Origin of the sequence: Nonomuraea typhae (assembly GCF_009760925.1) — a bacterium.
GTDB classification, from domain to species: domain Bacteria; phylum Actinomycetota; class Actinomycetes; order Streptosporangiales; family Streptosporangiaceae; genus Nonomuraea; species Nonomuraea typhae.
Window position 1 is genome coordinate 1 of record NZ_VRLV01000012.1, and the last position, 230,686, is coordinate 230,686.

193 protein-coding genes and 1 pseudogene (1 of these 194 cut by a window edge) are annotated in these 230,686 nt (G+C 72.1%); 96 read left to right on the forward strand and 98 right to left on the reverse strand.

Annotation, left to right across the window (positions count from 1 at the left end):
* Both FVE25_RS36520 and FVE25_RS36525 read left to right on the forward strand, forming a co-directional pair.
* A partial coding sequence (locus tag FVE25_RS36520; RefSeq protein WP_484549357.1) for a DNA-directed RNA polymerase subunit beta occupies positions 1 to 874 on the forward strand: 874 nt, incomplete at its 5' end.
* A gap of 194 nt (positions 875 to 1,068) precedes the next feature.
* Complete coding sequence (locus tag FVE25_RS36525; protein WP_157252055.1) at positions 1,069 to 1,437, forward strand: hypothetical protein; 369 nt, start codon at positions 1,069 to 1,071, stop codon at positions 1,435 to 1,437.
* A gap of 79 nt (positions 1,438 to 1,516) precedes the next feature.
* Here the strand turns inward: FVE25_RS36525 and FVE25_RS36530 are convergent, their stop codons facing one another.
* Genes FVE25_RS36530 through FVE25_RS36540 form a run of 3 tightly spaced genes read right to left on the reverse strand, consistent with a single transcriptional unit; the run spans position 1,517 to position 3,098 of the window.
* Positions 1,517 to 1,780 (reverse strand): DUF1622 domain-containing protein, encoded by a 264-nt coding sequence (locus FVE25_RS36530; protein WP_157252056.1) that lies wholly within the window; start codon positions 1,778 to 1,780, stop codon positions 1,517 to 1,519.
* Positions 1,777 to 2,169 (reverse strand): DUF1622 domain-containing protein, encoded by a 393-nt coding sequence (locus FVE25_RS36535; RefSeq protein WP_246268006.1) that lies wholly within the window; start codon positions 2,167 to 2,169, stop codon positions 1,777 to 1,779. The genes FVE25_RS36530 and FVE25_RS36535 overlap by 4 nt, the downstream gene beginning before the upstream one ends.
* A gap of 23 nt (positions 2,170 to 2,192) precedes the next feature.
* Positions 2,193 to 3,098, reverse strand: coding sequence for a DUF4331 family protein (locus FVE25_RS36540; RefSeq protein WP_157252057.1), 906 nt, complete (start codon positions 3,096 to 3,098; stop codon positions 2,193 to 2,195).
* 311 nt (positions 3,099 to 3,409) lie between these two features.
* On the opposite strand from FVE25_RS36540, the gene FVE25_RS36545 reads away from it, so the two are divergent.
* The 3 genes from FVE25_RS36545 (at position 3,410) to FVE25_RS36555 (ending at position 6,157) form a co-directional block, all read left to right on the forward strand.
* On the forward strand, positions 3,410 to 4,351 hold the full coding sequence (locus FVE25_RS36545) for a hypothetical protein (protein ID WP_157252058.1): 942 nt from the start codon (positions 3,410 to 3,412) through the stop codon (positions 4,349 to 4,351).
* A 447-nt stretch (positions 4,352 to 4,798) separates the two neighbouring features.
* Positions 4,799 to 5,185, forward strand: coding sequence for a hypothetical protein (locus FVE25_RS36550; protein WP_157252059.1), 387 nt, complete (start codon positions 4,799 to 4,801; stop codon positions 5,183 to 5,185).
* Between the two features lie 432 nt (positions 5,186 to 5,617).
* Complete coding sequence (locus FVE25_RS36555) at positions 5,618 to 6,157, forward strand: transposase (protein WP_219825793.1); 540 nt, start codon at positions 5,618 to 5,620, stop codon at positions 6,155 to 6,157.
* A 477-nt stretch (positions 6,158 to 6,634) separates the two neighbouring features.
* Here FVE25_RS36555 and FVE25_RS36560 read toward each other — a convergent pair whose 3' ends face one another.
* Both FVE25_RS36560 and FVE25_RS36565 read right to left on the reverse strand, forming a co-directional pair.
* Positions 6,635 to 7,312, reverse strand: coding sequence for a response regulator (locus FVE25_RS36560; RefSeq protein WP_157252060.1), 678 nt, complete (start codon positions 7,310 to 7,312; stop codon positions 6,635 to 6,637).
* Positions 7,309 to 8,514, reverse strand: a complete 1,206-nt coding sequence (locus FVE25_RS36565) for a sensor histidine kinase (RefSeq protein WP_157252061.1) — start codon at positions 8,512 to 8,514, stop codon at positions 7,309 to 7,311. The genes FVE25_RS36560 and FVE25_RS36565 overlap by 4 nt, the downstream gene beginning before the upstream one ends.
* A gap of 200 nt (positions 8,515 to 8,714) precedes the next feature.
* Between FVE25_RS36565 and FVE25_RS36570 the strand changes: the two genes are divergently transcribed.
* Positions 8,715 to 9,923: an alpha/beta hydrolase gene (locus FVE25_RS36570; protein ID WP_157252062.1), complete on the forward strand. Its 1,209-nt coding sequence runs from the start codon at positions 8,715 to 8,717 to the stop codon at positions 9,921 to 9,923.
* Here the strand turns inward: FVE25_RS36570 and FVE25_RS54510 are convergent.
* On the reverse strand, positions 9,841 to 10,470 hold the full coding sequence (locus FVE25_RS54510; protein WP_219825794.1) for a hypothetical protein: 630 nt from the start codon (positions 10,468 to 10,470) through the stop codon (positions 9,841 to 9,843). The two genes, FVE25_RS36570 and FVE25_RS54510, sit on opposite strands and share 83 nt — an antisense overlap.
* A gap of 60 nt (positions 10,471 to 10,530) precedes the next feature.
* Positions 10,531 to 10,677 (reverse strand): hypothetical protein, encoded by a 147-nt coding sequence (locus tag FVE25_RS54515; RefSeq protein ID WP_219825795.1) that lies wholly within the window; start codon positions 10,675 to 10,677, stop codon positions 10,531 to 10,533.
* Between the two features lie 9 nt (positions 10,678 to 10,686).
* Here FVE25_RS54515 and FVE25_RS36585 point away from each other — a divergent pair, with 9 nt between their 5' ends.
* Entirely contained in the window at positions 10,687 to 10,908 is a 222-nt protein-coding gene (locus FVE25_RS36585) for a hypothetical protein (protein WP_181019833.1), read from the forward strand.
* Here FVE25_RS36585 and FVE25_RS36590 read toward each other — a convergent pair whose 3' ends face one another.
* Positions 10,909 to 12,738, reverse strand: coding sequence for an amidohydrolase (locus FVE25_RS36590; RefSeq protein WP_157252064.1), 1,830 nt, complete (start codon positions 12,736 to 12,738; stop codon positions 10,909 to 10,911).
* Positions 12,739 to 12,812: 74 nt separating this feature from the next.
* Between FVE25_RS36590 and FVE25_RS36595 the strand changes: the two genes are divergently transcribed.
* From FVE25_RS36595 to FVE25_RS36610, 4 genes are all read left to right on the forward strand, one after another.
* Positions 12,813 to 13,436, forward strand: a complete 624-nt coding sequence (locus tag FVE25_RS36595) for a TetR/AcrR family transcriptional regulator (protein ID WP_157252065.1) — start codon at positions 12,813 to 12,815, stop codon at positions 13,434 to 13,436.
* A gap of 21 nt (positions 13,437 to 13,457) precedes the next feature.
* A complete protein-coding gene (locus FVE25_RS36600) occupies positions 13,458 to 13,901 on the forward strand; it encodes a MarR family winged helix-turn-helix transcriptional regulator (protein WP_157252066.1) in 444 nt (147 codons plus the stop codon).
* A 72-nt stretch (positions 13,902 to 13,973) separates the two neighbouring features.
* Positions 13,974 to 14,420: a hypothetical protein gene (locus FVE25_RS36605; RefSeq protein WP_157252263.1), complete on the forward strand. Its 447-nt coding sequence runs from the start codon at positions 13,974 to 13,976 to the stop codon at positions 14,418 to 14,420.
* Between the two features lie 5 nt (positions 14,421 to 14,425).
* Positions 14,426 to 14,683, forward strand: coding sequence for a hypothetical protein (locus tag FVE25_RS36610; RefSeq protein WP_157252264.1), 258 nt, complete (start codon positions 14,426 to 14,428; stop codon positions 14,681 to 14,683).
* A gap of 120 nt (positions 14,684 to 14,803) precedes the next feature.
* On the opposite strand, the gene FVE25_RS36615 is transcribed toward FVE25_RS36610, so the two are convergent.
* The gene (locus tag FVE25_RS36615) at positions 14,804 to 15,496 is read right to left on the reverse strand and encodes a TioE family transcriptional regulator (RefSeq protein ID WP_157252067.1); all 693 of its coding nucleotides are present in this window, start codon (positions 15,494 to 15,496) and stop codon (positions 14,804 to 14,806) included.
* 95 nt (positions 15,497 to 15,591) lie between these two features.
* Here FVE25_RS36615 and FVE25_RS36620 point away from each other — a divergent pair, with 95 nt between their 5' ends.
* Positions 15,592 to 16,746, forward strand: a complete 1,155-nt coding sequence (locus FVE25_RS36620; RefSeq protein WP_157252068.1) for an erythromycin esterase family protein — start codon at positions 15,592 to 15,594, stop codon at positions 16,744 to 16,746.
* Here the strand turns inward: FVE25_RS36620 and FVE25_RS36625 are convergent.
* Complete coding sequence (locus FVE25_RS36625) at positions 16,743 to 18,866, reverse strand: carbon starvation CstA family protein (RefSeq protein WP_157252069.1); 2,124 nt, start codon at positions 18,864 to 18,866, stop codon at positions 16,743 to 16,745. The two genes, FVE25_RS36620 and FVE25_RS36625, sit on opposite strands and share 4 nt — an antisense overlap.
* On the reverse strand, positions 18,863 to 19,162 hold the full coding sequence (locus tag FVE25_RS36630; RefSeq protein WP_157252070.1) for a hypothetical protein: 300 nt from the start codon (positions 19,160 to 19,162) through the stop codon (positions 18,863 to 18,865). Before FVE25_RS36630 ends, FVE25_RS36625 begins: the two co-directional genes overlap by 4 nt.
* 92 nt (positions 19,163 to 19,254) lie before the next feature.
* Between FVE25_RS36630 and FVE25_RS36635 the strand changes: the two genes are divergently transcribed.
* Entirely contained in the window at positions 19,255 to 21,885 is a 2,631-nt protein-coding gene (locus FVE25_RS36635) for a helix-turn-helix transcriptional regulator (protein WP_343046174.1), read from the forward strand.
* Positions 21,886 to 21,961: 76 nt separating this feature from the next.
* The gene (locus tag FVE25_RS36640) at positions 21,962 to 23,752 is read left to right on the forward strand and encodes a S8 family serine peptidase (protein WP_246268008.1); all 1,791 of its coding nucleotides are present in this window, start codon (positions 21,962 to 21,964) and stop codon (positions 23,750 to 23,752) included.
* 28 nt (positions 23,753 to 23,780) lie between these two features.
* On the opposite strand, the gene FVE25_RS36645 is transcribed toward FVE25_RS36640, so the two are convergent.
* From FVE25_RS36645 to FVE25_RS36655, 3 genes are all read right to left on the reverse strand, one after another.
* Complete coding sequence (locus FVE25_RS36645; RefSeq protein WP_157252072.1) at positions 23,781 to 24,569, reverse strand: mechanosensitive ion channel family protein; 789 nt, start codon at positions 24,567 to 24,569, stop codon at positions 23,781 to 23,783.
* A 98-nt stretch (positions 24,570 to 24,667) separates the two neighbouring features.
* On the reverse strand, positions 24,668 to 26,407 hold the full coding sequence (locus tag FVE25_RS36650; RefSeq protein ID WP_157252073.1) for an ABC transporter family substrate-binding protein: 1,740 nt from the start codon (positions 26,405 to 26,407) through the stop codon (positions 24,668 to 24,670).
* A gap of 31 nt (positions 26,408 to 26,438) precedes the next feature.
* Positions 26,439 to 27,983, reverse strand: coding sequence for an N-acyl-D-amino-acid deacylase family protein (locus tag FVE25_RS36655; protein WP_246268010.1), 1,545 nt, complete (start codon positions 27,981 to 27,983; stop codon positions 26,439 to 26,441).
* 215 nt (positions 27,984 to 28,198) lie between these two features.
* On the opposite strand from FVE25_RS36655, the gene FVE25_RS36660 reads away from it, so the two are divergent.
* The 3 genes and pseudogenes from FVE25_RS36660 to FVE25_RS55600 all read left to right on the forward strand — a co-directional run bounded on the left by FVE25_RS36660 (position 28,199) and on the right by FVE25_RS55600 (position 32,145).
* Positions 28,199 to 29,179 (forward strand): ABC transporter permease, encoded by a 981-nt coding sequence (locus tag FVE25_RS36660; protein WP_157252075.1) that lies wholly within the window; start codon positions 28,199 to 28,201, stop codon positions 29,177 to 29,179.
* Positions 29,172 to 30,086, forward strand: a complete 915-nt coding sequence (locus FVE25_RS36665; RefSeq protein WP_157252076.1) for an ABC transporter permease — start codon at positions 29,172 to 29,174, stop codon at positions 30,084 to 30,086. The genes FVE25_RS36660 and FVE25_RS36665 overlap by 8 nt, the downstream gene beginning before the upstream one ends.
* Positions 30,083 to 32,145 (forward strand): annotated as a pseudogene (locus FVE25_RS55600) (dipeptide ABC transporter ATP-binding protein). The gene FVE25_RS36665 and the pseudogene FVE25_RS55600 overlap by 4 nt, the downstream one beginning before the upstream one ends.
* A gap of 64 nt (positions 32,146 to 32,209) precedes the next feature.
* Here the strand turns inward: FVE25_RS55600 and FVE25_RS36680 are convergent.
* Together FVE25_RS36680 and FVE25_RS36685 are read right to left on the reverse strand one after the other, a co-directional pair.
* Positions 32,210 to 32,665 carry a carboxymuconolactone decarboxylase family protein gene (locus FVE25_RS36680; RefSeq protein ID WP_157252079.1) on the reverse strand — a complete coding sequence of 152 codons (456 nt, stop codon included), beginning with the start codon at positions 32,663 to 32,665 and terminating at the stop codon, positions 32,210 to 32,212.
* A gap of 36 nt (positions 32,666 to 32,701) precedes the next feature.
* Positions 32,702 to 33,595 (reverse strand): sigma-70 family RNA polymerase sigma factor, encoded by an 894-nt coding sequence (locus FVE25_RS36685; RefSeq protein WP_157252080.1) that lies wholly within the window; start codon positions 33,593 to 33,595, stop codon positions 32,702 to 32,704.
* Between the two features lie 112 nt (positions 33,596 to 33,707).
* On the opposite strand from FVE25_RS36685, the gene FVE25_RS36690 reads away from it, so the two are divergent.
* Both FVE25_RS36690 and FVE25_RS36695 read left to right on the forward strand, forming a co-directional pair.
* Positions 33,708 to 34,475, forward strand: a complete 768-nt coding sequence (locus FVE25_RS36690) for a CPBP family intramembrane glutamic endopeptidase (protein ID WP_157252081.1) — start codon at positions 33,708 to 33,710, stop codon at positions 34,473 to 34,475.
* Between the two features lie 187 nt (positions 34,476 to 34,662).
* A complete protein-coding gene (locus tag FVE25_RS36695) occupies positions 34,663 to 35,379 on the forward strand; it encodes a phosphotransferase (RefSeq protein WP_343046175.1) in 717 nt (238 codons plus the stop codon).
* A 261-nt stretch (positions 35,380 to 35,640) separates the two neighbouring features.
* Here FVE25_RS36695 and FVE25_RS36700 read toward each other — a convergent pair whose 3' ends face one another.
* Positions 35,641 to 36,600, reverse strand: coding sequence for a helix-turn-helix domain-containing protein (locus FVE25_RS36700; RefSeq protein ID WP_219825798.1), 960 nt, complete (start codon positions 36,598 to 36,600; stop codon positions 35,641 to 35,643).
* A gap of 754 nt (positions 36,601 to 37,354) precedes the next feature.
* On the opposite strand from FVE25_RS36700, the gene FVE25_RS36705 reads away from it, so the two are divergent.
* The 3 genes from FVE25_RS36705 (at position 37,355) to FVE25_RS36715 (ending at position 39,509) form a co-directional block, all read left to right on the forward strand.
* Complete coding sequence (locus FVE25_RS36705; RefSeq protein WP_181019835.1) at positions 37,355 to 38,614, forward strand: MarR family transcriptional regulator; 1,260 nt, start codon at positions 37,355 to 37,357, stop codon at positions 38,612 to 38,614.
* 276 nt (positions 38,615 to 38,890) lie between these two features.
* Positions 38,891 to 39,028, forward strand: coding sequence for a hypothetical protein (locus tag FVE25_RS36710; RefSeq protein WP_157252084.1), 138 nt, complete (start codon positions 38,891 to 38,893; stop codon positions 39,026 to 39,028).
* Positions 39,029 to 39,179: 151 nt separating this feature from the next.
* A complete protein-coding gene (locus FVE25_RS36715; RefSeq protein ID WP_157252085.1) occupies positions 39,180 to 39,509 on the forward strand; it encodes a hypothetical protein in 330 nt (109 codons plus the stop codon).
* A 784-nt stretch (positions 39,510 to 40,293) separates the two neighbouring features.
* Here the strand turns inward: FVE25_RS36715 and FVE25_RS36720 are convergent.
* Positions 40,294 to 43,326, reverse strand: coding sequence for a beta-ketoacyl synthase N-terminal-like domain-containing protein (locus FVE25_RS36720; RefSeq protein ID WP_157252086.1), 3,033 nt, complete (start codon positions 43,324 to 43,326; stop codon positions 40,294 to 40,296).
* Positions 43,327 to 43,503: 177 nt separating this feature from the next.
* Between FVE25_RS36720 and FVE25_RS36725 the strand changes: the two genes are divergently transcribed.
* A complete protein-coding gene (locus FVE25_RS36725) occupies positions 43,504 to 46,134 on the forward strand; it encodes an AMP-binding protein (RefSeq protein ID WP_219825799.1) in 2,631 nt (876 codons plus the stop codon).
* Here the strand turns inward: FVE25_RS36725 and FVE25_RS36730 are convergent.
* A complete protein-coding gene (locus tag FVE25_RS36730; protein WP_157252088.1) occupies positions 46,119 to 47,330 on the reverse strand; it encodes a helix-turn-helix domain-containing protein in 1,212 nt (403 codons plus the stop codon). The two genes, FVE25_RS36725 and FVE25_RS36730, sit on opposite strands and share 16 nt — an antisense overlap.
* A 486-nt stretch (positions 47,331 to 47,816) precedes the next feature.
* Here FVE25_RS36730 and FVE25_RS36735 point away from each other — a divergent pair, with 486 nt between their 5' ends.
* Positions 47,817 to 48,416 (forward strand): hypothetical protein, encoded by a 600-nt coding sequence (locus FVE25_RS36735; protein ID WP_157252089.1) that lies wholly within the window; start codon positions 47,817 to 47,819, stop codon positions 48,414 to 48,416.
* On the opposite strand, the gene FVE25_RS36740 is transcribed toward FVE25_RS36735, so the two are convergent.
* From FVE25_RS36740 to FVE25_RS36760, 5 genes are read right to left on the reverse strand one after another with little or no spacing between them, the layout of a single operon-like run.
* Positions 48,413 to 49,075: a TetR/AcrR family transcriptional regulator gene (locus FVE25_RS36740; RefSeq protein ID WP_157252090.1), complete on the reverse strand. Its 663-nt coding sequence runs from the start codon at positions 49,073 to 49,075 to the stop codon at positions 48,413 to 48,415. The two genes, FVE25_RS36735 and FVE25_RS36740, sit on opposite strands and share 4 nt — an antisense overlap.
* A gap of 14 nt (positions 49,076 to 49,089) precedes the next feature.
* The gene (locus FVE25_RS36745) at positions 49,090 to 50,802 is read right to left on the reverse strand and encodes an ABC transporter ATP-binding protein (protein WP_157252091.1); all 1,713 of its coding nucleotides are present in this window, start codon (positions 50,800 to 50,802) and stop codon (positions 49,090 to 49,092) included.
* On the reverse strand, positions 50,799 to 52,559 hold the full coding sequence (locus FVE25_RS36750) for an ABC transporter ATP-binding protein (RefSeq protein ID WP_157252092.1): 1,761 nt from the start codon (positions 52,557 to 52,559) through the stop codon (positions 50,799 to 50,801). The genes FVE25_RS36745 and FVE25_RS36750 overlap by 4 nt, the downstream gene beginning before the upstream one ends.
* On the reverse strand, positions 52,556 to 53,917 hold the full coding sequence (locus tag FVE25_RS36755; RefSeq protein WP_157252093.1) for an isochorismate synthase: 1,362 nt from the start codon (positions 53,915 to 53,917) through the stop codon (positions 52,556 to 52,558). The genes FVE25_RS36750 and FVE25_RS36755 overlap by 4 nt, the downstream gene beginning before the upstream one ends.
* Positions 53,917 to 55,608, reverse strand: coding sequence for a (2,3-dihydroxybenzoyl)adenylate synthase (locus FVE25_RS36760; RefSeq protein WP_246268012.1), 1,692 nt, complete (start codon positions 55,606 to 55,608; stop codon positions 53,917 to 53,919). Before FVE25_RS36760 ends, FVE25_RS36755 begins: the two co-directional genes overlap by 1 nt.
* A gap of 142 nt (positions 55,609 to 55,750) precedes the next feature.
* Here FVE25_RS36760 and FVE25_RS54520 point away from each other — a divergent pair, with 142 nt between their 5' ends.
* From FVE25_RS54520 to FVE25_RS36795, 7 genes are read left to right on the forward strand one after another with little or no spacing between them, the layout of a single operon-like run.
* A complete protein-coding gene (locus FVE25_RS54520) occupies positions 55,751 to 60,961 on the forward strand; it encodes a non-ribosomal peptide synthetase (RefSeq protein WP_157252094.1) in 5,211 nt (1,736 codons plus the stop codon).
* A complete protein-coding gene (locus FVE25_RS36770; protein ID WP_246268014.1) occupies positions 60,958 to 66,273 on the forward strand; it encodes a non-ribosomal peptide synthetase in 5,316 nt (1,771 codons plus the stop codon). Before FVE25_RS54520 ends, FVE25_RS36770 begins: the two co-directional genes overlap by 4 nt.
* On the forward strand, positions 66,270 to 67,265 hold the full coding sequence (locus tag FVE25_RS36775; RefSeq protein ID WP_181019836.1) for a saccharopine dehydrogenase family protein: 996 nt from the start codon (positions 66,270 to 66,272) through the stop codon (positions 67,263 to 67,265). Before FVE25_RS36770 ends, FVE25_RS36775 begins: the two co-directional genes overlap by 4 nt.
* The gene (locus tag FVE25_RS36780; RefSeq protein ID WP_157252095.1) at positions 67,262 to 68,299 is read left to right on the forward strand and encodes a Gfo/Idh/MocA family oxidoreductase; all 1,038 of its coding nucleotides are present in this window, start codon (positions 67,262 to 67,264) and stop codon (positions 68,297 to 68,299) included. The genes FVE25_RS36775 and FVE25_RS36780 overlap by 4 nt, the downstream gene beginning before the upstream one ends.
* Positions 68,296 to 69,027, forward strand: a complete 732-nt coding sequence (locus tag FVE25_RS36785) for a thioesterase II family protein (RefSeq protein ID WP_157252096.1) — start codon at positions 68,296 to 68,298, stop codon at positions 69,025 to 69,027. The genes FVE25_RS36780 and FVE25_RS36785 overlap by 4 nt, the downstream gene beginning before the upstream one ends.
* Positions 69,028 to 69,039: 12 nt before the next feature.
* Positions 69,040 to 70,017, forward strand: coding sequence for a methyltransferase (locus tag FVE25_RS36790; RefSeq protein WP_157252097.1), 978 nt, complete (start codon positions 69,040 to 69,042; stop codon positions 70,015 to 70,017).
* Positions 70,014 to 71,270, forward strand: a complete 1,257-nt coding sequence (locus FVE25_RS36795; protein ID WP_157252098.1) for an MFS transporter — start codon at positions 70,014 to 70,016, stop codon at positions 71,268 to 71,270. Before FVE25_RS36790 ends, FVE25_RS36795 begins: the two co-directional genes overlap by 4 nt.
* Here the strand turns inward: FVE25_RS36795 and FVE25_RS36800 are convergent.
* The 9 genes from FVE25_RS36800 to FVE25_RS36840 form a co-directional block, all read right to left on the reverse strand.
* On the reverse strand, positions 71,267 to 72,481 hold the full coding sequence (locus FVE25_RS36800; protein ID WP_157252099.1) for a Glu/Leu/Phe/Val dehydrogenase dimerization domain-containing protein: 1,215 nt from the start codon (positions 72,479 to 72,481) through the stop codon (positions 71,267 to 71,269). The two genes, FVE25_RS36795 and FVE25_RS36800, sit on opposite strands and share 4 nt — an antisense overlap.
* Positions 72,478 to 74,100: a thiamine pyrophosphate-binding protein gene (locus tag FVE25_RS36805; protein ID WP_157252100.1), complete on the reverse strand. Its 1,623-nt coding sequence runs from the start codon at positions 74,098 to 74,100 to the stop codon at positions 72,478 to 72,480. Before FVE25_RS36805 ends, FVE25_RS36800 begins: the two co-directional genes overlap by 4 nt.
* Complete coding sequence (locus tag FVE25_RS36810; RefSeq protein ID WP_157252101.1) at positions 74,097 to 76,094, reverse strand: acetate--CoA ligase family protein; 1,998 nt, start codon at positions 76,092 to 76,094, stop codon at positions 74,097 to 74,099. The genes FVE25_RS36805 and FVE25_RS36810 overlap by 4 nt, the downstream gene beginning before the upstream one ends.
* Positions 76,091 to 77,251, reverse strand: coding sequence for an acyl-CoA dehydrogenase family protein (locus FVE25_RS36815; protein WP_157252102.1), 1,161 nt, complete (start codon positions 77,249 to 77,251; stop codon positions 76,091 to 76,093). Before FVE25_RS36815 ends, FVE25_RS36810 begins: the two co-directional genes overlap by 4 nt.
* Positions 77,252 to 77,258: 7 nt before the next feature.
* The gene (locus FVE25_RS36820; protein ID WP_157252103.1) at positions 77,259 to 78,230 is read right to left on the reverse strand and encodes an ABC transporter ATP-binding protein; all 972 of its coding nucleotides are present in this window, start codon (positions 78,228 to 78,230) and stop codon (positions 77,259 to 77,261) included.
* Positions 78,227 to 79,012, reverse strand: a complete 786-nt coding sequence (locus FVE25_RS36825; RefSeq protein ID WP_157252104.1) for an ABC transporter permease — start codon at positions 79,010 to 79,012, stop codon at positions 78,227 to 78,229. Before FVE25_RS36825 ends, FVE25_RS36820 begins: the two co-directional genes overlap by 4 nt.
* On the reverse strand, positions 79,009 to 79,836 hold the full coding sequence (locus tag FVE25_RS36830; protein ID WP_246268015.1) for an ABC transporter permease: 828 nt from the start codon (positions 79,834 to 79,836) through the stop codon (positions 79,009 to 79,011). The genes FVE25_RS36825 and FVE25_RS36830 overlap by 4 nt, the downstream gene beginning before the upstream one ends.
* Positions 79,833 to 80,876 (reverse strand): ABC transporter substrate-binding protein, encoded by a 1,044-nt coding sequence (locus tag FVE25_RS36835; protein ID WP_157252106.1) that lies wholly within the window; start codon positions 80,874 to 80,876, stop codon positions 79,833 to 79,835. The genes FVE25_RS36830 and FVE25_RS36835 overlap by 4 nt, the downstream gene beginning before the upstream one ends.
* 75 nt (positions 80,877 to 80,951) lie before the next feature.
* Positions 80,952 to 81,542 carry a TetR/AcrR family transcriptional regulator gene (locus FVE25_RS36840; RefSeq protein WP_157252107.1) on the reverse strand — a complete coding sequence of 197 codons (591 nt, stop codon included), beginning with the start codon at positions 81,540 to 81,542 and terminating at the stop codon, positions 80,952 to 80,954.
* A 199-nt stretch (positions 81,543 to 81,741) separates the two neighbouring features.
* Between FVE25_RS36840 and FVE25_RS36845 the strand changes: the two genes are divergently transcribed.
* The 4 genes from FVE25_RS36845 (at position 81,742) to FVE25_RS36860 (ending at position 97,671) form a co-directional block, all read left to right on the forward strand.
* Positions 81,742 to 83,106, forward strand: a complete 1,365-nt coding sequence (locus FVE25_RS36845; RefSeq protein WP_157252108.1) for a TrkH family potassium uptake protein — start codon at positions 81,742 to 81,744, stop codon at positions 83,104 to 83,106.
* The gene (locus tag FVE25_RS36850) at positions 83,099 to 83,761 is read left to right on the forward strand and encodes a potassium channel family protein (RefSeq protein ID WP_181019837.1); all 663 of its coding nucleotides are present in this window, start codon (positions 83,099 to 83,101) and stop codon (positions 83,759 to 83,761) included. The genes FVE25_RS36845 and FVE25_RS36850 overlap by 8 nt, the downstream gene beginning before the upstream one ends.
* 75 nt (positions 83,762 to 83,836) lie before the next feature.
* On the forward strand, positions 83,837 to 96,679 hold the full coding sequence (locus FVE25_RS36855; RefSeq protein ID WP_181019838.1) for a hemopexin repeat-containing protein: 12,843 nt from the start codon (positions 83,837 to 83,839) through the stop codon (positions 96,677 to 96,679).
* 11 nt (positions 96,680 to 96,690) lie between these two features.
* Positions 96,691 to 97,671, forward strand: coding sequence for a T3SS effector HopA1 family protein (locus tag FVE25_RS36860; RefSeq protein ID WP_157252110.1), 981 nt, complete (start codon positions 96,691 to 96,693; stop codon positions 97,669 to 97,671).
* Here FVE25_RS36860 and FVE25_RS36865 read toward each other — a convergent pair.
* Genes FVE25_RS36865 through FVE25_RS36875 form a run of 3 tightly spaced genes read right to left on the reverse strand, consistent with a single transcriptional unit; the run spans position 97,668 to position 100,382 of the window.
* Positions 97,668 to 98,090 (reverse strand): hypothetical protein, encoded by a 423-nt coding sequence (locus FVE25_RS36865; protein WP_157252111.1) that lies wholly within the window; start codon positions 98,088 to 98,090, stop codon positions 97,668 to 97,670. The genes FVE25_RS36860 and FVE25_RS36865 overlap by 4 nt on opposite strands.
* Positions 98,091 to 98,101: 11 nt before the next feature.
* Entirely contained in the window at positions 98,102 to 98,953 is an 852-nt protein-coding gene (locus FVE25_RS36870; RefSeq protein WP_246268017.1) for a DUF6807 domain-containing protein, read from the reverse strand.
* Between the two features lie 31 nt (positions 98,954 to 98,984).
* Positions 98,985 to 100,382, reverse strand: a complete 1,398-nt coding sequence (locus tag FVE25_RS36875) for a dihydrolipoyl dehydrogenase family protein (protein ID WP_219825800.1) — start codon at positions 100,380 to 100,382, stop codon at positions 98,985 to 98,987.
* A gap of 47 nt (positions 100,383 to 100,429) precedes the next feature.
* Between FVE25_RS36875 and FVE25_RS36880 the strand changes: the two genes are divergently transcribed.
* Positions 100,430 to 101,539 carry a methyltransferase gene (locus tag FVE25_RS36880; RefSeq protein ID WP_181019839.1) on the forward strand — a complete coding sequence of 370 codons (1,110 nt, stop codon included), beginning with the start codon at positions 100,430 to 100,432 and terminating at the stop codon, positions 101,537 to 101,539.
* Here the strand turns inward: FVE25_RS36880 and pcaDC are convergent.
* From pcaDC to FVE25_RS36925, 9 genes are all read right to left on the reverse strand, one after another.
* Positions 101,529 to 102,668: a bifunctional 3-oxoadipate enol-lactonase/4-carboxymuconolactone decarboxylase PcaDC gene (gene pcaDC, locus FVE25_RS36885; protein ID WP_157252112.1), complete on the reverse strand. Its 1,140-nt coding sequence runs from the start codon at positions 102,666 to 102,668 to the stop codon at positions 101,529 to 101,531. The two genes, FVE25_RS36880 and pcaDC, sit on opposite strands and share 11 nt — an antisense overlap.
* A complete protein-coding gene (locus FVE25_RS36890; protein WP_343046176.1) occupies positions 102,665 to 104,224 on the reverse strand; it encodes a lyase family protein in 1,560 nt (519 codons plus the stop codon). The genes pcaDC and FVE25_RS36890 overlap by 4 nt, the downstream gene beginning before the upstream one ends.
* Entirely contained in the window at positions 104,211 to 104,747 is a 537-nt protein-coding gene (gene pcaG, locus FVE25_RS36895) for a protocatechuate 3,4-dioxygenase subunit alpha (RefSeq protein WP_157252113.1), read from the reverse strand. The genes FVE25_RS36890 and pcaG overlap by 14 nt, the downstream gene beginning before the upstream one ends.
* The gene (pcaH, locus tag FVE25_RS36900) at positions 104,744 to 105,490 is read right to left on the reverse strand and encodes a protocatechuate 3,4-dioxygenase subunit beta (protein WP_157252114.1); all 747 of its coding nucleotides are present in this window, start codon (positions 105,488 to 105,490) and stop codon (positions 104,744 to 104,746) included. The genes pcaG and pcaH overlap by 4 nt, the downstream gene beginning before the upstream one ends.
* A 92-nt stretch (positions 105,491 to 105,582) precedes the next feature.
* A complete protein-coding gene (locus FVE25_RS36905) occupies positions 105,583 to 107,223 on the reverse strand; it encodes a solute symporter family protein (RefSeq protein WP_157252115.1) in 1,641 nt (546 codons plus the stop codon).
* Positions 107,220 to 107,669: a DUF485 domain-containing protein gene (locus FVE25_RS36910; protein ID WP_157252116.1), complete on the reverse strand. Its 450-nt coding sequence runs from the start codon at positions 107,667 to 107,669 to the stop codon at positions 107,220 to 107,222. Before FVE25_RS36910 ends, FVE25_RS36905 begins: the two co-directional genes overlap by 4 nt.
* Before the next feature lie 107 nt (positions 107,670 to 107,776).
* Positions 107,777 to 108,571, reverse strand: coding sequence for a MerR family transcriptional regulator (locus tag FVE25_RS36915; RefSeq protein ID WP_157252117.1), 795 nt, complete (start codon positions 108,569 to 108,571; stop codon positions 107,777 to 107,779).
* A 17-nt stretch (positions 108,572 to 108,588) separates the two neighbouring features.
* The gene (locus FVE25_RS36920; RefSeq protein WP_157252118.1) at positions 108,589 to 109,410 is read right to left on the reverse strand and encodes a PIG-L family deacetylase; all 822 of its coding nucleotides are present in this window, start codon (positions 109,408 to 109,410) and stop codon (positions 108,589 to 108,591) included.
* A 39-nt stretch (positions 109,411 to 109,449) separates the two neighbouring features.
* A complete protein-coding gene (locus tag FVE25_RS36925; protein ID WP_157252119.1) occupies positions 109,450 to 110,565 on the reverse strand; it encodes an ROK family transcriptional regulator in 1,116 nt (371 codons plus the stop codon).
* 89 nt (positions 110,566 to 110,654) lie between these two features.
* Between FVE25_RS36925 and FVE25_RS36930 the strand changes: the two genes are divergently transcribed.
* The 4 genes from FVE25_RS36930 to FVE25_RS36945 are packed head-to-tail and all read left to right on the forward strand — an operon-like array spanning position 110,655 to position 114,925.
* Positions 110,655 to 111,911: an ABC transporter substrate-binding protein gene (locus tag FVE25_RS36930; protein WP_157252120.1), complete on the forward strand. Its 1,257-nt coding sequence runs from the start codon at positions 110,655 to 110,657 to the stop codon at positions 111,909 to 111,911.
* A complete protein-coding gene (locus FVE25_RS36935; RefSeq protein ID WP_219825801.1) occupies positions 111,908 to 112,744 on the forward strand; it encodes a carbohydrate ABC transporter permease in 837 nt (278 codons plus the stop codon). Before FVE25_RS36930 ends, FVE25_RS36935 begins: the two co-directional genes overlap by 4 nt.
* Positions 112,734 to 113,570 carry a carbohydrate ABC transporter permease gene (locus FVE25_RS36940; RefSeq protein ID WP_157252121.1) on the forward strand — a complete coding sequence of 279 codons (837 nt, stop codon included), beginning with the start codon at positions 112,734 to 112,736 and terminating at the stop codon, positions 113,568 to 113,570. Before FVE25_RS36935 ends, FVE25_RS36940 begins: the two co-directional genes overlap by 11 nt.
* 11 nt (positions 113,571 to 113,581) lie before the next feature.
* The gene (locus tag FVE25_RS36945) at positions 113,582 to 114,925 is read left to right on the forward strand and encodes an alpha-L-fucosidase (protein ID WP_157252122.1); all 1,344 of its coding nucleotides are present in this window, start codon (positions 113,582 to 113,584) and stop codon (positions 114,923 to 114,925) included.
* A gap of 70 nt (positions 114,926 to 114,995) precedes the next feature.
* Here FVE25_RS36945 and FVE25_RS36950 read toward each other — a convergent pair whose 3' ends face one another.
* From FVE25_RS36950 to FVE25_RS36960, 3 genes are all read right to left on the reverse strand, one after another.
* A complete protein-coding gene (locus tag FVE25_RS36950; protein ID WP_157252123.1) occupies positions 114,996 to 116,384 on the reverse strand; it encodes a tetratricopeptide repeat protein in 1,389 nt (462 codons plus the stop codon).
* A gap of 25 nt (positions 116,385 to 116,409) precedes the next feature.
* A complete protein-coding gene (locus FVE25_RS36955; RefSeq protein ID WP_157252124.1) occupies positions 116,410 to 117,603 on the reverse strand; it encodes a S8 family serine peptidase in 1,194 nt (397 codons plus the stop codon).
* A 68-nt stretch (positions 117,604 to 117,671) separates the two neighbouring features.
* Entirely contained in the window at positions 117,672 to 118,649 is a 978-nt protein-coding gene (locus tag FVE25_RS36960) for an LLM class flavin-dependent oxidoreductase (RefSeq protein ID WP_157252125.1), read from the reverse strand.
* A 286-nt stretch (positions 118,650 to 118,935) separates the two neighbouring features.
* On the opposite strand from FVE25_RS36960, the gene FVE25_RS36965 reads away from it, so the two are divergent.
* Positions 118,936 to 119,454, forward strand: coding sequence for an SAM-dependent methyltransferase (locus tag FVE25_RS36965; RefSeq protein WP_157252126.1), 519 nt, complete (start codon positions 118,936 to 118,938; stop codon positions 119,452 to 119,454).
* Here FVE25_RS36965 and FVE25_RS36970 read toward each other — a convergent pair.
* Positions 119,451 to 120,404, reverse strand: a complete 954-nt coding sequence (locus FVE25_RS36970) for an adenylate/guanylate cyclase domain-containing protein (protein WP_157252127.1) — start codon at positions 120,402 to 120,404, stop codon at positions 119,451 to 119,453. The two genes, FVE25_RS36965 and FVE25_RS36970, sit on opposite strands and share 4 nt — an antisense overlap.
* A 65-nt stretch (positions 120,405 to 120,469) precedes the next feature.
* A complete protein-coding gene (locus FVE25_RS36975) occupies positions 120,470 to 121,222 on the reverse strand; it encodes a FadR/GntR family transcriptional regulator (RefSeq protein WP_157252128.1) in 753 nt (250 codons plus the stop codon).
* 91 nt (positions 121,223 to 121,313) lie between these two features.
* Here FVE25_RS36975 and FVE25_RS36980 point away from each other — a divergent pair, with 91 nt between their 5' ends.
* The 8 genes from FVE25_RS36980 to FVE25_RS37015 are packed head-to-tail and all read left to right on the forward strand — an operon-like array spanning position 121,314 to position 129,939.
* On the forward strand, positions 121,314 to 122,807 hold the full coding sequence (locus FVE25_RS36980; RefSeq protein WP_157252129.1) for an ABC transporter substrate-binding protein: 1,494 nt from the start codon (positions 121,314 to 121,316) through the stop codon (positions 122,805 to 122,807).
* Entirely contained in the window at positions 122,804 to 123,751 is a 948-nt protein-coding gene (locus FVE25_RS36985) for an ABC transporter permease (RefSeq protein WP_157252130.1), read from the forward strand. Before FVE25_RS36980 ends, FVE25_RS36985 begins: the two co-directional genes overlap by 4 nt.
* A complete protein-coding gene (locus FVE25_RS36990; protein WP_157252131.1) occupies positions 123,748 to 124,581 on the forward strand; it encodes an ABC transporter permease in 834 nt (277 codons plus the stop codon). The genes FVE25_RS36985 and FVE25_RS36990 overlap by 4 nt, the downstream gene beginning before the upstream one ends.
* Positions 124,568 to 125,482: an ABC transporter ATP-binding protein gene (locus tag FVE25_RS36995; RefSeq protein ID WP_157252132.1), complete on the forward strand. Its 915-nt coding sequence runs from the start codon at positions 124,568 to 124,570 to the stop codon at positions 125,480 to 125,482. Before FVE25_RS36990 ends, FVE25_RS36995 begins: the two co-directional genes overlap by 14 nt.
* Positions 125,451 to 126,245: an ATP-binding cassette domain-containing protein gene (locus FVE25_RS37000; RefSeq protein ID WP_157252133.1), complete on the forward strand. Its 795-nt coding sequence runs from the start codon at positions 125,451 to 125,453 to the stop codon at positions 126,243 to 126,245. The genes FVE25_RS36995 and FVE25_RS37000 overlap by 32 nt, the downstream gene beginning before the upstream one ends.
* On the forward strand, positions 126,242 to 127,420 hold the full coding sequence (locus FVE25_RS37005; protein WP_157252134.1) for a M20 family metallopeptidase: 1,179 nt from the start codon (positions 126,242 to 126,244) through the stop codon (positions 127,418 to 127,420). Before FVE25_RS37000 ends, FVE25_RS37005 begins: the two co-directional genes overlap by 4 nt.
* A 49-nt stretch (positions 127,421 to 127,469) precedes the next feature.
* The gene (locus FVE25_RS37010) at positions 127,470 to 128,474 is read left to right on the forward strand and encodes a P1 family peptidase (RefSeq protein WP_157252135.1); all 1,005 of its coding nucleotides are present in this window, start codon (positions 127,470 to 127,472) and stop codon (positions 128,472 to 128,474) included.
* Positions 128,475 to 128,496: 22 nt separating this feature from the next.
* On the forward strand, positions 128,497 to 129,939 hold the full coding sequence (locus tag FVE25_RS37015) for an aldehyde dehydrogenase family protein (protein ID WP_157252136.1): 1,443 nt from the start codon (positions 128,497 to 128,499) through the stop codon (positions 129,937 to 129,939).
* On the opposite strand, the gene FVE25_RS37020 is transcribed toward FVE25_RS37015, so the two are convergent.
* Positions 129,926 to 130,702: a thioesterase domain-containing protein gene (locus FVE25_RS37020; RefSeq protein WP_157252137.1), complete on the reverse strand. Its 777-nt coding sequence runs from the start codon at positions 130,700 to 130,702 to the stop codon at positions 129,926 to 129,928. The two genes, FVE25_RS37015 and FVE25_RS37020, sit on opposite strands and share 14 nt — an antisense overlap.
* Before the next feature lie 316 nt (positions 130,703 to 131,018).
* Here FVE25_RS37020 and FVE25_RS37025 point away from each other — a divergent pair, with 316 nt between their 5' ends.
* The gene (locus FVE25_RS37025; RefSeq protein WP_157252138.1) at positions 131,019 to 134,093 is read left to right on the forward strand and encodes a chondroitinase family polysaccharide lyase; all 3,075 of its coding nucleotides are present in this window, start codon (positions 131,019 to 131,021) and stop codon (positions 134,091 to 134,093) included.
* Here the strand turns inward: FVE25_RS37025 and FVE25_RS37030 are convergent.
* Positions 134,039 to 134,803 (reverse strand): SDR family NAD(P)-dependent oxidoreductase, encoded by a 765-nt coding sequence (locus FVE25_RS37030; protein WP_157252139.1) that lies wholly within the window; start codon positions 134,801 to 134,803, stop codon positions 134,039 to 134,041. The two genes, FVE25_RS37025 and FVE25_RS37030, sit on opposite strands and share 55 nt — an antisense overlap.
* Positions 134,804 to 134,926: 123 nt before the next feature.
* On the opposite strand from FVE25_RS37030, the gene FVE25_RS37035 reads away from it, so the two are divergent.
* Positions 134,927 to 135,373 carry a peptidase inhibitor family I36 protein gene (locus FVE25_RS37035; protein WP_219825803.1) on the forward strand — a complete coding sequence of 149 codons (447 nt, stop codon included), beginning with the start codon at positions 134,927 to 134,929 and terminating at the stop codon, positions 135,371 to 135,373.
* Positions 135,374 to 135,380: 7 nt separating this feature from the next.
* On the opposite strand, the gene FVE25_RS37040 is transcribed toward FVE25_RS37035, so the two are convergent.
* Complete coding sequence (locus FVE25_RS37040) at positions 135,381 to 136,979, reverse strand: CocE/NonD family hydrolase (RefSeq protein WP_219825804.1); 1,599 nt, start codon at positions 136,977 to 136,979, stop codon at positions 135,381 to 135,383.
* A gap of 451 nt (positions 136,980 to 137,430) precedes the next feature.
* Between FVE25_RS37040 and FVE25_RS37045 the strand changes: the two genes are divergently transcribed.
* Positions 137,431 to 141,216, forward strand: a complete 3,786-nt coding sequence (locus FVE25_RS37045; RefSeq protein ID WP_157252140.1) for a hypothetical protein — start codon at positions 137,431 to 137,433, stop codon at positions 141,214 to 141,216.
* A 61-nt stretch (positions 141,217 to 141,277) separates the two neighbouring features.
* Positions 141,278 to 142,486 (forward strand): PucR family transcriptional regulator, encoded by a 1,209-nt coding sequence (locus tag FVE25_RS37050; RefSeq protein ID WP_157252141.1) that lies wholly within the window; start codon positions 141,278 to 141,280, stop codon positions 142,484 to 142,486.
* Here FVE25_RS37050 and FVE25_RS37055 read toward each other — a convergent pair.
* The 7 genes from FVE25_RS37055 to FVE25_RS37085 form a co-directional block, all read right to left on the reverse strand.
* On the reverse strand, positions 142,446 to 143,315 hold the full coding sequence (locus tag FVE25_RS37055; RefSeq protein WP_157252142.1) for a bile acid:sodium symporter family protein: 870 nt from the start codon (positions 143,313 to 143,315) through the stop codon (positions 142,446 to 142,448). The genes FVE25_RS37050 and FVE25_RS37055 overlap by 41 nt on opposite strands.
* On the reverse strand, positions 143,312 to 144,160 hold the full coding sequence (locus tag FVE25_RS37060; protein WP_157252143.1) for an SGNH/GDSL hydrolase family protein: 849 nt from the start codon (positions 144,158 to 144,160) through the stop codon (positions 143,312 to 143,314). Before FVE25_RS37060 ends, FVE25_RS37055 begins: the two co-directional genes overlap by 4 nt.
* A gap of 10 nt (positions 144,161 to 144,170) precedes the next feature.
* Positions 144,171 to 145,280: an alkaline phosphatase PhoX gene (locus tag FVE25_RS37065; RefSeq protein WP_157252144.1), complete on the reverse strand. Its 1,110-nt coding sequence runs from the start codon at positions 145,278 to 145,280 to the stop codon at positions 144,171 to 144,173.
* A gap of 108 nt (positions 145,281 to 145,388) precedes the next feature.
* Positions 145,389 to 146,003: an SRPBCC family protein gene (locus FVE25_RS37070; RefSeq protein ID WP_157252145.1), complete on the reverse strand. Its 615-nt coding sequence runs from the start codon at positions 146,001 to 146,003 to the stop codon at positions 145,389 to 145,391.
* Positions 146,000 to 146,362 carry an ArsR/SmtB family transcription factor gene (locus FVE25_RS37075; RefSeq protein WP_157252146.1) on the reverse strand — a complete coding sequence of 121 codons (363 nt, stop codon included), beginning with the start codon at positions 146,360 to 146,362 and terminating at the stop codon, positions 146,000 to 146,002. Before FVE25_RS37075 ends, FVE25_RS37070 begins: the two co-directional genes overlap by 4 nt.
* A gap of 220 nt (positions 146,363 to 146,582) precedes the next feature.
* Complete coding sequence (locus FVE25_RS37080; RefSeq protein ID WP_157252147.1) at positions 146,583 to 147,173, reverse strand: DsbA family oxidoreductase; 591 nt, start codon at positions 147,171 to 147,173, stop codon at positions 146,583 to 146,585.
* Between the two features lie 34 nt (positions 147,174 to 147,207).
* Positions 147,208 to 148,416: an alpha/beta fold hydrolase gene (locus FVE25_RS37085; protein ID WP_157252148.1), complete on the reverse strand. Its 1,209-nt coding sequence runs from the start codon at positions 148,414 to 148,416 to the stop codon at positions 147,208 to 147,210.
* 87 nt (positions 148,417 to 148,503) lie between these two features.
* Here FVE25_RS37085 and FVE25_RS37090 point away from each other — a divergent pair, with 87 nt between their 5' ends.
* Positions 148,504 to 149,481 carry an acetylxylan esterase gene (locus tag FVE25_RS37090; protein ID WP_157252149.1) on the forward strand — a complete coding sequence of 326 codons (978 nt, stop codon included), beginning with the start codon at positions 148,504 to 148,506 and terminating at the stop codon, positions 149,479 to 149,481.
* 36 nt (positions 149,482 to 149,517) lie between these two features.
* On the opposite strand, the gene FVE25_RS37095 is transcribed toward FVE25_RS37090, so the two are convergent.
* Entirely contained in the window at positions 149,518 to 149,805 is a 288-nt protein-coding gene (locus FVE25_RS37095) for a Fe-S cluster assembly protein HesB (protein WP_157252150.1), read from the reverse strand.
* A 148-nt stretch (positions 149,806 to 149,953) separates the two neighbouring features.
* Between FVE25_RS37095 and FVE25_RS37100 the strand changes: the two genes are divergently transcribed.
* Complete coding sequence (locus FVE25_RS37100) at positions 149,954 to 151,114, forward strand: methyltransferase domain-containing protein (protein WP_181019840.1); 1,161 nt, start codon at positions 149,954 to 149,956, stop codon at positions 151,112 to 151,114.
* Here the strand turns inward: FVE25_RS37100 and FVE25_RS37105 are convergent.
* The 3 genes from FVE25_RS37105 to FVE25_RS37115 all read right to left on the reverse strand — a co-directional run bounded on the left by FVE25_RS37105 (position 151,099) and on the right by FVE25_RS37115 (position 153,420).
* Complete coding sequence (locus FVE25_RS37105) at positions 151,099 to 152,349, reverse strand: RNA polymerase sigma factor (protein WP_157252152.1); 1,251 nt, start codon at positions 152,347 to 152,349, stop codon at positions 151,099 to 151,101. The genes FVE25_RS37100 and FVE25_RS37105 overlap by 16 nt on opposite strands.
* Before the next feature lie 90 nt (positions 152,350 to 152,439).
* Positions 152,440 to 152,793, reverse strand: a complete 354-nt coding sequence (locus tag FVE25_RS37110) for a YciI family protein (RefSeq protein ID WP_157252153.1) — start codon at positions 152,791 to 152,793, stop codon at positions 152,440 to 152,442.
* Between the two features lie 18 nt (positions 152,794 to 152,811).
* A complete protein-coding gene (locus FVE25_RS37115; RefSeq protein WP_157252154.1) occupies positions 152,812 to 153,420 on the reverse strand; it encodes a DUF998 domain-containing protein in 609 nt (202 codons plus the stop codon).
* Between the two features lie 109 nt (positions 153,421 to 153,529).
* Here FVE25_RS37115 and FVE25_RS37120 point away from each other — a divergent pair, with 109 nt between their 5' ends.
* Positions 153,530 to 154,231, forward strand: a complete 702-nt coding sequence (locus tag FVE25_RS37120; RefSeq protein WP_157252155.1) for a response regulator — start codon at positions 153,530 to 153,532, stop codon at positions 154,229 to 154,231.
* Here the strand turns inward: FVE25_RS37120 and FVE25_RS37125 are convergent.
* From FVE25_RS37125 to FVE25_RS37145, 5 genes are all read right to left on the reverse strand, one after another.
* Positions 154,223 to 154,828 carry a hypothetical protein gene (locus tag FVE25_RS37125; RefSeq protein WP_157252156.1) on the reverse strand — a complete coding sequence of 202 codons (606 nt, stop codon included), beginning with the start codon at positions 154,826 to 154,828 and terminating at the stop codon, positions 154,223 to 154,225. The two genes, FVE25_RS37120 and FVE25_RS37125, sit on opposite strands and share 9 nt — an antisense overlap.
* 51 nt (positions 154,829 to 154,879) lie before the next feature.
* On the reverse strand, positions 154,880 to 155,242 hold the full coding sequence (locus FVE25_RS37130; protein WP_157252157.1) for a cupin domain-containing protein: 363 nt from the start codon (positions 155,240 to 155,242) through the stop codon (positions 154,880 to 154,882).
* 13 nt (positions 155,243 to 155,255) lie between these two features.
* Entirely contained in the window at positions 155,256 to 155,501 is a 246-nt protein-coding gene (locus FVE25_RS37135; protein WP_157252158.1) for an SCO4226 family nickel-binding protein, read from the reverse strand.
* Positions 155,502 to 155,580: 79 nt separating this feature from the next.
* On the reverse strand, positions 155,581 to 157,527 hold the full coding sequence (locus FVE25_RS37140; protein ID WP_157252159.1) for a family 20 glycosylhydrolase: 1,947 nt from the start codon (positions 157,525 to 157,527) through the stop codon (positions 155,581 to 155,583).
* Positions 157,528 to 157,588: 61 nt separating this feature from the next.
* Positions 157,589 to 158,311: a carbon-nitrogen hydrolase family protein gene (locus FVE25_RS37145; protein ID WP_157252160.1), complete on the reverse strand. Its 723-nt coding sequence runs from the start codon at positions 158,309 to 158,311 to the stop codon at positions 157,589 to 157,591.
* A gap of 47 nt (positions 158,312 to 158,358) precedes the next feature.
* Here FVE25_RS37145 and FVE25_RS37150 point away from each other — a divergent pair, with 47 nt between their 5' ends.
* A complete protein-coding gene (locus FVE25_RS37150) occupies positions 158,359 to 158,964 on the forward strand; it encodes a nitroreductase family protein (protein WP_219825805.1) in 606 nt (201 codons plus the stop codon).
* On the opposite strand, the gene FVE25_RS37155 is transcribed toward FVE25_RS37150, so the two are convergent.
* The 4 genes from FVE25_RS37155 to FVE25_RS37170 all read right to left on the reverse strand — a co-directional run bounded on the left by FVE25_RS37155 (position 158,961) and on the right by FVE25_RS37170 (position 164,096).
* Positions 158,961 to 159,305, reverse strand: a complete 345-nt coding sequence (locus FVE25_RS37155; protein ID WP_157252161.1) for a spore germination protein GerW family protein — start codon at positions 159,303 to 159,305, stop codon at positions 158,961 to 158,963. The two genes, FVE25_RS37150 and FVE25_RS37155, sit on opposite strands and share 4 nt — an antisense overlap.
* A 10-nt stretch (positions 159,306 to 159,315) precedes the next feature.
* Complete coding sequence (gene zwf, locus FVE25_RS37160; protein ID WP_157252162.1) at positions 159,316 to 160,668, reverse strand: glucose-6-phosphate dehydrogenase; 1,353 nt, start codon at positions 160,666 to 160,668, stop codon at positions 159,316 to 159,318.
* 1 nt (position 160,669) lies between these two features.
* A complete protein-coding gene (gene pgi / locus FVE25_RS37165) occupies positions 160,670 to 162,304 on the reverse strand; it encodes a glucose-6-phosphate isomerase (protein ID WP_157252163.1) in 1,635 nt (544 codons plus the stop codon).
* Positions 162,305 to 162,401: 97 nt separating this feature from the next.
* Complete coding sequence (locus FVE25_RS37170; RefSeq protein ID WP_157252164.1) at positions 162,402 to 164,096, reverse strand: IlvD/Edd family dehydratase; 1,695 nt, start codon at positions 164,094 to 164,096, stop codon at positions 162,402 to 162,404.
* 77 nt (positions 164,097 to 164,173) lie between these two features.
* Here FVE25_RS37170 and FVE25_RS37175 point away from each other — a divergent pair, with 77 nt between their 5' ends.
* Positions 164,174 to 164,479, forward strand: a complete 306-nt coding sequence (locus FVE25_RS37175; RefSeq protein WP_157252165.1) for an SH3 domain-containing protein — start codon at positions 164,174 to 164,176, stop codon at positions 164,477 to 164,479.
* Here the strand turns inward: FVE25_RS37175 and FVE25_RS37180 are convergent.
* The gene (locus FVE25_RS37180; RefSeq protein ID WP_157252166.1) at positions 164,476 to 165,633 is read right to left on the reverse strand and encodes a thiolase family protein; all 1,158 of its coding nucleotides are present in this window, start codon (positions 165,631 to 165,633) and stop codon (positions 164,476 to 164,478) included. The genes FVE25_RS37175 and FVE25_RS37180 overlap by 4 nt on opposite strands.
* 85 nt (positions 165,634 to 165,718) lie before the next feature.
* Here FVE25_RS37180 and FVE25_RS37185 point away from each other — a divergent pair, with 85 nt between their 5' ends.
* Positions 165,719 to 166,198, forward strand: a complete 480-nt coding sequence (locus FVE25_RS37185; RefSeq protein WP_157252167.1) for a winged helix-turn-helix transcriptional regulator — start codon at positions 165,719 to 165,721, stop codon at positions 166,196 to 166,198.
* A gap of 90 nt (positions 166,199 to 166,288) precedes the next feature.
* Complete coding sequence (locus FVE25_RS37190; protein WP_157252168.1) at positions 166,289 to 167,503, forward strand: MFS transporter; 1,215 nt, start codon at positions 166,289 to 166,291, stop codon at positions 167,501 to 167,503.
* A gap of 94 nt (positions 167,504 to 167,597) precedes the next feature.
* On the opposite strand, the gene FVE25_RS37195 is transcribed toward FVE25_RS37190, so the two are convergent.
* Entirely contained in the window at positions 167,598 to 168,335 is a 738-nt protein-coding gene (locus FVE25_RS37195) for a site-2 protease family protein (RefSeq protein WP_246268019.1), read from the reverse strand.
* A gap of 130 nt (positions 168,336 to 168,465) precedes the next feature.
* Between FVE25_RS37195 and FVE25_RS37200 the strand changes: the two genes are divergently transcribed.
* From FVE25_RS37200 to FVE25_RS37210, 3 genes are read left to right on the forward strand one after another with little or no spacing between them, the layout of a single operon-like run.
* Positions 168,466 to 168,801, forward strand: a complete 336-nt coding sequence (locus FVE25_RS37200) for a PadR family transcriptional regulator (protein ID WP_246268021.1) — start codon at positions 168,466 to 168,468, stop codon at positions 168,799 to 168,801.
* Positions 168,798 to 169,823, forward strand: coding sequence for an HD domain-containing protein (locus tag FVE25_RS37205; protein ID WP_181019841.1), 1,026 nt, complete (start codon positions 168,798 to 168,800; stop codon positions 169,821 to 169,823). The genes FVE25_RS37200 and FVE25_RS37205 overlap by 4 nt, the downstream gene beginning before the upstream one ends.
* Positions 169,824 to 169,847: 24 nt before the next feature.
* On the forward strand, positions 169,848 to 170,483 hold the full coding sequence (locus tag FVE25_RS37210; protein ID WP_157252170.1) for a LysE family translocator: 636 nt from the start codon (positions 169,848 to 169,850) through the stop codon (positions 170,481 to 170,483).
* Here FVE25_RS37210 and FVE25_RS37215 read toward each other — a convergent pair.
* Complete coding sequence (locus FVE25_RS37215) at positions 170,480 to 171,196, reverse strand: VIT1/CCC1 transporter family protein (protein WP_157252171.1); 717 nt, start codon at positions 171,194 to 171,196, stop codon at positions 170,480 to 170,482. The genes FVE25_RS37210 and FVE25_RS37215 overlap by 4 nt on opposite strands.
* Before the next feature lie 167 nt (positions 171,197 to 171,363).
* Between FVE25_RS37215 and FVE25_RS37220 the strand changes: the two genes are divergently transcribed.
* The gene (locus tag FVE25_RS37220; RefSeq protein WP_157252172.1) at positions 171,364 to 171,594 is read left to right on the forward strand and encodes a hypothetical protein; all 231 of its coding nucleotides are present in this window, start codon (positions 171,364 to 171,366) and stop codon (positions 171,592 to 171,594) included.
* A 6-nt stretch (positions 171,595 to 171,600) separates the two neighbouring features.
* On the opposite strand, the gene FVE25_RS37225 is transcribed toward FVE25_RS37220, so the two are convergent.
* A complete protein-coding gene (locus FVE25_RS37225; protein ID WP_219825806.1) occupies positions 171,601 to 172,257 on the reverse strand; it encodes a hypothetical protein in 657 nt (218 codons plus the stop codon).
* Positions 172,258 to 172,436: 179 nt separating this feature from the next.
* Here FVE25_RS37225 and FVE25_RS37230 point away from each other — a divergent pair, with 179 nt between their 5' ends.
* On the forward strand, positions 172,437 to 175,343 hold the full coding sequence (locus FVE25_RS37230; protein ID WP_157252173.1) for a YbhB/YbcL family Raf kinase inhibitor-like protein: 2,907 nt from the start codon (positions 172,437 to 172,439) through the stop codon (positions 175,341 to 175,343).
* 103 nt (positions 175,344 to 175,446) lie between these two features.
* Positions 175,447 to 177,264: a PQQ-dependent sugar dehydrogenase gene (locus tag FVE25_RS37235; protein WP_157252174.1), complete on the forward strand. Its 1,818-nt coding sequence runs from the start codon at positions 175,447 to 175,449 to the stop codon at positions 177,262 to 177,264.
* On the opposite strand, the gene FVE25_RS37240 is transcribed toward FVE25_RS37235, so the two are convergent.
* Positions 177,265 to 178,446 (reverse strand): cytochrome P450, encoded by a 1,182-nt coding sequence (locus FVE25_RS37240; protein WP_246268022.1) that lies wholly within the window; start codon positions 178,444 to 178,446, stop codon positions 177,265 to 177,267. It abuts the gene before it with no gap.
* Between the two features lie 104 nt (positions 178,447 to 178,550).
* On the opposite strand from FVE25_RS37240, the gene FVE25_RS37245 reads away from it, so the two are divergent.
* From FVE25_RS37245 to FVE25_RS37270, 7 genes are all read left to right on the forward strand, one after another.
* Complete coding sequence (locus tag FVE25_RS37245; protein ID WP_157252176.1) at positions 178,551 to 181,925, forward strand: phosphodiester glycosidase family protein; 3,375 nt, start codon at positions 178,551 to 178,553, stop codon at positions 181,923 to 181,925.
* A 92-nt stretch (positions 181,926 to 182,017) separates the two neighbouring features.
* Positions 182,018 to 183,613, forward strand: coding sequence for an amidohydrolase family protein (locus FVE25_RS37250; protein WP_157252177.1), 1,596 nt, complete (start codon positions 182,018 to 182,020; stop codon positions 183,611 to 183,613).
* A gap of 36 nt (positions 183,614 to 183,649) precedes the next feature.
* Positions 183,650 to 185,182, forward strand: a complete 1,533-nt coding sequence (locus FVE25_RS37255; RefSeq protein WP_157252178.1) for a phenylacetate--CoA ligase family protein — start codon at positions 183,650 to 183,652, stop codon at positions 185,180 to 185,182.
* Between the two features lie 259 nt (positions 185,183 to 185,441).
* Positions 185,442 to 185,591, forward strand: coding sequence for a hypothetical protein (locus tag FVE25_RS54525; protein ID WP_219825807.1), 150 nt, complete (start codon positions 185,442 to 185,444; stop codon positions 185,589 to 185,591).
* Positions 185,592 to 185,607: 16 nt separating this feature from the next.
* A complete protein-coding gene (locus FVE25_RS54530; RefSeq protein ID WP_219825808.1) occupies positions 185,608 to 185,937 on the forward strand; it encodes a tyrosine-type recombinase/integrase in 330 nt (109 codons plus the stop codon).
* A gap of 122 nt (positions 185,938 to 186,059) precedes the next feature.
* Positions 186,060 to 186,437, forward strand: coding sequence for a hypothetical protein (locus FVE25_RS37265; protein ID WP_157252179.1), 378 nt, complete (start codon positions 186,060 to 186,062; stop codon positions 186,435 to 186,437).
* Positions 186,438 to 187,825: 1,388 nt separating this feature from the next.
* Positions 187,826 to 188,122, forward strand: coding sequence for a hypothetical protein (locus tag FVE25_RS37270; protein ID WP_157252180.1), 297 nt, complete (start codon positions 187,826 to 187,828; stop codon positions 188,120 to 188,122).
* 120 nt (positions 188,123 to 188,242) lie between these two features.
* Here the strand turns inward: FVE25_RS37270 and FVE25_RS37275 are convergent, their stop codons facing one another.
* The 6 genes from FVE25_RS37275 to FVE25_RS37305 form a co-directional block, all read right to left on the reverse strand.
* Complete coding sequence (locus FVE25_RS37275; RefSeq protein WP_157252181.1) at positions 188,243 to 189,262, reverse strand: ISAs1 family transposase; 1,020 nt, start codon at positions 189,260 to 189,262, stop codon at positions 188,243 to 188,245.
* Positions 189,263 to 189,555: 293 nt separating this feature from the next.
* Positions 189,556 to 190,695 (reverse strand): HEAT repeat domain-containing protein, encoded by a 1,140-nt coding sequence (locus tag FVE25_RS37280; protein ID WP_157252182.1) that lies wholly within the window; start codon positions 190,693 to 190,695, stop codon positions 189,556 to 189,558.
* Entirely contained in the window at positions 190,692 to 191,786 is a 1,095-nt protein-coding gene (locus FVE25_RS37285; RefSeq protein WP_157252183.1) for a hypothetical protein, read from the reverse strand. The genes FVE25_RS37280 and FVE25_RS37285 overlap by 4 nt, the downstream gene beginning before the upstream one ends.
* Positions 191,787 to 192,167: 381 nt before the next feature.
* Positions 192,168 to 193,364 carry a methyltransferase domain-containing protein gene (locus FVE25_RS37295; RefSeq protein WP_157252184.1) on the reverse strand — a complete coding sequence of 399 codons (1,197 nt, stop codon included), beginning with the start codon at positions 193,362 to 193,364 and terminating at the stop codon, positions 192,168 to 192,170.
* A 4-nt stretch (positions 193,365 to 193,368) separates the two neighbouring features.
* Positions 193,369 to 194,301 (reverse strand): radical SAM/SPASM domain-containing protein, encoded by a 933-nt coding sequence (locus FVE25_RS37300; RefSeq protein WP_157252185.1) that lies wholly within the window; start codon positions 194,299 to 194,301, stop codon positions 193,369 to 193,371.
* A 530-nt stretch (positions 194,302 to 194,831) separates the two neighbouring features.
* On the reverse strand, positions 194,832 to 195,101 hold the full coding sequence (locus tag FVE25_RS37305; RefSeq protein ID WP_157252186.1) for a hypothetical protein: 270 nt from the start codon (positions 195,099 to 195,101) through the stop codon (positions 194,832 to 194,834).
* A gap of 101 nt (positions 195,102 to 195,202) precedes the next feature.
* Between FVE25_RS37305 and FVE25_RS37310 the strand changes: the two genes are divergently transcribed.
* Positions 195,203 to 195,952 (forward strand): helix-turn-helix domain-containing protein, encoded by a 750-nt coding sequence (locus FVE25_RS37310; protein ID WP_219825809.1) that lies wholly within the window; start codon positions 195,203 to 195,205, stop codon positions 195,950 to 195,952.
* Positions 195,949 to 196,440 (forward strand): NUDIX domain-containing protein, encoded by a 492-nt coding sequence (locus tag FVE25_RS37315; RefSeq protein WP_246268024.1) that lies wholly within the window; start codon positions 195,949 to 195,951, stop codon positions 196,438 to 196,440. Before FVE25_RS37310 ends, FVE25_RS37315 begins: the two co-directional genes overlap by 4 nt.
* Positions 196,441 to 196,635: 195 nt before the next feature.
* On the opposite strand, the gene FVE25_RS37320 is transcribed toward FVE25_RS37315, so the two are convergent.
* The 3 genes from FVE25_RS37320 to FVE25_RS37330 are packed head-to-tail and all read right to left on the reverse strand — an operon-like array spanning position 196,636 to position 197,370.
* On the reverse strand, positions 196,636 to 196,890 hold the full coding sequence (locus FVE25_RS37320) for a hypothetical protein (protein ID WP_157252188.1): 255 nt from the start codon (positions 196,888 to 196,890) through the stop codon (positions 196,636 to 196,638).
* Between the two features lie 4 nt (positions 196,891 to 196,894).
* Positions 196,895 to 197,170 carry a hypothetical protein gene (locus tag FVE25_RS37325; RefSeq protein ID WP_157252189.1) on the reverse strand — a complete coding sequence of 92 codons (276 nt, stop codon included), beginning with the start codon at positions 197,168 to 197,170 and terminating at the stop codon, positions 196,895 to 196,897.
* Positions 197,170 to 197,370, reverse strand: coding sequence for a hypothetical protein (locus FVE25_RS37330; protein ID WP_157252190.1), 201 nt, complete (start codon positions 197,368 to 197,370; stop codon positions 197,170 to 197,172). Before FVE25_RS37330 ends, FVE25_RS37325 begins: the two co-directional genes overlap by 1 nt.
* A 722-nt stretch (positions 197,371 to 198,092) precedes the next feature.
* Here FVE25_RS37330 and FVE25_RS37335 point away from each other — a divergent pair.
* Complete coding sequence (locus FVE25_RS37335; protein WP_157252191.1) at positions 198,093 to 199,007, forward strand: IS982 family transposase; 915 nt, start codon at positions 198,093 to 198,095, stop codon at positions 199,005 to 199,007.
* Positions 199,008 to 199,036: 29 nt separating this feature from the next.
* Here FVE25_RS37335 and FVE25_RS37340 read toward each other — a convergent pair whose 3' ends face one another.
* Positions 199,037 to 199,174 carry a hypothetical protein gene (locus FVE25_RS37340; protein WP_157252192.1) on the reverse strand — a complete coding sequence of 46 codons (138 nt, stop codon included), beginning with the start codon at positions 199,172 to 199,174 and terminating at the stop codon, positions 199,037 to 199,039.
* A gap of 230 nt (positions 199,175 to 199,404) precedes the next feature.
* The gene (locus FVE25_RS37345; RefSeq protein WP_157252282.1) at positions 199,405 to 200,244 is read right to left on the reverse strand and encodes a helix-turn-helix domain-containing protein; all 840 of its coding nucleotides are present in this window, start codon (positions 200,242 to 200,244) and stop codon (positions 199,405 to 199,407) included.
* A 97-nt stretch (positions 200,245 to 200,341) separates the two neighbouring features.
* Here FVE25_RS37345 and FVE25_RS37350 point away from each other — a divergent pair, with 97 nt between their 5' ends.
* From FVE25_RS37350 to FVE25_RS37380, 7 genes are all read left to right on the forward strand, one after another.
* On the forward strand, positions 200,342 to 201,055 hold the full coding sequence (locus tag FVE25_RS37350) for an SDR family oxidoreductase (protein WP_157252193.1): 714 nt from the start codon (positions 200,342 to 200,344) through the stop codon (positions 201,053 to 201,055).
* Positions 201,056 to 201,166: 111 nt separating this feature from the next.
* On the forward strand, positions 201,167 to 201,796 hold the full coding sequence (locus FVE25_RS37355) for an SRPBCC family protein (protein ID WP_157252194.1): 630 nt from the start codon (positions 201,167 to 201,169) through the stop codon (positions 201,794 to 201,796).
* A gap of 160 nt (positions 201,797 to 201,956) precedes the next feature.
* Positions 201,957 to 202,247 (forward strand): hypothetical protein, encoded by a 291-nt coding sequence (locus FVE25_RS37360; protein WP_157252195.1) that lies wholly within the window; start codon positions 201,957 to 201,959, stop codon positions 202,245 to 202,247.
* 7 nt (positions 202,248 to 202,254) lie between these two features.
* Complete coding sequence (locus FVE25_RS37365) at positions 202,255 to 202,701, forward strand: DUF4188 domain-containing protein (protein ID WP_157252196.1); 447 nt, start codon at positions 202,255 to 202,257, stop codon at positions 202,699 to 202,701.
* The gene (locus tag FVE25_RS37370; protein ID WP_157252197.1) at positions 202,698 to 203,774 is read left to right on the forward strand and encodes a hypothetical protein; all 1,077 of its coding nucleotides are present in this window, start codon (positions 202,698 to 202,700) and stop codon (positions 203,772 to 203,774) included. Before FVE25_RS37365 ends, FVE25_RS37370 begins: the two co-directional genes overlap by 4 nt.
* On the forward strand, positions 203,771 to 204,718 hold the full coding sequence (locus tag FVE25_RS37375; RefSeq protein WP_157252198.1) for a nitroreductase: 948 nt from the start codon (positions 203,771 to 203,773) through the stop codon (positions 204,716 to 204,718). Before FVE25_RS37370 ends, FVE25_RS37375 begins: the two co-directional genes overlap by 4 nt.
* Before the next feature lie 66 nt (positions 204,719 to 204,784).
* On the forward strand, positions 204,785 to 205,621 hold the full coding sequence (locus tag FVE25_RS37380) for a class I SAM-dependent methyltransferase (protein WP_157252199.1): 837 nt from the start codon (positions 204,785 to 204,787) through the stop codon (positions 205,619 to 205,621).
* A gap of 110 nt (positions 205,622 to 205,731) precedes the next feature.
* Here FVE25_RS37380 and tuf read toward each other — a convergent pair whose 3' ends face one another.
* Both tuf and FVE25_RS37390 read right to left on the reverse strand, forming a co-directional pair.
* The gene (gene tuf, locus FVE25_RS37385) at positions 205,732 to 206,901 is read right to left on the reverse strand and encodes an elongation factor Tu (protein ID WP_157252200.1); all 1,170 of its coding nucleotides are present in this window, start codon (positions 206,899 to 206,901) and stop codon (positions 205,732 to 205,734) included.
* A gap of 221 nt (positions 206,902 to 207,122) precedes the next feature.
* The gene (locus FVE25_RS37390) at positions 207,123 to 207,272 is read right to left on the reverse strand and encodes a hypothetical protein (RefSeq protein WP_157252201.1); all 150 of its coding nucleotides are present in this window, start codon (positions 207,270 to 207,272) and stop codon (positions 207,123 to 207,125) included.
* Between the two features lie 101 nt (positions 207,273 to 207,373).
* On the opposite strand from FVE25_RS37390, the gene FVE25_RS37395 reads away from it, so the two are divergent.
* From FVE25_RS37395 to FVE25_RS37435, 9 genes are all read left to right on the forward strand, one after another.
* Positions 207,374 to 209,206: a S9 family peptidase gene (locus FVE25_RS37395; protein WP_157252202.1), complete on the forward strand. Its 1,833-nt coding sequence runs from the start codon at positions 207,374 to 207,376 to the stop codon at positions 209,204 to 209,206.
* Positions 209,170 to 210,483, forward strand: coding sequence for a serine hydrolase (locus tag FVE25_RS37400; RefSeq protein ID WP_246268028.1), 1,314 nt, complete (start codon positions 209,170 to 209,172; stop codon positions 210,481 to 210,483). The genes FVE25_RS37395 and FVE25_RS37400 overlap by 37 nt, the downstream gene beginning before the upstream one ends.
* A 2-nt stretch (positions 210,484 to 210,485) precedes the next feature.
* Positions 210,486 to 211,808: a serine hydrolase domain-containing protein gene (locus FVE25_RS37405; protein ID WP_246268030.1), complete on the forward strand. Its 1,323-nt coding sequence runs from the start codon at positions 210,486 to 210,488 to the stop codon at positions 211,806 to 211,808.
* On the forward strand, positions 211,801 to 212,643 hold the full coding sequence (locus FVE25_RS37410) for a serine hydrolase (protein ID WP_157252203.1): 843 nt from the start codon (positions 211,801 to 211,803) through the stop codon (positions 212,641 to 212,643). Before FVE25_RS37405 ends, FVE25_RS37410 begins: the two co-directional genes overlap by 8 nt.
* Before the next feature lie 8 nt (positions 212,644 to 212,651).
* Entirely contained in the window at positions 212,652 to 214,259 is a 1,608-nt protein-coding gene (locus tag FVE25_RS37415) for a PucR family transcriptional regulator (protein ID WP_425489519.1), read from the forward strand.
* 97 nt (positions 214,260 to 214,356) lie between these two features.
* The gene (locus tag FVE25_RS37420) at positions 214,357 to 215,931 is read left to right on the forward strand and encodes an ABC transporter substrate-binding protein (protein ID WP_157252205.1); all 1,575 of its coding nucleotides are present in this window, start codon (positions 214,357 to 214,359) and stop codon (positions 215,929 to 215,931) included.
* Entirely contained in the window at positions 215,932 to 216,858 is a 927-nt protein-coding gene (locus tag FVE25_RS37425) for an ABC transporter permease (RefSeq protein ID WP_219825810.1), read from the forward strand. It begins immediately after the preceding gene.
* Positions 216,858 to 218,666 carry a dipeptide/oligopeptide/nickel ABC transporter permease/ATP-binding protein gene (locus tag FVE25_RS37430; protein WP_157252206.1) on the forward strand — a complete coding sequence of 603 codons (1,809 nt, stop codon included), beginning with the start codon at positions 216,858 to 216,860 and terminating at the stop codon, positions 218,664 to 218,666. The genes FVE25_RS37425 and FVE25_RS37430 overlap by 1 nt, the downstream gene beginning before the upstream one ends.
* On the forward strand, positions 218,663 to 219,349 hold the full coding sequence (locus tag FVE25_RS37435; RefSeq protein ID WP_157252207.1) for an ABC transporter ATP-binding protein: 687 nt from the start codon (positions 218,663 to 218,665) through the stop codon (positions 219,347 to 219,349). Before FVE25_RS37430 ends, FVE25_RS37435 begins: the two co-directional genes overlap by 4 nt.
* A gap of 7 nt (positions 219,350 to 219,356) precedes the next feature.
* On the opposite strand, the gene FVE25_RS37440 is transcribed toward FVE25_RS37435, so the two are convergent.
* The 4 genes from FVE25_RS37440 to FVE25_RS37455 are packed head-to-tail and all read right to left on the reverse strand — an operon-like array spanning position 219,357 to position 223,287.
* A complete protein-coding gene (locus tag FVE25_RS37440) occupies positions 219,357 to 220,412 on the reverse strand; it encodes an ABC transporter ATP-binding protein (RefSeq protein ID WP_157252208.1) in 1,056 nt (351 codons plus the stop codon).
* Positions 220,413 to 221,222 (reverse strand): carbohydrate ABC transporter permease, encoded by an 810-nt coding sequence (locus FVE25_RS37445; RefSeq protein WP_219825811.1) that lies wholly within the window; start codon positions 221,220 to 221,222, stop codon positions 220,413 to 220,415.
* Complete coding sequence (locus tag FVE25_RS37450; protein ID WP_157252209.1) at positions 221,216 to 222,079, reverse strand: carbohydrate ABC transporter permease; 864 nt, start codon at positions 222,077 to 222,079, stop codon at positions 221,216 to 221,218. Before FVE25_RS37450 ends, FVE25_RS37445 begins: the two co-directional genes overlap by 7 nt.
* Positions 222,076 to 223,287 (reverse strand): ABC transporter substrate-binding protein, encoded by a 1,212-nt coding sequence (locus tag FVE25_RS37455; protein WP_246268056.1) that lies wholly within the window; start codon positions 223,285 to 223,287, stop codon positions 222,076 to 222,078. The genes FVE25_RS37450 and FVE25_RS37455 overlap by 4 nt, the downstream gene beginning before the upstream one ends.
* 113 nt (positions 223,288 to 223,400) lie before the next feature.
* Here FVE25_RS37455 and FVE25_RS37460 point away from each other — a divergent pair, with 113 nt between their 5' ends.
* Together FVE25_RS37460 and FVE25_RS37465 are read left to right on the forward strand one after the other, a co-directional pair.
* Positions 223,401 to 224,051 (forward strand): helix-turn-helix transcriptional regulator, encoded by a 651-nt coding sequence (locus tag FVE25_RS37460; RefSeq protein WP_157252211.1) that lies wholly within the window; start codon positions 223,401 to 223,403, stop codon positions 224,049 to 224,051.
* A gap of 384 nt (positions 224,052 to 224,435) precedes the next feature.
* A complete protein-coding gene (locus FVE25_RS37465; protein WP_157252212.1) occupies positions 224,436 to 225,860 on the forward strand; it encodes an outer membrane protein assembly factor BamB family protein in 1,425 nt (474 codons plus the stop codon).
* Here FVE25_RS37465 and menC read toward each other — a convergent pair.
* The 3 genes from menC to FVE25_RS37480 all read right to left on the reverse strand — a co-directional run bounded on the left by menC (position 225,847) and on the right by FVE25_RS37480 (position 229,460).
* Positions 225,847 to 226,950: an o-succinylbenzoate synthase gene (gene menC, locus FVE25_RS37470; RefSeq protein ID WP_181019843.1), complete on the reverse strand. Its 1,104-nt coding sequence runs from the start codon at positions 226,948 to 226,950 to the stop codon at positions 225,847 to 225,849. The two genes, FVE25_RS37465 and menC, sit on opposite strands and share 14 nt — an antisense overlap.
* Positions 226,947 to 227,711, reverse strand: coding sequence for a GNAT family N-acetyltransferase (locus tag FVE25_RS37475; protein WP_157252213.1), 765 nt, complete (start codon positions 227,709 to 227,711; stop codon positions 226,947 to 226,949). Before FVE25_RS37475 ends, menC begins: the two co-directional genes overlap by 4 nt.
* A gap of 144 nt (positions 227,712 to 227,855) precedes the next feature.
* Entirely contained in the window at positions 227,856 to 229,460 is a 1,605-nt protein-coding gene (locus FVE25_RS37480; protein WP_246268032.1) for a Na+/H+ antiporter, read from the reverse strand.
* 115 nt (positions 229,461 to 229,575) lie between these two features.
* On the opposite strand from FVE25_RS37480, the gene FVE25_RS37485 reads away from it, so the two are divergent.
* On the forward strand, positions 229,576 to 230,193 hold the full coding sequence (locus FVE25_RS37485; RefSeq protein WP_219825812.1) for a TIGR03086 family metal-binding protein: 618 nt from the start codon (positions 229,576 to 229,578) through the stop codon (positions 230,191 to 230,193).
* Between the two features lie 153 nt (positions 230,194 to 230,346).
* Positions 230,347 to 230,686, forward strand: partial view of a hypothetical protein gene (locus tag FVE25_RS37490; RefSeq protein WP_157252214.1) — the 5' portion only. 812 nt of this gene lie beyond the right edge of the window; the window shows 340 of its 1,152 coding nt (coding positions 1-340); the start codon lies at positions 230,347 to 230,349; the stop codon falls past the right edge of the window.

Genomic DNA, 230,686 nt, shown 5'->3' on the forward strand with positions numbered 1-230,686 from the left:
GGCCGGCCGCCACGGCAACAAGGGCGTCATCTCCAAGATCCTGCCGGTGGAGGACATGCCGTTCCTGGAGGACGGCACCCCCGTCGACATCATCCTCAACCCGCTGGGCGTCCCCGGCCGCATGAACGTCGGCCAGGTGCTCGAGACCCACCTCGGCTGGATCGCCGCCAGAGGCTGGGACATCTCCGGCATCAAGGAGGCATGGGCCGACCGGTTGCGCGACAGCGGCCTCGAACACGCGGACCCGGGCACCAACATGGCCACCCCGGTCTTCGACGGCGCCCGCGAGGAGGAGATCATCGGCCTCCTCGACAGCACCCGCCCCAACCGCGACGGGGACCGGCTGGTCGAGCGCAGCGGGAAGGCCACGCTGTTCGACGGCCGCAGCGGCGAGCCGTTCCCCTACCCCATCGCCGTCGGCTACATCTACATCCTCAAGCTGCTGCACCTGGTGGACGACAAGATCCACGCCCGGTCCACCGGCCCCTACTCCATGATCACCCAGCAGCCGCTCGGCGGTAAGGCCCAGTTCGGCGGCCAGCGCTTCGGCGAGATGGAGGTGTGGGCGCTGGAGGCATACGGCGCCGCCTACGCCCTGCAGGAGCAGCTGACCATCAAGTCCGACGACGTCCTGGGCCGCGTGAAAGTCTACGAGGCCATCGTCAAGGGCGAGAACATCCCCGAGCCCGGCATTCCCGAGTCCTTCAAGGTCCTCATCAAGGAAATGCAGTCGCTGTGCCTGAACGTCGAGGTACTTTCCAGCGACGGCAGCTCCATCGAGATGCGCGACACCGACGAGGACGTCTTCAGGGCCGCCGAGGAACTCGGTATCGATCTGTCCCGGCGTGAGCCGAGCAGCGTGGAAGAGATCTGACGCTTCCGGGCACGTCCGCCCGCGAACCCCTGCGGTCCCGGCCGGTGGATGACCGGCCGGCACCGCGGCGCTTCGGCCCGATCACCCTGCCGGCGACGCGCCGGCCGTACGTGGCACTATCGGGACGATGTGGCGCACAGTGCGGTTCATCCGCCACTGTGACCATGGGCGACGTTCCATGAGAAGGGGGACACGTGACAGGGGCACGAGTACTGGTGGTCGGTCTTGATCCCGCCAAGATCCCGGGCTTCGACCCGGAGCCGGTGCAGGCGGCGATCGCCCTGGGTGAGGCCCGGTTCGGCGAACTCGGGATCGAGGCCGACTGGTGCCTGCTGGCACTCGACGGCGATCCCGAAGGGGAGATCGTCGAAGCGCTGCGCGGCAACGACTACGCGTGCGTGGTGATCGGGGGCGGCATCCGCAAGCACGAGCCGTTGCTCGAACTCTTCGAGAAGGCGGTCAACCTGGTCAGGCAGCACGCGCCCGGGGCCGCCATCGCCTTCAACGGCAGCCCTGACGACACCGCCGACGCGGCTCTGCGCTGGCTGCGCCGGCAGGACTGAGCTGCCGGGACCTCCCGGCGCGGCGTCACGCTCTGGAGACACCCACGGCCGTTCCGCCCTGCGAAGGCAGGGTGCCTGGTCAGCGCGGTTCTGCGGAAGGGTGCTGAAACCGCAGGCCGGCCACGACCACCTTACGAATCGCGATCACGACGGCGGTGGTGGCGAGGCTGCTCCAGGAGGGCTGGGCGGCCAGGCGGATCAGCGCGGCCGCGGTCAGGAACTCCAGGAGCAGCGCGACGGCCTCCTGAACGCGACGGGTGGCGATGCAGGTCCAGAGGAAGGTCGCCAGGCCGCAGGCGGTGACCAGGAGCGCGGCCTGCCCGAGCAGCCAGGCCGCGCTCATGCGGCCGAGGTTGGATCGGACAGGTCCGGGACGTCCCGCATGTGTTTCGCCTGTGCTTGCTGGACCTGCGCGCGTTCCTCGGCGATCTCTCGGCTGAGGAAGTAGTTCAGGGCGGTGCGGATGGTGGCGATGGCTGCCAGTTGCCCGATCTGGGTCCAGCTCGGGGCGATCGCGGTGCGCAGCACGTCTCCCGCGAGCTGGAACTCCAGACCGAGGGCCAGGAAGCGGCCCAAGCTGAGGCGGATCCGGGTGAAGTCCCGCACTTGGCCACGATCGCGCACCCCGGCGGTCAGGAACTGGGTGAAAGCCCACAGCGCTCCGATGAAGACGATCAGCGCACCGGCGCCCTCGACCAGTTTCTCCAGCAGATCGACGGCATCGCGCAGCACCGTGGACAGCGGATCCTCCTCCACTAGTGCGGAACGCCCAGGTAGGGGAAGGTGGTGGTGGTGTCGCTGTGCGGCTTGACGCCCTGGGAGGGCGCGTTGCCCTTGGTGAGGACGGCCAGTTGCTCATCGACGATGTCGTCGGCGAACTGGCGGCCGTTGGGGTAACCGGCGGTGCTGGTGCAGTCGTAACGCAGCAGGTCGGGCAGCAGCCGGCCGGCGACCTCGGCCACCTCGTGCTCGCTGTAGCCGCCACCGGCCGCCAGCAGCGTCGCGACGACCTTGCCGGTGTAGTCGCGCCGGTCGTTGGCCGGAGCGCCGCCGTTGTAGGCGTTCTTGTCGGCGTCGGCGGTGAACACGATGTTCATCAGCGGGCGAGCCATCCGCTCCACCTGCTTGCCGTCCAGGACCACGGTGGTCCAGTAGCCGACCGGCCGTCTGCCGAACAGCGTGTTGGGCACCTCCACCACGATGGCGAAGACGTTCTTGTCGGCGAAGAAGTCCGCGCCGGTGAAAGCCATCCCGGCCTTGAACCCCTCCAGGTCGAAGAAGAAGGCGTCGCTGCGGATCCCGGCGAAGAAGGTGTATTCGCCACTGGTCGCAACCTGCGCCTCGCGGCCGAAGCAGGCGGGCACGCCCTCGAACAGCACCTGCTCATCCAGCCGGACCGTAGCCGCCTGCGCGTCCTCATCGGAAAAGGTGACCGTGAACGTCCGATCGGCCACCGCGTCACCATCGGTGTCCAGGTGGAGGTTGTAGGCGGCACCCGGGTGGAACCGCTCGCCCATGGTCGGTGCCAGCGGATTGACGCACATCACCAGCACCGACCTGGTGGCATCGTCCGGCTTCTGGAAGGCGTAGATATCGGTGATGTCGATGCGCGCGTCGCCGTGCGGCGGCTTGAGCCCCGGCGCGTCAAGATGATCGGACATGGTTCCTCCCTGGTTCCCGACTCTGCTCACGGCCCCACTTCCCGCAAGCCGACCGGGCCGAAGTCAACCGGGGGCAATGACTCCACATGGCGCGACGTCTGACGGGGCCGGTTCATGGCGGTCGCTTCATCGTCGTCCCATGGGGCGCCGCGGACGAGCTATGGCAGCTGACCAAGCCCGCCGGGGATGCCCGCATCCTCGGCCCCGGCTGTGGCGAGGCGATGTGGATGTTGCGGCGCTGGAGCCGTCCCCGGCTCGGCCGCCGGGGACGCTATACGGAACGTCCGGTCCGGCCCGTTCGTCGTCATTGCGTGAGCCTCTCCTCGGACCTTGATGAACGGTTGCGCGAGGCGACCGTCAGGATGCACCGCGCCGAGCACGTCCGGCGCCTGCGCGAGACCATGGCGCAGCAGATCGCGGACGTCCGCCGCACTCTGGAGGACCTGGAGTTCGAACTGGTCGAGGAGGAGCGCGACGTCGCCCGGCTGGAGGGCGGGCTGTCCGCCCTTCTGGCCCGCATGCTGGGTAACCGCGAGGAGCGGCTGGAGCGCGAGCGTGCCGAGGCGGTGGTGGCCGGGGAACGCGTGGACGGTCACCGGGCCCGGCTGGTGCAACTCGAAGCCGACGCGGCGGCGGCCGGCGCCGAGCTGGCGGAGCTCGCCGCCGCGCCCCGGGAGTACGCCCAGCTCCTGGCCGAGAAGGAGCGGCAGCTCATCCGGAGCGGCGATCCGCGCGCGCGGGCGCTGGCCGATCTCGGCACCGTGCTCGAGCGGTTGAGCGCCGACGTGCGCGCATGCGAAGAGGCCCATCAGGCGGGGCAGGGCGCGCACGAGGCGCTCGGCGTCGTGCTGCGCTTGCTCGACTCCGCCAGGAACGCCTCCACCCTCGACATGTTCGGTGGCGGCCTGCTCGCCGACGCCTACGAGCACGGCAAGCTGACCAGTGCCGACAAGGCCGCCTGGCATGCCCAGCGGGCTCTGGACGTCTTCTCCCGCGAGCTGGCCGACACCGGGATCGCGGCCCGGCCGGTGATGCCCAAGGTGGACACGCGGTGGTTCGTCGACACCTTCTTCGACAACATCATCAGCGATGTGTTCAAGCATCAGCGCATCGAGAAGACCAGAGGCGAGGTGAACAGGCTGGCGCAGTGGGTCCGCGACACCGGGGCGTACCTCAAGGAGCGCCGCGCCGAGTTGCTGGCCGAGCGCGCCCAACTGCTGACCAGGCGCGAGGAACTGCTGCGCCCCGCATAGCCACTCGGCGACGGGGATGTCCTCGGGGTCGGCGCAGGAGGTTGCCGGGGCAAAGGACGACCCGACGACGGTGTGTCCGCCGCTGCCAGAGACTGGAGGCGGTGATCCGTGCATGCACGCTGCGGATGCCCCTGGATAGCGGCGCCTCAACAGCCTGACGACGCGGACGCCCACCTGCCGGCTCTCGATGCCCTAAATGCCGGTTTTCGATGGTGGTAGGCATTGGCGGAGGTCGTGGCCTCGAGGCTGAGCCGGGGCCTTGCGAGCCCGTTCTTGGCGTTCGGGCTAGCCGTTCGCGTTCCGAAGGCGTCACGGTGTGACGCCTTGGCGCGACGCTAACGACGAGCTGTTGCGTCCCATGGGGTCTGAAGCAGTGGCCGTCTGACCTGGTTGCCTTGGATAGACGGCGCAACGCAACACAGCTCAACGTCATCACGATTACCCGGTATGGCCACGGAAGCGTTCTACACCACCGCCGCACAGGTGTTGCCGACTATCTTGATCGCCCTGTCGGTGGAGATCGGCTTCTTACGGCAGAAAAGATCAGCGGACGCGGAGGCGTACTTCGCCGTAAGTTCCGGCCGAGGCCCATCCGGAATGAACCCGTACCGGGCGGGCCGGCAGGCGCACTATCTGAGGCAGTCAGTCCGTAGACTGTTCGTGGTATTCGGGTGGCTCTGCGTGACATTCGCGATTGGCGAGCTGACAGCGGTCCTGTCTTCAGCGTTTGGCTGGTTCAACGCCTGGACCCTGGGGCTGGTGGTGTCATGTGCGGTGGTTTTGGTCGTTGCGGCCGCGGTGGTCCCCTTCATGAGTCAGGAGTCGCTCGGATAGGGGCACAAGCCGGTCGTCCTGGCCACCACGCCTTCCTCTATGGCGTCAGCACGCTATCCCCGCCTGCGGAACACTGCGAGGTGAGCCTCACTAGGGGAGCGCAGGCGCTCGTAGTCGCGGCAGTCCTTCGCATCACGCCTGGCCCGCGGCCGAACCCGCCCCCACAATTCGGGCAGGAGCACCGCTTCTGGCCAGCCGGCATACGTCCAGTACACGCCCGGCGGCGGTCAGATCACCATCCCCATGACGGCGACATCACTCCAACCGAAGATCATCTTTGCCCTGGTCGGTTGTGACACAGGCACTGAACGTGTTCTCTTTCCTCTGGGCCGTTGCGATGGTGGAAGTCTGATCGTTTCGCGGACAGGGGGACGGCCTTGGAGTGATCATGTGCGGTGCTGAATCGCTGCTGATCGCTACAAGGCCGTGAGGGTGAGTGTGCTGAACGACGCTGCTCGTGTCGAGTCCCAGAGGGTGTTATCCGGGTTCCGGGACGATGTCTATGCCTGCCTGACCGCGCGGGCGGATGCGTTGTTCGAGCTGGTCGAGGCGTTGTTGTGTGAGCCGGGACCGGTGCGCTCGCCGGTGGATTCGACCCTGTTACCTGAGCACCGGCGCGGACACGGCGCCTTGTACAGCGGGCTCAATCACGGCCGGATCGACGTGGGGCGGTTGCGTGAGGTGCCGGCCCGCCTGCCGCTGCCGCGCCGGCCGGCTGGGCGGATCGTGCTGAGCGTGGAGGTCTCGCCGTGGCTGCGCTCGGATGCGGCCTGCTCACCGGAGCGGTTGTTCTGCCATGTGTACGGCCGCGCGAAGAGCGCTGCGCAGTTCATTCCGGGCTGGCCGTACTCGTTCGTGACCGCGCTGGAGCCGGGCCGCAGCTCGTGGACGGCGCTGCTGGACGTGCTCCGGCTGGGTCCGGTCGATGACGCTACCGCGGTTACTGCCGCGGTAGCTGCGTGCGGTCGTTGAGCGGTTGATGGCCGCCGGGCAGTGGAGCCCCGGCGGCCATCACAAGAAGGGCACCAAACTCCGGCGCACCACCTGATCACCGGCCTGGAGGTGATGGCCGGCGAAAGTGCCAGACCGCAAGACTCACCGCGCATACAGCAGATAGCCCCCAGACGGTGAAGGAGCGCCAGGTCAGCTCGCCGTACTGGACCCAGACGAGGAAGCCAGCGGCCACGGGCAGGATGACCAGCCCGAACCATGCCACCAACCAGTCCAGTTTCGTCTTTGGTCGCACCCCCTTATGCGCCGGCTCTGCGCGTCTCACTCTGCAGGGAGTGACGTACAGGAGGCAGAATGAGGCGGAGCACCCTACTCTGCATGGTCGCCTCCACCGCAGATTGCAGGAAGACAGTGAAGGGCGATTCTGGGATGTCGTGCCCTCTCGAACGCGGCCGCACCCTCGCCGATCTACAACGGGGCAGGAAGGTAAATCGCAAGCTAAGCCTTGGGCGGGACTCGTGGCGTGACCAGGCCGCTTTCGTAGGCGAAGATGGCCGCCTGGGTGCGGTCGCGGAGGCCGAGCTTGTTCAGGATGCGGCCGACATGTGTCTTGACGGTCTCCTCCGCGACGATGATGGAGCCGGCGATCTCGGCGTTGGACAGGCCCTGGGCCACCAGGACGAGGACCTCGCTCTCCCGGGCGGTGAGCGCGTCGATGGTGACCCCGGCCGCCGGCCGGGCGGCGGGGCCGAGGCGGGCGAACTCGGTGATGAGGCGTCTGGTGATGTCCGGGGCCAGGAGCGCGTCGCCGCGGGCCAGGACGTGGATGGCCTCGGTGAGCAACTGGCCGGAGGCGTCCTTGAGGAGGAAGCCGCTGGCGCCCGCGCGTAGCGCCTCGTAGACGTACTCGTCGAGGTTGAACGTGGTCAGGACGAGGATCTTGGTGGTCAGGTCCGGATGGGTGGTGATGCGGCGGGTGGCCTCGATGCCGTTGAGGACAGGCATGCGGATGTCCATCACGACGACATCCGGTCTGAGCTCCTCGGCCAGCGCGACGGCGACGGAGCCGTCCTCGGCGGTGGCCACGACCTCGATGCCCGGCTGCGCGCCCAGCAGGACCGAGAATGCCTCCCGGACCATGGCCTGGTCGTCGGCGATGATCACGCGGATCGTCATGCTGCGGTGTCCTTCTCCATAGGGGCCAGTGGGAGGACGGCGCTCACCTCGTAGCCGCCGTCGGACGTGGGGCCGGCGGCGAGGTCGCCGCCGAGCATGGCGGCGCGTTCGCGCATGCCGGTGAGGCCGTGGCCGGCGCCGGGGGTGGGCGGAGCGGGATGCTTCAGCGCGCCGGTGTGGATGCGCACCCCGAGGGCGGTGACCTGGTAGGACAGGTCGACGCTCGCCGCCGCGCCGGGTGCGTGGCGCAGCGCGTTGCTGAGCGCCTCCTGGATGATCCGGTACGCCGACAGCTCCAGCCCCGGAGCCAGGGGCCTGGAGGGCCCTTCGACGTGCACGGTCACCCGAAGACCGGCGGCGCGGACGTTTTCGATCAGGGCGTCGAGCTGTGCGAGGGAGGGCTGCGGGGCGGTGGGCTCGGCGGCGGTGTCCGCGCGCAGCAGGTCCAGCAGCCGCCGCAGCTCGGCGAGCCCCTCGAGGGCGTTGGCGCGGATCGCCGCGAACTCGGTCACCAGCTCGGCGGGCGGGTCCTGGACGCGGTAGGGGGCGGCCTCGGCCTTGATGGAGATGACGGACATGTGGTGGGCGACCACGTCGTGGAGTTCGCGGGCGATGCGGGTGCGCTCCTCCAGGACGGTGCGCTGGGCTCGTTCCTGCGCGGTGGCCGCGACCTGGGCGTTGAGGCGGGCACGATCCTCGCGACGGGCCCGGCCCATCGCGCCCAGGAAGAACGCGGCGGCGAAGATCGCGCAGGCGACGAGGACGAGCAGCCAGGGGCCGAAGGGCAGCACCGCCAGCTTCAGGGCCACGGCGACCGCGGCGCTCAGGGCCGCCGCCGTGGCCGCCGCGGCCGGCCGTACGCGCAACGAGAGCAGGAAGAGCACGGCGCCGTGCACGAACCAGGCCCACAGCTCGTTGTCGGGCGTGGGCGGATGGGCCACGGCGATGGTCACGACGAAGCCCAGCGACAGCCACCACGCCGGGACCGGCCAGCGGAGGGCGACGACGATCGTGGCCGCGTGCGCGGTGGCCAGCAGCCGCGCGACGTCGTCGGCGCCGGTCAGCGACAGGGCGATCGCACCCAGGACGATCAGGACGTGCGGCAGCCGGCGCAGCGCACGCGGCCAGGACATGGGCGGCATGGGCTGCGCTCGCAGGGTGAGCAGGTCCGTCCGCAGGGTGGACGGTTCCGCCTCGGGCATGGCTGGGCTCTTTCGACGGGCGTGACCGGCTTGAACAGGTGACCAGCTTAAACAGCTGTGCCGCCGGGAGGCGTCCCGCTGCGGAGCCGTCCTTGCCTAGCTCTCAAGAGCTACGCAAGGACGGCTCCGCCGGGGGACGCGAGGTGAGCCGGGCCGGCGAGATGGTCGGCAGGCATCCGTTTCGCGAAGGGAAACCCGGCATGATCGTTCTCAAGGTGGCCGCAGCCCTGCTCGCCTCCGTCATCGCCCTGCTCGCCGGGGCGCTCGTGCTGGGCGCCTATCTCCCGGACCTGCCGAAGGCGGGCGTGATCGGCCCTGTGCTCGTCGGCCAGTACCCCTTCCACACGGCGATCTTCGCGCTGGCCGGGCTGGCGCTGTCCGCCCCGGCCTGGCGCGGCGGACTGGTGCGCTGGGGCCGCACGACCGCCGCGATCACGGCCCTTTCCGCGGTCGCCGCGCTGGTCGTCGCCGGCATCCAGTACGGCGCGGCCGCCCGAGCGGGCACAGCCGTCTCCCTGGGCGACGTCTTCGGCGAGCTCACCTACCCGGACGCCGTCCCCGACACCACCCAGACCTACGCGACCCGCGACGGCAGGGCCCTGAACGTGGACGTCTACCTCCCCAAGGCCCGCACCGGGACGCCGGCGATCGTGCTCGCCCACGGCGGAGGCTTCCACACCTTCGACAAGAGCGACCTGCGCGGCACGGGCCGCTGGCTGGCCGACCACGGCGTCGCCGTCTTCGCCGCCGACTACCGCCTGGCCGCCCCCGGCCGCCCCACCTGGGACCAGGCCCCGCTCGACCTGGCATCAGCTCTGCGCTGGGTGCAGGACCACGCGCGGCAGTACGGCCTCGACCGCTCGCGCATCTCCCTGGGCGGCATGTCCGCGGGCGGCGTCCTGGCCCTGAACACCGCCTACCGGCTGCGCAACGGCACCCTGCAGATGCCCGGCCGCCCGGAGCCGCCGGCCTCGGTCGCCGGCTTCTACACCGGTGGCGACGTCGTCCAGATGTGGCAGCGGAACGTGGACGGCAGCCGCACCGCCGCGGAGCTGTTCACCGGCGGCACCCCACAGCAGTTCCCGCACCGCTACCGCGAGGTCTCACCCGTGACCCAGATCCGCCCCGGGCTGCAGCCGACCCTGCTCGTCGTGGGCGACCGCGACCGGAGTGCCACGCCCCGGCAGAACAGAGACCTGGGCCAGGCGCTCCGCGCCGCCGGCACCGATGTCACCGTGGAGGTGCTCCCCTTCGCCGTCCACGCCTTCGACGACGCCTACGGCAGCCTGTCCTCGCAGACCGGCCGCCAGATCCTGCTCGGCTTCCTCACCCGGGACGGCGGGCGGCCGCCGCAGGCCGGACAGGCGGGTCGCCCACGGGCGTGGACCCCGCCTTCCACACGCCGGTGACGACCGCACCGGCCAAGGTGACCACGCCGGCCCCGACGAAGGCGCCGCCGAGCCCGGCCACGAAGGAGGCGCCGCCGGATTGCTGCCCGCGGACGACGGCGCCGGGCACGGCCACGCCCGGTGCGGCCACGTCCGTTGCGAGCACGTCTGGCACGGGCACGTGTCCGGTGCGGCCACGCCCGGCACGGCGACGGCGGGTGGGGTTACGGCAGGTGCGGCCACGGCAGGTGCGGCTACGGCGGGTGGGGTTACGGCGGGTGGGGTTACGGCGGGTGCGGCTGGGGCGGGTGTGGCTACGCCGGGCACTGCCCCGATCTGCCGGGTGGTGCTGCCATGCCCGAGGCAAGGCCCCTCCTGCGGGCTGACCGCATGGATGGCCGCGCCGGTCAGCGGGGACACGGTCAGCGCGAAACCGGCGCCAGCCATCGCCAGCCGCCGCCACCACCGTGCCGTCGCCGTAGCTGGGGCTGGCGTCCACGAAGCCCGGCGCCGGCAGCCCCAGCCCGGCCAGCGTCGGCCCGGCCGGCGTCAGCCCGATGGTGACCACGATCCGGAACCCGTACCGGCCCGCGAACCGGCCCGCCTACCGGAACCCGTATCGGCCCGCCTACCGGGCGGCGAACTGGCCCGCGAACGGGCTGACGACCACCATCGCCAGGGTGGCGAGCAGGGTCTGCAGGCCGGTGCGCAGGATCGACCTGTTCCGCCCTTGCGGGCGGTCTGAACGTGCCGATGCCCGACGCTGTCCAACCACTGGCGGATCATGCGCGAGGCCGGCCTGATCAGCATGAGCGTCGACGGCCGGCACCGGCGGGTCCGGCTGCGTGCCGGCGACCTGGGCGAGTACTTCCCATGCCTGGGCGAGTGCTTGCCATGCCTGGGCGAGTGCTTGCCATGCCTGCTCGACCCGATCCTGCACCCCGCCGCCGCGGAATCACCCGCGAAGGCGCCGGACGCCGCCGGCACGATGCCCGGCCGGTCCTGATCACCTGAACGGCTTGGCGGCCCAGACCTCCTTGCCTCCCACCATGGTCAGCAGGACGTCGGTCCTGGAGATGTCGTCGAGCGGCACCGTGGTGATGTTCTGGTCGAGGACGATGAGGTCGGCCAGCTTGCCGGTCTCCAGCGAGCCGGTGACCTTCTCCTGGTGCATCTGGTAGGCGCCGTTGACGGTGACGGCCCGGATCGCCTCGGCCCTCGACAGCCCGGGCAGGGCGTTCAGCTTCCCGGCGTACTCGGGGTACGCCTTTCCCCAGTCGGCCTCGCGCAGGATGGACGCCTCCAGCCCGAACCACTCGTCGAACGGGTCGAGGCAGCAGTCGCTGCCCAGCGACACCCGGCCGCCCGCCCGCGTGATCGGCTCGGCGGGTTCGTACAGGTCGAAGCGCGGGCCCAGGTACGGCTTGACCGCTTCGGTGGAGTCGGGCGCCGGTTTGGCCCACTGCAGCCCCATCGACGCGGTCACGTCCAGGGCCGCGAACCGCCGGTAGTCGGCGGGGTCCACCACCTCGGCGTGCGCGATGGTCTGGTGGGCCCGGATGCCGGGGTTCGCCTTGCGCGCCGCCGCGAAGGCGTCGAGCGCGGTGCGGACCGCCCGGTCCCCGATGGCGTGGACGTGGGACTGGTAGCCCAGCCGCTCGAGCTCGGCGACGACCGGGCTGAGCAGTTTGCCGTCGATGTACAGCTCGCCGCGGGCCGACTTGCCGGTGCGCGGTTTGCCCTTGGCGTCCAGGTACGGCTTGAGCATGGCCGCGGTCTGGGCGGGGTACTGGACGATGCCGTCGAGGAGGATCTTCACCCCGTCGACGGAGACCCCGGGCTCGGCCACCAGGCGCGGCCCCTCCTGCTTGCCGGGGCGCCACGAGCGGACCGCGAGCGGGATCTGGTCGGCGCGCTCCAGCTCCTTGCGGATCCCGGCCAGGCGTTCGTACAGCGTCCTGGGCTTGCGCAGCTCGCCGATGCCGGTGGAGATCGCGAAGTGCGCGCGGGCGGTCAGCCCGCCCGCCGTACGCAGCCGCTGGAATGTCCTGACGGTCCCGGCGTCGCTGCCGGGGACGAAGAAGCTGGTGACGCCCTCCTTGCTGAAGTCGCGCATCCGCAGGCCGGCGAGTTCGACGGCGCGTTCGGCGGAGATGGGGGGCGGCGCCGGGATCAGCTTGGTGACCAGGCGCGCGGCGGCGTCCTCGAGCAGGCCGTTCGGCTCGCCGTTCCGGTCGTGGTTGATCCGGCCGCCCGCGGGGTCGGGCGTGTTCTTCGTGATCCCGGCCAGGTCCAGCGCCCTCTGGTTGACCAGCGTGGTGTGGGCGGTGACCGCCGCGCTGACGGTGATGGGGCGCTTGGTGGCGAGCGCGTCGAGCATGCGTTTGTGCGGCGCGGTCCCGGCCGGGCGCAGGAACTGCATGTAGAGGTTCGTCACCTGCAGGAAGTCGTCCGGCTCTGCGCCCAGCTCGGGGTCGGCCAGGCAGGCCCTGACCCGGCTCTGGAACTGCTTGACCGTCAGCGGATCCGCCTTGAGGTCGCAGGTCTTCCGGTCCTCGCGGGTGATGTCGTGGATGTGCCCTTCGTGCAGGCCGGGCATCACCATGCGGCCCTTGAGGTCGATGACCTTGGTCGTGCCGCCGATGTGGCGCCGCGCGCCCGCGTCGTCGCCGACGTAGACGATCTTCCCGTTGTCGATGGCGATCGCCTCGGCGACGCTGTTGCGCGCGTCGACCGTGTAGACGAACCCGTTTCGCAGCACCGTGTCCGCTCCGGCCTGCGCGGGAACCGCGACACCGGCGACCAGGGGGAGCAGCGCAGCCAGTACCCGTCTCATGAGCCCTCCGGATTCTGAACTTGAATCAAATTTAAGTTGGTACGGCCGCGCGTCAAGGGGGGAGGATCCTGCGCATGCCAGGCGAACTGCGGACGACCGAACGGCAGGGCCGTACCCAGGAGCGCGGCAGGCGCGCCCGCAGGCGCGTCCTGGAGGCGGCGCTGGAGATCATCGCCGAGCGGCCGGTCGGCGAGATCCAGGTCCAGCAGATCGCCCGGCGTGCGGGCATGAGCCCCGCCCGAGTCCTGTACTACTACCGGTCGCGCGACCACATCCTGGCCGAGACGTTCCTCTGGAGCGAGCAGGAGCTGGCCGCGCGCAGGTCCCGGGAACTGGCCGAGGTCACGGACCCGGCCGTCCGGCTGGAGCGCTACATCCGGATCTACCTGCCGGAAGGCCGCCACGACGTCTCGTGGAAGCTCTGGCTGGAGGCGTGGCTGCGCTCGACCTCCACCAGCGAGATGAGCCGGACGGCCGACGCGATCGACAGCGGCTGGACCCGCGACCTGGTCGCGATCATCGAGGACGGCGTGGCCGGCGGCACGTTCGCGGCCGTGCGCCACGAGGAGTTCCTGCCGGCGTTCAACGCGCTGCTCGACGGCTTGGCCGTCCACGTGCTGATCGGCCGGCTGGGCAGGGACCAGGCCGTGCGGGCCGCGCTGGCGGAGGCCGCGGACAAGCTGACCACCACCGGGTGAGCAGGATGGAACACTGAAGGGGTGAGTGAAGACGGCCGCCCCGCCCCGCCCGCGTCCAGTGCCTCCATCGTGGTGCTGACCCTGGCCAGGCGGATCGAGACCGAGCTCGCCGCCGAGCTCGCGCCGCTCGAGCTGACCGTCAGCCGCCTCGGGCTGCTGGGGCACATCGCGGGGGTGCCGGGGATCTCCTTCAGCGACCTGGCCCGCATGTCGGGCATCACGGTGCAGAGCGTGCACTCCGCGGTGAAGGCGCTGGTGGCGGCCGGTCTGGTGCATGATCACACGGCGCGGGCGGGTTCTGCCTCCGCGATCGAGCTGACGGCCGACGGCTGCCGCCTGCTGGGCAAGGCCCGGGAGGCCGTCGCGGCGGTGGACGAGCGGCTGTTCGGGCCCGGCGCCGATCCGATTCAGCGCCGGGTCGGCCGGGCCGTGCTCGAGGCGTTCCGCGGAGCCCCGCCGGGCTGAACGACCCCGACCTTCAGGGCGGCTGAAGCATGACCTAAGCTTCAGTCACCCTGAAGGTTGGAGGAAGTCTTGCTGGAACATGTCCTGCTGTCGGTGCACGTGCTCGGCGGCATCGTGTTCGTCGGCGGCTCGGCCGCCGCGACGAGCCTGTTTCCCCGCTACGCGCCCGCCGCGTCCGGCGACGGCGAAGGGCGCAGCCGGTCCGTGGCCGTGGCGCTCCACCGCATCACCGGCGGCTACGCCGTCTTCGGCCTCGTCGTCCCCGTCGCCGGGCTGATCCTGGCCGCGGTCCAGGGCCGCATGGGCGAGATCTGGATCACCGTCTCGATGATCCTCACCGCGCTCGCCGCCCTGCTGCTGGCCACCCAGATCCACCCGCGCCAGCGCGACGCGCTCGCCGCCCCCGGCGCGCCCGCCCGCCTGCGGACGCTCGGGATGATCTCCGGCTTCTACAACCTGACCTGGGCGGTCGTCGTGGTCCTGATGATCGTACGGCCCGGCTCCGGCGAAGGGGCGTGAGCCGGATGCTCCTGCTGCGCATCGCCTCGGCCGTCGAGGCCACCTCGCTGGTGGTCCTGCTCGTCAACCTGTTCACCGTGCACGCCAAGCCCGTCACCGCCTTCGGCGGCCCGCTGCACGGCATCTCCTACGTGGCCGTGATCGCGGCCGCTGCCATGCTCCCCGCCGCCGCGGCCACCGGCGCCCGGTGGCGGGCCTTCGTCCCGGGCATCGGCGGGCTGCTGGCCGTACGCGCCCTGCGCGGCGAGGCGCACGACGCCTGAGCCCATCCCCGGAGAGTCTTCATCGCCTCGCACGTGGCGGTCAGCCGCACCCGGCGCAAGCAGGCCGGGTCCGACCGGCTCGGCGCCTTCGTCAAGCACACGATCCCGCCCGGCGGCCCCCTAGCCGGCGATCTCCGACAGGTAGGCGTGCAGGGCGGCCGCGCCGGCGAGCATGGCCAGGCCGCGGGCCGACAGCCGGTCGTGCCAGCCGGCCAGCGCGGCCTCCAGCGGCTCCACGCCTCCGGCCGTGCGCACCTGCTCGAGCAGCGGCGCGATCTGCTCCAGCAGGTAGCCGCCACGCCTGAGCTGGTGGGCCAGCTGCGCGTCGCGCACGTCGGCCGGGGCGTAGACGCGGTACCCGGTGCGCGGATCGCGGCCCGGCCGGATGAGCCCGGCGTGCTCCCATTTGCGGAGGGTCGCCGGGCGGATGCCGAGCCTGCGGGCGAGCGGGCCGATGTGGGTGTGGCCGTGTTCCGGCGGGGTCGGGGCCAGGTCGCGCAGGGCGTTCTCGACGGCGGTCAGCGTGCGGCGGTCGTCGAGGAGCTGGGCGTGGCTCTCGTCGATGAGACGCAGCGCCTCCTCGGGCGAGCCCGCGTTGACGGCCCGCATGATGGACGTGGCCACGTGGTGGCCGTGGGAGGGGATCAGCGCGATGAACGTGCGCAGCGCCTGCGCGTGCAGCGGGGTGTAGACGCGGTAGCCGGTTGGGGTGCGTCCGGTGTGGGGGAGGATTCCCATGTCCTCGTAGTTGCGTACGGCCTGCGCCGACAGACCGTGTTCGCGGGCCAGGTCGATCGGCCGGAGCTGCCTCATGCTTTGAAGGTTACGGCCTCGCCGTACCGGATGAATCCGCCAAAGGTTCAACCGGCAGTTCAGAGATACCGTAGAAGGGAGAGAAAGGGGACGACATGCACCACGACCTGGGCGCGGCTGTGCTGCGGCTGACCGGGCAGCGAAGGATGCTGGGGCTCGGAGAGCCGACGCACGGCGTGGAGGACTACCTCCTGCTGCGCAACGAGATCTTCCGCTACCTGGTGGAGGAGGCGGGCTACCGCTCGATCGCGCTGGAGAGCTGCTGCCTGAACGGGCTGACGGCCGACGCGTACGTGGCCGGCGCCGACCTGGGCATCGAGGAGGCGGCGGACGCCGGATTCAGCCACGGCTTCGGCGACGCGGCGGCCAACCGGGAACTGCTGGACTGGATGCGCGCCTACAACCGCGGCCGCGGGGAGGACGAGCGGCTGCGGTGGTACGGCTTCGACGGGCCGCTGGAGATCACCGGCGCGGCCAGCCCCAGGCGGGCGCTGACCGCGCTGCGCGACTACCTGGCCGCGCACCTGGAGCTGCCGCCGCCACCCGGGGCCGCCGGCCTCGACCGGCTGGTCGGCGACGACGGGCGCTGGGACAACCTGGAGGCCATGATGGACGGCGCCAAGTCCATCGGCCGCTCGCAGGAGGCGGTCCAGCTGCGGCTGCTCGCCGACGACCTGGCCGGATACCTGGAGAGCGAGACGCCGCAGCTGATCGCGCGCACGTCCCGGCAGGAGTGGTGGCGGGCCTGCCTGTATGCCAGGACGGCCACCGGCCTGCTGCGCTACCACGCGGCGATGGCCGACGAGTCGCCCGCCCGGATGGGGCGGATGATGGCGCTGCGCGACGCCATGATGGCCGCCAACCTGCTGGCGATCGACGAGAACGAGGCCGCGCGCGGGCCGGTGCTGGTCTTCGCCGCCAACGCGCACCTGCAGCGCGAGCGGAGCAGCGTGAACCTGTGGGAGGGACGGGTGGAGTGGTGGAGCGCCGGGGCGCTCGCCGCGGCGCGGCTGGGCGAGGCGTACGCCTTCGTCGCGACCACCGCCGGCACCGGGCCGGAGCTGGAGGAGCCCGCGCCGGACACTCTCGAAGGCGTCCTGTCCGCCCGCCCCGGCGACCGCATGGTCGTGGACGTCAAGGAGCTCGACCGGGCCGAGCTGAGCAGGCGGGTGGTCACCACGCACCGCTTCGCCCCGTTCGACCCGGCCCACGAGCCCGACGCCCTGATCTTCCTCAGGGACGCCCGCTAACCCTCACGCCCGGCGGCGGTCATCTCCTCCCGCTCCTCGCGGGTGGCGATGAGCCCCGCCGGCTCGACGATCTTCGACTCCACGAACGGCGCCTCGGTGCTCGGCAGCGGCTCCGGCGAGCGGGCCGCCTTCACCCACACGCGGATCGCGTCCAGGATCACGATGATGATGAGCACCGCGAACAACGCCGCCAGGATGCCGTCCACGGTCGAGTTGACCACGATCTGCCGCATGGCCTCGGGTGTCTTCGCCGGGGCCAGGACCTGCCCCTGGTCGATCGCCGCCTGGAAGCGGGCGCGCTGGGCGAAGAAGCCGAGCGTCGGGTCGGCGGAGAAGACCTTCTGGTAGCTGGCCGTCAGCGTGACCGCCGCGTCCCAGGCCAGCGGAATGCCGGTCACCCACGCCCATTTCAGCCGCCCGCTCTTGATCAGCAGCGTGGTGGCGACGGTCAGCGCCACCGCGGCCAGCAACTGATTGGCGATGCCGAACAACGGGAAGAGCTGGTTGATCCCGCCGAGCGGGTCGTTGACGCCCTGGTAGAGGAAGTACCCCCAGGCGGCGACGACCACGCCGCTGGTGATCACGAGCCCGGGCCACCAGCTCACCCGCCCGATCGGCTTCCACACGTTGCCGAGCGTGTCCTGGAGCATGAAGCGCCCGACGCGGGTCCCGGCGTCCACGGTGGTGAGGATGAACAACGCCTCGAACATGATCGCGAAGTGGTACCAGAACGCCTGCAGCCCCGGCCCGCCGATAAAGTCGGAGAAGATCTGCGACAACCCGACCGCCAGCGTGGGCGCCCCGCCGGTGCGGGCGATGAGCGTCTGCTCCTGTACGGCTTGCGCCGCCGCCTGCAACTGGTCGGGGGTGATGACGAAGCCCAGCTGGGTCACCGCCTGCGCGGCCGACTCGACCGTCGCGCCGACGACCCCGGCGGGTGAGTTCATCGCGAAGTAGAGCCCGGGGCTCAGGATGGCGGCCGCCGTGATGGCCATGACCGCCACGAACGACTCCATGAGCATGGAGCCGTAGCCGATCATCCTGACCTGGGTCTCCTTCTGGATCATCTTGGGCGTGGTGCCCGAGGAGATCAGCGAGTGGAACCCCGACAACGCGCCGCAGGCGATGATGATGAAGACGAACGGGAACAACGACCCGGCGAAGACCGGCCCCTTGCCGTTGAAGGCGAACTCGGTGAACGCGGTCGTCTTGAACACCGGCATGGTCACCGCCACGCCGATCGCCAGCAGGACGATCGTGCCGATCTTCATGAACGTGGACAGGTAGTCACGCGGCGCCAGCAGCATCCACACCGGCAGCACGGCCGCGAAGAAGCCGTAGGCGATCAGCCACAGCGACAGCGCCGACGGGCTGAGCGTGAACGTCGCCGCCCAGCTCGACTCCTGCACCCACCCGCCGGCCACGATCGCCAGCACCAGCAGGCCGACGCCGATGACCGTGGTCTCGACGACCCGGCCCGGCCGGAGTTTGCGCAGGTAGAAGCCCATGAAGAAGGCGATCGGGATGGTCATCGCGATCGAGAACGTGCCCCACGGCGAGCGTGCGAGCGCGCCCACGACGACCAGCGCCAGCACCGCCAGCAGGATGATCATGATGGCGAAGACCGCGATCAGCGCGGCGGCGCCGCCGATCGGCCCGATCTCCTCGCGGGCCATCTGCCCGAGGCTCTTGCCGTTGCGCCGCATGGAGAAGAACAGGATCACCATGTCCTGCACCGCGCCGGCGAAGATGACGCCGGCGACGATCCAGATCGTGCCGGGCAGATACCCCATCTGCGCGGCCAGCACCGGGCCGACCAGCGGCCCCGCCCCGGCGATCGCGGCGAAGTGGTGGCCGAACAGGATGCGCCGGTCGGTCGGGTGGTAGTCGATGCCGTTGTTGAGCCGCTCGGCCGGGGTGGCCCGGCGCGGGTCGGCGCCCAACACCCGGCGCAGGATGAACCGGGCGTAGAAGCGGTAGGCGATGGCATAGGAACCCAGCGCCGCGGCCAGCAGCCATACGGCGTTGACGTTCTCGCCCCGCGACAAGGCGAGTACGGCCCAGCCGGCCGCCCCGATGGCGGCGACGGCCGTCCAGATGATGATGGATCGCAGTTTCACCGGACTGTCCCTCCTAGGCAGGGAAGGTCGGTCGTGAAGCGCCGCCAGCGCCCCCACCGGCGGCAGTCGATCGTGACCGCGGTCCCGGCGAGGTGCATCCAGGCGAGCGGGAGGGCGAAGGCCGGGCCGTCCCCGATCTGGCGCGCACGGCGCGGCAACCGGCCCCGGCGCAGCGGCCGGACCGAGAACTCGCCGTCGTGCGCACAGCACACGCCGGCGCCGTGCCACTCGAAGAAGATCACCTCATCCGGGCGCAACGCGTCCCGAGCTGCGGCGGTGAGTGTGACCGAGAACACATTCAGTAGTAAAGTCCTCGATCACCCCGCAGTAAAGGACCTGATCCAATTCGCCCGCCGGTCACGGCCTTCCGGCGTGGCTACGGATGGTGATGACTTCCGTGCAGCGAGCCCTCGACCGGTTACGGTCCCTCATGTCGCTCACCCCGGTGACGGTGCTGGTCGGCGGGGACACCGGCATGGGCAAGACGTGGCTGGCCCGCCGCGTCCTGGCCGAGTCGGCCGCGGCGGTGAAGGTGGCCGTGGGCTGCCGGGGCCTGCCGCCGGAGCCGCACGTGGTGACCAGGGAACTCCTCGCCCGCCTGACCACCGACGAGGTGGCCCTCGACGGCGGCGCCCACCGGGTGTGCCGGGCGGTCCACGCCGCCCTGGCGGGCGCGGGAGCGGTGCTGCTGGTGGTGGAGGACATCGATCAGGCGGACCCGGACTCCAGGCAGGTCCTGCGCTATCTGGCGACCAGGCCGCCTCCCGGAGCCGCGCTCCTGCTGACCTTCACCCCGGGAGATCACCCGCCCCTGGGCGCGCGACCGGCGTCGGCGGCCGGCGTGGTGGAGCGGGTCGAGCTGGCGCCCCTGACGGCGGCCGGCATCGCGGAGCTCGCCGGCCGTACGCCGGGACCGTGGGCCGAGCAGACGCGCGAGCTGACGGGCGGCGTGCCGCTGTACGTCGAGCAGGTCCTGGCCACCCCGGCGGGCGAGATCCCGCCGGCGGTCCTGGAGATCGCGCAGAGCAGGCTCGCCCACCTGGACGTCCGGGGACGAACGGTCCTCTGGGCCGCGGCGATCGCGGGTGCGGCGAGCGTCCCGCTGATGGCGCGGATCTGCGGGGTCAGCGCGCCCGAGGCCGGGAAGGCCTTGCTGGACGGCGTCGCGGCCAGGCTCCTGCTGCGCCGCGAGGACGGCACGTTCGCCTTCGCGCCGCCGCTGCTGGGAAGCGCCGTGGCGGCGGCCGTCCCGGCGGCCCACCGCTCCCGCCTGCACGCGGCCGCCGCCACGGCCAAGCAGGACGCGCCCCCGGAAGAGGTCGTCCACCACCTCCGCGCCTCCGGTCAGCCCGAGGCGGCGGCCAGGCACGCCGAACGCGCCGCGGAACAGGCGGTCCGCGACGGCGACACGGCACGGGCGGTGCGCCTGCTGCAAGCGCTGCTGGACGAGGCCAGCCTGCCCCCGCGAGCCCACGCCGCCCTGGCCGGCCGGCTGGGCCGCCTGGCGATCACCGGCCTCGGCTGCGCGGACACCATCGCCCTCCTGCGCACGATCCTGGCCGGCCCGCCGCTCCCGCAAGGGCTGCGCGGCGAGCTCCGGCTCCACCTCGGCCTGCTGATGATGAACCAGGCGGGCGACCCCTCAGGCCGCGGCGAGCTCGCCCGCGCCGCCCGTGAGCTGCGCCGCCGACCGGCCCTGGCCGCGCGGGCCATGTCCGCGCTCGCCCTCCCGTACGGCGGAGCCGCACCGCTGGCCGAACACCTGTGGTGGCTGGAGGAGGCAGAACGCGCCCGGCCACGGCGGCACCGGGACCCGGCGTTGCTCACCGGCGTGGCGGTCAACAGGGCGGCGTCGCTGATGCAGATCGGCGACCACCGGGCATGGGCGATCGCCGCCGCGCTCCCGGAAGACGCCCCGGCCCCGGCCGAGCGGCTGCAACTGGCCCGCGGCTTCTGCAACCTCGCCGGACCCGCCATGGCGCTGGGACATCCGGACGCCGCCGCCGGCTACCTGCGGCGCGCGGAGGAACTGGCCCGCCACGCCGGCCCGTCCTACCCCCGCGCCCGGATCACCGAGGTGAGCCTGTACCACGCGTGGGCCACCGGCCGCCGCGACGGCCTGGCCGAGCGCGCCCAGCGCCACCTGGCCGAGCACGCCGGCCGCCCGGCCGAGACCGCCGACGCCGCCCTGGTCCTGGGCCATCTCGCCCTGGCCAGAGGCGAATGGCGGGAGGCGGAGGACCTGCTCGCCGCACCGGGCCTGGACGGCTCCATCGGCTGGTACGGCATCGAGTTCGCCCTGGGCGCGGCGGGCCGGACCCGGCTGGCGACGGCCCGCGGCGAGTGGCCGGCCGGGCTGGAGGCGGCCCTGGAGGTGTTCCGGGTCAAGGGGGTGTGGGCCTGGGCGGGGGAGCTGGTGGACGCCGCCGTGGAGGCGATGCTCCGGCACGGCCGCGCCGACCGGGCCCGCCTGCTGCTGAAGGAGTTCACCGCCGACGTGCGCGCACGGGACTGCCCTTACGCGCACGCGATCGCCGCCCACGGCCGTGCCGCGCTGGCCGGCGCCGCGGGCAGGCCGGAGGCGGCCGGGCTGTTCACCCGCGCCGCCGCCGCGTTCGCCGCCGTCGCGCGGCCCCACGAGCAGGCCAGAGCGCTGGAGAACGCGGGCCGCTGCGCCCTGCCCGGCGGCCTCTCCCAGGTGACGGCCGCCGCCCGGCTGTTCACCGCGCTCGGCGCCACCTGGGACGCGGCCCGGTGCGCCCGCCTGTTACGCGAGTACGGCGGCGCCGCCGGGCCCAGGCGCGGCCGGCGCGGGTATGGCGGCCGGCTGTCACCCAGGGAGCGCGAGGTCACCCGGCTGGTCGCGCTGGGCCGTACGAACAAGGAGATCGCCGAGGTGCTGTTCCTGTCGCCGCGCACGGTGGAGCAGCACGTGGCCAGGGTCATGCGCAAGCTCGGCGCGACCGCCAGGGACCAGGTCCGCCTGGAACTCCTCGAAGGACCGGCGGCCAATACGTAGCATTTCCCGGATTGTTTCCCCTATCTGACATCGCGCAAGGTGCTCTCCAACACCCCCCAGTGAAGGAGACCCCTTCGTGCGCAGCATCAAAGCCCTGATCGCCGGGGCAGGTCTGGCCGTCGTCCTCGCGGCACCACTCTCCGCCGCGCCGGCGATGGCCGTACAGGAACCGCACAGCAGCTACGTGGTGCTGCTCGGCGACCCGGGCGCCGACCCCGCCGCGGTCGCCGCCCAGCACGTGCGCAGGTACGGCGGGCGGACCGGCCACGTCTACCGGCACGCCCTGCGCGGCTTCTCCGCCGTGCTCAGCCCCGGCGCCGCCGAGGCGTTACGCCGCGACCCGCGCGTCACCTCCGTCCAGCCGGACCAGGTGATGTCCGTCAACGACCAGGTCGTGCCCACCGGCGTGCGCAGGGCCGGCGCCGTCGCCAACCCCAACCTCAAGATCAACGGCACCGAGGACTACGTCGCCGACACCGACATCGCGATCATCGACACCGGCGTCGACGCGGGCCACCCCGACCTCACCGTCGTCGCCCGGGCCGATTGCCTGAACACCACCACCTGCCGGGACAACGCCGGAGCCGACGACCACGGCCACGGCAGCCACGTCGCCGGCAGCGCCGCCGCCCGCGACGACGGCAACGGGGTGACCGGGGTCGCGCCCGGCGCCCGCCTGTGGTCGGTCAAAGTCCTGAACGCCCAGGGCAGCGGCCAGCTGTCCGGCGTGGCCGCCGGCGTCGACTGGGTCGCCGCCCACGCCGGCGAGATCGAGGTGGCGAACATGAGCCTCGGCTGCGAGAACTGCGCCACCGACGCGCTCGACCAGGCCATCGCCAACGCCGTCGCCAAGGGCGTCGTCTTCGTCGTGGCCGCGGGCAACAACCACAAGGACGCCAGAACCTTCTCACCCGCCAACCACCCGGACGTGGTCACCGTCTCCGCCCTCGCCGACTTCGACGGCGCGCCGGGCGGCCGCGCCGCCTCCACCTGCCGCGCCGACCAGGACGACACGCTGGCCGACTTCAGCAACTTCGGCCCCGCCGTGGAGCTCGCCGCGCCCGGCACGTGCGTCTACTCCACCCACAAGAACGGCGGCTACGCCACGCTCAGCGGCACCTCCATGGCCGCGCCGCACGTCGCCGGCGCCGCCGCGCTCCTGACCGCGAACGGCCACCGGGCGAGCAACCGCGAGCAGGTCCGTGCGGTACGGCAGCGCCTCATCGACACCGGGACCGCCGACTGGCGCGACGACTCCGGCGACAACGTCAAGGAGCCGCTGCTGAGCGTCGCCTCCGCCGGCGACTACCCGGCCGGTTCCGCCGACCCCGGCCGGCCCAGCGCCGCGTTCACCGCCTCCTGCTCCACCGCTCACACGCGGTGCTCCTTCGACGCCGGCGCCTCCACCGACGGCGACGGCACGATCACCGGCTACGCCTGGGACTTCGGCGACGGCGGCACCGCCACCGGCAGGACCGCCTCGCACGAGTACGCCGCGGCCGGCTACCACAGCGTCCAGCTGACCGTCACCGACGACACGGGCAAGACCGACAGCACCCGCAGGCTCGTCAAGGCCGGCGACCTGCCGCCCACGGCCGCGATCTCCGGCCGCTGCCGCCAGTCGGCGTGCACCTTCGACGGAACCGGGTCCTCGGACGAGGAGGGCGCCGTCGCCGGGTACCGGTGGGAGTTCGGCGACGGCACGAGCGCGACTGGCCCGGCCGTCACCCACACCTACCCCGCCGTCACCGCCACCCACGCCGTCAGGCTGACCGTCACGGACGCCGCGGGCCAGAGCGCCTCGGCCGCCGCCCGCGTCCGGTGCACGAAGGTCGTCACCAGCGCGATCTGCTTCCTCCAGCCCTGACCCTCCGATGAGCGCGGCCGGGACGGGTTCACGCCTGACCCGGCCGCGACTGGTGCCCGGCGGGCTGCCGGATCTCCTGGGTGGCGTTGACGTCGGGAGTGGGCTGGGCGTCGCGGCGTTCCCTGTCGTAGATGGCGGCCTGGGTCCTGACCACCTTGGCCTCCAGCTCGGCCCTGGTCAGCCAGCCCTCCCAGCGTTGCCGCATGGGCCGGATCAGGCCGCCGCCGACGCCGACGACGAGGATGCCCGTGACCGTGGCCAGGAAGGCGATCAGCACGGGTGTGGTGACGGCGGTGGCCACCTCGATCTGGTTGAGGGCGGCGATCACGCCGAGCCCGAGGATGAACACGTAGGCGATGGTGGCCAGCGTCCCGCCATAGGACAGGCGGCTGAGCGCGGAGGAGACGATGTCCTTGACCGCGCTGGCGATGGCCGCCGCGATGACCACGATGACGATCGCCACGGCGGCCTTGGGCAGCCAGGCGACGATGGCGGTGAGCAGGGCGCTGACCGGGTTGGGCCCGAACACCGAGAAGGAGATCTGCAGCGTGACCAGCAGCACGGCGTAGTAGACGATGGCGGCGATCAGGCCCGAGGCGTCGTAGCGGCTGGAGGCCAGCATCCGGCCCACGCCCCCGCGCTCGACCCATCTGTCGAAGCCGACGCGTTCCAGCAACGCGTCGACGCCTTTGCGCAGCAGCTTGGCGAGCAGCCAACCGGCCAGCAGGATCACCAGGAAGGCGAGGAACTTGGGGACGAAGGTCGCGACCGATGTCCAGGCGTCGGCCAGGCCCCTTCGCCAGTCTTCGGGATTCATGGGCGTGAATCCTTCCCGTCGTCGGGTGCGGAGAGCATCGCCTGCCCCACCAGATCGCGCCCATGCTTCGACGGCGACATCCGGCGACATCCGGGACGTCACGACCCGTTCAGCAACCCCCACTGCTCGCTGTTGTACGTCGGGAACGCCAGGCCGTTCTCGCGGATGTTGCCGAGCTTCGCGTCATAGGCGAGGAAGGACCGGTTCTGGTAGAGCGGCAGCACCGAGTAGTCCGACGAGATGATCCTGTCCGCCTCCTGCAGCTTCTTCGTCGCCCTCTCGGCGCTGGTCTCCGACAGGGCGGCGTCGAGGAGCTCGTCGACCTTCGGGTTGCGATAGTTGCCCAGGTTGAACCTGCAGAAGCTCACGCCCTCCTCGCAGCTCAGGAAGTACGGGAGGTTGCTGCTCGCGGTGAACGGCGACTGCGAGACCGTGCCGACCGTCAGCGCCCAGTTCCCCTCCTGGACGGCCTCGACCGTGTTGGGCACCGTGACCACCTGCACGTCGACGCCCAGCGGGGCGACCGCGGCCTTGACCAGCTGCGCCTCGCTGGCCCGCAGCTGGTCGCCCGCCTGCACGGCGAACCGCAGCGGAGGTACGGCGGCGCCGCCGGGGGCGACGAGTTTCGTGCCGACCCCGGTGTACCCGGCGCCGGTCAGCGTCTTCTTGGCCTTCTCAGGGTCGCCGACGCCGTACTCGAACCGGCTCACCACGTCGGTGTAGCCGGGCGCCCCGGCGAGGAACAGCTGGCTCAGCCGGGGCTCCGCCGTACTGTCGAACTGCCCGATCGTCTTGGCGATCAGGTCCTTCACGTTCACCGCCTGGAAGATCGCCTTGCGCAGGGCGGCGTTCTTCAGGGCCGGGGCGTTGTGGTTGAGCCAGATCTGGTGCACCGACGCGCTCGGCGTCACCTGGTAGCGGACCGCGGGCAGGTCGTCGACCTGCTGGACGATGTCCACCTGCGGGTTCGGGTAGATCACGTCGACCTCTTCGTTGGCCAGCGAGGTCGGCTGCTGCGAGACGTCGGTGATGAGGCGGAAGACGAGCTTGTCCAGGTTCGGCGGCCTGCCGTACCACTTCTCGTTGCGGACCATCACCACCGAGCCGTCGGCGGTGAACTCCTCGATCCTGAACGGGCCCGCCGAGAACTTCGGGACCGTCGTGGCGAGGCCCTCGTTGAAGCTCTTCGCCAGGCCCGCCGGGGTGTCGGTCGGCCCGTAGGTCTTCGCGACGTGGGCCGGCAGGATCGGCGAGAACAATCCCTGCCAGTCGACGTACGGCCGGTCGAACACGACACTGACGGTCTTGCCCCGGTCCGAGCCCTTGACCGACGTGATCCGGTCGTAGCCGGCGGTGTTGCCGGCCTGGCACTTCGGGCACTGGCGGGGGTTGAGCGCCCGCCAGGTGTAGACGAAGTCGTCGGCCGAGATCGGCGTGCCGTCGGACCAGACGGCCTTCGGATCGATGGTGTACCTGATGGTCTGCGGCGTGTCGCGGGTCTTCTCGGCGCTTGTCACGAAGGTCGTGTTGCGCGTCACCGATCCGTCGGGCTGGGTGACGAACGCGTTCGGCAGGATCACGCTGGAGATGTCGATCACCGAGTACGTCGCGCCGCCGGTGTTGAGGACGTTCCAGTTCGAGATCGGGTAGGTGATCGTATAGGTGACCGTGCCGCCGGTGCGCACCGTGGCGGTGTTCACCGTGTTCAGCGGGCCGGTGACGCGGCCGTCGCCGGCCGCAGCCGTCTTCGCGGCGCCGCCGCCTCCCGCGCAGGCGGCGAGCAGGAGCATCAGAGTGGTGGTCGTCAGGGTCGTCGAGTGGGTGCGGCGGAATGCCATGGCGGGCTCCAGAGGGTGGGAGGGATCCGTTTCACCGGGCACGATCCCGGCGCAGGGCCCGGCCCGGCAGGCGGCCGGTGGGCCGGCCGTCGGCGAACGCGGTCTCCCCGTTGACCAGCACGTGGCGGACGCCGCGGGCGTAGCGGTGGGGGTCCTCGTAGGTCGCGAGGTCGGCGACCGTGCCGGGGTCGAACACGACGACGTCGGCGTAGGCGCCGGGGGTGAGCACGCCGCGGTCGCGCAGGCCGAGGTTGCCGGCCGGCAGGCCGGTCATCCGGCGCACCGCCTCGCCGAGGGTCAGCAGCCCCTCGTCGCGGACGTACGTGCCGAGAACGCGGGCGAACGTCCCGTAGGCCCGTGGATGCGTGGGCATGCCGAGGTGGGGTGGTTCGGCGGCATGGGTCTCGGCGTCGGAGCCGACGGAGACCCACGGGTTGCGCAGCGCGGTCCGCAGGACGTCCTCGTTCATCATGAAGTACACGGCGTGCAGCGCCGGATCCCGCTCGACCAGTTCCAGCAGCATCTCCACCGGGTCGATGCCGCGCTCCTGCGCGGCCTGCCGGAGGCTGAGCCCCCGGTAGCGGGCCGTGGGCCCCTTGGGGCCGGGCAGCAGCAGCACGCCGTCCGCGCCGCCCGAGGCCAGATAGATGTTCTCCCAGCGCTCCGACGGCGTGCGGACGCCCTCGCGGATGCGGGCGCGCTCGGCCGGGTCGGCCAGCCGGGCCGTGAGCGCCGCGTGGCCGCCCTCGTGGAAGTGCGGCGGGATCGCGGCGGCGAGCTGGGTCTGCCCGGCGAGGTAGGGGTAGACGTCGGCGGTCACCGGCTGGCCCTGGGCGCGGGCGGCCTCGATGCGTTCGACGGCGTGGGCCATCTTCGGCCAGTTGCGCCGCCCCGCCGCCTTGAGATGGTAGACCTCCGCGCGCACCCCGGCCCGGCGGCCGATCTCGATCAGCTCGTCGACCGCGTCCAGAAAGTGGTCGCCCTCGCTGCGCAGATGCGAGATGTACATGCCGTCGTGCCGTGCGACGACCTCGCACAACGCGACCAGCTCGGCGGTCGGCGCGAAGCACCCCGGCGGGTAGATCAGCGCCGACCCCAGGCCCAGCGCGCCGTCGGCCATCTCCTCGTCCAGGACGCCCCGCACGCGGGAGAGCTCGGCCGCGCTCATCGGCCGGTCGTCCGAGCCCGCCCCGATCATGCGCAGGTTGTGCGCGCCGACGAAGCTCGCGACCTTCTGGACCACGCCCTTGCTCTCCAGATGCGCCAGGAACTCCGACAACCGCTCCCACACCAGCGGGGGAGTGCCGGCACCGAAGCCCGCCTCCAGCTCCGCCCTGATCGCCGGGGTGAGGGGGCCGATCGACAGCCCTTCGCCGAAGATCTGGGTGGTGACGCCCTGGTAGAGGTCGGACAGGCCACGGCCGTCCGACTCCAGGGTGAAGTACGCGTGACTCAGCACGTTCACGAAGCCAGGCGCGACCACCAGCCCGGCGGCGTCGAGCACGGGCGCGCCGCGGCCGTCCAGCCCGGGGCCGATCGCCACGATGCGATCGCCCTCGACCAGGACGTCGGCCACGCGACCCGGGCCACCGTTGCCGTCATGGACAGTGCCACCGCGAATCATCACTGAAGACGCCATGCGGGCATCCTGCGACGGCCGGCTCGCCGAACCTTCATCGAATCCGATGAACTGACGCCGACTTTACGTCGCAGCCGACGAAGTGCACGCGGGACAGAACGACTGCACTGGGTTACCGACGCTCATCTCCGACGGATGCCGGTGACCCGATCGTGCTCACTTTCACGCTGCGCCGCCTCCTGATCGCCTTTCCGGTGATCGTGGCCTCGACCTTCGTCGTGTTCCTGCTCGTGACCATGTCCGGCGACCCGCTCGCCAACCTCAAGGGCCGCAACCCGCCGCCGTCCCCGCAGGTCGTCGCCGTCGAGGCGCAGCGGCTGCACCTGGACCAGCCCGTGCTGCAGCGCTACTGGACGTGGATCGCCGGCGTGGCCCGCGGCGACTTCGGCCCCTCGGTGCGCACCAACGTGGACATCGGCCACGAGATCGCCACCAGGTTCGGCGTCACCCTGCGGCTCATCGCCGTGGCCGTCGTCCTGGCGCTCCTGCTCGCCGTGGTGGTCGGCGTCCTGAGCGCGGTGAAGCAGTACTCGGGCCTCGACTACGGATTCACCTTCGCCGCGTTCCTGTTCCTGTCGATGCCGTCGTTCTGGTTCGCCGTCCTGCTCAAACAGGGCGGCATCTCCCTCAACCAGCTCGTCGGCGAACAGGTGGTGTACACGATCGGGGAGAAATCGGTCGTCGTGGACGGCGACGCCTGGGCCCGGCTGGCGGACACGGCCGGCCACATGGTGCTGCCGACGATCTCGCTGGCGCTGATCTCGTTCGGCGCGTGGAGCCGGTTCCAGCGCGCGTCGATGCTCGACGTGCTCAACAGCGACTACGTCCTGTTCGCGCGGGCCAAGGGGCTCTCGCGGCGCCGCGTCGTCGTACGGCACGCGTTGCGCACCGCGCTCATCCCCATGACCACGGTGACCGCGCTCGACTTCGCCTCCCTGATCTCCGGCGCGGTGATCACCGAGACGGTCTTCCAATGGCGCGGGCTCGGCGACTTCCTCGTCACCTCGGTCAACCAGCGCGACGCCTACGCGGTGCTCGCCTGGCTGCTCGTGGTCGCCGTGGCGGTCATCGTGTTCAACCTCGTCGCCGACCTGCTCTACGCCCTTCTCGACCCGAGGATTCGCTATGAGTGACGACACCGGGACGGTGCTCCGCCGCGCGGCGGCCCCGCCGTACCCCGTCGAGGTGCGCCGGCGCGGCCAGGCCGAGCTGGTGGTGCGCCGCTTCCTGCGGCACAGGGCGGCGGTGGCCAGCCTCGTGCTGTTCGCCGGCGTCCTCCTCCTGGCCTTCGCCGGCGGCGCGCTCTGGCGCTACGACTACGCCGACATCACCTCGGCGGTCTCCGCCCCGCCCTCGCTCGAGCATCCCTTCGGCACCGACAACCTCGGCCACGACACCTTCGCCCAGGTGTTGCGCGGCACCCAGCGCTCGATCGAGATCGCGCTGCTCATCGCGTTCCTGTCCGGGCTGGCCGGCACCCTGTGGGGGGCCTTCTCCGGCTACTACCGCGGCATCACCGACAGCGTGATGATGCGCTTGGCCGACCTGGTCCTCACCCTGCCGCTGCTGGCGGTCGCCGCCGTGCTCACCCGTGGGACCTCCGGTTCGTGGTGGTTCGTCGCCCTCGTGATCGCCTCCCTGCAGTGGGCGTACGTCTCCCGCGTGGTGCGGGGCGTTGTGCTGTCCCTGCGGGAGAAGGAGTACGTCGAGGCCAGCCGCGCGCTCGGCGCCACCGACCGCTGGATCATCTTCCGGCACCTGATCCCGAACGCGCTCGGGCCGATCATCGTCAACGTCACGATCCTCGTGGCCGCCGCCATCCTGGTCGAAACCGCCCTGTCCTTCCTCGGGCTGGGCGTCCAGCCGCCCGACACCTCCCTCGGCCTGCTGGTCAGCGAAGCCGACACGGCCGTCAGCACCCGGCCCTGGCTGTTCTACTTCCCCGGCGCGTTCATCGTGGTGATCGCCCTGACCATCAACTTCATCGGAGACGGCCTGCGCGACGCCTTCGACCCCACCCAGCGGAAGGTCCGCTCATGAGCGAACGCGAGATCGTCCTGGAGGTCGAGGACCTCACCGTGTCGTTCCCGACCGAAGACGGCCTGGTCAGGGCGGTCCGCGGCGTCAGCTACGCGCTGCGGCGGGGCGAGGTGCTCGGCATCGTCGGCGAATCGGGCTCGGGCAAGTCGGTCACCTCGATGGCGGTGATGGGCCTGCTGCCGGGCTCGGCCAAGGTCGGCGGCTCGGTGCGCTTCCGCGGCCGGGAGCTGATCGGGGCGCGGGACAAGGACCTGCGGGCCATCCGCGGCGGCCGGATCGCCATGGTCTTCCAGGACCCGATGACCTCGCTCAACCCCGTCTACCCGGTGGGCGACCAGATCGCCGAGGCGGTCAGGGCGCACAACGACGTCAGCGCCGCGACCGCGCGCGAGCGCGCGGTCGAACTCCTGGCGATGATGCAGATCCCCCAGCCGAGAGAACGCGCCCGCGACTACCCGCACGAATTCTCCGGAGGCATGCGCCAGCGTGTCGTCATCGCCACCGCCATGGCCAACGACCCCGACGTCATCATCGCCGACGAACCCACCACCGCGCTCGACGTGACCGTCCAGGCGCAGGTGCTGCGGGCCCTGGAGACCGCGCGGGAGGCGACCGGCGCCGCCATGGTGCTGATCACCCACGATCTGGGCGTCGTCGCCGGTACGGCCGACCGCGTCCTGGTCATGTACGCGGGCCGGCCGGTCGAACTCGGGAGCGTCGAGGCCATCTACTACGGGCCGCGCATGCCGTACACGCTGGGCCTGATCGGCAGCCTGCCCCGGCTGGACGAGGCCCGCCGGGGCGAGCGGCTGGTCCCGATCACCGGCTCGCCGCCGTCCCTGCTCGACCTGCCGCCGGGCTGCCCGTTCGCGCCGCGCTGCCCGATGCGCCAGGAGACCTGCGAGACGACCGAGCCCGGCCTGCTCGCCGCCTCCGCCCCCGGCCACCTGGCCGCCTGCCACTTCTCCGCCGACCTCGAAGGGCGGCGTCCCGCGGACGTCTTCGCCCGCACCTCGGCCGACACCACCGGAGGCGCACGATGACCCTGCTTTCCGTGCGGGATCTGGTCAAGCACTACCCGGTCCGCGGCAAGGGCGTGTTCCGGCGGACGACCGGACAGGTGCACGCCGTGTGCGGGGTCTCGTTCGACCTGCGCCGGGGCGAGACCCTCGGCCTGGTCGGCGAATCGGGCTCCGGCAAGTCGACCACCGGGCGCGCCGTACTCAACCTGCAGGCGCCCACCTCGGGACGGGTGCTGTTCGACGGCCACGACCTCGCCGCCGCCGGCGCCGCGGAGATGCGCAGGCTGCGGCGGCGCATGCAGATCGTCTTCCAGGACCCGTACGCCTCCCTCGACCCCCGCATGACCGTCGGCGACGCCGTCGCCGAGCCGCTGCGCATCCATGACGCCTACCGCCAGGACGGCCACGACCGGGTGCGCGAACTCCTCGCCACGGTCGGGCTCAACCCCGAGCACGGCAACCGGTACCCGCACGAGTTCTCGGGCGGCCAGCGGCAGCGCGTCGGCATCGCCCGCGCGCTGGCGATGCGGCCGGAACTGATCGTGCTCGACGAACCGGTGTCGGCGCTCGACGTCTCGATCCAGGCGGGCGTGGTGAACCTGCTCGAGGACCTCCAGGAGCAGCTCGGCCTGGCGTACCTGTTCGTGGCCCACGACCTGTCGGTGGTCCGGCACATCGCGCACCGGGTGGCGGTGATGTACCTCGGCCGGATCGTCGAGATCGGCGACACCGGCGAACTGTTCGACCACCCCGCACACCCGTACACGCAGGCGCTCATCTCGGCCATCCCGCTGCCCGACCCGCGGCGCGAACGGGTCAGGGCGCGCGAGCGCGTCATCATCGGCGGCGATGCCCCCAGCCCGGTCAGCCCGCCGAGCGGCTGCCGCTTCCGCACCCGCTGCCCGGCGTTCACGCAGCTGAGCGAGGGCGAGCGGGCGGTCTGCGCCGAGCGGGTGCCCGAGCTGATCGACCGCGGCAACGGCCACCCGGCCGCCTGCCACTACGCGGGCGGTGCTCACGCGCGTCCCCGCCCTTGACCGGAACCTCGTGCCCGCCGGGACGCGGTGTCCGCGCGCGGCACGCGCGCGGACACCGCCGCCGTCAGGCCGGCACGGGGGCCGGCCTGTTGATGAGCGCGATGTTCATCCAGAAGCCGGCCGAGGCGAGCACCATCATCAGGGTGGCCATCGCCTTGTCGTCGAAGTGCCCGGCGACCTCGAGGTACAGGTCGTCCGGCACCCGTTCCCGGCCACGCGCGCCGGGCTGGAACACGGCGTCGGTCAGCGCCAGCGCGGCCCGCTCGGCATCGGTGAAGTACGGCGCGTCCCGCCAGGTCGCCACGGCGGCGATCCTGGCCTCGGACTCGCCCGCCGCACGCAGGTCGGCCGAGTGCCGCATCACCTGGTAGGTGCTGCCGACGATCTGGCCGGCACGCAGGTAGACCAGGCTGGTCGTGGCCGTCGGCACCGAGCCGTTGCCGACGGCCCTGACCATCGTGCCGGCCAGCTCCTGGATCTCGGGCAGGTGGGTGTTGGCGTCGGGGATTCGTGCTCCCACGGTGTCCTCCATGTGCTCAGGAAATCGTTGTCGCCTCTATGAGCCCTCGCGCGCCGGCGATGTGACAGGAATCCCGGCGGCGTCGGCGAACCGGCTGACCAGCTCGGGGTCGCGGAGCCCGTCGATGGCGACGATCCTGTCGTCCGCGACGGTGAACACCAGCACGCCGAACGGCCGGCCGCCGACGGTGATCAACGCGCCGACCGCACCGTGGACCAGTACGGGCTGCAGCCGCCCGCCGTGCGGGCCGCGGGTTTGCGCGGCCACGGCTTCCGCCCCGCGGACCACGACCCGCCGCCCGTCGGCCCCGAAGTCGGAGGTCAGGACCACCTCGGGATCGAGGATCCGGACCAGGGCGTCGAAGTCACCGGCCCGTGAGGCGGCGTAGAAGGCGTCGACCACCTGCCGCTGGCGTGCCAGACGCGGGTCGGGCGACGGGATCTCGGCGCCGTTCACCCGGCGCCGTGCCCGGCTGGCCAGCTGCCGCGCGGCAGCCGGCGTGCGGCCCACGATCCCGGCGATCTCGTCGAACGGCAGCTCGAACATGTCGTGCAGCACGAACGCCAGCCGCTCGGCCGGACTGAGCCGGTCGAGCACCACGAGCAGGGCCAGCCCGACCGAGTCGGCCAGCAACGCCTCCTGTTCGGGGTCGAGCTCGCCGTCCCGGACCGTGACCGGCTCGGGCGGATGCGGCTCCTCCCGCCGCTGCCGCCGGGAACGCAGCGCGTGCAGGCATTCCCGGGCCACGACGGTGGTCAGCCAGCCGGCGAGGTTGTCGATCTGGTTCGCGTCGGATCGGCAGAGCCGCAGCCAGGCGTCCTGGACGGCGTCGTCGGCCTCGGCCATCGAACCCAGCATCCGGTAGGCCGCCGCCCGCAGCCGGGGCCGGTGCTGCTCGAAACGCTCGGCCAGCCACTCGGTCTCCTCCATCGGTCACATCATCCCCTCGTCAAGGCTCAAGGACATGAACCCGCGACGGCGGCGAATGTGACAGAAGCAACTCTGGTTGACAACGTGAATTAGTCAACTAGAGTTGCTTGTCATGGATGTCACGACAACCCGCTCACTCGCCGGGCAGCACTCCTTGCCGCTGTCGATCGGGCTTCACCTCGTTCCCGGTCTGCTGATCGTCGGGGCCTATCTGCTCATCGGATCGCCACTGGCCGCGGCGCTCGGCTTTCCCGCCCACATGGGGTGGGTGATCGCCATGTGCGCCGGGCTCGCGCCCGTCCAGCTGGGCCTGCTCGCCTACCTGGGCTGGAAGCGGAACGGCAGGCTGACGTTCAAGGGCGTCGTCGGCTACACCGGCAGGCCGCTCCGGCCGGGCAAGCTCACCGCTCTCGTCGCCCCGCTGGTCGTGGTGGTGTTCGTCGCGTCCGTGGTGATCGCGCCGCTGGACGCGGTCGTCTACCGCACCTTCTTCACCTGGATTCCGTTCGAGGTGACCAACGGCGCCGGCGGATTCCTCCAGGGCCACGACCGTTCCACGGTGGTGCTGTCGCTGTCCCTGTCGCTGGTGCTCACCGGAATCGTGCTGCCCGCGATCGAAGAGCTCTACTTCCGCGGGTTTCTGCTGCCGCGCATGGCGCATCTGGGCAGGGCGGCGCCGGTCCTGAACGCCGTGCTGTTCTCGCTCTACCACTTCTGGACGCCGTGGATGCTCCTCTCCAGGATCGGGTTCTTCCTGCCCGCCGTCTGGGCCACGTGGCGGACCAAGGACCTCCGGATCTCGGTGTGGGTGCACTGCCTGTCGAACACGATCACCCAGGCTCTGGTGCTCGCGTCCGTTGTGCTCGGGGTCGCGGCCTGACGACGGCTCGGTGCCGCAGGGTGGGCCTTTACGCTCTCCTGAGCACTTCGATGGCGAATCCGCCCAGGAGCATGGCGATTGTGCGGTCCCGGTGCCCTTGTCGCGCGTGGGGACGGAACGGACAATCGTTTGGGTGTTCCAGAGGGGAGGTCTGTTGGAGGGCGGCAATGACGGTGGTGCAGTTCGTGTGGGGGGCACGGTTCGCAGGGCGGTCAGACGGTGGACAGGTACGGTTCACGCGCTGTTGAGGCACCTGGAGGCGAAGAGGTTCGAGGGGGCGCCGCGCGTCCTGGGAATCGACTCGGAGGGCCGTGAGGTCCTGTCGTATCTGGAAGGTGAGACCTTGGGCGACCGGCTGGTGTGGCCCGAGTGGACTCGCACGGAAGAGGCGCTTCACCAGGTCGCCTGGTGGTTGCGCGACTATCACGAGGCCGTGGCCGACTTCGTGCCGCCGCCGGACGCCGTCTGGCGTACCGGCGTGCGCTGGTCGCCTGGCATGATCATCGCTCACAACGACGCCAGCACGTTCAACGCCGCCTGGTCGGCGGACCGGCTCGTCGGGTTCTTCGACTGGGACTTCGCCGGGCCGGCCACCGTGCAGTCGGATCTGGCGTGGATGGCGCTGGGGTGGGTGCCGTTGCACGCCCGCAGGGTGGCCGAGTCGGAGGGGTTCACCGACTTCGCCGCCCGGCCCAAGCGGCTGCGGATCTTCCTGGACGCCTACGGGTGGACGGGGGAGATCGAGCCGATCGTGGCCGAGATCGCGGCCAGGATGAGCGCCCGCGCCCGGGAGATCCGGCGCTTCGGCGTCGGCGGCGAGGACCTGTATCGGCGACTGCTCAGCCAGGGCGTCGCCGACGACATGGACCAGGCGGTCAGGGAACTGGCGGAGCTGCGGTTGTAGGGCGCCCGGCCTGTGGGCATCACCCCTTGTCATGATTGGCAATTTGTGGCAACCTATTGTCAATCATCGGCAAGGAGGGGTGGGATGCTCTGTGCCGGGATCCCCCGGGGCGCCGGCCCGGGCCGGTCATCGTCCGGTACGACGGAGGCGGTGACCGATCCCGGACCGTGGCCGCGCCGGCCGCGCCGGCCGGGGCGATGGTGGGGCGCTGGAGCGCGGCACCGGTTCGTGCGGGTGGGCGAACTGGGTGGGGCGGGATCTTCAGGTGCCGTCGGAGCGGAGGACGCCGCGTTCGGTGGCGCGGACGCCGGCCTGGAAGCGGCTGCGCGCCCCCAGGATCTGCATGAGTTCGGCGGTGATGCGCCGCGTGGTGCGGATGGACACCCCGAGGCGCCGGGCGATCGTCTCGTCGGTGTGCCCGTCGGCCAGCAGCCGCAGGACGGCCAGCTGCTGGGCGGTCAGTTCCTCGCCCTGCCTGCGCGGTTGCGCGACGCCGAGCTCGGCGGCGTGCTCCCACACCGACTCGAAGTGCTCGCACAGGGCGTTGACGATCCCGGTCCCCCTGACCAGGACGGCCCCTCGGGTCTCCTCCTCCGGATTGACCGGTACGAGCGCGGTCTCCCTGTCGTAGATGAGCAGCCGCTGGGAAAGTGCGCCGTAGGTGCGGACCATGGCGCCGGCGGCGGTCAGCCAGTGCGCGTACTCGAGGGTCAAGCTGTCGTTGTAGATGCTCTGCACGTAAATCGTTCGCATGAGGACGCCGCGGTCAAGGATGGCCTGGTCGAGCGGCCGGCTGGCCTCCATGGCCTCCCTGGTCTGGGCGCCGCGCGGGGCGAAGGCCATCAGCTCGGTGCGGCAGGAGGCGGCCAGCTCCTCGATGCGGGTGCGGATCTCGTCGAGGCCGGTCAGGTGATCCACCTCGGGGTGCTGGGCGGCCCGCTGCCTCGAGTGCTGCTCGATGAGCTCCATCACCGCCCTGCGATTGGCGGCCAGCTCCTGCTGCCGTTGCAGGAGCTCCTGCTCCTGGCGGGCAAGCAACGTGGAGAACCCCACCGCCGGGGTGACGGCCAGCAGGGTCTCCGGATGTTCCCACGACGGGCGGACCAGGGATAACTCGGCCAGTTCGTCGAGGATGTGACGCACGCGCCTGGGCGGCCAGTCGAGGAGCGTCGCCAGTTCGTTCACGCCGTACTGTGGGTTGTCCAGGATTGCGCTGTACAACGTAGCTGCGTCTGGGCCCAAACCGATGGACTCGAACACGCCGCCTCCCAAAGCTGCCAGACGGGCATCGTTGGACGTTGAGTCTCCCGTGGGGATTGTACTTTGGCAATCTTGACATGGCCCTTTCCTTTGGCCACTTTTTTCGGTTTGGCGAGTCCGGCTCGTGCTTTACCGGGCTGAGAAATAGCAGGTCCAGATAAGTCGGCGGCCGCCGGATCCGTTTGCCCTGGTGAACCGCTGATCGCCCGCCCGCCCCGCGCGCTCCGCCACCGGCCTCCGCGCATCGGCCGTCACCGTCACGACAGGCTCTACCCGCTGATCGTCACGGTGCGCAGCAGGTCGGATCGCCTGAGTGACGAGGTCTGGAGTGATCTGGCAGCACCCTGCCATCGCAGCTTCCTGACACGCCGCCGAGCTGCCCCGAATTTATGTGCGGTCATATACTCGGGGAGATCCATTAGGAGGAAAGCGCCGCGGTTGAATCAGGGATTGATGAATAGTGTATATCGTCACGGCCCGATTGACCGGGCAGTCGCCCGGAGCGCACGTCGACCGGATCGAACTCTCCCTGGGGAGCTTCGTGGGCCGCGGGAGCGGGCTGGAGCATTTTCATGTACGGCGGGCGCCCGACGGAATGAGTGTGGTCTTTTTCCTGTTGCACGTGACGCTTCAGGAAGCGGAGACCGAAGCCGTTGAGATATGCCAGAAAGCACTGGAGCTCGCCGGGTGCGAGGACTGGGTGATATCGCAGTGCATGGCCACGATCGTGGACCAGGCCGAGGATCTCATCATTTCTGACTGGGCCGCCGTGCAGGTGCCCGCGTTCCCGGAAAAGACCGCCCCAGAGCGCCCCGCCACGCGGGTGCGCGGCGCCGGTCCCCGGCTGATGGGCCTCATGAACGAGCGCTACGTCCTCGACCTCATCCGCCACTTCGGCAAGGTCTCGCGGGCCGAGCTCGCCAGGCTCTCCGGGCTGTCCAAGCCCACGGTCTCCTCGGCCGTCATGAACCTCGAGAACAACGGCCTGGTCGAGCGCTCCGGCATGCTGGACGGCGGGCCGGGACGGGCGGCCACGCTCTTCCGCGTCCGCAGCGAGGCCGGCTGGGTCATGGGCGTGGACGTGCGCGACGGCGTCGCCCAGTGGGCGATCTCCCGGCTCGACGGCGACACGCGCGCCACCCGCGTCTCCGCGCTGCACGGCGAGAGCGAGGCCGAGTGCTTCGAGCACCTCCAGCGCACCGTCGACCTGGTCTGCAAGCAGGCCGGCATCGCGCAAGAGGACCTCACCTGGGTGGTGGCGGCCTTCTCCGCCGCGCCCTGCGAGGTCGCGCCCAGCCCGGCCGGGACGAGCTGCCACGCCGCCGTGGACCGGGCGCTCGCCCGCCTGTTCGGCTCGCACTACCTGGCCAGGCGCGCGGTCGAGATGGAGATGCTCTACCGCTACCGCGTCAGCGACCGCGCCGAGGCCCGCGACATGGCATTCGTCTCGGTCGGCCGCTCCATCGAGATCGGCATGATCGTGGACGGCAGGCTCCAGGCGCCACCGGTGCCCATCTGCCTGCCGGAGGCCCTGTCGATGGCCGGAGCGCGGTCCGGGGGGCCGCGGCCGCGGGACTGCGAGGTGCCGCCGGCGGGAGCCGTACGCACGGATCTGGAGCGGATCCTGGCCACCCGCGGCCTGGACGAGCTCACGCTGGACGACCTCATCGGCCAGGCCGGACGCGGCTGCGAGCCCGCGCTGCGGATCGTGGCCGAGATGGCCGTCCTGACGGCCCGCCTGCTGGTGGCCGTCTCCGCGATCTCCCGCCCGGAGCTGGTGGTGTTCATCGGCCGCCTGGCCGCGCTGCCCGGCTTCCCCGAGCGGGTGCGTGCCGAGCTGGGCGCCATGGCCGCCTGGCTGTCTCCCGCGATGGAGGTCGCCCAGGGGCGGGGTGAGGCCGTCCTGGACGGCTGCCTGGCCGAAGGCTACGACCTCGCCTGGAATTCGATACTCGACGGCCTCGTCCGCGGATAGGTTCCGGGAGCGATATTCGGTCCTCCGGATGTCGTGCCTGCTGGGGCACCAGGACGTTCCCGGGCCATTGGGCGCACTTTTGCCTTGTGTTAAGTGTGCGTTCAGTGGGTCCCGGCGCTTTCGGCTGCCCGCGGAAAAGCCGCGCTGACACGGTCCTGCCATTGCAGGGTGCTGACACGAGAAACTCTCGATTTCGGAATCACGGCGGTCAAGAATCAAAGGCGAAGCAAGGGCTTCAGGAAATTATCTGGAGGAGGAAGACCAATGATCGGCACCATGGCCAAGCGTATCGCCCTCCCGATCCTCATCACCGCCGCCGCGTTCTCGTCGACCGCCGTCGTCGCCGGAGCCGCATTCGCCGACGCCCCCACCGCCACCGCCCCGGCCGACAAGAACACCAATGGGTGGGGCTGATTCCGGGAATTGCCGGAAAAGGGGTAATGAATATATGAGCAAGCCCGGCCCGAAGCACCCCAAGGATCGGCCGCCGGGCCCGCGCGACGGGGGCGCGAGAAAACTCGGATTTTCCGGTGAATGCAGGAGCAGTTGCCATACGGGGGGACCCGTGGAAGGCACGCGTCAGCCGCATCCGGCCGCCACGACACCGCTCGCCTTCCCCGCCACCGCCGCCTCGCCCGGGCGCGGCAGCCGTACCGGACAGCATCGCCTCACCGAACGGGGACATTCCGGTACCACGATGGCCACCGCCCTCCTGGCCCTCCTGACAGGAGTCTTCGCCCGAGGGAGCAGGGACATGAAACCTCGAACCACCCAGGCCGACGCGCACCCCGACCCCTCACGGGACCAGGGCGCCGCGCGGGTGCCCGCCGTGCAGGCCGACCTCGCCCGCGTCACCGCCACGCTGCCGGAAGGCGCCGAGATCGACTGGCCCTGACCCGCACTCCGGCGCCACCGGGAACCCGCCCCTCCCACCCGACACCCCGCACCCGCCCATGGGCGCGGCACCGCGCTGACCGCCGTTCCAGCGGTACGGCGCCGCCCGGCCGCTCCCCTGAGGCACCGCCACCCGCCGGGCAGCCCGTCGCCTCGCACCCCACCCCTCGTCCTCTCTCACGGCGGGGCCCCGCTCAGGCCGTTCCCCGCTGTAGGACACAGACCGCCCCCTGAAGGCGCAGCAGCTCGACCCAGACCGCTTCCTGAAAGCGCAGAGCATCGCCTCAGGCAGCAAAGCGCAGAGCATCGCCTCAGGCAGCTCTGGTGCGGCAGGGCATCGGGCCGGGCCCGCCTTGAACCCCGGGTCAGCCCCTGCATGCCGGAACGACCTGGACGGCCTGGCCGGCCGACGCCGCTCGCCCGCGTCGATCCGCTCACCCGGTCGCGCAGGCAGGCCCGCCGGAGCCGTCCTCCCCAGCGCCCGCGCCACTCCAGGCCGCGGGCGCCCTCCGTGTGCGGGGCCTCTGGGGTACGGCGCTGCGTGGGACGCTCTCCGCGCCCCGCTTCCGGGGTTCGCCGGTGCGTGGGACGTCCTCCTTGCGCACGCTTCCGGGGTTCGCCGGTGTGTGGGCCGCCCTCCTTGCGCCGGGCTTCCGAGGCGAGGAGGGGCGTGGGCCGCCCTCCTCGGGCCCGTGACGCCCGGTGCGGGCAGCTCCGGGAGGCTGGTAGCCCGCAAGGAGGCCCGCGACGCCCGGCCCCGCCGTAGTTCCAGGGTCGCCATGGGGTCAGTCCAGGGCGGCGACGCGGGCGGGGTGAGGGGCGGACCAGCGGGGGCCGTTGAACGGGTAGGCAGGCAGGTGGACCCGGCGGCCGGCGCTGCACAGGGCGCGGGGGTCCAGGGGCAGGCCGAGGGTCCAGAGGGCGCCCAGGGCGGACAGGACCTCGTCGGCGGGGCGGCGGGTGCGCGCGGGGGAGAGGGGGACGCTCGTCATGCGGGCCGCTTCGGCCAGCGACGACAGGGTGGCGCCGGGGCCGACCTCGACGGTGACGGCGCCGGGCAGGGCCAGCGCGGTGGAGGCCATGGCCTCGGCGTACCGGGCGGGCTGGCGGAGGTGGTCGATGAACGTCTCCGGGCTGACGACCACGCCCGCGGGGATGACGCGGCCGGTGCTGTTGGCCGCGTAGGGGATGGTGGGGCGCTGGAGGCGGATGTCGGTCAGTTCCAGCGCGAGCTCCGGTACGGCGGGCTGGATCAGCCGGGTGTGGAAGGCGTGGCTGGTCCGGAGCCTGCGGTGCGGGACGCTCTGGCCCAGGATCTCCTCGAAACGTTTTACCGCGGCCTCGGAACCGCCCAGGACGCAGGTGCCGGGTGAGTCCACGGCGGCCAGTTCCAGGTCGGCTCCGGCCTCGGCGGCCAGCTTGAGACCCCGGGCCTCGGGGCAGTCGAGGGCGAGCAAGACGCCGGGCGGGCAGCCCTGCATGGCGTTGCCGCGTACGGTGATGAACCTTGCCGCGTCGGGCAACCTCAGGACTCCGGCCAGGCAGGCTGCGATGATCTCACCCAGGCCGTGGCCGAGCAGGGACGCCGGCCGTACGCCCAGGGCCAGGAGCGCGGTCGCGGCGGCGTGTTCCAGGGCGAACAAGGCGGGCTGGGTGAGCTCGGTCTGGCACAGGTCGCCGGCGGGGAAGGCGGGGTCGAGAAGCGCCCGTTCCATGCGCGCCGCGAGGACGGGGTCGAAGGCGTCCAGGCAGGCTGCCAGCGCCGAGGGGAAACCGGGCAGGGATTCCGCGAGGGGGACGGCCATGCCGGGGTACTGGGTGCCCTGGCCTGGGAAGAGGAAGACGACCGGCGCCGGGCCGTCCGTGACGCGGCGGCCCGGAGACGCGCCGTCCGCGGACAGGGCCAGGGCCACCTCCGCGGCGGTCCGGCCGGTCACGGCCAGGCGTTCGGGGAGTTCTGCCCGGCCCACCGCCAGGGTGAAGGAGACGTCGGCCAGGTCAGGTGCCTGCGTGGCAAGGTGCCTGGCAAGCCGGGCGGCGGCCCGCTCCAGGGCGTCCGGGTCGGCGGCGGACAGCAGGATCAGGTGGGTCTCCGGGCCGGAGGCGTGGAGGCCCGGCGCGGCCGGGGGCGTGGTGCGGGGGTCGTGCGAAGGCGCGTGGATCGGATCCGGGGAAACCGACCTGGCCGGCGTCGTGCGCGGCGCCAGATCGGCCGAGGCCGTCACGTGGAGCGACGCCAGAGAGACGAAGGCGGGCCAGGACGTCGCGGCGCTGTGGCGTGCCGTGGGGGCGAGGCCGGAGAGGTCGGCCGTCCCGGCGTGGATGGAGGTGGGCACGCGGTCGGACGCGGTGACGGGCACGTGGTCGGGCGCGGCCACCAGGGAGGTGGGCCAAGGGTCGGAGGCGGTGGTGGGGACGTGGTCGGGCGCGGCTGCCGGGGAGGTGGGCAGGTGGTCGGGGGTGGTGGGGACGTGGTCCGGTGAGGCGGAGCGTGGGCGGGTGGAGGGGGTGGGACGCGGCCGGCCTATGGCGGACGGCGGTTGTTCGACGATGGCGTGGGCGTTGGTGCCGCCGACGCCGAAGGCGCTGATTCCGGCCCTCCTGGGCTCCGGCCCGCTCCAGGGCATGGCCGACCGGGGCACCCACAAGGGCGATCCGCCGGTGTCCAGCAGCGGGTTGAGCCGGGTGAAACCGGCCACCGGCGGCACCGTGCCGTACCGCACCACCAGGAGCGCCTTGATGAGGGCGGCGAGCCCGGCGGCCGCGTGGAGGTGGCCGATGTTGCCCTTGAGCGCCCCGACGGCCACCTGGCCGGGGCGCGCCCCCAGGGCTTTGAGGGCGGCGGAGGCGGCCGACCACTCGATGGGGTCGCCGAGCCGGGTCCCGGTGGCGTGCGCCTCCAGATAGCCGAGCGACGACGCCGATACGCGCGCGGTACGCAGGGCCGAGCGGATGACGTCTTCCTGGGCGGCGGCGGACGGGGCGTGGTAGCCCGGCTTGGCGGCCCCGTCGTTGTTGACGGCGCTGCCCAGGATGACGCCGTACGGCGGGGGCCCGTCCTCGAGGGCGTCGGCCAGGCGGCGCAGGATCACGCAGGCGACGCCGGATCCGGCGACCATGCCGTCGGCCCGTGCGTCGAAGGGCCGGCAGGCTCCGGCGGCCGACTGGGTGCCGCCGGGCCGGTGGAGGTGGCCGCCCTGCGGATGGGTGAGGCCGGCGGCGACGACCACGGCCTGGTCGCAGTCGCCGGACAGCAGGGCCTGCGCGGCCACATGCACGGTCGCCAGGGAGGACGAGCACACGGCGAGCGCGGGGCCGCGCAGGCCCAGCTTGTAGGCGATGCGCCCGGCCATGTGGTCGGGTTCGGCGTGCTGGGCGACCTGGGCCTGCGTGGCGGGGTCGAGCGCGCCCGCCGCGGCGACGGCGCGCAGGTAGCCGGACTCGCCCCCGGAGGCGTAGACACCGGTGCGGGGGCCTTCTCCGGTACGGCCGGCGGCGGCGTCCTCGAGGGCGGCCCAGGCGGCTTCGAGCATGAGGCGGTGCTGGGGGTCCATGAGGCGGGCGTCGCGGGCGGGGATGCGGAAGAGGGTGTTGTCGAACCGGTCGGCGTCCGCGAGGTGGCCGCGCACGGGCACGTAGCCGGGGTCGTCGGCCAGGCCGGCGGGGATCCCGGCGGCGAGCAGGGTGTCGCGGTCGTAGCGGGTGGTCATGACCTTTCCCGAGGTCAGGGCGGCCCACCAGGTGTCGAGGTCGTTCGCGCCGGGGAATCGGGCGGAGATTCCGGTGACGGCGATGTCGCGCGTTCGGTCGCGGGCCATGGGGCACCTCCGGGGAATGGTCAAGCAATAGCTTGCCGGACTTGGCAAGTCTATGGCAACCTTTTGACACAATGTTGGTAAGGGCCGCACGCGAGGGGAGTGGAACACGTGCAGCCACATTCCAGCTGGACGACGGGACGCCCGTGCGCTTCGCACGGCGAGGGACTGCATGAGGCCGTGGCGCGAACGGCGCTGGCGCGACCGAACGCGCCTGCCCTGGTATCGGGACAGACCACCATCACCTACGGCGAACTTCACCGCACGGCCGACGCCTGGGCCGCCCGGCTCATCGACGCCGGCGTGGCCAAGGGGCACTGCGTGCCCATCCTGCTGCCGAGAAGCACCGACCTGGTGATCGCGCTGCTGGCCGTACTCAAGACCGGGGCCGCCTACGCGCTGCTCGACTCCGCCTGGCCCGCGCACCGTCTCGCCGAGGTGGTCGCGGACCTGGGGGCCGAGCTCATCGTGTGCGCGGCAGGGGCCGCCGACCTCGGAGCCCGCGCGTGGTCACCGCCGGGCGGGCCGGTCCCGGTGCCGGACGGGTACCGGCCCGTCGCCGTCGGCGGGCGGGATCCGGCGACCGTCTTCCTCACCTCGGGCGGCACCGGCCGCCCCAGGTGTGTGCTCACCCCGCACGCGGCGACCGCCCGGCTGTTCCAGCACGACGGCTTCGCCCGTTTCGGCGCGCACACCGTGATGCCCCTGGCCGCGCCGCTGCCCTGGGACGCGTTCTCCCTGGAGCTGTGGTCGGTGCTGCTCAACGGCGGCACCTCGCTGATCGTCGACGAGCCCCACCTGACGGCCGCCGGCCTGCGCGGCGCGGTCGAGAACCACGGCACCGACATCGTCTGGCTCACCGGCAGCCGGTTCAACATGATCGTGGACGAGGACCTCGACGCCTTCCAGGGCCTGCGCCAGGTCATGATCGGCGGGGAACGGCTGTCGGCCGGGCACGTCGCCAGGTTCGTCGCCCGCCACCCGGTGATCGTGCTGCTCAACGGCTACGGGCCGGTCGAGAGCACGGTCTTCGCCACCACCCACCGCGTCACGGCCGCCGACTGCGAGCGTCCCGGCGGCATCCCGCTCGGCCGTCCGGTGCCGGGCACGCAGATCCACGTCCTGGACGGCGCCCGCCCCTGCGCAGTCGGCGAGACCGGCGAGATCTGCATCGCCGGCGCGGGCCTGGCCATCGGCTACCTGGGCGACGCGGAGCTGACGGCCGTCCGCTTCACCCATGTCCGCCTGGACGGCCGGCGCGTGCGCGTCTACCGGACCGGCGACCTCGGCGCGTGGGATCAGGACGGCGTGCTGCACCTGCGCGGCCGCCGGGGGCGGGCCGGCGGCCGTCGCGCCGTGGTGAGCGTGCCCGCCGTCCCGTTCACCGAACGCGGCAAGCCGGGCGAACCGCTGCCGCACCGCGCCGGGGAGCACGCCGGCGAGCTGGTCGCCCAGACCTTCACCGAGATCCTGGGCCGCGCCGACCGCCCCTTCACGGAGCTGGGCGCGGGCCCGCACGTGGCCGGCCGCATCTGCGCCCGGCTGTCGGAACGCCTCGGCCGCCCGGTCCCCATCTCCCGCCTGTACCAGCACCCCACCGCCGCCGGGCTGACCGCCTGGCTGGAGACCACGGACGGCACGACTCCCGCCACGAGCGACGTCACCCTCCTCACCCCTGCGCAAACCGCCCTCCTGACCAACCCACGCGGCCGGGCCGCGCACCGCCTGCTCACCTGGATCATCGACGGCGACCTCGACCCCGCCGCCCTGGAATCCGCCGTGGCCGCCGTGCACCGCGCGCACGACCCGCTGCGCGCCGCCTACCTGCTGCGGCCGAAGCCCGCCGCGTGGTCCTCGCCGGACGTCCCGCCGCCGCCGCTGGAGGTCCTGCCGCCGAGCCCGGACCGGGCCGCGGCCCTGAGCGCCCTGCGCCTCGCGCTGTCGGCCCCGCTCAACCCGGCCGAGGGCGAGGTGTGGCACGCGGCCCTGGCCCCCGCGGGCAAGGACCGCGCGGTCTTCGGCCTCGCCGTCCACGCGATCGCCCTCGAGGGCTGGCCGGAGCGGGAGCTCGCCGCCGACCTGGCCGCCGCCTACAACCACGGCCGCCTCACCTCACGAAGGCGCCCCCGCCCGGTGACCGCGGAGCCGGTCGCCGGCCTTCTCGCCGAGCCGTCCGGCGTCCCGCGACTGTCCTGGCCGGGCGAGCCGGACCCGGACGCCGGCGGCCCGCGCCACCTGGAGACCCCGCTGCCCCCGGCCGTCATGGCCCACGTGGACACTTTGGCCGCCCGCGCCCGCGCCTGCCGGCTCTCGGTGCTGCTGGCGCTGTGCGCGAGCAACCTGGCCGAGGTCACCGGCAGCCGCGACCTCGCCGTCGGCCTGCCCGCCCCCCAGGAGTACGGCCCGGCCGCCGGCTGCCACGCGCACCTGCTCGGCGTCCGCCTGCGCGGCCGGGCGCTGGCCGGCGACCCGGTCGCGGTGAGGGAGACCGGGACGGCCGTCGCCAGGGCCATGGCCGGCGGGGGCGTCCCCTTCCCCGAGGCGGCCGGGCCGCTCTGCCAGGTCGTCTTCGCCCTCCGCGACACCCTGCCGCCCGGCCTGCCGCTGGCCGGGCTCCGGACCGCGTACGCGCGCCAGCCGTACCTGGAGCTGACGGCGGAACTGCACGCGGAGACGTGGCCGCGCGCGGACGGCGGCATGGACCTGGTGGTCTCCTACGACCCGCGGATCGTGCCCGGCGCCGCGGCCGAGGAGTTCGCCAAGCGGTTCGCCGACCGCCTGCGCACGCCCGGGGATCACGCCTTGCTGTAGAGCGTGGTGGCCAGGATCCGCCAGATCTCGGCGGCCAGCTCCACGTTGAGCGCCTCCTGGGCCTGGGTGGCGAGGTCGCGCAGGGCGCTGTTGCCCTCGTCCACCCGGCCGTCGAGGATGAGCAGCTGGCTGCGCAGCGCCTGGAAGCGGATGCGGTCGCGGAAGGACAGCAGCAGCTCGCCCGCCTCGTCGATCTGCGTGACCAGCTCCCTGGCCCGCTCGGTCTCGCCCTCCTCGAAGGCGAGATGGGCGCGCAGGGTGAGCAACTGCTGCTGGTGCAGGTCGGTGCCGACGAGGGCGAGCACCGGCCCGACCTCGTTGAGCCGGGCCGCGGCCCGGTCGGTCAGCGGCGGGGTGATCTGCAGGTAGAGCGAGGCGGCGGCCAGCCGCAGCCGCATCCACAGCTGCAGGTCCTCGCGGCTGTCGAGGCTCTGCAGGGCGTGTTCGAGCGCCCGCCGGGCCCCGGGGTAGTCGCCCTGCCTGATGCGGACCGTGGCCGAGGACCACAGCGCCTTGATGAACAGCGTGCCGCCGCCCTCCTCGGTCACCTCGCACAGCTCGTCGGCGTGCGCGCGGGCCTCGGCCAGGCGCCCCGCCTCGGCTTCGGCCGAGACCAGCGCCTGCAGCGCGGCGGCACGGTCGGCGGCCGACAGCCCGGGGGAGAGGGTGTACGCCTCGAAGGCGTAGTCGCGGGCGCTGGTGTTGTCGCCGAGGGCCTGCACGCAGCGCGAGAGCCCGGTGCGCGAGCGCACGCGCAGCTCCGGCGTGCCCAGCGTGTCGCCGAGCGTGACCAGCTCGCGCAGCAGCTCCTGCTCGTCGTCGTGGTGTCCCTGGCCGCCGCGGATGCGGGCGAGCAGCCACGTCGCCTGCCAGGTGAGGGCGGGACTGAGCCGGTCGTCGGCGCGCAGCGCGTCGGCCAGCGCCTCACCCGGGTCGCCGATCTCCTCGGCGGAGGTGACGGAGGCGAGCACCTGGGCCAGCGACTGGGGCTCGTGGGCGGCGTCGAAGGCCGAGACGGGCACCCCGAGGCGCTCGGCCAGGTGCTCGACGACGCGGGAGGTGGGCGGGCGGGCGCCTGACTCCAGCCGTGAGAGGTAGCCGGTGGACAGCCCCCCGGCGGCGAGCGCGGCCTGGGACAGTCCGCGTTCGAGACGGAGCGCCCTGAGGCGGTGGCCAAAGGCCGGTTGTGCGAGCATTCCTTCTCTCAGCAGGCGATATGAGGCGTGTGCAATGTGTCAGAAACTAATCACATTGTGCCAGAAATGGCAACGCGTCGCCTGTCATCGATGGCGGGATGTGACCTTGGCAACACCATGCAATGCGTACTTCCTGCCGTGCCCAAGCGCTGTCCCGGAGGTGGTTTGCAGGCAAATGTGGGATTTATGAAGCTCGTGGGCACGGACGGGTACGGCGCCGCGCAATGGGCCTGCCGCCTGGGAGAACCGGTAACCAAGCGGTTCGACCTCCTGTCAAGGACGTGTCCGGTCGCGGTGGGAGCTTTTCGTAACGATGTGTCACGAAAAAGTGCACTCGATGGATATATCACGGTGTTACCGAACACTTACCCGGATTTTCGGCCATACACCGGGGAATGCAGTGGTCCTGTCCAGGCCGAAAAGAAGGTGGACGACAATTGGCCGCCCCGAGCCGCCCGGAATGATCGTTGATGGAGGTCAAGTGAGATGTGTCCGACGTTGCCCCTCGACCTGCTCTCCCGCATGGCCAGGCGGGAGGCCGGAGCCCTGACGCTCGTGCCGGAGCCGTGGGCGCGCACCGGCCCGGAGCCCGGCATCGCCTTCGCGTTCGTCCCCTGCCGCTGGTGCGCGGCGCCGCTCGGGCCGATCGAGGAGGAGACCCGTCCCCGCGCCACCGGCCTGCCCCTGCTCACCCTGCTGCGCTGCGAGGAGCCCACCTCCCGCTCGCTGCTCCCGCTGAGCCTGATCAGGACCGCGCCCGCCTGCCCGCGGCCGCGCTTCCGCACCAGGGCCGCCTACTGGAGCCGCTTCATCCCCGCCGCCTGGACCTCGCCCGACGGCATCGACCACGGCCTGGAGCTCCTGGACGCCAAGGAGAGCTGGTTCGACGCCTTCCGCCCCGGCGCCGTGCCGTGGACCCTGGAGGAGGAGGTCGTGCTGCCCGCCTCCACCGGCGGCCTGCACTTCCTCACCCCGCACGCCGCCGGCCCCTACGCCGCCCGGCTCAACGACGCCTACCTGTTCGCCCGGATCACCGCCGTGCGCGCGATCCTCGGCAGGCACGACCACGTCGCCCACGCCGTCTAAGGGGCCAGCGAGGCGGCGACGCCGTCCAGGACGAGGGTGAGCTTGCGCTCGAACCAGGTGGCCGCGGACTCCTCGAGCGCGGCCCGCATGAGCTCGGCCACCTCCGCGCCCACCCCCTCGGCCCAGGCGTCGGCGGTCGTGACGCGCACCGGGCCCTCGCCGCCCGGCCGGTCCATCTGCTGGCCGCGGCCGAAGACGTCGACGGTGAGGTCGAAGACGGTGTCCACCGCCAGGAAGGCGTTGCGGGGCGTGAAACCGCACGACATGAGATGGCGTACGGCGGCGCCGAACCTGACCATGATCTGCGAGGGGAAGCGCGTCAGGCGCAGGAACTCCTGGATGAGCCCCGGATGCGCGTCCAGCAGCCGCCAGATGGCCCACGCCTGCTCGCGCAGGTCGGCCCGCCATTCACCGGTCGGCTCCGGCCACTCGGCCCGCTGCATGGCCCGGTCGATGGCCAGGATGACCAGCTCCTGCCGGTCGGTCACGTGCCGGTAGAGGGCGGAATGGCTCACCTGCAGCCGCTCGCCCACGGTGGCCAGCGTGAGGTTGTCGAAGCCGACCTCCAGCGCGGCGTCGGCGATGGCCGGGCGCGTGATGCGGGGCGGCCGCCCGCGCGGGCGGCCGAGTACTCGCCACTGGCGTCGCTCCTCGGCCATTGCCCCATTGTCTCCTACGCCCGGCCGGCCAGCCTCCACCCCTGTGCCCGCGAGCGCTCACGCCAGAACGCCGCGTACCTGCCCCCGAGCTCCAGCAGCCGCTCATGGGTGCCGGACTCGGCCACCCGGCCGCCGTCGAGCACCACGATCTGGTCGGCCCGCGCGACCGTCTGCAGCCGGTGCGCGATGACCAGCAGCGTCCGGTCGCGGGCCAGCGCCGACAGCGCGTCCATGAGCGCCGCCTCGTTCTCGGGGTCGAGCGCGGCGGTGGCCTCGTCCAGCAGCACGATCGGCGCGTCCTTCAGCAGCGCGCGGGCGATGGAGACGCGCTGGCGCTCGCCGCCGGACAACGTGGCCCCGCCCTCGCCGACCCGGGCCTGCCAGCCACCGGGCAGCCGCTCGACGATCTCGTCCACGCGCGCCGCCCGCCCGGCCGCGCGCACCTCCTCGTCCGTGGCGTCCGGGCGGCCGAGCCTGACGTTCTCCTCGACGGTGCCCTCGAACAGGTAGACGTCCTGGAAGACCATGGACACCATCCCCATGAGCCGTTCGGCCGACAGCTCGCGCACGTCGTGGCCGCCGACCTTCACCGACCCGGCGCCGGCGTCCCAGAAGCGGGCGATGAGCCGGGTGAGGGTGGTCTTGCCCGACCCGGACGGCCCGACCAGCGCGGTCATGGTGCCGGGCGCGACGGTGAAGCTCACCTCCCGCAGCACGAGCCGCGCGTCGTAGGCGAAGCTCACGCGATCGAGCTCGATCGAGGGTACGGCCGGCGTCCGCGGCTCGGCGGGCTCCGGCAGCGCCGGGGTGTCCAGCAGCTCGCGGATGCGGCCGAGGCTGCCCCGCGCCAGCCGCAGCTCGGCGCCCACGTCCGCGGCGGCCAGCAGCGGCTCGGTGAAGCGCACCGCCAGCACCAGCACACCGGCCAGCGCGGGCACGTCCACCGCGCCGCCGAGCGCCAGCGCGCACCCGGCGATCAGCGTGACGGTGAAGGCCAGCTGCACCGACAGCGCGACCGAGCCGAGCCCGGGCAGCGCGGTCCCGAGCAGCCTGCGCAGCGCGGTGCGCTGCCCGGCCAGGGCGGCGTCCAGCAGGTCGAAGCCCTCCTCGGTCCGGCCGAACGCGCGCAGCACCGCCTGCTGCTGGGCGAACTCCACGACCCGGTCCCCGGCCTCGGCGGCGGCGTCGTGCATGGCGGCGTCGTTGCGCTGCACGAGGGCGGCGGTCCAGCGGAAGGCCAGCCAGATGACCGGCGCGGTGGCCAGCGCGGCCAGCGCCAGCCGCCAGTCGAAGAACACCATGCACGCCAGCACGGTCGCGGGCGTCACCACGGCGGTCACCAGCACCTGCATGAGGTGGGCGGGCACGCTCATGACGTCCATGACGCCCTTGCCGGCCAGCTGGCCGAGGCGGCCGACCCGGTCGCCGCTGAACCAGCCGACGGGCAGCGTGGCCACGTGGTCGCCGATCCGGTGGTACATGGTCCGCATCGCCGTCAGACCCACGGCATAGCCGTACCTCGACTGCGCGTAGTGCGCGACGGCGGTGGCGGCGACGACGACGGCGAAGACCGCCAGCCACCCGCCCGCGGGCGTGCCGCCGAGCAGCGCCCGCAGCACCGGCACGAGCAGCGCGAACGTCAGGCCCTGCAACGCGGCGTAGAGCGCGATGAGGGCGAGCTGGCGCGGGAAGCGCGGCCCCAGCAGGGCGGTGAGGTGGCGGATCATCGGACGATCTCCTCGTCGTGGGTCCAGTCGCGTTCGCCGGCGCGCGCGTAGGCGGCCCACTGGCGGGCGTAGGCGCCGCCCGCGGCCAGCAGGTCCGCGTGGCGGCCGCGCTCGGCGATCGTGCCGTCGCCGAGCACCAGGATCTGGTCGGCGCCGGCGATCGTCTGCAGGCGGTGGGCGATGACCAGCAGCGTGCGCCCGGCCACCAGCGTGGACAGCGCGTCCTGGATGGCCGACTCAGACTCCGGGTCGGCGAAGGCCGTGGCCTCGTCCAGGACGAGGATCGGCGCGTCGGCCAGCAGCGCCCGGGCGATCGAGACCCGCTGCGCCTCGCCTCCGGACAGGTGCGCGTCCTCGCCGATCACCGAGTCGTAGCCGCGCGGCAGCGCCAGGATGCGCTCGTGGATCTGGGCGGCCGCGGCGGCTCGCTCGATCTCCCCGGCGCTCGCGTCCGGGCGGCCCAGCGCGATGTTGGCGGCCAGCGAGGCCCGCAGCAGCTGCACGTCCTGGAAGACGAAGCCCACGTGCCGGTAGAGCTCGGCCGAGCCGATCGCGCGCACGTCCCGCCCGCCGATGACCACGGCGCCCTCGGTCACGTCGTGGAAGCGCGGCAGCAGCTTGGCCAGCGTCGACTTGCCCGACCCCGACGGGCCGGCCAGCGCGGTCACCGTACCCGGCTCCATGACCAGGTCGATCTCCCGCAGCACCGGGGTCCGGCCGTCATAGGAGAAGCCGGCGCCGCGGAACTCCACCCGATGGCCGTCCGGCGCGGCGGGCTCCGCCGGCTCAGGCAGCACCGGGGTGGCCAGCAGCGCGGCCACCTTGCCCGCCGACTCCGCGGCCCGGCGCAGCCGCATCGAACCCATGTCCAGCGTCAGGAAGGGCGCGGTCAGGCCCACGCCGACCAGCGCGAACGGCAGCACGTCCGGCGCCGCCAGCCAGCCCTGGGAGACGAAAAGCGTGCCACCGGCCAGCACGACCAGCAACATCGTCGGCGGCGAGATGAGCGCCATGCTGAGCCCGCTCAGCTTGAGCATCGGCCGTACCCAGGCGCCGAAGAAGTCGGCGAAGTCGTCCACCGCCTCGGCGAAGCGCCGATAGGAGCGCTGCGTCTGCCCGAACGTTTTGATGACCGCGATGCCGCGGACGAACTCCACGACCGCCGCGTTGATGCGCTCGTTCGCCTCTCCCCAGCGCTTCATCTGCTCGCCGAAGCCACGCATCATGATCGCGAACGCGACGGCGAACAACGGGATCGGCACCAGCACGAGCAGCGTCAGCCGCCAGTCCACGGTCAGCAGGTAGGCCAGCGCCGCCAGCGGGGTCACCACCGCGGCCAGCAGGTCGAGCAGGGCGTGCGCGACCAGGTGGTGCATCTCCCTGACGTCGTCCTGCACGGCCTTCTTGACCTGACCGGAGTTGCGGTCGGTGAACCAGCCCAGCGGCACCCTGGCCAGGTGGGCCGCCATCCTGCGGCGCAGGTGCAGCTGCAGGTCGGCGTCGGCGAAGTGCATGATCGCACCGGCCGCGCCGAAGGCCAGGAACCGCACCAGCAGGCCGCCGATCGCGACCGCCGCGATGCCCCAGACCCGCGCCCGGTCCACCGGCCCCGGGGCCAGCAGCGCACGGGCCAGCTCGGCCACGCACACGAACGGCACCAGCGCCGACACCGCGTACACCAGCTGCAGCACGGACGCCGTCACCACCCGGGCGCGGATGGGCGCCATGAGCTCCATCAGCGCCGCCCGATCGCTCATCGGAGGTCTCCTTGATCATTGAGAAGCGCGGACAACATCGGCCGGAACTTCAGCCACGTCTCCGCCAGCTCCCGCTCCGGGTCGGAGCCGGCCACGATGCCGCAGCCGGCGAAGAGGGTCGCGCTGTCGCCGTCCAGCAGCGCCGAGCGCAGCGCGACCGCGAAGTCGCCCTCCTGCCGGGCGTTGACCCAGCCGATCGGGCCCGCGTACCAGCCGCGGTCGAACGCCTCGGCCTCCCGCAGCCAGCCCAGCGCCTCCGGCCGCGGATGCCCGCCGACCGCCGGGGTCGGATGCAGCAGCCCGGCCAGGTCGAGCACGCCGGTCGCCTCCGGATCGGCGAGCCGTCCGCTCACCCGGCTGCACAGGTGGCGCACATTCGGCAGGTCCAGCACCTCGGGCGTGCCCGGGACGTCCACCTCGTGACACACCCGCTCCAGCGCGCCGCGCAGCGCCTCGGTGACGATCGCCTGCTCGCGGCGGCTCTTGCCGTCCCCGAGCAGTTCCTCGCGCAGGCGGGCGTCGGCGCCGCCGGTACCGCCGCGGGGCAGGGTGGCCGCCAGGCTCATCGTCTCGGCCCGCCCGTCCCGCACCGCCACCAGCCGCTCGGGCGTCGCGCCCGCGAACGTGCGCGCGCCGGTGCCGGCCGCGAAGACCGTGGTGCCGGGTTGCGCGCCGATGAGCGTGTGCAGCAGCCCGCCCAGGTCCGGCGGGTACGGCAGGCGCACCCGCAACCGGCGGGCCAGCACGACCTTGCTGAACCGGCCCTCCCCGATCAGGGCGACGGCTCTGGCCACCAGCTCCTTCCACTCCCGGGGCGAGGGCAGCTCCTCGGCCACGTGGCCGGTGACCGGCAGGGGCGGGCACGGGCTGACGGCTCCCGCGGCCAGCCAGGTCACCGCGCGCCACGCCGTACGGGCCGCGTCGTCCTCCACGCCGTGGACCGGGTCCGCCCGCGCGGCCAGGCACAGCGTGGCCGGGCCCCCGGGGCGCTGGGCGACGAGCAGGCGGGGCACCCACATCAGCGAGCCGGGGCCGTCATCGAAGGAGAACGCGCCCACCAGGGCCGGAGTGGCGTGGTCGCCCGGCCCGGCGGTGAGCATGTCCTGGACGGCCCGCTCCCACGCCTGCCGTACCTCGGTGAAACGATTCGATCCCTCGGCGACGAAAGTGGCCGCACGGTCCAGGCCCAGAAGCGTGAGGCCGGGGCCCGACCAGAAGAACGTGCTGCGTGACGGCGACGGCGGCAGCAGCGGCTCGACGCGCTCGATCTCCTCGCGCCACAGCGCCAGCACGGGACGGCCCGCGTTCCTGGCCTCGGCGGCGGCCTTCGCGCACACCTCCTCGAAACCGGCGTGCATCAGGTGACCATGGCGGTCAGCGCCTTCTTGCTGACCTTGCCGAGAGGGGTGAGGGGGAGGTCCGTCATGATCTCCAGCCGGTCGGGGATCTTGAAGGCGGCCACGCCGCGCTCGCGCAGGAACGCGGCGAGTTCGGGCAGCGCCGGGGCCTCGCCGCGGGGGACCACGCAGGCGCAGCTCCGCTCGCCCAGCACCTCGTCGGGCACGCCGACCAGGGCCACCTGGCGGACGTTCGGGTGGGCCAGCAGGTGGTTCTCGACCTCCTCGGCCGCGATCTTGTCGCCGCCGCGGTTGATCTGGTCCTTGACCCGGCCCTCGAAGACGACGTGGCCGGTGGGCAGCAGGCGGACCAGGTCGCCGGTGCGGTAGAAGCCGTCGTGGGTGAAGGTCTGCGCGTTGTGGGCGGGGGAGCGGTAGTAGCCCCGGATGGTGTACGGGCCGCGGGCCAGGAGCTGTCCCACCTCGCCGGGCGGCACGTCGCGGTCGTCCTCGTCCACCACCCGCATCTCGTCGGCCGGTGAGACCGGGATGCCCTGGCTGACCAGGACGACCTCGGGCGGATCCTCCGGGCGGTGGAACCCGCACAGCCCCTCGGCCATGCCGAACGCCTGCTGCAGGCGGCAGCCCAGGGCGGGCTCGACCCTCTTGGCGAGCTCGTCGCTCAGCTTGGAGCCGCCGATGGTGACGCGGCGCAGGCTGGACAGGTCGTGCTCGCCCCACTCGGCGGCCTCCATCCAGAGCAGCGCCACGCCCGGGACCAGGCCGGTCTCCGTCACGCCCTCACTCTCGATGAGCGGGAAGGTCTCGTCCGGGCTCGGGCCGTCGGCCAGCACCAGCGTGCCGCCGGCGTGGAGCGTGGCCAGCAGGCCGTGGGTCAGCGGCCAGTTGTGGCCCAGGGGGAGGCTGACCAGGTGGACGGTGTCCTGGTCGTAGCCGCAGGCTTCGGCTACGGCCCGGCCGCTGTAGGCCCATTCCCGGTGGGTCCGGGGGACCAGCTTGGGGACGCCGGTGGTGCCGCCGGACAGCAGGAACAACGCGACGTCGGCCGGGTCGGGGCGGGGCAGGTCCGCCGGATCGGCTTCGGGGATCTCCGTGAGGACGTGTTCGAGGGTGGTGGTCTTGGCCAGTACCTCGCCGGCCAGGTGGCGGTAGTCGTCCTCGTCGGGGATGACGTAGGCGGTGGCGGCGGTGAACTCGCAGAAGTAGGTGATCTCGCTGGAGCGGTGGGCGGGGAGCGCGAAGATCGGCAACGCGCCCAGCCGGAACAGGCCGAAGATCAGAGTGACGAAGGCCGCGGTGTTGGGCAGTTGGACGACGACTCGGTCACCGGGGGCGATGCCCAGCGCTCGGAGACCGGCGGCCACGCGGTCGGCTCTCGCGTCCAGGCCGGCATAGGTCAGCCTTTCCCAGCCGGCCTCGTCCGAGCCGGTCGTCCCCTCGCCCCGCGGGCCGGTCGCCGGGCCGGTCACCTGACCATGACCAGTCACCCGGCCGGCCCCCGGGCCGGTCGATCGGCCGGTTTGCCGGGTGCTCCCCCGGGTGCTCCCCCGGGGGGCGACCAGGGCCGGCCGGTCGCCGTGCTCGCGTGCGCGGGCGCGCAACATCTCGCCCAGCGTCTCGTCTTTCCAGTACCCGGCGGCGCGGTAGCGCTCCGCGAACTCCTCCGGCCAGGGCACGCACCCGTCCAGCACAGAACTGTTCCTCTCACCCGATGTCTGCGGGGCTCCCGATTTTGTTACAGGGAGTCTTGATTAGGCAAGGGTTACCTAACTATTGTCACGGTGGCCCCGGCAAGCTGACCGATAAGGGATTTCTGTGCTGACTTTGGAGTCCATGCGTGCCGACATCGCGGCGCAGCTCGACCTCGCACCCTCCGTCATCGCCGACGACGCCGACCTGATCGGACTCGGCCTGGACTCGTTGCGCGCCATGCGCCTGGTCGGCCGCTGGCGTCGCGCCGGCGCCCGGATCGTCTTCGCCGACCTGGCGGGTGAGACCACGTTGGGTGCCTGGTGGGCGCTCGTTTCCTCCCGCCTGACGGCCCTTGTCCAGGAGGAACGCGCCGATGCTGCCCGAGGAGGGCACAGGGGTGTCGCTCAGAAGGAACCTGCCGGCGTCGCCCAGGCGGGCGAGCGGGCGCCCTTCCCCTTGACGCCCGTCCAGCTCGCCTACTGGATCGGCCGTGCCGACGGACAGCCGCTCGGCGGCGTCGGCTGCCACGCCTACCTCGAGTTCGACGGCCACGACGTGGATCCGGACCGCCTGGAGACCGCCGTCCGCGCCCTGGTCCGCCGGCACGGCATGCTCCGCGCCGTCTTCCACGACGACGGCACCCAGCGCGTCACGGACACCGGCGCCTGGCCCGGCCTGACCGTCTACGACACCGGCCCCGCCCAGGTGCGCGCCGACCTGTCCCACCGCCGCTTCGACGCCGCCCGCGGCGAGGTCTTCGACGTACGCCTGTCACTCCTGCCCGGCGGCGCCACCCGGGTCCACGTCGAGGTGGACTTCCTGGCCGCCGACGTACTCGGCCTGCAGATCTTCCTGCGCGACCTGGCCCGCCTCTACCTGGGCCACGACCTCCCACCCCTGACCTACTCCTTCCCCCGGTACGTGGCCGCAAGGCAGGAGGCCGAGCGGGCGGCCCCGCCGTACGAGGCCCGTGACTATTGGCGCTCCCGCGACCTGCCGGGCCCGCCCCAGCTCCCGCTCGCGACGGACCCCGGAACCGTCACCAACCCGCGCTTCACCCGCCGCGAACACTGGCTCGACGTGGACACCTGGAAACTCCTCAAGGAGCGGGCCCGCGAGCACGCCGTCACCCCCGCCATGGTCCTGGCCACGGCCTACTGCCAGGTGCTCGCCGCCTGGAGCGCGGAATCGCGATTCCTCCTGAACGTCCCCTTGTTCGACCGGGACGAGACCCTTCATCCGGACGTGCCGCACCTGGTCGCGGACTTCACCAACCTCATCCTCCTCGAGGCGGATCTGCGCCCCGGTGAATCGTTCGCCGCCCATGCCCGGGCCTTGCAGCACCGCTTCCGCACGGACGTCCGCCACACCGCCTACTCGGGCGTGGACGTCCTGCGTGACCTGGCCAAACAGGGCCGTCCGCCGGCCGCCCCGGTCGTGTTCGCCTGCAACCTGGGCACCGACCTCATCGCCCCGGAGGTCGGCGAGGCATTCGGCCAGGTGGGCTGGATGATCACCCAGACGCCGCAGGTGTGGCTGGACCACCAGATCAACGAGTACGACCACGGCCTCCACCTGGCCTGGGACGCCGTCGACCGGCTCTTCGCCCCCGGCGTCCTGGACGCCATGTTCGCCACCTACACCGCCTTGCTGGAGCACCTCGCCCTCGCCGATTGGTCCACCCCCGCACCGTTGCCCCTCCCCAAGGACCAGCAAGAGGTACGGCAGGCCGCGAACGACACCGCGGGCCCGCTGCCCGAGGGCCGCCTCCACGACGCCTTCTTCGCCCTGGCCGCCCAGGACCCGGACCGTCCCGCCCTGGCCGGCGACTTCGGGAGCACGACCTACGGCGAACTGGCCCGCGCCGCCCTCACGATCGCCGCCCGCCTCCGCGCCCAGGACGCCCGCCCCGGGGACACGGTCGCTGTAACCCTTCCCAAGGGCCCCGCCCAGGTGGCCGCCGTCCTGGGGGTTCTGGCCGCCGGATGCGCCTACGTCCCCATCGGCACCGACCAACCGGACGCCCGCCGCGCCCGCATCCTCACCCGCTCGTCCACCCGCCACGTCATCGACACCTCATGGCCCGTCCCCGGCTGGTTGAGGCCCGGAGCACTGCCGGCCGGCGAGGCGGAGGGCGGTCCCGCCGAGCACCTGGCGGTATCCGGTGCCGACGACGCGCTGCCCGGCCCCATCCCCGTGGACCCGGACTCCCCGGCGTACGTGATCTTCACCTCGGGCAGCACCGGCGAACCCAAGGGCGTCGAGGTCACCCACCGGGCCGCGGTCAACACGATCACCGGCATCAACGACCGCTACGGCGTCGGCCCGGACGACCGCATGCTCGCCGTCTCGGCCCTCGACTTCGACCTGTCGGTATACGACCTGTTCGGCATCCTCGGCGCGGGCGGCACGCTCATCCTGATCGAAGAGGACCAGCGACGAGACCCCCAATCCTGGGCCCGCCTGTGCGCGTCCCACGGTGTGACCTTGTGGAACACCGTCCCGACCCTCCTGGACATGCTCCTCATCACCGCCCCCGGACTCCCGGAGTCTCTGAGACTGGCCCTGGTCTCCGGCGACTGGGTGGGCCTGGACCTGCCCGGCCGCCTGACAGCCCAAAGCGAAGGCCGCTGCCACCTGGTCGCCCTGGGCGGCGCCACCGAGGCCGCCATCTGGTCGAACGCGCACGACGTGGCCGGTGTCCCGCCCCACTGGACCTCGATCCCGTACGGCCGGCCCCTCCGCAACCAGCGCTACCGCGTCGCCGCCCCCGACGGCGGCGACCGCCCGGACTGGGTCCCCGGCGAACTATGGATCGGCGGCGCCGGCCTGGCCACCGCCTACCGCGGCGACCCCGAGACCACGACCGCCCGCTTCGTCCATCACGGCGGCGAACGCTGGTACCGCACCGGCGACCTCGGCCGCTACTGGCCCGACGGCACCCTCGAGTTCCTGGGCCGCGCCGACCACCAGGTCAAGATCCGCGGCCACCGGATCGAACTGGGCGAGGTGGAGGCCGCCCTGGAATCCCACCCCTCGGTCACCCGCGCGATAGCCGTGGCCGTAGGCGAACGCACCCGCCGCCGCCTCCTGGCCTTCACCACCCTCGCCCCCTCGGCCTCGGGCTCCTCCACGCCGGATCCCTCCGCCTCGGGTCCGGGTCCGTCGATCCATGGGCTGTCGGACCCCGGACTGTCAGCCCTGGGGGAATCCACCTCCACCGCGTCTCAAGGTCCCGGGGGAACCCACGCCCTCACCCAGCCCCCAACGCCCGGGGCTCCGCCCGCCCACTCCCCGATGTCCGCCGACGACCTGCGTGACCACGTAGCCGGTCTCCTGCCCGGCTACGCCGTACCGGCATCGATCACCGTCCTGGACCGGCTCCCCCTCACCCCCAACGGCAAGGTGGACCGGGCCGCCCTCACCTCCCTGGCCGTCCGGCAGGCCCAGCCCGAAGAAGCGGCCGCCACGGGAGACGCGCCGCAAGGCGAGGCGGAGGCCACGGTCGCCGCCATCTGGGCCGACCTCCTGGAGGTGCCCGAGGTGGGACGGGACGCCGGGTTCTTCGCGCTGGGCGGCGACTCCCTGCTGGCCACGCGCCTGATCGCGCGGCTGCGGTCCGCGGGGGTCGCCGACGCCCGGTTGAGCGTGCTGTTCGAGCGCCCGGTGCTGCGGGACTTCGCGTCCACCCTCACGCTCGGGGCGCCCACCGCGGAAGGGCGGGGGCTCGAGGCGGACGAGGAGCGTAGGCACGATCCGTTCCCGCCCACCGAGGTTCAGCGGGCGTACTGGCTGGGCAGGTCGGCGCACTTCACGCTGGGCGGCGTCGGCTGCCACTTCTACACCGAGTTCGACGGTGACATCGACCTCGACCGGCTCGAAGAGGCGTGGAACCGGCTCATCCTCCGGCATGACATGCTCCGGGTGGTCTTCGACGCCGAGGGGTTGCAGCGGGTCCTGGCCGAGGTGCCGCGCTTCACGATCGGGCGGGCCGGGTCGGTGGAGGAGCTGCGGGAACGCATGTCGCACCAGGTCCTCGACCCGGCGGTGTGGCCGTTGTTCGACGCGCGGGCCGTACGGCACGAGGGCGGGGTACGGCTGGGCGTCAGCTTCGACAACATCGCCATGGACGCCCTCAGCACGATGGTGTTCCTGAACGAGCTCGACCTCCTCTACCGGGACCCCGACGCCGAGCCGGCTCCGGTCGAGGTCACCTTCCGGGACTATCTGATGTCCCAGCGGCCGGACCCGGCGGTGTTCGAGCGGGCCAGGGAGTACTGGGCGGCGCGTCTGCCCGAGCTGCCTCCGGCGCCGCGGCTGCCCCTGGCGGTGCGGCCCGAGGCGGTGGAGCGGCCGAGGTTCGCGCGGCGGGAGGCGCGGGTGCCCGCGCGGGTGTGGCGGCTGGTGTCGGGGCTGGCCAGGGGACGGGATCTGACGCCGTCCACGGTGCTGGCGGCGGCGTTCGGGGAGGTGCTCGGCGCCTGGAGCGGGCAGCCGGAGCTCACGTTGAACCTGACCCTGTTCGACCGGCGCGAGGTGCATCCGGATGTGCATCGCGTGCTTGGTGATTTCACCTCGCTGATGCTGGTCGCGCACCGGGCGGGCCGCGGCTGGCTGGACGGGGCCCGCGGGCTGCAGGAAGAGGTGTGGCGCGGGCTGGAGCACGGCGAGGTGTCGGCCGTGTGGGTGATGCGCGAACTGGCCCGCCGGGCCGCGGCCGCGGCGATGACGATGCCGGTGGTGTTCACCAGCACCCTCGGGGTCGCGGCCGGGGAGCTGACCGGGGACCCGTCGTTCGGGCGCCCGGTCTGGGGGGTTTCGCAGACGCCGCAGATCTGGCTGGACTGCCAGGTGGGCGAGGTGGACGGCGACCTGCTCGTGCGCTGGGACGCGGTGGAGGAGCTGTTCGCGCCCGGTGAACTGGACACCGCGTTCGCCGCCTACCTGCGTGTGCTGGAGTGGCTGGCCACCGCCGACTGGTCCGCGCCGGTGGAGCCGCTCCGGGCCGCTTTCGGGCCGCGTGACGGGCTCGAGGCGAAGGGCGGTTTCAGGGAGTACGGCGGTGCCGTACCCCCCGATGACCCGGATCGGGTGACGCATCAGCCGGGGCCGCCGCGGCCCGGGCTGGAGACGGAGCTGGCCGCCATCTGGGCGGAACTGCTCGAAACCCCCGTCATCGGGCGGGTGGACAACTTCTTCGTGCTGGGCGGCGACTCGCTGCTGGCCACCCGGATGGCGGCGATCGCGGGGGAGCGGCTGGGGATGGAGCCGCCGCTGCGGCGGTTCTTCGCCGATCCGACGCTCGCCGGGTGCGCGGAGGCCATGGACGACATCGAGGAGGGACTGCTGTGAACGGGGCGCCTGCCGTACAGGAGCTGATGGCCCAGCTGGAGACGGCCGGGATCAGACTGTGGGAGGACGAGGGGACGTTGCGTTTCCGCGCGCCGAAGGGTGCGCTGACGCCCGAGAGGCGGGCGGCGGTGCGGGCGGCGCGGGAGGAGATCCTGGCCGAGCTGCGGCGGGAGGCCGCGGCCGAGACGGTGCACGCCGATCCGGCCGGGCGGTTCGAGCCGTTTCCGCTGACGGAGGTGCAGCAGGCGTACCTGCTGGGGCGCAACGACGCCTTCGGGTTCGGCGGGGTGGCGTGTCACGGGTATGTCGAGGTGACGTTCGCAGAGCTGGATCCGGTGCGGGCGCAGAGCGCGTGGCGGGCGTTGGTGCGGCGGCATGACATGTTGCGGGCGGTCGTACACGCCGATGGGTATCAGCAGGTTCTGCCGGAGGTGCCCGACTACGAGATTCGGGTGGCCGATCTGCGGGGCGTGGATCCGGGACCGGCGATCGCCGCGATCCGGGAGGAGATGGGGCACACCGTTTATCCGGCGGGGGCGTGGCCGCTGTTCGAGTTGCGGATCACGCTGACCGATGCGGGGGCGGTGCTCCATGCCTCGATCGATCTGCTCATCGCGGACTATGTCAGCATTCAGGTGCTGCTGAGCGAGTTCCAGGCGTTGCACGATGAGCCGTCGGGGGAACTGGCCGAGGTGCCGGTGCGGTTCCGCGACTGCGTGCTGGCGTTGCGGGCGCGGCGGGAAAGCGCCCGGTACGAGAGGGACCGCGGCTATTGGCAGGCGCGGCTGGACGACCTGCCCGCCGCGCCCGAACTGCCCGCGCTCGCCTCCCCGGCCGGGGCCGGGAGGTTCCGGCGCTGGGAGCACGTGGTCGGGGCCGCGGACTGGACCCGGCTGCGCGAACTGGCCGCAGGGCAGGGGATCACCGCGTCGCAGGCCGTACTCGCGGCATACGCCGAGGTCATCGGCCGGTGGAGCCGCAGGCCGCGCTTCACGCTCAACCTCACCCTGCTCGACCGGCCCGCCCTTCACCCGGGCATCGGCGGCGTCGTGGGCGACTTCACCTCGCTCAACCTCCTGGCCGTCGACACCACGCCGGACGCCGCCTTCGGCACCCGCGCCCGGGCCATCGGCCAGCAGCTCTTCGACGACCTCGAGCACCGGCGGCACACCGGGATCGAGGTCATCCGCGAACTGTCGCGGCGCCGGGGACGGGCGGCGAGTCTGATGCCGGTCGTGTTCACCAGCGCGATCGGCCTGGGGCAGGACGAGACGGGACGGGCCGGGTACGGGATCAGCCAGACGCCGCAGGTCTGGATCGACTGCCAGGTCAAGGAACACCGGGGCGAGCTCCTGGTCAACTGGGACGTGCGCGAGGGCATCCTGCCCGAGGGCGTGGTGGACGACATGTTCGCCGCCTTCACCTCCCTTCTGGTACGGCTGGCCGGGCCGCCGGCCTGGGCGGAGGTCTCGCCCGTGCCGTTGCCTCCCGCGCAGGCGGGGCGTCGCCAGGAGGTCAACGACACGGCGGCGCCGCTGCCCGGGCGGTTGCTGCACGAGCCCTTTCTGGCGCAGGCCGAGGCTGAGCCGGACCGGGTGGCGGTGATCACCTCTTCCGGGCGGGTCACGTATGGGGAGCTGCTGGGGCGGGCGCGGGAGTTCGCCGGAGGGCTGCTCGAGCGTGGGCTGGCGGCCGGGGAGATCGTGGCGGTGGCCATGGACAAGGGCGTTGAGCAGGTGGCCGCGGTCATCGGCACCCTCCTGGCCGGGGGCGTTTACCTGCCTCTGGACACCAGCCAGCCGAAAGCCCGCCGCGACAGCATCCTCACCGACGCGGGCGCCCGCCTCGTGCTGCTCCCGTCGGAAGACGGCCTGCCCTCGGACTCGGGGATGCCGGACCCGGGGCCGCCCGGGCGGGTCGCGCCCGACGACCCGGCCTACGTGATCTACACCTCCGGCTCCACCGGCACCCCGAAGGGCGTCGTCGTCAGCCATCGGGCCGCCCGCAACACCCTGGACGACATCACCGCCCGCTTCTGGATCCGCGGGGACGACCGGGTCCTGGGGCTGGCGGCGCTGGGCTTCGACCTGTCGGTGTACGACATCTTCGGCACCCTGGCCATCGGCGCCGCCCTCGTGCTGCCCGATCCCGCCCGCCGGGGCGACCCGGCGCACTGGGCCGCGTGTGTGGCCGAGCACGGCGTGACCGTCTGGAACTCGGTGCCCGCCCAGCTGCAGATGCTCCAGCACTACCTCGACGCCGGACCCGGCCTGGACCTGCCCACCCTGCGCCTCGGCCTGCTGTCGGGGGACTGGATCCCCCTCACCCTCCCCGGTCAGGTCCGCGACCGGCTGCCGGGCCTGCGCCTGATCAGCCTCGGCGGCGCCACCGAGGCCGCCGTCTGGTCGATCTTCCACCCGATCGAGGGCGAGCTGCCGGGCTGGCCGAGCATCCCGTACGGCAAGCCGCTGGCGAACCAGTCGTTCCACGTGCTCGACGCGGCCATGCGGCCGTGCCCGGACTGGGTGCCCGGCGAGTTGTACATCGGCGGCGCCGGTCTTGCCCTCGGCTACCAGGGCGACCCGGCCCGTACGGCGGAGCGGTTCGTCCACCACGACGGCCGGCGGCTTTACCGGACCGGAGACCTGGGCCGGTACCGGCCCGACGGGAACATCGAGTTCCTGGGCCGCGAGGACCTCCAGGTCAAGATCCGCGGCCACCGGATCGAACTGGCCGAGGTGGAGGCCGCGGTGCTGGCCCACCCGTCGGTGGCGGCGGCCGCGGTGAGCGTGGACGGCGGGGAGCCGATGGAACGCCGCCTGCTGGCGTTCGCGCAGGCCGTACAGACGAGGGACGACCCGCCCCCGCCGCTGCCCGCGCCCGCCGACCCGGCCGAGGGGGTGGACCTCGACCGCGTGGTGGAGGTCGCGGCGACCCTGGAGGAGATCGCCCTGACCGCGATGTCCGACGCCCTGCGCGCCGCGGACCTGTTCCGCGCCTCCGGCCACTCTTCCGGCCAAGGTGAAGGGCCGGGGCATGACGTGGACGAGGTTCTGGAGCGGGCCCGGGTGGCGCCTGCCCATCAGGGGCTGGTCCGGCGCTGGCTGGTGGCCCTGCACGAGCGCGGACGCCTCGACGTGGACCACGGCACCGGCCGCTACCACAACCTGCGCCACGACACCGACCTGGAAACCGCCTGGCGCCGGGTCGGGGAACTGACCAGGGGGCTCGACTACGGCGACGAGCTGATCGCCTTCCTCCGGCGCGGCTCCGCCCACCTGCCCGAGCTGATGCGCGGCGAACTGGACGCCAGAGACCTCCTCTTCCCGCAAGCCGGCACGAGCACCGCCGAAGGCGCCTACCGCGACAACGTCCTGAGCCGCTACGTCAACGCCGTCGCCCGGCACGTCCTGGGCAACCTGGCCAGGCAGCACGAGCAGCACGGGAGGGGAGTGCTGCGTGTGCTGGAGGTGGGCGCGGGGGTGGGCGGCACCAGCGCCGACCTGATCGCGGAGCTGGCCGCCTACGACGTGGACTACCTGTTCACCGACCTGTCCAGGTTCTTCCTGGACGAGGCGGCCGAGCGGTTCGCCGCCCACCCCTGGGTCCGGTACGGGATCTTCGATCTGAATGCCGACCACCGCGCCCAGGGCCTGGCCCCGAACGCGGCCGACGTCGTGGTGGCGGCGAACGTCCTGCACAACGCCCGCGACCGGGCGGCCACGCTGGCCCGCTTCCGTGAGCTGCTGGCCCCGGGCGGCTGGCTGGTCTTCATCGAGACGACCAGGGACCACGCCCAGATCATGGCCTCGATGGAGTTCCTCATGGAGCCGCACGACCGGCCGCGGACCTTCACCACCCGGCGGGAATGGCGGGAACTCCTGGAGGCTGCGGGCGCCACCGTCCACCTGCACCTGCCGGCCGAGGACGAGCGCCTGGCCGCACTGGGCCAGTGTGTGTTCGCGGCGCGGTTCCCCGCGGACCGGGCGATGATCGACCCGGCCGAGCTGCGCGGGTTCCTGGCCGAGCGGCTGCCCGAGTACATGATCCCGTCCGCCGTCCAGGTGGTGGACGCGCTGCCGCTGACCGGCAACGGCAAACTGGACCGCGCCGCCCTGGCCGCCCTGCTGCCGGGCCGTACGGGGGCCGGGGCGAGATCGGCGGGAACGGCGGGCGAGGCGCCCCGCGACGAGCTGGAGAGGCGCCTGGCCACCCTCTGGGCCGAGGTGCTCGGGCTGCCGGAGGTAGGCCGTGACCAGGACTTCTTCCTGCTCGGCGGCGACTCCCTGCTGGTGACCAAGCTGGCCGGTCGCATCAGGGAGGCGGTCGCCCCCGACGTGTACTGGGACAGTCTGGTCAGGCAGCTCATCAACCGGCCGACCGTGGCGGCCCTCGCCGTACATCTGCGGGAGGAGAACGCCGACCGCGCCCGGGGCGCCGCCACCACGGCCAGCCCGCTCGTGCGGCTCCATGAGGGCGGCGGCCGGCCGGCCCGCGTGCTCGTCCACGACGGCACCGGCACGCTGGCCCCGTACCGCGCCCTGATCGGCGAGCTCACCGGCTCGCCCCTGGTCGGCGTGGCCGTCGCCGACATCCCCGGCTACCTGGACCTGGACCCGGCCACCGCCGTGGAGACCCTGGCCGCCTCCTACGCCCGGCACCTGCTCAAGGATGGTGAGACCGATTTCGAGGTGATCGGCTACTGCATGGGCGGATTGATCGCCACCGAACTGGCCCGCCAGCTCACCGAGAGCGGCGCGAGCGTCGCGGGGCTCACGGTGATCAGCAGCGCCCGCTTCCCGTACCGCGTCGAGGACGAGGTCATGATCGAGTACGGCTTCGCGCAGGCGAGCGGCGTGGACCCGGTCCGCCTCGGCTACCCGGCGGGCGACCTGGCCGGAGCGCTGCGCGAGGTGCTGAAGGCGACGCCGGGCGTGGTCCCCGAGGGGGCACTGGCCGGGCTGGGCGGCGAGGTCGGCGCGGCGTTCGCGGCGCTGGCCGCCAAGCCGCGCGAGGAGCGGGCGGCGGCCCTGTCCCGGGCGATCGGCACCGACGTCGGCCAGGCGCTGCGCGTCTTCGGCCAGAGTTTCGCCGCCGTCACCCGCTACGACCCCGAGCCGTACGCGGGCGACCTCACCTTCCTGCGCCAGCGCGGCGTCACGAATCTGGTCCCGACCCTGCAGGACGACATGACCGCCTTCTGGCACGACCTCTGCCTGGGCCGCCTGACCGTGGCCGACATCGACGGCGACCACTTCACCTGCCTGGACCCGGCCCACGCCGCCGCCGTCGCCCGCCGGATCGCCCGGTGATCGGCGTCCTGGGCGCCACCGGGGCCGTGGGCCGCCGGGTGGCCGAGCTCCTGGAACCCCACGGGGTGCGCCGGGGCAGCCGTTCTGGGCCGGGGCAGCGGGTGGACGCCTACGACCCGGCCGGGCTGGCCGCCTTCTGCGCGGGCTGCCGCCTCGTGGTCAACTGCGCGGGCCCCTCGCACCGGCTGCTCGACCGGGTCGCGCGGGCCGCGTTCGCCGCGGGCGCCGACTACGTGGACGCCGCGGGCGACGATCCGCTGTTCGGGCTGCTGTCGTCGTCCGGTACGGCCGGCCGTACCGCGATCGTGTCGGCCGGGATGCTGCCCGGGCTGACGGGCCTGCTGCCGAGGCTGGTGACGGCACACGGAACGCACCGGCTGGACGTGTACACGGGCGGACGCGACCGGCTCACCCCCGCGGCGGCCGAGGACGTCCTCCTGTCCCGGGGGTACGGCGAGGCCCTGGCGGCCTGGCGGGGCGGGGTCCGCGTGTCCAGGGCGCTGACCCCGGCCGAGGACGTGGCGCTGCCGTACTTCCCCGAACGCGTGAGCCTGCACCCGTACCTGACCACGGAGGCCGAGCGGCTGGCCCGGCGCCTGAGCGTGGGGGAGTCGCACTGGTACACGGTCACCTCCAAGGAGCGCGTGCTGGCGCTGGCCCGCGGGTCGGCCGCGGACCTGGAACGGGCGGCGGCCCTCGAGCTCGCCGGCCGCGCGCCGTACTACGCCATGCTCTTCCAGGCCGTCGGCCCGTCCGGCACCGGCACACTCGCGCTCCGCACCGCCGACACCGCCGCGCTGACCGCGGCCGTCGCCGCGCACGCGGCCGAGGAGGTGCTGGCCGGAGCCGTGCGACCGGGCGCGCACTACGCCGCCGACGTCCTCGACCCCGAGGCCGTGCTGGCCGCGATCGCCCCCGTGGCCCGGGTGGACATGACCCGGGCCCTCCCGCCCGTGGACCCGCTCGCGCCGATCGAGGAGGGCGAGCTGTGAAGCGCGTCGTCGTCTGCGGCACCACGTTCGGCCAGGTCTACCTGGACGCCCTGCGCGAGGGCCCGTTCGAGCTGGCCGGGATCCTGGCCAAGGGCGGCGCCCGCTCGGCCGCCTGTGCCCGCGAGCACGGCGTCCCCCTGCTCACCGACCCCGCCCGGGTAGCGGAGGTGGCCGACGCCGCCTGCGTGGTGGTCCGCTCGGGCGTGGTGGGCGGTGAGGGCAGCGAGGTGGCCGCGGCGCTCCTGGAACACGGCGTGCACGTTCTCCAGGAGCATCCCGTGCATCCCGACGAGCTGGCCACGGTCCTGCGCACGGCCCGCGCGGCGGGCACGGTTCACCACCTCAACACGCTCTACGTGCACCTGGACCCGGTCCGCCGCTTCATCGCCGCGGCCAGGCGGCTGCGCGCGGTCCAGCAGCCGCTCTACGTGGACGCCGCCTGCAGCGTGCACGTGGCGTACGCCCTGCTGGACATCCTCGCCCAAGCCCTGGGCCCGCTGCGCCCCTGGACCCTGACCGCGGCCCCGTCGCACGCCGCCCCCTTCACCGCGGTCACCGGCGCGCTGGGCGGCGTCCCGCTCACGCTGCGCGTGCAGAACCAGATCGCCCCGAACGACCCCGACGCCCACCTCCACCTGCTGCACCGCATCACGATCGGCGCCGAGGGCGGCAACCTCACCCTGGTCAACACCCACGGCCCGATCGTCTGGAGCCCCCGCATGTACGTCGGCCGCGACCCCGACGGCCGCTTCGCCACCGGCGACCCCCACCTCGCCCTGCCCAGCGCCACCACGCTGGGCCCCGCCGAGGCGCCCTCCTTCCACGACGTCGTCACGCGCCTGTGGCCCGACGGGGTACGGCGGGCGCTGACGACCCTGCACGAGGCCGTCACCGGGGGCGGCGACCCCCTGAGCCAGGGCCAGTACCACCTGGGCCTCGGCCGCCTCTGGCTCGACCTGACCCGCACCATCGGCCGCCCCGACCTGCTCACCCAGGAACCGCCCCGGCCGCTGGCCGCCGAGGAGATCGCATGACGCCCCTCCACTGCTACGAACCGCGGCCCGGAGCCGCCCTGCGGCTGTTCTGCTTCCCGCACGCGGGCGGCAACGCCGCCTTCTTCCGCCTCTGGCACCGCACCCGGCACGACCTCGAGGTGCGAGCCGTGCAGTACCCAGGCCGCGCCGACCGGGCCGCCGAGCCGTTCGCCGACGACGTCCAGGTCCTGGCCAAACAGCTCGCCGAGGCCGTGGCGCCGCTGCTCGACCGCCCCGCCGTGCTGTTCGGCCACAGCCTGGGCGCGCTCATCGCCTACGAGGTCACACACGCGCTCCGCGCGATGGGCCGCGCCCCCGCCGCCCTCGTCGTGTCCGGCCGCCACGCCGCCCACGACCATCGCGGCACCACCACCTTCACCGGCTCCGACGACGACCTGGTCGCCGAACTGGCCCGGCTCGGCGGCTCCGCCCCCGAACTGCTGGCCGATCCGGAGATCCGGCGTCTCGCGCTGCCCGCCGTACGCCACGACTACCGCCTCGACGAGACCTACGCGCACCGCCACGACCGGCCGCTGGACCGGCCCGTCCTGGCGCTGATCGGCGCGGACGACCCCGAGGTGAGCCCCGGCCAGGCCGCCCGCTGGGGCGAGCTGACCACCGGCCCCTTCACCCAGCGCAGCCTGCCCGGCGACCACTTCTACCTGGCGGACCGGCGCGCGGACGTCCTGCGCGCCGTGCTCGCCACCGTGCCGCCGCCCACGCCCTGAGGAGCACCACCCGTGATCGAGAACGACCTCCTGCGCATCCTCACCGGCGGCTGGGTGGCCCAGGCGACCTCCGTGGCCGCCAGGATCGGCCTGCCCGACGCCCTGTCCGCCGGCCCGTCGGACGCCGCCGCCCTCTCCAGGGGCCTCGGCGTCGACTCCCGCGCGCTGGCCAGGCTGCTGCGCCTGCTCACCGCCGCCGGACTCCTGGAGGAGAACGGCGAGGCGTACACGCTGACCGAGATGGGCGCCCTGCTGCGCCGCGAGAACCTCGGCCCGCTGGCCGCCCTGTACGGCTCCGACTACTTCATGGCCTCCTGGGCCGCCCTGGAACACAGCGTCACCACGGGCGAACAGGCGTTCACCCACGTGCACGGCACGCCCGTCTTCGACTACCTGGCCGGGCGCCCGGACCGATCCGGCGAATTCCACGCCGGGATGGCCGCCGGGACACTGTATTTCCGCCGCGTCCCCGACGTGCACGACTTCACCGGAGCCCGGGCCGTCGTGGACGTGGGCGGCGGCACCGGCGCCCTCCTGGCGGAAATCCTGCGCCGTGCACCGCACACCCGAGGCGTGCTGTTCGACGTGCCCGACGTCATCGCGACGGCCGGCCGCGCCCTGGAGGACGTCGCGGACCGCTGCCACCTCGTCGGCGGCGACATGTTCGCCTCCGTCCCGGACGGCGGCGACACCTACCTGCTCTCCCGCATCCTGCACGACTGGGACGACGAGCAGTGCGCCACCATCCTCGGCAACCTGGCCAAGGCCATGCCACCCGGCGCCAAGCTGCTCGTCATCGAGCGCGTGGTCTCCGCCGACGCCCTGCTCCCGGCCGCCTTCGACCTGCACATGATGGTCATGACCGGCGGCCGTGAACGCACCCTGCCCGAACTCCACGCCATGCTCATCCGCGCCGGCCTGACCCCTGCCTCCGTCACCGACCTGCCCCTCGGCATGCGCCTGCTGACCGCCGTCCTGGAGACCTCGTGAACCGCCTGCTGCCGGTCCTGGCCGGCCTCTACTTCGCCCAGGGCGTGCCCGTGGGCTTCTCCCTCGTCGCCCTGCCCGCCCTCCTGTACGGCGAAGGCGTCGACCTCGGCCGGCTGGGCATGCTGGGGATCCTCATCATGCCGTGGGCGCTCAAGTTCCTGTGGGCCCCGCAGATCGACAACCGCCCCCCGCCCCTCCGGCTGGGCGCGGGCCGCCGGGCCGGATGGGTCCTGACCTGCCAGCTCGCCGCCATCCCCGCCGCCGCCCTCCTGCTCGCGGTGGACCCGGTCCGCGACTTCCTCTGGCTGCTGGCCGTACTCTTCGTGCTGAACATCCTGTTCGCCACCCAGGACATCGCCACCGACGCCCTCGCCGTCACCCGCCTGGCCGGCCGCGGCCGGCTCAACGCCAACGCCGTCCAGGGCGGCGCCTTCTCCGTCGGCCTGGTCGCCGGCGGCAGCGGCACCCTCCTCGCCTTCGCGCTGACCGGCTGGCCCGGCACGGTGGCCTGCCTCGTGCTGCTGCTCGCGGCCGGGACGGCGCCCCTGTGGTGGTCCCGCACCCACCTCGGCACCACCACCTCCGCCGGCACCGGTGAGCCCGCTCCTGGCGGGCCCGATGCCGAGGGGCCCGTCGAGCGGGCCTCCATCCGCCGCTTCCTGCGCCGCAAGGGCTCCTGGGGGTTGCTGGCGTTGTCGGCCGCCTACAAGCTGCCTCTGATGATGGGGTACGGCCTGGTCAACAGTCTCCTGGTCAAGCAGGGAGCCTCGTACACCACGATCTCCGTCACCGCCGCCACCGTGGTCACCGCGGTGTCCGTCGCCGGCGCCGCGGTCGCGCCCCGGCTCACCGTCCGCCTCGGGTTCCACCGCTTCCTGTTCACGGCACTCGCCCTGGCGGCGGCCGTGTGGATGGGGCTCGGCCTCTGGCTTCTGCTGTCCGGCGACGGCATCGTGGTGCCCATCCTCGCCCAGGCCCTCGGGTACCTGCTGATCACGTCGGCGGTGGTCACGGTGTACGCCCTGTTCATGGCCGTGTCCGACCAGGGGCAAGCCGGGACCGACTACACCCTGCTCTACTGCGCCGAAGCCTTCGGCAACGCCGCCGCCACCGGCCTCGCGGGCGCGCTGGCCGGGGCGCTCGGCTTCGCCCCCACCTTCATCGTCGCGGGGGCCTGCGGGCTGCTCCTGCTCCCCGTCCTGATCTCCGCCTTCCGCCGCCTGCGCCAACCCGCCGCAAGCCTCACCGCCTAGGTACGCCCGGGATCTCGGGGAGTGAAGCGTTCGGCGATGCGGTGCGCGTTGGTCTCGGCCAGGCCGCGGGCGGCCTTGCGGAGGGGCAGGCCGAAGGCGGTTACCGCGGTCACCAGTGTGTGCATCACCGAGTCGATCTTGGTGAAGGCGGCTTCCGCCGTGGGTTCGATGTCGCCGAACAACACCCACCACCACCAGGCGTTCGTCATGACATTGGCGAGAAAGTCCGGCACAACCGGAATGCCCCGGCTCAGCAGGGCCGCCTCCGCCTCCGGCAGCGTGGGCAGGTTGGCTCCTTCGACCACGAGCCCGGCCCGGATGCGTTCGGCCTCCGGCGGGCCGATGACGTACGACATCGCGGCGGGCACCAGCAGATCCGCCGGCACGTCCAGCCAGCTCTCCCGGGGGGCCGACCGGAAGCCGGGGCGCAGGCGGGTGCGGTCGACGACGCCGTGGGCGTCCCGGGCGGCCAGCATGGACTCGACGTCGAGGCCGGACGGGTCCGCGATCAGGCCGTCGCGGTCGGCCACGCCCACGACGCGTACCCCGGCCCGGGCGAGGTACCGGGCGGCGGCCCCGCCGATCGAGCCGAACCCCTGGACGACGGCGGTCTCGATCGGCGGGCGGTGGGCGTCGGTGGCCTCGCTCGGTGTGCCGAGGGCGGCGGCGGTCTCGAGGGCGGCGGCGGTCTCGAGGGCGGCGCGGGCCACGCCGTACCCGCCGACGAGGTCGGCCAGCGCCACCCCCTCGACCGTCACGGCCATCGCCGCCCGCAACCGGGCCCGCGCGGCGGCCTGGTCCTCGACCAGGGCGAACGCGGCCTCGACCGTGGATTGCAGCCCGAGGCCGGCGGCGATCGCGTCCAGAGTCTCCTGACGCAGGCCGAAGTCCTCGCCGGTGTTCCATTGGGCGCGCACGATCGGCAGCACGGCGGTGAGGAAGCGCTTGAGCACCTGATGGGCACGCGGGTCCAGGGGGTCGATGTCGATGCCCCCTTTGGCGCCGCCGAGAGGCACATACCGGTCACCCGGGGTGTAGACCAGCGCTTCCTTCAGGGACATGCCGCGCGCCAGCCCCCGTACCTCCTCCAGCGTGCACCCGTCGCGCAACCGCAGCCCGCCGCTGGCCACGCCGCGCACGAGGGTGTCGATGACGACGTACCCGTGCCGCCCCGTGACGGGGTCGGTCCAGGTGATCTCCAACAGGCTCACGGGGTCTCCTCCACGTTCGCGAGCGGTGTCTCCCTCACATGCACGAGCGTCGGCCGGTCGGCGGCCAGGGCTTCCTTGACCGCCGCGGTCAGGCTTTCCTCGTCGCCGGCCCGCACGCCGTACGCGCCCAGCGACCGCGCGAGCATCACGAAGTCCGGCGACGGCAGCTCCACGGCCTGCACGGGATCCTGCCGGGACACCATCTCCGCGCGAATCTCCCCATAGCCACCGTTGTCCACGACCACGACCGGCAACGCCAGCCCGAGCTGGGCGGCGGCGGCCAGTTCGGCGATCGTGAACATCACCCCGCCATCGCCCATCAGCGCCGCCACGGCCCGCCCCGGCAGCGCCACCGCCGCACCCATGGCGGCCGGCAGCCCGTACCCGAGCGTGCCGTACCCGGTCGGATGGAGGAACCGCGACGGCCCGTACGCCGGCAGCCCGGTCAGCGCGCCGTAGTAGCAGATCATGGCGCTGTCACCGGCCACGATCCCGCCGCGCCCGACGCCCTCGGCCAGCGCCCGCACGATCCACCGCCACCGCCCGCCCTCCGCCATGGCCTGCCCGTCCTTGATCGCCCGCCACCGCGCAACCTCCGCCGCCGCGACCTCCGCCGCCGCGCCTCGCCCCGGCACGGGGTCCAGCAGCGCGAGGAGCCGGTCGAGGGTCGCCGCGGCGTCGCCGGCCAGGGCGACGTCCGGCACGGCGTTGGTGACCAGCTGCGCCGGGTCGGCGTCCACCCGCACCACCGGCCCGGTGAACTCCAGCGGCCCGTGCCACAGATCCGACGGCGCCAGCTCGCTCCCCACCACCAGGACCGCCCCCGCCCGCCGGGCGATCTCGGCTACGGCCGGCAGATGCATCCCGGCCCCCAGCGCCAGCGGATGGTCGTCGGGCAGCACCCCCTTCCCATTGGCCGTGGTCACCACGGCCGCCCCCAGCCGCTCGGCGACCATGCGCACCTGCGGGGCGGCCCAGCGAGCGCCCCCGCCCACGATCATCAGGGGCGCCCGCGCGGCACCCAGCACCTGGGCGGCGGCGGCGATCATGTCGTCCGGAGGCACGGTCACCGGCACCGCGACCGGCCCGGGGGAGATCACGACGGACCGCTCCACCAGCACGTCCAGCGGGATCTCCAGGTGCACCGGCCGAGCCCGCCCGGAGGTCAGGACGGCGAAGGCCCGGGCGAGCGCCACCGGTATCCCGGCCACGCTCGTCACCCGGTGGCTGTAGGCGGCGACGGAGTCCATGGCCCGGCTCTGGTCCCGCGTCTCGTGCAGGAGCCCGGCTCCCGGCGTGGACCGGAGCGGCATCCCGGGCGAGATCAGCAGCACCGGGATCGAGTCCGAGTACGCCTGCCCGATCGCCGCCGCCGCGTTGAGCGTGGCGGGTCCCGAGGTCACCAGCACCACCCCCGGCCGCCCGCAGGCCCGCGCGTACCCGTCGGCCGCGTACCCCGCGCCCTGCTCGTGCCGCGTGAGCACGTGCCGCACCCGGTAGGCGGGCAGATGCCGGTAGATCTCGAGGTTGTGCGTCCCGGGAATCCCGAAGACCGTGTCCACCCCGTGCTCGGCCAGCGCCCGCACCACCGCCTCACCCCCGGACACGGCCCCGCTCATCCCGTCACCACCAGCGCGTCCAGGGCCAGCACCCCATCCGCCCCCGCCCGGAGCGGGTTGATCTCACATTCGGCCACGTGCCCCTGCTCCGCGATCAGCCGGGACACCGCCACCACCACCCGCGCGACCGCCTCCTCGTCCACCCCCGGAGCCCCCCGCCACCCCCGCACCAGGGGATAACCCCGGAGCCGCCGCAGGAGCCCCAAGGCCCCGTCCACATCGACGGGCGCCAGCGCAACGGCCACATCCCCATACAACTCGCTCATCGTCCCCCCCATGCCGGCCACGACCACCGCCCCGAAGGCAGGATCCCGCCGCCCCCCGACGATCAGCTCCACGGTCCCGGCCCGGTTGTCCATCTCCTCGAGCACATAGTCCCCGTCACCCAGCCGCCCCCGCATCGACTCCAGCGCCCCAGCCACAGCATCAAGATCCGGCAACCCGGTGACCACCCCGCCCACCTCGGTCTTGTGCTCCACCCACCCGGCCTTGAGCACGAACGGCCCCGCCATCCCCTCGGCGGAGCCCGGCCACCCGGCCGCCTTCGGATACGGCACGCCGTACGCCGCGAACAACCCCCGAGCACCGAGGTACCCGCCCCCGACCTCGGCCCGGGAAGCCGCAACCGGCACAAAAGCCTGGGGAGAACGAGCCGCCAGCACGGCGGCGAGCCCCAGCGAGCGCGTGCTCTGCTCGATCGTCGCGTACGTCGGCAGCCCGTGCTCCCGCAGTGCCCGGACGGCGGCGGAGTCCCGGCACATGCTGTGCACCACGACGGGCCGCCGGTGCCGCCGCACCAGCTCCCCGAGGGTGTCCACGACGGCCAGTTCCCGCCCGGCGAGGCTGGGCGCGTCCGCGCCGTAGGAGCCGAAGTACCCGGTGAGCAGCACGCCGTCCACCTCCCCGCTGCCCAAAAGCACGTCCACGAGCTGCGCGTACGTGGCCAGGTCGCGCTCTCCGGCCCCGGTCAGGTCGATGGGATTGCGTACGGCCGCGCCACCGGGCAGCAACGCGGCCACCGAGGCGCAGACGGCGTCCCCGAGGGCGGGCACGGCGAGCCCGGAGGCGGTGAGCAGGTCGGCCGCGAGGGCCCCCTGCCCGCCGCTGTCGCCGACGACGGCCACCCGGCTCCCCATGGGCGCGGGCGCGCCGAGCAGGAACTGGGCCAGATCGACCGCCTGCGCGGGCGTCTGGACGAGGACCGCCCCGGCGGCGCGGCAGGCGGCCTCGACCACCGCGGTCCCGGCGGTCAGGGACCCGGTGTGGGATCGGGCGGCCGCGCGGCCGGCGTCGCTGGAGCCCACGGTCAGGACGATCACCGGTTTGCCCGCCGAGCGCAGGGTCCCGAGGGTGCGGACGAGGGCGCGGCCGTCGCCGAACGACTCCAGGTAGACCACGACCGCCCGGGTGGCGGGGTGCGCGGCCAGGCCGTCCAGGACCTCGACGGCGGTGACGTCGGCCTGGTTGCCCACCGAGACGAACCGCGAGACCCCGATCCCGGCCTCCCCGGCCAGCCCGGCGAGTTCGAGGCCGAGCTGGCCCGACTGCGAGACGATGCCGAGCGCCCCGGGGCTGAAGGTGCCCCAGGCCAGCTCCAGCGAGGTGGCGGCGTCGTAGACGCCGAGGCAGTTGGGGCCGATGAGCCGCGCGCCGGCGGACTGGACCCGCCGGACGAGCGCGCCCTCCGCCGAAGACGACAAACCCGCCGTTATGCCGATAAATCCGGAGACGCCCATCCCGAGGGCCTCGTCCACCAGCGCAGGCAACGACGCCGCCGGCGTGCACAGCACGGCCAGCTCCGGCGCCTCGGGCAACGCCCCCAGCGAGGGCACCGCCCGTACCCCCTCGACGAGGGCGCCGGAACGGCTGACCAGATGCACCTTGCGCCGATGCGCACCCCGCAGCGCCCCGCGAGCCAGCCAGTACCCCCACTTGGCCGGGTCCGCCGAGGCGCCGACGACCGCGACGGAGGCCGGATCGGAGAAGACCCTCATCGCGCCAGCGACCGGGAGATGATGAGCCGCTGGATGTCGGAGGTGCCCTCTTCGATCTCCTCCAGCTTGGCGTCCCGCATCCACTTCTCCAGCAGGAACTCCCGCGAGTACCCCCACCCGCCATGGGTCTGCAGGGCGGCCCAGGTGCACCACATGGCGTTCTCCGAGGCGGTCACCTTGGCGATGGCCGCCTCCTCCGCGCAGGGCAGCCCGGCGTCGTGCACGCGCGCGGCCCGCAGGGTCAGCAGGTGCGAGGCGTCGACCTTGGCCGCCATGTCGGCCAGCCGGAAGGCGACCGCCTGATGGCCGACGATGGGCACGCCGAACTGCTCCCGCGACTTGGCGTACTCGAGGGCGGTGTCGAGCGCGGCCCTGGCCAGCCCGGTGCAGGCGGCCGCGATGAGGATCCGGGAGGCGTCGAAGGTCCGCATCAGCCCGTAGAACCCCTGGCCCTCCTCGCCCAGCCGGTGGGAGGCCGGAACCCGCACCCCGTCCAGGAACACCTCGGCGCTGACGATGGCCCGCTGCCCCATCTTGGGCAGCGCCCGCCCGACGCGCAGACCAGGAGTGTCCCGCTCCACCACGAAGGCGGTCACCCCGCGCGAGCGCGTGCCGGGCGCCACGGTGGCGAAGACCACGATCCACCGCGCATAGGGCGCGTTGGAGATCCACGTCTTCTGCCCGGTCAGCATGTACGCCTCGCCGTCCCGCTCGGCCCGGGTGGTCAGCGCGGCGGCGTCGGAGCCGACACCCGGCTCGGTCACGGCCAGCGCGGTCAGCGGCGGATCGTCGCCGGTCAGCGGGGACAGCCACCGCCGCTTCTGCGCAGGGGTGCCCAGCGCCTCGACCGGCCCGGCGAAGAAGCCGTTGGAGGTGAGCAGGTTGCCGATGCCGATGTCGCCGTAGCACAGCTCCTCGGTCACCAGTGCCTGGGTGAGCAGGTCGCCGACCCCGCCCCCGCCGTACTCCCCGGGCAGCATGAACGAGGTCAGCCCCAGCTTGGCCGCCTTGGCCCACAGGTCCAGGGGCGAGTCGTGGTCGGCGTCGTCGACCTCGCGGGCCCGGGGCCGGATCTCGCGCAGCGCGAAGTCGCGGGCCAGGGCCACGAAGTCACGCTGCTCGCCGGTCAGCTCCAGTCCGTCTCTGATGGCACGCATGGCTCTCCTAGGCGGGGACGTTGACGCAGTCGTGGGGGTTCCAGTGCGCGACGATCTCGTCGCCGGGCCTGGGGAGCGGGTCGGGCCGTACGGCGGTGCGGGCGACCAGGCGCTGCCCGTCGGGCCGTTCGACCTCGATGCGCAGCCCGCCGCCCACGTAGATCACCTCGCGCACGACGGCGGGGAGCCCGGGTTCGCCGGGCGGCAGGACGCGCAGGTGCTGCGGGCGGACCAGCAGCAGGCCGTCCTCGCCGGGCAGCAGGTTGGACTCGCCCAGGAACTCGGCCACGTACCGCGAGGCGGGCTTCTCGTACAGCTCCTGCGGCGTGCCGACCTGCACGATGCGGCCCTCGCGCAGCAGGGCGACCCGGTCGGACATGGTCAGCGCCTCCTCCTGGTCGTGGGTGACGAAGACGAAGGTGATGCCGAGCTCGCGGTGCAGCCGCTTGATCTCGAGCTGGAGCTGCTCGCGCAGCCGCTTGTCGAGGGCGCCCAGCGGCTCGTCCATGAGCAGCACCCGGGGCTGGAAGACGATCGCGCGGGCCAGCGCGACCCGCTGCTGCTGGCCGCCGGAGAGCTGGGCGGGCCGCCGCTCGCCGAGCGCGCCGAGTTCGACGACCTCCAGCGCCCGCCTCACCCGGCGGCGCAGCTCCTCGCCCCTGACCTTGCGGCGGCGCAGCGGGAAGGCGACGTTCTCGAAGACGCTCATGTGCGGGAAGAGTGCGTAGTGCTGGAAGACCATGCCGAGCTCGCGCCGGTGCGGCGGCACGCCGGTGATGTCGCCGCCGTCCACGAGCACCGACCCCGAGGTCGGCTCGGTGAACCCGGCCACCACGTTGAGCAGCGTGGACTTGCCCGAGCCGCTGCTGCCCAGGAGCGTCATGAACTCGCCCGCCGCCACGCGCAGCGACACCTCGTCCAGCGCGAGCGAGCCCGGATACCGCTTGGTGACCGCGCGTACGTCGACGGCGCCTGTCATGCCTTCCTCCGTCTCACGAGCCGGGAGAGCCCGGCGGTGGCGAACAACGCCAGCGTGGCCAGCAGCAACATGGTCGAGACGGCCGCCACGGTGGGGTCGATCTGCACGCGCACGCCCGACCACATCTGCACCGGCAGCGTCGTCAGGTCCGGCCCGGACAGGAACACCCCGGTCACCACCTCGTCGAAGGAGGTGACGAACGCGAAGAGCGCCCCCGCGGCCAGGCCGGGCGCGATGAGCGGCAGCGTCACCCGGGCGAACGTGCTGACCGGCCCGGCCCCCAGGCTCATCGCCGCCTGTTCCAGCCGCCGGTCGAAGGAGACCAGCGACGACGAGACCGTGATCACCACGTACGGCACGGCCAGCGCGGTGTGCACGAGCACGAAGCCGAGCGTGGTCTGCGTGAGCCCGAGCTCCAGGAAGGTCGCGTACACGGCCAGCCCGACGATCACGTACGGCACCAGCACCGGCGCCATGAGCAGCCCGGAGACCAGGGCGCGCAGGGGATACCGGCCCCGCACGACGCCGAGGGCGGCAGCCGTACCCAGCACGAGGGAGAGCAGCGTGACCAGGACGGCAACCCGGAGACTGGCCAGGGCGCTGTCCAGCCAGGTGGGGTCGGTGAAGAAGTTCTCGTACCAGCGCGCCGACCACTCCTTGGGCGGGAACTCCAGAAAGGAACTGGCCGAGAAGGAGGCCGGGATCACCACGAAGACCGGCAGCACCAGGTAGACGGCGGTCAGCCCGGCCAGCGCGCACAGCAGGATCCGGCCGGGCCTCACGAGCCGCCGCCGATCATCTTGCGCAGGTCCACGAGCCGGGAGGCGATCAGCAGCAGCGCCCCGGTCACCAGGAGCAGGACGACGGCGAGGGCGGAGGCGAACCCCCAGCGCAGCACGCCGGACAGCTGCTGGACGATCAGTTCGCCGAGCATCACGTCCTTGGGGCCGCCGAGCAGCGCCGGGGTGACGTAGAAGCCGAGCGTGGAGACGAACACCAGCAGCAGGGCCGCGGCGACGCCCGGCAGCGCGAGCGGCGCGTACACCCGCCAGAACGCGAAGACCGGCGTCGCGCCGAGCCCTTCCGCGGCCCGCAGCAGCCGGCGGTCGATGCCGCGCATGGTCGCGTACATCGGCAGCACCGCGAACGGCAGCATCACCTGGACCATGCCGATCGTGATGCCGGTGAGGTTGCGCAGCAGCGGCACCGGCTCGCCGGGGATGAGCGCGTTGACCACGCCGGTGTCGCGCAGCAGCAGCACCCAGGCGAACGTGCGCACGAGCAGGCTGGTCCAGAACGGCACCAGCACCGCGGCCATGAGCACGCCCCGCCAGAACGGCCGCGCGAGCGTCATCAGGTAGGCGTAGGGGAAGCCGAGCAGCAGCGTCACCAGCGTGACCAGCCCGGCGGTGGCGAAGGTGTTGCCCAGCACGTCGAGGTAGACGGGCGAGGCGAAGAACGCCGCGTAGTTGCCGAGGCCGGGTTCCGGGTCGGTGAAGCTGCGGGCCAGCACCGAGGCCAGCGGGTAGACGAAGACGACGAGCAGGAAGGCGGCCAGCGGGAGGACGAGCGCCCCCCACCCGTCGCCGAGCCTGCGCAGGCTCACCGGGCCATCCACTCGTTGAACCGCTCGGTGACCTTGTCGTAGTTCGCGGCCCAGTAGGTGTAGTCGATGATCGCCGCCCGCTTGGCCGCGTTGCCCGGGTCGGTGGGCAGTTCCTTGCGCACCGCCGGGTTCACCAGCGGCAGCGCCTTGTCGTTGACCGGCGCGTACGCGGCCTGGTTGGCGTACTGCGCCTGGCCCTTGGTGTCGGACAGGAAGTGGCCGAGCCATTCCATGGCCAGGTCGGCGCGCGGGTATCCGGCGGGGATGACGAGCTGGTCGTAGGACAGGAAGTGCTGGTTCCACTCGTTGGCGACGGGCTGGCCGTCCCTGGCGGCGGCGAAGACGCGGCCGTTCCATGCCTGGATGAGCGGGGTCTCGCCGCTGGAGACGAGCTGTTGCTGCTGCTCGCCGGTCTCGTAGAAGACGATGTCCTTCTTGATGGTGTCGAGTTTCTTGAAGGCGCGGTCGATGTCGAGCGGGTAGAGCTTGTCCGCGGGCACGCCGTCGGCCATCAGGGCGGCCTCGAAGATGGCGCCGGTGGCGTACTTCCAGAAGCCGCGCTTGCCGGGGAACTTCGTGGTGTCGAAGAACTCGGCCCAGGTCGTGGGGTGGTTGGCGGCGGTGAACGCCTTGGTGTTGTAGGCGATGGTGAAGGCGTACTCCAGGACGGGCACGGCGCACTCGCCGACCAGCTCCGGCTTGACCACCGAGGTGTCCACCTTGGCCTTGTCGAGCTTGACGGCCCAGCCGTTCTTGCAGGCGGTGACGGCGAAGTTGGGCTCGACCTCGACGGCGCCCCAGCTGACCTTCTTGGACTCCACCTGGGCCCGGAACTTGGCGTAGTCGGTGGGGGAGTCCTGCTTGACCGTGACGCCCCTGCTCTTGGCCCAGGGTTCGATCCAGGCGGCGACGGACTTCTTCTGGTCGTCGCCGCCCCACATGACGACCGTGAGCTCCTTGGCGCCGGCGCTGCCGCCGCCACCGCACGCGGTGAGCGCCAGCAGGCCGGCCACCGCGGCCATCGTTGTCCGACGCGACATGCCGCCTCCATAATTGACTGGCGAGCCAGTTATTAATCGAGCACTGTGGCGCACGTCACGCGGGATGTCAACGGGTCAGTCCTCCAGGTCGCGCAGGAAGGCGTCGCAGACCTCGCTCATCCGGGCCACGGTCATGCTCCGCGAGCCCACCAGCACCTGGATCGCCAGGCCGTCGATCATGCCGATGAGCTGGTTCGCCAGCTCCACCGCGTCGCCCGCGCGCAGCAGCCCCCGGGCCTGGCCGTCCCGGATCACCGCGGCCACGATCCGGCGCCACTCGCCGTAGACCCGCTCGTTGAGATCCTGGAGCTCCGGCTCCCGCAGCGCCTCGCTCCACAACTCCATCCAGACCCGCCACGCCTGGACGGTCTCCGGCGTGTCCGGCAGATAGGACCGGACGAACGCCCGCAACCTGGCCCGCGGGTCGGCCGCGCTCTCGAAGATCGGCCGGCGGCGCTCGATGGAGCGGGTGAAGTTGTCGTCGAAGGCGGCGTGCACCACGTCGCGCTTGCTGGCGAAGTAGTAGTGCACCGTGCCGTTGCTGGTCCCCGCCCGCCTGGCCACGTCGGAGACGCGCAGCGCGCGCAGGCCCACCTCGGCGAGCACCTCGCAGGTGGCCCGCAGGATCTGCGCGCGGCGCTCGGCCTCGACGCTCGGACGTGGCATGGGCATCTCCCGGAGAACGCGGACGGCAACCCCCGCACCCTAGCCGCTCCGGCCTCTTCCCAAAGATAACCGGTCCGCTGGTCAACTATGGAGGCCGTCACAGGCACTGCGCGGGAGCCGCCCCCGCATGGCTAGGATCTGCGTCCATGACAGGCACCAACGGATCGGCGAGCGGCCGTGCGCGGGCGGACTCGCGCTGATGCCGTTCACCAGGCGCGCCCGGTGGTCGGCCGCCCTCCTGTCCCGCTTTCACCACCCCGCCCAGATCGTCGTCACCTCCTTCGGCCTGCTCGTGCTGGCCGGCACGATCCTGCTGCTGCAGCCGATCTCCACCGTCGGAAAGCCCGCGGGCGTCGTCGAGGCGCTGTTCACCGCCACCTCGGCCGTCACCGTCACCGGCCTGGCCATCGTGGACACCCAGTCGCACTGGTCGGTCTTCGGCGAGGTCGTCATCGCCGCGCTGGTCCAGGTGGGCGGGCTCGGCATCATGACCTTCGCCACCGTCTTCGCCGTGCTCATCGGCCGCCGCGTCGGCGTCCGCTTCCGCCTGCTGGCCCAGGCCGAGACCACCATGCTCAGCGCCGCCGACCTGCGCTCCATCGCCCGCCGCGTGGTCGTCTTCAGCCTCACCTGCGAGGCCGTCTTCGCCGCCGTCCTGGCCGGGCGCTGGATGACCGGGTACGGCGAGCCGTTCGGGCAGGCCGTCTACTACGGCGTCTTCCACAGCATCATGGCCTTCAACCACGCCGGATTCGCCCTGTGGCCGGATAGCCTGACCAGGTTCGTCGCCGACCCGTGGATCAGCCTGACCGCCTCGGCCGCCGTCATCGTCGGCGGGCTCGGCTTCCCCGTGGTCTTCGAGCTCATGCGCACCTGGCGAAAGCCCCGCGCCTGGTCCATCACCACCCGGCTGACCGTCTGGATCACGCTCGCCCTGCTGGCCGTCGGCACGCTGTTCCTGCTGGTCGCCGAGTGGGACAACCCCAAGACGTTCGGCCCGCTCGACGAGGGCGGCAAGGTGCTGGCCGCCTTCTTCGCCTCCACCATGACCCGGTCGGCCGGGCTCAACTCCGTGGACATCGGCCAGATGGAGACCTCCAGCTGGCTGATCAGCGACGTGCTCATGTTCATCGGCGGCGCCAGCGCCTCCACCGCGGGCGGCATCCGGGTCACCACCTTCGGCGTGCTCGCCTTCGTCATCTGGGCGGAGCTGCGCGGCGAGCCCCGGGTCAACATCGGCCACCGCCGCGTGCCGGAGTCGGTGCAACGCCAGGCGATCACGGTCAGCCTGCTCAGCGTGGCCGTCGTCGTCGTCTCCACCTACCTGCTGCTGGTGATCAGTCCCTTCGCGCTCGACCAGGTGCTCTTCGAGGTCATCTCGGCGTTCACCACCACGGGCCTGTCCACCGGCATCACCGCCCAGCTCCCGGCAGCCGGGCAGATCATCCTGACGGTGCTGATGTTCATCGGCAGAACCGGCACCATCACGCTCGGCACCGCCCTGGCGATGAAGGAACGCACCCGCCGCTACGAACTCCCGGAGGAGAGGGTCCTCGTTGGCTGAAAAGAACAGCGACCCGGTCGTGGTCATCGGCCTCGGCCGCTTCGGCACCGCCATCGCGCTGGAACTCGTCCGGCGCGGCACCGAGGTGCTGGCCATCGACAGCCGCCCCAAGATCGCCCAGTCGCTGGCCGGGCGCATCACCCAGATCGCCACCGCCGACGCCACCGACATCGAGGTGCTGCGCCAGCTCGGCGTGCCCGACTTCTACCGGGCCGTCGTCGCCATCGGCGGCGACCTCGAGGCCAGCATCCTCACCACCGCGCTGCTGGCCGAGCTCGAGATCGACGACATCTGGGCCAAGGCCGTCAGCGAGCAGCACGGCCAGATCCTGCGCCGCATCGGCGCCCACCACGTCGTCTTCCCCGAGCACGACATGGGCGAGCGCGTCGCCCACCTCGTCAGCGGCCGCATGCTCGACTACATGCAGGTGGACGAGAACTTCGCGCTGGTCAAGACCCGGCCGCCCAAGGAGTACATCGGCGTCCCGCTCGGCCGCTCGAACCTGCGCAAGAAGTACGGCGTGACCATCGTGGCGGTCAAGAGCGAGAACGAGGAGTTCACCTACGCCACCGCCGAGACCGAACTCGTCTACAGCGACGTGGTCCTGGTGTCGGGCCGCACCGAGGACGTGGAACGGTTCGCCGAACTACCGTAAACGCCAGTTTTCCTCCCCGACTTCGTGACGGAGCATAGGGCGGCCGACTACACGGGGTCGATGTTGGGAGTTCGCGTGCGCGGAAACGGATCTCTGCCCAGCTATGCCCAGCTCTTCGGAGCACTCGACTTCAGGGAGGGGGACGAGGCGCGCACCGTCTGCTCGCCCGCCGCCTACCTCGTCGAGCTCCTCCGGCTCATGGAAGGGGCATTCGGCCGCCCCGCCGTCCTGGACCGCCGCCCGGACCTGCGCGAGATCCTCCTCGACCACGACAACACCTTCATGCCCGTCCCGTACCTCGACATCGTCAACCGGGTCCTCGAGAACCGCGCCGACAAGGCCAAGCCGTACGACAGGCTCCTGGGCCTGAAGCACCCGCTGACCCTGCCGTTCTCCCTGGAGCACGAACGGGTCAAGAGCCACCTGCGCCACCTCGGGGTGGACCCCGTCGAGTTCGCCCGGCTGTTCGAGGCCGCCCCCGACCACGACCTGGCCGCCCGGTTACGCCTGGGCCTGTCCGGCGAGGACGTCCGGGTCATCGTCACGCCGGTCGCCGGGGCCAACGCGGTCAAGGCCCTGTACGGGCTGGAGAACCGGGACGCGGTGGCCCTGCTGCAGGAGCCCGAGCGCTTCCGCACCGCCCTCGGGCTCAGCGGCGCCGAGCTGGGCGAACTGCTCGGGCTGCCCGGCGTGCGCGCCTCGGTCAACGCCGGGCGCACCGCACTGCTGTGGGACGGCGCCGAGAACGCGGTGCCGAACGAGTGGCTGGAGCGGGTCAACCGGTTCGTCCGGCTGGCCCGCCGTACCGGATGGTCGCTGACGGAGCTCTGCCTGGTGCTGCGGACCTGCAACGAGGCGCGGGTGGACGCGGCGGCGGTCCGGATCGCCGCGGCCGTCACGCACCTGGGCGAGGCCGCGGATCTGACCGTCACGGAGGTCTGCGCGCTGCTGACCCGGGGCGTCCCCGAGGAGGACGATCCGCTGGCCGCGCTCGGGGCGTGGAGCGGCGACCTGCTCGGCGCGCACAACAAGCGCTACCGCGCCGACGCCGCCCGCGTCACCGGCCTGGCCGCCGACGAGCTCACCGAGATCGTCACCGCCTACCGGGCCCGCTTCGCCGCTGGGCCGTTCGACCGGCAGGACGGGGCGGCCCGCTCCGCTGCGGGGCCGTTCGACCGGGAGGACGGGGCGGCGCGCTCCGCTGCGGGGCCGTTCGACCGCGAAGGCGAGGCGTGGGCGGCGCTGTCGCTGCTGCGGCGCATCGGACGGCTGGCCGCGGCGCTCGGCCTGGCCGCCGGTGAGCTGCTGCAGCTCATGGACGCCCTCGACAGCGACCCCGCGCTGCACCGCCACCCCGCCTTCCCCACGCTGAGCGGCGGCGGCCCGGAGGGGCGCGACTGCTTGCGCGTGCTCGACGACGGCGCGCCCGGCGACGCGCTCTGGCTGGTGGAGACGCTGCAGGGCGTCGTCGCCTGGATGCGGGAGGCCGGGCTCGGCGCCCAGGACCTCGCCGCGGTGCTCGACGGGCCGCCCGAGGAGGCCGAGGAACGCCAGGCGCTGCTGACCGCGCTGGCCGATCGGTTCGAACAGGTCGCGCTGGAGCCGCGGGCACTCGTCTCCGAACGGTTCGGCCCCCGCGCCGCGCAGGTGCTCCACGAGATCCTGACCGGCCGCGCCGGCTCCGTCGTCTCCCCCCGCGACCCCCGCCTGCTCACGCTCGACCCCGCCGGGACGCGCGCCGCCGCCTACGAGGCCGTCCACGACCTGGGCGTGCTCACCGCCGGCGACCTCACGGGACTCGGCCTCGGCGAACGGCTGGCCGCCAAGATCTTCACGAACCTGGTCCTGAACGGCTTCCTGGACGCCGACGGCGTCCTCGCCGAGCCCATCGAGGACCGCCCGCTGGCCAGGGACTTCAGCGCGCACGCCGAGGCGGTCGCCGCGCTGGTCACCTCGGGCGGAGGGGAGCTCCACCCCTCCGACCTGGCCTCGCTGGAGGAGCTGAGCGAGAGCGAACGGGCCGAGCTGTACGACAACCTGGTGCACAACGGCGTCGTGGACGCCGACGGCCGGGTGCGGGCCGGGGCGCAGGTCGAGGCCGGCGTCGACCTTGACGACGTCGAGGAGGCCGTGCTGGGGGTCCTGCGGGAGCGGGCCGAGCGGTTCGCGCGCGCGCCCCTGGTCGCCGAGCTCGGCCGGTACGGCGGGCTGGATCCGGTGCCCAGCCTGCGGTTCAACGGCTATCTGGATGCCGACGGGGCCTACCTGGACAAGGCGGCGCTGGCGCGGACCACGGTGGAGGACTTCACGCTGGCGCTGGAGTTCTATCCGCACCGGCGGGCCATCCTGGAGGCGGCGCAGGAGCAGATCGCCCGGTTCCGGGCGCAGTTGTACGCCTTCACGGCCGAGGACTTCGCCGAGGTGGCCGACGCCGCGATGGCCGGGCGGGTGCTGGACACCCTGGCCGCCGCGGTGGGGGCCGAGGCCGGCGAGGTGGCGCTGGCCGACCTGGACGCGACGCTCGGGCCGGTACGGGCTCCGGCGGATGGGGACCTGGACGCCGCCTCGGAGGCGGAGGAGGACTTCACCGAGGCCGAGGAGGACTGGGCCGGGGAGGACTTCGCCGGTTCGGCGGAGGATCTCGTCGACGACGAGGAGTTCTGGAAGGAGGAGTGGGAGGGCCCGGCCCCAGAGGGCGGTCTGGACACCCTGGAGGGGGAGACGGCTCCCGCGGAGGAGACCACGGAGGCGGAGGCCCGAGCAGGGGAGGAGACCGAGGAACGAGGGACCGAGGTAGGAGAGGCCGAGGTAGGAGGGGGCGAGGTAGGAGAGGCTGGGGTAGGAGGGGCCCAGGCGGAGGCGGGGGGAGCCGGAACGGCCGGGGCGCCCCAGGCGGCTCCCGCTCACGAGCCCGGGCCGGTGGCGGCCCTGCTGGCGCAGGCCGGGTTCACGGCGCAGGAAGCGGCCACCGCCGAGGGCCGGATCGGGGAGGTCAGGGCCGGGCAGCAGGCATACCATCTGGACCCCGGGGCCCTGACGGCGCTGGGTTTCGACGACGACGAGCGCGACCGCCTGCTCGGACTCCTCATCGACCGCGGCGACCTGGACGACCACCTGGCCATCCCGATGGACCGCCTGGCCGCGTTCGGCCGGATCTCCTCCGCCCTGGAGTACCGCCTCGAGGGCCTGGAGGACTACGAGAAGGACATCTTCTTCCTCCTCCACGCGGCGGCCACCCAGACGGCCGCCGCCGTCACGGAGGTCGTGCAGCGCCTGGAGGCGCAGGAGGGCCGTCAGCGCAAAGCCCTCTTCGACGTCCTCCAGGACGCCCTGGCCGTCCCCGCGGCCACGGCCGAGGCCATCGCCGTCGCGATCACCGGCAGCCGGGAGGCCGCCCTGGACGTCCTGGTCCCGCCCGCGCTGGCCGGCGCCGCGGACACCCGCTTCCGCCTGGCGCACCGCCGCGTCCGCCGCTTCGCGCTGCTGGCGGCCAAGCTCGGTCTGGACCCGGCCGCCGTCGCGGTGGCCTTCCACGACCAGGACCTCGTCGGCAAGTTCCCCGAGCCTCTCGCGCTGCCGCCGGACCTCGAGCGGGTGGACGCGCTGCTGGAGAGCGCCGACGGCCACATCTACGTCTTCGCCGCCGGCCGCTACCTGCTCTACCTGGCCGACACCCTGGCCAGGGCCGACGACCTGCTCCACCCGCTGACGGACCTGTCACCCAGGTTCGCCACGCTGACCGGCGTGGACGCCGCCTTCGTCCTGCCCGGCGGCGAGGAGTGGCTGGTCGCCCACGACGCGGGCGGCGCCACGCACACCTACACCCGGCGGCCCGGCCTGACCCGCTGGCTACCCCGTGAGCAGACGTGGGGCAAGATCGCCAACGCCTTCGACGACCCGCCAGCGATCGACAGCGCCCACGTGGACGCCGCCGGGCACGTCCACCTGGAGGCGGGCGGGCAGCACGTCCGCTATTCGGGCACCGGCCTCACCCACGTGGACGAGGGCTTCCCCCGGACCGCCGGAGAGCGGGCAGACGCCCGGTTCTACGGCGGCGACGGCCGCACCTACACCTTCGCCGGCGACACCTGGCGCCTGGACCCGACCGGCGAGACGGGCCGCATCGCGGACACGTGGGGCCGCGTCCGCAACGCCTTCGACGCGGCCGACCGCATCGACGCCGCCTACAGCGCCGCCGACGGCGTCCACCTGTTCCGCGGCGACCAGGAGATCCGCTACACCGACTGCGTCGAGAACGACGGCGTGCGCGTGGACGACGGCTACCCCCGCCGCACCGGCGGGCCGGCCCGCGCCGCCTTCGCCGACGCCCGGGGGATCGTGCACCGCTTCCACGACGGGCTGGCGACCTCCGGCGACGGCCCCGCCGTACCGGTGGCGGAGCGGTGGGGCGTGCTGCCCGAGGCGCTGCCGAGCGGGACGGCCGACGCGGCGTTCGTCGGGCTGGACGGCCGGACGTACCTGTTCAGCGGCGAGAAGTACATCAGGTACACCGGCGCCGGCTACACCGTGACCGACCTCGGCTACCCGCGCGGGATCGCGGGGGACTGGGCCGGGCTGACCCGGGTGGACGCGGCGTTCGTGCTGGACGGCCGGACGTACCTGTTCGGCGGCGGCCGGTACGTGCGGTACTCGGGACGCGACTACACCGTCGCGGACGAGGGCTACCCGAAGCCGGTCTCGGACAACTGGTGGAACCTGCCCGAGCCGATGGCCGTGGACGCGGTGTTCACCGGCCGCGACAACCTCACCTACCTGTTCTCCGGCGGCCGTTTCGTGGTGCACGACCACCGGCGGCGCTGGTGGTCGGAGCCGCGCACGCTGGCCGCCCACTGGGACAGCCTGCCGTTCCGCCGGGTGGACTCGGCCTTCGTGGGCATGGACGGGCGCACGTACGTCTTCGGCGAGGGCAGCTTCGTCCGCTATTCGAACGCCGACTACACGCGGGTGGACGACGGCTACCCGGCGCCGGTCACGGCGTTCTGGGGGAACGTGGCCAGTAACCTGGCCAGGACGGGCCGCGTGGACGCGACGCTGGTCACCGAGTCGAGCGAGCTGGTGGACGGCGTGGAGACGCCGCGCCGCCACACCTACCTGTTCTCCGGCGACCAGTACGTGCGCTACACCGGCGACCGCTTCGCCGTGGTGGACGACGGCTACCCGCGGGCGCTCGCCGAGCTGCGCACGGAGCCGAGGCTGGCGAACCTGCACGTGGTCCTGGACGGCGTGGACGCGGCCTTCGCCGACCGCCGCAACGTCTACCTGTTCCGGGGCGGGCGCTGCCATGTCGTCTCCGACACGCTCTGCCGCCGCTACGACGGCGTCGCGGTGGACTGCGCGTTCCTGGAGGACGGCGCGCTCATGGCCGAGCGCGACGGCGCCTGGTCGCACCTGCCGTCCGTGGAGGGCACGGGTACGGCGACGCCCGCGCGTCCCAGGGCGCTGCGTGCCGTACCGGAGGCGTTCCGCAGCGGCCTGGACGCGGTCCTGACCGGCGCGGACGGCACCACGTACCTGTTCAAGGGCGCCTCCTGCCACAACACCCGCCTGGGCAGGGAGTACCCGCTGGCGGAGGAGTGGGGCCACTCTCATAACCGCATTTATCACGACAACAAGGTCGATGCCGCCTTCGTCGGCCGGGACGGCAGGACGTACCTCTTCAGCGGCGACCAGTTCGTCTCCTACACCGGGACCGAGACCGTCACCGACACCGGCCCGCGCCCCATCGCCGCCCACTGGGGCGGCCTGACCAGCGTCACCCTGGCCTACGTCAGGAACGGCACCACCTACCTGTTCGAAAAGCCCGACGCCGGCGGCAAGATGCGCTACATCACCTTCACCGGCGCCGACTACACCGGCCCCGGCTACCCGATGACCGCCGACGCCGGATTCTGGGACGTGCCCGTCCACTACCGGATCGAGGGCCACCCGATCCCCGACGCGGTCCTGTACCAGGGCCAGACGATGATCCTGCTGTACGGCCGGCAGTGCGTGCAGTACGACGAGGCCGGAGCGCACTGGTCCTACCCGCGCCCGATCGAGCGCATCTGGCCCGGCCACGACCGCGGCGTGGAGCCCGGCGACGCCCTGCGCACCGCCTTCACCGGGGCCGACGGCGCCACCTACTTCTTCTTCGGCCACACCTACACCAGGTACGGCGAGCCCGCCGCCCCGATCCGCGAACGCTGGGGCCGCTCCCGCAACCCGTTCCTCCGCCCGGGCGACACCGTGGACGCCGCCGTGGTCGCCGGCCGCCACACGTACCTGTTCTCCGGCGACCGCTACGTGCGCTACACCGACGCCGAGTACCGCTACGTCGACCCCGGCTACCCCAAGCCCATCGCCCCGCACCTGCGCGGGGAGCCCGCGTTCGGGAACCTGCCCGACACCTTCGACGACGCCCTGGGCCCGCGCGTGGACGCCGTGCTGGCCAACCCGCGCAACGTCTACGTGTTCACCGGCGGCGCCTGCCACGTGGCCTCCAGGACGGCGGTGGCCGCCGACGACCTCACCCAGCTCGGCCGGGTCCGCAACACGCTGGCCGAACGGGGCCGCGTGGACGCGGCGCTGGTCAAGGGCGCGCACACGTACCTGTTCTCCGGCGACCAGTACGTCCGCTACACCGGCGCCGCCTTCGAGACGGTCGACGACGGCTACCCGCGCACGATCGCGCCCGGGCTCGCCGACGAGCTGCGCCTGGGGGAGTTGCCGGCCGAGTTCCAGGACGGGCTGGACGCCGCCTTCCTCTCGCCCGCGGGCGTCCACCTGTTCCGGGGCAAGAACTTCTGGCACAGGGGCCGGACCGCCCCGATCGCGGGGAGATGGGGGCGCGTCCGCAGCGAGTTCCCCGGCACGCTGGACGCCGCCTTCGCCACGCCGTCCGGCGAGGTGCACGCCTTCCGCGGCCGCCAGTACGTCCGCTACCGGCCCGGCGCCCTCGACGTGGCCGAGGAAGGCTACCCGCGCACGATCGAGCACGACTGGGGCGACCTGCCGTCCGGCTTCGAGTCGGGCATCGAGGCGGCCTTCACCCTGCACGGCCGTACCTATCTGCTCAAGGGCGCGGACTTCGTGCGCTACTCCGGCGCCGATCTCACCCGCGTGGACCGGACCTTCCCGCAGGCCGTCCGGCACCGCTGGGCCGAGGCGGCCGACTACCGGCTGAGCGACGTGCGGGAGATCGCCGCCTTCGCCCGGCTGTGCAAGGAGCGCCCGGGGCTGGCGGAGTTCCTGGAGCAGGGCGGCGAGGACCCCTACGCGTTCCTGTCCGGCTTGTTCGGCTGGGACCTCGACGAGGTGCGCTGGGCCCGGCGCAACACCGGGCTCCTGCACACCGTCACCGCGGAGGAGGCGCGCTTCGAGATCGAGTTCCTGCTGCGGCTGGAGCGGGTCTTCGACATGGCCGCGCGGATGGGCGCCGAGCCGTCCCGGCTGCACGCCGAGATCTGGGAGCCGTTGCGCGGCGGCGAGCCGGCCACGGCCGCGAACGGGCTGGAGGCGCTGCTCGGCCGCCGTCCCGACGCGAAGACGCTGGTCAAGACCGTGCACGATGAGCTCAACGCGCTCAAGCGGGACGCGCTGGTGGCCCACGTCGCGGCCGGCCGTACCACGCGGGAGTTGTTCGAGGAGCTGCTCATCGACGTGGAGATGGGCACCGAGGGCACCACCACGCCCGTGCGGGAGGCGATCGCGGCCACCCAGCTGTTCATCCACCGCTACCTGCTCGACCTGGAGCGGGTGAACCTGCCGGCCGGCCGTGACCCCGCCGAGGTCAGGAGGCGCATCAGGACGTGGTGGGCGTGGATGCGCAACTACCGCGTCTGGGAGGGCAACCGCAGGGTCTTCCTCCACCCCGAGAACTACCTGGTGCCCGAGCTGCGAGAGGCCAAGACGCCGGGCTTCAAGGTGCTGGAGGACGACCTGCTCCAGGGCGAGATCACCGAGGCCGGCGTGCAGGCCGCCTACAAGCGCTACCTGGACGAGTACACCGAGGTCTCACGCCTGGCCATCGCCGGAGGCTACGTCTACACCGCCGACGGCGCGCTGCCGGGCGAGCGGCGGCTGGTGCTGTTCGGCCGCACCAGGACCGCGCCGATCCGCTACTACGTGCGCGAGGCGGAGTTCCGCGACCGCGGCCGCCTGTCGGCCACCTGGCAGCCCTGGCACAGGGTCGGCGTGCAGATCGAGGTGGAGAAGGTCTACCCGGTGCACGCCTTCGGCCGCGTCTTCGTGTTCTGGCCGGTCGTGGAGACCGTGGCGCCGCCGGTCACCGGCACGACGACCATCTCCGAGCAGCCCAAGGACGGCAAGCGGGAGATCAGCGCGCCGCCGCCGACGTACCGGGTGAAGATCTGCTACTCCTTCTCCACGCTGGCCGACGACTGGGTGCCCGCCCAGGAACTGCCGGTGGACGTACGGCGCGGCCTGCCGATCATCGGCGTCTCGCTGTTCGCGCGGGCCTCGGCGACCGTGCCGGGACAGCCGGAGGGCGAGCACGACACGATCGTGATCACCTGCGTCGTCAACTCGGCGGGGGAGGAGGAGAGCGAGTCGTTCGTGCTCACCCCGGAGCTGTACGCGACGCGGGCCGCCGTCGACGTCCCGGCCTCGCACGCCACCGAGCTGGCGAAGATCTTCGACGAGACGGTCGGCGCGCAGGGCATGGTCTACTTCGACACGCCGCTCGGCTCCGCCGACGAGCCGTGGCTGAGCGTGGACCACAAGGGCGGCAGCTTCCTGTGCCGCCCCATCACCGCCGTCCCGGCCGACGAGCCCGCGCCGCGGGCGATCACCTCGGCCCCCGGCAGGCTACCCGCCTGGACGCGCGTCGACGCCGCCTTCGAGCTCCCCAACGGGGAGCGGTACTTCTTCGACAACGAGGCCGAGCGCTACATCGCGCTGTCGGCCGCCGGCGAGACCATCGCCGAAGGCCCGACCGCGGGCAGATGGGGCCTGATCCGCACCAACCTGCACAGAACCGGGGTCGTGGACGCCGCGCTGGTCCGCGGCAACCAGGTCTATCTGTTCTCCGGCAACGAGTACTACCGCTTCACCGGCCCGGTCTTCGGGACCCTCGACGACGACTGCCCCAGGCCGCTGGCGGGCAATGACGAGAACCTGCCGCAGTGGCCGCGGATCGAGGCCGCCTTCACCGGCTCCGACAAGACCGAGTACTTCCTGTCGTCCCAGGACGGCTTCGCGCAGACCGGCTCGCTCGGCATGCTCAGGCCGCTGCCGTCAGGACGCCAGCCGGCGATCCGCCGCTTCCTGCGGCACGTTTCCGGGCTCGAGGACCCCAGCCCGCGGGTCGCCTTCGCCTTCGGCGGGCGCACGTACGTCTTCGACAACGAGGAGCACACCTACACAGTCGGCGACGCGGTCCACAAGACGCGCGACCTCGGCCGCCGGCCGACCGCCGTCACCGGCGGCGTGGACGCCGCCTACCTCACCGGCGGCACGCTCCACCTGACCTCCCAGCTCGAGGTCGTCACCTACACGCTGGGCCCCGGCGACTCCATCCCCGACTACGTGGACGGACCGCCCGTGGACATCCAGGCGCGGGTCAACGCCGTCTTCCGCCGCTACGTCTTCTCCGGCTCCCTGTACGGCAGGCTCGCCCCCGGCCAGGACCTCGCCACCCTGAAGCCGGCGCTGCCGGTCGCGGGCAACTGGCGCTCGCTGCCCGAGGGCTCGATCTCCGGCGTGCTCGACGCCAAGGACACGCTGTACGTCTTCAGCGGCGAGAACTACCTCGCCTACCCCAAGGGGGCGCCGGTCCCCCGCCCCTACGAGTACGCGGCACAGCCCCACGAGATCGTCCGCCTGACGACCAGCACCGCCTACGAGCTCAACCGGCGCCTGCTGACCGGCGGCGTGCCCGCCCTGCTCCACCCCGAGACGCAGGAGATCGACGAGCTGCCCGCCTTCATCGCCGACCCGGCCGAGCGCGCCACGGCGACCACGGTCAAGCTCAAGCCCGAGATCTTCCCCAACGGCGTGCCGGCCGGCAGCCACCTGGACTTCCAGAGCGCCAACGGCCTCTACTACTGGGAGATCTTCTTCCACGCGCCGCTGCTCATCGCCAAGGCGCTCAACGGCGCCCAGCGCCACGAGGAGGCCCGCCGCTGGTACGAATACGTCTTCGACCCCTCCGAGCCCGGCAGCCACTGGCGCTTCGTCCCGTTCCTGGCCGCCGACGTGGCGGCGCTGGTCACCGGCATCCGCACCGACCTGGCCGAGCTGGGCGAGACCACCACGTCCCTCGGGACCACGCTGGAGACGCACCTGGCCAGGCTGGAACCGCTCAACGACGCCTTCCTGCAGTTCAGCGAGCTCGGCTCCGACGACCTCGCCTTCCTCGACACCCTGGCCACGGTACGGCCGGCCGTACCGGAAGGCGGCACGCCCGCCACCCGTGAGGCGGCGCGGCGGCTGCGCGAGCGGCTGGGCATGATGCGGCGGCTCGGCCGCCAGTACCGGCTCATGGGCGACAGAGGCGCGCTGCTCAAGGCCTACCTCGACGATCCGTTCGACCCTCACGCGATCGCCGAGCTGCGGCCCTCCACCTACCGGCGCAACGTCGTCATGGCCTACATCGACAACCTGATCGACTGGGGCGACCATCTGTTCCGCAAGTACACGGCCGAGGACATCGACGAGGCCAGGATGCTCTACATCCTCGCCTACGACCTGCTCGGCGAGCGCGACTTCGGCTACGGGCCGAGGCAGCTGAGCGCGGCGCTGCCGTACGAGAGGCTGCCCCAGGTGAGCGAGGGCAGGCAGCTCGCGGAGCTGACCGCGGGCGGCACCCTGGTCAAGGGCGCCGGGGCGGTGCACGCCGGCGTGGCCGAGCCGTACTTCTACGTGCCGGAGAACGCGGTGTTCGGCGAGTACTGGAGCCGGGTCGCGGACCGCCTGCGCAAGATCAGGCAGTCGCTGGACTTCTTCGGCGTCAGCAGGCCGGTGCCGCTGTTCGAGCCGCCGGTGGACGTCATGGCGCTGGTGCGCGGCGCCGCCGAGGGCGCGGCCCTGGACGGCGTGGCGGCCGCTGCCGAGGCGGCGGTGCCGCACTACCGCTTCCCCGTGGTGCTGAAGAAGGCGCAGGAGCTGGCCGACCGGGTGCGCCAGTTCGGCGGCGACCTGCTGGCGGCGATCGAGCGGCGCGACGGCGAGGAGCTGACGCTGCTGCAGAACCGGCAACAGAACAAGATCCTCGACCTCACCCGCGCGATCAAGGAGGCCGAGGTCCGCATGGCCGCGGAGAACCTGAGCGAGCTGGAGGCGGGCAAGGCCGCCGCCAACACGCGGCTGGTCTTCTACGAGCGGCTCATCGCGGCCGGGCTCACCCCCACCCAGAAGGCGCAGCTGGCCATCATGTCCACGGGCGCCGCCGGGCACTTCGCCGCCAGCGGCCTCAAGATCGCCGCGTCGCTGGCCTCGGGCGGGGTGCAGATCCTCGCCGGGCCGTTCATCATGGGCATGGAGTACGGCGCCGACCAGCTCGGCGGCATGCTCGACACCGCCGCCGACATCTCCAGCACGATGGCCGAGGGCTTCAGCGTGCTCGGCGAGGTGCTGGCCGTCACCGCCGAGCACGAGCGCATGGCCGAGGAGTGGGACCTGCAGCGCGACCTGGCCAAGAGCGACCTCGTCCAGCTCGAGCACCAGATCAACGGCGCGAAGCTCCGGGCCGAGGCCGCCCGGCAGGAGCTGCGCGTCCTCGAGCAGGAGATCGCCCACGGGCAGGAGATCGCCGGCTTCCTCACCGCCAAGTTCTCCAGCGCCCAGCTCTACCAGTGGATGACCGGGCGGCTGTCGGGCATGTACTTCACCGCGTACGGCCTGGCCTTCGACATGGCCAAGGCGGCAGAACGGGCCTACGCCTACGAGAACGGCGGCGGCGGCGAGCCGTACGTCAGGCCCGTGTACTGGGACAGCCGCAGGAACGGGCTGCTGGCCGGGGAGAGCCTGGCGCTGGACCTCGACCGGCTCGGCGCCGCCTACCTCCAGCACGGGCGCGAGCTGGAGATCACCAAGCGGATCTCGCTGCTCGACCTCGACCCGCTCGCCCTGCTCACCCTGCGCGACACCGGCCGCTGCGAGTTCTCCCTCGGCGAGGCGCTGTTCGACCGGGACTTCCCCGGCCACTACCGCAGGCGGGTGCGGAACGTCGCGGTCGCCTTCGAGGCCGGCGGGCCGGTCAGCGCCGTCCTGACCCAGCTCGCCGGGCGGACCGTGCTGGAACCCGACCCGAAGGCGGTCAAGTTCCTGCTCGACCCGAAGGGCACGCCGCCCGCCACGCTCCGCTCCGACCTGCGGGCCGGGCAGCGGATCGCGCTGTCGCACGTGGCGGAGGGACAGGAGAACAACGGCCTGTTCGAGCTGCGCTACGACGACGACCGCTACCTGCCCTTCGAGGGGTGCGGCGCGGTGTCCACCTGGCTGCTGGAGGTCCCCGGCCGCCGCCCGCAGGGGCTGCGCGACGTCGTGGTGACCCTGCGCTACACCGCCGAGCCGGGCGGGGAGGCGTTCACGAACGCGGTCAGGGGCATGCAGCGCCCCTACGCCGCCGCGCGCTACGTGGACGTGGCCGCCGAGTTCCCCGAGCAGTGGGAGGAGTTCCTGCTGGCGGAAGAGGCGGGCCCCCTGCTGCTGCCGCTGACCGCCGAGCACTTCCCCGGCCTGATCGGCGGCCAGATCACCGGCCTGTACGCCCGCTACGACCTCGACGGCGGCAGCGCCCGCTTCCTGGTCAACGGCGAGCGCCGGTACGCCCTGGAGCACGGCAAGGCGATCCGCGCCACCGGCCTCGGCGTCGGCGCGCCCTGGTCGCTGGTCGTGGAAGGCGACAGGAACGCACTCGTCAACGTCGGCCTCGTGCTGACCTACCGGGCCCAGTGAGGAGCGGATCGATGACTCCCCATAACCGCCGCAGGACCACGCAGACCAACCGCAGGCGCCGCGGGACCACCCCCGCCAACTGGCGCGCGAACAACGCCCGCCAGACGCAAGGGGGCATCCGCAAGACCAGGAGAAGCCCGGTCCGGCGGACGCCCGTCCGCCAGTATCCGACCAGGGACTCCGGCACGGGCACCAACAGCGACGCCATCAGGAGGATCTACGACGCCTTCGGCTGGCAGGCCGATCGATACGCCAGCTCGACGAAACTCGCCGACGCCGTCTACGACTTCGCCGCCGAAGGGCGGAGCACCTACCGGGACACGACCGTGGACGCGGACGCCTTCCGCCGCTTCAGGGACAACGCGGGCGGCACCTACACGGTCGAGGCGCAGAACGCCGGCACCATCGACGAAGGGCTCAGAAAGGGCGACTACTTCTACGTCTCCAACCGCCGGGCGAACAGGGACGACGCGACCCTGAAGGGGAAGGCCAGGCGCGTGGTCGTCAACGTCAAGAGCCAGGCCGCCGCCCTGCGCGTCAGCGAGAGGCTGGCCGCCCTCTTCCAGGACAACAACGTCTCCGCGTACTTCCGCACCTTCAAGACGTACTTCTCCGGGCAGGCGGAGAACAACGCGCTCATGAAGTTCGACAAGATCGTCGCCTACTACGCCAGGAAGGACGGCGTGGCCGGCGACGAGGTGGGCAACAGCATCGTCACCGCCATCAGGAGCGCGCTGCGGCCCGGCGACGCGGACGAGAGGTTCGCCCCCTTCTACGAGCGCCTCCACCCCGGCATCGCCTGGTCGCACGAGCCCAAGTACTACACGAACGAGCGGGGCGACCCGAGCTTCAGCGAATCGCGCATGAAGGTCGTCGCCCGGGCCCTGATGCGCAATCCCCGTGCCACCGAGCAGGAGTTCCGGGTCAACCTCAGGAGGGAGATGATCCTGTCCAGGGTCGACCCGGACCGCGCGCACCGGCAGACGATCTAGTCCGGCGCCCAGTACTTGGTCAGGAACCTCTCCAGGTCCGACACCACCGGCGCCCACGTCTTGGTCAGGTGATACTTGCTGACCCGGTGCTTACGGTAGGTGAGCGTGTACTTCAGGAAGTCCGCCCCCTGCGGGCGGGCTTGCGACCTGCCGAGCTTCAGCCGCTTCAGGTGGTACTTCAGCGTGCGCCACTCGGCCCTGGTCAGGCACTTGTCCACGGTCGGGCCGGTGCGGCGGCTGAGCCGTACGCAGGCGTTGGTGTAGACCCGCACCCGGTCGTCGAACCCCGCGAAACCGCCCTCCCGCCGCAGCTCCACCAGCAGCTTCTTCTTGTGCTGTACGGCTTCCGCCTGGACGGGCGTGCCGAGCCCGGCGGTCAGGCCGAGCAGCAGCACGGGCATCACGATGACGCGCCACATCTTCATACTCCTTAGACGTCCGGGGGCGCCGCACGGCTCACGTGTTCTTCGATCCGCTCCCGATCCCAGGCGCCGTCCGCGACGACCAGGGCATACGCGAGGCCGAGAGTGGCGCCGGGCGGCAGCCGTACCTCCTCGTCGAAGGCGAAGGACGGGTTGACCGCGGCGAACCACGCGTTCCTGCAGAACCACCGCTGGCCGGGCGCGCCGAGGAAGATCAGGGTGGAGGCCCGGTCCACCTCGTCGTGCTTGCCGGTGTAGGCCAGCCACGGCGCCTCCTGGCCCATCATCTCCTCCCCGCCGCGCCCGCCGGAGGAGACGATCGCGCCGCCGGTGAAGTCGCGCGGGCCGCGCCAGAACAGGCCCGTGTAGCCCGCCAGCGGACGGCCGTGCGTGGCGGGGCTGCCGAACACCAGGTCCTCGCCCCGGATGTTGCGCAGGGAGGTGGCGAAGTCCAGACGCCACCAGGTCCCCTCGACGGTGACGCGGAAGCGGCGGATCTCCTCCACCCAGGGCTCGCCCGCCTGCGTCTGCCAGGTCAGGCGCTCCTCGCCGGGGGCGAGCCACTCCTCGTGGCGCATGCTGCCGTTGTTGGCCCGCTGCACGTAGCGGGCCTGCTCGCGGTCGTAGCTGCCGCCGCCCCAGAAGTTCTGGCCGGACAGGTGGGAGGCGGTCATCTGCAGGCCCTTGTGCCAGCGGTGGTCGTGCGGGCGGTATCCGGTGACGACGTCTCCGGCCAGGGTGCGCAGCGGATGGAAGTACGGCTTGGGGGATTCCCGGACGGGCATCTCGGGACGGTAGACGTAGCGGAGGATCTCGACGCCGCCCGCCTGGTGGATCAGCTCGGAACCGGTGTCCTTCACACCATGATCCTAGGACGGGCGGCGCCGGATGTCAGAGGCCGTACTCCTCCAGCAGGCGCAGCCACACCTCGCTGACCGTCGGGAAGGCCGGGACCGCGTGCCAGAGCGTGTCCAGCGGGACCTCCGCCGTCACCGCGATCGTCGCCGCGTGCAGCAGCTCGGCCACGGCGGGCCCGGCGAACGTCACGCCCACCAGCACCTTGCGCGCCTCGTCGACGACCGCCCTGGCCTGGCCGGTGTAGCCGTCGCCGAGCAGGTACGCCCCGGACACCGCGCCCAGGTCGTAGTCGACCACCCGCACGTCCAGGCCCTTCCTCCTGGCCTGCTCCGCGGTCAGCCCCACGGCCGCGACCTGCGGATCGGTGAACACCACCTGCGGGGCGCCGCGCCCGTCCGCGCTGTCGCGCAGCGACGGCCCGCCGTCCGGCCGGCCCGCCGCCCGTGCCGCGATCACGTCCCCGCACACCCGCGCCTGGTACTTGCCCATGTGGGTGAGCAGGTTGCGCCCGTTGACGTCGCCGACCGCATACAGCCAGTCGGTGCCGGGCACCCGCATGCTGTCGTCCACCTCGACCGGGCCTTCGGCCGTCAGCCCGGCGCTCTCCAGCCCGAGGTCGCGCACCGCCGCCCGCCGCCCGGTCGCCACCAGCAGCTCGTCCGCCTCGAGCGCCGACCCGTCGCCCAGGTGCACGGTCACCGGCCCGTCGGCCGCCGCCCGCTCCACCCGGACCACCGAGGCGCCCGTGCGCACGTCGATGCCCGACTCCCGCATCGACGCGGCCAGCAGCTCCCCGGCGAACGGCTCCATCTTGCCCAGCAGCCCGCCGCGCACCAGCAGCGTCGTCTCCTGCGCCCCGAGCGCGTGCAGCGCCTGCGCCATCTCACAGGCCACCACCCCGCCACCGAGGACGGCCAGCCGCCGCGGCACCTCCTTGACCGTGGTGGCGTCCCGGCTGAACCAGGGCCGCGCCTCGGCCAGCCCCGGGATGTCCGGCACGATCGGGACGCTCCCGGTCGCCAGCACCACCGCGTGCCGGGCCCGCAGGCGGGTGACCGTGCCGTCCGCGGCGCGGACCTCGACCTCGCGCGGACCCGTCAGCCGCCCGCGCCCGCGCAGCAGCGCCGCGGGCAGCTTCTCCACCCACTCCACCTGGCCGCTGTCGTCCAGGCCGGAGATCGCCTCGTCCCGCCTGGCCAGCACCTTCTCCACGTCGATCGGGCCGGCGCTCAGCCCCGGCACCCGGGAGACCTCCGCGCGCAGCTCCATCGGCCGCAGCAGCGCCTTGCTCGGGATGCAGGCGTAGTAGGAGCACTCGCCCCCGGCCAGGTGCTCCTCCACCACGGCCGCGCTCAGCCCGCCGCGCACCGCCCTCCCGGCTACGTTCTCCCCGGCCGGCCCGGCCCCGATGACCACCACGTCCACGTCCACGCGTGCCTCCCATCTTGTCGGCTACCCACGCTAGCCTGAATCGCACGATGAACCGTTTGACCACGTCATGGGGCGAGCTGGAGCTCACCCGCTTCCCGGAGGACCCGCGCGACCCGCTGCGCGCGTGGGACGCCGCCGACGAGTATCTCCTGCGCCACCTCGGCACGCCGCCGGGCTCGGTGGTGATCGTCGGCGACCGGTGGGGCGCGCTGACCACCGCGCTGGCCGCCCGCGACCCGGCGCAGATCTCCGACTCGCATCTCGCCCAGGAGGCCACGCGGGCCAACCTGAAGCGCAACGGCGCCGCGCCGATCCGGCTGCTGTCCACCCAGGACCCGCCGCCCGCGCGGGTCGACACGCTGCTGATCCGGGTGCCGAAGAGCCTGGCGCTGCTGGAGGACCAGCTGCACCGGCTGGCCCCGTCCCTGCACCCCGAGAGCGTGGTCGTGGGCGCCGGGATGGTGAAGGAGATCCACACCTCGACGCTGCGCCTGTTCGAGACGGTCATCGGGCCCACCCGGACCACCCTGGCCGAGAAGAAGGCCCGGCTGATCCTCACCCAGGTCGATCCCGGGCTGGTGCGGCCGCCCAACCCGTGGCCGCTCTCCTACGACCTGCCCGAGGGCATCGGGCCCGTCTCCGGGCGGCGGGTGCTCAACCACGCCGGCGTCTTCTGCGCCGACCGGCTCGACATCGGCACCCGCTTCTTCCTCCGGCACCTGCCCGCCACGTCGGGGCCCGTGACGATCGCCGACCTGGGCTGCGGCAACGGCGTCGTCGGCCTGTCGGCCGCGCTGGCCAATCCCGCCGCCGACGTGCTCTACCTCGACGAGTCCCACCAGGCCGTCGCCTCCGCGCGGGCCAACGCGGGCGGCTCCGGCCGGTTCGTGCTCGGCGACGGGCTGAGCGAGATCGCGCCGGGCTCGCTCGACCTCGTGCTCAACAACCCGCCGTTCCACTCCCACCAGGCCACGACCGACCGTACGGCGTGGCGCATGTTCACCGGCGCCCGGCGGGCGCTGCGGGCCGGGGGAGAGCTGTGGGTGATCGGCAACCGCCATCTCGGGTACCACGTCAAGCTGCGGCGCGTCTTCGGCAACTGCGAGGTGGCGGCCGCCGATCCCAAGTTCGTGGTGCTGCGGGCGGTCAAGCGGTGATCACGCCGTCCTCGGTGAGCACCCGCTGGGCCACGGCGAACGCGGCGTTGGCCGCCGGGACACCGCAGTAGACGGCGCACTGCAGCAGGATCTCGCCGATCTCGTCCGGGGTCAGGCCGTTGATCAGGGCCGCTCTGACGTGCATGGCCAGTTCGTCCAGGTTGCCTCTGGCCACCAGGACAGTCAGGGTGATGCAGCTGCGGGTGCGCCGGTCCAGGCCGGGGCGGGTCCAGATCTCGCCCCAGGCGTACCGGGTGATGAAGTCCTGAAATGTCGCGGTAAAAGTGGTGGTGCTGGCGATGGCGCGGTCCACGTGCGCGTCGCCCAGGACCGCCCGCCGTACCGCCATGCCCATGGAGTGATCCAGATGGGCGTCCAGCGCGGCGTTGACCCGGGCCGGGGCGTCGATGCCCGCCAGGTGGGCCGCGGCCGGGATCTCCACGAGCGTGGCCGGCTCGATCCCGTCGGCCAGCTCCCGCGCGTCCGCCGGGGGAGTGGCGGGGTCCTGCCTGCCGGCCACCACCAGGACCGGCACCGCGACCTTGTCCAGATCGGCCCGCGCGTCGAACTCCGCCAGGGCGTCGCAGCAGCCCGCGTACGCGTCCCGGTCGGTGGCGGCCAGGTCGCCCAGCAGGGCGTGACGGAGTTCGTCGCCGGTGGCCGAACGGAGGTCGTCGCCGGCGGGCGTGGTGGCGAACCAGCGGCCCGGCGCGGCCTCGAGCAGCGCCGTCGTGCCGTGCTCGCGGACCAGGGCGGCCCGCTCCCGCCAGGTCTCCGGCGTGCCGAACCGCGCCGACGAGCAGATCAGCGCCAGCGACCGCAACCGATCCGGCCGCTCGAGCGCCAGCGTCAGGCCGACGGCGCCGCCGAGCGAGATGCCCGCGTAGTGGAAGTCCGCCCACCCCTGCGCGTCGGCCAGCTCCAGCACCATCTCGGCCAGGTCCCCGACCGTGCCGACCACCACGTTCGGCGACTCACCGTGTCCCGGCAGGTCGTAGCGGAGCACCCGGTGGGTGCGGGTCAGCGCGGGCAGCTGTGGCTCCCACACCCGTGCCGACGTGCCCAAGGACGGGCCGAGGATGAGCGGGACGCCGTGCGCGGGGCCGTCCAGCCGGAAGTGCAGGGTCACGGCCCCTCCTCGGGGGGAGTACGGCGGAGGGCGCGGTCCACCAGGGTTCCGGCGGAACCCAGGTAACCCGCCGGGTCCAGGAGGTCCTTCAGCTCGGGGCGTCCGGCCAGAAGGGCGGCCAGCGCCTCGGGATCGGCGGCGACCGAGCGCGCCAGGTCGTGCCCCAGCTCGGCGGCGAGCCTTTCCGACACCACCATCCCGCCGGTCAGCGCCAGGTTGGCGTGCATCCGGTCCGGATGCACGCGCAGCCCCGCGGCCAGCTCGGCGGCGTCCCGGGTGGCGCCGCCGGTCAGCCGGAGCGCGTCCCGGAGGGTCTGCCATTCCGCGTGCCAGGCGCCCGCGGGCCGTTCGTCCTCGGCCGCCATCGCCCCGTACAGCACCGCGGCCAGCGCGGGCACCTGCCGGGCGGCGGCCGCGATCCAGACGGCACGCACCGGGTTCGCCTTGTGCGGCATCGCCGACGAACCACCGGCCGCGCCCTCGCCCACCTCGCCGATCTCCGTCCTGGACAGCACCAGCACGTCCGCCGCCACCTTCCCCAGCGCCCCCGCCGTGAACGCCAGCGCGCCGGCCAGGTCCCCGATCGGGGTGCGCAGCACATGCCAGGGCAACTCCGGCACGGCCAGCCCCACCTCGGCCGCGAACACCTCCGCCATCCGCACTCCCACGTCCTCGGGAGGGGTGGGGAGGGCGTGGGGCAGGCCCAGGTCTTCGGGCGGGGTGGCGGAGGGGCGGGGCGCGCGCACGTTTTCCGGCGGGGTGGCGGAGGGGTGGGGCGTGCGCACGTCTTCCGGCCGGGTGGCGAAGGCGTGGAAGGCGGCCAGGGTGCCCGCCGCGCCGCCGAGCTGGGCGGGCAGCGCCTGCCGTACCGCGTGGAGCCGGTCGCGGGCGTCCAGGACCAGGGCCCGCCACCCGGCGGCCTTCAGCCCGAACGTGGTCGGGACGGCGTGCTGGGTGAGGGTGCGGGCGGCCATGGGGGTGTCCCGGTGCCCGGCCGCGAGCCCGGCCAGGGAAGCGGCGGCGCGATCCAGGTCGGCCAGCATCAGGCCCAGCGCCCGCGAGGACGTCAGCATCAGCGCGGTGTCCAGGATGTCCTGGCTGGTCGCGCCGCGGTGCGCCCATTCACCGGCCGCCGCCCGCAGGTCCGCGGCCAGCGGGATCACCGGGTTGCCCGCCGCGCGGGCACGGCCGGCCAGGTCGCCGGCGTCGTAGCCGGAGGCCGCGGCCTCGACCGCCGCCACCGCGCCTGCGGGCGCGAGCCCCAGCGCGGCCCACGCGCGGGTCAGCGCCAGCTCCGCCGCCAGCATGGCCGCCACCAGCGCCCGGTCACCGGTCGCCGCCTCCACCGCGGATCCGGTACGGCCCAGCGACAGCAGCGTGTCGTCCAGGGCCGGCGGGCGCTCCGGAGCCCGCCGGCCATCCGGCGTCCGCGGCTCGTCGGGTGTCCGCGGGCCATCCGGGGTCCGCGGCCCGTCGGGTGTCCGCGGGCCATCCGGCGTCCCCGGCCCGCCCGGTGTCCGCGGGTCGTTCGAGGTCCGCGGGTCATCCGAAGTCAAGGAAGACCGTCTCCCCTTCACCTTGCAACCGTACGTCGAACCGGTACACGCCCACGCTTTCGCCCGCGGCCAGCAGGGTCGAGCGCCGCGCCGGCGGAAGCCGCCCCAGGAGCGGGTCGCCCGGATCGTCCCGCAGATAGATGCGGGTGAACAGATGATGCCCCAGCCCCCGGGCGAACACGCACACCGACAGGTAGGCCCGCGAGCCGGGCATGACCGTGCGGATCATCCAGTGCCCATCGGCGTCGGTGCTCACCCGGCCGAACCCGGTGAACACGAGACCGTGCCGGCCCGCGATCTGACCGGTGCCCGTGTCGTGGCGCAGCGAGCCGGGCGCGCCGCTCAGGCCGCCGTCCGGGCCGGCCTGCCAGACCTCCAGCAGCGCGTCCGGCACCGGCTGCCCGGCGCCGTCCCACACCTGCCCGTGCACGACCAGGCCGCCCTCCGCGAGCTCCCCGCCCCCCGGGAACGGCAGCGCGTAGCCGTAGAAGGGACCGACCGTCTGCGATGGCGTGGGCCTCATCGCGTCTCCGCCCAGGTCGCGGCGGGCCCGTCGAGGACGATGTCCCAGCGGTAGCCGAGCGACCACTCCGGCGCCGACAGCCCGTGGTCGTAGGCGGCGATCAGCCGGGCGCGGGCCCGCTCGTCGAGCACGGCGTTGAAGACCGGGTCGTAGGGCAGGAGCGGATCCCCGGGGAAGTACATCTGGCTGACCAGCCGCTGCGTGAACGCCGTCCCGAACAGCGAGAAGTGGATGTGCGCCGGCCGCCAGGCGTTGTCGTGGTTGCGCCACGGGTAGGCGCCGGGCCGGATCGTGGTGAAGCGGTACACGCCGTCGGCGTCGGTGAGGCAGCGGCCGACGCCGGTGAAGTTCGGGTCCAGGGGCGCGGGGTGGTCGTCGCCGGGGTGGGCGTAGCGGCCTGCGGCGTTGGCCTGCCAGATCTCCACGAGCTGGCCGCGGACGGGCCGGCCGTACCGGTCCAGGATCCGGCCCGTCACCGTGATGCGCTCGCCGAGCGGCTGGCCGGCGTGCCGGCGGGTCAGGTCGGCGTCCCGGGGGTGGACGTCGGTCACGCCGAAGACCGGGCCGTGCAACTCGGCGGCGTCGGGGTCGTCCACGAGGATCGGCGGCTGATGGGGGTGGCGGAGCACGCTGCTGCGGTAGGGGGCGAAGTCGCGGGCGGCGTGGTCGTGCTCGACGCCGTCCGCGACGTAGGCTTTGTGCCGTTCGGCGATCTCCGCCGAGATCTCGTCCTGTGTGGTCATGGCCGTCCTCACGCGTCGCCTGCTCCAGCGTCGAGGCTAGATACGCGCATCGGCCAAGGCACGCGCCCCCTTCCAGCCAGCGGAAGATCGGATCAGGTGGTACGGCGGCGCCGCACGCTCGCCCGATGTGAGCCGGTGCCGGTCAGGGAGCGTACCGACAACTCCTGGTAACGCTCGGGATCCACCTTCTCGTCACTGAGCAACGCCCCGAGCACCGCGCACAGGAAGCCGAACGGGATCGAGACCAGTCCCGGGTTCTCCAGCGGGAACACGTGGAAGTCCACCCCGGCGGGCAGCAGCGACAGCGACTGCCCGGTCACCGGATCGACCTTGCCGGAGACCACCGGCGAGAACAGCACCAGCACCACCGACGCCCCGAGGCCGCCGTAGATCCCGGCCACGACGCCGGCGGAGTTGAACCGGCGCCAGAACAGCGACAAGACGATCGCGGGCAGGTTCGCCGAGGCGGCCATGGCGAAGGCCAGCGCGACCAGGAACGCGACGTTCTGGTGGCGGGCGATCACCGCCAGCCCGATCGCCAGCAGCCCGATGACGCAGGAGGAGAAGCGGGCCACCGCCACCTCCTGCGACTCCCTGGGCCGGCCGAACATCAGCACGTGGCCGAAGTAGTCGTGGGCCAGGGAGGTCGAGGAGGCCAGCACCAGGCCGGAGACGACCGCGAGGATGGTGGCGAAGGCGACGGCGCCGGTGAACGCCAGCAGCACGTCGCCGCCGAGGGCGCGGGCGAGCTGGAGGGCGGCGGTGTTGCCCGCCGGGTCCTGGGCGGCGATGGCCTTCTGCCCGACCAGCGCCGTGGCGCCGAAGCCCAGGGCCAGGGTCATCAGGTAGAAGACGCCGACCAGGCCGATCGCCCAGTTGACCGAGGTCCGCGCGGCCCGCGCGTCCGGGACGGTGAAGAACCGGCTGACGATGTGGGGGAGTCCGGCGGTGCCGAGGACGAGGGCGAGCGCGAGGCTGATGAAGTCGAGTTTGTTGAACAGGGTGCGCAGGGGGTCGCCCGCGATCTCCTTGCCGAATCGCCCGCCGGGCTGCAGGTAGCCGGCGTGGCCGCTGTTGCGGGCGGCGGCGCCGAGCATGTCGCTGAGGTTGAAGCCGAACCGGGCCAGCACCAGGACCGTCAGCACGGTCGTGCCGCCCATCAGCAGCACGGCCTTGATGATCTGGACCCAGGTGGTGCCCTTCATACCGCCGAACATGACGTAGACGATCATCATGGCGCCGACGGCCACGATGGTGACGATCTTCGCGGTGTCGGTGGAGAGGCCGAGCAGCAGGGAGACCAGCGCGCCCGCGCCGACCATCTGGGCCAGCAGGTAGAAGACCGAGACGGTGACGGTGGAGGCCACGGCCGCCGTCCGCACGCGCGGCTGCCGCCGTACCCGGTAGGACAGCACGTCGGCCATGGTGAAGCGGCCCGCGTTGCGCATGAGCTCGACCAGCAGCAGCGTCAGCAGCCAGGCGACCAGGAAGCCGATCGAGTACAGGAACCCGTCGTAGCCGGACAGCGCGATGATCCCGGCGATGCCGAGGAAGGAGGCGGCCGACATGTAGTCACCGGCCAGCGCCAGCCCGTTCTGCACGCCGGAGAAGGCGCGGCCGCCGGCGTAGTAGTCGTCGGCGCCGCGGGTGTTGGCCCGCGCCCAGAAGGTGATGATCAGGGTGATGGCGATGAACAGGATGAACAGCGTGAACGTCAGCGACGGGCCCATCATCGCGCGCCTCCCCCGGTGCGACGGTGGGCCGCGCGGCGGGGCGGGGCCCAGTTCTCGATCCGCCTGCGCTCGGCCAGGAGCCGCTCGGAGTGCTCGCGCTCGGCGTCCATCGCCGCCGCCTCCTCGCGCAGCTGCTCCGACAGCGGGTCGAGCATCCTGCGCGCGTAGCGCGAATAGCGCCAGGCCAGGGCGAACGTCGAGACGAACTGCAGCACTCCCAGCAGGAGCGCCATGTTGATGTTCCCGATCACCGGCTGGGCCATGAACGCGCGGGCGAAGGCCGACAGCCAGATGTAGAGGAAATACCACCCGAGGAACGAGGCGACGATCCCGGCGGCCAGCCGGTAGAACCTCGTCCGTAGTAACCGGAACCGCCGGTCGTGTGCCAGGCCCGCGTACCCTCCCTGCGGCGCACCGGTGCTGCGATGCCGCGCCTCCCCCACCATTGCTCCTACCTAGTTGTGACATTCTGTGGTGAGATGACTCCACAGTGATACGAACGATAGGGGCCCCAGGCGGGGGAATTCCGGGGATTGGCGGGATTGCCGGATGGTCATTCCCAGGTGGCGGTGTCCGGGTCCACGCCGTGGGCCCGGGCGTTGGCGAAGATCGCCGCACGCAGCCACGCGGCCAGTCCCGGTTCGGCGCCGTCGTAGAACTCGGCGACGCCCGGGTCGGCCATGAAGCCGCGCCCGAGGCAGGCGTGCATCGCGTGGGTGCAGTCGAAGTGCCGGGAGATCGACGCCCGGTGCCGCTCGGCCAGTTCGGCGGCCTCGTCCGAGCCGGGCTCGACGCCCCGGCGCTTCGCCGCGGCCAGGTCGGCGAGCAGGGTGTGCGCCTCGGCCGCGACCTCCTCCCAGTCCGCCCGGGACCTGGCCGCGGCCCGCTCGGCGTACTGCTGCCACTGCGCGTTCTCGCCCCAGCGCTCCCGCGCCTCCCCGGGCCAGGAGGGCTGCCACTGGCTGCCGAAGATCTCGGCCTGCTCCTCGGGGGTCAGCCGGATGCCCGACTCGGCGGCCCCCAGCATCCGGTCGACCGCGCCGACCATGTCCTGGAGGCGGGCGATGCGCTCGGTGAGCAGGGAGCGCTGGCGGCGCAGGTGCGCGCGGGGGTCGGCGGCGGGGTCGTCGAGCATGCGGCCGATCTCGGCCAGCGGGAGGCCGAGCTCGCGGTAGACGAGCACGCGGTGGATCCTGGCGACGTCCTCGCCCGCGTACATCCGGTGCCCGCCCCAGGTGCGCCCGCCCGGCCGCACCAGGCCGATGGCGTCCCAGTGGTGCAGCGTGCGGACGCTGATCCCGACGAGCGCGGCCGCCTGGCCGACGGTGAGCCCGTCCTGCGTGGTCATGGGGCCGACGTCCATGGTCAGTACGGCCGGCGCAGTCCCGCGAAGAGGTCGTCCTCGTGGCCGGGGGCCTCGACCGCGGAGGAGACGCGGACGAACGCCTCGTGGGAGAAGACCATCTGCTGCGCCTCCTCCGGCATCTTCAGCAGGAAGGCGCTGTCACCCTGGCTGGCGTGCGCGCGCAGCGCCTTGACCTTGCGCTCGACCGTGCCGGAGACGTCGACGACGGAGGTGATGAGCTCGTCGGGGGTGCCGAAGTCGGCGTCGGGCTCGAAGTCGTCGAACTCCATCCCGGCCGCCTTCAGCGCCTCGAACATCTCCTTCATGCGCTGCCGGGGGATGGCGGTGTAGTAGAGCTTGGCGGGGATGCCGGTGGACTCGGTGGCCGCGACGGTGATGCGGTGGGCCTGGATGTGGTCGGGGTGGCCGTAGCCGCCGTTCTCGTCGTAGGTGACGATCACCTGCGGGCGGTACCGCTCGATGAGGGCGGCGAGCTTGGCGGACGACTCCTCGAGGGGGACGTTGGCGAAGGAGGCGGCGTCGTGGTTGGCGTCCCAGCCGTCCATGCCGGAGTCCTGGTAGCCGAGCAGCTCGACGTGGGTGATGCCGAGGTGCCCGGCGGACTCGCGCAGCTCGGACAGCCGCTGGCGGGCCACGTCGGCGGCGTCGTGGCCGTCCTCACCCGGCTTGGCGCCGCCCGCGCCGTCGCCCTGCTCGCCGTTGGTGCAGGTCACGAGGACCGTGCGAATGCCTTCGTCCGCATAGCGGGCGAAGATGCCGCCGGTGCTCATGACCTCGTCGTCGGGGTGGGCGTGCACGGCCATCAGCGTCAATTGGTCCATGGTGCTGGAGCCTACTCGGCGCCGGTGACAAATCCGGCGTCAGCGGGCGGCCACGGTCGCGGCCAGGACGAGGCTCGCGGCGCCCCGCGCGTGCGCGCTGTCGTCCCACGGGCGCACGGAGATCTCCAGTCCCGACAGGACTCCGCCCTCCACCGCGGGGCGGAATCCCGGCTCCAGAAAGGGCCAGAGCACATGGCTCTCGCCGATCACCGTCAGCGCCCGTACGGCCAGCACGTTCACGATCCCGGCCGCCGCCCGCCCGAGCGTGGCCCCGGCCTCGGCCATGAGCGCGCGGATGCCGGGCACGTCGCGGACGGCCAGGTCGTGCAGGTCCTCGACCGGCACCGGCCGGGGCACGAGCCCGCGCTCGTGCGCCCGCGCGGCCAGCGAGTAATCGGCGGCGTACGTCTCCACGCAGCCCCGCCGCCCGCACACGCACAGCGGCCCGCCCGGGTCCACGGGCACGTGCCCGAACTCCCCGGCCACGCCGTCGGGCCCGCGGTGCACGCGCCGGCCGAGCACGATGCCCATGCCGACGCCGCCGCCGACCGCCAGCACGAGGAAGTCGTCGTGGTCGCGCCCGGTGCCGAACAGCAGCTCGGCGGTGGTGCTGGCCCGCGTGTCGTTGTCGATGAGCACCGGCACCGGCAGCAGCTCGGCCAGGCGGGGCCGCAGGTCCAGGTCCGACCAGCCGAGGTGGGGCGAGAGCCGTACCACTCCCCTGGCGGGGTCGATCACGCCCGGCACGGCGAGCCCGACGCCGCGCACCCGCTCGCCGGTGCCGGGCTCGCCGAGCACTTCGAGGCAGGCTTTGGCGAGTTGCTCGACCGGCTCGTGATGGGGGTCGAAGGGGAGGGTGAAGCGGCGCACCTCGCTGCCGTTGAGCCGCATGAGCACCCCGACCACGTGCGTGTGGTGGACGCGCAGGCCGAGTGTGTAGGCGGCGTCGGGCAGCACCTCCAGCGGCACCCTGGGCCGCCCGCGGCCGCTGACCTGCGGCGCGAGTTCGCGCAGGTAGCCTAGGTCGATCAGGCGGCGGGTGTGTTCGGTGACGGTCGCCGCGCCGAGTCCCAGCCTGGCGGCGATCTGTGAGCGATTGAGCGGTTCTCGCCCGAGCATGGCCAGGATCTCCGCCCTGACCAGATCCTCACGCAATGTTCCTCCTGCCCCTTGACGTCCTCGGCTGACCAAGCCTAGGGTCCCGGACCATAATAATTTCGTCACCGAAATTAAGGAAATCGCGCATGAAGGGCTTTCTGGCAGCGGGGCTCGCGCTCGTCATCGGAGCCACCGCCTGTGGCGGCGGCGGAGCATCCGGTACGGCGGGCGGCGCCAAGCAGGACGACGGCACGATCACCCTCGACTGGGAAATGTGGGCCGGGAGCGAGGACGAGAAAGCCCAGCTCGACCACCTCGCCCAGCTCGTCACCCAGCAGAACCCCAAGGTCAAGATCGCGCTGCGCACGGCGCCGTTCAACAACTACTTCACCAAGCTGCAGACCGAGTTCGCCGCCGGCAAGCAGGCATGCATCGTCTCCATGCAGAGCCTGCGCCTCGGCGCCTACGCCGACCTGCTCGAACCGCTGACCGCCCCCGAGGGCTTCGCCCCCGCCTCCCTGGACGCGCTCAAGATGGACGGCAAGCAGCTCGCCCTGCCGTACGACCTGGCCTCGATGCTCGTCTACTACAACAAGGACGCCTTCGCGAAGGCCGGGCTGCCCGAGCCGAAGGCGGGCTGGACGGTCGCCGACTTCGAGAAGGCGGCCAAAACCCTCTCGGCCGGAGGCAAGAGCGGCTTCGGCATGTCCTTCTCCGACCTGCACACGCTCTCGATGCTGCTGTCCTACAACGGCGCCGCCCCGGTCACCGCCGACGTCAAGCTCCAGCTGGACAGTCAGCCCATGGTCGACGCGCTCACCTGGTACGCCGGACTGGGCAAGAACAAGTCGGGCAGCGTGCCCGCCTCCTCGGCCGAGGGCGGCTGGGGCGAGACCCAGTTCGTCAACGGCAACGCCATGATGGCCGTGGACGGGTCCTGGAACCTCGGCTCCCACATCAAGGACGCCAAGTTCGACGTCGGCCTGGCCCCGCTGCCCGCGGGCACGGCCGGCTCGAAGACCTACATCGCCGGCTCCGGCTTCGGCGTGTCCAAGAGCTGCGCCTACAAGGAAGAGGCGAAGAAGGTCGTCGAGACGCTCACCGGCAAGGACGCCCAGGCGTACCTCGCGGGCGTCGGCCGCGGCTTCCCCTCGCGCACCGAGCAGCAGGCCGGGTACGAGGAGTTCCTGGTCAAGCAGAACGCGGGCAAGGAGGCCGACGTCAAGGCCGCGATGGCCGCGGTCAAGGAGGGCCTGGCCGGCGGCGTCCCGCTGTTCACCACCAAGAACTGGGACGACGTCAACAAGCTCATGGCCCAGTACTTCCTGCAGGTCTACACCGGGGCGCAGCCGCCCAAGGAGGCCCTGGCCACCATCCAGCAGCAGGGAGCCCGCGGCCAGTGAGGACTCGGGAGACCTGGAGCGCGCTCGGGTTCGCCACCCCGAGCGTGCTCGGCCTCGGGTTGTTCACGCTGTTCCCCGTCGGCATGGCCGTGGTCATGAGCTTCTTCGACTGGCCGATGCTGGGCGAGAGCGAGTTCATCGGGCTGGAGAACTTCCGCTACCTGTTCGGCGAGGACCCCGACTTCCTGGTGGCGCTGCGCAACACGTTCGTCTTCACCGGCCTGTACGTGCCGCTGAACATCCTGGTGGCGCTCGGCCTGGCGTTCTGGATCAACAACTCACGCTGGCAGAACCTGTGGCGGGTGTTGTTCTTCATCCCGGCGATCACCCCGATGGTGGCCAACGCGGTCATCTGGAAGCTGATCTTCCAGCTCGTCGGCACCGAGCCGAACATGCTGGCCGACGGCCGCACCGCGCTGCTGTCGGTGGTGGCGATGAGCGTGTGGCAGGGTTTCGGCTACAACATGATCGTGTTCTCGGCGGCGATCAACGAGATGCCGAGACCGGTCCTGGAGGCGGCGGCGCTGGACGGCGCCACCGGCCTGCGCCGCCTGGTCAGCGTGCAGCTGCCGCTGATCTCGCCCGCGCTGTTCTTCGCCACCACGATGACGGTGATCAGCGCGCTGCAGGTGTTCACGCAGCCGTTCATCCTCACGGCGGGCGGCCCGGGCAACGCCACCGAGACCCTGGTCATGAACGTCTACCAGGCCGGATTCCAGTCACGGGACCTGGGCCTGGCCGCCGCGGCGGCGTGGGTGCTGTTCGCGATCATCCTGGCCGTCACGTTCGTGCAGTTCCTCGGCCAGAAGCGGTGGGTGCACTATGAAAGCTAAGAGCCTCCGCGTCAAGAGCGTCGTCTCGCACGCCCTGCTGGCCGCGGTCGCCCTCGCCTTCCTCTACCCGCTGATCTTCGCGGTCGCCACCGCGCTCAAGCCCGCCGGCGAGACGTTCGCCGATCCGGGCGCGCTCGTCGGCTCCTCGATCCGCTGGCAGAACTTCGCCGACGTCTTCACCTACGTGCCCTTCCAGCGCTACATCCTCAACGGCGTGCTGGTCGCCGGCGTCGGCACGCTGGTGGTGCTGGCCGCCTCGGCGCTGTCGGCCTACGCCTTCGCCTCGCTGCGCTGGCGCGGCCGCGACGGCGTCTTCCTGATCTTCCTGGCCACGCTGATGGTGCCGCAGGAAGTCCTGGTCGTGCCCATGTTCATCCTCATGCAGTCGCTCGGCTGGGTGGACACCTACCAGGCGCTGATCTTCCCGTGGGCCTTCACCGCGTTCGGCACCTTCCTGCTGCGTCAGTTCTTCCGCTCGGTGCCGCGCGAGATGCAGGAGGCCGCCCGCATCGACAGCGCCGGGGAACTGCGCATCTTCGCCCAGATCATGCTGCCGATGGCCCGCCCCGCGCTCGGCGTGCTGGCCGTCTTCACCTTCATCAACTACTGGAACAGCTTCCTGTGGCCGCTCATCATGATCAACGACGTGAGCGCCCGGGGCACCGTTCCCCTCGGCCTGCAGCTGTTCTTCGGCCAGAACAGCAACCAGTGGCACCTGGTCATGGCCGCCTCCATCGTGTCCGTCCTGCCGACCCTGCTGCTCCTCATCGCCCTGCAGAAGCACCTGGTCAAGGGCATCGCCACCGCCGGCCTGGCCGGCCGCTGAAAGGATCGTCGTTGCTGCAGTTCGACCGGCGTGTCGGGCCCGACCTGGGCGTCACCTACCCGTCGCGGGAGACGCCCGCGTGGTTCAGGGACGCCAAGTTCGGAGTGTTCGTCCACTGGGGCCTGTACTCGGTGTCCGGCTGGGCCACCCCCCGGCTGCCGGGGGAGACCGTGCCCGTGGAGCTCGAGTACAGCCACCACCAGTACGCCGAGTGGTACGCCAACACCGTCCGCATCCCCGGCTCGCCCACCCACGCCTTCCACGAGCAGCGGTACGGCGTCGGCCGCTCCTACGAGGACCTGGCCGACATCTGGGAGACGCCGGAGTTCGACCCGCCGGGATGGGCCCGCCTGTTCGCCGAGTGCGGCGCCCGCTACGTGGTGCCCACGGCCAAGCACCACGACGGCTTCTGCCTGTGGGGGACCGCCACCACGCCCTTCAACAGCGTCCGCCGCGGCCCGCGCCGCGACCTCATGGCCGACCTGGCCGCCGCGGTCCGCCAGGAGGGGCTCCGGCTGGGGTTCTACTACTCCGGCGCCCTGGACTGGCACGTCTCCTGCTTCCCGCCCATCCAGTCGCTGACGGACCTGTTCACCCTGCGCCGCAACGACGCCGCCTTCGCCAGGCACTCCTTCGAGCAGGTGGCCGAGCTGATCGACCGGCACGCCCCCGACCTGCTGTGGAACGACATCGACTGGCCCGACGCGGCCAAGGCGGCCGGGCCGTACAGCCTGAGCGAGTTGTTCGCGCGCTTCTACGAGCGGGTGCCCGAGGGCGTGGTCAACGACCGGTGGGGGGTGGCGCACCTGGGCTACCGCACCCGGGAGTACCAGTCGGAGGCGCAGGCCGCGCCCTGGGTCTGGGAGGCCACGCGCGGCCTCGGCCAGTCGTTCGGCTACAACCGGGCCGAGGACGAGCGGCACCTGCTCGGGCGGACCGAGCTGGTGCACCTGCTGGCCGACACCGTGGCCAAGAACGGCAACCTGCTCCTCAACATCGGGCCGAGGGCCGACGGGGCGCTGCCCGAGGATCAGGTCTCGCGCCTGCGCTTCCTGGGGGAGTGGCTGCGGGCGCACGGCGGGGCGATCTTCGGGACCCGTCCCTGGGTACGGCATGCGGAGCCGGCCGGGGAGGCGGTGCGGTACACCCTCGGCCCGGACGGCCGGCTCAACGTCATCGTGCTGCGGCCGGAGACGGGGGCGTTCCGGCTGGCCGGGGATCTCGTGGAGGCGGCCCGGGGCACGGCGTCCTGGGGTGCGGAGCCGGCCCGGGTGGATGAATCCGGAAATGTCGCCATCCCGGAGGCGCTCCGCGGGCTCCCCGCAGCGGTCCTGACCCTGAAGGCGCCATTCTGACCATGCAGGCACCGTCCCGACCCTGTAGGTGCCGTCCTGACCGTAGGCTCCGTGCTGAGGCTGAAGGCGGCTAGGCCCGCCGTACCAGGTCCTCGGCGCGGAGACGGGCGGCCGCAGCGGCGCCGCGCTCACCGAGCTGCTCGGCCAGGGCGCCCTGCTTGAGCCAGTTGAACGGGCTGCACGGCCGTACCCCGATGCGCTCGCTCAGCAGCACCCGGGCCACGTCCCGCCGCCCGCCGCGCAGGGCCGCCTCCAGCAGCGTCTTCTGGACGGCGTCGCGCTGCGCGTGGCTGCCGCCGAACTCGTTGACCCGGTGCCGGATCGGATACAGCAGGTCCACCACCTCGTCGAACGCCCCGCGGCCGTAGGCCACGAGCGCGCGGCAGACCGGCAGGCCCACCCGGGCGGTCATGTCCCGGTTGGTCACGCCGGGACGGGCCTCGGCGAGGTAGCGTTCCCGGCCGGCGATGAGCCGGTCGGCCTGCGCGATCCGCCCGGCGCCGACGTAGGACATGACCGCGTGCATGTCGTTGAAGGCGTAGAACGCCTCGCCCATCTTGGGCTCCCACGCGTCGGCCAGCGCCTCCCAGCGGCCGTCCCCGTCGTGGCCCTCCAGGCGGAGCCGCCACAGCAGCGCCGCCGCGTCCAGCAGCTCCATGGCGCCCTCCCCACCGGCCAGCACGGCGTCGTAGACGCCGAGCGCCCGCCCGATGTCCCCGGACTCCAGCGCGTAGAGGGCGTAGTGCCACCAGTTGTGCACGTTGAAGAACGTCCCGGTGGACCAGTCGTCCAGGCGGGCGTCGAGGTAGCGGATGCCCGCGCCGAAGCGGCCCTGCATCTCGTAGGTGTGCACGACCGCGTGGATGCCCCACACGTCGCGGGCGTTGAGCTCGACCGCCTTCAGCGCGACCTCCTCGGCGCGGTCGTAGTGCCCGGCCTCCTCCAGGCCGAAGGCGTACATGCCCAGCACGTGCCCGAAATGCCGGTCGTTCTCCGACCACGCGGTCAGGGCCCCGCCGATCCGGTCGCGCAGCGAGCGGGCGTCGCCGGTGAAGAAGTCCACCTGGTGCCCCACGGCCAGGGCCAGCGCGTCCCGTGGGTACTCCTCGGTGATCTCCTGCAACCGCGCGCCGCAGGTGCGGAAGTCACCGTCCAGCAGGGCCTGCACGCCGTCGATGTGGGCCCGTTCCCTGGGCGACAGGGCGGCCGGCCGTACCGAGGCGCGAAAGGCGGCGAAGCGCTCACGGGCCGCCCGCGCGTCGTTCACCTCGGTCGTGAGCAGCCCCAGATATGCCTGGAGCACGTTGCCCATCGCGAACCCCGGCTCCGCGGCGAGCGCGGCGGCGGCTTCGGCGTCCACCTCGACGCGGAAGTGGAGAAGCTCGTCGACGGCCCGGTCGTAGTGCCGGACGGCCTCGCCGGAGCCGGTGATCGCGAGTCCATGCTGGTCGGTGCTCATGCTCCCAAGCTACTGACATCCACGCTCACGGAGGGCAGATCACCAAGCCCGCGCCGATGTCGGTGAAGTCGGCGTCGGCCGCGAAGCCCTGCCGGGTGGCCGAGGTGAGCAGCCTGTTCGTGACCACCGAGGCCCGCGCGGCGGCCGGCGGCAGCGTCGCGCGCACCTCCTGCCACCACAGCGCCGCGGCCCCCGCCACGTGCGGCGCCGCCATGCTGGTGCCGTTCTTGGCGGACAGCCCGCCGCCAAGCCGCGCCGAGATCACGTCCATGCCCGGGGCGCTGATGTCGGCGAAGGTGTTGGAGAAGCGGGTGACGTCGAGCCGGCCGTCCCTGAGCCGCAGCGCGCCCACGGCGATGACGCCCTCGGCGGCGGACGGCAGCTCCGCGCCCACCTCGAACCTCGGGTTCAGATCCCGCTTGCTGGAGTTGCCCGAGGCGGCCACGACGATGGTCCCCTTGTCCACGGACGAGCGGGCCGCCACCATGCGCATCAGCGCGTCGAACAGCCGCAGGTTGCCCCGGTATGCCTCCAGCGCCCGCGAGGTGGCCAGGAAGATCGGCATGCCCTCCTCGACGTTGCGCTCGACCGCCGCGGTGAACGCGAACCCCAGCGACATCGTGATGACGTCCGCGCCCTCCTGGAGCGCCCACAGGATCCCGTGCAGCAGCCCGTCCGAGCTGCCGCTGCCGTCGTCGCCGAGGACCTTGCCGATGAGCGCCTTCCGCAACCCGGGCGCCACCCCGATCCGCATCCCGTCGACGTTCTGGCCGAACACCGTCCCGGCCACGTGGGTGCCATGGCCGCGTTTGTCGCCGTTGCCGTCGCCGGTGAAGTCCTTCTGCACCAGCTCCACGCCGGTGAAGGCCGGGTGGCCGGGGTCGATGCCGGTGTCGAGCACCGCCACCAGCGATCCCTCGCCCGTCCGGCCGGAGGCGGCCGCGCCCACCGCCGACACGCCCCAGGTGGTGTTCCCGGACGCCGCGGGCGTCGTGCCCGTCTGGTCGTCGTCCACGTCCACCGGCAGGCTGATCGGCATCGGCTCGGTCAGCGCCGCCACGTCCGGCTCGGCCGCCAGCTCGAGGGCCTCGCGCTTGGTGAGGTTGACGACCTCGAGGTGCGGCTCGCCGGGACCCTGCCGCGCCGCCGCCCGCGCCTCCATGGGACCCGCGGTGACCGTCCGGGTCAGATCGCGCAGGACCATGTATCTCTCGCTCATCGCTTCCGCCTTTCTGGGTTGCCCCCAGCGTGGGCGACGAGCGCGGCCCCGGCATGAGTACCCCCTACTCAGCCCCTGGCGAGCCGGGCCAGGCGCCGATAGGAGTCCAGCCGCTCCTCCAGATCGAAGGTGTTCATCGTGACCAGCACCTCCTCCGCGCCCGATCGCTCGACCAGCTCGTCCAGCGCCAGCGCCACCTCCCCGGCGGCGCCGTGGATCTGCCCGGCCCGCGCCTCGGCCAGCAGGTCCCGCTCGCGCTCGGTCATCTCCATCGCGAGGATCTCCGCCGCGGGCGACAGCGGCGGGAACGCGCCGCGGGTCCTGGACACCGCCGTCGACCACGCCTCCGGCACCTGCAGGTACGAAGCCGCCGCGGCGCTCTCGCCGACCGCGACGTTCGCCGCCACCATGACGTACGGCGCCGCCGCCCACTCCGAGGGCCGGAACGCGGCCCGGTACCTGGCGACCGCCTCCGGCATCCTCGGGCCGTTGCCGATCACCATGGGCAGCCCGTGCTCGGCGGCGAGGTCCGCGCCGGAGCCCATCGCCAGCACGAACACCTCGGGCCGGAGCCCCTCGGCGGGCAGCGCGTGCACACCCGGATGAACCTGCTGTTTCCCGGTGAAGTAGCCGAGCAGTTCCTCGAGCCGGTCGCCGAAGTCGTCGGCGTCGGCCAGGCCGTGCCCCAGCGCCTTGCGGATGCCGCCGGTGAACCCGACGGACCGGCCCAGGCCCATGTCGATGCGCCCCGGATACAAGGACTCCAGGACGCCGAACTGCTCGGCCACCACCACAGGCTGGTGGTTGGGCAGCATCACGCCGCCGGTGCCCACCCGGATGCGCGAGGTGGCCGCGGCCACCGCGGCGGCCAGCACGGTCGGCGCCGACCCGGCCACCCCGGGCACGCTGTGATGCTCCGAGACCCAGAAGCGGTGATACCCGAGCTGCTCCGCCTGCCGGGCGAAGCGCACGGTCTCGCGCAGCGCCCGCGCCGGATCCTGCCCGGCGCGGACGAGCGAGCGGTCGAGGATCGAGTAACGAGTCACCTCTGGTGCAACACCTGACACGCGGAAAGATTCCTAGTCCTTGTACAGGCCACGGACCAGCGCACCGGCCGGACGGACCGCCCTCCATGTGCACGCGCGGCGTGAACTCCCTGTCCACGGTGTGCGGGGGCACGCCGTGAGTGAACTCGGCGCCGTACGAGACGGCGAGCCCGGTCTTCTTGCCGTCGACCGCCACGCCGAACCACAGGCGTCCAGGTGGCTCGCCGCTGCAGAGCTTCGTCAGCCCGGTCGGCGGCCGGGGCTGCCCAGGGGCAAGATGGGATTCATGGCGATACCGGTGCGGCTGACCTGGGCCGTGGACGTGCTCGACGTGCGAGCCGGAGAGCGGGTTCTGGAGATCGGATGCGGGCGCGGGGTCGCGGCGCAGCTGGTCTGCGAGCGGGGCGGACTGCTCACCGGGCTCGACCGGTCGGCCACCGCGATCCGCGCGGCGGAAGAGCGCAACGCCGCCCACGTGGCCGCCGGCCGGGCGGTCTTCCGCCTCGGCGCCCTGGAGGACGGGCTCGGCGGCCCGGCTGCCGCGGTGGGCGGCCTCGGCCAGGGCGGTTACGACAAGGTGTTCGCGGTCAACGTCAACCTCTTCTGGACCCGGTCACCGGCCCGGGAGCTCGCCGCCATCCGGGGCGCGCTGGCCCGGGGAGGGGCGCTCTACGTCTTCTACGAGCCGCCCGGCCGTGTCGAGGAACTGGCCGTCAAGGTGAGCGGCGCGCTGGAGGCGGGCGGGTTCGCGGTGGAGACGCTGCGCGCCGAGCCCGGCCTCCTGTGCGTCAAGGGCGCCGGCTAGAGCGCGCGGGAGACGCGGAACGGAACCAGGTCGCCCAGGCCGCGCACGTGCAGGCGGTTCACCGGGATCAGGTGGAAGGCGCGGTCGCCGGTCAGGTCCTCGGCCATCTCGGGGTCGGCCAGGATCGTGCCGGGCAGGGCCAGGGCGGTCAGGCGGCTGGCGAGGTTGACCGTGGTGCCGAAGACGTCGCCCATGCGGCCGATCACCGGGCCCACGGCCAGGCCCACGCGGAGTTCCGGCATGCCGCGCACCTTGGCGTGGGCCGTGATCAGCCGCAGCGCGATCTCGGCCGTGTCGTGGGCCTTGCCGGAGACGAACAGCACCGAGTCGCCCAGCGTCTTGATCACCCGGCCGCCGCCCGAGGTGACCACGTCCGCCGAGCGGCCCTCGAACTCGTCCACCAGGCTCGCCAGCTCGATCTCCGAGATCTGCCGGCTCAGCCGGGTGAAGCCCACGAGGTCGGCGAAGCCGACGGCCAGCCGTACCGCGGTCTTCTCCTGGTCGACCATGCGGCCGGCGGCGGCGGCGAGCTGCCGGCGCCAGGCGTAGACCAGCAGCTTCTCCAGCTCCGGCACCACGCGGCGGGCCCGGCGCGTCCACGCGCGGGGCCGCTCGGCCAGCGGCACCCCGGCCTGGTCGAGCTCCTCGGCGCCCAGCTCGGCCTGCGACTCGGCCAGGCGCGCGGTGGCGCGGCCGAGCGAGCGGGCCATGAGCAGCACGTGCCCCTCGTCGTACAGGCCCCGGCTGACCATGCCGAGCAGCGTGCGCAGCGCCTCGACGTCGGAGTCGGTGAACTCCACCGCGTCGTCGGCCACGTTGGCGAAGCCGAGCGCCCGCCAGAACTTGCGCGCGCGGTAGACCGGCACCCCGGCCAGCTCGGCGACCTGGTGGCTGGTGTAACGACGGTGCTCGCGAAGGAACGCCTCGGTCAGCCCGTCCCCACTCGTCACGGCTGCAACTTAACACTCTGGCCGGACATTCCGCGCGAACCTCACCGGCCGGGCGGCGAACGCGGTCAGTCCAGCAGCGCGCGCAGGGCGGCCCGTTCGGCGGCCGGCACGTAGCCCACGTAGTAGTCGTACATCGTGCGCCGCGACAGCCGCGCGGCCAGCGGCCCGTCACCGGCGCGGACCGCGGCCAGCACCTCCTCGTGGTGGCGGATGCTCTGCCGCATCAGCGCCTCCCGGTCGGCCGCCCCGGCGATCTTGTCCGAGACCAGGCCGAGCACGATCGAGCGGACCACCTCGGTGCAGATCTGGATCAGCTTGTTGCCGCTGGCCCGGGCCACCGCGTCGTGGAAGGCCACGTCCGCCGCGCTGAAGGCGTCGTAGCCCTTCTCCGCGGCCTCGCGCATCGCCGTGACGGCCGCGTCCATCTCCGTTAACTGCGCCTCGGTCCGCAGCCGGGCGGCCAGCAGGTTGGCCGCCGCGTCGAGCGTCATCCGGAAGCCCACCAGCTCGCCCAGCGAGAGCTGGTCCACGCGGGCCAGCGTGGTCATCGACTTGTGCAGGGCGGCGGGCGTGAAGGGCAGCACCTCGGCCCCGTTGGGGTCGCCGGGCCGGGAGCGGACCAGGCCGCGCGCCTGCAGCACGCGCAGCGCCTCACGCACGGTGGAGCGGCTGACGGAGAACTGCGCCATCAGGTCACGCTCGCTGGGCAGGCGCTGGCCTGGGGTGAGCGTGCCGCTCTCGACCGCCCCCTCGATCTGCTCGACGATGCGTTCGTAGGCGCGGACCGTACGCACCGGTTCGAACCGCGGACCGGACATGTTATGCGCCCCCTTGACCCGAACAGTTCAGGACTGGCAGTGTGCAGAGCCTACTGGTCCGACCAGTGCACTAGCCAGGAGGCTGTAGAACATGAGGCGAATCGGGACCTTGATCGCCGGCGGCGGTCTCCTGCTGGCCACTGCCTGCGGCGGTGGCGGCGGCGGCCAGACCGGCGGGGCGTCGCCGTCCAAGCAGGAGACCTTGTCCGTCGGGTTCGTGGCCGAGCCGGCCAACCTGGACTTCACCTCGACCGAGGGCGCCGCGATCCCGCAGGCGCTGCTGGTCAACGTCTACGAGGGCCTGGTCAAACTGGACCAGGACGGCAAGATCGTGCCTCTGCTCGCCGAGAAGTGGGAGATCTCCGAGGACCGCAAGACCTACACGTTCACCCTGCGCAAGGGCGTCACGTTCACCGGCGGCGCCCCGTTCACCGCCGACGACGTCGCCTTTTCCCTCAACCGGGTCACGTCCGACTGGAAGCTGAAGATCAAGACCCAGCTCGACGTCATCGACAAGGTGGAGAAGAAGGACGACACCACCGCCGTCGTCACGCTCAAGCGCCCCAGCAACGGCTTCCTGTATGCGATGGCCACCCGCCTCGGGGCGATGTTCAGCCGCACGGGCGTCGCCGAGCTGGCCACCAAGCCCGTCGGCACCGGCCCCTTCCAGCTCGGCTCCTGGAAGCGCGGCGACTCGATCCAGCTCACCGCCAACCCGGGCTACTGGGGCGCCAAGCCCGCGCTCTCCGGCGTCACACTGAAATACTTCAAGGACGCCACGGCCATGAACAACGCGTTGCTGACCGGCGGCATCGACGTCATCTCCAGCGTCCAGGCGCCGGAGTCGCTGCAGCAGTTCGCCGACCCCGGCCGCTTCCAGACGGTCGAGGGCACCACCAACGGCGAGGTCGTGCTCTCCCTCAACAACGGCCGCCCGCCGTTCAACGACAAGAAGGCCCGGCAGGCCGTCCGCCACGCCATCGACCACAAGGCGCTCCTCGACACCGCGTGGGCCGGCCGCGGCCAGCTCATCGGCACGATGGTCCCCCCGACGGACCCGTGGTACGAAGACCGCACCGGCGACTACCCCTACGACGTGGCCAAGGCGAAGGAACTGCTCGGCGGCAAGACCTACACCGTGAAGATGCGGGTGCCGAACCTGCCCTACGCGGTGGCCGCCGCCCAGGTGGTCAAGTCGCAGCTCGCGCAGGTGGGCATCACGGCCGACATCGAGCCGCTGGAGTTCCCCGCCCGCTGGCTGGACGTGGTGTTCAAGCAGGGTGACTACGACATCTCTATGATCAACCACGTCGAACCCCGCGACATGGGCATCTTCGCCGACAAGTCGTACTACTTCCACTACGACAACCCCGCGTTCGGCAAGCTCCTCGCCGAGGCCGACCAGGGCACCGAGCAGGACCAGGCCGGCAAGCTCAAGCAGGCCGCCAAGCTGCTGTCCGACGACGCGGCGGCCGACTGGCTCTTCCTCTTCCCCAACCTCATCGTCGCCAAGAAGGGCGTGACCGGCCTGCCGAAGAACGCCATCGCCGAGTCCTTCGACTTCACCGGACTCGCCAAGCAGTGATCCTCTACCTGGTCAAGCGGCTGGCGGTGCTCCTGGCGAGCACCGCCGCCGCCGGCGTGGCCGTCTTCGCCTTCATGGGCCTGCTGCCGGGCGACCCGGCCGAGATCGCGCTCGGCGTCAACGCCACCCCGGAGGCGGTCGCCGCGCTGCGCCGGCAGTTCGGCACCGACCGGCCGCCCCTCGTCCAGTTCTTCGACTGGTTCGGCGGCCTGGCCGGCGGCGACTTCGGCACCTCCTACGTGACCAGCTCGCCCATCGGGCCGCAGATCTCGGAACGGCTGGCGGTCACCGCCGTGCTCGTGCTCGGCGGCATGGTCATCGCCGTGCTCGTGGCCGTGCCCGCCGGCACGTTCGCCGCCGTCCACCACCGCAACCCGCTCGGCGCCGCGATCAGCGCGATCAGCCAGGTCGGCATCGCCGTCCCCGCCTTCCTGGCCGGCATCCTGCTGGTCTTCGTCTTCGCGGTGCAGGCGCAGGCGCTGCCGTCCGGCGGCTACGTGCCCTTCTCCGAGGACCCGGCGCAGTGGCTGCTGAGCCTCCTGCTGCCGTGGTCGTCGCTGGGCCTGGTGCAGGGCGCGGTCCTGACCCGGTACGTACGCTCGTCGGTGCTCGACGTCATGCGCGAGGACTACCTGCGCACCGCCCGCGCCAAGGGCCGCGGCCGCATGGGCGCGCTGTGGCGGCACGGGCTGCGCAACGCCTCCATCCCCGTCGTCACCGTGCTCGGCCTGCAACTGGCGACGCTGCTCATCGGCGCCGTCGTGGTCGAGCGCGTCTTCGTCATCCCCGGCCTCGGCGACCTGCTGCTGAACGGCGTGGCCGCCCGCGACCTGCTGCTCGTCCAAGGCGTCGTCATGGTCCTCGTGGTGGCCGTGCTGCTGATCAACTTCCTGGTCGACGTGGCCTACGCCGCCCTCGACCCCCGCCTGCGAGGTGCGCGATGAGGGGCCGGATCAACGCCGGGCTGGTCGTCGGCGGCGTGCTCGTCGGCCTCGTCGTGGCCGCCGCCCTCGTCTCGTTCGTGTGGACCCCGCACGACCCGACCCTGGTCGACGCCGCCCGCAAGCTCCAGGAGCCCGGCGGCGGCTACCTGCTCGGCGCCGACAAGTTCGGCCGCGACACCTTCAGCCAGCTCATGGTCGGCGCCCGCACCACGCTCTACGTCGGCATCGTGGCCGTCGGCATCGCCGCCGTGATCGGCGCCCCGCTCGGCATCGTCGCCGGGATGACCGGCCACGGCTGGCTGTCGGAGCTGGTCATGCGGGTCAACGACCTCGTCTTCGCCTTCCCCGCCCTGCTCCTGGCCGTCATGCTCGGCGCCGTCTACGGAGCCGGGACGCTCACCGCCATGATCGCCATCGGCGTGGCCACGGTGCCCGCCTTCGCCCGCGTCGCCCGGGCCGCGACGCTGCAGGTCATGGTGACCGACTACATCATGGCCGCCCGCGCCGCCGGCCGTACCCGCCGGGCCATCGCGGTGCGGCACGTGCTGCCGAACATCTCCTCGATGCTGATCGTCCAGGCGTCGGTCTCGTTCGCGATCGCGATCCTGGCCGAGGCGGCGCTGTCCTTCCTCGGCTTCGGCACCCGCCCGCCGATCCCCTCGTGGGGACGCATGCTGCAGGAGTCGCAGGAACTGCTCTTCTCCACCCCCCGCCTGGCCCTGTGGCCCGGCCTGGCGATCGCGCTGGCCGTCCTCGGCTTCAACCTCCTCGGCGACGGCCTGCGCGACTACCTGGACCCGAAGCTGAGGAGGATCCGTGCTGAGCGTTGACGGGCTCTCCGTGCACGCCGGCGACCTCCGGCTCGTGCGGGACGTCTCCTTCTCCATCGCCCCCGGCGAACGGGTCGGGCTCATCGGGGAGTCCGGCTCCGGCAAGTCGCTGACCGCGCTGTCGCTCATGGGCCTGCTCCCGGAAGGGGTCACCGCCTCGGGCAAGGCTGCGCTGGACGGCCGTGATCTCGTCGGCGTCCCGGAAAAACGGCTCATGGGGCTGCGGGGCCGTACCGTCTCGATGGTCTTCCAGGAGCCGATGACCGCGCTCAACCCGCTCATGCGGGTCGGCGCGCAGGTCGCCGAGGTGATGACGCTGCATGGCGCCCCCCGCGCGGCCGCCCGCGCCCGCGCGGTCGAGCTCCTGGAGCGGGTACGGCTGCCGCGGCCCGCCCAGCTCGCCCGCGCCTACCCCCACCAGCTCTCCGGCGGCCAGCGGCAGCGGGTCATGCTCGCCATCGCGCTGGCCAACGAGCCCGAGCTGCTCATCTGCGACGAGCCCACGACCGCCCTGGACGTGACCGTCCAGAAGCAGATGCTGGAGCTGATCGCCGAGGTCGCCCCCGCGCTGCTGTTCATCACCCACGACCTCGCCGTGGTGGCGGCGATGTGCGAGCGCGTCCTGGTCATGTACGGCGGGCGGGTCGTCGAGACCGGGCCCATGCGCGAGGTCTTCACCCGGCCCCGCCACCGCTACACCGAGGGCCTGCTGGCCTCCTCCCGGCTGACCCCGCGCGGCACCCGGCTGCCCACGATCAAGGGAAGCGTGCCCCCGGCGGGCGGCTTCCCCGGCGGCTGCGTCTTCCGCAACCGCTGCCCGCACGCCACCCCGGAGTGCGAGACCGAACCGGAGCTGACGGGAGACGGCCATGGCTACGCCTGCTGGCACCCCGGTGATTGAGGCCCGCGACCTCACCCGGGTCTACCGGCGTCCCCGGACCTCGCTCACGAAGCCGGGCGAGGCCGTGCACGCGCTGAAGGGCGTCTCGCTGACGGTGACGCGCGGCGAGCGCTACGGCATCGTCGGCGAGTCGGGATCCGGCAAGTCGACGCTGCTGCGGCTGCTGTGCGGGCTCGACCGGCCCACCAGCGGCTCGATCCGGTTCGCCGGGCAGGAGATCGCAGGCCGGCGCGACCTGCGGTTCCTGCGCGACGACCTGCAGATCGTCTTCCAGGACCCGATGAGCTCGCTTGACCCGCGCATGAAGGTGCGTGACATCGTCGCCGAGCCGCTGGTCGCGCTCCGGCGGCCGGTCGGCGCGCGGGTGGCGGAGCTGCTGGAGGAGGTCGGGCTGCCCGCCTCGGCCGCGGACCGCTACCCGCACCAGTTCTCCGGCGGCCAGCGCCAGCGCATCGCCATCGCCCGCGCGCTGGCGCCGCGGCCGAAGGTGCTGGTGGCCGACGAGCCGGTCAGCGCGCTGGACGTCTCGGTGCGCGGGCAGATCCTCAACCTGCTGGCCGACCTCGTCGACGCCCACGGGCTGACGCTGGTGTTCGTCTCCCACGACCTGTCCGTGGTGCGGCACGTGTGCGAGAGCGTCGCGGTCATGAGCGAGGGGGAGATCGTGGAGACGGGGGCGGTGGACACGGTGTGGGCCGCGCCCGTCCACCCGTACACACGCACGTTGCTGCAGGCCGTACCAACCTTGGAGGGACTTCTGTGATCGAGATCGACGCTGCCGGCGTGGTGGAGTTCACCCAGGCGCTCGTGCGGGTGCCCAGCACCAACGACCCCGCGCGCGGGCGCAACGAGGAGCCCGCCGCGATGCTGGTGGCCGCGAAGATGCGCTCGTGGGGGTGGGAGCCGCGGGTCTCCGAGGCCGCCCCGGGACGGCCGAGCGTGGTGGCCGTGGTCGAGGGCGGGCTGCCCGGGCCGACGCTCATGTTCGAGGGGCACACGGACGTGGTCACCGAGGGGGACCTGGGCGAGTGGACCGTGGATCCGTTCGGCGGCGAGATCCGCGACGGGAGGCTCTGGGGGCGGGGGAGCGCCGACATGAAGTCGGGGCTGGCCGCGACCCTGTACGCCACGCGGGCGCTGCAGCTGGCTGGACCGTTCCCCGGGCGCGTCAAGGTGTGCGCGCTGGCCGACGAGGAGGGGATGATGCTCGGGGTGCATCACTTCGTGGACTCCGGGCTGGCCGCGGACGTGGACGGGGCGATCGTGGCCGAGCCGGAGGCCGGGGAGATCTGCGCGGTGGCCAAGGGCGCGCTGCGGCTGCGGGTGGACTTCACCGGCAAGATGGCGCACGGGGCCATGCCGCAGCACGGGCGCAATCCGATTCCCGCCGCCGGGGCGCTCATCGTGGCGCTGGCGGCTTATCAGGAGGAATTGCAGAAGCGTTTTCCGGCGCATCCGCATCTGGGGGAGGTGTACGTGACGCCCACGGTGGCCCGGGCCGGGAGCGAGGAGCAGGTCAACGTGATTCCGGCGGTGGCGTCCGTGTTCGTGGACGTGCGGACGTTGCCGGGGATGTCGCATGCGGACATCGCCGAACGGGTCTCCGGGCTGGCCGGATTCGACGGGATTTCCGCGGAGGTCTCGGTGCTGGTGGACCGGCCCGCCGTCGAGGTGCCGGTCGACGATCCCGTCGTGGCCGCGGTCGCGGAGGCTCACCGGGCGGTCACGGGGGAGGAGCCGGTGTACGGCGGGGTGCCCGGCTCGACCGACGGGACCGTGCTGACGCACTGGGGCGGCGTGCCCTCCGTCGTGTACGGGCCCGGCGGCAAGTGGATCGCCCACCAGGCCGACGAGTACGTCGAGGTGGCCGAGATCGTCCGGTGCACGCGGGTGTTCGCCGAGGCCGCCCGCCGCTTCCTCACCCGGGACGCCTCATGAGCCCCGTGCCGCCGCGGCCGGGCCGTACCGCGTCCGGGCGGAGGCGCGCGTGAAGCCGGGGCCGCGCAACGCGCTCACCGACGTGCCGGGCGTCAGGGTGGGGCACGCCCAGCGGATCGGGAACGGCTACCGCACCGGCACCACCGTCATCCTGCCGCCCGGGGACGGCGCCGTGGCCGGGGTGGACGTGCGGGGCGCCGCGCCCGGCACCCGTGAGACCGAGCTGCTCGACCCCCGCAACCTCGTCGAGCGGGTGCACGCCGTGGTCCTGACCGGCGGCAGCGCCTACGGGCTCAGCGCCGCCTGCGGCGTCATGGACCGCCTCGCCGAGGCCGGGAAGGGCTTCCCCGTCGAGGGCGGTGTGGTGCCGATCGTGCCGTCCGCCGTCATCTACGACCTGGGCAGGGGCGGCGCCTTCCGCGCCACCCCCGCGGCCGAGCTGGGCGCCGCCGCCTTCGACGCCGCCACCGGCGAGGAGGCGCGCAGCGGCTCGCTCGGCGCGGGGACGGGCGCGGTCGCCGGTGGCCTCGCGGGCGGCACCGGTACGGCCAGCGCCGTCCTCGACACGGGCGCCACGGTCGCCGCCCTCGCCGTCGTCAACGCCGCGGGCTCGGTGCTCGACCCGGCCGGGGCCGTGCTGGCGGGCACCAGGTACGGCCTGCCCGGCGAGTTCGGCCACCTGCGGCCCCCGTCGGCCAGGGAGGCGGCGGCGTGGCAGCCGGCGAACGTCACCTCGTTCAACACCACCATCGGCGTGGTCGCCACCGACGTCACACTGTCCAAGGCCCAGTGCGGCAAGCTCGCCGGCGTCGCCCACGACGGCCTGGCCAGGGCGATCCGCCCCGCGCACACCATGGTCGACGGCGACACCGTCTTCGGCCTGTCCACCGGCACGCACCCGGCGCCCACCAGCGGCGAGCTGCAGGAGGTCCTGGCCGCCGCCGCGGACGTCTTCAGCCGCGCCGTGGCCCACGCCATGCTGGCCGCCACCGGCCGCCCGGACGCCCCCGCCTACCTGGACGTCTTCCCCAGCGCCCTGCGCGCCCACCCATGACCGCTCATCAGGAGGCATCGCCGTGACCACGCCCGCCACCCAGCCCTGGCCGAGCGGACTGCCGGTCGGGGAGGGCTGGGTGCCCGTCCAGGACAGCGCGCCCGTCGTCTTCCCCTATGACGGGAGCGTGGCCGGCACGGCTCCCGTGGGGGACGCCGCCCTGGCCGCCAGGGCGGTGGAGGAGGCGCTGGCCGTGGCTCCGGCGATGGCCCGGGTGCCCTCCCACGCCCGCCGTACCGCGCTCATGGCCGCGCACGACGCGCTGGCCGGGCACCGCGCCGAGTTCGAGCGGCTGCTCGTGCGCGAGACCGGCAAGCCGCTGGTCGACTGCCGGGTCGAGGTGGCGCGCACGATCGTCACGCTGGCCACGGCCGCCGAGGAGGTGGCCCGGCTGCACGGGGAGACGGTGCCGCTCGACCTGCTGCCCTCGGGGGAGGGGCTGACCGGATTCTGGACCCGGCGGCCGATCGGGGTCGTGGTCGGGATCACCGGGTTCAACTATCCGCTGCTCCTGGCCGCCCACAAGATCGCGCCCGCGGTCGCCGCCGGATGCCCGGTGATCGTCAAGCCCGCTCCCGCGACGCCGCTGGCCACGCTGTGGCTGGTCCACCTGCTGCGCTCGTCCGGCGCGCTGCCTCCGGCCGCCGTGCAGCTGGTCACCGGGGACGTCGAGGTCGGGCGCACGCTGGTCGAGGACCGCCGGATCGGCGCGGTCTCCTTCACCGGCTCGGCCGCCGCCGGGCACGCCATCGCGCGCAACGCCGCCCCCACCAAGGTCCTGCTGGAACTGGGCTCCAACGCCGCCCTGATCGTCGCGGCCGACGCCGACCTCGAGGCGGCCGCGGGCGCCGTCGTGCGCGGCGGGTACTACGCCTCAGGGCAGGCGTGCATCTCGGTGCAGCGGGTCGTGGTGGAGGAGGCGGTGCGGGAGGAGTTCCTGGCACTGCTGGCCGGGCGCATGAAAGAGGTCGTCGTCGGGGATCCGCGCGACCCCGGGACCCGGGTCGCGCCCCTGATCGACGAGCGGGCCACCGGGCGGGTGCTGGACTGGGTGTCGGCCGCCGTGTCCGCGGGCGCCACGCTGGTGACCGGCGGAGGACGTGAAGGACGGGCCCTTCAGCCCACGCTCCTGGCCGGCGTTCCCGACGGCGCCGCCGCCTGGGACGAGGAGATCTTCGGGCCCGTCGTCTGCGTACGGCCGGCCGCCGGCCTGGAGGAGGCATTCGCCCTCGTCAACCGGTCACGGTACGGCCTGCACGCCGCCGTCTTCACCCGCTCGCTGGCCACCGCCTTCGCCGCGATCGAGCGCATCGAGGCCGGTGGCGTGGTGGTCAACGAGGTGCCCGGGTTCCGGGCCGACAACATGCCCTACGGCGGGGTGAAGGACTCCGGCATCGGGCGCGAGGGGCCGAGGTTCGCCATCGAGGAGTTCACCGTGACCCGGATGGCCGTCATCCGCCCCTGAGGGGATTGGCCAGGATGCGGGCGATTCTGGCCGCGGCGTCGCTGCCCAGCATGCCGTGGTGATCGCTGTCGATCGGGAAGTGGTCGATCGCCCCGGACACGTGCCGACGCCAGGCGGTGTTCAGGCCGGCGCCGCCGCGGGCGGTGAACACTATCAGATCGCCGTCGAAGCGGCGGCTGCGGTGGCGGGCGGCCAGTTCGGCGTTGTGCGCGCACATGCCGACCATCGCCGTCACCTGCTCCTGCGTGAACCCGTGGCGCTCGCGCAAGGTCGCCAGCGCCGCCGGGACGCCGTGCGGCCCGGCCTCGTTCCCCGACGCCTCCAGCAGGGCGCGCTCGGGGTCGACGCCGGCGCGCTCGGTTTTCGGGCTGCCGGGGCCGGCGTCCAGCAGCGCCAGCAGGCCGATCTTCTCGCCCTCCTCGCGCAGCCGTACCGCGATCTCGTGCGCGAGCGTGCCGCCGAACGACCAGCCGAGCAGCCGGTAGGGTCCCTGCGGCTGAACGGTCGTGATCCGCTCGAGGTGCGCCTCGGCCATGTGCTCCGCGGTCGGGGCCGGGTTCCCGCTCTGCAGGCCGTACACCGGGATCTCGGGGTCGAGCTCGCCGGTGAGCCCGGCGTAGCACCAGCTCAGCCCGCCCACCGGATGGACGCAGAACAACGGCGGCCGGCTCCCGCGCAGGCGCAGGGGCAGCAGCGGCGCGACGCCCTCCGGCTCGTGGAGCTCGATGAAGCCGTCGTCCACCTCGGACAGCTCCGTCGTCATCGCCCTCCTTCAGATGGTCCGCGGTCAACCGATCCCTTTGCGTTCCTGACACGAATGGGTCGGGAGGGGAATGTGCATTCGTGGAATTGCGCCGATGAAATGCCCAGATTTCGGCATTACGCTCGGTGAGGTTACCAGTAAGGAATCTTTAAAGAAAGGGTTGACTTGGCGCTGGAAAACGCTATCGCGACGGCCTTTCCGGGGCGGCCGCCGGGGGCCGTGCGGCCCGCCGGCCGAGGGCGTCACCCGGCGGATGGCAAACATTCGCCGGGCTAGGGTATTTACCTGAAGATAATTTTCGCGTTGGATACGGCGCATGGCACCCGAGATCTCCCGCCGGTCGGCCATCTCGGCCGGTGCGGCCAGCGCCTTCCTCATCCCCCGCCTGCCCGCCTACGCGCAGCCGCCCGAAAGCCTGGAACAGCGGGCCATGGCCATGGACCCGCCGGTGTTCCTGCTGGAGACGGCGGTGCCGCCGCAGCTGGAGGGGCGAGGGCTGAGCATCTCCGGCGAGGTCGCGGTCTGCGGCACCCGCTCCCTGCGCTGGGAGCACGGCAGCCGTGAGGTGATCACGGTCCACGCCCCGCTGCGCTGGCGGCCCGACCCCTACCGGCTCGGCGACGACCAGGCGTGGCAGGGCCTCGTGGACGCCTTCTGCGTCTGGATCCACACCGCCGAGCCGGTCGACGACGTGGTGCGTTTCGAGTTCGGCCGGGGCACGCGCACCGACGTGTGGTTCGAGTTCCGGCTCGGCTACACCGGCTGGCGGACGGCCTGGGTCCGCTACGCCTACGACATGCGCGGCCGCCCGCATCCCGGCATGGACACCCTGCGGATCATCGCCCCGCGCCGCCCCGGCGTCCTGCACCTGGACCAGCTGATGCTCAACGTGCCGCTGCGCCCCGACGCGCCCTGCCGCGACTATCAGCTTCCCGGCATCGCCCCCGAAGGCGACGAGTACGACAACCAGCACTGGCAGGCGCTCTTTCGCTTCGATCACCTGCTGAAGACGGAAAAGCCGGACCGCTCCCCGCCGAGCCCCGGCGAGCTCGCCGGCCTCCACGCCCTGCGCACCCGCTACCTGCGGGAATACCTGATCGCTCCGGTCACCGTCGACGTGCCCGCCTTAACCGCCCAGGTCAACGCCCTCCTCGGCCGCCCCGTCCACGCCTACCAGGCGCAGATCTACCCGGCCGAGATCGCCACCGAGCTGCGCGCCTTCGTCGGCCCCGTCACCCTGCGCGCCGTCACCGACCTCATGCGCACGATCGCCCTGGCCCACGAGGCGAGCCCCGCCGACCGGGAGGCGCTCGCGAAGCTGTACACCGCCCTCCTCCTCCACCTGCGCGAGCAGGGCTGGACCAAGGGCAGCTGCCAGGGCACCATCCACCACCTCGGCTACGACGTGCGCGGCTACTACGACTCCGCCTACCTCATGCGCGACGCCTTACGCCAGGCCGGCCTGCTCGAGAAGGTCAGGGCAGACCTGGACTGGCTGACCGGCCTGGGCAGGATGTGGCGCGGATTCGGCTTCCGCATGGCCCGCGGCAGCATGATGGACATCTACAACACCACCGTCCGCGGCATGCTGGCCACGATCCTGCTCCGCGACACCGACGCCGAGCAGATCGCCTACCTGCGCCGCCTGCGCGACTGGCTCGAGGACACCCTCCGCCCCACCGACGGCATCCAGGACGGTCTCAAGGTGGACGGCAGCGCCTTCCACCACGTCGGCTTCTTCCCCGACTACGTGCGCGACGGCTTCACCGGCCTGGCCCCGATCGTCTACGTGCTGCACGGCACCCCCTTCGCCCTCGGCGAGCAGGCGTACGGCGGGTTCAAGAAGGCCCTGCTCGCCCAGCGGATCTACGCCGGCAAGAACCACTGGCCCATCTCGTGCAGCGGCCGCAATCCCAGCGGGCTCACCGGCCTGTCGGTGGTGCCCTTCCAGTGGCTGGCCCAGATCGACGACGAGATCGGCGCCGCCTTCCTGCGGCTGCTGCCGGCCGTACCGACACCGCAGCAGAAGGCGATCGCCGACCGGCTGGCCGCGCGCGGCGTGAAGGCGGAGCCGGCCCCCACGGGAAACTGGGCGTTCAACTACGCCGCGCTCGCCGTGCAGCGGCGCGAGGACTGGCAGGTGAGCGTCCGCGGCCACAACCGCTACCTGTGGAGCACCGAGATCTACGTCGGCGCCAACTGGTACGGCCGCTACAACACCTACGGCCAGATCCAGGTGCTGCCCCGGGGCTCCAATGCGGACAGCGGATACGCGCATAACGGCTACGACTGGAACCGCCGCCCCGGCACCACCACGATCCACCAGCCCCTCGACGCGCTCAAAGGCGACCTGACCGGGGCGATCGAGGAGATGCTGCTCACCGACTCCCGTTTCGCCGGGGCGCACACGATCGACGGCCGCGACGGCATGTTCGCCATGGAACTGCGCGAGCATCCGAAGTACGAGGGCTCGCACCGCGCCCGCAAGTCGGTGTTCCTGTTCGGCGACCGGATCGTGGCGATCGGCACCGGCATCGCCAACGACGACGCCGCCCACGAGACCGAGACCACGTTGTTCCAGACCACCCGCACGGGCTCGGTCCTGGTCGACGGTACGGCGGTGCCGTGGGGACACGAGGCGCCGGAGCTGTCCCCGCGCTGGCTGCTCGACGACAAGGGGCTGGGCTACTACGTGGCGCCCGGCCAGCGGGTGGCGCTGACCCGCGTCACCCAGAACTCCCGGCACAACGCGACCGAGGCCCCGACCAGCGGCGACTTCTCCACGGCGTGGATCAGGCACGGGGCCGCGCCGCGCGGCGGGCGCTACGAGTTCGCGATGGTGGTCGGCGCCACCGCCGAGCGCATGGCGGCCTTCGCCGCGGACATGGCCGACGCCGCCCGAGCGCCGTACACCGTGCACCGCGCCGACGACACCGCGCACGTCGTCACCGACCGGGAGACCGGCATCACCGGGTACGCCGTCTTCGAGGGGTTCTCCGGGGCCGACGGGCCGGTCCAGGCGGTGGACACGCCGTCCATGGTGCTGACCAGGGCCGACGGCGAGACGCTGACGCTGGCCGTGTGCGACCCCGATCTGCGGCTCTACAACGGCATCGACCCCGACCAGTACGAGCGGGGACGGTACGTCGGCCACTACAGCCCCTGGTCACGGCCCTGGCTGGACGATCCGAGCCATCCGCATCTGCTGCGGGTCGCGCTGGCGGGCCACTGGCGGGCGGACGGCATCCAGCCGTGCCGGGTGCGCGCGAGCGGAGCGCGGACCGTCGTGGAGTTCAAGACCGTCCACGGCCTGCCGATCCAGGTGCGCCTGCGGCGTCAGTTCGGCGGGTCGAAGCGGCCGTCCACCGCGGTCCAGCCGCCGTCCACGTAGAGCACGGCGCCGGTGACGAAGCTGGCGGCGTCGCCGGCCAGGTAGACGACGGCTCCGGCCATCTCCTCCGGCCGTGCCCACCTGCCCAGCGCCGACTTGGCGGCGTAGGCGTCGTACCAGGCGGGGTTCTCCTTGATCTGGCGGGTCAGCGGGGTCTCGACCACGCCGGGGGCCACGGCGTTGACCCGGACGCCGGCCGGGCCGAACTCGGCGGCGGCGGTCCGCAGGAGCTGGACCAGCCCGGCCTTCGTGGCCGAGTAGACGCCCTGGCCCGGCTCGGTGACGGCGGCGCGGATGGAGGCGAAGCCGATGATGGAGCCGCCGCCGCGCTCGACCATGCCGGCGCCGAACGCGCGCACGACGTCGAAGGAGGCGCGCAGGTTGAGCTCCACCACGCGGGAGAACTCCGCGCCGGAGTAGTCGAGCAGCCGCTTGCGCACGTTGGTGGCGGCGGTGAAGACGAGCACGTCCGCGGGGACCGTCCCGGCCAGGTCGCGCACGGCCGCGGTGTCGAGCACGTCGACGTGGCGGGCGGCGCCGCCGAAGCGGGCCGCGGTCTCCTCCGCGGCGGGCAGGTCCAGGTCGGCGCAGACCACCTCGGCGCCCTGGGCGGCCAGGGCGAGCGCGGACTCGCGGCCGATGCCGCTGCCGGCGCCGATCACGACGGCCCGCCGCCCGTCCAGCCGGAACAACCTCTCGTAGCTCGTCATACCCGGCACCCTAGCGACTGGTCTGACCAGTACACCAGTCAGTCCAGGGTACGAAACACTTCCCTCGCCGTGATGATCGCAGCGGATATGGTGTCGAAAGAAAATTTCAGATGTGGAGGGATAGTGGGCAAGAAGTTTCACATTCTGGCGCTTCCGATCGCGGCCGTCGCCCTGGCCGCCCTGACCACCACCCCCGCCCAGGCGGCCGACGGCTACGACCGCTGCCGCGCCGGGTACTACTGCATGTTCTCCGGGCTCGACGGCACCGGCGACATCATCGAGATCCAGGGCGACACCCCCGATCTCGCCGCCCTCAACATGGCCGGACGCGCCAAATCCGACTGGAACCGCACGAGTTCCTGGATCCACCTCTACTCCGAGGCGGACTACGGCGGCTGCTCGGCCGTGACCTCGCCGGCCGGCACCTTCAGCGACAAGGGCAACTTCTTCATCACCTTCCGCGACTTCTGGCACTCGGTGAAGTTCGACGGCCCCAACGGGCCCTCATGCTCCGGCGGGGGCGAAGGGCTCACCGCCGTGGCTCCCGACTCGCACGGGTCGGGCCGGTAAGGCTCGGTCAGCCGAGCAGCGGGAGTGCAAGCGCCGAGGTGGGGAAGACCTCGTAGCCGATGCGCTTGACGGCCACCGCCTCCGCGGCGGGCTCGCCGGTGCCATGGTTCCGGGCGAAACGGGGGAACGCACCGCCCGACACCTGCACCCGCAGCCGGTGCCCGCGGCGGAAGCGGTAGGCCGTGGGGTCGAGCTCCACCTCGGCGCGCACCACCCCGTCCCGATCCGGGGCGGGGTCACCCGGCCGCAGCCGGACGATGCCGTCGGTGACGTTGCGCGAGACTCCCGACCGGTCCACGTCGCACAGGCGCACGAAGACGTCCCCGTGGCCCGACGAGGTGCGCACGTTCACGGTCGCGGTCACCGGTCCCACCACGTCGAGATCGCGGGTGAGCGCCGGGCCCGTATACACGAGCACGTCCGGACGGCGCTCGATCAGCAGGTTGTCCTGCTGGCCCCGCCCGCCGGTCAGCATCGGGCCGCCGGTCGTGGGCGTCGGGCTGCCCGGGTCGTACACGAACCGCGCAGGACCGGCGCCGGCCCTCGCGATCTCGCCCAGCCCGGGACCCAGCTGCAGAGTCCGGTAGGTCACGCCGGGCGGCGGCCAGGACGGCAGGTCCAGCCACGTGCCGGCATGCTGCAGATACAGCCGGACCGCGGCCCGGTGGTTCTGGGCGCCGTCGCCGAGCAGGTGGGCGCCCAGCCAGGAGACGGCGTCCAGGATGCAGGCCCGGATCGCGCTCAGGTCGTGCGCCCACGGGCCGATGGTGATGCGCGAGATCCGCCCTGCCTTCCGCAGCGCGGTGAAATCGGCCAGCTGGGGCCGCAGGAACAGGTCGTACCACCCGGTGACCATGCTGGTCGGCGTCTCCATTCGCAGCGCCGGCCGGCTGTGGTCGGTGGGCTCCCAGAACCGGTCGCCCGGCTCGGCGTGCCGTACCACCTCGCGGAAGAAACGCGAGCGGCGCCCGGTCGCGGCCACGTCCGCCTCGAGCAGCGGCAGGGACGTCATCGCCCGGCGCACCCTCCTGTCGCGCAGCGGGCGCCACGGCAGTTCCTGCGTCTCCAGGGCCGCCGCCCAGGTCAGGAGGTTGTCCAGGCCCGGCACGCCGCCCGGGTAGAAGGAACCGGTGAACTGCGAGGCCGTCGCCCCGAGGCACATGGCCTCCAGCGGCGGATCGGCGTGGGCGCCGAGGGCCCACTGCATGTAGCCGGGGTAGCTCGGGCCCGCCGAGGCCAGCCGCCCGTCGCACCACGGCTGGGCGCGCACCCAGGCGGCCGTGTCGCGTCCGTCGTCCTTCTCCTGGTGGAAGGCGTGGAACCGGCCGCCGGAGCCGAAGACGCCGCGGGCGTTGCCGACCACGACCTGCAGCCCGCGCCGCGCCAGCACGCCGGCCATCACCCGCGCGTCCATCCTGTGCTTGCCGTACGGCGTGCGGACCAGCACCGCGGGCAGCGGCCCCGAAAGCCGCGGCCGGTACACATCGGCCAGCAGCCGCACCCCGTCGCTCATCGGCACGCGCAGGTCCCTCATCACCGCGACCCCGGAGGAGGAGGCGGCGGCCGGCAGCCCGAGGAGACGGTCGACGACATCCCCGATCTTCACGCAAGCCACCCTAACCCCGCCCCAACCCGCCACCCTCTGAAAGCGCCCCGTTGGTCCGCTGGGAGTGGAGCCCTCCGGGGTCGGCACCTCCCGGGGTCGGCCTCCGGGAGTTGTCCTCCTGGGGTCGGTCCTGCCGGAGTCCGCCCTCCGGGAATCCGTCCTCCGGGAGCACGCCGCCCTCCCAGGTGCGCTGCCGCCGGACGTTGGGCGTGCCGTCCCGGTCCACTCCTGGAATGCCGTAGTCGGCTGATTTCCGGGTGACTGGGTCCGATGTCGGGACCATCCCTGATAAGCCCGCATTTCAGATGGTTGGGGCGGATGTCAGGGGCCAGGCAGGCGGTAGTTGGGACCCCATGTCGGGGGCCGGTTGACGGTGAGTAAGGAAGTGTGGTCGTCTCGTGGCTTATGTTGCTGATGGGATGATTCGAGGCTTCCGGGGGATAGCTCATCGATGTCGTGGCGTGTCCGCACCACCACGTTCGTTGTCGTCTGCGCGTTGCTGGCCCTGCCCGCACCCGCACAGGCCACACCGGAGATCCGTCCGGCGCCGAAGGTGCGCACCCCGGCCCCGGCCGTGGAGACGGTGAAGCGTCAGCCTTCACTGGCCGCCACGATCCCCGCGAGGCCGGCGGGCCCGGCGGCCCCCGAGGTGACCACACCTGCCGGGCCCGCGCTCGCCGACCGGCTGACCGCCGCCGCTGAGGAGCGCCGCCGGGCCGTGACCGACCTCATCCCGGACACCTCCGGCGCCGGCGCGCTCGCGCTGACCCGCGCGGCGGCCCCGCTCGCCAAGCTCCTCCAGGACGTGGACCCGCTGAAGGGCGTGCCGCTGGTCACCTACCGGCTGTGCGTCAAGACCGCCGAGGTGGCCTGCTCGGCGACGCAGCCCCTGGCCACGCCGGTGGTCGCCGACCTCACCGGCGACCCGGCCCCTGACCTGGCCGCCAACCTCGTGCCCACGGCGGGCGCCGGCGGCGCGGTCGGGCTGCGCCTGTCCACCCGCCGCCTGGGCGACGCGCCGCTGCATGCCACGGTCTGGGCCGAGTACGACGGCGGCCGCGTGGCGGTCGGCTTCGCGGGCGAGCTGTCCCGCGCCGACAAAGGCACGTTCAGCGTGGACGTGGACGGCGGCGCCGTACGCGCGGACGTGACCCGCACGGACCCCGGCGCCCGCCTCGCCACCCTCGCCGGCGTCCCCGGCAAGAGCGCGGTCAGCCTGACCCAGACCCCGGCCGCCACCCGCTTCACCGCCGCGGCCCGCCTGGACCGCCCGCGCCTGGAGATCACCACCTCCACGCCCGCCAAACTGGAGGTGGTCGCCACCACCGGCGCGGAGTACCTGCAGGTCGCCCTGGACAACCTGCGCACCCGCACGACCGTCGAGCTGACCCGCGGCGCCGCGGTCGAGGCCCGCTTCCGCTCCGGGGCCGCCATCGGCCGCGCCGAGCTGCACACCGCCACCTACCGCGACGGCCGCCTGGCCCGCCTGGTCGAGGTCGCCGTCGACCGCGTCCCGCCGGCCTTCACCGCCCGGTACGGCAGGCAGCACCTGACCGTCACCTCCGGCGCGCCCCGGGCGAACGCGGCGACGATCACCTACTTCGACCGGGCCGCCGACCGGACCGTGCTGCAAGCCTCCCTGCGCGGGCTGCCCGCCAAGGTCGAACTCCGCCACGACCTGGCCGCCCACCGGGTCACGCACACCGCCAGCTCGGCGCTCGGCCGCTTCGAGGTGCTGATGCAGCGCAACGGCGGCGCCATCGCCAGCCCGCGCGGCGGCCACGTCACCATGATCAAGGACGGCCCGGCCGTCGGCGTGTCGGCGCTGATGAAGGGCCTGTCGGGCTTCGACATCACGTACGGCGCCGCCCCCCGCGCCCACCTGACGACCGGGGCGGGCGGCGGCTCGTTCACCGGCGCCGCGCTGATCGACGGCACCCACCTGGCCAGGCTGGACATCTCCAACACCCCCGCCGAGGTCGACGTCGCCCTGGATCCGGCCGCCCGCACCGCGGTGTACGCGGCGAAGGGCACGATCACGACCCTGAAGGCCGCCTACACCAACCTCAAGGGCGGCCCGGCCGTCCAGGGCGAGGTGCAGGGGATCCGGGAGCGGGTGAAGGCGTCCTGGGCTCTGGGGGAGCGCTCGACGGTCGAGGTGACCACGGATGCCACGCTGAAGAGCCTCACCCTCGACGCCGCCGGTCGCGAGGACGACGTCCACGTGGAGGTCGCCGGGCTGCGGGAGCGGATGTCGCTGGCCGCCGGCCCGGGGACGCTGTCCTGGGACGCCGCCGCGCCGGTGCCGTCGGTCGTCGCGAGCGCCCGGGCCACGGTCGCCGGGCGCCCCTACCGGGCGGCCGCCGAGATCACGCGGGTGCCCGCGCGGTTCGAGGCGTCGTGGGGCCGGGACGGCTACCGCTTCACCGGTGCCGGAGGCCGGGTGGGCGAGGTGGCCGTGGCCGTCGCCAACCACGCCAGGCCCGTCGCCCCGGCCGGGCCCCATCTGGCCGCCCACTTCGACGAGAGCACGGGCGACCTGGACGCCAGTGTGCGGATCAGGGGCCTGACCTCGGCCGCGTTCACCCCGGCCGGGGAGGGCTTCACCGCCGAGGTCCGGGCCGCCCCGCAGAACGTCGCCCTGGACGGCGACCTGACGCTGGGCGGGCGCCGCTACGGCGCGCTCGGCACCGCGGGCCCCTTCCCCGGCCGCCTGGCCGTCTCGGCGACGGGCGGCAAGGTGACCTACGAGGGCGCCAGGCTCGACGTGAAGGGCAGGGTCTGGCTGGGCACGCCCGCCGCCCTGGAGACCATCGGCGCCGCGCCCATGCTGGAGGACGGCGTCTCCGTGGTCACCGCCGCGGACCCGGCCGCCGGGGTGCGGGCCCATCTCGACCTCACCGGCCTGCCCGAGCGGGTCACCGTGGACACCGCCGCCAGGACCGTCGCCTTCTCCGGCTACCAACCGCGCCGCCGTACCCTGCGCCTCTACCTGGACGGCCCCGGCGTGCGGGCGGCGGCGACCCTGCGCGGCCTGCCGTCCCGCATCACCACGATGGACCTCGGCCCCTTCGAGGCCGGGAACACCGCCTACCGCATCGCGCCAGCGGCCACCCTGGGCTCTATGGACGTGCGCGCGGAGATCGGCGGCGTCCGGGGCAGCCTGTCGGTCTCCCCGGTGCCCGCCGCGCTCTCGGTCCGCGGCGAGTACGGCCCGCGCACCCGCGTCCGCGTCCAGAACTCGGCCCCGGTCAGGCGGCTGACGGCCAGGGTCACGGTCGAGGGCAAGGGCAGCGGCGAACTACGCCTGACCGACGTCCCGAAGAGCTTCTCGGTGGACGCCGACGCCCCCGCGTCCGCCCTGCGCGTCCCGGCCGTCACCTACCGGGCCGACGCCGGGACCCTCGACGGCTTCATCGGCGTCGAACGCGGCCTGGCCGATCCGACCGGCAAACTGGGTGACATCTCCCTGGCGGTCAAGGACCTGGCCCGGGAGACCACGGTCCGCCTCAACCCGGACCTCACCCTCGACCTGTTCTCCAAGCCGGAGCCCACCCGCCTGCTGGAGGTCCACGCCGGGCTGACCGTGGACCCGCTGCCCGCGCAGCGCATCGCGGTCAGCCAGGAGGTGCCGAACACGACCGGTTTCCTCAGCTACCACCTCGGCGGGACCTTCGGCCTCGGCCGCAGCTCGGTGGCCGACCTCGGGCTGGCCGTACGCGGGCTGACCTGGCTGAAGATCCGGCCGGGGAAGATCCCCTTCGGCATGCAGGCGCCGCCCGCGCTCGGCTACGTGGCACCGGGCTTCGAGGGCGCCTACACCCGCCTGGACCTGCGCGCCGCCGGCGTGGACCTGCGCCCGGACGTGAACCTGGACGTACGGCTGAGCCGCAAGGTGGGCGAGGACGTCTTCCGCGAGAGCATGCGCCTGGCGCACACGGGCAAGCTGGCGCTGCGCCGCTACGACCAGACCATGCGGCACATCGGCGCCCGGCAGCGCGTCACCGCCGCCGGGCTGGAGCTGGCCTGCGTGAGCGTGGCCGCCAAGCCCGGGTTCGCGGCGGGCGGCGCCAACAAGATCACGCTGCGCGGCGCGGACGGCCCCCAGATGGTCTCGCTGCTGGACCCCGGCGGCCAGAGCCCGGACTACGCGGTGGACCTGCTGACGCACTTCATGTCGCCGTTCCCCGGCGCGGAATGGCGGGTGGCCGGGGTGAAAGCCGGCAAATGTGGCTGAGTCCCGCCGGGTTCTGACTTACTAGAAGGAGGAGTTGCCCCACGATCTCGGGAGCTGACCGATGGGCGAGCCGCTGCGCGTGGCCGGACGTGCCGTGCACGAGCTCCTGGACAGGCAGAAGGCGCGGCTGGCCCGCGAGCTGGTCGCCGCCTTCGTGGCCGAGATTCCCTTCTACCGGGAGTTACCCGCAGAAGAGCTCAGCGACGACATCTTCCGCATCACCGAGCTGAACCTGCGCCTGGTCGCCAGGCTCTTGCGCGAACGGCGCCCGCCCACTCCCGAGGAGCTCGAGCCCTCGTGCGCCTCGGCCGCCCGCCGCGCCCAGGAGGGCGTGCCGCTGGAGGCGATCCTGTCCGCCTACCACCTGGGCGCCGGCCGTATCTGGGAGCTCGTCACCGAGGGCGCCCGGCCGGACGAGGTCGCCGACGCGCTGGCTGCGGGGCGGCTCATACTCGCCTTCACCGAGGCGGTGACCGCCGCCGTCTGCACCGCCTACCAGCAGGAACGCGAAAGCATGGTGAGCCAGGAGCAGCACGCCCGGCACGCCGCCATCACCGCGCTGCTCAGCGGCGAGCCGCCGTCCGGGGCCGGGATCCGGCTGGCCGCCCGCTACCTGGTGCTGGCGGTCTCGCTCGGCGCCCACCCCGACGAGCGCCGCGGCACGGTCGCCGCCCGCCGCAAGCTGCACCGCGTACGGCAGGCCGTGCAGAAGCGCACCAGCGAGCCGGTGCTCTCGTTGCTGGAGCCGGCCGGCGGGCTCATCCTCGCGCCCGGCGTCGACTGGTGTGGCGCCGGCGCCCTGGTGGCGGCAATGGCCGAGGCGGCCGGGGCCGAGGTGCGCGCGGCGGCCGAGGTGGCCGCGCCCGAGGGAGTGGCCGCCGCGGCCCGCCTGGCCCAGGAGGTGCTGGACGTGGTCCACCTCTTCCACCACCCGCCCGGCCTCTACCGGCTGGCCGACGTGCTGCTCGAATACCAGCTGACCCGGCCGAGCGAGGCGATGCGCGGGCTGGCGACGCTGCTGGACCCGCTCACCGACAATCCCGACCTGCTGCAGACGCTCACCGTCTACCTGGAGACCGGCCTGGACCGCAGGCGCACCGCCGAACGGCTGCACGTGCACCCCAACACCGTGGACTACCGGCTGCGCCGGGCGGTCACCCTGACCGGGCTCGATCCGGTGGACCCGGCGCAGCTGCAGAGCATCGGGGCGGCGCTGGCCGCCCGGCGTGTCACGAACCGGCCGGGACCGGCGCCGAGCTCCGCCTCCTGAGCAGGAATCCCGCCGCGGCGGCGGTGAAGAACATCAGCACGCCGTAGGTGGCCGACGGGACGGCCATCTGCGGGTTGGCCAGCAGCCCCATCGCCACCGTGATCGACAGCGTGGCGTTGTGGATGCCGATCTCCATGCAGGAGGCGACGGCCTGCGCGCGCTCGACCTTGAGCAGGCGCGGCGCCCAGTAGCCGACCGCCAGGCTGAGCACGCTGAAGACCAGGGTGATCAGCCCGACGTCGCGGACGTAGCCGGCGACGTTGGCGCGCTCCTGGAACACGACGCCCAGGATGACCAGAAGGAGGATGACCGCCGAGGCGATCTTGACGGGTTTGTGCATGCGCTCGGCGAACGCGGCGAACCTCGCCCGGATGAGCATGCCGATCGCCACCGGCGCCAGCACGAGCGCGAAGACCTGCAGGCTCTTGTCGAACTGCAGGCCCAGCGCGCCCGACTCGGCGCCGAAGTAGCCGATGGCCAGGTTCGTCAGAAGCGGCATCGTGAACACCGCGAGCACCGAGTTGACGGCGGTCAGCGTCACGTTGAGCGCGACGTCGCCGCCGAACAGATGGCTGTAGAGGTTGGCGGTCGTCCCGCCGGGGGAGGCGGCCAGCAGCATCATGCCCACCGCCAGCACGGGCGGCAGGTCGAACAGCAGCACCAGGCCGAGGCACAGCACCGGGAGCACGAGGATCTGGCAGGTGAGCGCGATCACGCTCGCCTTCGGGTAGGCCAGCACGCGGCGGAAGTCCGCCACGGTCAGGCCGAGACCCAGGCCGAGCATGATGACGGCCAGGGCGATGGGCAGGAAGACGCTGGCAGAGCTCATAGAGCGGGGGTCCTGACTGTACGGGTGACGATGGCCGCGAAGTTCCGCATGCCGAGTGCGTTCGGATGGAAGGGCACGGCCGCCGACGCGGGGACGTAGGGCTCGATCCAGCGGACGCTGGATGACTTACAGGGGTCGTGGCCCTCGCTGGGTGTCTGGAAGTCGACGTAGCCGACCCCCATCGCCGCCGCCTGCTCCCGGAGGGCCTGGTTGAAGTAGGCGAGGGTGGCGCGGATGTAGTTCGCGTCGACGGACAGCACCGGGACCCGGGGCCAGCAGCCGTTCCTGGGGGCGTAGGTCCCGTAGCCGACCACGAAGATGCCGGCCTGCGGGGCGCGGGCGCGGATGTCGCGGATCAGCTGGTCGATGCGGGGCCGCAGGGCGTCGGTCGCGACGCGGAAGCGGTCGCGGCCGTCGGGCTCGCGGTACTCGTCGTAGCAGGGGTCGCCGGGCAGGATGCTCAGGCAGTCCTCGATGAAGCCGGTCAGGTCGAGGTCGTTGCCGCCGATCTGCACGGTGACCAGGGTGGCGTCCGGGCCGACGGCGTCGAGCTGGGGCGGGACGGTGCCCAGTTCGGTGCGCTGCGACTCGTACATGTCCTGTACTTCGGCGCCGGAGCACGTAACGTCACGCAGCGACGCGCCTAGATCCGCCGCCGACAGGTGGGCGTAGTTCCTGTCGGAGCGGAAGCAGCCGAGCTGGGGGAGGATCTGGTTCGGGATGAGCGGGCCGGAGGCGGCCGAGTCGCCGAGGGCCACGTAGACCCCCGCCGCCGCGTGAGCCGGTGGCGTCAGGGCCAGGACGAGTGCGGCGGCGGTGCATAAGGCGAGTAATCGACGGATCATCGTGCGCTCCCTAGCGTCGGAACGGACCGGTGACTTCGTAGGTGATGCCGCCCGTGCCGGCCGTCTCGCCGCTGGTGCCGCGCTGGGAGGAGAAATACAGGCGGGTGCCGTCGGGGGAGAAGGCGGGGCCGGTGATCTCCGAGCGCGACTGGCCGTCCAGCCGCATGATCGGGGCCACGACCCGGTCGGGCGTGATGATGTTGATCTCCATGTTGCCGCCGTCCTCGGCGACGTACAGGTCTCCTGCCGAGGTGCCGGTGATGTTGTCGACGCCGTCGAGGCTGCCGCCGCCGTCGTAGACGGTGCCGAGCACGTTGCGGGCGGCGTCGTAGAACCAGACCTTGCGATCGCCCTTGGCGGTGAAGTAGCAGACGCCGCCGGCGTAGTGGCAGCCTTCGCCGCCGTTGAAGTGCAGGGCGTCGCTCACCTGGTGGCGGGTCTGGCGTTCCAGTACGGCGGGGCCGGGGTTGGGCACCTGCTTCCAGGCGGGCCCGGCGCAGAGCACGTCGAGGCGGCCGCTGGACAGGTCGCCCCAGGTGCCGGGCGTGAACCGGTAGAAGCAGCCGTCCGACTCGTCCTCGGTCAGGTAGATGACCCGGCGGTCGGGGTCGCACGCGGCGGCCTCGTGCTTGAAGCGGCCCATCGCGTTGCGGGGCTGGGCGGCGCGCACGCCGTAGGGGTCGGTCTCGTAGACCCTGCCGCGGAAGATCTCTTCACACGACAGCCACGTGTTCCACGGCGTGGCGCCGCCCGCGCAGTTGAGGTTGGTGCCGGACAGGATGCGGTAGGCGCGCTCCACCGACCCGTCGGCCCTGAACCTGATCGCCGAGGCGCCGCCCGCGAGCGGGATCTCGGAGTTGGAGACATAGATCCACCCGGTGCCGTCGGCGAAGCAGGCGCCGCCGTCGGGCGCCGGATGCCATCGGATGCCGCCGGCGTCCTGCCCCGACCGGGCGATGACACGGCCGGTGAACCCGGCGGGCAGGGCCATCCCGTTGGCGTCAGGCGGGCCGAGGGGTCCGTACGGTCCGGCGCCCGCGTCGGCGTGGGCGGCGTCCTGCCAGAGGGATCCGGAGAGGGCGGCGGCGGAGACGGCGAGGAGGAACGTGCGTCGCTGCATGGCTCACACCATGAGGCGGGCTCGCGGATCTGTGAATTGGGCGGCGCGGCAAACCTCGGGCGGGTTTCCTGTGACCCATCACAAACGCCCTTGACGCGAGGTGAACCGTCAGTTGATGCCGGGTGCGAAGAACTGCTCGGCCATGGCCTTGCCCTGCGCGATCTCCTCGGCCGTGGCGGTCCCCGAGGCGGCGACGGCCTTCTCCCACGCCTGCACGGATGCCTTGGAGTAGCGCAGGGCCTCCTCCGACCGGGCCGCCTCGGCCGGGTCGTCGCCCGGCTGGACCTCTCCGGTGACGAACAGGGCGAGGCCCAGCAGCGCGCCGTCCCAGCCGGGCCCGACGGTGAAGGCGCCGGCGCCGCTCTGGGCCATCGCCAGCGGGACCGAGTGCTCCAGGACGAAGTCGGTGCGCTCGTCGCCGGCGGGGCTCAGCCGTACCTCGACGATGCTGCTCACATCGCCGAAGGTGACCTTGTAGCGGCCGGGCGGCTCGCACTCGAGGATCTGGCCTCCGGCGTTGCCCTCGAGCTGGAAGTTCCCGCCCGGGCGCAGGTCGCCGCTGATGGGCATGAACCAGCGCTTCATGCGGTCGGGGTCGGTCAGCGCGTCCCACACGTCGGCGACCTCGGCGTCGTAGGTGCGCTTCAAGACGACCGTGACGCGCTCGTCGTCGCGGGTGACGTCGCGGTGGGTGGCGTTGATGTGGCTCTCGATGTCGATCATTGTTCTCTCTTCTCGTCGGTGGCTTCGGCGGACTTCCGGCGTTCTCGTCTGCCGCGGGCGAGTTCGGTGGCCAGTGCGTCGAGGTGCTGGGCCCAGAACCTGCGAAACGGCTGCAACCACACGTCGACCTCCTTGAGGGGGGCGGCGTTGACGGCGTAGAGCCGGCGCACGCCTTCGGCGCGCACGGTGGCGAACCCCGAGTCGCGCAGGACCCGCAGATGCTGGGAGACCGCGGGCTGGGAGATGCCGAACTCCGCCTGGATGGCGGAGGTCAGGGAGCCCGAGGTCTGTTCGCCGTCGGCGAGCAACTCCAGGATCCGGCGGCGGACGGGGTCGCCGAGAACGTCGAAAGCGTGCACGGCCCGACTATGCCAGCCTTGGCTTATATAAGTCAACTCTTATATAAGCGGGAAAACCGGTGGCGCCGCGTCCGCCCGCCGGGCTACCGTCGATCTCCTCCCCTCCGCCATGTGAACCGGACGGCATCCGTGTCTCGTAGCCGTCCGCCGGCTGCCTGGTCGCCGATCCACGCGGCTTGACCGGCAGGGCCCGTGGGCCGCGCGCCGCGACGGGCACTTCTCATGGCGTCAGCAGGCGGCGGATCGCCTCGGGCGCCTGCACCCCCGAGACCGGCTCCCGCCCGTCGATCACCAGCGCGGGCACTCCGCGCACGCCCTGGGCGGCGGCCCGGTGCTCGTCGTCGCGCACCTCCCGGGCGAAGGCGTCGTCCGGGAAGGCCACGCCCGGCAGAATCTCCTCGCGCACCCGGTCCAGCACCGCGGGATCGGCGAGGTCGCGCCCCTCGGTGTGATAGGCGCGCAGGAGACGTTCCACCATCTCCTCGCCCTTGCCGTGCGCCTGCCCGAGCTTCCACAGCCGGTGCGCGTCAAAGGTGTTCACCGGACGGGCCAGGTGCAGGTTGAGTTCCAGGCCGTCGGCGGCGCCGGTCCTCCTGATCAGGTCGTTGCGGGCGGGCGCGCGATCGCCCCACCACTGGTGCATGGCCTCCTCCGCCGTCGGCCCCGGCGTACGGCTCGCGCCCGGGTCGAGCTCGAAGCTGCGCCACACGATCTCCGGCGGCTCGGCCAAACCGGCCAGGGCGGCGGACAGGCGGCGCTTTCCGATGTAGCACCAGGGGCACAGGATGTCTGCGTAGATTTCCACCTTCATGTCCCCGATCCTGCAACCTCGAGTGCGGTTGAGTTCAAGCCGGGCCGCGATAGGTCGGCGGCCGCTCACCTGCCGGGACGCCCGGGTTCTCGCCGTCCAGGAAGCGGCGGACCGCCTTCCGATAGGCTCCCGGCGCGTCGTCGTAGGCGGCGTGCCCCGCGCCCTGCAGGTAGACGAGCCCGCCCCGCGGATAGTCCCTGATCGACGACCAGGGCTGGAAGTCGCAGGAGCCCTTGATCAGCAGGACCGGCACGCCGCCGGCGGCGGGCGTGGCGACGGGGCGGGCGGCCAGGCTCGCGTAGCCGCCCGCGCCCGGCACGACCGGTACGGCGCCGGCCCCCGGGCAGTGATGGGCGGCGGCCGTCAGCCTGCGCTGCCGGTCGAGCCGGGCGTCCAGCTCGCCGTCGCCGGCGAACGCGCGGGCGGCCTTCGGCTCCACGCGCAGCAGCGTCTGGACCGCCAGCATGCGGGCGTCCATGCCGAGCCACGGGGGTTGCGGGTCGCCGGGGAAGCCGAAGGCCGCCGCCGCGGTGCGCAGGGGAGCGGGGGAGGAGAAGACCACGCGTTCCACCCGGCCGGGGAACGCGCCCAGGTAGGCGGCGGCCAGCTGCGCCCCCGTCCCATGGCCGATCAGCACGACGCGCTCGGCGGCCAGTTCGTCGCGGATCGCCTCCAGGTCGGCCACGTCGCGCGGCAGGCCGTACCCCTGAGGGTCGGCCAGGCGCTGCGAGCGCCCGGTGCCGAGGGGGTCGTAGACGTAGACGTCGCGCCCGTCCGCCGCGAGCGCGCCGAAGAACGCGGCGTCCCCGGCGAGGTCGCCGCGCCCCTGCAGGACGATCACCGGCGCCCCGGCCGGCTTCTTGGCGGCCGCCTTCACGTAAGCCAGCCGCGAGCCGGTGGGCAGCTCCCACTCCCGCTGCCCCTGCACGCGCGGCGCCGCCACGCCCGCGCCCGGCACGGTGAGCACGGCGGCCGACACCTGCCACACGACCAGCGCCTCCACCCCGAGCAACGCCACCGCCCGGACCCAGCGCCCCCAGGTGGCCCGTGGCCGCGGCACGCACAGCAGCAGCCCGAGGTAGAACACCGAGGCGAACCCGGCCAGCGCCGCGGCGGCGAACACCGGCGGCCCGGCTCCCACCGCCGCCATCCCGGCCAGGGTGGCCAGGCCGAGCACCGGCGCCAGCAGCAGGACGGCCAGGCCGCAGGCCAGCCGCCCGCTCACGCGTAGGAAGCGCCTCACATCGGCCGAACCTATCGGGTGGATAGCGGTTTCCAGGTGGAATGAGATGAAATATCAGGACCCTACGAGAGGCTTGGTGACCCCGACATGCCGCTGTTCGACCTCCCCCTGGACGAACTCCGCGCCTATCGCCCCGAGCGCGACGAACCTGCCGACTTCACCGAGTTCTGGACCCGCACACTGAGCGAGGCCCGCGCGTTCCCCGCCGACCCCGTCTACACGCCCTACGAGCTGACGCTGCCCGGAGTAGAGGTGTCCGACGTGCGCTTCTCCGGATGGGGTGGCGACCGGATCAACGGCTGGTTCATCGTGCCGCGTGGCGCCGAGGGGCCGCTGCCGTGCGTCATGCACTACATCGGCTACAGCGGCGGGCGCGGCTTCCCGCACGACCACCTGCTCTGGCCGGCCGCCGGGTACGCGGTCTTCGTGGTCGAAACCCGCGGGCAGGGCGCCGCCAGCGTCGGCAGCCCCGGTTCCACCCCCGACCCGCACGGCGGCTCCGGCCCGCACGCCCCCGGCATGATGACCCGCGGCATCCTCGACCCGGACGAGTACTACTACCGCCGCGTCTTCACCGACGCCGTGCGCGCGGTGGACGTGGCCGCCGAGCACCCGCTCGTCGACGCCGGCCGGATCGTCGCCTCGGGCGGCAGCCAGGGCGGCGGCATCGCCCAGGCGGTCGCCGGCCTGCGCACGGACCTCGCGGCCGCCCTCATCGACGTGCCCTTCCTCACCCACTTCCGCAGGGCGCTGGAGATCACCGGCCGCGACCCGTACCAGGAGGTCGTCCGCTACCTGGCCAGCCTGCGCGGCAACGTGGAGCGGGTCTTCAGGACGCTCGCCTACTTCGACGGCCTCAACTTCGCCGCCCGCGGCACCGCCTCGGCGTTGTACTCGGTGGCGCTCATGGACGACGTCTGCCCGCCCTCCACCGTCTTCGCCGCCTACAACCACTGGCAGGGCCCCAAGGAGATCACCGTCTATCCGTGGAACCAGCACGAGGGCGGCGGCGGCTTCCAGCGCGAGGAGCAGGTGCGCCACCTCGCGAAGCTCTTCCCCGCGTGAACGGGGAGACCCCGGCGGCCGGGGCCTCCCCGCGAGTCACGCGAGCTTGTCGGTCACCACGAACGAGACCCCGCCCTGATCGTCGGCCCCGGCGTCCAGGGCCTTGTCGTCCAGGATCGTGGCCGCCACCGGGTCGAGGTAGACCCGCGCGCCCTCCGCCTCGACGATCTCGTCGGTCGGCTCGGGCGCCGCGGCCAGGGTCAGCGTCAGCGATCCGGCGCTCTCGCCCTTGGACGAGATGCGCACCCCGCTCTGCTCCGGCTCCGGTGTCGTGGCGGTGAGGTCGCGGATGGCCTGGGCTGCAGTGGGTGTCAGGGTGAGCACAACGGCTCCTCCTCGTTGTCGACGTGCATGAGTTGCCTGCCCTGCCCGCGATGGGCCGTCTCAACCATCCTGGCGGAATTTCTTTACCCGAATGAGCATGGGCGGGCACGCGCCTGGCAGCGAAGTGGACAAAAGGGATAATCAACGGATGAGGCAGTTGAGGGAGCGCATGGTCGACCGGCTCACCGCCGGCGCCGGCATCAGCACCCGGGTCGCCGGCGCGCTGCGCGCGGTTCCCCGCCACCTGTTCCTGCCCGGCCTCGAGCCGAGCGAGGTCTACCGCGACGAACCCATCATCACCAAGCGCGACGAACTCGGCATCCCGATCAGCTCCTCCTCCCAGCCCGCCATCATGGCCGCCATGCTCGACCAGCTCGACGTGGCGCCCGGCCACCGGGTGCTGGAGATCGGCGCCGGCACCGGCTACAACGCCGCCCTCCTGTCGCTGCTGGCCGGCCCCCGCGGCGCAGTGGTCACCGTGGACATCGACCCCGATCTGGTACGGCAGGCCCGCGAGCACCTGGCGGCCGCCGGGCACCCGGACGTACGCGTGGAATGCGGCGACGGGGCCGCCGGGTTCCCCGGGGCGGCGCCGTACGACCGGATCATCGCCACCGTCGGCGTCTGGGACCTCGAGCCCGCCTGGGCGGCGCAGCTCGCGCCCGGCGGGCGCTTCGTCGGCCCGCTCGACTTGCGCGGCGTGCAGGTCTCCGCGGCCCTGGAACGCCGGCCCGGCCGCTGGGAGAGCGTCTCGGTGGTGCCCGCCGGGTTCATGCGCATGCGCGGCACCGCGGCCGGGCCCGAGCGCATCCGCCCGATCACCGAGGGGCTCATGCTCTTCCTGCCCGAGCACCGCGAGGTCGGCGACCTGTGGCCGGCGTTGTCCGGGCGGCCGGTCGCCGACGTGCCGACCGATGTGCGGGCCGCCAGGGGCGAGATCAGCGTGGGCTTCGGCCTGTGGCTGGCCACGCACGAGCCGTTCTGGTGCACGTTCACCGGTGAGCCGAGGCTGCTGCCGCCGGCCCCCGTGAACGCTCCCGGAATGCGCATGACCCAGGGAGTGGCCGAGGACGGCAGCCTCGCCTTACTCACGGCCGACCTGTCCGCGCTCGGTTTCGGCCCGCGCGGAGCCGAGCTCGCCCATCGGCTCGCGGCGCACGTCACCGCCTGGCACGAGGCGGGCCGCCCGGGCGCCGAGGGGCTGCGCATCCAGGCGTGGGACCTGCCCCTGACGACCCGGCCACCGGCCGGCGCCACGGTCATCGACAAGCGCGCCACCCGGCTCGTGATCGGCTACCGGGAGGCGTGACCCAGGTGCGCGGCGCGCTCCTCGAACAGGGCGCGCTCGCCGGCGTTGCGGGTGAGCGCCGCCGCCCGCCCGAACTCCGCCCGCGCCTCCTCCCGCCTGCCCAGCTTCTCCAGCAGGTCCCCGCGTACGGCGGGCAGCAGCGGATACTCCCGCAGCGCCCGGTCGCCGGCCAGCGCGTCCACGATCTCCAGCGCCCGATCCGGGGCCCCGGCCATGCCCACGGCCACCGCCCGGTTCAGCTCCACGACCGGCGACGGGGCGACGTGGCCGAGCAGCACGTACAGGGCGGCGATGCGCTCCCAGTCGGTCTCGGCGGCCGTGCGGGCCCGCGCGTGGCAGGCGGCGATCGCGCCCTGCAGGCCGTAGGGGCCCAGGCGGCCCAGCGACTCGGCCCGGTCCAGCGCGGCCAGCCCGCGGCGGATCAGCAGCCGGTCCCAGCGCGCGCGGTCCTGCTCCAGCAGGGGGATGGGCCGCCCGCCGGGTCCGGTGCGCGCCGCCGTACGCGAGGCCTGGATCTCCATCAGCGCGACCAGCCCGTGGACCTCCGGCTCGCCCGGCATGAGGCCGGTCAGGATCCGGCCCAGGCGCATCGCCTCCTCGCACAGCTCAGGACGCATCCAGTCGTCCCCGGCGGTGGCCGAGTAGCCCTCGTTGAAGATGAGGTAGACGACCTCCAGCACCGAGGCGAGCCGGTCGGGCAGTTCCTCGGCCGGTGGGAGCTCGACCCGCACGCCCTTCTCGGCCAGCGTGCGCTTGGCGCGGGAGACGCGCTGGCCGAGCGTGGTCTCGGGGACGAGGAAGGCCCGGGCGATCTCCTCGGTGGTCAGGCCGCCGAGCAGCCGCAGGGTGAGCGCCAGGCGGGCGTCGGCGGGCAGCACCGGGTGGCAGGCGGTGAACAGCAGCCGCAGCAGGTCGTCCTCGATGGGCGGCCGGTCCAGGACGTCGTCCACCTGGTCGCGGCGCAGCTCCTGGTCGCGGCCGATCTGGGCGAGCTTGTCCTGGTAGCGGGACTGGCGCCGGAGCATGTCGACGGCGCGGTGCTTGGCGGTGAGCATGAGCCAGGCGCCCGGGTTGTCCGGCACGCCGTCGCGCGGCCACTGTTCGAGCGCCGCGACCAGGGCGTCCTGGGCGAGTTCCTCGGCCAGGCCGATGTCGTGCACCATCCGGGCGAGCCCGGCGATGACCCGGGCCGACTCGATGCGCCAGACCGCCTCGACGGCCGCATGGGCGGTCATGGCGACCGGTCCCGCGCGTGAGCTGTCATGGCACCCGATCCAAGCAGCAAGCCCCGGCCGGTGTCACCGGCCGGGGCCCATGCCGCGGGATCAGGGGGTGAAGATGTGCAGGACGTCCGCCTGCCCCTCCCAGCCCTCCCAGTGGTCACGGTGGATCTTCAGGAAGCGCGAGGCCCACTCCACGGCCTCCTCCTTGGACTTGACCTCGAAGATGGCGTAGCTGATGAGTTCCTTGGCCTCGGCGAACGGGCCGTCGGTCACGCTCAGCTTGCCGCCGGTCAGCTCGACCCTGGCGCCCTGGGAACTGGGGGACAGGCCCGCGGTGTCGAGCAGGGCGCCCGTGGCCGCGGTCTCCTCGCCGAGCTTGGCGATGGCGGCCATCAGCTCCGCAGGGGGAGCGGTGGCGGGCTGGCTGGTGACCCGGAGGGTGATCAGGTAACGCATGGCGATGATCCTTTCCCGTCAGACTGTACGACGGTAGTGGAGGGAAACGACGGCCAGCCACGTCCAGATGAGGAGGATGGCGGCGGTGAAGGCCAGGTTGGCCCATACGGCTCCGGCCCCGATGGCGACCGCGGCGAAGCCGAGCAGGAAGAGCACGCCGGTGACGCGCGAGTACAGCGGCCCGAAGCGGCGCGCGACGACGAAGCAGGCGGCGCCGACGGCGACGAAGCCGATCAGGCCGCAGAGCAGGTGCAGCATGCCGCCCGCGCTGATGACCCCCGGGCCTTCCGGCGTGCCGGCCGGGAAGCCCATCGCGGGGTCGGCCTTGAAGACCGCGGCGCCGACGAGGCTGAGGGCGTAGACCGCGATCAGCCGCGACGCCCACGGGGAGCCGCCGGCCCGGTGCATGCCCACCGCGGCGGCGCCGGTCGCCAGCGCGGCGACCAGGAAGTTGGCGACCTGGATCCAGCCCAGCTCACCGTTGGCCAGCAGGCTCCACTGGTGCCGGGTGAGGTCGAAGCCCTCGCGGGTGAACGCCTGGGCGAGGCCCACGGCCACGTACAGCGGCCCGGCCACGACGCCGGCGGTGAGCAACGTCCTGGTGACGCGGGTGCGGGTGGTGGTCATGTTCTCTCTCCCTCTTCTTCGTTTGGTGACGCATCGAAGGAGAGGAGCCGGTTTCGACAACCACGCCGGAAGAATTTTCCGCGGCGGCCGGAGGGCTATAGTCATGCGGATGACCCAGGGTGAAGGCCCGGTGAACGCCCGGCCCACGAGCGTGCTCATCGCCGACGACCAGCCCAAGGTCCTGCGCGCCTTCGCCGCCGTCCTGTCCGCCCAGCCGGACCTGCGCGTCGCCGCCACCGCCCCCGACGGCGCCGAGGCGGTACGGCAGGCCCGCCTGACCCACCCGGACGTGGCGCTGCTCGACATCCGCATGCCCGAGATGAACGGCATCGACGCCGCCCGCCGCATCCTCCGGACCGAGCGCACCCGGATCATCATGATCACCACGTTCGACCTGGACGACTACGTCTACGACGCGCTGACCGCGGGCGTCAGCGGCTTCCTGCTCAAGGACGTGCGCGCCCCCGACCTGGTGGCCGCCGTCCGCACGGTGGCACGGGGCGACGCCCTGCTGGCGCCGGCGGTGACCAGGAGGCTGATCGCCGAGTTCGCCCGCCAGCGGCGCCGCCCCGCCGTACCCGGCGGGCACGGGCTGACCCCGCGCGAGACCGAGGTCCTGCGCCTGCTGGCCCGGGGCCGCTCGAACGCCGAGATCGCCGCCGAGCTGGTCGTCTCCGAGCACACGGTGAAGACCCACGTGGCGCGTCTGCTGGCGAAGCTCGGCCTGCGCGACCGTACCCAGGCCGTCATCCACGCCTACGAGATCGGCCTGGTCGTCCCCGACTCCCGCGGAGAGCTGCCGTCAGCGTGAGTACAGCCAGGGCTCACGCAGGTCGAAGAACGACGGCCCGCCGTCGAACAACCCGATGTACTCCTTGAACGACGCCTCCAGCTCCGGCGGCAGGGTCTTGCCCTCCCCCTCCCTGGCGTCGGCTTCGCTGGTGAAGTAGGCGGCCTCGGTGGAGAAGCCGGCGTCGGTGATCGCGGCGACGCTGCCCAGCAGGTCCGGCCGGAACCGGGGCAGATCCTCCTCACTGGCGGCCAGGATCGCGCCCAGCCGCCCCAGGTCCGTGATCCGGCCCTGGATGATCTGCACGAACCCCGCCAGATCCGACCCACCGCCCAGGTACGTCTCGACCTGGTCGCAGTCGTGGAAGGCGATCTCGCCGGTGAACAGCTTCTCCGTCTCCGTCCACCAGGCCGACTGCCCGGGCCGGTCGGAGTTGCGCCGCGCCTGCTCGCGCGAGGCGAACCGGGCCAGCAGGATCAGCGTGCCGCTCTCCGTGACGCCGGCGGTCGTGCCGAGCCAGCCGTACGAACCCGGGGCCAGCTCCCGCGCCCACTGATCGGCGGCCGCGCGCATGGCTGCGGCGTCCGCCACCTCGCCCTGGATGACCTGGATGAACATCTCCCCCTCCCCTCACCCGTACGGCGGGGCCGTCACCCCGCCGCAAAGGCGCTAGCTCCCTTCGGGCTTGGCGTACTCCGCGGCTCCGCCCGCGAAGTCGTAGACGATGAACTGCTCGTCACCGAGCACCCAGGCGTCGTGGCCGGGCGGGCAGACGAACACGTCGCCCGGCCCCACCTCGGCCTCGGAGCCGTCGCGCATGCGCAGCCGCAGGCGGCCCTGGACGACGTAGCCGTTGTGGTGCACCTCGCAGTACTCGGTGCCGGCGATGGGCTTGACGGACTCCGACCATCTCCAGCCGGGCTCCATCGTGGCGACGCCGAAGACGAGCCCGCTCAGGTTGCACACCTCGAGGTGCCCCCGAGGGAAGTCGCGGCGTTCGTCGGGCTTGTCGACGTTCTTGACTTCGATCATGCTGCCTTCCCCCTCAGATCGTCAGCGGCACGGGATGGATCTCGTCGGCCGGATGGCCCGCGCGCTGATGGATCCTCTGGACCGCGCCGGCGTCCGGCGCGTCCGACAGGCAGTAGACGAGGCCCGACTCCGGGTCCGCCCATGCCTGTTCGAAGGTGACCCTCTCCTGTGACTGGATGGCCAGGTCGGCGTCGTGGGCCTCGCGGAGCTGCTCCTCGGTGATGCCCTGCATGCCGTGGTGGACGTCCATGAACTTCATGGCTGCCTCCCGAGTGCGGATCCCTCCCAGCGTAGGTCTGAGGCGGGCCACGGGTTTCCCAACGAAGTCCCAAACCCCGTTAGGGAGCCACCTCCAGGTAGTCGAGGTTGGGGCCGCCGGCGGCGGTGGTGGCGGTGGCGCGGACGACGTTCGCGCCCGCGGTGAGGTTGAGGGTGACGGTCCTGGTCTGCCAGGTCGTCCACGCGCCGGTGCCGGGGAAGTCCACCACGGTCCCGGCCACGTTCAGGGGCCGGTTGGCCGGGGTGCCGTTGGCGTAGCGCAGGCGGATCGCGGCCGGGCCGGTCGTCGCGGCGGTGACGGTGAACTCGACGTAGCCGCCGGTGACGTTGTCGTAGTTGACGAACCCGGTGCCCGAGTAGCCCGCGTGGTTGGACTCCACGGCGCCCCGGGAGATCACGGCGTTCTCCGCCTCGTAGCGGCCCGGGGCCGGCCAGGAGACCTGCGGCGAGCGGTAGAAGCCGATGCCCATGACGTCCCAGCGCGGAGCCTGCGCGGCCAGCCGGGCGCGGAAGGCGCTCCAGTTGTGCGTGGACCACGGCGACCAGCCCAGCTCGGCGATGGCGGGCAGGCGCGGGAAGGCCATGAACTCGATGTGGTCCTCGGTGACGATCGTCTCGGTCCAGAGCGGGGCCTCGACGCCGAGCACGGCCGAGGCGGGCACGCCGCTCAGGTGGCTGCCCGGGTTCCACTCGTAGGCGGTCTTGACCTCGATGAGCCCCGCCCAGTCCTGCCCGAGCGGCGTCGCGGCGGTGTACTTCATGTCCAGGTACGCCTTGTTGGCCGGAGACATGATCACCTTGGCGCCCTTCGACACCGCGGTGGTCACCAGCGAGTCGGATGTCGTCGTGCCCCAGTACTGGGCGATCCGCCCCGGTGAGTGCTGGACGGCCGAGGCGCCGATCTGGTGCCAGCCCACGACCGCCTTGCCGCGCCCGGCCACCATCGGCTGCACGCGGTTCATGAACGCCGCGTACTGCGCGTCCGGCGTGGCGTCCGCCTCGTCGCCGCCGATGTGCAGGTACGGCCCGGCCGTCAGCTCGGCCAGTTCCCCGATGACGTCGGCGGCGAAGGTGTAGGTGATCTCCTTGGTGGTGCAGAGCGAGCTGAAGCCGACCCCAGTGCCGGTGTAGAGCGGCGGGGCGACGCCGTTGCAGTTGAGCTCGGCGTAGGAGGCGAGGGCGGCGTTGGTGTGCCCCGGCATGTCGATCTCGGGGACGATCGTGATGTGCCGCTGCGCGGCGTGGGCCACGATCTCGCGGAACTGGTCCTTGGTGTAGGAGCCGCCCGGGCCGCCGCCCACCTGCGTGCTCCCGCCGTACGTGGCCAGGCGCGGCCAGGAGTCGACGGCGATGCGCCAGCCCTGGTCGTCGGAGAGGTGCAGATGCAGGTAGTTGATCTTGTAGAGGGCGATCCTGTCGAGGTGCCGCTTGACCACCGAGACGGGCATGAAGTGCCGCGAGACGTCGAGCATCGTGCCCCGGTAGCCGAAGCGCGGATAGTCGACGATCCGCCCGCCCGGCACCGTCCACGGCCCCGGCCGCACGCTCGCGCTCTCCACCTGCGGCGGGAACAGCTGCCGTAACGTCTGCACCCCGTTGAACAGCCCCGTGGCCGTCTGCGCCCGGATCACGACCCCGCTCGCCGTCACGTCGAGCTGGTAACCCTGCTGCCCGACCGTGGCCGGCGCCCCGGACAGCAGCAGCGACAGACTGCCCTGCCCGCCCTGGCCGACCGGCAGCGCGTACCCGGTCGCCGGCCGCAGCAACTGCGCGAGGTAGCCGCCCACGCCCGCGTCGTCACTGGCGATCGTGGCGTCCGGCCCCAGCGTGTACGGCGTGGCCGCCGCCTGGACGCTCACCGGCGCCGGGAGCACGTCCCCGATCGCCCCCGCCGCGCTGGCGGCGGCCGCCGGGCTCCCCGGGGCCGTGGCCCCGCCCGGCGCGGCGATGAGGGCGGCGGCCAGCGTCAGCCCCGCCAGCGTGCTACCGATGCGGGAACGGCCCATGGTGATCCTCCGCGGGTGGCTCCGTGATTGTTAGTAAGCTTTACTTCCAACCGGCACCCGGTCAAGACGCGAACCCGCGCCCCACCCGGTCGGCCCGCAGGGCGTCCAGCCGGTCGAAGTCCATGACCCGCGTCCCGGCCCCGTGGGTGAAGTACTCCTCCGGCCGGGCCGGATACGGATTGGCGAACCCGGTCACCCCCGCGCACGGATGCCCGTGATAGGTCGCCTCGTGGTGCCAGTCGCTGACCGCCACATACGTCATGAACTCATACGCCCTGGCCACGCTCATGTGCTGCCACAGCGCCCGCGCCGGCCCCGGAGAGTCCCACTGGGTCAGCGAGAAGGCCGGCACGAGCACCGCGTCCACCGCCGTCGCCATCCGGGCGGAGTACCACAGATCCGCGCACAGCAGCACCCGCATCCGCCGTCCCGCCAGCTCGAACGTCTCCGACGGCCGCCCCGGCAGCACCCCGCCCCGGCGCTCCAGCCCATACGGATGCGCCTTCTCGAACTCGGCCGCGATCGTCCCGTCCGGCGCCGCGACCATGCCCCGGTTGACGCTCCCGCCCTCGACCGCGTCGAAGTGCGAGCCGCCCACGACGAACGCCCCGGCCAGCCGCGCCAGCCGTACCACCCGCTCCCGGTACTCCGCGCGGGGCAGGCTCGACCCGGCCAGCTCCGGCAGCAGCACCAGATCGGCCTCCTGCAGCAGGCGCTCGGCGGCGTCGAAGTTGTCGTGCCCGTCGGGCGACCAGCGCGGCGGCTGAATGAGTAAGACCTTCACCCCGCCATCGTGACAACCCACCGGAACACTCTGGAAAGCTGGGTCCCATGACGGAATTTCAGGACGTGGTACGCCGCCGCCGCATGGTCCGCAACTACGACCCCGACCGCCCGGTGCCGCCCGAGATCAGGGAGCGGATCCTGGCCAACGCCCTGCACGCGCCGTCGGCGGGATTCAGCCAGGGATGGGCGTTCCTGGTCCTGGACGAACCCGGCGGCATCAAGCGATTCTGGGAGGTCTCCGGCGACGAGGCCGGCGAGTGGGGCAAGGGGCTGCGCCGGGCGCCGCTGCTGATCATTCCGTTCTCGCACAAGCAGGCATATCTCGACCGCTACGCCGCCCCCGACAAGGGCTGGACGGACAAGGACGAGGCCCGCTGGCCGGTGCCGTACTGGGACATCGACACCGGCATGGCCTCCCTCCTCATGCTGCTCACCGCCGTGGACGAAGGGCTCGGCGCCTGCTTCTTCGGCGTGCCGCCCGGCGAGCGCGCCGCCGGCCTGAAGGAGGCATTCGGCGTGCCCGCCGCCTACACCGCGATCGGCGTGATCAGCGTCGGCTACCGCGCCCGGGACCAGCGCTCGCCCTCACTCGACCGCGGGCGCAAACCCGTCGGCGAGGTCGTGCACCGCGGCGCCTGGGGCCGGCACTAACGCCTGCGCCGCTTGAAGATCGCGCGGAGGGTGAGCAGCAGCACGACGGCGACGATCTGGCCGCCGACCACGATCCGGTTGACGTCCACGGCCGGCTGCCAGCGCACCTCGCCGTCCTTGATGACGAACACGCCCGCCGGGCTCGCGCCGAAGCCGAACCCGCCGCCCGAGCCCCGGCCGGGGTTCTCGGAACCCTCGGAGACGCCCTCCCCGCCGCCTCCGCCCTGCCCGATCCGGGCCACGGGGATCACGGTGACGTCCCCGTGGCGGATCGGCTCGCCGAAGACGCGCTTGACGGTCGCGGCGTCCTTGGTCTTTTCCGCTAGCTCCAGGATGTTCATACGCTCAGTATCAGTCGAACGTCGTCGAGATCTCGTGCCAGCGCACCATCTTCGCCGCCGCCTCGGGCCCCCACGTGCCCTTGGCGTACGGCAGCGGCGGCTCGGGCAGGTCGAGCACCGGCTGGACGATCCGCCACGACTCCTCGGCCAGGTCGAAGCGGACGAAGCGCCGGGGCTCGCCGGTGACGGCGTCGGTCAGGATGCGCTGGTAGGCCGCCTCCATCGGGCCCAGGACCTTGGTGAAGTCCACGCTCACCGGCACCGGGCGGGTGGCGTCCTTGCCCGGCTCCTTGGCCAGCAGGTCGAAGGTGACCCCGGCGTCGGGCTGGAGGCGGAAGCGGATGAGGTTCGGCGACAGCTCGCCGTGGAACAGGGTGACCGGCGGCGTGCGCAGCTCGGCCACGACCTCCAGGTCGGTGGTGGGCAGCGCCTTGCCCGAGCGGATGTAGAAGGGCACGCCGGCCCAGCGCCAGTTGTCGATGGCGGCGCGCATGGCCACGAAGGTCTCGGTCGTGGAGCCGGGGCGCACGCCCTCGGTGTCCTGGTAGCCGTCGTACTGGCCGCGGACCACCGCCGACGGAGTGATGTCCTGCACGGCCCGCAGCACCCGCCACTTCTCGTCGATGAAGGCGCGGGCGTCCTTGGACGGCGGCGCGTCCATGGCCAGGATCGCCAGAAGCTGCATGAGGTGGTTCTGGACCACGTCCCTGATCGTGCCGTTGGCGTCGTAGAAGGCGCCGCGGTCGGCCACGTCGAAGTCCTCGGCCATGGTGATCTGGACGTTGCGCACGTAGTTGCGGTTCCAGATGGGCTCCAGCAGCATGTTGCCGAGCCGGAAGACGATGAGGTCCTCGACCGGCTCCTTGCCGAGGAAGTGGTCGACCCGGCGCAGGTGCTCCTCGTCGAAGTACTTCAGCAGCTCGGCGTTGAGCTCGCGGGCCGAGGCCAGGTCGTGGCCGAACGGCTTCTCCACCACCAGCCGGGCCTCGCGGTGCAGCCCCGCCCCGGCCAGGCCCTGCGCGACCGTGCCGAACAACGCGGGCGGCACGGCCAGGTAGTGGACGAGGAAACCGGCGCCCGCCACCTCGTCGCGGATGGCGGCGAACGTCCGCTCCTCGCGGTAGTCGCCGGCGACCAGGCGCAGGTTGCCGGCGAACTTCTCGAAGGCGGCGTCGGTGGCACCGCCGCACGCCTGGCGGGCCCGCTCACGCAGGCCCGCCAGGTCGAGGTCGGTCTTGGCGACGCCGACGATGGGCAGGTCGAGCACCCCGTCGGCGGTCAGCCGGTAGAGCGCGGGCAGCACCATCTTGTAGGCCAGATCACCGGTGATCCCGAACAGGACCATCGCGCCCGCACGCGTCATGTCAAATGCGCCTTCCTCTGAGCTCCCGGTACTTCTTTACCAGTTGCGCGGTGGACGCGTCGGGGAACGCCACGGGCGGTTCCTCGGAGGTGAGCGTCGGCTCGAGGTCGAGGGCCATCTTCTTGCCCAGCTCCACACCCCACTGGTCGAAGGAGTCGACGCCCCAGATGACGCCCTCGGTGAAGACGATGTGCTCGTAGAGGGCCACGAGCTGGCCCAGGGTGTACGGGGTGAGCTTGGGCACGAGGATCGTCGAGGTGGGCCGGTTGCCCGGCATCACCTTGTGCGGCACGACCGCCGCGGGCGTGCCCTCGGCGGCGATCTCCTCGGCCGTCTTCCCGAAGGCCAGCGCGCTGGTCTGGGCGAGCAGGTTGGCGGTGAGGATGTCGTGCATGCCCGCGCTGTCGTCGTACGGCTCGGCGAAGCCGATGAAGTCGGCCGGCACGAGCCGGGTTCCCTGGTGGAGCAGCTGGTAGAAGGCGTGCTGGCCGTTGGTGCCCGGCTCGCCCCAGAAGATCTCGCCGGTGTCGGCGGTGACCGGCGAGCCGTCGGCGCGCACGGACTTGCCGTTGGACTCCATCGTGAGCTGCTGCAGGTAGGCGGGGAAGCGGTGCAGCCGCTGGCTGTAGGGCAGCACGGCCCGGGTCTGGGCGCCGAAGAAGTCGGTGTACCAGATGCCCAGCAGGCCCATCAGCACCGGCATGTTCCGCTCGAACGGCGTGGTGCGGAAGTGCTCGTCCACGGCGTGGAACCCGGCCAGCATGTCGCGGAAGCGCTCCGGGCCGATGGCGATCATGAGCGACAGGCCGATCGCGCCGTCGTAGGAGTAGCGGCCGCCCACCCAGTCCCAGAAGCCGAACATGTTGGCGGTGTCGATGCCGAACGCGGCGACCTTCTCGGCGTTGGTGGAGACGGCCACGAAGTGCTTCTCCACCGCCTCCTCACCCAGCGCCGCCACCAGCCAGTCACGGGCCACGCGCGCGTTGGTCAGCGTCTCCAGGGTGGTGAACGTCTTGGAGCTGATCACGAACAGCGTCGTGGCCGGGTCCAGGCCGCGCAGGTTGCCGTGGATGTCGGCCGGGTCGATGTTGGAGACGAACCTGGCCGCGACGCCCGCGTCCGCGTAGTCCTTCAACGCCTCGTAGGCCATCGCCGGGCCCAGGTCGGAGCCGCCGATGCCGATGTTGACGACCGTGGCGATGGGCTCGCCGGTCGCGCCGCGCCACTCCCGGCCGCGCACCCGCTCGGCGAAGGCGCTCATCTTGTCCAGGACCTCGTGCACGTCGGCCACGACGTCCTGGCCGTCGACCGTCAGCCGCGCGTCCGCGGGCAGGCGCAGCGCCGTGTGCAGCACCGCCCGGTCCTCGCTGACGTTGATGTGGTCGCCGCGGAACATCGCCTCCATCTTCTCGCGCAGCCCGGCCCGCTCGGCCAGCCGTACCAGGAGGTCGAAGGTCTCGCCGGTGGCGCGGTGCTTGGAGTAGTCGAGGAAGAGGTCGCCCGCGCGCACGCTCAGCCGCCCGGCCCGGCCCGGGTCGGCGGCGAACAGCTCGCGCAGGGTCGTGCCCGCGATCTCCTCGTGGTGCTTGGCCAGGGCCGTCCACTCCTGGCTCTGGGTGATATCGCTGCCGTTCATTAGTCCTCCTCGGGCCGTCAAAGCGATCACATCGTCCCGTAACGCGGTACCCCGCCAGACCATTTCCGCGCATGGCGCAGAAGACTCTTTGCCCCTTTCAGTGCGACTCCCGGGGTACGGCGCTGCCGCTGGAGCCGGTGAGGAAGTCCAGGTCGCAGCCGCGGTCGGCCTGCAGGACGTGGTCCACGTACAGCTTCTCCCAGCCTCTGATCGGGCGGGCGAATCCGGCGGTGACCGGCGGCCGGGCGGCCAGCTCGGCGTCGGGCACGTCGACGCGCAGCGTGCGCCCTGGCACGTCGAGCACGATCGGGTCGCCGGTCCTGACCCTGGCCAGCGGGCCGCCCGCGGCGGCCTCGGGCGCCACGTGCAGCACCACGGTGCCGTAGGCGGTGCCGCTCATGCGGGCGTCGCTGATGCGGACCATGTCGCGCACGCCTCTGGCCAGCAGCTTGGCCGGCAGCGGCAGGTTGCCGACCTCGGGCATGCCCGGGTAGCCCCTGGGGCCGCAGCCGCGCAGCACGAGGACGGAGCCCTCGTCGGCGTCGACGGTGTCCAGGCGGGTGTGCAGGTCCTCGACGCTGTCGAAGACGATCGCGCGGCCGCGGTGGCGCAGCAGCTCGGGGGAGGCGGCGGCGGGCTTGATGACGGCGCCGTCGGGGGCGAGGTTGCCGCGCAGGACGGCGATGCCGGCGTCGGGCAGCAGCGGGTCGGCGCGCGGGCGGATGACGCCGCCGTCCCAGGTCGGGGCGTGCGCGACGTGCTCGGTGAGCGGCCGCCCGGTGACGGTGATCGCCGCGGGGTCGAGCAGGTCGGCGACCTGGTGGAGTACGGCCGGCAGCCCGCCGGCCCGGAACAGGTCGTCCATCAGGTGGCGCCCGGCCGGCTGGAGGTCCACCAGCAGCGGGACGCCGGAGCCGGTGCGGTCGAAGTCGTCCAGGCTCAGCTCGGCGCCCGCGCGCCCGGCCACGGCCAGCAGGTGCACGACCGCGTTGGTGGAGCCGCCGATCGCGGCCAGCGTGACGATGGCGTTGAGGAATGCGGCCCTGGTCAGGATCGCGCTGGGGCGCAGGTCGCGCCGGACCAGGTCGACGGCCAGGCGGCCGCTGGCGTGGGCGCGTTCGAGCAGGCGGCTGTCGGGGGCGGGGGTGCCCGCGGTGCCGGGCAGGGTCATGCCGAGCGCCTCGGCCATGCAGGCCATCGTGGAGGCGGTGCCCATGGTGTTGCAGTGGCCGCGGCTGCGGATCATCGACGACTCGGAGTCCAGGAAGTCGGCGCGCTCGAGCGTGCCGGCGCGCACCTCCTCGCTCAGCCGCCAGACGTCGGTGCCGCAGCCGAGCGGGATGCCCTGGAGGTGCCCGGTGAGCATGGGGCCGCCGGGCACGACCAGCGCGGGCAGATCGACGGAGGCGGCGGCCATGAGCAGCGAGGGGATCGTCTTGTCGCAGCCGCCGAGCAGCACCAGGCCGTCGATCGGGTTGGCGCGGAACATCTCCTCGGCGGCCATGGCGGCCAGGTTGCGCCAGAGCATGGCGGTGGGGCGGACGTTGGTCTCGCCCAGGGAGATCACGGGCAGGTTCAGCGGGACGCCGCCGGCCGCCCAGACGCCGTCGCGGACGCTGCGGGCCACCTCGTCGAGGTGGGCGTTGCAGGGGGTGAGGTCGGAGGCGGTGTTCGCGATGGCGATCTGGGGGCGCTCGAAGGCGTCGGCGGGGGTGCCACGCCGCATCCAGGCGCGGTGAATGAAGGAGTTCCTGTCGTCGCCGGAGTACCACTGAGCACTGCGGAAAGGCATCCGGGAAGTGTAACGCCCGCTTTACGCGGATAAACTGCCATATATCGCTACAAATCCCCCCGAAGGGGGATGTTGTTATGCGCAGCTTCACCGGAATCCTGGCCCTGCTCGTCCTGGCGGCGCCGATCGGCCTGCTCGCTCCCGGGACCGCCGCGGCCGCAGAGGGCTGTGTGTACGTGGCCGCACCGCCGTACCCGGCCAACCTCTGGGTCAGGTCGGGGCCGGGCACGCAGTACGAGCCGGTGGGCTCGGTCGGCTACGAGGAGACCGTCGAGGGGTCCTGCGGCAGCAGGGGCTCCTGGACCCGGGTCTGGGGCGAGGACTTCGAAGGCTGGGCCTACGCCCCGTACCTCGGCGACGCCGGCGAGGACCCGGACTACTAGAGCGCCTCCAGGATCGTCGCGTTGGCCAGGCCGCCAGCCTCGCACATCGTCTGCAGCGCGTACCGGGCGCCGCGCTCCCGCATCGCGTTGACCAGCGTGGTCATGATCCGCGCGCCGCTGGCGCCGAGCGGGTGGCCCAGCGCGATCGCGCCGCCCTTGACGTTGACCCTGGCCGGGTCGGCGCCGGTCTCCTGCTGCCAGGCGAGCACCACGCTGGCGAACGCCTCGTTGACCTCGAACAGGTCGATGTCGTCCAGGCGCAGCCCGGCCCGCTTCAGCACTTTCTCGGTGGCGGGGACGACGCCGGTCAGCATCAGCACGGGGTCGGAGCCGGTGACCGCGAACGAGTGCAGCCTGGCCAGCGGGCGCAGGCCCAGCCGGGCCGCGTTCTCGCTGGTCGTGATGAGCACGGCGGCGGCCCCGTCGTTGATCGGGCTGGCGTTGCCCGCGGTGACCGACCAGTCGATCTGGGGGAACCGCTCGGTCCAGACCGGGTCCTCGTAGGCGGGCTTCAAGCCGGCCAGGACCTCGACCGTGGTGGCCGGCCGTACCGACTCGTCGTGGTCGAGACCGGCGATCGGGGCGAGCTCGGCGGAGAAGTCGGCGGCGGCCGCCTTGGCGTGGGAGGAGGTGGCGAAGGCGTCCATCTGCTCGCGGCTCAGCGACCACTTGGCGGCGATCAGCTCGGCGCTGACGCCCTGCGGGACCAGCCCGCCGGAGAAGCGCGCGGCCACGCCGGGGCCGAACGGGTCCGCGCCCGGCGGCACGTTCGACCACATCGGCACCCGGCTCATCGACTCCACGCCACAGGCGACCACCAGGTCGTAGGCGCCGGCGATGACGCCCTGGGCGGCGAAGTGCACGGCCTGCTGCGAGGAGCCGCACTGGCGGTCCACGGTCACCGCGGGCACCGAGTCGGGGAAACCGGCCGACAGCCAGGCGTAGCGGGTGGTGTTCATGGCCTGCTCGCCGACCTGGTCCACGGTGCCGCCGATCACGTCGTCGACCAGCGCGGGATCCACGCCGGAGCGCTCGACCAGCGTGCGCAGGGTGTGGGCCAGCAGCTCGACGGGGTGCACCCCGGCCAGGGCGCCGTTCGGCTTGCCCTTGCCGACGGGGGTGCGCACGGCTTGCACGATGACGGCGTCGCGCATCGCGTCCTCCTATCAGTTGGAAAACTGGATCCACTGTAGAACATAGTTCGTCCGGTTTTCCAACGCGCTGCCGTACGCTGGGACGATGACAACGGCACGGCCCTGCTCGGTCGCCGACGCCCTCGCGCTCGTCGGCGAGAAGTACTCCCTGCTGATCCTGCGCGAGGTCTTCTACGGCGTGCGGCGCTTCGACGCGATGGCGCGCAACATCGGCGCCCCCCGCGACATCCTCGCCGCGCGGCTCAAGCGGCTGGTCGAGGCCGGGCTGCTGGAGAAGACGGCCTACAGCGAGCGGCCGCCGCGCCACGAGTACCTGCCGACCGCGGCCGCGATCGAGCTCCAGGACGTGCTGCACATGCTGCGCAAGTGGGGCGACCGGCACCTGGCCGAGCAGCCGTCCGTCGTCTTCGCCCACTCCTGCGGGCAGGAGCTGGACCCGATCGTGACCTGCCGGTGCTGCGGGCAGGCCGTCACGCCGGGGTCGCTGACGGCCGACTACCGCGTGCCCGGCTGGAGCGCCAAGGGATGGAGCGCCCCGGAGAGCGCGTCCCCCGACGGCGGATAGCCGCCGGGGGCCGGCTACGCTCACGGCGGATCCGCGCCCGGCGTAACCCCCTGCCCGCCCGCCGGCCCGGCCACTAGCGTCGGCCGCACCATGATCGAGCTCCTCAGGGACGGCACCTACCTGCGCTACTGGCTGGCGGTCGTCATCTCCTTCCTCGGCGACGCGATGACCCGCGTCACGCTGATCTTCCTCGCCGGCAGGGTCACCGACAGCCCGGTCGTCATCTCCCTGGTCGTGCTGTCCCAGCTGCTGCCCTCCGGCGTCCTGGGCGCCTTCGTCGGCCCGCTGGCCGACCGGCTGCCGGCCAGGTGGCTGCTCATCGGGGCCGACCTCGCCCGGGTGCCCGTCGTGCTCGCCATGATCCCCGTCCTGGACTCGGTCGGCCTGCTGCTCGCGCTCATCCTGCTCGAAGGCGTCGGCAAGGCGGTCTTCGAGACCGCCAGGATCACCGCCATCCCGCGCATCGTCGGCAAGCACGACCTCGCCGCGGCCGTCGCGCTGTTCCAGAGCACCAGCCAGACCGTCAACATGCTCGGGCCCGCCCTCGGCGGCGTGCTGATCGCGCTGGGGACCGTCGAGACCGTGCTCGTCCTCAACGCCGCCACGTTCGTGGCCTCGGCCGTCCTGCTGGGCAGCCTCCGGGTCCTGCGCGAGGGCCCCCAGGGACGGGCCGCCGCCGAGCCGTACTGGCAGGCGCTGCGCACCGGGGTGCGGGGCGTGCTCGCGATCCCGTCGCTGCGGTTCCTGCTCGCCTTCCTCGTCCCGGTCACGCTGGTCACCGGGCTGTTCACCACCGGGTTCAACGCGCAACTGCTCACCGTCTTCGACCTGAAGGCCATGGAGTACGGCACCGCCCAGGCGCTGTACGCGGGCGGCGCGATCGCGGGAGCCCTGCTCGGGCCGGCGGTCATCCGGCGATTCGGGTCCACCCCCCGCGTGCTGGTGACGTGCGTGGCCCTGTTCGGGCTGGCCCTGCTGACCACGGCGGCGCTGGGCGGCGCGCCCGGGCCGGCCCCGGTCGCCGGGTGGTGCCTGCTCGCCGGGGTGGCCGTCAGCCTGTTCCAGGTGCCGCTGGCCAACACCCTGCTCAGCGATCTTCCGGACGAGATGCGGGGGAGGGGCGTCGGGCTGCTCAACACCGTCATGGTCAACTTCATGCTGGCCGGCGTCGCCCTGGGCGGGCCCGCGGCGGCCGCGTTCGGGGTGACCGGATCGCTGGTGGCCGCCGGGGCCGTGCTCCTGGCCGCGTGTCTCGCCTTCCTGCCCGCCGCCCTGCGGGCGCGGCCGGCCGTACCGGTGGAGTGAGACGGCGCCGGAGGTGTGCCGGCGGGTGGGAGGGCGCCGGAGGTGTGCCGGCGGGTGGGAGGGCGCCGGAGGTGTGCCGGCGGGGTGGACGGCCTCAGGAGGCGGTCGGCGACTTCCGCGGGGCGGTGGCGCGGGCGTGGCGCTCCTCGGCCGCCGCGGCGCCAGCCACGAACAGGCCGACCACGCCCAGCCAGACGCCCTGGAGGCCGGCGCCGGTCAGCAGCATGACCGCGCCCAGGGTCAGCAGCGCCCAGCCGACCACCTTGCCCGCCCTCGCCGCGACCACGGCGGCGAAGACCCGGTCGCCGCGCCAGGCCCAGAGCAGCGCGCGCAGGATGCGGCCGCCGTCCAGCGGGGCACCCGGGACCAGGTTGAACACGGCCAGCACCAGGTTGGCCCCCGCCAGATACATCAGCGTGCCCCGGACCAGGCCCTGGCCGGCCAGGGCCAGCAGGCCGCAGCACCCGCTCAGAGTCAGGCTCACCAGCGGCCCGGCCGCGGCGATGCGCAGGTCCGCGCCCGGCGTGCGGGGCTCGCCGCGCAGGTGGGCCACGCCGCCGAGCAGCCACAGCGTCACGCCCGCCACCTCCACGCCCTCCCGCCGGGCCACCACCGCGTGGGCCAGTTCGTGGGCCAGCAGCGAAGCCAGGAAGGCCAGCGTGCCCGCCACGGCCGCGGCCAGGTAGGCGGCGGCGCCGTACCCGGGGAAGGCGGCGGGCAGGCGGCCGAACGCCAGCCCGGTGACGAGAAGGACGGCGATCACCAGCACGGTGGGGTTGAGGCCGACGCGCACGCCGGCGAAACGGCCGAGCGGGATGGAGGGACGCAGCACGTTGCCTCCAGGGAAGGGGCCTGCCTATCCGGGTACCCGCGCGGCCGCGTGATCACCCTCGTTCCGCGTGCCGGTTCCGTGGCCTCGCGGACAGTTCCCGGGCGGTCCTGGGCTATGTAGAGTCCGAGACATGTCGGCCGAGCCGCGGATGACGATGCAGGTCCAGGCCGTCCTGCGCACGTTGCTCGACGACCCCGCCACCCCCTGCTACGGGCTGCGCATCTGCGCCGAGACCGACCTGCCCAGCGGGACCGTCTATCCCATCCTGGCCCGGCTGGAGCTCCTCGGCTGGGTCGAGAGCGCCTGGGAGGACCCGGGCGCCCAGGTGAGCGAGGGGCGTCCGCGCCGCCGCTACTACACGATCACTCCCGACGGCATCGAGCGCGCCCGCGAGGCGATCGCCAGGACCTATCGCGCGCGCCGCCGCCCGCTGCCCGGATGGCTGTCCCGGCCGGGGGTCGCATGAGCATCGCGCCGCTCCTCGACGTCCTCCCGCCGGACGCGCCGCGGGAGCTGATCGAACGCGCCTACACCGTCGCCGCCTACTGGCACCGCGGCCAGCGGCGGCACAGCGGCCAGCCGTACGTCACCCACCCCGTCGCGGTCGCCGTCATCCTCGCCGGGACCGGGGCGGATGCGGCGACCCTCTGCGCCGCCCTCCTGCACGACCTGCCCGAGGACACCGGCTGCCGGCTCGACCTGCTGGAACAGGAGTTCGGCCGCGAGATAGCCGGACTTGTCCGGCAGGTCCACCAACTCGACCACGAAGAACCCGGACCGGGCACCGACTCCCGGGCCCTGGCCGTCAAGGTCGCCGACCGCCTGCACAACATGCGCACCATCGCGTTCGTCGCCCCCGAGAAGCAGGTCGCCAAGAGCCGCCACACGCTCGAGGTCCTCGCGCCGCTGGCCCGGCGGCTCGGGCTGAGCGCCATCGGCGCCGAACTGGAGCACCTTGCCGCCGCCCGCCTGGTCCGCGGCCTCACCGCCCAGGCCGTGGCGATCGGCTCGATCCTGCTGCCCGCCGCCGAACGCCCGCGCTGGTGTGAGGAGTGGGCCGCCGAGCTGCGCGTCCTGCCCGGGCGCGGGGCTCGGGTGCGCTTCGCCGTACTCCTGCTGGCCGGGATGCCGCGCATGGCGCTCACCCTGCGCGGCGGCCCCGCGCCTGCCCGGCGACCCTGGATGGCGGGCCTCACGCCGACGCTGCGGACCGGCCGGATGCGGGTGCGACAGGCGCTGCGGACCGCCGGGGTCTGGGGGCGGCGGGCGCTGGGGTGGCTTGCGTGGCCGAATACCCGAGGGCGGAGGGCGCTGGGGTGGCTGGTGCGGTCGAACGTGCGGGTGGCGGTGGTGTTCGCGCCGCTGGTGGCGTGGATGGTGGCGGAGAGCGCGGCCACCTCCCTCGGGGACGCCGCGGCCGTGCTCATCACCGTGCCGCCGGTCCTGGCCGCAGGGGTCGCCGCCCTCCGCAAACGCCTGGACGGCTGACGCCGGGTCACTAGGGTGGTCGGCATGATCTCTCTGCCGGAAATAATGGCATTTGGTGGTGTGGTGATGCTGGGCGCGATGTCACCCGGCCCCGACTTCGCGGTGGTCGTGCGCCGCTCGGCGGTCTCCGGGCGCGGGTACGGCATGGCCGCCGCGGCCGGAATCGGGCTCGGGGTGTTCGCCTGGGTGGTGGCCGCCTCGACCGGAGTCGCGGCCCTGCTGGCCGCCTCGTCGGTGGCGTTCACCGTGGTCAAGGTGGCCGGCGCCGCCTACCTTCTCTACCTCGGCGCCAAGGCGTTGCGCGCGGCCCTGCGCAAGGGCGGCGCGTTCCAGCTGGACCTTCCGGACCCGGGCAAGAAGAGCTCGGCCGCCGCCTTCCTGGAAGGGCTGCTCACCAACATCCTCAACCCGAAGGCGGCCTTCTTCTTCGTGGCCCTGATGCCCCAGTTCATCTCCGAGGGGGCGCCGCCGGCCGACACGGTGACGCTGTCGCTCGTGGGCCTGGTCGGCACCGCCGCCTGGTTCCTGGCCGTGGCCAACCTCGTGGGCGCGCTGCGCAGGGTCTTCGCCCGCCCCGCCGTACGCAGGACCGTGGACGGGCTGACCGGCGCCGCGCTCATCGCGCTCGGCGTCAAGCTGGCCGTCACCACCAGGCCCTAGAGGCTCACCCCGAGCAGATGCCCCAGCCCGAACGTGACGCACGCCGCACCCACGCCCAGGGCGAGCTGCCGCAACCCGCCCAGCCACCACGGCCGGGCGGTCATCCGGGCCACCGCGGCCCCGAACCCGAACAATCCCAGCACGCTCAGGATCACCGCCACCAGCATCCCCGAGGCCCCGAACAGGAACGGGACCAGCGGCACCAGCGCCCCCGCGGCGAAGGCGCCGAACGAGGAGGCGGCCGCCACGTAAGAGGAGGGCAGGTCATCCGGATCCACCCCGAGTTCCTCGCGCACATGCACGCGCAGGGCCTGCTCGGGATTGGCCGACAGCTTCGCGGCCACCGTGGCGGCCAGCCCGGCGTCGAGCCCCCGGGCCCGGTAGAGGGCGGCCAGCTCGGCCAGCTCACCCTCCGGGTTGCGGGCCAGCTCACGGCGCTCCACGGCGATCTCGGCACGCATCAGCTCGGTCTGCGACTTCACCGAGGTGTACTCGCCTGCCGCCATCGAGCACGCCCCCGCGACCAGCCCCGCGAACCCGGCCAGCACCGCACCCCGGCCCGCCCCGGCCGCGCCGACCACCCCGGCGATCAGCGCGAAGTTGGACACCAGCCCATCCATCGCCCCGAACACCGCAGGCCGCAACCATCCGCCGGTGACATCACGATGGTGGTGATGGCGTTCGGCGGAGTACGGTTCGGCCACTGCGGTCATAAAACCCTCCACATGATGACAGGTTGTCGCCAAATTTAGGCACATGTGAGGATGATCCGCAACGAAGGCGAGGCTTGCCTGACCTGCGATAAGGCAAATTTATGGCAGGGCGTAGCGAACATATGCTCGTATATCGCATAGGCGGCGACGGCCGCGACATCCGTCGGATGCTGCTCGGAATCGCCTACAACGGCCGGCGCCGGTATGACGATGCCGTCGATGAACGCGACCGGTGCCGGCGACTCTGCGGCGAACACGGTTTGCGCACCTACGAGCCGGAGACGCTGCTGGAGCTCGGCATCGCCCATCGCGGGCGCGCGGCGGGCTGCGCGCGCTGGCGCACATGCGGCCGCGCCCGGGCGACCCGGGAGGATCGGACCGCCTGCCTCAGCGCGTGATGGTGGTCAGACCGAGACCGGGGTGATGTGGGGGACGTCGGCGTGGATGAGCCGGCGGCAGTCGGTGATGGCCGATTCCAGCAGGGAGCGCAGCAGCCGGTCCGGGTCCGGGATGCACGCCTGGACGATGCCCACCACTGACAGCTGCACCGCGTTCGGCGCCGCGTACCGGCGGAAGCCCTTCTCGGTGATCCGGGCCGCCCTGCTGAACTTGCGGGCCTCTCTCGCCGCCTGGGGGACCTGTTCCATCGCCCGCAGCGCCGTCTCCGACATCGGGCCGCCCGGCGGGCGCCCGTCGAGGCGGGCGCGCATCTCCTCGGCGGCCAGCACGGAGACGGCGAGCGCGAGCTGGCGTTCCGCGGCCGCCACGGGCAGCGCCGTGGTGGCGCAGCGCAGCGCGACGGCGGCGTCGACGCGCAGGTCGTCGCCGGCCAGCCCGATGATGGAGGGGACGAGTTCGGCCAGGCCGTTGCGGTTGTCGTCGCCGGTGTTGTCGTTGACGAGCCTGGCGAGCGCGGCCAGCAGCGGGTGCGTGCAGGCCGGGTGATCGCTCCAGCGCTCTCCTGCCAGGTAGGAAGCCAGTTCCATGAAGCACGCGCCGCGCTTGGGGTTGCGGTGCCTGCCGCGTGAGAGGACCGGCATGTGGTCGAGGCGGTTGTCCACGGATGCTCCACTACTCCACGTTCGCCTGTCTTCCCAGTCTGCGCTCCTGCCGCTTCAGATGCCAGTGGTGGGATGTCTCGGCGTCGGTGTCAGTTTGCTTGACACTGCTGGTGGGGAGTGATCCCATCAATCGTAGTTAGGAAGTATTACTAACTATCGCCCCCCACCAAGGAGGATCCATGCGGTCTCTCTCCCGGGCGCGCGCGTTAGCCGGCGCGCTCGTGGCCGCGCTACTGATGAGCGTGGTGGCCGCGGTGCCCGCCTCGGCCGCGCCCGCCCGTCACGAGGCGGAGGACGCCACCGTCTCCCAGGGCCTGGTCGAGTCCAACCACCCCGGCTTCTCCGGCACCGGATTCGTCAACGGCGACAACGTGGCCGGCAGCTACACCGAGTTCACCGTGAACGCGGCGAGCGCCGGCCAGGCGACGATCGGCATCCGCTACGCCAACGGCACCACCGTCAACCGCCCCTCCGACGTCGCGGTCAACGGCGTCGTGGTGTCGGCGGCCCGCGCGTTCACCGGCACCGGAGCCTGGTCCACGTGGGTCACCAGCACGCTGACGGCAAGCCTGAACGCGGGCGCGAACAAGATCCGGCTCACCTCGACCACCGCCAACGGCAACCCCAACCTCGACTTCCTGGACGTCGAGGTGGCCGCGCCGAGCACCGACCTGCAGGCCGAGGACGCGACGATCTCGCAGGGCGTGGTGGAGTCCAACCACGCCGGCTTCACCGGCAGGGGCTTCGTCAACTACGACAACGTGACCGGCTCCTACGTGGAGTTCACGATCAACGCCCCGACGGCCGGCAACTACGAGGTGAAGTTCCGCTTCGCCAACGGCACCACCGTGGACCGCCCGCTGAGCGTCGCGGTGAACGGCGGCGCCGCCACCGACGTGGGCTTCCCGGGAACCGGAGCCTGGACCACGTGGGTGGAGAAGCCGCTGACCGTGCCCCTCATCGCGGGCGCCAACAAGCTGCGCGCCACCGCGAGCACCGCCAACGGCGGGCCCAACCTGGACCGGATCAGCACCACCGTGCCGGCCGACCCGGAACCGCCGACGGCGCCCGCCAATCTGCGGGTGGTCGGCGAGGTCCGCCCCACCGCCGTGGACCTGGCCTGGGACCCCGCCACCGACAACGTGGGCGTGGCCAGCTACGTCATCTACAACGGCGGCAACGTGCTCAAGACCGTCGGCGGCAACCAGACGACCGCCACGGTGACGGGGCTGACCCCCAACACCGGCTACGTGCTGAGCGTGCTGGCCTACGACGGGGCGGGCAACGCCTCGCAGGGCAGCAACAACGTGCCGATCACCACGCCGCCGAGCGACGACCACCAGGCGCCGACCGTGCCCGGCAACCTCCGCTCGACCTCGGTCAGCTCGACCAGCATCACGCTGACCTGGGACGCCTCCACCGACAACGTCGAGGTGACCGGCTACAACGTCTACCGCGACGGCACGAAGTTCGCGACCGTGCCCGACCTCACGGCGACCGCCTCCGGCCTGACCCAGAACACCGAGTACGCCTTCCAGGCCGAGGCATTCGACGCCAACGGCAACGTCTCCGCCAAGAGCGCAGAGCTGAAGGTGCGGACCAGTTCGACCGCGATCGGCGGCGACCCGATCTTCGACCGCGCGATCGCCAAGCTGGACCTGCCGTGGGGTGTCGCGTTCCTGCCCGACGGCAGCGCGCTGGTGGCCGAGCGGGACCGCTTCGAGATCGTCAGGGTGACCGCGACCGGCCAGAAGACGGTGGTCGGCAAGATCACCGAGGCGGTCACCACGACCGGTGAGGGCGGCCTGATGGGCCTGGCAGTGTCGCCGAACTTCGCCTCCGACCACTACGTCTACGCGATGCACACCGCCTCGGGCGACAACCGGGTGGTGCGCTTCAGGTACGAGAACAACACGATCGGCCCCCGCGAGGCCATCGTGACCGGCATCGCCAAGAACAAGTTCCACAACGGCGGCCGGATCAAGTTCGGCCCCGACGGCATGCTGTACATCACGACCGGCGACGGCCAGGTGAAGGAAAGGGCGCAGGACCTCAACTCGCTCAACGGCAAGATCCTGCGGGTCACCCCGACCGGCGCCGGCGCCCCCGGCAACCCCTTCCCCAACGCCCCGCGCGTCTACAGCCTGGGCCACCGCAACCCGCAGGGCCTGGCCTGGGACTCCCAGGGCCGGCTGTGGGCCGCGGAGTTCGGTGACGGCACCTGGGACGAGCTCAACCTCATCCAGGCCGGCAAGAACTACGGCTGGTCCGTCTGCGAGGGCACCTGCAGCGACACCCGCTACGTCAACCCGGTCCGCCAGTGGAGCGTCTCCTCGGCCTCCCCGAGCGGCATCGAGATCGTCAACGACTGGATCTACATGGCCGCCGTCAGGGGCACCCGCCTGTGGGTCATGAAGATCACCGGCAACACGACCGACACCCCGCGCGCCTTCTTCAACGGCGACTGGGGACGGCTGCGCACCGTGGCCAAGACCCCGGACGGCGGCCTGTGGCTGACCTCCACCAACAACGACAAGAACGGCGGCACCCCGACCACGATCGACAACGACATCGTCCGGCTGAAGTTCGCCGGCCCGCCGTTCTCCGTCACGAGTACGGCTTTCGCCCACAACGGCACCATCCCGGCGAAGTTCACCTGCAGCCAGGACGGCGTCTCGGGCAACGACATCTCACCCCAGCTCGCCTGGTCCAACGGCCCGGCCGGCGCCCAGAGCTACGCGATCACCTTCATCGACACCGCCAACGGCGGCAAGCACTGGGCGATCTGGGACATCCCGGCGAGCAGGACGTCGTTGCCGGAGGGTCTCGGCCTGGGCTTCCAGGTGCCGAACCAGTCTCCGGCCAAGCAGAAGGCCATGGGCAGCGGCAACAAGGCGCTGCAGTACTTCGGCCCCTGCCCGGGCGGCTCGACGCACAAGTACGAGTTCACCCTCTACGCCCTGGACACCGCGACCCTGCCGGGGGTGACCTCCAGTTCCACGGTCGCCCAGGTGGAGACCGCGATCCTGGCCCGTGACCTGGCCTCGGCCAAGCTGGCGGGCAACTCCAACGCCTCCACCGGCTGATCGGACGAGGGGCCGGGCCGGCGGCCCGGCCCCTCATAACATCGGAGGGGTACCGAGCGATCCCTCGATAAGAGATCCCATCTTTTCGCGGGAAAGGGCCCCCATGCACCGAACCACCCTGGCCATGATCTTAGTGGGCGGCCTGCTCGCGGCACCCGGCCAGCCGAGCCGGGCCGCAGCGCAGTCCGTCGTCTACGAGGCGGAGAGCGCGGTGATCGGCGACGGCCTGGTCGAGAGCAACCACGCGGGCTTCTCCGGCACCGGGTTCGTCAACAGCGCCAACGCGACCGGCGCCTTCGTGGAGTTCACGGTCACCGGCTCCGGCGCCACGACCCTGGCCTTCCGTTACGCCAACGGCACCGCCGCCACCCGCCCGGCCACGCTCACCGTGAACGGCACGGCCGTCTCGACCCTGCAGTTCCCCGCCACCGGCGCCTGGACCACCTGGAACAACGAGAGCGTCCAGGCCACGCTCAACCAGGGCGCCAACACCGTCCGCATCACCGCCGCCACCGCGGGCGGCCTGGCCAACGTCGACGCGCTCACCGAGGGCACGCCGACCGGCACCGGCCCCATCGCCGACCCGATCCCGCAGAACCCGATCCAGAGCGGCCTGGGCCTGGTGCTCACCGAGTACGCGCAGTTCCCGAAGACCGACCCGGTCCCGTCGCCGACCGACTCCCGGCTGCGCCGCCACGCCCGCATCAACCACCTGGGCCAGCTCGCCGACGGCCGCCGGTTCGTGCCCGATCTCAACGGCAGGCTGTACACGCTGCCCGCCGCGGGCGGCACCCCGGGCACCTACCTCGACGTGCGCGCCGCGGTGGGCGCGAACTTCTTCTCCGGCCGCGGGCTGGGCAGCGGCTTCGGCTTCGCCGCCTTCCATCCGGACTTCGCGGCGAACGGCCGCTTCTACACCGTGCACAGCGAGGCGTTCCAGGCGCTGAGCCGGGAGCGTGCCGACTGGACCCAGTCCGGGGCGGTCGTGCAGAGCGTCGTGACCGAGTGGACCGCGGCCGACCCGGCGGCCCCGGTCTTCAGCGGCACCCGCAGGCAACTGCTGCGCATCGGGTTCGGCACCTACATCCACGCCGTCCAGCAGATCGACTTCAACCCCGGCGCCACCCCGGGCAGCCCCGACTACGGCCTGCTCTACGTCGCGGTCGGCGACGGCGGCCGTGGCACGAGCAGCACGGTCCCGCAGGCCCGCAACCTGCCCTTCGGCAAGATCCTGCGCATCGACCCGCGCGGCACGAACAGCGCCAACGGCCGCTACGGCATCCCGGCGGACAACCCCTTCGCCGGCCGCCCCGGCACGCTCGGCGAGATCTACGCGCTGGGCATGCGCGACCCGCACCGCTTCAGCTGGGACCGCGGCGGCAGCGGCCGGATGTTCCTCGGCCACATCGGCGAGCACGACATCGAGGCCGTCTACGACGTGCGCGCCGGGGACAACTTCGGCTGGAGCGAGCGCGAGGGCGCCTTCGTCTACGACCGGGCCGAGCCCTGCTACCTCTACCCGCTGCCCGTCGGCGACGCCGAGCTCGGCTACACCTACCCGGTCGCCGCCTACGACCACAACGGCCCGCCCGGCTGCACCGGCGACCTCGGCCGCGCGATCGCCGGCGGCTTCGTCTACCGGGGCGGCGCGCTGCCTGCGCTCCAGGGCAAATACGTCTTCGGCGACATCGTGCAGGGCTGGATCTTCGCCACCGACGAGCGGGAGATGACCCGCGGCGGCACCGACCTCGCGCCGCTCTACCAGCTCAAGGTCCACAACGCCGCCGGCAACCAGGTCACCATGCAGAACCTGGCCGGTGACTCCCGCGTCGACCTGCGCTTCGGCATGGACCGCGCGGGGGAGCTGTTCGTCCTGTCGAAGGCCAACGGCAAGATCTGGAAGGTGACCGGCACCCGCTGATCACCACACCAGGCGCAGGCTCTCCGGCGCCCGGTGGATGAGCGTCGGGGCCATCACCACCTCGGGGGACTCCAGCCGGATCCCGGGCAGCTCGCGGATCAGCGTCTCCAGCGTGATCCGCAGCTGCTCGCGGGCCAGCTGCGAGCCGGGGCAGCCGTGCACGCCGTGGCCGAACCCGAGGTGGCGGCCGGGCGGCCGGGCGATGTCGAACCCGGCGCCGCCGTCGCGCCCGGCCGAGCCGTACGAGACGAAGACCGTGTCGCCGGCCTCGAGGGCGGTGCCCGCGAAGGTGAGCGGGCGGGTGATCGTGCGCCGGAAGCCCTGGATGGGCGCCTCGAAGCGGGCGGTCTCCTCGATCGCGGCCGGGATGAGCTCGGGCCGCGCGCACAGCAGCTCCCACTGCGCGCGCTCGCGCAGCAGATGGTGTACGGCGGAGCCGAGCAACGCGGTCGTGGTCAGGTGCCCGGCCAGCAGCAGGTTCTGCAGGTTCGCGACGATCTCGTGGCGTTGCTCGGTGGTCAGCGGCTCGGTGCCCGGGGCCAGGCCGCGCACCATCTCGGTGGTCAGGTCGGCGCGCGGCTCGGCCCTGCGGGCGCGGGCGTAGCCGTCGAGCAGGTGCTGCAGCCCGACGATGTCGCGGGCCGCCGCGGCCTGCTCGTCGTCGGTCATGGGCTGGAACAGCAGGTCCTCGGCCCGGTTGCCGGCCGCGACGGCAGGCCGTGCGTCGCTCTCCTCGAGGCCCATGAGGTGGCCGATCACGTCGGCGGCCAGGGGGCGGGCGTAGGCGGACATCCACTCGGTACGGCCGGCCGCGGCGAAGGCGGCGACCAGCTCCTCGGCGCGGCGGGTGATGAACGGCACGGCGGCGGCGACGCGCACGGGAGACAGCCCGCGCACGAGCGGGCGGCGCAGCCTGCGGTGCTCCTCGCCGTCCCTGCTCAGCACGGTGGGGCGGCCGCCGAAGCCCTTGACCAGCTCGGTGAGCGCGGCGGCGCGGGGGAGCCGGTCGGGGCGGAGCGCGCCTTCGGAGGAGAAGTCCTCGGGGCGGCCGAGCACCTCGCGCACGTCCTCGTACCGGGAGACCAGCCACGCCTGCAGCTCGGGCACGTAGGTCAGGCCGGGGGCCAGCCTGGCGGCGGCGTAGGTGGGGTGGGGGTCGCGGTACAGGGCGTCGAGATCCACGGGGCCCATCTTCGCCCAGAACCACCTAACCCGGACGATGAAATTTTCTTTTAGTTCATCCCTGGGTCTTGAAAGTTATATCCGCGAGCGATTGAGTTCGGGGCGTGATCGCCCTCAAACTCACCGCTGCCGCGGCGCTCGTCTTAACCGCCGTGGCAGATCCGCAGACCCCCGTCGAGGACGCGCCCCGGGCGTCCTCGTACCCGCCGCCCTCCACCCTCGTCGCGGCCCCCGCGCCGAAGTACCTGGAGACGGCCAAGAAGAGCAGGCCGGTCGCCCCCGGCATCACCTTCACCGCCTTCGACCGCTACGACGCGGCCGGCTGGCTGCGCGCCGACGCGCTCACCGCCGACCTGTCCGGCGGCGTCAAGGCCGGCTACCTCAACTCCGGCGAGGTCTCCAAGACCGAGCCGCTGTCGGGCCCGGCCAAGCGCGCCCGCGCGGTCGCCGCGGTCAACGGCGACTTCTTCGACATCAACCGCTCGGGCGCCGCCCTCGGCATCGGCGTCCAGAAGGGCGCGCTCGTCCAGTCGCCCAGCAGCGGCTGGAACAACGCCGTCGCCCTCACCGGCGAAGGCGTCGGGCGCGTCCTCACGATGTACTTCGAGGGCAGCGCCACCCCGCAGGGCGCCGCGCCGATCGCCCTCACCCAGTTCAACCAGCTCATCCAGCCCGACGGCGTGGGCCTGTTCACCCCGCTGTGGGGCGGCTACACCCGCGCCCGCGCGGTCGAGGGCGCCGCCAAGGTCACCGAGGTCGAGCTCAAGGACGGCGCCGTCACCGAGATCCGCACCGCGGCCGGCACCGGCCCCATCCCGGCCGGGACCACCATCCTGCTCGGCCGCGACGCCGGCGCCACCGCCCTGGCCGCGCTCAAGCCCGGCGACAAGGTGGACGTGCGCTACCAGCCCAAGCCCTCCGACGGCGGCCAGGTCGAGACCGCCATCGGCGGCAACTACGTCCTTCTCAAGGACGGCGTCGTCCAGAACTCCACCGACCAGGCCGCGCACCCGCGCACCGCGGTCGGCTTCTCGGCCGACGGCAGGAAGATGTACCTGCTCACCGTGGACGGCCGCCAGGCCGACAGCCGCGGCGTCACCCTCAACGAGCTGGCCGCGATGATGGCCGAACTCGGCGCCCGCAACGCGCTCAACCTCGACGGCGGCGGCTCCTCCACCATGCTCGCCCGCGAGCCCGGCGCCACCGAGCCCCAGGTCGAGAACAGCCCCTCCGACGGCTCCGAGCGCCCCGTCCCCAACGGCCTGGCGCTCTACGCCCCCGAGGGCAGCGGCCGGCTCAAGGGCTTCTGGCTGGAGACCGCCACCGACCCGGCCAAGGCCCCCGGCGTCGGCCCGGTCCCGGGCGGCCGCCCCGACCGCGTCTTCCCCGGGCTCTCGCGGCGGCTGACCGCCGCCGGTTACGACGAGACGTACGGCCCGGCCGCCGGCGCGCCGGTCTGGCTGACCCGTCCGGCCGTGCACGGAGTCGTGGACGGCAAGGCCGTCTTCCACGCGCTCGTGCCCGGCCAGACCGAGGTCACCGCCACCCGGGGCCGCGCCAAGGGCACGCTGGAGCTGACCGTGCTGCAGCCGCTGGCCCGCCTCGGCGCCACCACCGACCGGGTCGGCCTGGCCGGGACCGGCGCCGCCGGCGGCTTCGGCGTCGTCGGCTACGACCGCAACGGCAACTCCGCGCCCATCGAGCCGGGCGACCTGTCGCTCGACTACGACAAGGCGCTGTTCGAGGTGACGCCCACGGCAAGCGGGTCCTTCACCGTGAAGGCCAAGCAGGACAAGGGCGCCGGGCTCATCACCGCCAAGGCGGGCCGGATCACCACCGCGGTACCGGTGACCATCGGCACCGAGGAGCAGCAGGTCGCCGACTTCGAGAACGCCGCGAGCTGGACCTTCGCCGCCGCCCGCGCCACCGGCTCGCTGTCGGCCGCGCCCGGGCAGAGCGGCGGCGGGCTGAAGCTGTCCTACGACTTCACCCAGTCCACGGCCACCCGCGCCGCCTACGCCAGCCCGCCGCAGCAGCTCGTCATCCCCGGCCAGCCGCAGGCGTTCGGGCTCTGGATCAACTCCACCGGCAAGGGGGAGTGGCCCTCGCTGGAGTTCTACGACGCCCAGGGGCAGTCGCAGATCCTGCGCGGGCCGTTCATGACCTGGACCGGCTGGAAGTACGTGGAGTTCCAGGTGCCGCCTGGGGTGTCGTACCCGCTCAAGCTGCGCCGGTTCTACGTCGCCGAGACCAAGGCCGAGGCGAAGTACACCAACGACATCCTCATCGACGGGCTCGTGGCCAAGGTGCCGCCGCCGATCCAGGCGCCGCCCGCGCAGAAGATCGCCGACCCGGTCGTCAAGGCGTCCGTGGACGGCATGCCGTGGCGCTTCGCCGTCATGTCGGACGCCCAGTTCGTGGCCCGCGACCCGGACAGCGACATCGTGCGCAACGCCCGCCGTACCCTGAAGGAGATCAAGGCGGCGAAGCCGGACTTCCTGCTGATCAACGGCGACCTGGTGGACGAGGCATCGCCCGAGGACTTCGCGCTGGCCAAGCGCATCCTCGACGAGGAACTGGGCGGCGAGCTGCCGTACACCTACGTTCCCGGCAACCACGAGGTGATGGGCGGGAAGATCGACAACTTCAAGGCGGTCTTCGGCGACACCTACCGCAGCTTCGACCACAAGGGCACCCGCTTCGTCACGCTGGACACCTCCCGGCTCAACGTGCGCGGCGGCGGTTTCGACCAGGTGGCCTTGCTGCGCGAGCGGCTCGACGCGGCCGCCAAGGACCCGGCGATCGGCTCGGTGGCGGTGCTGTTCCACGTGCCGCCGCGCGACCCCACGCCCGGCAAGGGCAGCCAGCTCGGCGACCGCAAGGAGGCTGCGCTGGTCGAGCAGTGGCTGGCCGACTTCCAGCGCTCCACGGGCAAGGGCGCGGCCTACATCGGGGCCCACGTCGGCACCTTCCACGCCTCCCGCGTGGACGCCGTGCCGTACTTCATCAACGGCAACTCCGGCAAGAACCCGGCCACCGCGCCCGACGACGGCGGCTTCACCGGCTGGTCGCTGTGGGGCGTCGACCCGGTCACCCCGCGCGAGGCCGAGCACGTGCGGCGCAACTGGTTCGCCGACGCGCCCGTGTGGCTCGGCACGCAGGTGCGCCCGCACGTGGACGAGCTGACGCTGACCGCGCCCGCCTCGGTCCAGGTCGGCCGGCCCGGCACGGTGGCGGCCGCGATCAAGCAGGGCGCCCGCCAGGTGCCGGTCGCCTATCCGGTCTCCGCGGTGTGGAGCGGCTCGCCCGCGCTGCACGTCGGCGCCCGATCCGGAGCGCGGCCGTGGCACCGGGCCGTCCTCGACCCGGCCACCGGCACCCTGACCGCGCTGCGTGAAGGGTCGGTCGTGGTCGCGGTGACGGTCAACGGCGTCAAGCGCGAGGCCACGGTCGCCCTGACCGCCAGGGCCGCCGCCTGACCTCCTGCTCCACCGGGCCCGGTGCGCGTGACCCGTGCGCCGGGCCTCTCCGTCCTTCTGCGGTACGGCCCGCCGGGTAGAGTGCCGGGCCCATGGGGCGAATCGTGTTCACCGGAGTGACCGTCTGGGCCGGGCGGGACTGCGTGCCCTCCGAAGGATGGCTGCTGGCCGACGGCGCCAGGATCCTCGGCTCCGGCTCCGGTGCGCCGCCGGTCGCCGAGGCGATCCCCTTGCCCGGTCACCACGTGCTGCCCGGGTTCGTGGACACCCACACGCACCTCACCGTCGCCGCGTGGCAGCCCTCCGGCGGTGACGCCGCCTCCTGGCGCGGCATTCCGGACGCCCTTCACGCGGTACGGCTGGCCGCCCGGGCCGCGCCGGAGGCGCCCTGGCTGCTGTTCTGGAACGCCTCCCTGCACGCCTGGCCCGAGGGGCGCCTGCCCACGGCCGCCGAGATCGACGCCGCGGCACCGGGGCGGAACGTGCTGATCAGCGGCATCGACCTGCACCGGGGGGCCTGCTCGAGCCCGGCGCTGCGCCTGGCCGCCGGACGTCCGGCCGACCTGAGCCGGGACCGCCGCGGCCGGCCCACGGGCGAGGTGTGGGAGGCGGCCTACGGGGTCGTGCTCCGGCACGCCCTGGCCGCCTGCGCGGACGCCGCGGGCAGCTCGGGCCAGGAGCCGCTGCTCGCCGAGGCGCGCCGGCACCTGGCCTTGGGGATCACCCACGCCCACGACCCGTACGTCCCGCCCAGCCGCCACGCCGCCATGCGCGCGCTGGCCGCGGCCACCCCGCTGCGCCTGTCGTGGGCGGCCGGGCCCGAGACGGGCATCTTCGACCCGCCCGCCGATCCGGCCGCCCTCCCGGAGGGCCCGTACGGCGAGGCGGGCAAGGAGGTCAAGATCTTCCTGGACGGGGCCGACCGGTGCGCCCTCAGCCTGCCGTACTCGGCGCTGCCCGGGATGATCGCCGGCACCCTGCGGGAGTCCGTGCGCCGCCGGGCGGTGGGGCCGCTGCGTGAAGGCATGGGCAAGAAGCTCACGTTCGGCGGCGGCCGCGTCGGCACGCCGTACCTGCGCTTCACCGGGGCGGAACTGGTCAGGACGCTGGCCGCCTACGCCGAGGCGGGCTTCACCCCACGCCTGCACGCGCTGGGCAACGCGGCCGCCGCCCAGGCCGCCTCGGCGCTGGCGGAGGCGGGGGTGACGGGGGCGATCCTGGACCACTTGACCGCCCTGGACGCGCGCACGGCCGATCTGATCGCCGGGGCCGGGGCCATCGCGGGGCTGCAGCCGGGGTTCGCCGCCCGGTTCGGCGCCCAGTTCGAGACGACCGGGCTGCACCGGCACCTGAAGATCGCCGGGGCGGGGCAGCTACGGAGGGCGGGGGCGGCGACGGTGTTCAGCTCCGATCATCCGTGCGGCTTCCTGGACCCGCTGGTCAACCTGCGGCTGGCGGCCGGCCGTACCGGGACGCAGCCGGAGGAGGCGGTGGAGCGGAGTACGGCGGTGGCGGCGGCGAGCACCTGGGCGGCGGCCTCGATCGGCGCGCCCGGCGCGGGCGGGCTGGCGGCGGGGGAGTGCGCGGACCTGGTGGTGTGCGACGGGGACCCGTTCACGGCGGGCACACGGGTCGTCCAGACCTGGGTGTCCGGAAATATCGCGTGGAAGTCTGATAGCGGGAGTTAAGCGATCATCAATGGGGATTCGCTAGGTTAACCGGCCATGACCCGACTGAGTCCCAGTCTGGGGCCGCTCACCCCCCGCCAGCGCTGGCGCAGAGCCCGGCTCCAGGCATACTCATGGCTCCTGACCGGCGCCTACCGGCTCGGCGCTCTGCACCCGGCGGTGTGGAAGTTCGTGGCCCGCTCCTACCACCCCGTGCTCGACCGGGTGGCCGCCCGGCACGCCCGCCTCGCCTGCCAGTTCGCCGCCGTGGACGTGCCCGCCTACCGCGACTTCCTGGTCAGACACGGCGCCGGGCAGGCCAGGCGGCTGCGCGACTTCCCGGAGACCACCAAGCAGAACTACGCCGGTACCTACGACGAGCAGAGCCGCTGCCAGGAGGGCAGACTCCACCGGCCCGGGGTGATCATCGACGAGTCCTCCGGTTCCAGCGGCAAGCCGTACAACTGGGTGCGCGGACCCCGCGAGCTCAAGGGCATCTACCGCAACGCCGCCGGCTACATCGAGCTGGTCTTCCCCGGCCGCAAACTGTTCGTGATCAACGCCTACTCCATGGGCGCCTGGGCCACCGGCACCACCACCGGCACCGCGATGGCCCGCATCGCCATGGTCAAGAACACCGGCCCCGACCTGGAGAAGATCGTCGACACGCTGCTCCACTTCGGCCCCGGCTACGACTACGTGGTCGCCGCCTACCCGCCCTTCCTCAAGCACCTGCGCGACCGCCTCGACGCAAGCGGCTTCCCCTGGTCCGAGTACCGCATGCGCGGCATGGTCGGCGGCGAGGGCATGACCGAGGCGCTGCGCGACTACCTGGAGGAGCGCTTCGAGGAGGTCCGCTCGGGCTACGGCGCCAGCGACCTGACGATCGGCATGGGCGCCGAGACCGGCTTCACGGTACGGCTGCGCAAACGCCTGGCCACCGACCAGCGCCTGCGCGAGGCACTTCTGGGCCCGGGCGAGCAGCGGCTGCCCATGATCTTCCACTACAACCCGCTGGAGACCTACCTCGAGGTCAACGACGCCGGCGAACTGCTGTGCACGATCAACACCAAGAGCTGCCTGCAGCCCAAGCTCCGCTACAACGTCGGCGACGAGGCGGTCCTGCGCACACTGGCCGAGGTCAAGCAGGCCCTGGGCCCCGGCTACGCCGCCATGTGGACCGACGAGCGGATGAACCTGCCGCTGCTGTTCCTGTTCGGCCGCAAGGACTCCACGATCTCCTACATGGGCGCCAACCTCTACCCGCAAGACGTCGAATACGGCCTCTACCAGGGCAACCCGTACGCCGCCTCGATCGCCCGCTTCTGCCTGTCGCTGGAGGAACTCCCCGGCCTGGAATACCGCCCCGTGATCAACATCGAACTCCGCGAAGGCGCCGACCCCGACCGCGAGGAACTGGCCGCCATCTGCAGCAAGGGCGTCGTGGCCCACCTGAGCCACGTCTCCCGCGACTTCGCCGAGTCCCTGAGGGAGGACCCGAGCGCCGCGGACCTGCGGGTCAAACTGTTCACCCAGGGCGAGGGGCCCTTCGCCGGGCTGACGAAAATGAAGAACGTCTACCTGGTCTGAGCGATCTGGGTGAGACGGCAGGTGACCTGCGTTTCTTAGCTGGCTCCTGCACCTGCGCGCCGAGCGCAAGTCGCAGAACACGGTGAAGAGCTACGGCGACGGGGTTCGCGGATTCCTGAAGTGATGTCACGCCAACGAGGTGGAGCCAGAACTCACCCGCACGCTCGTGCGGACGTTTGTTGCCAGCCTGCTGGAGACGGGAGCCGAGGCCACGGCGGTGAGTTCGCGCCAGCACGCAGTGCGACTGTGGTGCGGATAGTTGGCCGAGGAAGGTGAACTTGAGGGCGACGAACTCGCCGGCCTCAAGCTCCCCAAGCTCGATACCAAGGTCGTCCCCATCCTCACCCTGGACAAGCTTAAGGCCCTCATCAACGCCTGCAGGAAGAGACTTCGTGGACAGGAGGGATGAGGCGATCGTCCGCCTCATGGCAGAGACCGCCGCACGAGCCGGTGAGATCGTCGGCATGGCCGTCCCCGACCTCGACCTGCCCATGGGCATGGCGGTCATCCGGCGAGGCAAAGGCGGCAAGGGGCGCAGGGTGCCATTCGGCCCTCAGACCGCTCGGGCCATCGACCGATACCTGCGCATGCGACGGCGACATCGGCTCGCCGACACTCAAGCGCAATGGCTGGGAGACCGCGGAAAGAGTTTCGGCTACCCCGGCCTCTACCAGACGCTGATGAGCCGCGCTGAAGCGGCAGGGATCGAAGACTTCCACCCGTACGTGCTGCGCCACACTGGCGCCACGAGATGACTGGCAGCCGGAGGCTCGGAGGGCAGTCTCATGGCCGTCGCCGGCTGGTCAAAGCGAGAGATGATCGACCGCTACACCGCGGCCACGAAAGCCGAGTGCGCCGCAGAAGAGGCCGGAGCCAAGTGGATTGGCTGAGCTGGCCGGACGGCGACAGCGTTGAGGGCACCTCTCGCATCGTGTCGCTGAACCCCAGCAAGGCCGAGCGGCGTGAACAGGCTCGCAGGCAGTTGCGGACCATGCTGACCGGGGCCGGGCTGCGGTGCCTGCTGGACATCGCCTGTGCGCGACAGCACCGGGTAGGAGAGGTCTGGGCCACCGCCGAGGGTCCGGTGTACGTCGCGCGGATCCGCTATGAACGAATCGGCTGCAACGCGGTCGGCGAGGCCCGCAGCGTTAAGCACGAGCAGCTGATCTACGTCGACGACCTGAGTGACTCGACCTCATGGCTGGAGCATCCGGACCGGCTCCCGGCGGGGGTGCCGCTGCCGGAACGTCTATGAACTCACATGTAGCGCGTCTGTCGCGAGGTAACTTTGAACTCGACATAGCCTCGTCCGTACGGTCGTAGACCTATGTCGCCTCGAAAACGACACGGCCCCGCTCTTCTCCCCGCTCCGGCAGGGGAGGAGGCGGGGCTTCTTCACGTTGTGCGCCTACGCCACAGCTAGAAGTAGAGGAACCGCTTCGACGATGTCGGTAGGGCCGGGCACCATGGTGGCGTGCAGGTGGCCTCCGGTGCCGGCTGCCGGGCGTCCTGCGTCAGGTTGCCGCAGTTGGGCGGTACGCACAGTGTGAGCGCTGGCACTGGCACACGTGATGCCTCCCAGGGCAGGGCATTGGCTGGATAGATTCCGGCGATCATCGCGAAGGCTATTGCCGCTGTGGTGACGCTCAGCCGGTAGGTGTTCCGCATGGGTGTCCTTTCTCGGGGCCACGGCTGCCTTGCCCCCTTCGGGGAGGCAGGGCATCTTTGTGCTGTCCGGCTACGCGGCGGTTAGAAGTAGGCGAAGTACCAGCCGCCGAGTGACCAGTCGCAGGGGGAGACGGTGTAGCCCTGCTCCTCCATGAGGCCGGCAGCTATGGCGCATGAGCCGTACTCGGCGAAGGGGCCCATCACACCTAGTTGAGCCTTGGGCGTGGTTGTGGCTGGGGCGGCCACAGTTGAGGCTGATGCGGGCGCAGGAGCCGCTGCAAGCAGGGCGCCGGCCGCCAGAGCGGTGGCGGCGATGAGCCGAGAGAAACCCATGATCACCCCTTCGGGGTTGAGTCATGACGCTGGGCGGGCTGCCAGTCGTCCTCGAGCCAGTACTCGAACCACCACCATGGCCGGCGGCGTAGTTGCATCCTTCGCGGGGCCGAACCGGGTAGCCATCGCGGGCTCTGCCGCCCATGGCGAAGAGGCAATCTAGCTTGCTGTTCCAGTAGCCCTGAGGCACCCACATGCCGCCGCTTGTGGATGTAGGCGCGGTCTTGGTCGTCTCGAGGATCGAGCTGGCGGCTTGGGCTGGGCCGGCCATGGGCACCAGTTACGGCGGCGGCCAGCGCGGTGCCTGCGACAAGTCGGGTTAAACGCATGATGTTCCCCCGTTGAGTGGCGATCTGGTGTGCGCTTCCAGCGCTAGCACCGCCCAGTTGATGGGGATCGGTGCCGTGGAGCCGATCTATCAACGCTGATCAACTCAGCGTGCACATCCCACGCTAGGAACCGTCGTCCGGTTTGCTCTACGACTTTCACGCGTGCTTGAAAGTCCCAGGCCAGAGGTGTGCCACACGAGGGCTTCTTTGTGTGTGAGGAACGCACGGGTACCGATGATGTGCGCCTCTGGGCTGCCGTGCGGCTTCGGTCTATCGTCCGCGCAGGACGAAGATCGAGCGAAGGGGGCTCCATATGATCACTGCGGTCAGAACCCTTGCCGCCGCTGCACTAGCCACCGTCGCCCTGGCGGTGTCCGTCCCGGCCGCGAACGCATCCTCCTCCGGCTACTGGACCTGCTCGGACGGCGACTACGTCTTCATCTCCGACGGTTGGGGCTACAACGTCTACGGGGACGGATGCGTCGGCCAGGGGTCGGGCGACGGCCCCATCATCCTCACCTCGGGCTACTGGGCCGGCTCCTACTACTGCCTCGACACGCGGGTGTGGGGCGGCGGCTTCGTGCAAGGCATGCACTGCGTCCCGTTCTAGGGGCTGGGCGGTGTCGGTGTCCGGCCGCCGGGCCTGCGCGCCCTGACGGCCGGACTGGTCCCTCGCCGTAGGGGCCGCCCGCCCCTACTGGTTTATGGGCGTTCCAAATACGGGATAGGTTCACACCGGCTTGTCCTCATCCGGACACAGCAGAGCCCCGCCCGTGACTCGTGGAGCGGCGCCGGTCCGGACTTTGGAGGCGTCCTCGCGGTAGGTGACGTCGCGGATGTGGTGTAGCGCCTCGACGTTCCAGTGGCTGCGGATCAGGGTGGCGATGTGGGCGTGGGTGGCCAGGCCGGGCGGCAGGCTGGCGATGGCGTAGATCGTGACGATGGTGGTCTTGCCGGTCTTGTGATCGGTGCGGCGGCGTTTGACCTGGATGGCCTGGACGGCGTGGGGGAAGGACAGGCCGGGCCGGACCATGCAGATCTTCATGCGGCGGATCTCGCGGCGGCCGTGTCCGCGTTCGTCGGTGCGGTCGTTCAGGAACGCCTCGCGCCAGGGCAGGGCCTTGAGCCGCCGGTGGAGGGTGGGCTGGTTGCCCTTGACGATGAACAGGTAGTGACCGCCCGCGGCGACGATCTGGCGGGCGTGTTCCTGCTGGGTGTGCAGGGCGTCGGCGGTGACCACCGAGTTGGTCAGGTCGAGGTCGGACAGCAGGGGTGCGAAGGCGAGGATCTCGTTGCTTTCGGCCACGATCTGGGCTTGGGCGGCCACGACCTGGGTGTCGTGGCGGGTGGCGGCGAGCAGGTGGGTGACGGTGCCGTCGCTGATGCGGCTGCCGCGTAGGGTCTTACCGTCGACGGCCAAGCCGGTGATCGCCGGCCGGCGGGTGAGGCGGTTCGTGCCGGCCTCGGGTGGGGCGACGGTGCGCGTGGCCAGGTAGGCGCAGGTCGCGGAGTCGAATGCGTCACCGTCCAGGCGGGATAGGAGTCTTCCCAGCGTGCTGGCGGCCAGTCGTGCCGTGCCGGGCAGACCGGCCCGGGCGCGCAGGGTGGGATCGCATCCGGTGATGACCCGGGTGATCTGTGCCAGGGAGGTCGCGCCGCCGTGCACGGCAATCAGTGATAAGGCGAGCAGCGGGCCGAGCCGGTAGCGGCGTCCGCGGCGGCTGCGCGGGTCGGGCACCGTCTCCAACATCGCGGCCAGCGTGGGGCAGGTCGGTCAGCGGGCGGGAGGGCGTGACGTGCTCCCGGTGGCCGGCGAGCACGTCGATCGGGGATGGCACGCGGACGCGGCCCCTGTTCTTGATCGACTGGCTTAGACAACCGACGATCATCAGGGGTCGCGTTTGTTATCTGTCCGCTGGGGTTCTTCAGGCTCGTGTCCCGGCCCGCCTCTTCACCGACGGCGGCCAATCGCTGCACCCATCGTCATCGCCACCATCAGCGGCAAGGGGGGCGCGGGCTGATCGTCCACTCAGGTGGCAGCCATCAAGAGAGCTGGTCGGCGACGAGGTCTGCGGCCCTGAGCGGGTCCCCGCCCGCGCGGTCACGGAGCTGCTCGACCGACCAGTGGTATGTGTCATCGCACGCCGACAGGGTGAGCCCAGGTTCGCATATCTCGCCGTGCACGCCGAAGTCGAGGCCGGGCATATGGCTGTGCAGCGCCTGGGTCAGGTCGGCGGCGAAGGCATCGCGAGCGGCGCGCGCCTCAGAATTACACTCGCGCAGTGCCTCGGCGACGTCGTCGCCCACGTAGTCCTCCAGGTACGGCACCAGCGCCGGATCCCCCAGGCACGCGACCGCCGTGAACATCCTGCCGCTGACCCCGCCCCTGTCCAGGATTCGCTCCACGTGCGGTGCGATCTGGCGATCCCGACGGCGGGCCAGCCCGGCAATGGCCTCCTCACGCGCCTCGGTGTATTGATCATCGACACGTGCCCACAATGCCTCCCGGATCGCCGTGCTGTCGGCCTGGCACTGCGTTCCCAAGGCGAACGTCGCCCAGTCACGTACCTCATCCTCGGGATCGGCGCTCAGCCGGATCAGCGCCTCGATCACGGCATCGTCTTCCTCGCAGCCCATCGGCAGCGACCACGCGACGTAGTAGCGGACGTCCTCATCAGGATGATCGGCCATGCGCAGCAGCTCCGGCACGGCTCGTTCATCACCCGTGCAGCCCAACGCCCGCGCGATTGCGGCCTGGACGGAATGATCGGTCTCCGACGGGATCAGGTCCAGGCATGCGGACAGCACCCGATCCGGCAACGACTCGTCGGTGTGCACCAGGCAACCCAGCAGGTCAAAGCCGATCTTTCGCTCGGCCGCATCGAGCGACCTCACCATTGTGAAGCCCAGCTCGGAGGCGGTCTCCGGGTCCTCCGTGGCCTTCGTCACCAGTTGCCACGCCTGGTCGTGGTCGCCCGGGTGGGTGGCGTTCCTGGCGAGCTCGACCGCCTCGGCGATGAGTTCCATGAGGCGGATGGTCGCATGCCGTGCGCCGTTCAGCCATTCGTTTTCTTCAGGGCGGGTTCTTCTCCCTGGCCGCTCAGTCTGGCGTTCGTGACGACGGCCCAGGGACGTCTCACTGATCGAGAACGCTTCAGCCCTGGGATCCGTCAGGAATGTCACGACGCCAGATAGTCGAGGACGAAGCCACAGACGAAGAGATAGAAGCCGAGCCAGCGCAATGGGTGGGCAGGTGGATCACGGTCGAGAAGATCCCGCTGCCACTCAGTGACCGCACGTATCGGCATGTAGATGAGCTGCAACCATGCCTCATACAGCTGCTTTGGCCGGATGGCCATCAGTGCCATCAGCGCCATCATGCTAAGGCCCGTCGCGAGGCGAAACCCATCACTCTTCGGAAGTAGATCGCCCACGCTGAGCGCGAGCCATGCAAACGCCAGGATCAACAGCGTCGCCATACCAACCCCGTTCACAACCCGGCGCCGTTGCCGGGCCTTGCGAAGGCGAAACGCTTGTTCGGGAGATAGATCTCGCTCCACGAGATCACGCGCCATAGATGCGAGCCGTCGTTCCTGATGGTGATCAATGACGATGTCGATGAACTGCGCGCGGATCGCCTCGTACTCCTGTTGTGAGAATGGCGATTCTGGTGGAACCCGCGCAATTTTTGCCAACATTGGTGAGCCCCGTCGCGCTTCATTCCTGGGGCCCAGCACCACCGGGGTGGTGATCACATGCTCGCGGAGCCAGTTCTCCGCGGCCAGAAACTCGTAAACGCTTCTGCGTTCAGAGATTCTCGGATCGATATCCTGGAGTCGCTTTCCGGCCCGCTCGCCGACCTTGCGCAGCGTTTCTGCCGGGATAAGATCGAGAAGAACGGCGAGGCCGGCGATGAACTGGAGCCCTTTCCCGATTCGCCCCCACCACAGCATCGGGGCAAAGCCCAGCCTGGCGTCCTTCGTCTCGCTTCCGGCCAACCAGGTCGCGAGGACATCCGTCAAGCCATGGCCTAGACCCCACACAATCGCGATGACGGCCACTCCGCCGTACAGGTAACGGCGCGTCCTCTTGCGCGTCTTGTCGCTGAGGCTGCGCCACAGCTTGATCCATGGCTTGGCCAGCACAACGATCACGAGGACGGCGAGGATGCCTAGGAAGAAGCCGTACGCGAGCCAGTCGTTTTCGACTACGTACACGGTCATCCACGCAATCACACCCACCATCAGGATGTAGACCGCTCGATGCTTCGACACCTTCACAGGAAAGCGCCTGCATCGCCTGCTTGCACATGCCATCCGCAGACAGGACGATGACATTTCGGCTACGAAACGATCAGAGCAAGGCGCGCTCTGAGGTCCCGTCCAAAGCCCAGCGTCCGGCAACTCGGCTCGGCCTCGGAATCGTCCGTGCACGGTAAACGAGGTGTACTGGGATTTACTACGCCAGGCTAGCTCCTGGGGCATCTACGGCAGGTGAGGGGTAGCCTCGTACGCTGGTCGAGCTTGAAGCCGGCACCGGGTTGGCACGGGACACTCTCTGCAAGGCGGTCCTGGTCCTCAAGGACAAGGGCCTGGTGCAGACCGTCAAGGGCATGGGCATCTATGTGATCTCGTGGGAGACTTGACCGTTGTCGCTCACGGGCCGACGACTTCGACGATCCGCCAGGGCAGGTCGATCCACAGGTACTGGCCGGCCGGGCTGACGGTGATGCCGAACCGCTCTGGTGTGGGGCGCCCGGCACGGAGCCACGCCATGAACGCGCGCTCCACCTCTTCCCACACGCGTCGGCCGCCGCCCTGGGTGACCTGGACTTCGGTCCTGCCGTAAGGCCCTGCGGCTGTGGCCCAGCTGTCGCCTTGCGTATCCCCGGCACGGGCGGTGAAGACGGACACGCCATCGCTTCGGGGATGCTCCCAGCCGTGGTCGTACACGGCTACCTCGGGTGCCGCGCCGGCCAGGTACACCTGAAATCCCTTGGAGAGCGCGTTGGTCACTGCCGCAGGATCGAGCCGGCTCTCGGTCACCTGCACGTCGATCGGGCGTGAGTCCATCGGTCCGAGACGAGCAGGCTGACGCATGAGCATGTAGGACGCGCCCGCGCCCAGCATGCCCATGGCGGTCCCGTCGTCGAGGACGTCGAGGCGTAGCTGGTGTCCCCAGGCGCCTGATGGCGGCATCCAGGGCAGGACAATCACGCCGCCTGGCCGGGTCTGCTGGACCCATGCATGGGGGATCTCACGGATTCCGCAGGTGACGTGGATGCGGTCGTAGGGTCCTCGGTCGGGGCATCCGAGCGTGCCGTCGCCGACGAGGACGATCGGATCCGCGCCGGCTTCTTTGAGGTTGGCGCTGGCGACGGCGGCCACGCCTTGGTCGACTTCGATGGTGGTGACGTGGTGGTCACCGACACGCTGAGCGAGCATGGCTGCGGTCCATCCGGTGCCGGTGCCGATCTCCAGGACACGGTGGTGGGGAGCGAGGTCGAGCAGTTGGAGGAACTCGACGGCTACATGCGGGCTCGACAGCGACGATGTGGGTGAGCTGGTGGTGTCGGTGAGGGGGGCGCCGCCGTTGGCGCGCTGGGTGACGATCGCTGTGTTGGTGTAGACGGCCGTCCACCAGGCGTCGGGGTCTCGCGCCTGGTCAATGGAGTGCTCTGGCCTGTCGTCCTGAGGTGTGGCCCAGGCCCGCTGAGGCACGAAGAGATGGCGGGGGACCTTCTCCAGCGCGTCGAGCCATGGCCGGCTGTGCGGGTCAGCGGCGTCCAGGACGCCGGCGCCGAGTAGGTAGCGCGATAGGTCGGGCACGTGGGCCGCGTGGGTGTGGTTCATCCGTCTACTTCTGCTTGGGCTGGCACTTGAAGTTCGGGTTGCACTGCGGGTCGACTGGCTGGTTCGGGGTGCACTTCTGTTTCGGCGTGCAGCCGTCGCCGCCGCCGGGTTCGTTGACGCCGGGGTTGCAGCCGGGGGTGCAGTTCGGCTCGCATGGCCGCGAACCGGCGGCGTTGACGGCGGGCAGGATCTGCTGGTGTGAGAGCTGGCGCGTGGCTGCCACCAGCGACGGTAGACCCGCGGTGCGGACGTTGCCAGCGGAAAGCCAGCGCGACATCGGGCAGGGGATGACCGATCCGTCGGGCAGGATCGCCGCGACGCCGTCGCCGCATCGGCCACACAGCTCGGAGGCGTCGCATGGCGTATGGGCGGGCCGGCCGAGGAGCCTCACGTGGTCGATGCCGACCCTGGTCACGCCGAGGTCCGCGAGCTGCGCCATGGCCTGGTCGATGCGCTGGCCGTCGTGGATGTCGATGATGCCGACGCGGATGGGGATGCCCATGGTGACGGCCTGGGCGATGTTGCTTCGGGTTCGGTGAAGGGACGGGCGGCCGGTGATCCGGAGATGCTGTTCGGGGTCGTCGGTGTAGTAGGACGTCGCGAGTCGTACGCCGGGCTGGGCGAACACCTCCCACAGGGCGGGGGAGACGTGGACGAGGTTGGAATACACCTCGACATGGAGGCGGCGGCCGAGCGCGCAGGTGATCAGGGTACGCAGGTCGGGGTGCAGGGTGGGTTCGCCGCCGATGAACTGAACCATACGGGCGCCAAGCTGAGCGGCCTGGTCGAGCGCGGTGATCCAGTCGGTGAGGGTCATGCTGCCGTGGGTGCCAGCTGGGCCGGAGTCGGCGTAGCAGTGGCCGCAGTTCAGCTGGCAGTGGCCGGTGATCTCTGCCCAGAGGAAGTCCAGGGCGGGTGTGGGTGGTGCCGTGCTCATAGGTCCTCCTGATGAGACGGGGTGCGGTCCCGCCCTACCCGGATGGGCGGGACCGCTGGCGACCAGGCCAACGGGGGATGGCCTGGTCGGGGCCCGATTCGGGCCCTTCCCGAAGTCCGGATGAGGTCGGCGGACTTCGCCGGACCGTCGGATCGGCCGGGTGCTTGGTGGGGGGCCTCGTCCCGGCACCCCCTCCGAGACCGAAGACGAGGCCGCTCGCCCGGGCGCCGCCGCTACGGTACGGCGGCGCTCGGGCTGCTCAAGGGGGACTGGCGGGCGGCTTGGAGCCGACCTATCTGGGTCGCGAGTTTCGCGGCGAGCTCGGGGGGCGGAGCTGGCGACGATGATCGCGCTGATGCCGGCGCGGGCCAGTTCGGGAGTGAGTTGCCGTCGGAGCTTGGCACTGGACTGGTCGTCGAGGACCTCAATGTCCCAGCCCGGGTAGTCGTGACGTAGCAGCTCCAGCTGCCGGGCGACAGAGGGCAGCGCGGCGGCAGACGCCTGGGAAGGGGACTGGCCGCCGCGCTGGGTCATCGGACGCTCTCGGGCTTGGCGACGAGGCCCAGCTCGGCTCGGCGCTCGTCCTGGGTCTGAACCGCGACTCGCAACTGCTTGGCAGAAGCGGCCCCCACGGTCCGCTCCAGACCGGCGTGGGCACCGGTCTGCTCGACCGAGACGCCCCATTTCCGAGTGGCATACCAGTCGGTGAGGTTTCCTCTTGCGTCTCGGCCGCGCCAGAAGCTCCAGTTCGGGAAGGCCGTCCTGAGGTCAACCGGCTGATCTGCCTGGACCTGCGTCATACAGGCAGCATGCGATGCTGGCAGTGGACAGCGCTTCTACACCGCTAGACATCTAAGGACATCTTCTATCAACTAGATGGTGAATGATGTCCTTCGACAGGATGACCGTCATGGTGAACGAAAGACTCCGCCGCACCATGCTCCGCGCCGGCTTGGACCCCGAGACGCTGGCCGTACGCGCGGAGGTGAGCGTCAAGAGCGTGGAGCGATGGCTTCACGGTACATCTGTTCCGTACCCCAAGACCCGCTACAGGGTCGCGGCGATTCTCCAGGAGGACGAGTCCTACCTCTGGCCCGATGCCATCGACAAGGCCGCACTCATCGGCGCGGAACTGGTCGCCAGCTACCCGCGACGCAACGACGTCCCGCATCACCTCTGGACTGAGATCCTCTGTGGTGCCGAGCGCAACGTCGACCTGATCGCGTTCGCCGGCCTGTTCCTGGCCGAGGAGCATCCGGACTGGATCCCGACTCTGGCTGCCAAGGCAGAGGCCGGCGTCCGCGTCCGGCTTCTGCTGGGTGACCCGAACGGGCAGCAGCTCGCCGCACGAGATGCTGAGCACCGGATCGGTGGCGGGGTGGCCGGCCGAGTGACTGCAGTGCTGGCCTACTACGGGCAGCGCACGCCGCCCGGCGTGCAGATCCGCTTGCACGACACCCCGCTGTACAACAGCATCTACCGCTTCGACGACGAGATGCTGGTCAACGTCCACGTGTACGGCATCCTCGCCGCGTACACCCCGACGCTGCATCTGCGGCGCGTGGATGGGGCATGGTTCAACACCTATGTCGAGTCCTACGAGCGAGTGTGGGCTTCGGCCCGCCCCTGGGATCGGAGGCCGTTGACGTGACGGAGACGCGGCGCGTCGACTTCTGGCAGGATCCGGACGCGCCGAAGGCGACCAGTCGGAAGGCATCTGCGAGTGTGTTCGTCCAGGACGAAGGGGGTCGGATCCTGCTCTTGCAGCGGACCGACAATGATCTATGGACGATCCCAACCGGTGGCGTGAAGAAGGACGAAACCGTCGCTGAGGCCGGTGTGCGCGAATGCCGCGAGGAGACCGGCCTTGATGTCGAGGTGGTGGGCCTGGTGGGTGTCTTCTCTACTCCTGACCACCTCATCGCCTACGTGAAAGGCGACAAGATCAAAGAAGTGAGGCAGCCGATCAACCTATGCTTCCGGGCCCAAGTGGTGGGCGGAGAACTAGCTCCCGACCCTCAGGAAGCGCAAGTAGTGGCCTGGGTTGATCCAGTGGAGCTGGACACGTACAGCATTCACCCCGCCATCCGCCTGCGAATAGATCGGGCGCTTGCAGGCGGCCCACCTTTTCTAGGCTGAGTACCCTACGTGTGGTAGGTGGCGAACCGCACGGCCAGTGGCGCCTGGGAAGCGCACTGTTCCGGCCGTGCGGCAGTTCGCTCTCGCCCGGGCTTCCTGCTTCTATCCCCGATCGCGAGCGACCCTCGCGTGCGGTTACGCCAACTCCGGAACGATGCATGATCATATGTATTCGAACGTTCTGGTGGAAGATCTTCATACAGTAGAGATTTCTCCACCAGTCGGTGAACGGAAATAGCGCGACAGATCGGACCTCTGACATTTATGGTCGAAGTGGCGCCTGGGACAGGGAGCCCGTCCCTGGCGCATGAGCGCGTGCGCCGACTCCTTGGTGATGCGCAGGATGCCGACGATGTCGCCGAGCGTGTACTCGCCACCCTCTCGCGCGGCCCGCGCGGCGCGGGCGATGGCCCGCTTGCGGCAGTTGGCGAGCTCGGCGGGCTCAGTCACGTGGTCACGGCGGGGCATCAGGAGAGGTCCCGTCCGTGTGAAGGCCCGGACCGCTGCGCAGGCGGATCGGGTACCCCCGCTCAGCCGCCACGCGGAACGGGCCTCTGGCGGAGGGGGTGAGAAGCACCTCGAACACCACCCGGCCGCCTCCACCGCGGTGCTGGAGCTGGCGGGCGTCGCTGATCACCAGGTCGGGGTGGGCGCGCAGCCACAGGATGACGACGGCCAGCACATCCTCCACACTTGCGGCGTCGTCCGCCATCGCCCGGAACTGAACCATCAGGGCATCTCCTCGGTCGTGATCATGGTGGTCCTGGTCCGGCTGGAAGCGCGGAGCCGAGCGGCGCCCTCGCTCTGGGCGATCTTCCGGCGCGCGACCTTGAGCGGCCGGTCGAGCTGGTCGAGGATCTCGCGCACCTTGGCGATCAATGCAGGGACGTCGCCAGCCCTGGCCCAGGGCGTCCAGATGCCGTCGACCATGCGGGGTACTGGAATCCCAGACCGCGTGCATGAGTTCGTGGGCGCCCATCACGACGTGGTCCCAGTCGTCGGAGGAGAAGTTGTCGCGGGTCAGCGCGGTCATGACCCCGCCTCCCGGTTGCTCGGCGTTTCAAGGTCAGCTGTGGACTGACTTCTCACCTCGTGGGGCATGTCGAAGGAAGCAGCGCAGGCTGGCCCGCAGGAAGGCGCCCCGGTTCGAGGCCGAGCGCTTGGCGGAGGAAGAAGGGTTCCAGCTCTTCTCCGGAGAGTTCGGCCGATTGCGTTCCCATGCATGGTCTCCCTGGAGTGGAGCGGCTGCCACCCATGGGCCGATCGATCGATCTCAGTCAAAGATAAGTCAGAGTCAACGCTCCCGAGTGACATGCGTTTCCGCGAGGTAGCGCAGCGTTCACCCGTCGATAGAGAATATCTACGTGGTCTGAGATGACTGGCTTGGCCGGCCTGTGAACTGGATCTTATGGTCTGCCCGAGCATCCCTGAGGGACCTCGCCGGTGACGAGGATGCCGTGTTCATCCCGCAGGACATGATCGATCGCATCCGGACCGGTGAGTGAGCCGTAGCGGCGAACGGCGGCGCCCCGCTCTCCCATCGGAAGGCGGGGCTGTTTTCGCGCCATTTCTGCATGAGCTGCGTCCGCGTCTAGATGATTGATGCCAAGGCGTAGCTGCGGAGATAGGGCGAGGGCGCCCAAGCTCGATGTGTGACTAAAGAGTTAGACACCCTCGCTACCGCACTGTACGTGCGGATCGATGATGTGTTGAAGGCCCAGCCGCAACTGGCTCCGTGCCGGCCGAAGGTCGGTATCGCGCCGACGCTCAGTGATGCCGAGCTGGTGACTCTGGTGGTGCTGTCGGCACTGCTGGGCTCCACCTCTGAGCGCCGCCGGCTGCGGTATGCCCGTGCCGATCTGGGCGCGATGTTCCCGCGTCTGCCTGGCCAGCCGGGCTGCAACCGGCGGCTGCGCAACGCGTGCGGCCTGGTCGCCTACATGATCCGGATGCTCGCCGCCGACACCTCGCTGTGGAGTGATGATGTCTGGGTGGCCGATTCCACGCCGATCGAGTGCGGCCGCTCGAGGGAGACCGCCCGCCGCTCGGCGCTGGCCGGGTGGGCGGAGTATGGCTACTGCGCTTCTCACTCCCGGTATTTCTGGGGGCTGCGGCTGCACCTGCTGTGCACGCCGGGCGGGCTGCCGGTGCTGTTCGCGCTGTCCGGTGCCAAGGCCGATGAGCGCGAGGTGCTGCTCGGCATGCTGCGGGCGGCACCCGACGTGCTGGCCGCCCACCCGCATCAGACGATCATCGCCGATCGGCAGTACTACGGCCGCCGGTTCGAAACTGAACTCACCGAGCGTGAGTTGCATCTGCTGCGCCCGGCCCGCCAGGGCGAGCCGGAGCGGCCCGGCGCAGCACTGTTCAAGCCACTGCGCCAGATCATCGAGTCGATCAACCAGACCTTCAAGGGCCAGCTCGACCTGGAACGCCACGGCGGCCGTACCCCTGCCGGCGTCATCATCCGGGTGCTGACCCGCATCCTCGCCCTGACCAGCGTGATCTGGGTCAACGACAAAACCGGCCAGCCGATCAAGCGATCTCTGATCACCTACGATCACTAACCGTAGCCAGACCCCTTGGCATCACTCATCTAGCGGGCGACCTCGTGGCTCACGACGTGCGTGGAGCTCGTGTCGTTGCCCTGCGTCGAGGCGGGAAGCGCGGGAGCCACGCTCAGGCTGAGGCCGGCCAGAAGCGCGGCCAGGTATTTCACTCCGTGCGGTTGCATGATCTTCTCCTCAGGGTTCCGCGAATCACGTGGACACTGTGCCGTCCGCCCGCGAACACGGGTTCGGACCGGGCGGTGTGCCTCCCACGCTAGGAACCGTCATGCGATGTGCTCCACGACTTTCACGCGTGCTTGAAAGTCCCAGGTCATGGGGCGATCGGCGGATCCTTGATCACCCGGCCGCGAGCGGCAACGCGTTTACGGGGCAGAATGCGGTCAGGTCTGGCCACCTATTTCGCTCGTGGCTGCAACGCTCCTTCAGAGGTCTGCATCGCCAGCAGGACCAGGGCATCGTGTTCGGCCGTGCCGGGCGCGGCCTGGTAGAGGAGCAGGCGCTGGCGGTCGCCGCCGGCGGTGAGCACCTCGTTGGTGAGGGTCAGCGGGCCGATGACGGGGTGCAGGAAAGCGGTCTCGCCGCCGCGTTTGACCCAGACGTCGTGCCGGCGCCACAGGGCGGCGAACTCGGCGCTTGCCGCGGAGAGTTCGGCGACCAGTGCCGCGGCCGGTTCCGGCGCGTCGAGCTCGGCCGTGTGCAGGTGGGCGACGCAGTTGCGGGCCACCCGGTCCCAGTCGGCGAAGACGGTACGGGCCGCCGGGTGCAGGAAGGTGTAGCGGATCGTGTTGCGCTGCCCGGCGGGCCAGTCGCCGAGTCCCGGCATCAGCGCCAGGCCCTCGGGGTTGGCGGCCAGTACGTCGTTGACGGGGTCGAGCACGTAGGCCGGGCTGGGCCGTACCGACTCCAAGAGCAGCAGTAGTCCGGGGCGGGGCGGCTGCACCGCGAGGGGGCGGCGGCGAGGTGTCCGCCCGGCGGCGCGGTCGGCGAGGGCGAGCAGGTGGGCGTGCTCGTCGCCGGTGAGTTTCAGGGCGCGGGCCAGGGCGTCCAGGACCGAGTCGCTGGGCGCGGTCTCGCGCCCCTGCTCGATGCGGGTGTAGTAGTCCACGCTCACTCCGGCCAGGGCGGCCAGCTCCTCGCGGCGCAATCCGGGGGTGCGCCGGCGGCCCGGCCCGATGGGCAGGCCGACCTCGGCGGGGCCGATCCGGCCGCGTCGGATCCGGAGGAAGTTCGCCATCGCGTTCACGCTCTCGAGTCTGCCATGGGGTGGCCGTGTCACCCCCAGGAACGGCGCGGCCTTCCTGCGCGGCCGGACAGCGGCGCAGACTCCGATCATGACGAATACGTTGATCATCGGCGGAAGCTCGGGGATGGGCCTGGCCTTGGCCAGGACCATGCTCGCCGACGGGATGGATGTGACGATCGCCGGGCGTTCCGCCGACCGCCTCGCGGCGGCCCGGGCGGAACTGGCGCGGGCCGGGCACGGGAAGGTCCGGACGGTGCCGGCGGACATCAGCCGGGAGCAGGACGTAGCCAATCTCTTCGCCCAAGTGGCGCGCGTGGATCACGTCGCGGTGACCGCCGCGGACGCCAGCGGGGTGTACGGCCGGACCACCGGCATCACCACCGCCGCCGCCAGGGCCATCATCGACATCAAGCTGCTGGGCGCCTGGCTGGTCGGCAAGCACGCGGCCGGGCGGGTGACGGGATCGATCACCTATACCTCCGGCATCAACGCCTACCGGCCGAACGGGTCGAACACCATCGTGGCCGCCGCCAACGGCGCGCTCGCGTCACTGGCCTGCGGACTGGCCCTCGAACTGGCCCCCGTCCGGGTCAACGTGATCTCTCCCGGCTGGGTGGACACTCCCCTCTGGAACCAGATCGGCATGGACAAACAGGCCGCCTTCACCGACCTGGCCGGACGTCTGCCCGCCCGCAGGATCGGCACCCCCGACGACGTCGCCCAGGCATTCGTGTCGTTGACCCGCAACGAGTACATCACCGCCACGGTGCTCCACGTCGACGGCGGGCACCGCCTCACCTGAGCACACCGGCCGGCGGCGCGGGGGCGGTCGTCGATTGACGCCCGCACAGGATGCGTTATAGGCTCTAACTAACAATCTACTATATAGCGCATCTGACTGAGGAGAACGATCGTGTTTGGCACTCACTCGACCTCTCGTCGCCGGACTGGCGCGCGTGCCGCCCTGCTCACGGTTCCGCTGGCCTGCGTCCTCGCCGTCACCGCGGCACCCGCCGGGGCTGCCGCCCCTGATCGCGGCGCCCGCCCGGCCTCGCTGACCTGCCAGGGCAAAGGCGTCGACCCGGCCGCCCAGGCCCGCCACCGGAGCGAGATCCTCATTCAGGCGCCGCTGCGCACGATCTGGAATCTGCAGACCGACGTGGAAGCCTGGCCCTCCTGGCAGAAGCCCGTCGCCCCCATGACCGTGAAGCGCCTGGACCCGGGCCCGTTGCGCAAGCACTCCCGGTTCCAGGCGACCATCCAGCTGCCCGACAACCCGCCGGCCCCGCCCGGCACGGTGGTCATCACCTCCGAGGTCCGGCAACTCCGGTACGGCACGTGCATCCGCTGGGCCGGACCGGCCGACGGCCCCGGCTACCACATCGACGGCGTCCACGTCTGGACCTTCACCAAGGTCCGTGGCGGCGTCCTGGTGCGTACCGAGGAAAGCCACGCCGGCCCCCAAGCCAACCCCGACTCCGATATGGGCCTTGAAACCTGGCTCAAAGACCTGAAAGCCGCCGCCGAGGCCGCGCGGGCGTGACGGTCGCGAAATCCCGCCACTATTCCGAATGGTTTGTCGATATTGTGCCCTCGACGAGCCGGCCGATCCGGCTCGGTCGCGTTCGTGCAGGTGGGTGCGGCGCTCGCAGGTGAAGAGAGAATGTCTATCTTGTACGAGTTGTTGGCATTACCGTCCAGGCATGTCTGTCAAGCGCTTAGCCACCGTCGCCGCAGCGGTCCTGCTCGCGGTGACCACCGTGTCCGTGCCCGCCCAGGCCGCCGGCACCTGGCAATGCCAGGAGGGCAGCCGCTACTGGCTCGGGGGAACCAGGTACAACATCAAGGGGAGACCCTGCACCGGATCTGGGACCGAGAACGTGTCGGTGCACATCCGGTTCGGTGCGATATGGGACTCGTTCCGATGCCCCAGGGTGACCTATCTCCCCGCGGACCAGCGCATCGAGGCCCTGTCCTGCACCCTGCTGCCCTGAAGGACCGATGAGAACCACTGATTTCAGCAAGGCGCCCCCGCAGGGACAGGCGGGGGCGATGTTCGTCGGCGCGACCCGGTACAAGGGGCCGCTGTCGATCGTCACGCTCACCTTCACCTGGGTCCGCATGGTCCGCGACATGAAGCGCATGCGCGGCTACCGCTGGCACAAGGTGTACTGGGAGTTCCCCCTCACCCTGGGCACGCTGGCGTTCTTCGACGATCGCGACTCGCTGCTGCGCTTCGCCCGCAGCCGGCATCATCGCAAGCTCATGCAATGGGTGACCGACGGGACCAAGAACGCCACCGGCGGCTACATCCGCATCTACAACGCCGAGCCGGAGGGCTACTCCAACGGCGTCTGGCGGGCGGAAGGCGGCCCGATGGCGCACATCGAGACCTTCACGCCGCTGTCCACCGAGGACGGCGCCGGCCCGGCGGTTAAGCGCGCGTGAGCCTGCGGTTCGTGGAGTCCCGGCGCGATCTGCGGGCGTTCCTGGGGCTCACCGATCGGATCTACGCCGGCGACCCGCGCCACGTCCCGCCCCTGCGCGCGCAGGTCCGCGCCTGGCATCGCCGAGGGGTACGGCTGGCCGTCCTCACCCGCGGCGGCCGGGTCGTGGCCAGGACGAGCCTGCACACCGACGGGAAACTGGACGCCAAGCTGGGCGTCGCCGCGCAGCTTTTCGGGCTGACGGAGTTCGAGGAGGGCGCGGGGGAGGAGCTGTTCGACGCGATCTGCGCGCATGGGCGGACGGCGGGGCGGCAGGTGGCGTTCGGGCCGGTGTCGCTGCTGCCCAACCAGAGCGGCGGCGTGATCACGTCGGGGTTCGGCGAGCGGGGGTTCATCGACAGCGCGTGGAACCATCCCCACTACCCGGGCGCCTATGAGAAGTACGGCTTCGCCCGGCGGTTCGAGTCGGACACCTGGATCTGCCCGGTGCCCGCGGAGCCGGCCTTCACCTTCGACGACGCGCGCATCGGGGCGGAGCGGCTCGAGGTGCACCGGGGGGACCGGCGCCGGATCGGCGAGCAGCTGCCGATCCTGCGAGAGATGCTCAACGCCTCCTTCGCGCAGCTCGGGTACTACACGGAGATCTCGGCCGAGCAACTGGCCGAGCAGACCGACGGGCTGGCGTTCCTGCTGGACGAGTCGCTGCTGCTGTATCTGACGAAGGCGGGGCGGCCGGTGGCGTTCGTGCTGTGCCTGCCGGATATTTCGGGCTTTGTTGCGAAAATTCGCGGGAATCTCCACCTTCTCCATCAGCTTCGGCTGCTGGCCACCCGCGGGCGGTACCGGCGTGAGGCCGTCCTCATCGTCAAAGGCACCGTGCCCGGCGAACAGGGCCACGGCTACATGCGCCTGCTCTCCCGCGAACTGCACCGGGGGCTGCGCGAGGGCGGCTACCACACGCTGCGCAGCACCTACGTGGAACGCACGAACCCCGGCTCCGCCGCCCAGTACGTGGCCATGGGCGGGCGACCGCTGCACGGCTACACCTTCTACGAGAAGGACCTGACCGCGTGACCGAGCTGCGGGAGCTGGAACCCGACTTCTGGCGTGCCCCCAGCGCCCACAACACCCAGCCCTGGACCCTGACCTACACCCGGGACGGAGCCGTCGTGGGATGGGACCCCGCCCGTGCCCTCCCGGTCAGCGACCCGACCGGCCGCGACCTGCGCCTCGGCCTGGGCGCCTTCGTGGAGACCTGCCTGATCGTCGCCGCCGGCGCCGGCCTGGCCCTGGACTACCACCCGGACCCGGGCCACCCCGAGCCGCACCGGATCGGTGTCCTGCGCAAGGCGGCCACGCCGTACCAGACGCCCTTCACCGCGGCCGACGTGCGGGCGCGCGGCGCCAACCGCGGCCCCTACCATCCGGGCGCGCTCCCCGGCGAGGTGGCCGGGGAGCTGACGGGCCTGCTCCCGCCGGGCGCGGACCTGCGCAGGGTGCCGAGCCGCGAGCTGGCCGTGTTGTTGCACGCGGCCGACGTGCACCAGTTCGCCGACCCCGAGGTCACGGCCGAACTGCGCGACTGGCTGCGGCTGACCCCGCGGCACCCCCGCTACCGCATGGACGGCCTGACCGACAAGGCGCTCGCCCTGTCAGGAATGGAGGCGCTGGGGTTGCGCGCCGCCCTCGCCGCCTATCCGGCGCTGCGCCGGGCCGGGCTGCCGAGGATTCTGGCGGCCGCCTCCAAGGGGGTGCTGGACTACGACGGGGAGGTTCTGGTCCTCGTCGGCCCGCCGGAACGGCAGGTCGAGATGGGCCGCGTGCTCATGCGGCAGTGGCTCACGCTGTCCACTAGGGGTTACACCACTCATCCCCTCAGCCAGATCATCGACAGCCCGCCCACGCGGGCCCTTCTGGCCGCTCACCTGGGCATCGACGACCCGGAACGCCTTCTCCACATCGCCAGGGCCGGCCGCCCGGTCACGCCGGCGCCGCGTTCGGCGCGCATCACGGATTGACAAACCCCCTTCAGCGCTGAAAAGTGCCCAGTTAGGTGGATCACTGGGGATTTGGGGGTTGCTGCGTTGGACGCCAAGACCTACATGGCCGGGGTCTTCCACCGGGCTTCCGGCACCTACGAGCGCGTGGGCGTGCCCTTCTTCGGGCCCGTCGGCGCGGAGCTGGTACGGCAGGCGGGCCTGCGCCGGGGCGAAAGCGTCCTCGACGCCGGCTGCGGCACCGGCGCCTGCCTCGTCCCCGCCGCCCGGGCGGTCGGCCCGCTCGGCCTGGTCGTCGGCCTGGACCTGGCACCGGGCATGCTCTCGGTCGCCGCCACCGAAATCGAACGCCAGGGTCTGCGCAACGCCACCGTCCTGGAAGGCGACGTCGAGCAGTCCGCGATCCTCCTGCCCGCCGAGCGCTTCGACGTGGTGCTGGCCGGCATGATGCTCTACTTCCTGCCCGACCCCGCCGGCGCCGTACGCTCGATGACCCGGCTCCTGCGCCCCGGCGGCCGGCTGGCGGCCAGCCTCCTGGCCCAGCCCAGCCCGCCCGAGGCCGAGCTCCTCGGCCAGGTCGCCCGTGCCCTGGTCCCCTTCACCACCGGGGCCGGCGACGCCCCCTTCACCCACCGCCTCACCACCGAACGCGAACTGGCCGACCTCCTGTCCAGCAACGGCCTGGCCGGGGTGCGCTGCGAGGAGGTCGTCTTCGAGGTGACCGTCGAGCGCGGCCAGGTCTGGGACTGGCTGTGGTCGGCCGCCCGCCGCGCCTCCCTGGAGAGCATCCCGCCCCGGCTGCACGGCGCGGCCCAGGCCGCGCTGGAGGCGTCGCTGCCGGAGGAGGTGTACGTGCTGCCCCGCACAGTCCGCTTCGCGACAGCCGTACGGCCCGGCTCGCTCATCCGCCGCCGCGTGACCTAGAAGCCGCCGCGTGGCCTAGAAGCCGCCGCGTGACATGGAAATGGCCGCGTGACATGGAAGTGGCCGGATCCCCTGGATGGGATCCGGCCACTCCGGCGCTCACCTCTTCGTCAAGCCCCGGGCACGGTGAGGACCGTGCCCGCGCCGACCGTCAGCCCGCCCTCGCGGATCGCGAAGCCGAGACCGGCCTCCACCGCGACGGCCTTGCCGAGCTCGACCGTGACCTCCACGGTGTCCCCCGGCTGGGCGGGGCCGTCGAGGTCGATCCGGCCGGGCACGTCGGTCGTGCGCAGGTAGAACTGCGGCCGGTACCCGTCGGCGATCGGCTTGCGCCGCCCGCCTTCCTCGGGCGTGAGCAGGTAGACGCGGGCGGTGAAGGAGCTGCGCGCCTTCTGGGTGCCGGGCTGGGCCAGGACCATGCCCCGCCGTACCTGCTCGCGGCGGACACCGCGCAGCAGGACCGCGGCGTTGTCGCCCGCCTCGCCCCGCTCCATCGTCTTGCCGAACGTCTCCACCCCGGTCACGACCGCGGAGGACGTCTCGCCGAATCCGACCATCTCCACGGTGTCGCCCACCCGGACGACGCCGCGCTCGATGGCCCCGGTGACGACCGTGCCGCGGCCGGTGACCGTGAGCACGTTCTCGACCGGCATCAGGAACGGCGCGTCCACGTAGCGCACGGGCACCGGGATGTGGTCGTCCACCGCCTGGAGCAGCGCCTCGACGGACGCCGTCCACTCGGGGTCGCCCTCGAGCGCCCGCAGCCCGGAGACCCGGACCATGGGCACGTCGTCGTAGCCGTGCTCGGCCAGCAGCTCCGACAGCTCCAGCTCGACCAGGTCGGCCAGCTCGGGGTCGGCGCCGTCGGCCTTGTTGAGCGCGACGACGAGGTGCTCGACGCCGACCCGCTTGGCGAGCAGCACGTGCTCACGGGTCTGCGGCATGATCCCGTCCTGGGCGGAGACCACGAGGATGGCCCCGTCGAGCTGCGCCGCCCCCGTGATCATGTTCTTCACGTAGTCGGCGTGGCCGGGCATGTCGACGTGCGCGTAGTGACGGGTGGCCGTCTCGTACTCGACGTGCGAGATGTTGATCGTGATGCCGCGCTGCGCCTCCTCGGGCGTGCGGTCGATCCGCTCGAACGGCGTGTAGGTGGCCCCGCCGCGCTCGGCGAGCACCTTCGTGATCGCCGCGGTGAGCGTGGTCTTGCCGTGGTCGACGTGCCCCATCGTGCCGATGTTGAGGTGCGGCTTGTTCCGCACGTACGCCTGCTTGGCCATGGGAGTGTTCCTCTTTCGCGAGTTCCTGGGAAGTGACCCGTGGGCGGGTCGGGTTCAACCTCCCCCCGCCGGGTCACCGTCAGGACTTACGGGGAGAGGTCAGCGCTCCAGGCCGTCGCAGACACGCTCGAGCACGCCCGCGGCGACCGCGGGCGGCGTCAGGTGAGCGTGCAGGAACATGAGCGTCATAGTGCCGCATCACAGCACTGTCGGCAAACCGTTTATTCCGTCACGGCCGGCCGGGCCGGCTTCCTCCGCTCGGACATCGTGCCCAGGTTGCGCCGGATCGCCGGGTGGAGCAGCAGCGTGAGGACCGCGACGACGAGCGCGACCGCCAGGGAGGGGTTGAGGGAACTCCACCAGTCCGCCACAGACACACGGTAAACGCGTTGGTGTGCCGCACAACACATGCGGGGGTGGTTCGTCCTGCGCTCCGAAGAACCGGCCCCCGGGGCTCGCCTAGCGTTCGGCCATGCCTCGTCTCACCCTGGACGACCTCTACCGCCTGGCCGTACCCTCCGATCCGCAGGTGCGTCCCGGTGCGGCGGCCGTGGCCTACACCCTCACCTCGGCCGTCCGCGACGGCGACGAGAACGTCTCCGAAATCTGGCTCGCCGCACCCGGGGCCGAGCCGCGCCGTCTGGCGACCGGCACCCTCCCTCGCTGGTCGCCGGACGGCCGCACCCTGGCGTTCGTCCGTCCCGTCGACGGCAAGCCGCAGATCCACCTGCTGCCCATGGACGGCGGCGAGCCGCGCGTGCTCACCGCCGCGCCGCTCGGCGCCGGCGCGGCGGTCTGGTCGCCCGACGGGCGGGAGATCGCGTACGGCGGGCCGCACGGCACCCCCGACCCCCACGCGCCCGTGGTCGCCGACCGGCTCGACTACAAGGCCGACGGCGCCGGCCTGCTGCGCGGGATCACGATGCAGGTGTTCGTGGTGGACACCGGCACCGGGGAGTCCCGCCGGCTCACCGAGGACGGCTACCACGCGGACGGCCCCTCGTGGTCGCCCGACGGCCGGCAGATCGCCTTCACCGCGTCCATGGAGCCCGACCGCGACCTCGTCCCCAGCGGCGCCGTGTACGTCGTGGACTCCTCCGGCGGCCAGCCCAAGCGGCTGACCACCCCGGACGTCGTCTGCGTGGCCGCCTGGTGGCTGGACGGCCAGGTGGTCGCCGCCGCGTTCGCGGGCGGCCCTGCCGGGCACACGCGGCTGTTCGCGGCCGGCCAGGACGGGCAGGAGGAGATCGTCACCGGGCTCGACCGCAACATCATGATCGGCGCGCCCGCCTACCCGGGCGCGCCGCCGCGGCGGCTCGACGGCGACCTGGTGTTCTGCGCGCGGGATCGCGGGTTCACGCACCTGTACCGGCTCCGGGGCGCGCGTGCGGAGAAGATCGGCGATCCGGAGCTCAGCGTCTCCGGCATGCACGTGTGCGACGGGCGGCTGGCCTACGTGGCGGCCTCGCCGTACAGCGCGGGGGAGGTGTACCTCGACGGGGAACGGCTGACCTCGCTGGCCCCGGCCGATCTGGAGCTGCACGTGCCGCGCAGCCGTACCTTCGTCGCGCCGGACGGGACCGAGGTCGAGGGCTTCCTCACCGGGCCCGCCGACGGCGGGCCGCTGCTGCTGGACATCCACGGCGGGCCGCACAACGCCTGGGCGCCCGTCTTCGACGGCGTGCACCTCTACCACCAGGTGCTCGCCTCACGCGGCTGGACCGTGCTCGCCCTCAACCCCCGGGCCAGCGACGGGTACGGCGAAGCCTTCTACACCGCGGCCCAGGGCGGCTGGGGCGTGGCCGACGCCCAGGACTTCCACGCGGCGCTGGACGAGCTGGTGGCCGACGGCAGCGCCGATCCGGAGCGGCTGGCGGTGACCGGCTACAGTTACGGCGGGTACATGACCTGCTACCTGACGGCGCACACGGACCGGTTCAAGGCGGCGATCCCGGGCGGCATCGTCAGCGATCTGACGAGCATGGCGGGCACCTCGGATGCCGGGTACTACCTGAAGATGTGGGAGTGCTCCGGGGACATGACGCCCCAGTCGCCCTTGACCCGCGCCGGCGACGTCTCCACGCCCACGCTCATCCTGCACGGCGAGAACGACGACCGGTGCCCCATCGGCCAGGCCGAGCAGTGGTTCGCCGCGCTGCGTGAGCGGGAGGTGCCGGTCCGGCTGGTCAGGTACCCCGGCGGCTCCCATCTGTTCATCGTCCAGGGACGTCCCTCCCACCGCTACGACTACAACGAGAGGATCATCGCGTGGCTGGAGCAATGGGTCAGCGGCTCGCCGAACTGATCGCCGAGTACGACGTGCCGGGCGCCGGCCTGGCTTATCTGCACAACGGGCAGGTGCACGAGTTCGCGGCGGGGGTGCTGCACCGGGGCACCGGCGTCGAGGCGACGACCGACTCGCTCTTCCAGATCGGCTCGGTGACGAAGGTCTGGACCGCCACCCAGCTGATGCAACTGGCGGAGCGCGGCCTGCTGACGCTGGACACGCCGGTGATCGAGCTGCTGCCGGAGTTCAAGGTGGCCGACGCCGAGGTGACCAAGACCGTCACGGTGCGCCACCTGCTCTCGCACACCAGCGGGATCGACGGCGACCTGTTCCTGGACACCGGCCGGGGCGACGACTGCGTGGAGAAGTACGTCGCGGCCTGCGCGGACCTGGCGCAGAACCACCCGCTGGGCGTCACCCAGTCCTACTGCAACTCCGGCTTCATCGTGGCCGGGCGCATCGTGGAACGGCTGACCGGCAAGATCTGGGACGCCGCGCTGCGCGAGCAGATCGTCGAGCCGCTCGGCCTCACCCACACCGTCACGCTGCCCGAGGACGCGCTGCGCTTCCGCGCGGCCATGGGGCACGTGGACGGCGGCGCCCCCGCGCCCGTGTGGGGGCTCATGCGCTCGTGCGGACCGGCCGGGCTGATCACCGCCCGCCCGGCCGACGTGGTCGCGTTCGGCCGCGCCCACCTCGAGGGCGGCCTGCTGGAGAACCCGCAGGTGATGTGGGAGCCGCAGGTCGCCGTCCCGAACCCGTACACGCTGGGTACCCATTGGGGCGTCGGCTGGATCCTCGACGAGTGGAGCGGCCAGAAGATCGTCTCCCACGGCGGCAACACGATCGGCCAGCACGCCATGCTCTGGCTGGTGCCCGGCACCGGCACGGTCGTGTGCGTGACGGCCAACGGCGGCCACAGCGGCGCCTTCACCCACGCCGTCGCCACCGAGCTGTTCGCCGAGCTCGACGGCCTGGAGGTGCCGGCCAGGCTCGGCCCGCCCGAGCAGCCGGTCGAGGCGGACCTCACCCGCTACGCGGGCGTGTACGAGCGGGCCGGCGCCCGTATGACGATCAGCCTGAGGGACGGCCGGCTGATCCTGCGCATGGAGTCGCTGGGCGCGCTCGCCGAGCTCGACCAGCCGGCCGACATCCCGCTCGTCGCCGTGGACGACGTCACCTTCGTCGGCCGCCGCGACGGCGACCCCGACTGGCTGTCGCTGGTCTTCTACGAGCTCGAAGACGGGAGCCTGTACGTGCACGCCGGCGCCCGCGCCACCCCGAAAGTGAGCTGATCATGGACCTGCAGAAGCGCCTGGACGAGGCCGCCGCCAAGCACGGCGTGCCCGGAGCCGCCATCGCCGTGTGGGCCGGCGGCGAACTGCACGAGGCCGCCACCGGCGTCGTCAACAAGAACACCGGCGTGGAGGCCACCCCCGACAGCGTCTTCCAGGTCGGCTCCACCACCAAGGTGTGGACCGCCGCCCTGGTCATGCAGCTCGTCGAGGAGGGCAAGCTCGACCTGGACCGGCCCGTCACCGACTACCTGCCGGAGTTCGGGCTGTCGTACGAGGCGGTGGTGACCGTACGGCAGCTGCTGTCGCACACCGGCGGCTTCGACGGCGACCTGTTCGAGGACACCGGGCGCGGCGACGACTGCGTGGACAAGTACCTGGCCTACCTGCACGGCGCCACGAAGGTGCACGAGCCGGGCGAGTTGTTCTCCTACTGCAACTCCGGCTTCGTCGTCCTCGGCGCGCTGGCCGCCCGGCTGCGCGGCACCACGTGGGAGCAGGCCATGCGCGAGCACCTGCTCACCCCGCTGGGCGCCACGCAGGCGGCGATGTTCGGGGAGGAGGCCGTGCTGTTCCGCGCCTCGGCCGGGCACGTCGGCCCCGAGCGGGACGTCTTCCCCACCTGGCAGATGCCCCGCTCCAACGCCGCCGCCGGGTCCACGCTCTGCCTGGCCCCGCGCGAGCTGGTCCGCTTCGGGCGCATGGTGCTCGCGGGCGGGCTGGCCGAGGACGGCACCCGGGTACTGTCGGCCGGGAGCGTCGCCGCCATGCGCGAGCCGCAGATCGAGGTGCCGACCGTGCCCGGTCTGTTCGCCAGCGCGTGGGGGCTCGGCTTCGAGCTGTTCGACTGGGGCGCGATCGGGCACGACGGCGGCACGATCGGGCAGAGCACGTTCTGGCGGATCGTGCCGGGCAGCGACGTCGTGCTCGCGATGACCGGCAACGGCGGCGACGTCATGGGCCTCATCGAGGACCTGGCGATGGCCGTGCTGAGGGAGACGACCGGGCTGGACATCCCGGGGCTGCCGCTTCCCCCCGCCGAGCCGGTCGCCGTGGACGCCGCGCCGTACACCGGGACCTTCGCCGGGCCGATGGTGTCGATGGAGGTCGCCGCCGCGGACGGCGGGCTGGAGATCACCCTGATCCCCGGCGAGACGGCCCTGAACATGGGCATGTCCCGCACCACCAAGAGGTACGTCCACCTCGGCGACCACGACTTCGTCGCCGAAGAGGCCGAGGGCGGCATGCACGCGACCGTCACGTTCGTGATGCGCGACGGGGTCGCCGCCTACCTGCACAACAGCCGGGCGGTGGCGCGTGCGTGAGATCTTCGACGCGGCCGGGGTGCGCGGCTTCGTGCACGCGCGGGACGTGGACGATCCGGCGGCCGAGGTCGGCCTCGACGCCGGCGCGCCGGTCGTGCTGGCCTCGGTGTTCAAGATCCCGATCGTGCTGGAGTACGCGCGGCAGGCGGCCAAGGGCGAGCTGGAGCGCACCGAGCGGCTCACCGTCACCGCCGCCGACAAGGACGGCGGGATCGGCACCTCCGGGCTGGCCGACGACGTCTCGCTGACGCTGCGCGACCTGGCCCACCTCACGCTCACGCTGAGCGACAACGCCGCGACCGACGTGCTCCTGCGCCGGGTCGGGCTGGATCGGGTGCACGCCACGCTGGCGGAGCTCGGGCTGCCCCGCACCCGGCTCATCGGCGGCTGCGCGGAGTTGTTCGACCAGGTCAGGCAGGAGCTCGGCGGCGCCGACCTGGAGAACCTCACCGAGGCCCAGATCAGGCCGCTGGCCGTGCGCGACCCCGAGCGCACCACCTCCAGCACGCCCCGCGAGATCACCGCGCTGCTCAGCCTCATCTGGCGCGACGAGGCCGGTCCGGCGGAGGCGTGCGCGGAGGTGCGGCGCATCATGGGGCAGCAGGTGTGGCCGCACCGGCTCACCGCCGGCTTCGACGAGTCCGTCAAGGTCTCCGGCAAGACCGGGACGCTGTGGGGCGTGCGCAACGAGGCCGGTGTCGTGGAGTACCCCGACGGCAGGCGGTACGCCGTCGCGGTCTTCCTGCGCACCACCAAGCTCGGCCTGCGCGATCCGGCGGCCGACGCCGCCATCGGCCGGGCGGCCCGGGTGGCGGTGGACCGGCTGCGGGTGTGATGACCGAGGTGACGTATGGTGAGCGGGTGATCGACCGCCCGCTCGCCAGCCTCGGGCGCATCCTGGTCGACCTCGGCTCGACCGTCATGGACGAGGTCGCCTCGCCGGGTGATCTCGGCATGGAGGTCACCGGGGTGCACATCTACGACCCGCTGGACGAGCTGCTGGTCCCGCCGGGCGGCATCCTGCTGGCGATCGGCGTGCACGCGGCCGGTGACATCCGCGACCTGCTGTACCGGGCCCGGTCGGCGGCGGCGATCGTGGTCAAGGTGCCGGTCGAGGTGGACGAGGGCGTGCGCGCCGCCGTCCTGGAGACCGGCGTGGCCGTGCTCGGGCTGACCCGCGCCGCCTCCTGGTCCCAGGTGGCGGCGCTGCTGCGTTCCCTGCTGTCGGAAGGCGACCTCGACGACCCGGGAGACGGGCCGCAGGACGACCTGTTCGCACTGGCCAACGCCATCTGCGCGCTGCTGGACGCGCCGGTCACCATCGAGGACCGCTCCTCCCGGGTGCTGGCCTACTCCGGGCGGCAGGACGAGGCCGACCTCGGGCGGGTCGAGACCGTCCTGGGCAGGCAGGTGCCCGAGCGCTACCGGCGCATGCTGGACGAGCGCGGCTTCTTCCGCAAGCTCTACCAGAGCCGCGACCCCATCTACATCGAGATGCAGGACGGCAGCCTCCACCGGACCGCCGTGGCCGTGCGCTCGGGCGACGAGATCCTCGGCTCGATCTGGGCCGCGGTGCGCGAGCCGCTGGACGAGCAGCGCCTGCGCGCCTTCTCCGACGCGGCGAAGATCGTCGCCCTGCAACTGCTGCGCGAGCGCGCGGGCGCCGACACCCAGCGCCGCCTGCGTGCCGACCTGCTGTCCACCGTGCTTGCGGGCGGCTCCGACGCCGCCGAGGCCGCCGGCCGGCTGGGCATCGCCACCGAGCGGCTGTGTGTGCTGGCCGCCCAGCTCACCGAGGTGCCCGACACCGATCCGGCGCGGGCCGAGAGCGAGCGCCAGCGCTTCTGCGACGCCTTCGCCCTGCACGTGGCCGCCATCCACCCGCGGGCCGCCGGCGCGCTCGTCGGCTCGGTGGCCTACGCGGTGCTCCCGCTCAACACCGGCGGCGAGGAGGAGGAACGCGCCGTCCGGGTCGCGCAGAGCTTCCTGGCCAGGGTCGGTGCCCGCTACCCGGCCAACGTCGGCGTCGGACGGCTGGCCGCCAGCCTCAACCAGGTCGCCCGATCGCGGGCCGACGCCGACCGGGCGCTGCGCGTGCTGCGCGCCCGCGGCACCTCCGGCCAGGCGGCCGGGTACACCGCCGTGCACTTCGAGTCGCTGCTCATGCAGGTGGCCGACGTCGTCATGGCCGAGGAACAGACGCCCACCGGCCCCTACCAGCGGCTGCTGGAACACGACGCCGAGCACGGCAGCGACCTCGTGGCCACCCTGCGCGCCTACCTGGACGCCTTCGGCGACGTCAACCTCGCCTGCGCCCAGGTGCACGTGCACGCCAACACCTTCCGCTACCGGCTCAAGCGGCTCGTCGAGATCAGCGGCCTGGACCTCGCCGACTCCGACGCCCGGCTGACCGTCATGCTCCAGATGCGGATCTTCGGCTCCCAGCACTAGCCCGGCCGGAGTTTTCGTCTGCGCGCACGAAGAACCCGCGACCAGCACGGACGAGGGTTGGGGACCACCCCCCACACGCTGCTCCCCGGAGTCCCGAATGAAAAAAGTAGCGGCGCTCGCCTGCCTGGCCCTGTTCGCCTCCGCGTGCGGAGGCGGAACCGCCCAAGCGCCCTCTGGCCGGCCGGTCGCGGGCGGCACCTTCACCTACGCCATCCCCGCCGACCCCGGCGTGCTCGACCCCGCCATGGGAGTGCTGTCGGTCACCAACTCCGTCCTCGCCTTCGCCTACGACACGCTGGTCTCCGCCGGCAAGGACGGGAAGATCGTCCCAGGGCTGGCCGAGAAGTGGGAGGTCAAGCCGGACGCGGTCACCTTCACCCTGCGCAAGAACGTCACCTGCTCCGACGGCGCCAAGCTGACCGCCGCCGACGTGGCCCAGAACGTCAACCACATCGCCGACCCGGCCACCAAGTCGCCCATCTACGGCGTGCTCGTGCCGGAGGGCATGAAGGCCACCGCCGACGACGCGGCCGGGACGGTCACGCTGGCCACGCCCAAGCCGTTCTCGTTCATCCTGGAGAGCACGCTCACGCTCTTCATGGTCTGCGGCAAGGCGGTCAAGGACCGCTCGCTCATCGCCCGCGCCACCTCGGGCAGCGGCCCGTACGTGCTGAAGGAGGCCATGCCGGGCGACCACTACACCTTCGCCCTGCGCAAGGACTACGCCTGGGGCCCGAGCGGCGCCACGTCGAAGGACCTGCCGGAGAAGGTCGTGCTCAAGGTCGTGCCCAACGAGCAGACCGCCGCGAACCTGCTGGTGGCCGGGACCATCAACGGCGCCACCTTCTACGGCGCCGACCGCACCCGCCTGGAGGCCACGCCCGGCCTCGGCAAGATGACCCCGATGGCGGGCAACGGCCAGTTCTTCTACCACCAGGGCGACGACCGCCCCGGCAAGGACCCGGCCGTCCGCAAGGCGCTCACCCAGGCGGTCAACCTCAAGGAACTGGCCGGGATCGCCTCCAGCGGCACCGGCCGCCCGGCCACCGGACTGGTCCTGGAGCCCCGGCCGTGCAAGGGCGACACCGTCAGCGGCCACGTTCCCGCCTTCGACGCCGCCGCCGCTGCCGCCGGGCTCGACGCGGCCGGCTGGAAGGCCGGTCCCGACGGCGTCCGGGTCAAGGACGGCAAGAAGCTGACCCTGCGCTACCTCTACGCCACCACCCGGGGCGCGGGTGTGCAGGCCGCCGCCGAGTACCTGGCCGCCGCCTGGAAGGCCGTCGGCGCCGAGGTCAAGCTCAACGGCGTGCTCGACACGAAGCTGGCCGAGTCGCTCAACGCCACCCAGGACTGGGACGTGGTCTGGCTGCCGATCGGCGTCACCCTGCCCTCGCAGCTCGTCGGCTTCCTGTCCGGCCCCGCCGCGCCCAAGGGCGCCAACTTCGCCCATCTGAACAACGCCCGCTACGGCGAACTGGTCGCCCAGGCCGCGCTCAAGACGGGCCAGGAGGGCTGCAAGCTCTGGGAGCAGGCCGAGTCCGCGCTGTTCGCGGACGCCGACCTGATCCCGGTCACCGAGCTGACCGTGCTGGTGGCCACCAAGAACGCCACCTTCGAGACCATGGCCTCGCTCATCAACCCCACCTCCATCCGCCTCACCCAGGGAGGCTGAGTGCTGCGCCATCTGGTGCGCTTCGTCGTGTCGCTGGGGGTGCTGCTGGTGGCGTCGTTCGCGATGATCCACCTCATCCCCGGCGACCCGGTGCGGGCCTCACTGGGCCCCGCGGCCCCGGCCGAGCTGGTCGCCTCCAGGACGGCCGCGCTCGGCCTGGACCGCCCGCTGCTCGAGCAGTTCACCACCTATGTCGGCCACCTGTTCACCGGCAACCTCGGCACCTCGTTCCTGACCGGCGAGCCCGTCGGCGAGGTCATCACCTCCCGGCTGCCCAACACGCTGGTCCTGGCCCTGCTGGCCACCGTGGTCGCCCTGCTGGCCGCCGTGCCGATCGGCATGTGGGCGGCGATCAGGACCGAGAACGGCCGCAACCGCGGCACCGAGGCCGCCTTCACCTCGGTGACCGGCACCGCCGTCGCCCTGCCCGAGTTCCTGTACGCCATCGGCCTGGTCACCGTCTTCGCCATCGGCCTGGGCGTGTTCCCGCCCGCGGGCAAGGCCGGACCGGAGTCCTACGTGCTGCCCATCCTCGCCCTGGCCATCGGCCCCATCGCGATGATCGCGCGCATCTCCCGCGTGGAGACCCTGCGCGAGCTCGGCAAGGACTACGTACGGCTGGCCCGCGCCAAACGCCTGCCCGCGCCCAGGCTGTACCTGCGCCACGTGCTGCCGAACACGCTCACCGCGACCCTGACCCTGGGCGGACTGCTGCTGACCGCGCTGATCGCCGGCAGCGTGCTGGTGGAGTACGTCTTCGCCTGGCCCGGTCTCGGCCTCAAGATCGTCGAGTCGATCACGCAGAAGGACTACCCGGTCGCCCAGGGCGTGATCCTCGTCTACGGCGCCATCGTCCTGGTCGTCAACTTCGCCGTGGACGTGGTCCTCGGCGTGCTCGACCCGACCTCCTCCATCAAGGAGTCCTGATGCCGCGCACTCCCTCCGCCGTCGTCTCGGCGGTGCTGGTCGCACTCATGGTGGTGCTGGCGATCATCGGCCCGCCCATCTGGGGCGCGGCCGCCGAGAAGATCGACGCCGCCGCCATCCTCCAGGGCGCCTCCGCCGCGCACCCCCTCGGCACCGACAGCCTCGGCCGCGACCTGCTCGCCCGCGTGCTCGTGGCCGGGCGCTACTCGCTGGTGCTGGCCCTGGCCGCCACGCTCATCGGCGCGGCCATCGGCGTCGTGCTCGGCGCGCTGCCCTCCGTGCTGCCCCGGCGCGGCGCCCGCCTGGTCACCGGCACCGTCAACGCGCTGGTCGCCTTCCCCGGGCTGCTGCTGGCCATGTTCACCGCGGTCGTCTCCGGCATGGGCGCCCGCGGCGCCGTCCTGGGCATCGGCGTGGCCATCGCCCCCGGCTTCGCCCGGCTCACCCAGACGCTGGCCGCCTCCGTGGCCAGGGCCGACTACGTGCTGGCCGCCCGCATGCTCGGGCTGCCGCGCCACCTCGTCCTGTCGCGCCACGTGCTGCCGAACATCGCCGAGCCGCTCCTGCTCAACCTCACCCAGGCGCTCGGCGGCGCGCTGCTCGGGCTGGCCGGGATGTCGTTCCTCGGGCTGGGCGTGCAGCCGCCCGACTTCGACTGGGGGCGCCTGCTGTTCGACGGCTTCGGCCGCATCTACGTCACCCCCGAGGTCGCGATCGGGCCCGTCGTGGCCATCGCGCTGGCCGGGGTCGGGTTCAACCTGCTCGGGGACACCCTGGCCAGGCGGGCGGCGCGCACCGCCGTACCGGCTGGGCGGGCGCAGCCCGAGGCTCCTCCCGCGACGGACACGGCGGACGCGGCGGACCCCGAGGCCGTGCTGGAGGTGCGTGAGCTGACCGTCACCTTCCCGGGCGGCGTCACGCCCGTGCGCGGGTTGTCGCTCACGGTACGGCCCGGCGAGATCGTCGGCATCGTCGGCGAGTCCGGCAGCGGCAAGAGCCTGACCGCGGCGGCGATCGGCGGCCTGGTGCCCTATCCGGGCGTCGTCACGCACGCCGCCCTGCGCCTGGGCGGGCGGGACATGGCCGGGCTCAGCCAGAAGGAGCTCGGCACCGGCCTGGCCATGGTCTTCCAGGACCCGATGGCCTCGCTCAACCCGGCGCTGCGGGTGGGCGGGCAACTGGCCGAGGTGGCCACCGTGCACCAGGGCGCCACCCGCGCCGAGGGCCTGCGCCTGGCCGTCGACCGGCTCGGTCACGTCCATCTGCCGGAACCGGAGAAGCAGGCCCGCCGCCACCCGCACGAGCTGTCGGGCGGCATGCGGCAGCGCGCGGTGATCGCGATGGGGCTCATGGGCAATCCCCAGCTGATCGTCGCCGACGAGCCGACGACCGCCCTGGACGTCACCGTGCAGCGGCAGATCCTGCGGCTGCTGCGCGAGGTCGTGGAGGAGAGCGGGGCGGCGGCGATGTTCATCTCGCACGACATCGCGGTCGTGGGGGAGCTGTGCGACCGGGTCGTGGTCATGTACGCCGGGCGGGTGGTCGAGGAACTGCCCGTGGCGTCGCTGGCCGAAGGGGCGGCCCATCCGTACACCCGGGCGCTGGTGGACTCGCTGCCCGACATGGAGACCGACCGGTCGCTGCCGCTGGCCAGCATCCCCGGCACCCAGCCGGCGCCCGCGCTGGTGGGGGAGGGGTGCGCCTTCGCCGGCCGGTGCCCGCTGGCGACGCCGCGGTGTGCCGTGGAGTTGCCGCCGCTCGTGGAGTACGGCAAGGCGCATCTGGTGGCCTGCTTGGAGGTTTCATGAAATTCACTGATGTGACGGTGCGGTTCTCTTCCTTCACCGCGGTCGACTCCGTCAGCCTCGAGGTGCCGCCCGGCGGCATCGTGGGTCTCGTCGGCGAGTCGGGCTCGGGCAAGTCCTCCCTGGCCAAGGCGGTCTGCGGGCTGGTGCCGTACACCGGGGCCATCACCGGCGCCGACCGCGTCCAGATGGTCTTCCAGGACCCCTACGCCTCCCTCGACCCGCGCATGAAGGTCGGCGACTCCGTCGCGGAAGGACTGCTCGGCCTGCCCCGGTCCACCCGCGCCGCCGAAGTGGACCGCCTGCTCGGCCTCGTCTCCCTGCCCGCCGGCCTGGCCGCCCGCTACCCCCGCGAGCTGTCCGGCGGGCAGCGCCAGCGCGTGGCCATCGCCCGCGCGCTCGGCGCCCGCCCCGGGCTGCTCGTGGCCGACGAGATCACCAGCGCCCTGGACGTCTCCGTCCAGGGGGCGGTGCTCAACCTCATCAAATCCCTGCGCGAGACGCTGGGGCTGTCGATCCTGTTCATCTCGCACAACCTCGCGGTGGTCCGGTACGTCTGCGACACCGTGGCCGTCATGCACCGGGGGCGCATCGTCGAACACGGCCCCGCCGACACGCTGGCCTCCCGGCCCGCCCACGACTACACCAGGACGCTGCTGGAGGCGGTGCCGCGGTTGCGGCGCTGACCCGCGGTCAAGGCGACGAAGGCGCCTCCTGACGCTCGCCCGTCTCCGCGTCGAACCAGGAGGCGCCGGTGAGATCCAGGTCGACGCGGCACTCGCCGCCCGGCGGGAACGTCACGTCTCCCGGCATGCGGGCGTAGTGCAGTTCCCTGCTGTCCAGGGTGAAGGCGATCACCGTCTCCGCGCCCAGGTGCTCGACGACCACCACCTGCCCGCGCAGGCCACCCGGCGCCCGCGAGATCGTGACCTTCTCGGCGCGCACGCCGAGCAGCCCGCCGTCGCGGGGGAGGAGGTTCATCGGCGGGCTGCCGGTGAACCGGGCGACGAAGGTGTTCGCCGGCCGGTCGTAGATCTCCTTCGGCGTGCCGTACTGCTGGATGACGCCTTCGTTCATCACGATGATCCGCGTGCCCATCGTCATCGCCTCGACCTGGTCGTGCGTGACGTAGACGAAGCTCTTGCGCACCCGCTGGTACAGCGCGCTGATCTCGGCGCGCATCTGCGTGCGCAGCTTGGCGTCGAGGTTCGACAGGGGCTCGTCGAGGAGATAGAGCGACGGCTCGCGCACCAGGGCGCGGGCGACGGCCACCCGCTGGCGCTGGCCGCCGGACAGCGTCTTGGGCCGCCGATCCAGGTGCTCGGTCAGCTCCATCATCGCGGCCACCTCCTCGACCTTCCCCCGCACCGCGGGGTCGCGCAGGAAGCGCCGGCGCATCAGCCGGTTGACGACGGGAAAGTGGTGAAACCAGCGGAAGCGGCTCATCAGCAGCGGGAAGGCGATGTTCGCCCGGACCGTCATGTGCGGGTAGAGGGCGTAGGACTGGAAGACGAAGGCGATACGCCGCTCGCGCGGCTCGAGCCCGTTCACCCTCACCCCGTCGAACTCGAGCGAGCCGCCGCTGATGTCGGTCAGCCCGGCGATCATGCGAAGCATGGTCGACTTTCCGCAGCCCGAAGGCCCGAGCAGGACGAGGAATTCCTCGTCGGGAACCTCCGCGTCGAAGTTCCTGATGACGCTGGTGTCACCGAAGTTCTTGGTGATCCCGTCGAAGCGAATCCTCGGCATCTAACCCTTCACCGACCCTGACGTGAGCCCGCTGACGATCCTGCGCTGGACCAGCAGGAAGAAGACGATGGCCGGCACCGTGAAGATCAGGGCGGCGGTCATCACCGTGCCGAGCGGCGTGACGAACTCGCCGACGTAGGAGGCCAGGCCCTTGGACGCGGGCCACTTCTCCTTGTCGACCATGAACGTGCTGGCGAACAGGAACTCGTTCCACCCGTCGAAGAACGTGATGACGGCCGCCGCCGCCACCGACGGCATCACCAGCGGGAGGATGATCTGCGGGAGCATCGCGTACTGCGGGCAGCCGTCGACCCGCGCCGACTCCTCGATCTCGATCGGGATCCTGTCCATCGCGCTCTTCATGATCCATACGGCGACGGGCATCGCGAAGGCCGTGTTGGCGAGCACGAGCCCGCCCAGGTCGTTGAGCAGCCCGACCACCAGGAAGATCGCGTAGAGCGGCACCACGACGAGCGCCTCGGGCAGCATCTGCGTGGCGAACAGGGCGAAGCCGAACAGCCCCTTCCCGCGGAACCGGTAGCGAGAAAGGGCATAACCGGCCAGTACGGCCAGCACCAGGCTCAGCAGCGTCGTGCCGAAGGCGACGAACGCGCTGTTGGTCAGCCAGCCGAGCATCGGCCCGAGCGCCCCGAGGTCCAGCCCGCCGGGGTCGGGCACCAGCGGCGGCGAGCCGGAGAAGATCTCCTCGGTGGTCCGCGTGGCCGTCGTGAGCATCCAGTAGAGCGGGAAGCCCGCGCCGATCACCAGCACGAGAACCGCGAGGAAACGCAGGATCCTGCCGATCACCACGCCGCCTCCCTTCTGTCGAGCAGGAAGTGAGCCATCGTCACCAGCGTCGAAAGCAGCAGTCCGACGGCGCCGAGCGCCGCCGACAGCCCCAGGTCGGAGTTGAGGAACGACTCGCGGTAGACGCTGATCACGACCGTGTTCGTGGCCTCGACCGGGCCGCCCTGGGTGAGCAGCCAGATGATGTCGAAGCGCCGCAGCGACCAGATCGTCATCAGCAGGGCGACGATCCTGAGCGTGGGCGTGAGGTACGGGTAGACGATGTCCCTGAAGGTGTTGACCGGGTCGGCGCCGTCCACCCGGGCCGACTCGTACAGTTCGTCCGGCACCGACTGCAGCGCGGCGAGCACGACGAGCATGACGAAGGGGAAGACCTTCCAGATCGAGGCCACGGTGACCGCCGGCAGGGCCCACGCCGTGTCGGTGAGCCAGCCCTCGCCGTCGAGGCCGAGCGCACGCACGCCCCTGTTCAGCACGCCGCTGTCGTTGTTGTAGATCCACACGAAGATCAGGGCGACCGCCACGGTCGGCACCGCCCAGGGCATCGTGAGAATGGTCCGCGCGGCCGTACGCCCGGGGAAGGAGCGGTTCAGCAGGACGGCGGCCAGCGTCCCGAGCAGGAGCGAACCGGCGACGGTCGCCGCGGAGTAGACGAGGGTGACCAGCAGCGAGTGGTAGAAGCCCGGCTCGCCGAACAGTGTCACGTAGTGCTCGAACCCGATGAACACCCCGCCCGTCGGATTGAGCAGCTTGGCGTCGGTGAGGCTCAGCCAGAGGCCGTTGAGCAGCGGCGCGGCGGTCAGCAGCACCAGGTAGACCGCCGCCCCGGCGATGAACAGGTACGGTAAGCGCCGGGTCACGCCAGTTTCTCCGCCTCCTGCTGGGCCCGCTTCAGCGCCGCCGCCGGGTCCTCGTTCTGCACGAGCACCTTCTCGATCTCCTGCAGCACGATGCGCCTGATCTGCGGCGTCTTGGTCTCGAAGCCGTCGATCACCGCGTCGGCGGAGTTCGCCGACTGCTTCCTGAACGTCTCGACCCACGGGTTCTCGGTCAGGAACGTCCCCGGCGGCTGCGCGTCGGTGCCGATCACGCTGGCGCCGAGCGCGGCGGCGGCCGACTCCTGTGCCCGGGCCGAGAAGAACCACTTCAGCCAGTCCTTGGCCAGCGCCTTGTTCTTGCCGTTCTTGTTGATCCCGACGAAGAAGCTCGCGTGGCTCGAGCCCTCGCCGGGGAACGGCAGCCGCGACGCGCCCACCCCGCTCGCGCTCGGCACCACCTGGTTGCCGCTGACCATGGTGAACAGCGCGGAGCTGTTGTCGATCATCATTCCGATCTTGCCCTCTTTGAACTTCGAGCGGAACGTGGAGGCGTCGTCGCCCACGGACATCGCGCCACTGGCGTACATCTCCTTGTAGGCCGTGACCGCCGCGACGTTCTCCGGTGAGTCGATGGTCAGCTTGCCGGCACGCGACCAGCCGCCGCCGAACCCGTACGGCCAGTTCGAGAAGTCGATCCACCAGGGGACCTCTTCATTGATCTGATGGCGTACGGCGAAGCCGGGGTTGCCGGTCTTGTCCTTGATGGCCTTGGCCGCCGCGACCAGGCCGGGCAGGTCGGCAGGCGGCTTCACGCCCGCCTCGTCCAGCAGGCCCTTGTTCCAGAACAGGGCGTAGTTGACGATCTCCCAGGCGTAGGCGAGCTGCTCGCCCTTGTACTCGGCCGCCTTGTTGCTGTGGTTCAGCCTGCCCTTGTCCTCGGCGGTGAGGACGTCGCCGACGGGTTCGAGCAGGCCGTTCTGGGCGAGTTCGGGGAAGAAGGTGTCGGGGACGATAAGGATGTCGGGTCCGCTGCGCGCGCCCATCTGCGTTTTGAGCGTGCTCTCGTAGTCCTTGCGGGTGATCGCCTGCTGCTTCATCGTGACCTTGGGATTGGCCTGCTGATAGCCGGTCACGGACTTCCACAGCTGCTCGCCGCGGTTGGGTTCGAGCCACTGGAAGTTCGCGAAGACAAGCTGCCCGCCCTCGGCGGCGGGCTTGCCCTCGCCGCCGCCCGAGCCGCAGGCCGTCACAGTCAACAAAACAGCGAGTAAGGCTCCGAGTTTGCGCATGACCAAGTGTGCTCAGAACCTGTACAACGAATCAATATATTGGACAGAATTTCTGTACATGAGAGACTGGCCGGGTGACCGCCCTTGAGGAGCTCGAGCCACTCTTACGCCCCATCATGAAGGCGATCGTGGCGGCCGTCGGCCCGCACTGCGAGGTCGTGCTGCACGACCTGTCGCGCCACGACATGGACAGGACCATCGCCGCGATCGAGAACGGCCACGTCACCGGCCGTCAGGTGGGCGGCCCGTCGACCAACCTCGGCCTCGAGGTGCTCAGGGCCGAAGCGGACGACCACGACGAGTTCGGCTACCGCGCCCACACCGCGGACGGCCGCGAGCTGCGCTCCTCCTCGGTCTACCTCCGCGACGAAGAGGGGCGGGTCATCGCCGCCCTGTGCATCAACGTGGACATGACGCCCCTGCAGGCCGCCAGGGCCAACCTGGCGACGATCCTCGACGGGGACGCGCCGGACCGGGGGGAGGTTTTCGCGAGCGACATCGTCGAGGTCCTGGACAACCTCATCGAGACGGCGATTGGGGGGAAGTCGGTGGCGTTGATGTCCAAGGACGACAAACTAGAAGTCCTGAAATTTCTGGACAAAAAGGGCGCCTTCTTCGTGAAACGCTCCATCGACCGCATCGCCCGCCGCCTCGGCATATCCCGGGTCACCGCCTACAACTACCTCGACCAAATCCGCGCCGCCCCGGAGAGACCCGCCCATTGAACACCGGCCGCGCCCCGCGCTCGCGCGGGGAAGGTGATGCTGGTTGACCCGGCTGCAGACGCAGGCCGCGGGCCGTGCCCCGCGCGCGGGGAAGGTCAAGGCGGAGACGGGCTCGCCGGGGGTGTGGGCCCGTGGCTACGCGCTCGCGCGGGAAGGCCGGCCCCCGACCACGGCCCCCGTCCTGCTGAGCCGCGGGAACCGCGCCGCACCTGACGGCCGCCTGCGGCGCCGCGTGGCGCCTGACGGCTGCCCGCAGGGGGCCGGGTTCCGGCCCGGTTGTCCAGGAGCGGGCGGCTCCCCGGCTCCCGCGGACCTTGGCGGAGTCCGTCCCGTTGACCTGCGGTCAACGGGACGTCAATCCGCCGGGCCTAGTCTCCGGCGTTCATGAGAGGTGTGTGGGCGGCAGGGGCCGCGCTGACGGTGGCGATGGGGGCGGTGTCCTGCGGGACGCCGCAGAACACGGTGATCGAGCCGTTGCGGATGAGCTGCTCCGGGACCGGGCAGGCGGCGCCGGAGGTTTCGCGGGCGGCCGGTTCCGCCGAGTCCGTCCCCGAGGCCGTCTCCGCGGCTGCGTCGGTTGCGGAGCCTCCTGTGCCGGTGGGGCCCGACGGGCTGGCCGTCGGCGCTTTCGCCGGCGCGCCGGGCACGCTCGACGTCATCGGCCAGAAGACCGGCGAGCTGCGCCGGATCAGCCTCGCGACCGGCGACGTGGCCTGGACGGCCGCGCTGGGCGGGGCCTTCGCCGGTGCCCGCCTCGGGCCGGTGCCCGGGTACGCGGCCACCGCGGTCTACGGTGACGGGCGGGTGGCGGTCGTGGACGGCGGCGGACGCACCGTCGTGGAGTGCTCGGTCGCCGGAGTCAAGCCGGGCGGGCTGGTCGCGGCCGGGGAGGCGGGCGGGTCCGGGCGCCTCCCGGACGGCGGGCAGCTCGTGGCCGGCGCCGGCGGGGCGGTGCTGGTCTCGGTGGCCCGCGCGGTGGAGCGCGGCTCGCGGGGACTGATCGGCGATTTCGAGCAGGGCCCGGTGGAGCGGGTCACCGACCAGCGGGTGCGCGTCAACGCGACCGCGGACGGCGGCGTGCTGCTCGACCGCCGCGCCGCGGCGCACGCCGTGGCGGGCAAGCGGCTCTACGTGGCCGATTCGGGTACGGTGACCGCCTTCGACCTGGGCAGCGGCCGGGAGCTCTGGAGCGCGCGGGTGCCGGTGCGCTTCGCCGACGTCACCGGCGGCCTGGATCCGTCCGCGCTCCGGGCGGACCGGATCGTGAGCGATGGGGAGCGGGTGTCCGTCCAGGGCGACGGGCTGGCCGTGCTCGACCCCGCCACGGGCCGCCTCCTCTGGCAGGCGCGCCTCCAGGGGAGGCTGACCGGGGTGCGCGCCTGGGGCGGCGACCAGGTGCTGGCCAGGACCGAGGACGGGTTCGCGCTGCTGGGCTCCGGCGGTTCGGTGTGGGAGGCGCCTCAGGCGGCGGACGCGGTCCTGGGGCCGGTGACGGGCGACGGCGGAGTTCTCGGCCTGGCCGTGGGCGGGCCGGGGGCCTACACCTTCGACGCCCGGGGCGCGGTGACCAAGCTGAACGTGCCCGGTCAGGTGGGTGCGGCGGCCGGCCGTACCGCCTATGTCGGCGGCGAGGACGGAGTGAGCGCGGTGGACGTGCCCACGGGACGGGTGGTGTGGCGTGTGCGGCTGCCGCGGGCCGGTGACGTCCTCTACGGCCTGTACGCGGCCGGTGGCGGCGTCTGCGCGCAGGTGACCGACCAGCCGGGCGACGGTACCCGGCTGGTCTGCTACCGGGCTACGGCAGATTGATCCACTCGGTGGAGGTGGTCACCTCGTCGAGGATCTCCCGGACCGGCTCCACGCCGAGTCCCGGCCCGACCGGCACGTCCAGGTGGCCGTCACGCAGCTCGAACGGCTCGGTGATGTCGGTGGCGTAGTAGCGGCGCGAGCCCGAGGTGTCGCCGGGCAGCGTGAAGCCGGGCAGCGCGGCGAGGGCGACGTTCGCGGCCCGGCCGAGGCCGGTCTCCAGCATGCCGCCGCACCACACGGCGATCCCGTGCGCCCGGCACAGGTCGTGGATGCGCCGGGCCTCGAGGTAGCCGCCGATGCGGCCGGGCTTGATGTTGACGATGGAGCACGAGCCGAGCGAGATGGCCGCGGCCGCGTGCTCGGCCGACTCGATGGACTCGTCCAGGCAGATCGGCGTGCTGAGCTGCTTGGCCAGCTGAGCGTGCTGGACGAAGTCGTCGTTGGCCAGGGGCTGCTCGATGAGGAGCAGGCCGAAGTCGTCGAGCTTGGCGAGCTGGCGGGCGTCCACGAGGGTGTAGGCGGCGTTGGCGTCCACCTGCAGCAGCATGTCGTCGCCGAAGCGTTCGCGGACCGCGCGGACCGGCTCGACGTCCCAGCCGGGCTCGATCTTGAGCTTGATCCGGACGTATCCCTCGTCCAGGTAGCCCTCGACGGCGTCGAGCAGCTCGGGGATGGAGTCCATGATCCCGACCGAGACGCCGCACGGCACCCGGTCGCGCTCGGCGCCCAGGAACCGGCCGAACGACTCGCCGGCGGCGCGCAGCTGGGCGTCGAGCACGGCGGTCTCCAGCGCGGCCTTGGCCATCCGGTGCCCCTTGACGGGCTCCAGCGCCCGGCCCACGCCCTGGGCGTCGATCTCGGCGGGCAGCGCGGGCAGCAGGAAGCGCTTGATCACCTCGGCGGCGCCGTCCACGAACTCGGAGGAGTAGTGCGGCTCGGACATCGCCACGCACTCGCCCCAGCCCTCGGCGTCCGGCGTCACCACGCGCACGAGCAGGACGTCGCGGGCGGTCTCGGTGCCGAATGAGGTCCGGAACGGTGCCACCAGCGGCATCGCGATCCTGCGCAGCTCTACTCCAGTGATTTTCACGCCTTCTCCACTACGTAGTACGACTTGTCATGAAATCCGGTGACCTTCCGGCCTTCGGCCAGCATGCCGCCCAGCATGTCGCGTACGGCATGCCGCCATGCTTTGGCCGTTCCCGGATCAAGGCCGCGCAACCCCTCGATATCGGCGGGGACCGCCACCAGCACCGTCTCCGCGTCCGTCGCGCCCGGCACCGGCCGCCCGCCCTCGTCGGCGAGGGCCACCGCCGTGCCCGCCGGGAGTTCACGCCGGTACGGCTCCCGCCGCGCGGCCGCCTCGACGTGCGGCGAGGACAGCTCCCAGACGGCGAGCACCCGGTCGGACTCGTCCCCCTGGTTGATCGCGTCCTGCATGACGCCGTAGAAGCCCGGCAGGTACTCCCGGGGCCGCGCCCCGAGCTTGGCCAGGTTGAAGTGCGCGTTGCGGCGCACGAGCGGGTCGTAGGTCCAGGAGATGCGCTCCAGCCCCCGATCCAGCGCCCAGCGCCGCTGGTGCATCTTCAGTTCGAAGCCGATGCCACGCCCGGTCGTCGCGCCGGTCACGTGTGAGTGCAGGGTCGAGTCGCCGCCCCTGAACCCCACCGACGCCCCGACCAGCTTGTCACCGTCGTAGGCGCCGGTGACGTAGTTGCCGGCGTGCGCGAAGGCCCGCATCAGCTCTACCGAGATCGGCTCGCCGCCCCGCTCGAACTGCCAGATGGCGCCGAACAGCGCGAGGACCTCTTCCAGGTCCGCGATCTCGTGAAGCTCCCTGATCGCGATCACGCCTGCCCTCCGAGTCGTCCGTTTGTCACGGCGACGCTAAACCACGGCGCATACGTGTCGATTCGTGCGAACTCACCAAGCATCCGGCACCCCTTGGTGCACCCGCCCAACGCCCCGGATGCGGCGACGCCCCGGCCGTCCGAGTCAGGCCAGGTTGCGGAGGTCGAGCTGGCGTAGCACGCGTGAGATGACCTCGGGGTCGGCGCCCGGCTCGCGGCGCGCGTCCAGGACCGCCTGCCGGGCCGCCGACATCATCTCGTCGTTGATCCGCCGGATCTCCCTGATCCGTTCCAGGCGCTGCCCGAACGCCTCCCGCCGCTCCTCGCCGGCCATCTCGGGGCTGAGCCGTACCGCGATCTCGGTCAGGCGGCGGGTCAGCATCTCGACCAGGTCGTCGGGCACCTGCTCCGTGTCGACGATCTCCCTGAGCCGCTGCCTGGCCGCGCCCGCGGCCTGCTTGGCCAGCTTGCGCTCGAAGGCGCGCTCGGCCGCGGTGTCGGCCTGCACCCCGAGCCGCCGCACCACCCACGGCAACGTGAGTCCCTGGATCAGCAACGTGGCCAGGATCACCGCGAACGCGATGAGCACCAGCACGTCCCGCTGCGGGATCTCCAGCGGGATCGCCAGCGCGAGCGCCACGGACGCCACTCCGCGCATGCCCGCCCACCACATCACCACGGTCTCCCGCCAGCTCATCGGCGTCTCGAAGTCGTCGCCGCGCGTGCGATGCCAGCGCCTGGCCAGCGCGGTGGACGGCAGCAGCCACAGCAGGCGCACCCCCACGACCACGGCGACCACGACCAGGCTCCACCCGATCACCCGGCCGAACTGGCCGGTGACCGTGCCCAGCACGTTGTGCAGTTCCAGCCCGATCAGGCCGAAGGCCACGCCGGTCACCAGCGTGTCGATCACCTGCCAGAACGCCGCCGCGGTGAGCCGCCCGACCGAGTCGTCCGCGTCGCTGGTCTTCTCCCGCAGGTAGAAGGCGGTGGTCAGGACGGCCAGCACCCCCGACCCGCCCAGCTGATCGGCCGGCACGTAGCTGACGTAGGGCACCATCACCGACAGCCCGATCTGCAGCGTGGTGTCCCCGAGCAGGCTGGTCAGCCGTGCCGCCACCCACCCTGCCCCGAACCCGATGACGACCGCCACCACCGCCGACAGCACCAGCTCACCCGCCGCCACCGGCCAGGAGAAACTGCCCGTCACCGCCGCCGCGATCGCCACGTGGTAGAGCACGATGGCCGTCACGTCGTTGAACAGGCCCTCGCCCTCCAGCAGCGACACCAGCCGCCGCGGCAGTCCCAGCGCCCCGGCCACACTCGTCGCCGCCACCGGATCAGGCGGAGCCACCAGCGCGCCGAGCGCCGCCGCCGCGGCCAGCGACAGCCCCGGGACCAGCGCGTGCGCCACTCCGGCCACGGCGGCGGTGGTCACGAAGACCAGCGCCACGGCCAGCAGGAAGATCGGCCGCCAGTTGGCCGCGAACTGCCGCCACGAGGTACGGCTGGCCGCCGCGTACAGCAGCGGCGGCAGCAGCGCCGGGAGGACGAGCTCGGGGGAGATGTTCACGTCGGGGACGAAGGGGAGCAGCGCCAGCACGATGCCGTACAAGGTCATCAGCACCGGGGCCGGCAGGCCCAGCCGGTCCCCGAGCGGCACCGTGACCAGCGCGCCGAGCAGGACGAGCATGAGCAGCACGAACTGGTCCACGACACCCCCGATGATCGTCGTCGTCCAGCGTGCCACACCGGGGCGGGAGGAAAGGCGCAGGTCCGGGCGTGTTGCCGGGAGCCTTTGGTTATGTGTAGGAAAATTCCGACATATAGTGGTGCGAGCAGTTCGCCGAGAGAAGGGGATGTTCATGTCCGATCGCCGTGAGAAGGGGACGTCCATGTCCGAGCAGGCTCGCCGATTCCGCCGCGCCGCCGACGGCTTCGCCGCCAGGATCACCGCCGTCCCGCCCGGCCGCTGGGACGACCCGAGCCCCTGCCCCGGCTGGTCGGCCCGCGACGTGGTCGCGCACGTGATCACCGAGACCCGCCGCAACGTGACCACCGTCCGCGGCACCGAGCCCGAGCCGGTACACGGAGTGGGCCTGGCCGAGATGGGCGCGCTCCCGCCCCTGGCGCCCTCCGCGGACCTGGCCGCCGCCTGGGCGCACGTCAGCGCCGACCTCACGGCCGCGATCGACGACCCCGCCTGCCGTACGGCGAAGGTGCCCACCCCCGTCGGGCCGCTGGCGTTCGCCGACCTGACCGACGTGCTGCCGGAGGACGTGCTGATCCACACCTGGGACCTGGCCCGCGCCACGGGCGGTGACGAACGCCTGGACCCCGGCCTGGTCGCCCACGTGTACGAGCACCTCAAGCCGATGGACGAGGCGCTGCGCCAGCCGTGGGCGTTCGGCCCGAAGACGCCGGTGCCGCCCGGCGCCGACCTGCAGACGGAGTTCCTGTGCTTCGTCGGCAGACAGCCCTGACGCCGGCGGGCGGGGCTGAAGCCGGCGGGCGGCGCTGAGATCGGCCGGAACCCGGGCCCGCCGAGGAGCGTTCTCAGGAGGGAAGGTCCGCTCAGGACCCGAGCCCGACTCCGCCGCCGTCGTGATCGCGAGAGGCTGCCCATGGTCGCTGCCATGATCGACACCGCCAGCTTGTACGAGGTCATCGAGGCGCTCGACCGGCAGCGCCCGGCGGACAACCACGTCTGGGCCTGGCAGAGCGCCGTCGAGGCCACCTGCATGATCGTCTTCACCGAGAACCTGCGCCTCGCCGCCGGGCCGACCGGAGAAGGAGCGGCGTCGGGCGCCTACGGGCTCCTGAGAAGCCGGTTCGACGGCCAGCTCGCCGGCGCCGCCCCCTCGGCCAGGGTCGCCGCGGCCGCCCGGACCGGCACCCTTCGCTGGGCCAGACGGAACACCCTGCGCATCCGGCAGACCAAGGAGCGGCTGGAGCGGCAGGAGAGCTTCCAGCGGT

What these genes read in the sequence shown, in the direction of transcription:
- FVE25_RS36595 (WP_157252065.1), top strand. Translation starts at nt 12,813, where the DNA reads ATGCCAGGCGAACTGCGGACGACCGAACGGCAGGGCCGTACCCAGGAG.
- FVE25_RS36560 (WP_157252060.1), bottom strand. Translation starts at nt 7,312, where the DNA reads ATGACGATCCGCGTGATCATCGCCGACGACCAGGCCATGGTCCGGGAG.
- FVE25_RS37065 (WP_157252144.1), bottom strand. Translation starts at nt 145,280, where the DNA reads ATGCAGCGACGCACGTTCCTCCTCGCCGTCTCCGCCGCCGCCCTCTCC.
- FVE25_RS37230 (WP_157252173.1), top strand. Translation starts at nt 172,437, where the DNA reads ATGCGGTCTCTCTCCCGGGCGCGCGCGTTAGCCGGCGCGCTCGTGGCC.
- FVE25_RS36585 (WP_181019833.1), top strand. Translation starts at nt 10,687, where the DNA reads ATGCGCGAGGCCGGCCTGATCAGCATGAGCGTCGACGGCCGGCACCGG.
- FVE25_RS36720 (WP_157252086.1), bottom strand. Translation starts at nt 43,326, where the DNA reads ATGGCCCGCGACCGAACGCGCGACATCGCCGTCACCGGAATCTCCGCC.
- FVE25_RS37325 (WP_157252189.1), bottom strand. Translation starts at nt 197,170, where the DNA reads ATGGTTCAGTTCCGGGCGATGGCGGACGACGCCGCAAGTGTGGAGGAT.
- FVE25_RS37340 (WP_157252192.1), bottom strand. Translation starts at nt 199,174, where the DNA reads ATGCAACCGCACGGAGTGAAATACCTGGCCGCGCTTCTGGCCGGCCTC.
- FVE25_RS36805 (WP_157252100.1), bottom strand. Translation starts at nt 74,100, where the DNA reads ATGAGCGGGGCCGTGTCCGGGGGTGAGGCGGTGGTGCGGGCGCTGGCC.
- FVE25_RS36915 (WP_157252117.1), bottom strand. Translation starts at nt 108,571, where the DNA reads ATGACCACGCAGGACGGGCTCACCGTCGGCCAGGCGGCCGCGCTCGTC.
- FVE25_RS36975 (WP_157252128.1), bottom strand. Translation starts at nt 121,222, where the DNA reads ATGTCCGGTCCGCGGTTCGAACCGGTGCGTACGGTCCGCGCCTACGAA.
- FVE25_RS37435 (WP_157252207.1), top strand. Translation starts at nt 218,663, where the DNA reads ATGAAATTCACTGATGTGACGGTGCGGTTCTCTTCCTTCACCGCGGTC.
- FVE25_RS37105 (WP_157252152.1), bottom strand. Translation starts at nt 152,349, where the DNA reads ATGACCGCCCATGCGGCCGTCGAGGCGGTCTGGCGCATCGAGTCGGCC.
- FVE25_RS37250 (WP_157252177.1), top strand. Translation starts at nt 182,018, where the DNA reads ATGGGGCGAATCGTGTTCACCGGAGTGACCGTCTGGGCCGGGCGGGAC.
- FVE25_RS37210 (WP_157252170.1), top strand. Translation starts at nt 169,848, where the DNA reads ATGATCTCTCTGCCGGAAATAATGGCATTTGGTGGTGTGGTGATGCTG.
- FVE25_RS37140 (WP_157252159.1), bottom strand. Translation starts at nt 157,527, where the DNA reads ATGGGCCGTTCCCGCATCGGTAGCACGCTGGCGGGGCTGACGCTGGCC.
- FVE25_RS37220 (WP_157252172.1), top strand. Translation starts at nt 171,364, where the DNA reads ATGCTGCTCGGAATCGCCTACAACGGCCGGCGCCGGTATGACGATGCC.
- FVE25_RS37465 (WP_157252212.1), top strand. Translation starts at nt 224,436, where the DNA reads ATGAGAGGTGTGTGGGCGGCAGGGGCCGCGCTGACGGTGGCGATGGGG.
- FVE25_RS36835 (WP_157252106.1), bottom strand. Translation starts at nt 80,876, where the DNA reads ATGTCGCGTCGGACAACGATGGCCGCGGTGGCCGGCCTGCTGGCGCTC.
- FVE25_RS36590 (WP_157252064.1), bottom strand. Translation starts at nt 12,738, where the DNA reads ATGAGACGGGTACTGGCTGCGCTGCTCCCCCTGGTCGCCGGTGTCGCG.
- FVE25_RS37345 (WP_157252282.1), bottom strand. Translation starts at nt 200,244, where the DNA reads ATGGCGAACTTCCTCCGGATCCGACGCGGCCGGATCGGCCCCGCCGAG.
- FVE25_RS36645 (WP_157252072.1), bottom strand. Translation starts at nt 24,569, where the DNA reads ATGAATCCCGAAGACTGGCGAAGGGGCCTGGCCGACGCCTGGACATCG.
- FVE25_RS37300 (WP_157252185.1), bottom strand. Translation starts at nt 194,301, where the DNA reads ATGAGCACGGCACCACCCACACCCGCCCTGGACTTCCTCTGGGCAGAG.
- FVE25_RS36620 (WP_157252068.1), top strand. Translation starts at nt 15,592, where the DNA reads ATGCACCACGACCTGGGCGCGGCTGTGCTGCGGCTGACCGGGCAGCGA.
- FVE25_RS36905 (WP_157252115.1), bottom strand. Translation starts at nt 107,223, where the DNA reads ATGATGGGCCCGTCGCTGACGTTCACGCTGTTCATCCTGTTCATCGCC.
- FVE25_RS37215 (WP_157252171.1), bottom strand. Translation starts at nt 171,196, where the DNA reads ATGACCGCAGTGGCCGAACCGTACTCCGCCGAACGCCATCACCACCAT.
- FVE25_RS36810 (WP_157252101.1), bottom strand. Translation starts at nt 76,094, where the DNA reads ATGAGGGTCTTCTCCGATCCGGCCTCCGTCGCGGTCGTCGGCGCCTCG.
- FVE25_RS36910 (WP_157252116.1), bottom strand. Translation starts at nt 107,669, where the DNA reads ATGGTGGGGGAGGCGCGGCATCGCAGCACCGGTGCGCCGCAGGGAGGG.
- FVE25_RS37090 (WP_157252149.1), top strand. Translation starts at nt 148,504, where the DNA reads ATGCCGCTGTTCGACCTCCCCCTGGACGAACTCCGCGCCTATCGCCCC.
- FVE25_RS37070 (WP_157252145.1), bottom strand. Translation starts at nt 146,003, where the DNA reads ATGATCGACATCGAGAGCCACATCAACGCCACCCACCGCGACGTCACC.
- FVE25_RS36740 (WP_157252090.1), bottom strand. Translation starts at nt 49,075, where the DNA reads ATGGCCGAGGAGCGACGCCAGTGGCGAGTACTCGGCCGCCCGCGCGGG.
- FVE25_RS36980 (WP_157252129.1), top strand. Translation starts at nt 121,314, where the DNA reads ATGAGGCGAATCGGGACCTTGATCGCCGGCGGCGGTCTCCTGCTGGCC.
- FVE25_RS36690 (WP_157252081.1), top strand. Translation starts at nt 33,708, where the DNA reads ATGGATGTCACGACAACCCGCTCACTCGCCGGGCAGCACTCCTTGCCG.
- FVE25_RS36955 (WP_157252124.1), bottom strand. Translation starts at nt 117,603, where the DNA reads ATGAGCGAGAGATACATGGTCCTGCGCGATCTGACCCGGACGGTCACC.
- FVE25_RS36785 (WP_157252096.1), top strand. Translation starts at nt 68,296, where the DNA reads ATGACGCCCCTCCACTGCTACGAACCGCGGCCCGGAGCCGCCCTGCGG.
- FVE25_RS37130 (WP_157252157.1), bottom strand. Translation starts at nt 155,242, where the DNA reads ATGATCGAAGTCAAGAACGTCGACAAGCCCGACGAACGCCGCGACTTC.
- FVE25_RS36635 (WP_343046174.1), top strand. Translation starts at nt 19,255, where the DNA reads ATGACTTCCGTGCAGCGAGCCCTCGACCGGTTACGGTCCCTCATGTCG.
- FVE25_RS37110 (WP_157252153.1), bottom strand. Translation starts at nt 152,793, where the DNA reads ATGCGTTACCTGATCACCCTCCGGGTCACCAGCCAGCCCGCCACCGCT.
- FVE25_RS37030 (WP_157252139.1), bottom strand. Translation starts at nt 134,803, where the DNA reads ATGACGAGCTACGAGAGGTTGTTCCGGCTGGACGGGCGGCGGGCCGTC.
- FVE25_RS36665 (WP_157252076.1), top strand. Translation starts at nt 29,172, where the DNA reads ATGAGTGACGACACCGGGACGGTGCTCCGCCGCGCGGCGGCCCCGCCG.
- FVE25_RS37050 (WP_157252141.1), top strand. Translation starts at nt 141,278, where the DNA reads ATGGGCGAGCCGCTGCGCGTGGCCGGACGTGCCGTGCACGAGCTCCTG.
- FVE25_RS36920 (WP_157252118.1), bottom strand. Translation starts at nt 109,410, where the DNA reads ATGGACCAATTGACGCTGATGGCCGTGCACGCCCACCCCGACGACGAG.
- FVE25_RS37100 (WP_181019840.1), top strand. Translation starts at nt 149,954, where the DNA reads ATGAGGCAGTTGAGGGAGCGCATGGTCGACCGGCTCACCGCCGGCGCC.
- FVE25_RS37310 (WP_219825809.1), top strand. Translation starts at nt 195,203, where the DNA reads ATGACCGTCATGGTGAACGAAAGACTCCGCCGCACCATGCTCCGCGCC.
- FVE25_RS36860 (WP_157252110.1), top strand. Translation starts at nt 96,691, where the DNA reads ATGACTCCCCATAACCGCCGCAGGACCACGCAGACCAACCGCAGGCGC.
- FVE25_RS37155 (WP_157252161.1), bottom strand. Translation starts at nt 159,305, where the DNA reads ATGAACATCCTGGAGCTAGCGGAAAAGACCAAGGACGCCGCGACCGTC.
- FVE25_RS37170 (WP_157252164.1), bottom strand. Translation starts at nt 164,096, where the DNA reads ATGCCTTTCCGCAGTGCTCAGTGGTACTCCGGCGACGACAGGAACTCC.
- FVE25_RS36730 (WP_157252088.1), bottom strand. Translation starts at nt 47,330, where the DNA reads ATGCTCGCACAACCGGCCTTTGGCCACCGCCTCAGGGCGCTCCGTCTC.
- FVE25_RS36650 (WP_157252073.1), bottom strand. Translation starts at nt 26,407, where the DNA reads ATGGCATTCCGCCGCACCCACTCGACGACCCTGACGACCACCACTCTG.
- FVE25_RS37055 (WP_157252142.1), bottom strand. Translation starts at nt 143,315, where the DNA reads ATGAGCTCTGCCAGCGTCTTCCTGCCCATCGCCCTGGCCGTCATCATG.
- FVE25_RS37205 (WP_181019841.1), top strand. Translation starts at nt 168,798, where the DNA reads ATGAGCATCGCGCCGCTCCTCGACGTCCTCCCGCCGGACGCGCCGCGG.
- FVE25_RS37125 (WP_157252156.1), bottom strand. Translation starts at nt 154,828, where the DNA reads ATGTTCATCCAGGTCATCCAGGGCGAGGTGGCGGACGCCGCAGCCATG.
- FVE25_RS37295 (WP_157252184.1), bottom strand. Translation starts at nt 193,364, where the DNA reads ATGAACCACACCCACGCGGCCCACGTGCCCGACCTATCGCGCTACCTA.
- FVE25_RS36685 (WP_157252080.1), bottom strand. Translation starts at nt 33,595, where the DNA reads ATGGAGGAGACCGAGTGGCTGGCCGAGCGTTTCGAGCAGCACCGGCCC.
- FVE25_RS37405 (WP_246268030.1), top strand. Translation starts at nt 210,486, where the DNA reads ATGGACCTGCAGAAGCGCCTGGACGAGGCCGCCGCCAAGCACGGCGTG.
- FVE25_RS36950 (WP_157252123.1), bottom strand. Translation starts at nt 116,384, where the DNA reads ATGAGCACCGACCAGCATGGACTCGCGATCACCGGCTCCGGCGAGGCC.
- FVE25_RS37275 (WP_157252181.1), bottom strand. Translation starts at nt 189,262, where the DNA reads ATGTTGGAGACGGTGCCCGACCCGCGCAGCCGCCGCGGACGCCGCTAC.
- FVE25_RS37420 (WP_157252205.1), top strand. Translation starts at nt 214,357, where the DNA reads ATGAAAAAAGTAGCGGCGCTCGCCTGCCTGGCCCTGTTCGCCTCCGCG.
- FVE25_RS36710 (WP_157252084.1), top strand. Translation starts at nt 38,891, where the DNA reads ATGGCCAAGCGTATCGCCCTCCCGATCCTCATCACCGCCGCCGCGTTC.
- FVE25_RS36565 (WP_157252061.1), bottom strand. Translation starts at nt 8,514, where the DNA reads ATGCCCGAGGCGGAACCGTCCACCCTGCGGACGGACCTGCTCACCCTG.
- FVE25_RS36840 (WP_157252107.1), bottom strand. Translation starts at nt 81,542, where the DNA reads ATGCCACGTCCGAGCGTCGAGGCCGAGCGCCGCGCGCAGATCCTGCGG.
- FVE25_RS36815 (WP_157252102.1), bottom strand. Translation starts at nt 77,251, where the DNA reads ATGCGTGCCATCAGAGACGGACTGGAGCTGACCGGCGAGCAGCGTGAC.
- FVE25_RS37485 (WP_219825812.1), top strand. Translation starts at nt 229,576, where the DNA reads ATGTCCGATCGCCGTGAGAAGGGGACGTCCATGTCCGAGCAGGCTCGC.
- pgi (WP_157252163.1), bottom strand. Translation starts at nt 162,304, where the DNA reads ATGAACGGCAGCGATATCACCCAGAGCCAGGAGTGGACGGCCCTGGCC.
- FVE25_RS37365 (WP_157252196.1), top strand. Translation starts at nt 202,255, where the DNA reads ATGAGAACCACTGATTTCAGCAAGGCGCCCCCGCAGGGACAGGCGGGG.
- FVE25_RS37000 (WP_157252133.1), top strand. Translation starts at nt 125,451, where the DNA reads ATGGCTACGCCTGCTGGCACCCCGGTGATTGAGGCCCGCGACCTCACC.
- pcaH (WP_157252114.1), bottom strand. Translation starts at nt 105,490, where the DNA reads ATGACCACACAGGACGAGATCTCGGCGGAGATCGCCGAACGGCACAAA.
- FVE25_RS54530 (WP_219825808.1), top strand. Translation starts at nt 185,608, where the DNA reads ATGGCAGAGACCGCCGCACGAGCCGGTGAGATCGTCGGCATGGCCGTC.
- FVE25_RS37200 (WP_246268021.1), top strand. Translation starts at nt 168,466, where the DNA reads ATGTCGGCCGAGCCGCGGATGACGATGCAGGTCCAGGCCGTCCTGCGC.
- FVE25_RS37060 (WP_157252143.1), bottom strand. Translation starts at nt 144,160, where the DNA reads ATGATCCGTCGATTACTCGCCTTATGCACCGCCGCCGCACTCGTCCTG.
- FVE25_RS36865 (WP_157252111.1), bottom strand. Translation starts at nt 98,090, where the DNA reads ATGTGGCGCGTCATCGTGATGCCCGTGCTGCTGCTCGGCCTGACCGCC.
- FVE25_RS37080 (WP_157252147.1), bottom strand. Translation starts at nt 147,173, where the DNA reads ATGAAGGTGGAAATCTACGCAGACATCCTGTGCCCCTGGTGCTACATC.
- FVE25_RS36965 (WP_157252126.1), top strand. Translation starts at nt 118,936, where the DNA reads ATGGCGATACCGGTGCGGCTGACCTGGGCCGTGGACGTGCTCGACGTG.
- pcaG (WP_157252113.1), bottom strand. Translation starts at nt 104,747, where the DNA reads ATGAGGCCCACGCCATCGCAGACGGTCGGTCCCTTCTACGGCTACGCG.
- FVE25_RS37440 (WP_157252208.1), bottom strand. Translation starts at nt 220,412, where the DNA reads ATGCCGAGGATTCGCTTCGACGGGATCACCAAGAACTTCGGTGACACC.
- FVE25_RS37020 (WP_157252137.1), bottom strand. Translation starts at nt 130,702, where the DNA reads ATGACGACGGAGCTGTCCGAGGTGGACGACGGCTTCATCGAGCTCCAC.
- FVE25_RS37235 (WP_157252174.1), top strand. Translation starts at nt 175,447, where the DNA reads ATGCACCGAACCACCCTGGCCATGATCTTAGTGGGCGGCCTGCTCGCG.
- tuf (WP_157252200.1), bottom strand. Translation starts at nt 206,901, where the DNA reads ATGGCCAAGCAGGCGTACGTGCGGAACAAGCCGCACCTCAACATCGGC.
- FVE25_RS36755 (WP_157252093.1), bottom strand. Translation starts at nt 53,917, where the DNA reads ATGCACGCCGGTTTCGAGGAGGTGTGCGCGAAGGCCGCCGCCGAGGCC.
- FVE25_RS37190 (WP_157252168.1), top strand. Translation starts at nt 166,289, where the DNA reads ATGATCGAGCTCCTCAGGGACGGCACCTACCTGCGCTACTGGCTGGCG.
- FVE25_RS36880 (WP_181019839.1), top strand. Translation starts at nt 100,430, where the DNA reads ATGAACCGTTTGACCACGTCATGGGGCGAGCTGGAGCTCACCCGCTTC.
- FVE25_RS36615 (WP_157252067.1), bottom strand. Translation starts at nt 15,496, where the DNA reads ATGAGGCAGCTCCGGCCGATCGACCTGGCCCGCGAACACGGTCTGTCG.
- FVE25_RS37350 (WP_157252193.1), top strand. Translation starts at nt 200,342, where the DNA reads ATGACGAATACGTTGATCATCGGCGGAAGCTCGGGGATGGGCCTGGCC.
- FVE25_RS36845 (WP_157252108.1), top strand. Translation starts at nt 81,742, where the DNA reads ATGCCGTTCACCAGGCGCGCCCGGTGGTCGGCCGCCCTCCTGTCCCGC.
- FVE25_RS37135 (WP_157252158.1), bottom strand. Translation starts at nt 155,501, where the DNA reads ATGAAGTTCATGGACGTCCACCACGGCATGCAGGGCATCACCGAGGAG.
- FVE25_RS37330 (WP_157252190.1), bottom strand. Translation starts at nt 197,370, where the DNA reads ATGGTCGACGGCATCTGGACGCCCTGGGCCAGGGCTGGCGACGTCCCT.
- FVE25_RS37150 (WP_219825805.1), top strand. Translation starts at nt 158,359, where the DNA reads ATGACGGAATTTCAGGACGTGGTACGCCGCCGCCGCATGGTCCGCAAC.
- FVE25_RS36990 (WP_157252131.1), top strand. Translation starts at nt 123,748, where the DNA reads ATGAGGGGCCGGATCAACGCCGGGCTGGTCGTCGGCGGCGTGCTCGTC.
- FVE25_RS37045 (WP_157252140.1), top strand. Translation starts at nt 137,431, where the DNA reads ATGTCGTGGCGTGTCCGCACCACCACGTTCGTTGTCGTCTGCGCGTTG.
- FVE25_RS36750 (WP_157252092.1), bottom strand. Translation starts at nt 52,559, where the DNA reads ATGAGCGATCGGGCGGCGCTGATGGAGCTCATGGCGCCCATCCGCGCC.
- FVE25_RS36530 (WP_157252056.1), bottom strand. Translation starts at nt 1,780, where the DNA reads ATGAGCGCGGCCTGGCTGCTCGGGCAGGCCGCGCTCCTGGTCACCGCC.
- FVE25_RS36820 (WP_157252103.1), bottom strand. Translation starts at nt 78,230, where the DNA reads ATGACAGGCGCCGTCGACGTACGCGCGGTCACCAAGCGGTATCCGGGC.
- zwf (WP_157252162.1), bottom strand. Translation starts at nt 160,668, where the DNA reads ATGACGCGTGCGGGCGCGATGGTCCTGTTCGGGATCACCGGTGATCTG.
- FVE25_RS37395 (WP_157252202.1), top strand. Translation starts at nt 207,374, where the DNA reads ATGCCTCGTCTCACCCTGGACGACCTCTACCGCCTGGCCGTACCCTCC.
- FVE25_RS36550 (WP_157252059.1), top strand. Translation starts at nt 4,799, where the DNA reads ATGGCCACGGAAGCGTTCTACACCACCGCCGCACAGGTGTTGCCGACT.
- FVE25_RS37115 (WP_157252154.1), bottom strand. Translation starts at nt 153,420, where the DNA reads ATGACCACCACCCGCACCCGCGTCACCAGGACGTTGCTCACCGCCGGC.
- FVE25_RS37120 (WP_157252155.1), top strand. Translation starts at nt 153,530, where the DNA reads ATGACCCAGGGTGAAGGCCCGGTGAACGCCCGGCCCACGAGCGTGCTC.
- FVE25_RS36930 (WP_157252120.1), top strand. Translation starts at nt 110,655, where the DNA reads ATGAAGGGCTTTCTGGCAGCGGGGCTCGCGCTCGTCATCGGAGCCACC.
- FVE25_RS36570 (WP_157252062.1), top strand. Translation starts at nt 8,715, where the DNA reads ATGATCGTTCTCAAGGTGGCCGCAGCCCTGCTCGCCTCCGTCATCGCC.
- FVE25_RS36940 (WP_157252121.1), top strand. Translation starts at nt 112,734, where the DNA reads ATGAAAGCTAAGAGCCTCCGCGTCAAGAGCGTCGTCTCGCACGCCCTG.
- FVE25_RS36540 (WP_157252057.1), bottom strand. Translation starts at nt 3,098, where the DNA reads ATGTCCGATCATCTTGACGCGCCGGGGCTCAAGCCGCCGCACGGCGAC.
- FVE25_RS36745 (WP_157252091.1), bottom strand. Translation starts at nt 50,802, where the DNA reads ATGATCCGCCACCTCACCGCCCTGCTGGGGCCGCGCTTCCCGCGCCAG.
- FVE25_RS37185 (WP_157252167.1), top strand. Translation starts at nt 165,719, where the DNA reads ATGACAACGGCACGGCCCTGCTCGGTCGCCGACGCCCTCGCGCTCGTC.
- FVE25_RS36735 (WP_157252089.1), top strand. Translation starts at nt 47,817, where the DNA reads ATGTGTCCGACGTTGCCCCTCGACCTGCTCTCCCGCATGGCCAGGCGG.
- FVE25_RS37175 (WP_157252165.1), top strand. Translation starts at nt 164,174, where the DNA reads ATGCGCAGCTTCACCGGAATCCTGGCCCTGCTCGTCCTGGCGGCGCCG.
- FVE25_RS37430 (WP_157252206.1), top strand. Translation starts at nt 216,858, where the DNA reads ATGCCGCGCACTCCCTCCGCCGTCGTCTCGGCGGTGCTGGTCGCACTC.
- FVE25_RS36705 (WP_181019835.1), top strand. Translation starts at nt 37,355, where the DNA reads ATGGCCACGATCGTGGACCAGGCCGAGGATCTCATCATTTCTGACTGG.
- FVE25_RS37270 (WP_157252180.1), top strand. Translation starts at nt 187,826, where the DNA reads ATGATCACTGCGGTCAGAACCCTTGCCGCCGCTGCACTAGCCACCGTC.
- FVE25_RS37180 (WP_157252166.1), bottom strand. Translation starts at nt 165,633, where the DNA reads ATGCGCGACGCCGTCATCGTGCAAGCCGTGCGCACCCCCGTCGGCAAG.
- FVE25_RS54520 (WP_157252094.1), top strand. Translation starts at nt 55,751, where the DNA reads ATGCGTGCCGACATCGCGGCGCAGCTCGACCTCGCACCCTCCGTCATC.
- FVE25_RS37305 (WP_157252186.1), bottom strand. Translation starts at nt 195,101, where the DNA reads ATGACGCAGGTCCAGGCAGATCAGCCGGTTGACCTCAGGACGGCCTTC.
- FVE25_RS36610 (WP_157252264.1), top strand. Translation starts at nt 14,426, where the DNA reads ATGCTCCTGCTGCGCATCGCCTCGGCCGTCGAGGCCACCTCGCTGGTG.
- FVE25_RS37025 (WP_157252138.1), top strand. Translation starts at nt 131,019, where the DNA reads ATGGCACCCGAGATCTCCCGCCGGTCGGCCATCTCGGCCGGTGCGGCC.
- FVE25_RS37360 (WP_157252195.1), top strand. Translation starts at nt 201,957, where the DNA reads ATGTCTGTCAAGCGCTTAGCCACCGTCGCCGCAGCGGTCCTGCTCGCG.
- FVE25_RS37255 (WP_157252178.1), top strand. Translation starts at nt 183,650, where the DNA reads ATGACCCGACTGAGTCCCAGTCTGGGGCCGCTCACCCCCCGCCAGCGC.